The 230,686-nt window shown below is 56.1% G+C and carries 211 protein-coding genes, 7 tRNA genes, 2 pseudogenes and 1 riboswitch (1 of these 221 cut by a window edge); of the genes and pseudogenes, 89 read left to right on the forward strand and 131 right to left on the reverse strand.

Annotation, left to right across the window (positions count from 1 at the left end; translation table 11 throughout):
* Positions 1–1,058, forward strand: a 1,058-nt coding sequence (locus tag CMN55_RS10260) for a Zn-dependent hydrolase (RefSeq protein WP_293949711.1), incomplete at its 5' end; no start/stop codon positions are given.
* 78 nt (positions 1,059–1,136) lie between these two features.
* On the opposite strand, the gene CMN55_RS10265 is transcribed toward CMN55_RS10260, so the two are convergent.
* Both CMN55_RS10265 and CMN55_RS10270 read right to left on the reverse strand, forming a co-directional pair.
* On the reverse strand, positions 1,137–1,595 hold the full coding sequence (locus CMN55_RS10265; RefSeq protein WP_293949712.1) for a hypothetical protein: 459 nt from the start codon (positions 1,593–1,595) through the stop codon (positions 1,137–1,139).
* Positions 1,596–1,702: 107 nt separating this feature from the next.
* The gene (locus CMN55_RS10270) at positions 1,703–2,596 is read right to left on the reverse strand and encodes a DMT family transporter (protein ID WP_293949713.1); all 894 of its coding nucleotides are present in this window, start codon (positions 2,594–2,596) and stop codon (positions 1,703–1,705) included.
* A gap of 153 nt (positions 2,597–2,749) precedes the next feature.
* Here CMN55_RS10270 and CMN55_RS10275 point away from each other — a divergent pair, with 153 nt between their 5' ends.
* From CMN55_RS10275 to CMN55_RS10295, 5 genes are all read left to right on the forward strand, one after another.
* The gene (locus tag CMN55_RS10275) at positions 2,750–3,550 is read left to right on the forward strand and encodes a crotonase/enoyl-CoA hydratase family protein (RefSeq protein WP_293949714.1); all 801 of its coding nucleotides are present in this window, start codon (positions 2,750–2,752) and stop codon (positions 3,548–3,550) included.
* Entirely contained in the window at positions 3,543–3,827 is a 285-nt protein-coding gene (locus CMN55_RS10280) for a hypothetical protein (protein WP_293949715.1), read from the forward strand. Before CMN55_RS10275 ends, CMN55_RS10280 begins: the two co-directional genes overlap by 8 nt.
* A gap of 34 nt (positions 3,828–3,861) precedes the next feature.
* Entirely contained in the window at positions 3,862–4,467 is a 606-nt protein-coding gene (locus CMN55_RS10285) for a uracil-DNA glycosylase family protein (protein ID WP_293949716.1), read from the forward strand.
* On the forward strand, positions 4,467–5,450 hold the full coding sequence (locus tag CMN55_RS10290; RefSeq protein ID WP_293949717.1) for an alpha/beta hydrolase: 984 nt from the start codon (positions 4,467–4,469) through the stop codon (positions 5,448–5,450). Before CMN55_RS10285 ends, CMN55_RS10290 begins: the two co-directional genes overlap by 1 nt.
* Before the next feature lie 84 nt (positions 5,451–5,534).
* Positions 5,535–5,957, forward strand: a complete 423-nt coding sequence (locus CMN55_RS10295; RefSeq protein ID WP_293949718.1) for a DUF2846 domain-containing protein — start codon at positions 5,535–5,537, stop codon at positions 5,955–5,957.
* Here the strand turns inward: CMN55_RS10295 and gph are convergent.
* Complete coding sequence (gene gph, locus CMN55_RS10300; protein WP_293949719.1) at positions 5,954–6,631, reverse strand: phosphoglycolate phosphatase; 678 nt, start codon at positions 6,629–6,631, stop codon at positions 5,954–5,956. The genes CMN55_RS10295 and gph overlap by 4 nt on opposite strands.
* A 110-nt stretch (positions 6,632–6,741) precedes the next feature.
* On the opposite strand from gph, the pseudogene glmU reads away from it, so the two are divergent.
* Together glmU and glmS are read left to right on the forward strand one after the other, a co-directional pair.
* Positions 6,742–8,079: pseudogene (gene glmU / locus CMN55_RS10305) on the forward strand (bifunctional UDP-N-acetylglucosamine diphosphorylase/glucosamine-1-phosphate N-acetyltransferase GlmU).
* A gap of 33 nt (positions 8,080–8,112) precedes the next feature.
* Positions 8,113–9,936, forward strand: a complete 1,824-nt coding sequence (glmS, locus tag CMN55_RS10310; RefSeq protein ID WP_293949720.1) for a glutamine--fructose-6-phosphate transaminase (isomerizing) — start codon at positions 8,113–8,115, stop codon at positions 9,934–9,936.
* Between the two features lie 21 nt (positions 9,937–9,957).
* Here glmS and CMN55_RS10315 read toward each other — a convergent pair whose 3' ends face one another.
* The 6 genes from CMN55_RS10315 to CMN55_RS10340 form a co-directional block, all read right to left on the reverse strand.
* On the reverse strand, positions 9,958–10,233 hold the full coding sequence (locus CMN55_RS10315; protein ID WP_293949721.1) for a hypothetical protein: 276 nt from the start codon (positions 10,231–10,233) through the stop codon (positions 9,958–9,960).
* 101 nt (positions 10,234–10,334) lie between these two features.
* Positions 10,335–10,907 (reverse strand): hypothetical protein, encoded by a 573-nt coding sequence (locus CMN55_RS10320; RefSeq protein WP_293949722.1) that lies wholly within the window; start codon positions 10,905–10,907, stop codon positions 10,335–10,337.
* A 47-nt stretch (positions 10,908–10,954) separates the two neighbouring features.
* A complete protein-coding gene (locus CMN55_RS10325; protein ID WP_293949723.1) occupies positions 10,955–11,146 on the reverse strand; it encodes a hypothetical protein in 192 nt (63 codons plus the stop codon).
* Positions 11,147–11,319: 173 nt separating this feature from the next.
* Entirely contained in the window at positions 11,320–12,555 is a 1,236-nt protein-coding gene (locus CMN55_RS10330; protein ID WP_293949724.1) for an SAM-dependent methyltransferase, read from the reverse strand.
* Positions 12,556–12,871: 316 nt separating this feature from the next.
* A complete protein-coding gene (locus CMN55_RS10335; protein ID WP_293949725.1) occupies positions 12,872–13,369 on the reverse strand; it encodes a PAS domain-containing protein in 498 nt (165 codons plus the stop codon).
* Between the two features lie 35 nt (positions 13,370–13,404).
* Positions 13,405–14,352 (reverse strand): cation diffusion facilitator family transporter, encoded by a 948-nt coding sequence (locus CMN55_RS10340; protein WP_293949726.1) that lies wholly within the window; start codon positions 14,350–14,352, stop codon positions 13,405–13,407.
* A gap of 214 nt (positions 14,353–14,566) precedes the next feature.
* On the opposite strand from CMN55_RS10340, the gene gabD reads away from it, so the two are divergent.
* The 12 genes from gabD to rpsD all read left to right on the forward strand — a co-directional run bounded on the left by gabD (position 14,567) and on the right by rpsD (position 30,107).
* Positions 14,567–16,048 (forward strand): NADP-dependent succinate-semialdehyde dehydrogenase, encoded by a 1,482-nt coding sequence (gabD, locus tag CMN55_RS10345; protein ID WP_293949727.1) that lies wholly within the window; start codon positions 14,567–14,569, stop codon positions 16,046–16,048.
* 66 nt (positions 16,049–16,114) lie between these two features.
* The gene (gene gor, locus CMN55_RS10350; RefSeq protein ID WP_293949728.1) at positions 16,115–17,470 is read left to right on the forward strand and encodes a glutathione-disulfide reductase; all 1,356 of its coding nucleotides are present in this window, start codon (positions 16,115–16,117) and stop codon (positions 17,468–17,470) included.
* A gap of 137 nt (positions 17,471–17,607) precedes the next feature.
* Positions 17,608–18,987, forward strand: coding sequence for a class II 3-deoxy-7-phosphoheptulonate synthase (locus CMN55_RS10355; RefSeq protein WP_293949729.1), 1,380 nt, complete (start codon positions 17,608–17,610; stop codon positions 18,985–18,987).
* Positions 18,988–19,041: 54 nt separating this feature from the next.
* A complete protein-coding gene (locus CMN55_RS10360) occupies positions 19,042–20,160 on the forward strand; it encodes a beta/alpha barrel domain-containing protein (protein ID WP_293949730.1) in 1,119 nt (372 codons plus the stop codon).
* A gap of 91 nt (positions 20,161–20,251) precedes the next feature.
* A complete protein-coding gene (locus CMN55_RS10365; protein WP_293949731.1) occupies positions 20,252–21,586 on the forward strand; it encodes an MFS transporter in 1,335 nt (444 codons plus the stop codon).
* A gap of 83 nt (positions 21,587–21,669) precedes the next feature.
* Complete coding sequence (locus CMN55_RS10370; RefSeq protein ID WP_293949732.1) at positions 21,670–23,334, forward strand: NAD+ synthase; 1,665 nt, start codon at positions 21,670–21,672, stop codon at positions 23,332–23,334.
* A complete protein-coding gene (gene gltX / locus CMN55_RS10375; RefSeq protein WP_293949733.1) occupies positions 23,331–24,662 on the forward strand; it encodes a glutamate--tRNA ligase in 1,332 nt (443 codons plus the stop codon). Before CMN55_RS10370 ends, gltX (CMN55_RS10375) begins: the two co-directional genes overlap by 4 nt.
* A gap of 15 nt (positions 24,663–24,677) precedes the next feature.
* Positions 24,678–26,108, forward strand: coding sequence for a cysteine--tRNA ligase (gene cysS / locus CMN55_RS10380; RefSeq protein ID WP_293949734.1), 1,431 nt, complete (start codon positions 24,678–24,680; stop codon positions 26,106–26,108).
* Complete coding sequence (gene cimA, locus CMN55_RS10385) at positions 26,108–27,715, forward strand: citramalate synthase (protein WP_293949735.1); 1,608 nt, start codon at positions 26,108–26,110, stop codon at positions 27,713–27,715. The genes cysS and cimA overlap by 1 nt, the downstream gene beginning before the upstream one ends.
* An 8-nt stretch (positions 27,716–27,723) precedes the next feature.
* Positions 27,724–28,506 (forward strand): RNA methyltransferase, encoded by a 783-nt coding sequence (locus tag CMN55_RS10390; RefSeq protein ID WP_293949736.1) that lies wholly within the window; start codon positions 27,724–27,726, stop codon positions 28,504–28,506.
* Positions 28,475–29,404: an alpha/beta fold hydrolase gene (locus CMN55_RS10395; RefSeq protein ID WP_293949737.1), complete on the forward strand. Its 930-nt coding sequence runs from the start codon at positions 28,475–28,477 to the stop codon at positions 29,402–29,404. The genes CMN55_RS10390 and CMN55_RS10395 overlap by 32 nt, the downstream gene beginning before the upstream one ends.
* 85 nt (positions 29,405–29,489) lie before the next feature.
* Positions 29,490–30,107: a 30S ribosomal protein S4 gene (gene rpsD, locus CMN55_RS10400; protein WP_293949738.1), complete on the forward strand. Its 618-nt coding sequence runs from the start codon at positions 29,490–29,492 to the stop codon at positions 30,105–30,107.
* 72 nt (positions 30,108–30,179) lie between these two features.
* On the opposite strand, the gene CMN55_RS10405 is transcribed toward rpsD, so the two are convergent.
* From CMN55_RS10405 to purM, 3 genes are read right to left on the reverse strand one after another with little or no spacing between them, the layout of a single operon-like run.
* On the reverse strand, positions 30,180–30,473 hold the full coding sequence (locus tag CMN55_RS10405) for a DUF202 domain-containing protein (protein WP_293949739.1): 294 nt from the start codon (positions 30,471–30,473) through the stop codon (positions 30,180–30,182).
* Between the two features lie 51 nt (positions 30,474–30,524).
* On the reverse strand, positions 30,525–31,184 hold the full coding sequence (gene purN / locus CMN55_RS10410) for a phosphoribosylglycinamide formyltransferase (protein WP_293949740.1): 660 nt from the start codon (positions 31,182–31,184) through the stop codon (positions 30,525–30,527).
* Positions 31,172–32,254 carry a phosphoribosylformylglycinamidine cyclo-ligase gene (gene purM / locus CMN55_RS10415; RefSeq protein ID WP_293949741.1) on the reverse strand — a complete coding sequence of 361 codons (1,083 nt, stop codon included), beginning with the start codon at positions 32,252–32,254 and terminating at the stop codon, positions 31,172–31,174. Before purM ends, purN begins: the two co-directional genes overlap by 13 nt.
* Before the next feature lie 67 nt (positions 32,255–32,321).
* On the opposite strand from purM, the gene CMN55_RS10420 reads away from it, so the two are divergent.
* The 8 genes from CMN55_RS10420 (at position 32,322) to CMN55_RS10455 (ending at position 40,927) form a co-directional block, all read left to right on the forward strand.
* A complete protein-coding gene (locus tag CMN55_RS10420) occupies positions 32,322–33,476 on the forward strand; it encodes a DUF2066 domain-containing protein (protein WP_293949742.1) in 1,155 nt (384 codons plus the stop codon).
* Positions 33,477–33,526: 50 nt separating this feature from the next.
* Positions 33,527–34,072 carry a CDP-alcohol phosphatidyltransferase family protein gene (locus tag CMN55_RS10425; RefSeq protein ID WP_293949743.1) on the forward strand — a complete coding sequence of 182 codons (546 nt, stop codon included), beginning with the start codon at positions 33,527–33,529 and terminating at the stop codon, positions 34,070–34,072.
* Entirely contained in the window at positions 34,069–35,163 is a 1,095-nt protein-coding gene (locus CMN55_RS10430; RefSeq protein WP_293949744.1) for an AI-2E family transporter, read from the forward strand. The genes CMN55_RS10425 and CMN55_RS10430 overlap by 4 nt, the downstream gene beginning before the upstream one ends.
* 1 nt (position 35,164) lies before the next feature.
* Positions 35,165–35,851 (forward strand): HdaA/DnaA family protein, encoded by a 687-nt coding sequence (locus CMN55_RS10435; RefSeq protein ID WP_293949745.1) that lies wholly within the window; start codon positions 35,165–35,167, stop codon positions 35,849–35,851.
* Positions 35,852–35,855: 4 nt separating this feature from the next.
* A complete protein-coding gene (locus CMN55_RS10440; RefSeq protein ID WP_293949746.1) occupies positions 35,856–36,635 on the forward strand; it encodes an SDR family oxidoreductase in 780 nt (259 codons plus the stop codon).
* Between the two features lie 29 nt (positions 36,636–36,664).
* A complete protein-coding gene (locus tag CMN55_RS10445; protein ID WP_293949747.1) occupies positions 36,665–37,096 on the forward strand; it encodes a DUF2147 domain-containing protein in 432 nt (143 codons plus the stop codon).
* A gap of 125 nt (positions 37,097–37,221) precedes the next feature.
* Complete coding sequence (locus tag CMN55_RS10450) at positions 37,222–39,369, forward strand: RNA degradosome polyphosphate kinase (protein WP_293949748.1); 2,148 nt, start codon at positions 37,222–37,224, stop codon at positions 39,367–39,369.
* Positions 39,370–39,406: 37 nt separating this feature from the next.
* Positions 39,407–40,927, forward strand: coding sequence for a Ppx/GppA family phosphatase (locus CMN55_RS10455; protein WP_293949749.1), 1,521 nt, complete (start codon positions 39,407–39,409; stop codon positions 40,925–40,927).
* Here CMN55_RS10455 and rnd read toward each other — a convergent pair.
* Positions 40,905–42,056: a ribonuclease D gene (rnd, locus tag CMN55_RS10460; RefSeq protein ID WP_293949750.1), complete on the reverse strand. Its 1,152-nt coding sequence runs from the start codon at positions 42,054–42,056 to the stop codon at positions 40,905–40,907. The genes CMN55_RS10455 and rnd overlap by 23 nt on opposite strands.
* Positions 42,057–42,248: 192 nt before the next feature.
* Between rnd and aspS the strand changes: the two genes are divergently transcribed.
* Both aspS and CMN55_RS10470 read left to right on the forward strand, forming a co-directional pair.
* Positions 42,249–44,033: an aspartate--tRNA ligase gene (gene aspS, locus CMN55_RS10465; protein WP_293949751.1), complete on the forward strand. Its 1,785-nt coding sequence runs from the start codon at positions 42,249–42,251 to the stop codon at positions 44,031–44,033.
* 129 nt (positions 44,034–44,162) lie between these two features.
* Entirely contained in the window at positions 44,163–45,842 is a 1,680-nt protein-coding gene (locus tag CMN55_RS10470; RefSeq protein WP_293949752.1) for an EAL domain-containing protein, read from the forward strand.
* Positions 45,843–46,051: 209 nt separating this feature from the next.
* Here CMN55_RS10470 and CMN55_RS10475 read toward each other — a convergent pair whose 3' ends face one another.
* Positions 46,052–49,723, reverse strand: a complete 3,672-nt coding sequence (locus CMN55_RS10475; protein WP_293949753.1) for a vitamin B12-dependent ribonucleotide reductase — start codon at positions 49,721–49,723, stop codon at positions 46,052–46,054.
* 446 nt (positions 49,724–50,169) lie between these two features.
* On the opposite strand from CMN55_RS10475, the gene CMN55_RS10480 reads away from it, so the two are divergent.
* From CMN55_RS10480 to CMN55_RS10490, 3 genes are read left to right on the forward strand one after another with little or no spacing between them, the layout of a single operon-like run.
* Positions 50,170–50,532, forward strand: a complete 363-nt coding sequence (locus CMN55_RS10480; RefSeq protein WP_293949754.1) for an NADH:ubiquinone oxidoreductase subunit NDUFA12 — start codon at positions 50,170–50,172, stop codon at positions 50,530–50,532.
* 45 nt (positions 50,533–50,577) lie between these two features.
* Entirely contained in the window at positions 50,578–51,072 is a 495-nt protein-coding gene (gene mlaD, locus CMN55_RS10485; RefSeq protein ID WP_293949755.1) for an outer membrane lipid asymmetry maintenance protein MlaD, read from the forward strand.
* A 15-nt stretch (positions 51,073–51,087) separates the two neighbouring features.
* The gene (locus CMN55_RS10490) at positions 51,088–51,693 is read left to right on the forward strand and encodes a DUF2155 domain-containing protein (protein ID WP_293949756.1); all 606 of its coding nucleotides are present in this window, start codon (positions 51,088–51,090) and stop codon (positions 51,691–51,693) included.
* Here CMN55_RS10490 and aat read toward each other — a convergent pair.
* The 5 genes from aat to CMN55_RS10515 form a co-directional block, all read right to left on the reverse strand.
* On the reverse strand, positions 51,630–52,280 hold the full coding sequence (gene aat / locus CMN55_RS10495) for a leucyl/phenylalanyl-tRNA--protein transferase (protein WP_293949757.1): 651 nt from the start codon (positions 52,278–52,280) through the stop codon (positions 51,630–51,632). The genes CMN55_RS10490 and aat overlap by 64 nt on opposite strands.
* 15 nt (positions 52,281–52,295) lie before the next feature.
* Entirely contained in the window at positions 52,296–53,636 is a 1,341-nt protein-coding gene (gene accC, locus CMN55_RS10500; RefSeq protein ID WP_293949758.1) for an acetyl-CoA carboxylase biotin carboxylase subunit, read from the reverse strand.
* Positions 53,637–53,650: 14 nt separating this feature from the next.
* On the reverse strand, positions 53,651–54,094 hold the full coding sequence (gene accB / locus CMN55_RS10505) for an acetyl-CoA carboxylase biotin carboxyl carrier protein (protein ID WP_293949759.1): 444 nt from the start codon (positions 54,092–54,094) through the stop codon (positions 53,651–53,653).
* A 21-nt stretch (positions 54,095–54,115) separates the two neighbouring features.
* The gene (aroQ, locus tag CMN55_RS10510) at positions 54,116–54,553 is read right to left on the reverse strand and encodes a type II 3-dehydroquinate dehydratase (RefSeq protein WP_293949760.1); all 438 of its coding nucleotides are present in this window, start codon (positions 54,551–54,553) and stop codon (positions 54,116–54,118) included.
* Between the two features lie 205 nt (positions 54,554–54,758).
* Entirely contained in the window at positions 54,759–55,598 is an 840-nt protein-coding gene (locus CMN55_RS10515) for a tetratricopeptide repeat protein (RefSeq protein ID WP_293949761.1), read from the reverse strand.
* Between the two features lie 169 nt (positions 55,599–55,767).
* On the opposite strand from CMN55_RS10515, the gene CMN55_RS10520 reads away from it, so the two are divergent.
* A complete protein-coding gene (locus CMN55_RS10520; protein WP_293949762.1) occupies positions 55,768–57,468 on the forward strand; it encodes a Hint domain-containing homing endonuclease in 1,701 nt (566 codons plus the stop codon).
* A 137-nt stretch (positions 57,469–57,605) separates the two neighbouring features.
* Positions 57,606–58,361, forward strand: coding sequence for a DUF3750 domain-containing protein (locus tag CMN55_RS10525; RefSeq protein ID WP_293949763.1), 756 nt, complete (start codon positions 57,606–57,608; stop codon positions 58,359–58,361).
* 61 nt (positions 58,362–58,422) lie between these two features.
* On the opposite strand, the gene CMN55_RS10530 is transcribed toward CMN55_RS10525, so the two are convergent.
* Positions 58,423–59,220, reverse strand: coding sequence for a DsbA family protein (locus tag CMN55_RS10530; RefSeq protein WP_293949764.1), 798 nt, complete (start codon positions 59,218–59,220; stop codon positions 58,423–58,425).
* Positions 59,221–59,450: 230 nt separating this feature from the next.
* Here CMN55_RS10530 and mscL point away from each other — a divergent pair, with 230 nt between their 5' ends.
* Positions 59,451–59,870, forward strand: coding sequence for a large-conductance mechanosensitive channel protein MscL (mscL, locus tag CMN55_RS10535; protein ID WP_293949765.1), 420 nt, complete (start codon positions 59,451–59,453; stop codon positions 59,868–59,870).
* 29 nt (positions 59,871–59,899) lie between these two features.
* Here the strand turns inward: mscL and CMN55_RS10540 are convergent, their stop codons facing one another.
* A complete protein-coding gene (locus CMN55_RS10540) occupies positions 59,900–61,252 on the reverse strand; it encodes a M48 family metalloprotease (protein WP_293949766.1) in 1,353 nt (450 codons plus the stop codon).
* A 46-nt stretch (positions 61,253–61,298) separates the two neighbouring features.
* On the opposite strand from CMN55_RS10540, the gene CMN55_RS10545 reads away from it, so the two are divergent.
* Together CMN55_RS10545 and CMN55_RS10550 are read left to right on the forward strand one after the other, a co-directional pair.
* Positions 61,299–62,756, forward strand: a complete 1,458-nt coding sequence (locus tag CMN55_RS10545) for a gamma-glutamyltransferase (RefSeq protein WP_293949767.1) — start codon at positions 61,299–61,301, stop codon at positions 62,754–62,756.
* A gap of 12 nt (positions 62,757–62,768) precedes the next feature.
* On the forward strand, positions 62,769–63,923 hold the full coding sequence (locus CMN55_RS10550; protein ID WP_293949768.1) for a pyridoxal phosphate-dependent aminotransferase: 1,155 nt from the start codon (positions 62,769–62,771) through the stop codon (positions 63,921–63,923).
* A gap of 123 nt (positions 63,924–64,046) precedes the next feature.
* On the opposite strand, the gene CMN55_RS10555 is transcribed toward CMN55_RS10550, so the two are convergent.
* Entirely contained in the window at positions 64,047–66,827 is a 2,781-nt protein-coding gene (locus tag CMN55_RS10555) for an Rne/Rng family ribonuclease (protein ID WP_293949769.1), read from the reverse strand.
* A gap of 506 nt (positions 66,828–67,333) precedes the next feature.
* Here CMN55_RS10555 and CMN55_RS10560 point away from each other — a divergent pair.
* From CMN55_RS10560 to prfB, 3 genes are all read left to right on the forward strand, one after another.
* Positions 67,334–68,527 carry an N-acetylmuramoyl-L-alanine amidase gene (locus tag CMN55_RS10560; protein WP_293949770.1) on the forward strand — a complete coding sequence of 398 codons (1,194 nt, stop codon included), beginning with the start codon at positions 67,334–67,336 and terminating at the stop codon, positions 68,525–68,527.
* A 107-nt stretch (positions 68,528–68,634) separates the two neighbouring features.
* On the forward strand, positions 68,635–71,091 hold the full coding sequence (locus tag CMN55_RS10565) for a penicillin-binding protein 1A (protein ID WP_293949771.1): 2,457 nt from the start codon (positions 68,635–68,637) through the stop codon (positions 71,089–71,091).
* A gap of 54 nt (positions 71,092–71,145) precedes the next feature.
* A protein-coding gene (prfB, locus tag CMN55_RS10570; protein WP_293949772.1) for a peptide chain release factor 2 occupies positions 71,146–72,262 on the forward strand; the annotation gives its coding sequence in 2 pieces (ribosomal slippage) (positions 71,146–71,214 and positions 71,216–72,262; 1,116 coding nt in all).
* Position 72,263: 1 nt separating this feature from the next.
* Here prfB and CMN55_RS10575 read toward each other — a convergent pair.
* The 7 genes from CMN55_RS10575 to purC all read right to left on the reverse strand — a co-directional run bounded on the left by CMN55_RS10575 (position 72,264) and on the right by purC (position 77,951).
* Complete coding sequence (locus CMN55_RS10575; RefSeq protein WP_293949773.1) at positions 72,264–73,316, reverse strand: alpha/beta hydrolase; 1,053 nt, start codon at positions 73,314–73,316, stop codon at positions 72,264–72,266.
* Positions 73,317–73,348: 32 nt separating this feature from the next.
* Entirely contained in the window at positions 73,349–73,687 is a 339-nt protein-coding gene (gene grxD / locus CMN55_RS10580; protein WP_293949774.1) for a Grx4 family monothiol glutaredoxin, read from the reverse strand.
* Between the two features lie 29 nt (positions 73,688–73,716).
* Positions 73,717–73,956, reverse strand: a complete 240-nt coding sequence (locus tag CMN55_RS10585; RefSeq protein WP_293949775.1) for a BolA family transcriptional regulator — start codon at positions 73,954–73,956, stop codon at positions 73,717–73,719.
* A gap of 6 nt (positions 73,957–73,962) precedes the next feature.
* Positions 73,963–76,170 carry a phosphoribosylformylglycinamidine synthase subunit PurL gene (gene purL / locus CMN55_RS10590; RefSeq protein ID WP_293949776.1) on the reverse strand — a complete coding sequence of 736 codons (2,208 nt, stop codon included), beginning with the start codon at positions 76,168–76,170 and terminating at the stop codon, positions 73,963–73,965.
* A gap of 4 nt (positions 76,171–76,174) precedes the next feature.
* The gene (gene purQ / locus CMN55_RS10595) at positions 76,175–76,864 is read right to left on the reverse strand and encodes a phosphoribosylformylglycinamidine synthase subunit PurQ (protein WP_293949777.1); all 690 of its coding nucleotides are present in this window, start codon (positions 76,862–76,864) and stop codon (positions 76,175–76,177) included.
* Positions 76,865–76,880: 16 nt separating this feature from the next.
* Positions 76,881–77,123, reverse strand: coding sequence for a phosphoribosylformylglycinamidine synthase subunit PurS (gene purS, locus CMN55_RS10600; RefSeq protein WP_293949778.1), 243 nt, complete (start codon positions 77,121–77,123; stop codon positions 76,881–76,883).
* 63 nt (positions 77,124–77,186) lie between these two features.
* Positions 77,187–77,951, reverse strand: a complete 765-nt coding sequence (purC, locus tag CMN55_RS10605; RefSeq protein ID WP_293949779.1) for a phosphoribosylaminoimidazolesuccinocarboxamide synthase — start codon at positions 77,949–77,951, stop codon at positions 77,187–77,189.
* A gap of 289 nt (positions 77,952–78,240) precedes the next feature.
* Here purC and CMN55_RS10610 point away from each other — a divergent pair, with 289 nt between their 5' ends.
* Entirely contained in the window at positions 78,241–78,564 is a 324-nt protein-coding gene (locus CMN55_RS10610; RefSeq protein WP_293949780.1) for a DUF1476 domain-containing protein, read from the forward strand.
* A 101-nt stretch (positions 78,565–78,665) separates the two neighbouring features.
* Here the strand turns inward: CMN55_RS10610 and purB are convergent, their stop codons facing one another.
* The 4 genes from purB to sfsA form a co-directional block, all read right to left on the reverse strand.
* Positions 78,666–79,961, reverse strand: a complete 1,296-nt coding sequence (gene purB / locus CMN55_RS10615) for an adenylosuccinate lyase (RefSeq protein ID WP_293949781.1) — start codon at positions 79,959–79,961, stop codon at positions 78,666–78,668.
* A gap of 123 nt (positions 79,962–80,084) precedes the next feature.
* Positions 80,085–80,861 carry a RadC family protein gene (gene radC, locus CMN55_RS10620; RefSeq protein ID WP_293949782.1) on the reverse strand — a complete coding sequence of 259 codons (777 nt, stop codon included), beginning with the start codon at positions 80,859–80,861 and terminating at the stop codon, positions 80,085–80,087.
* Entirely contained in the window at positions 80,851–81,675 is an 825-nt protein-coding gene (gene map / locus CMN55_RS10625; protein ID WP_293949783.1) for a type I methionyl aminopeptidase, read from the reverse strand. Before map ends, radC begins: the two co-directional genes overlap by 11 nt.
* A gap of 26 nt (positions 81,676–81,701) precedes the next feature.
* Positions 81,702–82,430, reverse strand: a complete 729-nt coding sequence (gene sfsA, locus CMN55_RS10630) for a DNA/RNA nuclease SfsA (RefSeq protein ID WP_293949784.1) — start codon at positions 82,428–82,430, stop codon at positions 81,702–81,704.
* Between the two features lie 104 nt (positions 82,431–82,534).
* Here sfsA and CMN55_RS10635 point away from each other — a divergent pair, with 104 nt between their 5' ends.
* The gene (locus tag CMN55_RS10635; RefSeq protein WP_293949785.1) at positions 82,535–83,308 is read left to right on the forward strand and encodes a competence/damage-inducible protein A; all 774 of its coding nucleotides are present in this window, start codon (positions 82,535–82,537) and stop codon (positions 83,306–83,308) included.
* 121 nt (positions 83,309–83,429) lie between these two features.
* Positions 83,430–83,516 (forward strand) — tRNA-Leu (locus CMN55_RS10640).
* Between the two features lie 125 nt (positions 83,517–83,641).
* On the opposite strand, the gene CMN55_RS10645 is transcribed toward CMN55_RS10640, so the two are convergent.
* Positions 83,642–83,717: transfer RNA gene (locus CMN55_RS10645), tRNA-Lys, on the reverse strand.
* 252 nt (positions 83,718–83,969) lie between these two features.
* Between CMN55_RS10645 and CMN55_RS10650 the strand changes: the two genes are divergently transcribed.
* Positions 83,970–84,503 (forward strand): peptidylprolyl isomerase, encoded by a 534-nt coding sequence (locus tag CMN55_RS10650; protein ID WP_459253659.1) that lies wholly within the window; start codon positions 83,970–83,972, stop codon positions 84,501–84,503.
* Between the two features lie 62 nt (positions 84,504–84,565).
* Here the strand turns inward: CMN55_RS10650 and CMN55_RS10655 are convergent, their stop codons facing one another.
* From CMN55_RS10655 to CMN55_RS10665, 3 genes are all read right to left on the reverse strand, one after another.
* Entirely contained in the window at positions 84,566–84,988 is a 423-nt protein-coding gene (locus CMN55_RS10655) for a cupin domain-containing protein (protein WP_293949787.1), read from the reverse strand.
* 27 nt (positions 84,989–85,015) lie between these two features.
* A complete protein-coding gene (locus tag CMN55_RS10660) occupies positions 85,016–85,771 on the reverse strand; it encodes a glucose 1-dehydrogenase (RefSeq protein WP_293949788.1) in 756 nt (251 codons plus the stop codon).
* Positions 85,772–85,860: 89 nt separating this feature from the next.
* The gene (locus tag CMN55_RS10665; protein ID WP_293949789.1) at positions 85,861–87,579 is read right to left on the reverse strand and encodes a PAS domain-containing sensor histidine kinase; all 1,719 of its coding nucleotides are present in this window, start codon (positions 87,577–87,579) and stop codon (positions 85,861–85,863) included.
* 231 nt (positions 87,580–87,810) lie between these two features.
* On the opposite strand from CMN55_RS10665, the gene CMN55_RS10670 reads away from it, so the two are divergent.
* On the forward strand, positions 87,811–88,581 hold the full coding sequence (locus CMN55_RS10670) for a DUF502 domain-containing protein (RefSeq protein WP_293949790.1): 771 nt from the start codon (positions 87,811–87,813) through the stop codon (positions 88,579–88,581).
* Here the strand turns inward: CMN55_RS10670 and recG are convergent.
* Positions 88,566–90,656 (reverse strand): ATP-dependent DNA helicase RecG, encoded by a 2,091-nt coding sequence (gene recG / locus CMN55_RS10675; RefSeq protein ID WP_293949791.1) that lies wholly within the window; start codon positions 90,654–90,656, stop codon positions 88,566–88,568. The two genes, CMN55_RS10670 and recG, sit on opposite strands and share 16 nt — an antisense overlap.
* A gap of 157 nt (positions 90,657–90,813) precedes the next feature.
* On the opposite strand from recG, the gene CMN55_RS10680 reads away from it, so the two are divergent.
* Positions 90,814–91,092 (forward strand): succinate dehydrogenase assembly factor 2, encoded by a 279-nt coding sequence (locus CMN55_RS10680; RefSeq protein ID WP_293949792.1) that lies wholly within the window; start codon positions 90,814–90,816, stop codon positions 91,090–91,092.
* A gap of 396 nt (positions 91,093–91,488) precedes the next feature.
* Positions 91,489–94,593 (forward strand): transcription-repair coupling factor, encoded by a 3,105-nt coding sequence (gene mfd, locus CMN55_RS10685; RefSeq protein ID WP_459253660.1) that lies wholly within the window; start codon positions 91,489–91,491, stop codon positions 94,591–94,593.
* A gap of 54 nt (positions 94,594–94,647) precedes the next feature.
* Here mfd and CMN55_RS10690 read toward each other — a convergent pair whose 3' ends face one another.
* Positions 94,648–95,301, reverse strand: a complete 654-nt coding sequence (locus CMN55_RS10690) for a DsbA family oxidoreductase (protein ID WP_293949794.1) — start codon at positions 95,299–95,301, stop codon at positions 94,648–94,650.
* 89 nt (positions 95,302–95,390) lie between these two features.
* Positions 95,391–96,710: a diguanylate cyclase domain-containing protein gene (locus CMN55_RS10695; protein ID WP_293949795.1), complete on the reverse strand. Its 1,320-nt coding sequence runs from the start codon at positions 96,708–96,710 to the stop codon at positions 95,391–95,393.
* A 179-nt stretch (positions 96,711–96,889) separates the two neighbouring features.
* Here CMN55_RS10695 and CMN55_RS10700 point away from each other — a divergent pair, with 179 nt between their 5' ends.
* The gene (locus CMN55_RS10700; RefSeq protein ID WP_293949796.1) at positions 96,890–97,657 is read left to right on the forward strand and encodes an SDR family NAD(P)-dependent oxidoreductase; all 768 of its coding nucleotides are present in this window, start codon (positions 96,890–96,892) and stop codon (positions 97,655–97,657) included.
* Positions 97,658–97,721: 64 nt separating this feature from the next.
* On the opposite strand, the gene CMN55_RS10705 is transcribed toward CMN55_RS10700, so the two are convergent.
* Positions 97,722–98,333: an NADPH-dependent FMN reductase gene (locus CMN55_RS10705; RefSeq protein ID WP_293949797.1), complete on the reverse strand. Its 612-nt coding sequence runs from the start codon at positions 98,331–98,333 to the stop codon at positions 97,722–97,724.
* Between the two features lie 292 nt (positions 98,334–98,625).
* Between CMN55_RS10705 and CMN55_RS10710 the strand changes: the two genes are divergently transcribed.
* A complete protein-coding gene (locus CMN55_RS10710; RefSeq protein WP_293949798.1) occupies positions 98,626–99,309 on the forward strand; it encodes a 5-formyltetrahydrofolate cyclo-ligase in 684 nt (227 codons plus the stop codon).
* Positions 99,310–99,341: 32 nt separating this feature from the next.
* Here CMN55_RS10710 and CMN55_RS10715 read toward each other — a convergent pair whose 3' ends face one another.
* From CMN55_RS10715 to CMN55_RS10740, 6 genes are all read right to left on the reverse strand, one after another.
* On the reverse strand, positions 99,342–100,379 hold the full coding sequence (locus CMN55_RS10715) for an alpha/beta hydrolase (protein WP_293949799.1): 1,038 nt from the start codon (positions 100,377–100,379) through the stop codon (positions 99,342–99,344).
* A 110-nt stretch (positions 100,380–100,489) separates the two neighbouring features.
* Positions 100,490–101,332: an energy transducer TonB gene (locus CMN55_RS10720; RefSeq protein ID WP_293949800.1), complete on the reverse strand. Its 843-nt coding sequence runs from the start codon at positions 101,330–101,332 to the stop codon at positions 100,490–100,492.
* Positions 101,329–101,730, reverse strand: coding sequence for an ExbD/TolR family protein (locus CMN55_RS10725; RefSeq protein ID WP_293949801.1), 402 nt, complete (start codon positions 101,728–101,730; stop codon positions 101,329–101,331). Before CMN55_RS10725 ends, CMN55_RS10720 begins: the two co-directional genes overlap by 4 nt.
* Positions 101,731–101,733: 3 nt before the next feature.
* A complete protein-coding gene (locus CMN55_RS10730; RefSeq protein WP_293949802.1) occupies positions 101,734–102,120 on the reverse strand; it encodes an ExbD/TolR family protein in 387 nt (128 codons plus the stop codon).
* A gap of 10 nt (positions 102,121–102,130) precedes the next feature.
* Positions 102,131–102,805, reverse strand: coding sequence for a MotA/TolQ/ExbB proton channel family protein (locus tag CMN55_RS10735; RefSeq protein WP_293949803.1), 675 nt, complete (start codon positions 102,803–102,805; stop codon positions 102,131–102,133).
* A 24-nt stretch (positions 102,806–102,829) separates the two neighbouring features.
* On the reverse strand, positions 102,830–103,279 hold the full coding sequence (locus tag CMN55_RS10740; protein WP_293949804.1) for a hypothetical protein: 450 nt from the start codon (positions 103,277–103,279) through the stop codon (positions 102,830–102,832).
* Between the two features lie 338 nt (positions 103,280–103,617).
* Positions 103,618–103,818, forward strand: a riboswitch (cobalamin riboswitch).
* A 234-nt stretch (positions 103,819–104,052) separates the two neighbouring features.
* Between CMN55_RS10740 and CMN55_RS10745 the strand changes: the two genes are divergently transcribed.
* The 4 genes from CMN55_RS10745 (at position 104,053) to CMN55_RS10760 (ending at position 108,704) form a co-directional block, all read left to right on the forward strand.
* Positions 104,053–106,032: a TonB-dependent receptor plug domain-containing protein gene (locus tag CMN55_RS10745; protein ID WP_293949805.1), complete on the forward strand. Its 1,980-nt coding sequence runs from the start codon at positions 104,053–104,055 to the stop codon at positions 106,030–106,032.
* A 109-nt stretch (positions 106,033–106,141) separates the two neighbouring features.
* Complete coding sequence (locus CMN55_RS10750) at positions 106,142–106,915, forward strand: ABC transporter substrate-binding protein (RefSeq protein WP_293949806.1); 774 nt, start codon at positions 106,142–106,144, stop codon at positions 106,913–106,915.
* 38 nt (positions 106,916–106,953) lie between these two features.
* Positions 106,954–107,934, forward strand: a complete 981-nt coding sequence (locus CMN55_RS10755) for a FecCD family ABC transporter permease (protein WP_293949807.1) — start codon at positions 106,954–106,956, stop codon at positions 107,932–107,934.
* Positions 107,931–108,704, forward strand: a complete 774-nt coding sequence (locus CMN55_RS10760) for an ABC transporter ATP-binding protein (protein WP_293949808.1) — start codon at positions 107,931–107,933, stop codon at positions 108,702–108,704. The genes CMN55_RS10755 and CMN55_RS10760 overlap by 4 nt, the downstream gene beginning before the upstream one ends.
* Before the next feature lie 21 nt (positions 108,705–108,725).
* Here the strand turns inward: CMN55_RS10760 and CMN55_RS10765 are convergent, their stop codons facing one another.
* The gene (locus tag CMN55_RS10765; protein ID WP_293949809.1) at positions 108,726–109,652 is read right to left on the reverse strand and encodes a zinc ABC transporter substrate-binding protein; all 927 of its coding nucleotides are present in this window, start codon (positions 109,650–109,652) and stop codon (positions 108,726–108,728) included.
* Between the two features lie 182 nt (positions 109,653–109,834).
* Here CMN55_RS10765 and CMN55_RS10770 point away from each other — a divergent pair, with 182 nt between their 5' ends.
* From CMN55_RS10770 to CMN55_RS10790, 5 genes are all read left to right on the forward strand, one after another.
* Positions 109,835–110,995: a hypothetical protein gene (locus CMN55_RS10770; protein WP_293949810.1), complete on the forward strand. Its 1,161-nt coding sequence runs from the start codon at positions 109,835–109,837 to the stop codon at positions 110,993–110,995.
* A 194-nt stretch (positions 110,996–111,189) separates the two neighbouring features.
* Positions 111,190–111,789 (forward strand): DUF1007 family protein, encoded by a 600-nt coding sequence (locus tag CMN55_RS10775; RefSeq protein ID WP_293949811.1) that lies wholly within the window; start codon positions 111,190–111,192, stop codon positions 111,787–111,789.
* On the forward strand, positions 111,774–112,763 hold the full coding sequence (locus CMN55_RS10780) for a nickel/cobalt transporter (protein WP_293949812.1): 990 nt from the start codon (positions 111,774–111,776) through the stop codon (positions 112,761–112,763). The genes CMN55_RS10775 and CMN55_RS10780 overlap by 16 nt, the downstream gene beginning before the upstream one ends.
* Positions 112,764–112,844: 81 nt before the next feature.
* Entirely contained in the window at positions 112,845–113,291 is a 447-nt protein-coding gene (locus tag CMN55_RS10785) for an Rrf2 family transcriptional regulator (protein ID WP_293949813.1), read from the forward strand.
* A gap of 1 nt (position 113,292) precedes the next feature.
* Positions 113,293–114,000: a class I SAM-dependent methyltransferase gene (locus CMN55_RS10790; protein ID WP_293949814.1), complete on the forward strand. Its 708-nt coding sequence runs from the start codon at positions 113,293–113,295 to the stop codon at positions 113,998–114,000.
* 41 nt (positions 114,001–114,041) lie between these two features.
* Here the strand turns inward: CMN55_RS10790 and CMN55_RS10795 are convergent, their stop codons facing one another.
* A complete protein-coding gene (locus CMN55_RS10795; RefSeq protein WP_293949815.1) occupies positions 114,042–114,368 on the reverse strand; it encodes a DUF1330 domain-containing protein in 327 nt (108 codons plus the stop codon).
* Between the two features lie 606 nt (positions 114,369–114,974).
* Between CMN55_RS10795 and CMN55_RS10800 the strand changes: the two genes are divergently transcribed.
* The gene (locus CMN55_RS10800; RefSeq protein ID WP_293949816.1) at positions 114,975–115,511 is read left to right on the forward strand and encodes a demethoxyubiquinone hydroxylase family protein; all 537 of its coding nucleotides are present in this window, start codon (positions 114,975–114,977) and stop codon (positions 115,509–115,511) included.
* 53 nt (positions 115,512–115,564) lie between these two features.
* On the opposite strand, the gene CMN55_RS10805 is transcribed toward CMN55_RS10800, so the two are convergent.
* Positions 115,565–115,654, reverse strand: a tRNA-Ser gene (locus tag CMN55_RS10805).
* A gap of 249 nt (positions 115,655–115,903) precedes the next feature.
* Here CMN55_RS10805 and CMN55_RS10810 point away from each other — a divergent pair.
* The 7 genes from CMN55_RS10810 to CMN55_RS10840 all read left to right on the forward strand — a co-directional run bounded on the left by CMN55_RS10810 (position 115,904) and on the right by CMN55_RS10840 (position 122,557).
* Positions 115,904–116,890 (forward strand): lytic murein transglycosylase, encoded by a 987-nt coding sequence (locus CMN55_RS10810; protein ID WP_293949817.1) that lies wholly within the window; start codon positions 115,904–115,906, stop codon positions 116,888–116,890.
* 42 nt (positions 116,891–116,932) lie between these two features.
* The gene (locus tag CMN55_RS10815; RefSeq protein WP_293949818.1) at positions 116,933–117,961 is read left to right on the forward strand and encodes a septal ring lytic transglycosylase RlpA family protein; all 1,029 of its coding nucleotides are present in this window, start codon (positions 116,933–116,935) and stop codon (positions 117,959–117,961) included.
* 92 nt (positions 117,962–118,053) lie between these two features.
* Positions 118,054–119,232 carry a D-alanyl-D-alanine carboxypeptidase family protein gene (locus CMN55_RS10820; RefSeq protein ID WP_293949819.1) on the forward strand — a complete coding sequence of 393 codons (1,179 nt, stop codon included), beginning with the start codon at positions 118,054–118,056 and terminating at the stop codon, positions 119,230–119,232.
* An 18-nt stretch (positions 119,233–119,250) separates the two neighbouring features.
* Positions 119,251–119,892 (forward strand): dTMP kinase, encoded by a 642-nt coding sequence (gene tmk, locus CMN55_RS10825; protein WP_293949820.1) that lies wholly within the window; start codon positions 119,251–119,253, stop codon positions 119,890–119,892.
* A complete protein-coding gene (locus tag CMN55_RS10830) occupies positions 119,889–120,992 on the forward strand; it encodes a DNA polymerase III subunit delta' (protein ID WP_293949821.1) in 1,104 nt (367 codons plus the stop codon). The genes tmk and CMN55_RS10830 overlap by 4 nt, the downstream gene beginning before the upstream one ends.
* Positions 120,993–121,013: 21 nt before the next feature.
* Complete coding sequence (locus tag CMN55_RS10835; RefSeq protein ID WP_293949935.1) at positions 121,014–121,799, forward strand: TatD family hydrolase; 786 nt, start codon at positions 121,014–121,016, stop codon at positions 121,797–121,799.
* Positions 121,799–122,557, forward strand: coding sequence for an MBL fold metallo-hydrolase (locus CMN55_RS10840; protein ID WP_293949822.1), 759 nt, complete (start codon positions 121,799–121,801; stop codon positions 122,555–122,557). Before CMN55_RS10835 ends, CMN55_RS10840 begins: the two co-directional genes overlap by 1 nt.
* Positions 122,558–122,860: 303 nt before the next feature.
* Here the strand turns inward: CMN55_RS10840 and CMN55_RS10845 are convergent, their stop codons facing one another.
* Positions 122,861–123,463 (reverse strand): regulatory protein RecX, encoded by a 603-nt coding sequence (locus CMN55_RS10845; RefSeq protein WP_293949823.1) that lies wholly within the window; start codon positions 123,461–123,463, stop codon positions 122,861–122,863.
* A 104-nt stretch (positions 123,464–123,567) separates the two neighbouring features.
* Between CMN55_RS10845 and mazG the strand changes: the two genes are divergently transcribed.
* Positions 123,568–124,404 (forward strand): nucleoside triphosphate pyrophosphohydrolase, encoded by an 837-nt coding sequence (mazG, locus tag CMN55_RS10850; RefSeq protein ID WP_293949824.1) that lies wholly within the window; start codon positions 123,568–123,570, stop codon positions 124,402–124,404.
* 9 nt (positions 124,405–124,413) lie between these two features.
* On the opposite strand, the gene hflX is transcribed toward mazG, so the two are convergent.
* The 10 genes from hflX to dusB form a co-directional block, all read right to left on the reverse strand.
* Complete coding sequence (gene hflX / locus CMN55_RS10855; protein ID WP_293949825.1) at positions 124,414–125,727, reverse strand: GTPase HflX; 1,314 nt, start codon at positions 125,725–125,727, stop codon at positions 124,414–124,416.
* A 36-nt stretch (positions 125,728–125,763) separates the two neighbouring features.
* On the reverse strand, positions 125,764–126,006 hold the full coding sequence (gene hfq, locus CMN55_RS10860; RefSeq protein ID WP_293949826.1) for an RNA chaperone Hfq: 243 nt from the start codon (positions 126,004–126,006) through the stop codon (positions 125,764–125,766).
* Positions 126,007–126,215: 209 nt separating this feature from the next.
* A complete protein-coding gene (locus CMN55_RS10865; RefSeq protein ID WP_293949827.1) occupies positions 126,216–127,076 on the reverse strand; it encodes a D-amino-acid transaminase in 861 nt (286 codons plus the stop codon).
* A 10-nt stretch (positions 127,077–127,086) separates the two neighbouring features.
* Positions 127,087–128,631 carry a TrkH family potassium uptake protein gene (locus tag CMN55_RS17225; protein WP_366932037.1) on the reverse strand — a complete coding sequence of 515 codons (1,545 nt, stop codon included), beginning with the start codon at positions 128,629–128,631 and terminating at the stop codon, positions 127,087–127,089.
* Positions 128,579–129,955, reverse strand: coding sequence for a Trk system potassium transporter TrkA (gene trkA, locus CMN55_RS10875; protein ID WP_293949829.1), 1,377 nt, complete (start codon positions 129,953–129,955; stop codon positions 128,579–128,581). Before trkA ends, CMN55_RS17225 begins: the two co-directional genes overlap by 53 nt.
* Before the next feature lie 21 nt (positions 129,956–129,976).
* A complete protein-coding gene (ntrX, locus tag CMN55_RS17230; protein WP_366932029.1) occupies positions 129,977–131,383 on the reverse strand; it encodes a nitrogen assimilation response regulator NtrX in 1,407 nt (468 codons plus the stop codon).
* A gap of 2 nt (positions 131,384–131,385) precedes the next feature.
* Positions 131,386–133,599: a sensor histidine kinase NtrY-like gene (locus CMN55_RS10880; RefSeq protein WP_293949830.1), complete on the reverse strand. Its 2,214-nt coding sequence runs from the start codon at positions 133,597–133,599 to the stop codon at positions 131,386–131,388.
* Between the two features lie 102 nt (positions 133,600–133,701).
* Entirely contained in the window at positions 133,702–135,144 is a 1,443-nt protein-coding gene (gene ntrC / locus CMN55_RS10885) for a nitrogen regulation protein NR(I) (RefSeq protein WP_293949831.1), read from the reverse strand.
* 1 nt (position 135,145) lies between these two features.
* Positions 135,146–136,267 carry a two-component system sensor histidine kinase NtrB gene (locus tag CMN55_RS10890; protein ID WP_293949832.1) on the reverse strand — a complete coding sequence of 374 codons (1,122 nt, stop codon included), beginning with the start codon at positions 136,265–136,267 and terminating at the stop codon, positions 135,146–135,148.
* 1 nt (position 136,268) lies between these two features.
* On the reverse strand, positions 136,269–137,255 hold the full coding sequence (gene dusB, locus CMN55_RS10895; RefSeq protein WP_293949833.1) for a tRNA dihydrouridine synthase DusB: 987 nt from the start codon (positions 137,253–137,255) through the stop codon (positions 136,269–136,271).
* Positions 137,256–137,382: 127 nt separating this feature from the next.
* Between dusB and CMN55_RS10900 the strand changes: the two genes are divergently transcribed.
* The 3 genes from CMN55_RS10900 to CMN55_RS10910 are packed head-to-tail and all read left to right on the forward strand — an operon-like array spanning position 137,383 to position 139,515.
* Positions 137,383–138,537: a bifunctional 2-C-methyl-D-erythritol 4-phosphate cytidylyltransferase/2-C-methyl-D-erythritol 2,4-cyclodiphosphate synthase gene (locus CMN55_RS10900; RefSeq protein WP_293949834.1), complete on the forward strand. Its 1,155-nt coding sequence runs from the start codon at positions 137,383–137,385 to the stop codon at positions 138,535–138,537.
* On the forward strand, positions 138,534–139,025 hold the full coding sequence (locus CMN55_RS10905) for a phosphatidylglycerophosphatase A family protein (RefSeq protein WP_293949835.1): 492 nt from the start codon (positions 138,534–138,536) through the stop codon (positions 139,023–139,025). The genes CMN55_RS10900 and CMN55_RS10905 overlap by 4 nt, the downstream gene beginning before the upstream one ends.
* On the forward strand, positions 139,012–139,515 hold the full coding sequence (locus CMN55_RS10910) for a CinA family protein (protein WP_293949836.1): 504 nt from the start codon (positions 139,012–139,014) through the stop codon (positions 139,513–139,515). The genes CMN55_RS10905 and CMN55_RS10910 overlap by 14 nt, the downstream gene beginning before the upstream one ends.
* A 6-nt stretch (positions 139,516–139,521) precedes the next feature.
* Here CMN55_RS10910 and CMN55_RS10915 read toward each other — a convergent pair whose 3' ends face one another.
* From CMN55_RS10915 to tpiA, 13 genes are all read right to left on the reverse strand, one after another.
* On the reverse strand, positions 139,522–139,971 hold the full coding sequence (locus CMN55_RS10915) for a type II toxin-antitoxin system RatA family toxin (protein ID WP_293949837.1): 450 nt from the start codon (positions 139,969–139,971) through the stop codon (positions 139,522–139,524).
* 22 nt (positions 139,972–139,993) lie between these two features.
* Positions 139,994–140,956, reverse strand: coding sequence for a lipoyl synthase (gene lipA, locus CMN55_RS10920; protein WP_293949838.1), 963 nt, complete (start codon positions 140,954–140,956; stop codon positions 139,994–139,996).
* A 44-nt stretch (positions 140,957–141,000) separates the two neighbouring features.
* Positions 141,001–142,404: a dihydrolipoyl dehydrogenase gene (gene lpdA / locus CMN55_RS10925; protein ID WP_293949839.1), complete on the reverse strand. Its 1,404-nt coding sequence runs from the start codon at positions 142,402–142,404 to the stop codon at positions 141,001–141,003.
* A 15-nt stretch (positions 142,405–142,419) separates the two neighbouring features.
* Positions 142,420–143,754, reverse strand: coding sequence for a pyruvate dehydrogenase complex dihydrolipoamide acetyltransferase (locus CMN55_RS10930; RefSeq protein ID WP_293949840.1), 1,335 nt, complete (start codon positions 143,752–143,754; stop codon positions 142,420–142,422).
* Positions 143,755–143,765: 11 nt separating this feature from the next.
* A complete protein-coding gene (locus CMN55_RS10935; protein ID WP_293949841.1) occupies positions 143,766–145,178 on the reverse strand; it encodes a pyruvate dehydrogenase complex E1 component subunit beta in 1,413 nt (470 codons plus the stop codon).
* A gap of 29 nt (positions 145,179–145,207) precedes the next feature.
* Positions 145,208–146,251, reverse strand: a complete 1,044-nt coding sequence (gene pdhA / locus CMN55_RS10940) for a pyruvate dehydrogenase (acetyl-transferring) E1 component subunit alpha (RefSeq protein WP_293949842.1) — start codon at positions 146,249–146,251, stop codon at positions 145,208–145,210.
* 727 nt (positions 146,252–146,978) lie between these two features.
* Entirely contained in the window at positions 146,979–147,563 is a 585-nt protein-coding gene (locus CMN55_RS10945; RefSeq protein ID WP_293949843.1) for a lysozyme, read from the reverse strand.
* Positions 147,564–147,614: 51 nt separating this feature from the next.
* On the reverse strand, positions 147,615–148,241 hold the full coding sequence (locus CMN55_RS10950) for a class I SAM-dependent methyltransferase (protein WP_293949844.1): 627 nt from the start codon (positions 148,239–148,241) through the stop codon (positions 147,615–147,617).
* A gap of 5 nt (positions 148,242–148,246) precedes the next feature.
* Positions 148,247–149,524 carry a phosphopyruvate hydratase gene (gene eno, locus CMN55_RS10955; protein WP_293949845.1) on the reverse strand — a complete coding sequence of 426 codons (1,278 nt, stop codon included), beginning with the start codon at positions 149,522–149,524 and terminating at the stop codon, positions 148,247–148,249.
* A 21-nt stretch (positions 149,525–149,545) separates the two neighbouring features.
* Positions 149,546–150,379, reverse strand: coding sequence for a 3-deoxy-8-phosphooctulonate synthase (gene kdsA, locus CMN55_RS10960; RefSeq protein ID WP_293949846.1), 834 nt, complete (start codon positions 150,377–150,379; stop codon positions 149,546–149,548).
* Between the two features lie 2 nt (positions 150,380–150,381).
* Positions 150,382–152,013, reverse strand: coding sequence for a CTP synthase (locus CMN55_RS10965; RefSeq protein ID WP_293949847.1), 1,632 nt, complete (start codon positions 152,011–152,013; stop codon positions 150,382–150,384).
* A 90-nt stretch (positions 152,014–152,103) separates the two neighbouring features.
* Positions 152,104–152,436 (reverse strand): preprotein translocase subunit SecG, encoded by a 333-nt coding sequence (gene secG, locus CMN55_RS10970; protein ID WP_293949848.1) that lies wholly within the window; start codon positions 152,434–152,436, stop codon positions 152,104–152,106.
* Between the two features lie 105 nt (positions 152,437–152,541).
* Positions 152,542–153,297: a triose-phosphate isomerase gene (gene tpiA / locus CMN55_RS10975; RefSeq protein ID WP_293949849.1), complete on the reverse strand. Its 756-nt coding sequence runs from the start codon at positions 153,295–153,297 to the stop codon at positions 152,542–152,544.
* Between the two features lie 213 nt (positions 153,298–153,510).
* On the opposite strand from tpiA, the gene CMN55_RS10980 reads away from it, so the two are divergent.
* Together CMN55_RS10980 and trpE are read left to right on the forward strand one after the other, a co-directional pair.
* Positions 153,511–155,385 carry a SurA N-terminal domain-containing protein gene (locus tag CMN55_RS10980; protein ID WP_293949850.1) on the forward strand — a complete coding sequence of 625 codons (1,875 nt, stop codon included), beginning with the start codon at positions 153,511–153,513 and terminating at the stop codon, positions 155,383–155,385.
* A gap of 4 nt (positions 155,386–155,389) precedes the next feature.
* Positions 155,390–156,910 carry an anthranilate synthase component I gene (trpE, locus tag CMN55_RS10985; protein ID WP_293949851.1) on the forward strand — a complete coding sequence of 507 codons (1,521 nt, stop codon included), beginning with the start codon at positions 155,390–155,392 and terminating at the stop codon, positions 156,908–156,910.
* A 23-nt stretch (positions 156,911–156,933) separates the two neighbouring features.
* Here trpE and CMN55_RS10990 read toward each other — a convergent pair whose 3' ends face one another.
* Positions 156,934–158,160, reverse strand: a complete 1,227-nt coding sequence (locus tag CMN55_RS10990; RefSeq protein ID WP_293949852.1) for a divergent polysaccharide deacetylase family protein — start codon at positions 158,158–158,160, stop codon at positions 156,934–156,936.
* Between the two features lie 233 nt (positions 158,161–158,393).
* Here CMN55_RS10990 and CMN55_RS10995 point away from each other — a divergent pair, with 233 nt between their 5' ends.
* The 6 genes from CMN55_RS10995 to lexA all read left to right on the forward strand — a co-directional run bounded on the left by CMN55_RS10995 (position 158,394) and on the right by lexA (position 163,360).
* Positions 158,394–158,987 carry an anthranilate synthase component II gene (locus CMN55_RS10995; RefSeq protein WP_293949853.1) on the forward strand — a complete coding sequence of 198 codons (594 nt, stop codon included), beginning with the start codon at positions 158,394–158,396 and terminating at the stop codon, positions 158,985–158,987.
* A complete protein-coding gene (gene trpD, locus CMN55_RS11000; RefSeq protein WP_293949854.1) occupies positions 158,984–160,024 on the forward strand; it encodes an anthranilate phosphoribosyltransferase in 1,041 nt (346 codons plus the stop codon). The genes CMN55_RS10995 and trpD overlap by 4 nt, the downstream gene beginning before the upstream one ends.
* The gene (gene trpC, locus CMN55_RS11005; RefSeq protein ID WP_293949855.1) at positions 160,021–160,812 is read left to right on the forward strand and encodes an indole-3-glycerol phosphate synthase TrpC; all 792 of its coding nucleotides are present in this window, start codon (positions 160,021–160,023) and stop codon (positions 160,810–160,812) included. The genes trpD and trpC overlap by 4 nt, the downstream gene beginning before the upstream one ends.
* Positions 160,813–160,825: 13 nt before the next feature.
* Complete coding sequence (gene moaC, locus CMN55_RS11010; protein WP_293949856.1) at positions 160,826–161,302, forward strand: cyclic pyranopterin monophosphate synthase MoaC; 477 nt, start codon at positions 160,826–160,828, stop codon at positions 161,300–161,302.
* Positions 161,299–162,513: a molybdopterin molybdotransferase MoeA gene (locus CMN55_RS11015; protein WP_293949857.1), complete on the forward strand. Its 1,215-nt coding sequence runs from the start codon at positions 161,299–161,301 to the stop codon at positions 162,511–162,513. Before moaC ends, CMN55_RS11015 begins: the two co-directional genes overlap by 4 nt.
* A 91-nt stretch (positions 162,514–162,604) precedes the next feature.
* Positions 162,605–163,360, forward strand: coding sequence for a transcriptional repressor LexA (gene lexA / locus CMN55_RS11020; RefSeq protein WP_293949858.1), 756 nt, complete (start codon positions 162,605–162,607; stop codon positions 163,358–163,360).
* Positions 163,361–163,705: 345 nt separating this feature from the next.
* Here the strand turns inward: lexA and CMN55_RS11025 are convergent, their stop codons facing one another.
* The gene (locus CMN55_RS11025) at positions 163,706–165,811 is read right to left on the reverse strand and encodes a ComEC/Rec2 family competence protein (protein WP_293949859.1); all 2,106 of its coding nucleotides are present in this window, start codon (positions 165,809–165,811) and stop codon (positions 163,706–163,708) included.
* A 114-nt stretch (positions 165,812–165,925) separates the two neighbouring features.
* On the opposite strand from CMN55_RS11025, the gene gltX (CMN55_RS11030) reads away from it, so the two are divergent.
* Complete coding sequence (gltX, locus tag CMN55_RS11030; protein ID WP_293949860.1) at positions 165,926–167,329, forward strand: glutamate--tRNA ligase; 1,404 nt, start codon at positions 165,926–165,928, stop codon at positions 167,327–167,329.
* 132 nt (positions 167,330–167,461) lie between these two features.
* The gene (gene gltA, locus CMN55_RS11035) at positions 167,462–168,769 is read left to right on the forward strand and encodes a citrate synthase (RefSeq protein ID WP_293949861.1); all 1,308 of its coding nucleotides are present in this window, start codon (positions 167,462–167,464) and stop codon (positions 168,767–168,769) included.
* Between the two features lie 212 nt (positions 168,770–168,981).
* Here the strand turns inward: gltA and gloA are convergent, their stop codons facing one another.
* The 52 genes and pseudogenes from gloA to CMN55_RS11285 all read right to left on the reverse strand — a co-directional run bounded on the left by gloA (position 168,982) and on the right by CMN55_RS11285 (position 223,096).
* Positions 168,982–169,389, reverse strand: coding sequence for a lactoylglutathione lyase (gene gloA / locus CMN55_RS11040; RefSeq protein ID WP_293949862.1), 408 nt, complete (start codon positions 169,387–169,389; stop codon positions 168,982–168,984).
* Positions 169,386–170,555 (reverse strand): lipid-A-disaccharide synthase, encoded by a 1,170-nt coding sequence (gene lpxB / locus CMN55_RS17235; protein WP_366932030.1) that lies wholly within the window; start codon positions 170,553–170,555, stop codon positions 169,386–169,388. Before lpxB ends, gloA begins: the two co-directional genes overlap by 4 nt.
* Positions 170,552–171,430, reverse strand: coding sequence for an LpxI family protein (locus tag CMN55_RS17240; RefSeq protein ID WP_366932031.1), 879 nt, complete (start codon positions 171,428–171,430; stop codon positions 170,552–170,554). The genes lpxB and CMN55_RS17240 overlap by 4 nt, the downstream gene beginning before the upstream one ends.
* Complete coding sequence (gene lpxA, locus CMN55_RS17245; RefSeq protein WP_366932032.1) at positions 171,393–172,178, reverse strand: acyl-ACP--UDP-N-acetylglucosamine O-acyltransferase; 786 nt, start codon at positions 172,176–172,178, stop codon at positions 171,393–171,395. The genes CMN55_RS17240 and lpxA overlap by 38 nt, the downstream gene beginning before the upstream one ends.
* A gap of 104 nt (positions 172,179–172,282) precedes the next feature.
* Entirely contained in the window at positions 172,283–172,747 is a 465-nt protein-coding gene (fabZ, locus tag CMN55_RS11050; RefSeq protein ID WP_293949864.1) for a 3-hydroxyacyl-ACP dehydratase FabZ, read from the reverse strand.
* On the reverse strand, positions 172,740–173,771 hold the full coding sequence (lpxD, locus tag CMN55_RS11055) for a UDP-3-O-(3-hydroxymyristoyl)glucosamine N-acyltransferase (RefSeq protein ID WP_293949865.1): 1,032 nt from the start codon (positions 173,769–173,771) through the stop codon (positions 172,740–172,742). Before lpxD ends, fabZ begins: the two co-directional genes overlap by 8 nt.
* Entirely contained in the window at positions 173,771–174,385 is a 615-nt protein-coding gene (locus tag CMN55_RS11060; RefSeq protein ID WP_293949866.1) for an OmpH/Skp family outer membrane protein, read from the reverse strand. Before CMN55_RS11060 ends, lpxD begins: the two co-directional genes overlap by 1 nt.
* A complete protein-coding gene (gene bamA / locus CMN55_RS11065; RefSeq protein ID WP_293949867.1) occupies positions 174,348–176,630 on the reverse strand; it encodes an outer membrane protein assembly factor BamA in 2,283 nt (760 codons plus the stop codon). The genes CMN55_RS11060 and bamA overlap by 38 nt, the downstream gene beginning before the upstream one ends.
* Positions 176,631–176,693: 63 nt before the next feature.
* Positions 176,694–177,845 carry an RIP metalloprotease RseP gene (rseP, locus tag CMN55_RS11070; RefSeq protein WP_293949868.1) on the reverse strand — a complete coding sequence of 384 codons (1,152 nt, stop codon included), beginning with the start codon at positions 177,843–177,845 and terminating at the stop codon, positions 176,694–176,696.
* 14 nt (positions 177,846–177,859) lie between these two features.
* On the reverse strand, positions 177,860–179,074 hold the full coding sequence (gene dxr, locus CMN55_RS11075; RefSeq protein WP_293949869.1) for a 1-deoxy-D-xylulose-5-phosphate reductoisomerase: 1,215 nt from the start codon (positions 179,072–179,074) through the stop codon (positions 177,860–177,862).
* Positions 179,071–179,883, reverse strand: a complete 813-nt coding sequence (locus tag CMN55_RS11080; RefSeq protein WP_293949936.1) for a phosphatidate cytidylyltransferase — start codon at positions 179,881–179,883, stop codon at positions 179,071–179,073. Before CMN55_RS11080 ends, dxr begins: the two co-directional genes overlap by 4 nt.
* Positions 179,884–179,891: 8 nt before the next feature.
* The gene (locus CMN55_RS11085) at positions 179,892–180,623 is read right to left on the reverse strand and encodes an isoprenyl transferase (protein ID WP_293949870.1); all 732 of its coding nucleotides are present in this window, start codon (positions 180,621–180,623) and stop codon (positions 179,892–179,894) included.
* Between the two features lie 3 nt (positions 180,624–180,626).
* Positions 180,627–181,184, reverse strand: coding sequence for a ribosome recycling factor (gene frr, locus CMN55_RS11090; protein ID WP_293949871.1), 558 nt, complete (start codon positions 181,182–181,184; stop codon positions 180,627–180,629).
* 71 nt (positions 181,185–181,255) lie between these two features.
* Positions 181,256–181,972, reverse strand: coding sequence for a UMP kinase (gene pyrH / locus CMN55_RS11095; protein ID WP_293949872.1), 717 nt, complete (start codon positions 181,970–181,972; stop codon positions 181,256–181,258).
* Positions 181,973–182,117: 145 nt separating this feature from the next.
* Positions 182,118–183,041: a translation elongation factor Ts gene (gene tsf / locus CMN55_RS11100; protein WP_293949873.1), complete on the reverse strand. Its 924-nt coding sequence runs from the start codon at positions 183,039–183,041 to the stop codon at positions 182,118–182,120.
* Between the two features lie 78 nt (positions 183,042–183,119).
* Positions 183,120–183,947, reverse strand: coding sequence for a 30S ribosomal protein S2 (gene rpsB, locus CMN55_RS11105; protein WP_366932033.1), 828 nt, complete (start codon positions 183,945–183,947; stop codon positions 183,120–183,122).
* Between the two features lie 227 nt (positions 183,948–184,174).
* On the reverse strand, positions 184,175–187,669 hold the full coding sequence (gene dnaE, locus CMN55_RS11110) for a DNA polymerase III subunit alpha (protein ID WP_459253661.1): 3,495 nt from the start codon (positions 187,667–187,669) through the stop codon (positions 184,175–184,177).
* A gap of 543 nt (positions 187,670–188,212) precedes the next feature.
* Positions 188,213–190,051 (reverse strand): hypothetical protein, encoded by a 1,839-nt coding sequence (locus tag CMN55_RS11115; protein WP_293949875.1) that lies wholly within the window; start codon positions 190,049–190,051, stop codon positions 188,213–188,215.
* Positions 190,052–190,371: 320 nt separating this feature from the next.
* A pseudogene (locus CMN55_RS11120) lies at positions 190,372–190,917 on the reverse strand (ABC transporter ATP-binding protein); the annotation flags it as partial.
* Positions 190,910–192,133, reverse strand: a complete 1,224-nt coding sequence (locus CMN55_RS11125) for a lipoprotein-releasing ABC transporter permease subunit (RefSeq protein WP_366932038.1) — start codon at positions 192,131–192,133, stop codon at positions 190,910–190,912. The pseudogene CMN55_RS11120 and the gene CMN55_RS11125, both read right to left, overlap by 8 nt.
* A gap of 20 nt (positions 192,134–192,153) precedes the next feature.
* Positions 192,154–193,473 carry a proline--tRNA ligase gene (proS, locus tag CMN55_RS11130; RefSeq protein ID WP_293949878.1) on the reverse strand — a complete coding sequence of 440 codons (1,320 nt, stop codon included), beginning with the start codon at positions 193,471–193,473 and terminating at the stop codon, positions 192,154–192,156.
* Positions 193,474–193,548: 75 nt separating this feature from the next.
* The gene (locus CMN55_RS11135) at positions 193,549–193,959 is read right to left on the reverse strand and encodes a hypothetical protein (RefSeq protein WP_293949879.1); all 411 of its coding nucleotides are present in this window, start codon (positions 193,957–193,959) and stop codon (positions 193,549–193,551) included.
* A 3-nt stretch (positions 193,960–193,962) separates the two neighbouring features.
* Complete coding sequence (locus tag CMN55_RS11140; protein WP_293949880.1) at positions 193,963–194,223, reverse strand: DUF1467 family protein; 261 nt, start codon at positions 194,221–194,223, stop codon at positions 193,963–193,965.
* 9 nt (positions 194,224–194,232) lie between these two features.
* Positions 194,233–194,637 (reverse strand): methylmalonyl-CoA epimerase, encoded by a 405-nt coding sequence (gene mce / locus CMN55_RS11145; RefSeq protein WP_293949881.1) that lies wholly within the window; start codon positions 194,635–194,637, stop codon positions 194,233–194,235.
* 12 nt (positions 194,638–194,649) lie between these two features.
* A complete protein-coding gene (locus CMN55_RS11150) occupies positions 194,650–196,329 on the reverse strand; it encodes a ribonuclease J (RefSeq protein ID WP_293949882.1) in 1,680 nt (559 codons plus the stop codon).
* Complete coding sequence (locus CMN55_RS11155) at positions 196,326–197,105, reverse strand: type III pantothenate kinase (RefSeq protein WP_293949883.1); 780 nt, start codon at positions 197,103–197,105, stop codon at positions 196,326–196,328. Before CMN55_RS11155 ends, CMN55_RS11150 begins: the two co-directional genes overlap by 4 nt.
* Before the next feature lie 9 nt (positions 197,106–197,114).
* Positions 197,115–197,891 (reverse strand): biotin--[acetyl-CoA-carboxylase] ligase, encoded by a 777-nt coding sequence (locus CMN55_RS11160; RefSeq protein ID WP_293949938.1) that lies wholly within the window; start codon positions 197,889–197,891, stop codon positions 197,115–197,117.
* 5 nt (positions 197,892–197,896) lie between these two features.
* Complete coding sequence (gene nuoN / locus CMN55_RS11165) at positions 197,897–199,336, reverse strand: NADH-quinone oxidoreductase subunit NuoN (protein ID WP_293949884.1); 1,440 nt, start codon at positions 199,334–199,336, stop codon at positions 197,897–197,899.
* Between the two features lie 13 nt (positions 199,337–199,349).
* The gene (locus tag CMN55_RS11170) at positions 199,350–200,861 is read right to left on the reverse strand and encodes an NADH-quinone oxidoreductase subunit M (protein ID WP_293949885.1); all 1,512 of its coding nucleotides are present in this window, start codon (positions 200,859–200,861) and stop codon (positions 199,350–199,352) included.
* Positions 200,862–200,864: 3 nt separating this feature from the next.
* Entirely contained in the window at positions 200,865–202,802 is a 1,938-nt protein-coding gene (gene nuoL, locus CMN55_RS11175; RefSeq protein WP_366932039.1) for an NADH-quinone oxidoreductase subunit L, read from the reverse strand.
* A gap of 11 nt (positions 202,803–202,813) precedes the next feature.
* Positions 202,814–203,122 carry an NADH-quinone oxidoreductase subunit NuoK gene (nuoK, locus tag CMN55_RS11180; RefSeq protein ID WP_293949887.1) on the reverse strand — a complete coding sequence of 103 codons (309 nt, stop codon included), beginning with the start codon at positions 203,120–203,122 and terminating at the stop codon, positions 202,814–202,816.
* Positions 203,123–203,130: 8 nt separating this feature from the next.
* Positions 203,131–203,745: an NADH-quinone oxidoreductase subunit J gene (locus CMN55_RS11185; protein WP_293949888.1), complete on the reverse strand. Its 615-nt coding sequence runs from the start codon at positions 203,743–203,745 to the stop codon at positions 203,131–203,133.
* 63 nt (positions 203,746–203,808) lie between these two features.
* Positions 203,809–204,297: an NADH-quinone oxidoreductase subunit NuoI gene (gene nuoI / locus CMN55_RS11190; protein WP_293949889.1), complete on the reverse strand. Its 489-nt coding sequence runs from the start codon at positions 204,295–204,297 to the stop codon at positions 203,809–203,811.
* A 70-nt stretch (positions 204,298–204,367) separates the two neighbouring features.
* Positions 204,368–205,393 (reverse strand): NADH-quinone oxidoreductase subunit NuoH, encoded by a 1,026-nt coding sequence (nuoH, locus tag CMN55_RS11195; RefSeq protein WP_293949890.1) that lies wholly within the window; start codon positions 205,391–205,393, stop codon positions 204,368–204,370.
* Complete coding sequence (nuoG, locus tag CMN55_RS11200) at positions 205,386–207,437, reverse strand: NADH-quinone oxidoreductase subunit NuoG (protein ID WP_293949891.1); 2,052 nt, start codon at positions 207,435–207,437, stop codon at positions 205,386–205,388. The genes nuoH and nuoG overlap by 8 nt, the downstream gene beginning before the upstream one ends.
* 24 nt (positions 207,438–207,461) lie before the next feature.
* A complete protein-coding gene (nuoF, locus tag CMN55_RS11205) occupies positions 207,462–208,742 on the reverse strand; it encodes an NADH-quinone oxidoreductase subunit NuoF (protein WP_293949892.1) in 1,281 nt (426 codons plus the stop codon).
* Positions 208,742–209,344 (reverse strand): NADH-quinone oxidoreductase subunit NuoE, encoded by a 603-nt coding sequence (nuoE, locus tag CMN55_RS11210; RefSeq protein WP_293949893.1) that lies wholly within the window; start codon positions 209,342–209,344, stop codon positions 208,742–208,744. The genes nuoF and nuoE overlap by 1 nt, the downstream gene beginning before the upstream one ends.
* Positions 209,341–210,519, reverse strand: a complete 1,179-nt coding sequence (locus tag CMN55_RS11215) for an NADH-quinone oxidoreductase subunit D (RefSeq protein WP_293949894.1) — start codon at positions 210,517–210,519, stop codon at positions 209,341–209,343. Before CMN55_RS11215 ends, nuoE begins: the two co-directional genes overlap by 4 nt.
* On the reverse strand, positions 210,519–211,127 hold the full coding sequence (locus CMN55_RS11220; protein WP_293949895.1) for an NADH-quinone oxidoreductase subunit C: 609 nt from the start codon (positions 211,125–211,127) through the stop codon (positions 210,519–210,521). Before CMN55_RS11220 ends, CMN55_RS11215 begins: the two co-directional genes overlap by 1 nt.
* 19 nt (positions 211,128–211,146) lie before the next feature.
* On the reverse strand, positions 211,147–211,695 hold the full coding sequence (locus CMN55_RS11225) for a NuoB/complex I 20 kDa subunit family protein (protein ID WP_366932034.1): 549 nt from the start codon (positions 211,693–211,695) through the stop codon (positions 211,147–211,149).
* Positions 211,686–212,051 (reverse strand): NADH-quinone oxidoreductase subunit A, encoded by a 366-nt coding sequence (locus CMN55_RS11230; RefSeq protein WP_293949897.1) that lies wholly within the window; start codon positions 212,049–212,051, stop codon positions 211,686–211,688. The genes CMN55_RS11225 and CMN55_RS11230 overlap by 10 nt, the downstream gene beginning before the upstream one ends.
* Positions 212,052–212,261: 210 nt before the next feature.
* A tRNA-Asp gene (locus tag CMN55_RS11235) sits at positions 212,262–212,338 on the reverse strand.
* A 256-nt stretch (positions 212,339–212,594) separates the two neighbouring features.
* Positions 212,595–212,671 (reverse strand) — tRNA-Val (locus CMN55_RS11240).
* Positions 212,672–212,783: 112 nt separating this feature from the next.
* Positions 212,784–213,059, reverse strand: coding sequence for an HU family DNA-binding protein (locus CMN55_RS11245; RefSeq protein WP_293949898.1), 276 nt, complete (start codon positions 213,057–213,059; stop codon positions 212,784–212,786).
* A gap of 151 nt (positions 213,060–213,210) precedes the next feature.
* Positions 213,211–215,622 (reverse strand): endopeptidase La, encoded by a 2,412-nt coding sequence (gene lon / locus CMN55_RS11250; RefSeq protein ID WP_293949939.1) that lies wholly within the window; start codon positions 215,620–215,622, stop codon positions 213,211–213,213.
* 109 nt (positions 215,623–215,731) lie between these two features.
* Entirely contained in the window at positions 215,732–216,994 is a 1,263-nt protein-coding gene (clpX, locus tag CMN55_RS11255) for an ATP-dependent Clp protease ATP-binding subunit ClpX (protein ID WP_293949899.1), read from the reverse strand.
* Positions 216,995–217,203: 209 nt separating this feature from the next.
* Positions 217,204–217,848, reverse strand: coding sequence for an ATP-dependent Clp endopeptidase proteolytic subunit ClpP (gene clpP, locus CMN55_RS11260; RefSeq protein WP_293949900.1), 645 nt, complete (start codon positions 217,846–217,848; stop codon positions 217,204–217,206).
* A gap of 81 nt (positions 217,849–217,929) precedes the next feature.
* Positions 217,930–219,408 carry a trigger factor gene (gene tig / locus CMN55_RS11265; RefSeq protein WP_293949901.1) on the reverse strand — a complete coding sequence of 493 codons (1,479 nt, stop codon included), beginning with the start codon at positions 219,406–219,408 and terminating at the stop codon, positions 217,930–217,932.
* Between the two features lie 90 nt (positions 219,409–219,498).
* Positions 219,499–219,583 (reverse strand) — tRNA-Leu (locus CMN55_RS11270).
* Between the two features lie 275 nt (positions 219,584–219,858).
* Positions 219,859–220,095: a hypothetical protein gene (locus CMN55_RS11275; RefSeq protein ID WP_293949902.1), complete on the reverse strand. Its 237-nt coding sequence runs from the start codon at positions 220,093–220,095 to the stop codon at positions 219,859–219,861.
* A 92-nt stretch (positions 220,096–220,187) separates the two neighbouring features.
* Positions 220,188–221,678: an NAD(P)H-hydrate dehydratase gene (locus tag CMN55_RS11280; protein WP_293949903.1), complete on the reverse strand. Its 1,491-nt coding sequence runs from the start codon at positions 221,676–221,678 to the stop codon at positions 220,188–220,190.
* The gene (locus tag CMN55_RS11285) at positions 221,675–223,096 is read right to left on the reverse strand and encodes an amidase (RefSeq protein WP_293949904.1); all 1,422 of its coding nucleotides are present in this window, start codon (positions 223,094–223,096) and stop codon (positions 221,675–221,677) included. The genes CMN55_RS11280 and CMN55_RS11285 overlap by 4 nt, the downstream gene beginning before the upstream one ends.
* Positions 223,097–223,240: 144 nt before the next feature.
* Here CMN55_RS11285 and CMN55_RS11290 point away from each other — a divergent pair, with 144 nt between their 5' ends.
* The 3 genes from CMN55_RS11290 to CMN55_RS11300 all read left to right on the forward strand — a co-directional run bounded on the left by CMN55_RS11290 (position 223,241) and on the right by CMN55_RS11300 (position 224,908).
* Positions 223,241–223,525 carry a PGPGW domain-containing protein gene (locus CMN55_RS11290; RefSeq protein ID WP_293949905.1) on the forward strand — a complete coding sequence of 95 codons (285 nt, stop codon included), beginning with the start codon at positions 223,241–223,243 and terminating at the stop codon, positions 223,523–223,525.
* 86 nt (positions 223,526–223,611) lie between these two features.
* Positions 223,612–224,781, forward strand: a complete 1,170-nt coding sequence (locus CMN55_RS11295) for an aminotransferase (RefSeq protein WP_293949906.1) — start codon at positions 223,612–223,614, stop codon at positions 224,779–224,781.
* Positions 224,782–224,831: 50 nt separating this feature from the next.
* Positions 224,832–224,908 (forward strand) — tRNA-His (locus tag CMN55_RS11300).
* Between the two features lie 88 nt (positions 224,909–224,996).
* Here CMN55_RS11300 and CMN55_RS11305 read toward each other — a convergent pair.
* Positions 224,997–225,269, reverse strand: coding sequence for a PepSY domain-containing protein (locus CMN55_RS11305; RefSeq protein ID WP_293949907.1), 273 nt, complete (start codon positions 225,267–225,269; stop codon positions 224,997–224,999).
* Between the two features lie 156 nt (positions 225,270–225,425).
* Here CMN55_RS11305 and CMN55_RS11310 point away from each other — a divergent pair, with 156 nt between their 5' ends.
* From CMN55_RS11310 to glnA, 4 genes are all read left to right on the forward strand, one after another.
* Entirely contained in the window at positions 225,426–225,629 is a 204-nt protein-coding gene (locus CMN55_RS11310; RefSeq protein WP_293949908.1) for a SlyX family protein, read from the forward strand.
* 93 nt (positions 225,630–225,722) lie between these two features.
* Positions 225,723–226,028: a DUF3253 domain-containing protein gene (locus CMN55_RS11315; protein ID WP_293949909.1), complete on the forward strand. Its 306-nt coding sequence runs from the start codon at positions 225,723–225,725 to the stop codon at positions 226,026–226,028.
* Positions 226,029–226,223: 195 nt separating this feature from the next.
* Positions 226,224–226,562, forward strand: coding sequence for a P-II family nitrogen regulator (locus CMN55_RS11320; RefSeq protein WP_293949910.1), 339 nt, complete (start codon positions 226,224–226,226; stop codon positions 226,560–226,562).
* A 63-nt stretch (positions 226,563–226,625) separates the two neighbouring features.
* Positions 226,626–228,029: a type I glutamate--ammonia ligase gene (glnA, locus tag CMN55_RS11325; RefSeq protein ID WP_293949911.1), complete on the forward strand. Its 1,404-nt coding sequence runs from the start codon at positions 226,626–226,628 to the stop codon at positions 228,027–228,029.
* A gap of 96 nt (positions 228,030–228,125) precedes the next feature.
* On the opposite strand, the gene CMN55_RS11330 is transcribed toward glnA, so the two are convergent.
* The gene (locus tag CMN55_RS11330; RefSeq protein WP_293949912.1) at positions 228,126–228,500 is read right to left on the reverse strand and encodes an acyl-CoA thioesterase; all 375 of its coding nucleotides are present in this window, start codon (positions 228,498–228,500) and stop codon (positions 228,126–228,128) included.
* Between the two features lie 119 nt (positions 228,501–228,619).
* Here CMN55_RS11330 and parE point away from each other — a divergent pair, with 119 nt between their 5' ends.
* The gene (parE, locus tag CMN55_RS11335; protein WP_293949913.1) at positions 228,620–230,581 is read left to right on the forward strand and encodes a DNA topoisomerase IV subunit B; all 1,962 of its coding nucleotides are present in this window, start codon (positions 228,620–228,622) and stop codon (positions 230,579–230,581) included.
* A gap of 41 nt (positions 230,582–230,622) precedes the next feature.
* Here the strand turns inward: parE and CMN55_RS11340 are convergent, their stop codons facing one another.
* On the reverse strand, positions 230,623–230,686 hold the 3' portion of the coding sequence (locus CMN55_RS11340; RefSeq protein ID WP_293949914.1) for an alpha/beta fold hydrolase. The gene runs 650 nt beyond the window's last position; only the last 64 of its 714 coding nucleotides appear in the window; its start codon lies off the right edge, out of view — the gene reads right to left on this strand; the stop codon is at positions 230,623–230,625.

A 230,686-nucleotide genomic window follows, 5' to 3' on the forward strand; every position in this document is an offset into this window, starting at 1 on the left:
CGATCTATGACGGCTCGTGGGCGGAATGGGGGGCGGATCCCGACCTGCCGCCGGTGATGATGGGCTCCCACCTCGATACCCAGCCGACGGGCGGCAAGTTTGACGGGGTTTATGGCGTTCTCGCCGGGCTGGAGGTGCTGCGCAGCCTTGATGATGCGGGGATTGCGACCCGGCACCCGCTCGAAGTGGTTGTCTGGACCAATGAGGAAGGCTCGCGCTTTGCGCCCGCCATGGTGGCGTCGGGCGTGTTTGCGGGCGCGTTTGACCTTGACTATGGCCTCAGCCGTACCGATCCCGAGGGCCGGACCCTCGGCGCGGAGCTGAAGCGCATCGGCTATGCCGGAACGGAGGAGGTCGGCGGCCGCGAGATCAAAGCCTTTTTTGAGGCGCATATCGAACAGGGGCCCATTCTGGAGCAGGAGGAGAAAACCATCGGCGTTGTCATTGGCGCGCAGGGGCAGCGCTGGTATGAGATCACGATCACGGGGCAGGAGGCCCATGCCGGGCCGACGCCGATGACGCGGCGCAAAGACGCGCTTCTCGCCGCCGCCCGCCTTGTGAGTGAGGTAAACCGCATCGGCCTCGCCCATCCGCCCCATGGCTGCGCCACCGTCGGCATGATGGAGGTGCGCCCCAATTCCCGCAACACCATCCCGGGGGAGGTGTTCCTGACCGTCGATTTCCGCCATCCCGATGATGCGGTCTTGAGCGAGATGGACGCCGCGCTCCGGGCCTTCGCGGAAAACGTCGCGGCGGAAAAGGGGCTTCAACTGGCGCTCGCGGAAATCTGGTATTCACCGCCCGTCCGTTTTGATGCGGACTGCATCCGTGCGGTGCGGGAGGGGGCGCAGGCCGCGGGCCTGCCGCATATGGACATTGTCTCCGGCGCCGGGCATGACGCCTGCTATATCGCCCGCGTCGCGCCGACGGCGATGATCTTTATCCCCTGCGAAGACGGCATCAGCCATAACGAGATCGAGGCGGCCACTCCCGAAGACCTCGCCGCCGGTTGCAATGTCCTGCTGCATGCCGTGCTGGAGCGGGCCGGAACGGCCTGAAAATTATAAGATTGAATTATCTAGAATTTAAAACATAAAATAAATTAAAAATTAGAAATATTTTTTGAGAACATAGTTTTATTTTATTAGGGCGCAATTTTTATTAGTATATGCATTTTCATACCAGATTTTGTTCAATTTTTCGTTGTTCCAGCACAATGGACAATCATTAGCGTTGTTGTCATAAATATGTGTGCCGATAGATTTCCAAATTACTCCGAGGATGAAATCATCACTAGGACCATCTAAATTAGCGAGCACGCCTACAGGAACATTTTGATCAATATCTGATTTTTTTATTTTATTGTTTTTTATCGCATAGAGAAAAGATTTTCCGGAATTCATGCCAATATTAAACAATCTTTTTCGTTCGTCAGATTTCCCAGAGTTTAGCGATAATATTGAGCATTCAAATGCTGACCATGTCGTTCTGCCTAGCTTGGCATATTCCAGTGAATTTTTTTCCTCTGCTGCTGCTACTGTGGAAAGAAGGCTTAAGGCCAGCATGAAAATTGCTAATAATGCGTTATGACTCATTATTTCACCTCTCTAGATCGCCTTAAATGTCAAAACACAACAATCCCTTTAATTGTATATTACATTGATAATTCAATTACGGAATCTAAATCGGTCTGTTTTCCGTTTCAGCCCTGTTTCTGCTTCTGTCGGCGCTCCTGATAGAGCACATAGAGGCCGCTGCCGACGATGATGGCGGCGCCCAGAATGGTGAACCCATCGGGGAAATTGCCGAAGAAGATCAGCCCGATGATCGTCATCCAGATAAGCTGCGTATAGTTGAACGGCGCGGTGGTGGAGGCGGTGGTATATTCAAACGCCTTGATCATGATGAAATGGCTGACTCCGCCGATCAGCCCGACAAGCGCCAGCAGGCCCCAGCCGAACAGATCGGGCGTCGTCCAGAAAAACGGTACGATGCAGCTCACCACCACGGTGCCGACCGAGACGGAATAGAAGGCGGTGGTCAGCGAATCATCCACGCCCGCCAGAAACCGCGTCGTCAGCTGATAGAGCGCATAGCAAAGCGCCATCAGCAGCACGAGGAACATCGCCGGATGCACCTCCGCCAGGCCGGGGCGCAGCACGATCATCGCGCCGGTGAAACCAACCGCGACGGCGATCCATTTCTGTTTGTTGACCTTTTCCTTCAGCAGGATTGCCGAGAGCAGAATCACGAAGAAGGGGGACGTCGCCCCGATCGCCCCGGCATCGGCGAGCGGGATATATTTGACGGCGGTGAAGATGGAGACAGTCGCGCCGAGCAGCAGGATGGAACGCACCACCTGCATTTTAAGATTATTGGTGCGGATCAGCTTGCGGCCATGGGTTGGCCCCAGAATGATGACCATCAGCAGGATATGAAAGAAACAGCGCGCCCAGACCACCTGGATGGGATTGAAAAACCCCGAGGCATATTTGGCGACGGCATCCATTGTCGCAAACAGGAAAATCGCGCAGCAGAACAGCAGAATGCCCTTATGGGCGGATTGCACCTTGAGCGGAATGGCGGAGGCGGACATGAGAAACCTTTTTATTGTTATTGGAGGAGCGGCCTCCCTCCGGACAGAATTCTTCCCCTTCACATGAATGTCAAGTATCGGCAGAAGCCCGCCGGACAGAAGCATATATTTACCGCTTCCTATTTGCCGCGCGATTGGGTAGTTTCTGCCATCATGACAAACGAACTTATCTATGAACAAGATGGGGGGATCGTAACCCTCACGATCAACCGGCCAGAGGAGCGCAATGCCCTCGCGGGAGATGAATTTTTCGCGGCATTTATGAATGCCGCCGAACGGATCAATACGGACAACAGCGTGCGCTGCGTCATCCTGACAGGGGCGGGCAAGGCCTTCTCCGCCGGGGGCAATGTCAAGCATATGCGCGACAAGGAAGGGCTGTTCGCGGGCAGCCCGGCGGAAATCCGCAATTCCTATCGCTACGGCATCCAGAAAATTCCGCTCGCCTTCTATAATCTGGAAGTGCCGACGATTGCCGCCGTCAACGGCCCGGCCATCGGCGCGGGCTGCGATCTGAGCTGCATGTGCGACATTCGAATCGCAGGCAAATCCGCGCTGTTCGCCGAAAGTTTCGCCAAGCTCGGGATCATACCGGGGGACGGCGGGGCGTGGTTCCTGCCGCGCATCATCGGCAGCAGCCGCGCCGCCGAACTGACCTTCACCGGCGAAATGATCAATGCCGACACCGCCCTTGAATGGGGCCTGGTCTCCGAGGTGGTGGAGGATGCGGATCTGATGACCGCCGCCAAGAAACTCGCCGGGCGAATCGCCGCCAACGCGCCGCATGCGCTGCGCATGGCGAAAAAGCTGCTGCGCGAAGGGGAACATAGCCGCCTTGAAAGCCTGCTGGAAATGTCCGCGGCCTTGCAGGCGATTGCCCATCATACCAAGGATCACAGTGAAGCCATCGACGCCTTTTTCGAAAAACGGCCGGGTAACTACAAGGGTGAGTGAGCCGGTCCTCATTTTTGAAGGACGGGAGGCGGCCGCCTGGCTGGCCGGGGCCGGATATCGCATCGGCCTCGCCAGCCCGGCCCTCTATCCGCAGCAGGCGGCGGGGGATATCTTTAAGTATAACAATCAAGTCTGCCTCGTAAGGGGCGAAAAAATAACGAAAATAACCGAACAAAACTGGCTCTCCGGCGTGCCGGACGGCCTTATTCTGCATCGCCCCAATAAGGCGCAGCGGCGCCTACTGGACGGGTTGTGGAAACGGCCGGGCGGCGCCTGACCGGCGGGCGGAACGACATAACAAAGGAGGGGCCATGACGGAAAATCCGGCCGCGCTTACCCGCCTTCTTAACGACATCCGCGCCTGCCGCCTCTGTGCGGCGCATCTGCCCCTCGGCCCTCGGCCCGTGCTGATTGCCGATATCCGCGCCCCCATCCTGATCGCCGGGCAGGCGCCCGGCACAAAAGTTCATGAAAGCGGTATCCCGTGGGATGATCCGTCGGGGGAGCGTTTGCGCGACTGGCTCGATGTGCCGCCGGAGGTTTTCTATGACCCGCGCTATTTCGCCATTGTGCCGCAGGGGTTCTGCTATCCGGGCAAGCTCGATAAAGGCGGCGATGCGCCGCCCCGCCCCGAATGCGCGGCAACCTGGCATCCGCGCCTGATCCCGGAACTCAGAAATGTCGCCCTGACGCTTGCGGTCGGGCAGTATGCGCATAAATACTATCTGTCTTCCCGGCGCAAAAAGACCCTGACGGAGACGGTGGCCGCCTATCGCGACTATGGCCCCGCTCTCCTGCCGCTGCCGCATCCAAGCTGGCGGGTGCAGGGCTGGATGAAGAAGAATGATTGGTTCGAGGCGGAGGTTATCCCGCATCTTCGGGCCCGCGTCCATACGCTGCTTGATGAGGTGATGTAATGCTGCCGCTTTTCCGTCTGCTGTCCGGCCTCTGGCTCGGTACTCTGCTCGTCGCCTGCACGCCCGTAGTGCAGGAAGCCGGGGAAAACCGGGGCGAGCCGGAGCTTGGCGAGAGTTATCTGCAGGCGGGGGACGGCGCGCGGCTGCCCGTCCGGCTGTGGCCCGCAGAGGGGGAGGCCAAGGCCATCCTGATCGCCGTGCATGGCTTCAATGATTACAGCCATGCCTACAGCCTGCCCGCCGACTGGTGGCAGGGGCAGGGCATCACCACCATCGCCTATGATCAGCGCGGCTTTGGCGAGGCCCCGAATTTTGGCATCTGGCCGGGCAAGGAATTGCTGATCCGTGATCTCAAAACCATGGTGCAGGAGGCGCGGGCGAAATATCCCGAAACGCCGCTCTATCTGATCGGCGAGAGCATGGGCGGCGCGGTGCTGATCACGGCGCTCACCAGCGATGATTTCCCGGAGGTGGACGGGGTGATCCTGTCCGCGCCCGCGGTCTGGGGCTGGCAGGCCATGAACCCCTTCTATCAGGCGATCCTGTGGGCGGCTGCGCACAGCGTCCCCTACGTCACCCTCACGGGGGAGGGAACCGGCATTCAGGCGAGCGATAATATCGAGATTCTGAAAGCCCTCGGCGCGGATCCGCTGTTTATCAAGGAAACCCGCATCGACGCCATCTATGGCCTTGTCGATATCATGGATGAGGCCTATGACGCCGCCGGGAAGCTGGGCGATGTCCCCATCCTGATGCTTTATGGCGCGCATGACCAGCTTGTCCCGGAGGAGCCGACCGGGAAAATCGCCGCCGAACTGCCTGCGAGCGCCGAGCTTGTCTATTACGAGGATGGCTGGCATATGCTGATGCGCGATCTGCAGGGGCCGGTCGTGTGGAAGGATATCGCCGGATGGATCCTGAACCGGGATATCCCGTCCGGCAAAAAAGTCGCCGAACTGCCGTGGATCAAGAGCGAAGACTAAGGAAATTCAACAAATTACCGATTGCACACACAACCGTATTGCGATAGTAAAATATACTCTATCTCAATCTGATCAGGTGTTTTCATGCGGTTTGTTTTCAGCGTTCTTGCCGTCCTTATTCTTGTCGGCTGTACGGCGACCGGGCCAAAATTTTCAGATCATAATGCGGGCCTGAAGCCCGAACCCGGCAAGGCTCTCGTTTATGTCTATCGGTTGGATCAATTCCGGGGGGTTGGTGTAACCTCACCATTCCTGGATAACGGAAAGCAGGTCGGGATATTAAATGCAGGCGGATATATCACTTTTCAAACCGATCCGGGTGAGCATGAATTTCGGACAGACGTCCATGTTGTTGATGAAGCGATGCTGCTGGATGTCGTGGAAGGACAAACATACTATTTGAAAATTTTCACTCAGGGAGTGTGGCGCATGGTCTTTAACACAGTCCTTGTGCCCGAAGAAAAAGCGGTCATCGAGCTCAAGGAAATGCGCTATCAGGGAGACTAGGCCGGGCTCACCGTCAGTTGTCGGATCAGCGGCAGCAGTTCGTTGAAATGATCGATGATATGATCGGGGCCGAGCTGTTGCACTGGCGTTTCCGTGTAGCCAAAGCTGACGGCGATCACCGGCATTTCCGCACCCTTCGCGGCATCAATATCGCTGATGCTGTCGCCGACCATAAAAGCGCGGCGGGACGCGACGCCCATCGCCTCCAGCGTGCCGGTCAGATGGCGCGGATCGGGCTTGCGAAAGGGAAAGCTGTCGGCGCCGATGATGGCATCCAAATAGGAGGCGAGATTCAGATCCTCCAGCAGCGGAATGGCGAATTGCAGTGGCTTGTTGGTGCAGACGCCCATGACCGCGCCTTCATGGCGCAGCGCGTCAAGGGCCTCCCGCACCCCGTCGAAAACACGGCTCTCATCGCTCACATGCGCGCCGTAATAGGTGAAGAAATATTCCACAAGCTCTTCAAATTTCTCAGGTTCCGGCATGCCGCCGGTGGCCACAAGTCCGCGTTCCAGCAGCACCCGCGCGCCGCGTCCGACCATATGCCGCACGGCCTCAAGGCTAACCGTCTCCCGGCCACCGCGTTGCAGCGCGTGATTAAGGGCGGCGTGAAGGTCCGGCGCACTGTCCACCAGCGTCCCGTCCAGATCGAAAATAACGGCGATATCGAGCATTTATGTAAAATCCGGTAACATTTTTTTATTTGTTTCTCTGTAGGGTTAGGGCTTATTTAGGCCCAAGTCCAGTGGCAAGAACTGTTAATTTGCGAAAAACGAGTAAAGATATGTCAAGCATTGCCGCCGTTGTCCTCGCAGCCGGGGCCGGCACACGCATGAAATCGAACAAGCCCAAGGTGATGCATGAGCTGGGCGGTCGTCCCATGATCAATCACCTGCTGGGCAGCGTCGCCATGCTCACGCCCGAGAAGGTCGTGGTCGTCACCGCGCCGGCCATGGACAGCGTCAAAAAAGCCGTCGCGCCCGCCGAAATCGCCATTCAGCAGGAAGCCCTTGGCACCGGCCATGCGGTGGCCGCGGCGCTCGATAGTCTTGAGGGATTTACCGGCGATGTGCTTATTCTGTATGGCGATACGCCGCTGATCGAAACGGCGACCCTTGAAAAAATGATTGCCAAGCGCCGGGANAAGGCGNCCTGCGCCGTNGTCGTGCTGGGGTTCGAACCCGACGATCCGCTGGAATATGGCCGCCTNGTNACCGATAAAGACGGCAATCTCACCGCCATTGTCGAATTTGCCGATGCAAGCGCGGAGGAGCGGGCCATCGGNCTNTGCAATTCCGGNGTCATGGCGATTTCCGGCGCNCATCTTAAAGANCTGATCACCGCCATNGNNAANANNAACGCCAAGGGGGAATATTACCTCACCGATATCGTTGAAATCGCCAATAAANGCGGCCTCACCTGCGCCTATGTNAAGGGTGANGAGGAGGAGCTNCTCGGCGTCAACAATCGNNCNCAGCTTGCGGAGGCCGAGGCCATTGCGCAGGCCCGCTGGCGCGCCNCCGCCATGCANAATGGCGCGACGCTGATTGATCCCGNTCAGGTGTGGTTCAGCCATGATACAAAACTCGGGCGGGATGTGGTGATCGAGCCCGGCGTCTTTTTCGGCCCCAAGGTGACGGTCGGNGATNANGTNCGNATCAAGGCCTTCAGCCATCTGGAGGGCACATCCATTGGCGNGGCGGCGCAGATCGGCCCCTTCGCNCGGCTGCGCCCCGGCGCGGAGATTGCCGAAGATGTGAAAATCGGNAATTTTGTCGAGGTGAAGAAATCAACNNTGGANAAAGGNGCNAAAGTCAGCCATCTCTCCTACATCGGNGATGCNCGNGTGGGGGCGGAGGCNAATATCGGCGCNGGCACCATCACCTGCAACTATGACGGCTACGACAAATTCAANACCGATATCGGNGCGGGGGCCTTCATCGGNTCCAACAGCGCNTTGGTCGCGCCGGTCAAGATCGGNGACGGGGCCATCATCGGCGCGGGCAGCACCATCTCCCGCGATGTGGCGGCGGANGCNCTNGGNNTNGANCGGGCGNCGGANCAGCAGAAACCNGGCTGGGCNAAACGCTTCCGNGAGCTCAANAANAAGATTGTAAAATAGTTATATCTATCTGATTTAAAAGGTATTTGANATATGTGTGGGATTATCGGNGTTCTCGGCAAGAAANACGTTGTGCCGTCATTGATCGGCGGTCTGAAGCGGCTTGAGTATCGCGGCTATGACAGCGCCGGGATCGCNACCCTGACGGACAGCGGNCTGGACCGCCGCCGCGCCGAAGGCAAGCTCGAAAATCTCGAAAAAGTGCTGCAATCTAACGGCCTTCAGGGCCTCGCCGGAATCGGCCATACCCGCTGGGCGACCCATGGCGTGCCGAATGAAGTGAACGCCCATCCGCATATGACGGGGCAGATTGCCCTCGTCCATAACGGCATTATCGAGAATTACCGCGAACTGGCGGAGGAATTGACGGGCAAGGGCTACAGCTTTGAAAGCGAGACCGATACGGAAATTGCCGCGCAGTTGATCAGCAGCTATATCGACGCGGGCAAAACGCCGGAGGAGGCGATGGCCGCCGCGTTGAAACGGCTGCACGGGGCCTTCTCTCTCGCCGTTATCTTCAAAGGCCATGACAATCTGATGATCGGCGCGCGCCGCGGCGCGCCGCTCGCGGTCGGCTGGGGAGAGGGGGAAATGTATCTCGGCTCTGACGCCCTCGCGCTCGCGCCGCTCACGGTGCGCATTTCCTATCTGGAGGAGGACGACTGGGCCGTTCTCACCCGTGATGGAGCCACCTTCTATGACAAGGATCACAACAAGGTCGAACGCGCCATCAAGCAGACGCAGCTTTCCGGCGCGATGATCGGCAAGGGCAACCACCGCCATTTCATGATGAAGGAAATCGCCGAGCAACCCGCCGTGATGGGGGAGACGCTGAATGCCTTCTTCAACCCGAAAAGCCGCACCATTACGCTGCCCGACCTGCCGTTCGACTGGAATGAGCTGCCGAAAGTCACCATTGTCGCCTGCGGCACGTCCTTTTACGCCGGGATGATCGCCAAATACTGGTTCGAGGGGATTGCCGATCTCAATGTAGAGGTGGATATCGCCTCCGAATTCCGTTACCGCCACATGCCGCTCAAAAAAGGCGGCCTCGCGCTCTTTATCTCCCAGTCCGGCGAGACGGCGGACACCCTCGCCGCGCTGAAATACGCCAAGGCGAACGGACAGCATATCGCCTCCATCGTCAATGTGGAGGAAAGCTCCATGGGCCGGGAATCGGATTTCGTCTTCCATNCCCAGGCCGGGCCGGAAATCGGCGTCGCCTCCACCAAGGCCTTCACCTGCCAGCTTGTGACGCTGGCCTGTATTGCCATTGACGCGGGGGTGAAGCGCGGCGTCATCAACCATGCGGAGGAGGCGCGGCTTTGCAAGGCGCTGGCCGAAGTCCCGGCGCGGGCGGCTGAAATCCTCGATAGTGACGAAAATATCCGCGGCCTTGCCGAGGAAATATTCGAGGCCCGCGACGTGCTCTATATCGGTCGCGGCACGGGCTATCCCATTGCCCTTGAAGGCGCGCTTAAATTAAAGGAAATCTCCTACATCCATGCGGAAGGCTATGCCGCGGGAGAGCTCAAGCACGGACCCATCGCGCTGATTGACGAGCTGGTGCCGGTGATCGTGGTCGCGCCAAGCGATCCCTATTTCGAGAAAACCGCGTCCAACATGCAGGAGGTGATGGCGCGGAATGCGCGGGTGATCTTCCTCTCCGACGCCGCCGGGATCAAGCAGCTTGGCGATCGCGCGCTCGGCTCTATCGAACTGCCCGCCGTCGATCCGTTCGTCGCGCCGATCCTCTATGCGATCCCGGTGCAGATCCTCGCCTATCACGTCGCGGTTCTGAAAGGCACCGACGTCGATCAGCCCCGCAACCTCGCCAAATCCGTGACGGTGGAGTAGGGGTTACTAGTAAGGAAAATATCAATTAATTCTTTTAAAGTGCGGATTATTTCCGCCATCTTTGTTATTTAACAGTTCAACGATTTTTCCGAGCCGTTCATTGATTGTTATCAAGGTAGCCAAAACCCCTATAGAAAGTATATAGATTATGGCAACGCCACCTACTATTGAGAGTAGTGTTACAAGGTCTGTATTCGTAACGGATAGATTATTCCAAAGCAAAAGAACACCAAACAGGGCCAAGACGTGAAGGATATTTAACATAGTTCCAAAAATATTCGATATCCAACTATTCATACTTGTTAGCTCCTCAAAAAATAGTTTAAGAGAGCTGAATTTACTATTTTTAATTGCCTAATTCTATATAATTCGCCAAATCCGTCACGGTGGAGTAGGGGTTACTCCTTGCATTCAGGTGGGGCGACGGACTTCTGACAGTCGATAAAATGGGACAGGCCGTCCATCGCCTTGTCCCAGAAACTTTTCGCCGCCTCCTCTGTTCCTTGAGGTGCGACAAGCCAGGCAAGGAGGAGCAGAATACACCCAATGAACACTCCCCAGATCGCCGTTGACAGCCATGACCGCATGCCAATCAAAAGCCAGCTTGTGAAGCGTTGGCCCAAGCCGCGCTTTTGCCCGACCAGCTTATCAAGATCACGAACAGCCTGGCCGATTTCCTGATGTTCCTGAAGGAATTTGCGGCGTGCCTCTTCCAGTGTTGCGTCCTGCATCGCCTGAAGAAAGTCTTGCAGTCGTTTCGCGCCGCCCTCTTTGAAAACCTTGATATTTTCCGGATCGGTCGCGACGGTATCCTGATATTTGCGCAGCTTGATGGCAATTTCGTCGTCAGAATCGCCGGTTTGTTTCAGATATTCGGCGCGCTTCCGCTTTTCATGTTTATAGAACAGATAGGCAAACTGGCCGGAAATATCTTCTTCATCCTGAACAAGGGTATCATAAATCCATGCCATGGGTTAAAAGCGCCCCCCAACGCTTTGCAGAACAGAGCCGGGCGGTTCTATTCCTTGTTCTTGGCGGCTGTTTTGGATGCCGGAGTGACTTCCTCATCGGCCTGTTCAGCCGGCGGCCAGCCGTCGATTCCTTTGACATGAACATGCGGTAGATTTCCGAAAAGATTGTACCGTTTGAACCTGTCGATAATCTTCTGACGTTCCTTTTTCGTCAGGATCAGGGCTTCTGTCTTTGACATGTCTTCCTCGCAATCAGACATAACCGGGGCTATTCTACACCAGATTGCCGATCCGGAATATAAAAAACACGCGGTTTCGAACGCCGGGCGGGTGGGCTCTCTGCCCATATGATGGGATAGCCATCCATCCTATAATATGGGAAGAATTCCAGGCCGATCAACGTCCGGCGCGGCTATTCCGCCGCAATGCGGGCGCCGCCGATGCCCTTTTCCTCCACCTCATGGATATAATCGCGGGTCAGCGGCAGATCGGTCAGGCGTTTCGCCAGCTGGATCTGGAACACCATCAGGCCGCTGTTGCGGAACGACACTTCGCTCGCCGAGAGATAATAGTCCCACATGCGGCAGAAACGGTCGTCATACATCTCCCGCACCTTGTCGATATTGGCGTGGAAGCGCTGCCGCCAGGCGCGCAGGGTCTCGGCATAATGTACGCGCAAAATCTCCACATCGGTGACATAGAGCCCGGCCTTTTCGATGGCGGGCATCACCTGCGACAGCGACGGGATATAGCCGCCGGGGAAAATATATTTTTCGATCCACGCATTGGTGGGCGCGGGTACATCTGCGGCGCCGATGCTATGCAGCAGCGCCACCCCGTCATCGGTGAGGATATCCTTCACCTTGCGGAAAAATTTCCCGTAATGGGGCGCGCCCACATGTTCGAACATGCCGACGGAGACAATGCGGTCGAATTTCTCGCCGACATCGCGGTAATCGGTCAGGCGGTAATCGACCCGCTCGCCAAGGCCCATTTCCGCCGCTTTCTGCCGGGCGTAGGCATGCTGGTTCGTGGACAGGGTGACACCGGTGACATTGACATCGGCATGTTCGGCCAGAAACCGCGCCATACCGCCCCAGCCGCAGCCGATATCGAGCACTTTCTGCCCCGGTTTCAGCGCCAGCTTGGCCGCGATATGCGCCATTTTCTGTTGCTGTGCCTGATCGATGCTGTCATCGGGCGTCTTGAAATAGGCGCAGGAATATTGCCGGTTCTTATCCAGAAACAACTCGTAAAACTCATCGCCAAGATCGTAATGATGGGCGACATTGCGGCGTGAGCGGCTCTTCGGGTTGAACTGTTTGAAGAACCAGTAGAAACGATAGAGAAAATCCCCAAAACTGGCGAGAGGATGACGCGACCCCCAGCCGAGATTACGGGTGAACAGATCCAGCAGATCATAGATATCGCCGCCTTCAACACTGATGTCCCCCTCCATATAGGCTTCGCCGAGATAGAGTTTGGGATAAAGCGCGAGCTTGTTTTCCACCGCTTTTGAATGCAGGCGCAGGGTGAGGGCGGGTCCCTCCGTCCGGCCTTTGAAATAATGCTCCTTGCCGTCCGCATCGAAAACCGTCAGCGTACCCTGGGTGATGAGGCGTTTGAGCAGTTGCGACAACAGGAACATCCGAACTCCTTTCAGCTTGCGAGCCGAAGCAGTTTCGTCTCCGGTTATCCGAAATGACCGGAGGCGTCGAACGGGAGGGCAGTCAAACGTCCCGGGAGGGGCGCCGTTGCGTTTGAATTTACCCGGGCCACAGCAGAATTGCGTGAACCGGGATCAGCCTGCCGACGTTCGTCTTCAACTCATGCAAATTCAAACATTAGATAATTCTGGATCGTGATTCGCGCAAAATCAAGCCCCTTTTTCCAATGCCGGAGCGAAAAGGGGCCTGAAAACAGCGGTTTCCCGGTCAAGGCTGCCGGATCCGGGACAGGGAAGATCAGTCGATCAGGGAAATGGCGCCAAGGATAAAGCGCACGTCCCCCGCCTCATCCAGAAGCGGGCAATCGACGCTTTCAAATTCCTGACCGGTGGTGCCCTGCACCTCGGCAAAGCCGCAGCAGCGGCGGCAGTGACGACTTTCGACGACACTGTCGAGATACGCGGCGAGACGGCGCAATTCCGGCAACGGGCTGGTGCGGGTGATGTCATGCCCGCGCAAGGAGACGCCAATAAGCGTCACCACGCCTTCGCCGTTCAGGCGACGCTGATAATGGCCCGGCGCGGCTACTTCATTCAGATAGAGGGACGGGGCAATGCTCCAGTGCTCAGTGATATCAAAATCGCTGCGGCGCGGCAGCGCGGGCTGATACCCGGCCCACCAGTCATACAGCCGCCGCACCGGCTGAGTGCGGAAATCATCTGCGGATGTCACCTCAAGACGGATAATTTTTCTGAAATTGTCCGACCGAGCCTCCTCCTCCACCTGTTCCGTCATCCGCGTTCCCTCTGTTTTATGGCGCTGTTACAGCCCTATTTTTTGTAAATATCTTCCGACGATGTTGCCTGTTTGTGGGCGCTGAGGCTCTGCGCCTCGATAAAGACGCGGCGGATGTCCGGAAATTCCGTCTTGATGCGCCGCTCCAGATCGCTGATGGTCTGCTCCACCTCGGCGGCGGTAAGGGGATCGGCGAAATCAAGGCTGAGGTTAACCAGTATATCCTTCGGCCCCAGATGCATGGTCAGCAGCTCATTGAGATTTTCGATCCGCGGATCGCGGGCGACCAGCGCGCGCACGCCCTCCCGCACCACGGGTCCCGCACTCTCCCCGATCAGCAGCCCCTTGCATTCGATGGCGAGCAGTACGGCAACACTGGCGAGAATGGCCGCGATAACCACGGAGGCCACGCCGTCCAGTTCCGGAATGCCGAGACGCTGGGCAAGGAAAATCCCGATCAGCGCCGCAATCAGGCCCAGCATGGCGGCCGTATCCTCGAACAGGATGGTAAAGACGGTGGGGTCCTTGCTCTGGCGCACCGACTGCCAGATGCCGCGTTTGCCAATGCCGCGCTTGAATTCCAGCCAGGCGACGGTCCAGGCCCAGCCTTCAAAAATAATGGCAAGGCCCAGCACCACATAATTCCAGGTGGGATCGGTGATCGGCTCCGGATGGGCGATATGCTTGATCCCTTCATACAGGGAGATCCCGGCGCCGAGCGCGAAGATCAGGATGGCGACGACAAAAGCCCAGAAATACAGCTCCATCCCGTAGCCGAACGGATGAATCGCATCGGCCCGCTTTTCCGCGCGTTTGAGCCCGTGCAGCATGAGAATCTGGTTGCCGGTATCGACTAGCGAATGCACGCCTTCAGACAACATCGCCGAAGAGCCGGTGAAAAAAGCGGCGGTGAATTTGGAGACGGCAATCAGGGAATTGCCGATCAGCGCCGCGTAGATAACCTTCTTGGAACCGCTCGCCATCTTTTTCCCCTCATCAACTTTTTTATCGGCGTCAATTTGATCTTCACCAACTTCAATTGTAAAATCAAGCGGCCATTCGCGGGCAATGATTGACTATTGACCTTTCTGTCCTAAACTCCAAATCCCCCACAAGGGGAAAAGCCGAGGGCGGCAATCCGCTTCTCGCGTGCCTTTAATTCAGACATTTCAGACCATAGAACCCAAGGAGGGCGTCATGCTCGACAAGACCACAAACCCGCTTAACCTGAAAGATCCCGATCTCCTCCGGATGCAGGGGCTTGTGGGCGGCAAATGGTGCGATGCGGATAGCGGCGCAACCCTTGAGGTGACCAACCCCGCCACGGGGGAGGTGATCGGCACCGCTCCGAAAATGGGACAGGCGGAAACCCGCCGCGCCATTGAAGCGGCAAAGAAGGCCATGCCCGGCTGGGCCGGCAAAACGGCCAAGGAGCGGGCTGTCATTCTTCGTAAATGGCATGATCTGATGCTGGAAAATACGGATGATCTCGCCCGCATCATGACCATTGAAATGGGCAAGCCGCTGGCCGAGGCAAAGGGGGAGGTGGCCTATGGCGCGTCTTTCATCGAATGGTTCGCCGAAGAGGGCAAGCGCCTCTATGGCGACACCATCCCGGAGCATCAGAGCGACAAGCGGATCGTTGTCATCAAGCAGCCGATCGGCGTCACCGTCGCCATTACGCCGTGGAATTTCCCCATCGCCATGATTACCCGAAAGGCCGCGCCTGCGCTTGCCGCCGGTTGCCCGATGGTGATCAAGCCTGCGGAGCTGACGCCTTATTCCGCCTTCGCCATCGCGGTGCTGGCGGAACGGGCAGGGATACCTGCCGGAATTTTGAGTGTCGTAACGGGGGAATCCTCGGAAATCGGCGGTGAGATGACCTCCAACCCCATCGTCGCCAAGCTGACCTTCACCGGCTCCACCCGGGTTGGCAAGCTGCTGATGGAAAAATGCGCCGCGACAGTCAAGAAAACCTCCATGGAGCTTGGCGGCAATGCGCCCTTCATCGTCTTCGATGACGCCAACCTTGATGAAGCGGTGGAGGCGGCCATCGCCTCCAAATACCGCAACTCGGGCCAGACCTGCGTCTGCGCCAATCGCCTGTATGTGCAGGATGGCATCCATGACGCCTTTGTTGAAAAGCTTGCCGCACGGGTGAAGTCGCTCAAAGTCGGCAATGGCCTCGATGACGGGGTGATGCAGGGCCCGCTGATCACCGAGGCGGCGGTTGAGAAGGTTGAGGCGCATATTAAAGATGCCGTGCAGAAAGGCGCGAAAGTGATCGTCGGCGGCGAGCGCCACAAGCTCGGCCACAGCTTTTTTGAACCCACCCTGCTGACCGGCGCAACACAGGACATGATTGTCGCGCGGGAGGAAACCTTCGGACCCATGGCCCCCGTCTTCAAATTCAAGGACGAGGCGGAGGTGATCCAAATGGCCAATGATACGGAATTCGGCCTTGCCGCCTATCTCTGCGCGCGGGATATCGGCCGCATCTGGCGGGTCGGCGAAGCGCTTGAATATGGCATTGTCGGCATCAATACGGGCATCATCTCGACGGAAGTCGCGCCCTTCGGCGGGGTCAAGCAATCGGGCATCGGGCGCGAGGGATCAAAATATGGCATTGATGATTACCTCGAGATTAAATACATGTGTATCGGCGGCATCAACAGCTAACGACGTCCGCCAGGGGCTGCGCCAACCCGATGCCTGCCCGGCATCCGACCCAAGGGAAGTATAGAAGTGACATTTGATTACGATCTGTTTGTTATCGGCGCCGGATCCGGCGGCGTTCGCGCCTCGCGCATTTCCTCCAGCCTCGGCGCCCGCGTGGCCATCGCCGAGGAATATCGCGTCGGCGGCACCTGCGTCATCCGCGGTTGCGTGCCCAAAAAGCTGCTGGTCTATGCGAGCCATTTTTCCGAAGATTTCCATGACGCGGAAGGCTATGGCTGGACGGTGGGGGAGACCAGCCACTCCTGGCCGAAGCTGATCGCCAACAAGGACAAAGAGATCGACAGGCTGAACGGGATTTATCACAACATCCTGAAAAACAACAATGTCACGCTGTATAATGGCCGGGCGACGCTTCTTGACAAGAACACCGTCAAGGTCGGCGATCAGACCATCACGGCGAAATATATCCTGATCGCGACGGGCGGCACGCCGGTCATGCCCGATGTGCCCGGCATTGAACATGCCATCTCCTCGAATGAGGCGTTTCATCTGGAAAGCTTCCCCAAACGGGTGATCGTGGTTGGCGGCGGCTATATCGCCGTGGAATTCGCCGGGATTTTCAATGGCCTCGGCGCAGAGGTGACGCAGCTTTACCGCAGCACGCAAATTTTGCGCGGCTTCGATGATGATGTGCGGAATTTCCTTGCCGCTGAAATCCAGAAGAAAGGGATCCAGCTGCGCACCAACGCCAATCCGGCGAAAATCGAGAAAACCGACAACGGATTGAAAGTCACACTGGAAGACGGTGATGTGCTGGAAGCCGATGCCATCATGTATGCCACGGGCCGGGCGCCGAATACGAAGGACATCGGCCTTGAGGAAGTGGGCGTTACGCTTAAAGAAAACGGCGCGGTCAAGGTGACGCCGGATTCGCAGACATCGGTGGACAATATCTATGCGGTCGGCGATGTCACGGACCGCATTGCGCTGACCCCCGTCGCCATTCACGAAGGCATGGCCTTCGCCGAGACGGTATTCGGCGGACGGCCGCGCGCAGCCGATCACGAAAATGTCCCCTCCGCCGTCTTTTCCCAGCCGCAGGTCGGCACCGTCGGGCTGACGGAGGCCGAGGCGCGGGAGAAATTCGGCGCGGTGGATATCTATAAATCCCAGTTCCGGCCGATGAAAATGACACTGACCGGCGGGACGGAGCAGGCGTTTGTCAAGCTGATTGTCGAGCCGAAATCGGACATCGTCGTCGGCGCGCATATCGTCGGTGGGGATGCGGCGGAAATCATTCAGGCCGTCGGCATTGCCCTTAAATGCAAGGCGACCAAGGCGCAGTTCGATGCGACCGTCGGCGTGCATCCGTCGCTGGCCGAGGAGATTGTTACCATGCGCGAGAAATATACCGGCGGCTGATCCGTCGCCCGCCGCCACATCAAAACAGCCGATTTTTTTGCGAAATCGGCTTAAAAATCATTTGTTAATGTTTGCGAAACCCGCAAAAGACTGTAGATATAGTCATAAGAGACAGTCGTAATTTAAGGAATAAAGAGATGCCGAAATCCTGGACCCCCGATAGCTGGAGACAAAAACCCGTCCGCCAGCTGCCGACATATCCGGACATTCAGGCCCTTGAGGCGGTTGAGACGGAACTGAAGTCCTTTCCGCCGCTGGTATTTGCAGGTGAGGCGAGAAGCCTTAAGAAAAAGCTGGCGGATGTGGCCGCAGGCCGCGCGTTTCTGCTGCAGGGCGGCGACTGCGCCGAGAGCTTCGCCGAATTTCACCCCAATACCATCCGCGACACCTTCAAGGTGCTGCTGCAGATGGCGGTGGTGCTGACCTATGGCGCCAACTGCCCGATTGTGAAGGTTGGCCGACTTGCCGGGCAATTCGCCAAGCCGCGCTCCAGCGATACCGAAACGGTGAATGGCGTCGAACTGCCGAGCTACCGCGGCGATATCATCAACGGCTTCGAGTTTGACGAAGCCTCCCGCGTGCCCGATCCGCAGCGCATGCTGAAAGGTTATCTGCAGGCGGCGTCCACGCTCAACCTGCTGCGCGCCTTTGCGCAGGGCGGCTATGCGGATCTGCATCAGGTGCATAGCTGGAACATGGGCTTCGTCGCCAGCGGCCCGCAGGGCGAACGCTATCAGGAAATGGCCGACCGCATCCATGACGCGCTCGCCTTCATGGAGGCCTGCGGCGTGACATCAGTCAATACGCCGGAAATGGGACGGACGGATTTCTATACTTCCCACGAAGCCTTGCTGCTGCCTTATGAGCAGAGCCTGACCCGCGTTGACAGCACATCAGGCGATTACTACGACACCTCCGCCCATATGCTGTGGATCGGCGATCGCACCCGCGACCCCGATGAAGCGCATGTGGAGTTCCTGCGCGGTGTCGCCAATCCGATCGGCGTGAAGGCCGGACCAAGCCAGACGGCGGACGGGCTTCTGAAACTCATGGATACGCTGAACCCGAAGAATGAGGCGGGCCGCATGACTGTCATTTGCCGCTTCGGCGCGGATAATGTTGAAAAGCACCTGCCGCAGCTCATCCGCCGGATCGAACGGGAAGGGCGCACTGTTGTCTGGTCCTGCGATCCGATGCATGGCAACACCATCAAATCCTCGACCGGTTACAAGACCCGGCCGGTGGACCGCATCCTGACCGAAGTCCGTCAGTTCTTCGATGTGCATCAGGCCGAAGGCACCTATGCCGGTGGCGTGCATTTCGAAATGACCGGGCAGAATGTCACCGAATGTATCGGCGGCGCCTTCGAGGTGACGGAAGAGGGCCTCAGCGATCGCTATCATACGGCCTGCGATCCGCGCCTCAATGCCGATCAGGCGCTGGAACTGGCGTTCCTGATTTCTGAAATGATCAAGCAGGAAAGGAGCAACGGGGCCGCCATCGCCGCTGCCTCGTAACGCCCGACGGATATGAACAGCCAGAAGCCAGTTGACACGCGGGAGGCGGTGGATATGTCCATCGCCGACCATACGGACCAGTATTTCAACAAGACCAAGCGCGTCATCGGGCAGTTCGGCAATAAGACCGTGACCTATGCCGTGTTCATGCGCCGGCCGGTGATTTTCTGCCCGCGCATCATGTTCGACTGGCTGAATGAAATCGCCGCGCTGCGCGGGGTGACATTCAATATCGAACCCTGCTTTGCCGAAGGCGACTGGGTTGGCGCCGGGGAACCGCTTGTCTATATCACCGGCAGCTTCTTCGATCTGGTTGATCTGGAAACGCTGTATTTGCAAAAGCTGGGGGCGGCCTGCGTCGCTGCCTATAACGCCTATACCATGTGCAGCCATTTGCCGGGCACCAGCTTCCTCGCCATGGATGCGCGGCACTGTGCGGGCAGTGAGATGGCCGACATGATGGCCTATGCCGCCTCCGTCGGCAGCCGCGCGGCGCGGCGCGATCTTGGCGCAGTCGGCTTCATCGGCAACGCCAATAACGCCACGGCGCATTATTTCGACATCGACAAGGGGCTCGGCACCATGCCGCACGCCCTCATTGGCTATGCGGGCAGCACGGTGCGCGCCGCCGAAATGTTCCATGAAAGCTTCCCCGATGATCCGCTGACCGTCCTTGTCGATTATTACGGCAAGGAAATCACCGATGCGCTGGCGGCCTGCGATCGTTTCCCTGACATGGCGGATGCGGGGATGCTGTCCGTGCGCCTTGATACCCACGGCGGACGCTTTATCGAGGGGCTGGACCCGGCCACCTCCTACGCGGTGCTGGAACGGCATATGCCGCGCGGCATCCGTCAATACCGGTCCGAGCAGGAGCTGAAATGGCTGGTCGGCACCGGTGTTTCCGCCGCCGCCATCTATTCCATGCGCGAAAAGCTGGACGAGGCCGGATACCGCAAGGTGAAGATCGTCGCCTCCTCAGGTTTCTCGCCGGAGAAATGCCGCATCATGGGCAATATGAAGGCCCCCATCGACGTGGTCGGCACCGGCAGCTTCCTGCCGGAAATCTGGCAGGAAACCTATGCGACGGCAGATATCATCTCCTATGATGGCGCTCCGACAGTCAAGGTCGGCCGCGAATTCCTGCTGCGCAAGAGCAGCGGCGTCGCCTGAAGAAAACCGCAAAGACGGTTTAAAATCGCGGCAATCCCCGTTAATAATGAAGGACGACTGACGGGGATCGCCTGTTGCGGAAAGGACGACCATGTACACGGCCATAAAAAACTCCTGGGCGTTGCTGCTCGGGCTCGGCTTCCTGATGCTGGGCAATGGCCTGCAGGGCAGCCTTGTGGGGATCCGCGCCTCCCTGGAAGGTTTTCCGACCGCTGTCACCGGCCTTGTCATGTCCGGATATTACGCGGGCTTTCTGGTCGGCTCCCTGATTACGCCGAAAATTCTCGCCAATGTCGGCCATGTGCGGGTGTTCGCCGCGCTTGCCTCGCTCGCCTCTTCGGCGGCGCTGCTTTATGCGGTGTTTGTTGATCCTTTCGTCTGGGGCGTCATGCGGTTGCTGACCGGCTTCTCCTTCGCCGGTCTCTATATTGTCTGCGAAAGCTGGCTCAATGACGCGGCAACGAATGAGACGCGCGGCCAGCTTCTTTCCGTCTATATGATCATCATGATGGGCGGCATGGCCGTCGGACAGCTCTTCCTCAATATGGCCGACCCGGCGGGATATACGCTGTTTATCTTTATCTCGGTGCTGGTCTCCATTGCTCTTATTCCCATGGCGCTGACGGCCAGTTCCGCGCCTAATTTTCAATCCAGCACCCGCCTCAAGCTGAAGGAGCTCTATAACATCTCGCCGCTTGGCGTGATCGGCATGTTTGCGCAGGGCATCACGGGCGGCGCCTTTTACGGCATGGCGGCGGTCTATGGCGGTAATATCGGCCTTTCCGTGGCGCAGATTTCCATCTTTATCAGCGTCATGATCCTGGGTGGGGTGCTGCTGCAATGGCCCATCGGGCGGCTGTCGGACCGTTTTGACCGGCGTATGGTGCTGATGATCACGACAATGCTGAGCGGCTTCGCCGCGCTGCTCGCCCTCTATGGTGGGGAGACGCAGAATTTTGTCCTGTTTCTCGCAGCGGCGGCGCTGTTCGGCGGCTTTTCCGTGCCGCTTTATTCCCTCTGCATCGCCCATACGAATGACCATCTCGACAGCTCGAAAATGGTGGCGGCGTCGAGCGGCCTGATCATGATGAACGGGGTCGGCGCCATCTTCGGCCCGATCATTGTCGGTCCGATGATGGGCATTCTCGGCAGCGCCTTCTTCTTCGGCTGGATCGCCTTTGGCCATATCGCCATCGGGCTGTTCGCCATCTACCGTATGAGCCGCGCGCCAAGTTCCCCCGCCGATACCCAGAGCGCCTTCGTCGCCATGCCGGTGCGCAACGCCAGCATGGTCGCCGTCCTGCATCCGGAGATCGAGGAATGGGCGGAAGAGGCGGAAGAAGAAGCCCAAAACCAAGGGGAAACAGAGGATGAAATCCCAGAAATTCTCGATGATGGGCCGGCGCTTGGCGACAGCAATCCCTAATGGCCCGGTAAATCGTGCATTTTTCCCGTGAAATGATGCGGCAGATGCTTGCTGCCGGGCGCAAGGCGGGGTAGATATCCTTCATGACTGATCATTTGAAAATCGCGCTGGCGCAGGCCAACCCGACCCTTGGCAATATCGCCGGGAATGTGGCGCTCGCCCGCAGCTTTCGCGAGGAGGCGGAAGCCCTCGGCGCGGATATCATCGTCTATCCGGAACTGTTTCTGACCGGCTACCCGCCGGAGGATCTGGTCATGAAAGGCGCCTTTCAGCGGTCCGTTGCGCGCGCCATTGACGAACTTGCCGAGCTGACGCTGGACGGAGGCCCGGCCATGCTGATGACGGCCCCGGTGGTGGAGGCGGGCAAGCTTTATAACGCCGCATTGCTGCTAGAGGCGGGCAAGATCACCGCGACCCGCTACAAGGCAAAGCTGCCCAATTACGGCGTGTTCGATGAAATCCGGGTTTTTGAGCCGGGTCCGCTGCCGGGGCCGATGGCCTTTCGCGGTGTGCGCCTTGGCGTCATGATCTGCGAGGATATGTGGTTTCCGGACGTTGCCGAATGCCTGATGGAGACGGGGGCGGAAATGCTGATCGTGCCGAACGGCAGCCCCTATGATCATATGAAATCCGATATCCGTCTCAACCATGCGGTGCAGCGGGTGACGGAAACGGGACTGCCGCTCATCTATCTCAACCAGATCGGCGGTCAGGACGAGCTGGTGTTTGATGGCGCGTCTTTCGTAATGAATGCCGACCGGTCGCTGAAAGTACAGATGGCAAGCTGGAAGGAAAGCCTCATCGTCACCGACTGGCGGCGTCAGGCAGACGGCGGCTGGGCCTGCGAGACAGAGGAAATTGTTGATCCCGGCAACGCAATGGCGCGCATCTATCACGCCATGGTGCTGGGGCTGAAGGATTATGTGGAGAAGAACCGCTTTCCGGGCGTTGTCCTCGGCCTGTCGGGGGGTATCGACAGCGCACTGAGCGCCGCCGTCGCGGTCGATGCGCTCGGCGCGGATCGGGTGCATTGCGTCATGATGCCGTCGAAATATACCTCAACCGAGAGCCTGGATGACGCGGCGGAATGCGCCAGACTGCTCGGCACACGGCTCGACACAATTTCCATTGTCCCCGGCGTTGATGCGTTCGAGACGATGCTGAAAGACGCCTTCGCGGGGCAGGAGCCGGATATCACGGAAGAAAATATCCAGTCGCGCCTGCGCGGCGTGACGCTGATGGCGCTGTCCAACAAATTCGGCAAGATGGTGCTGACCACCGGTAACAAATCGGAAATGTCGGTTGGCTATGCAACGCTTTACGGCGATATGTGCGGCGGATATTCGGTGCTGAAAGATGTTTACAAGACAACTTGTTTTAAACTGTCTGAGTGGCGCAACAAGAATCACAGCCCGTTGTTCAAGGGACCGGACGGACCCGTGATGCCGGAGAATGTCATCGTCAAGCCGCCGACGGCGGAACTGCGCGATAACCAGAAGGATGAGGACAGCCTGCCGCCCTATGACATTCTGGACGGCATCCTCCGCGGTCTGGTGGAGGAGGAGAAATCCGTCAGCGAACTGATTGCGGAAGGGTATGATCCGGCAACGGTCAGCCGCGTGCAGAACCTTCTTTATATCGCCGAGTACAAGCGTCGTCAGGCGCCGCCCGGCGTCAAGATATCGACCCGCAGCTTCGGCCGCGACCGGCGCTATCCCATCACCAACGGCTTCCGGGACAAAAGATGACGACAAAATTCCGCTTTGCCCCGAGCCCGACCGGATATCTGCATGTCGGCAATGCCCGCCTCGCGCTGATCAACTGGCTGATGGCGAAAAAATCGGGCGGGGAGATGATCCTGCGCCTTGATGATACGGATACGGAACGCTCCACCGCTGAATATGCCTCGGCGATCGAGGAGGATTTGCGCTGGCTCGGCCTTATCTGGTCGGAGCTGAAACGCCAGTCGGACAGGAGTGCGGCCTATGAAGCGGCTTTTCAGACGCTAAAAGAGGCGGGGCGACTCTATCCCTGCTACGAGACGGCGGAGGAGCTGGAATACTGCCGCAAGCGTCAGCTCGCCCGCAAGCAGCCGCCCATCTATGACCGCGCCGCGCTCAAACTGACCGAGGCGGAGAAAGCGGCGTTTGAAGTCGAGGGACGCAAGCCTCACTGGCGCTTCCTGCTCGATCAAAGTCCCATCCGCTGGGAGGATCTCGTGCGCGGTCCCGTCGAGGTGGATGGCGCCAGCATGTCGGACCCGGTTCTCATTCGTTCCGACGGGCGGCCGCTCTACCATCTGCCGTCCGTTATTGATGATATCGACTTTGGCATCACCCATGTCATCCGCGGGGAGGATCATGTCAGCAATACCGCGCTGCATATCCAGATTTTCGCGGCGATGGGGGCAAGCGTGCCCGCCTTTGGTCATATCCCGCTTCTGACCGGGCCGGACGGCGGACCACTTTCCAAGCGGGAGGGCAGCGCAAGCCTGCGCGAAATGCGGGAAAATGGTATCGAGGCGATGGCGCTGGTGAGCCTGCTGGCCCGGCTTGGCACGTCCGATAATGTGGAGATTTGCCATACTCTGGAGGAGATCACCGCCGGGTTCGATATCAGCCACTTCAGCCGTGCGGCGGCGAAGTTCGATCCCAATGAGCTGGCCAATCTCAACGCCAAGCTGCTGCATGGCCTTGACTGGGCAGAGGTGAAGGATCGCCTCGACCTGCCGGGCGCGGGGGAGGATTTCTGGCTCGCCGTGCGCGGCAACCTCACAACGCTGGCCGATGCCAAAAGCTGGTGGCAGGTGGTGACGGGGCCCATCGAGCCGGTGATCGAGGATGCCGATTTCCTTAAAACTGCGGCGACGCTACTGCCCGAGGGGGACATCACAGCGGAAAGCTGGAAAATCTGGACGGCCGCGGTGAAGGAGAAAACCGGCGCGAAAGGCAAATTGCTGTTCCTGCCGCTTCGCCTCGCGCTCACCGGACAGCCGCACGGACCGGAGATGAACAATCTGTTGCCCCTGATCGGACGGGACCATATACTCGCGCGCCTGAATGGAAAGACCGCGTAAGTCCCGGAGAGCATCGTGACGCTTTATCTTTACAATACCGCCCATCGGAAAAAGGAAGAATTCGTGCCCATGGTTCCGGGCAAGGTCGGGATGTATGTCTGCGGGCCGACCGTTTATGACTTTGCCCATATTGGCAATGCGCGGCCGGTAGTGGTGTTCGATGTGCTGGCCCGGCTGCTGCGCCATCTTGGCTATGATCTCACCTATGTGCGCAACATCACCGATGTGGAAGACAAGATTATCGAGGCGGCGGCAAGGAACGGGGAGAGCATCGAGGCGCTGACCACCCGCACGACCGAGGCCTATCATGAGGATATGGCGGCGCTGAACGCCCTGCCGCCGGATCTGGAGCCGCGCGCGACACAGCATATCGACGGCATGATCAGGATGATCGCCAAGCTGATCGAGAAGGGCCACGCCTATGAGGCAGAGGGCCATGTGCTGTTCGATGTCACCAGCATGGCCGACTATGGCAAACTGTCGGGCCGCAATCGTGAAGAGATGATTGAAGGCGCGCGGGTGGAAGTCGCGCCGTATAAAAAAGACCCGGCGGATTTCGTTCTCTGGAAGCCTTCTACCTCCGACATGCCGGGATGGGACAGCCCGTTCGGGCGCGGACGACCGGGCTGGCATATTGAATGCTCGGTCATGAGCGAGGCGACGCTCGGTGTTACGTTTGATATCCATGGCGGCGGGCGCGATTTGATCTTCCCGCATCATGAGAATGAAGTCGCGCAAAGCTGCTGCGCCCATGACGGTGCGCCCTTCGCCCGCTACTGGGTGCATAACGGATTTCTGATGGTGAATGGCAAGAAAATGTCCAAATCTCTCGGTAATTTCCGCACCGTGCAGGATGTGCTTATGGATGCTACAGGAGAAGCGGTCCGCCTATGTATGCTGAAGACTCATTATCGAAAGCCTTTGAATTGGACCGACTATGGGCTAGATCAAGCTAGTACTGAAATAAGTAAGCTCTATGTCATTCTCAAAGACTTTGATCAAGTTGATAAGGGACCACTTAAACCAAACCCCGATGTTGTCAGGGCACTATGTAATGATCTCGATACACATGCCGCTTTTCTCAAGATACAGGATTTAGGAAAACAGTTACGGCATGAAACGAATAAAGCTGAGCAATCTCGAATAAAAGGACAACTAATTGCTAGTGGTCAGCTTATGGGACTATTGGAACAAACATGGCAAGATTACTTTCAAAAACGCGATACATTGAGACTTTATGAGAATGCTTGGGAGGTACGTATTAGCGATGAAGAGTTCACGATCAAACCAATTCCTGAACCATCAATCCAAAATTTGATTGAACAACGTAATAAAGCGAAAGCCGAAAAGAATTATCCTAAGGCGGATGAAATCCGCGATCAACTGAAGTCGCACGGTATTTTGCTAGAAGACGGACCGGGCGGCACCACATGGAAGAGAGCATAATGGCACGCGAGAGACTTTATCTGTTTGACACGACGCTGCGCGACGGAGCGCAGACGCAAGGGGTGGACTTCAGTGTCGAGGATAAGGCGAATATTGCGCGCGCGCTGGATACGCTCGGCATTGATTATATCGAGGGTGGCTGGCCCGGCGCCAATCCCGGCGACACCGCATTTTTCGCGGACCCGCCGAAGCTGAAACGCGCCACACTGACGGCCTTCGGCATGACCCGGCGGCCGGGGCGCAGCGTCTCCAACGATCCGGGCCTCAGCGAAATTCTGGACGCAAAAACCCCCGCCGTCTGTATCGTCGGCAAAAGCTCGGCCTTTCAGGTCGATGTCGCGCTCGGTATCCCGCTTGAAGAAAATATCGAGCTGATCAGCGACAGCATTGCGGAGATTGTCCGGCAGGGGCGGGAGGCGATGTATGACGCGGAGCATTTCTTCGACGGCTACAAATCCAACCCGGAATTCACGCTCAAATGTCTTATGGCGGCCTATGAGGCGGGCGCGCGCTGGGTGGTGCTGTGCGACACCAACGGCGGCACGCTGCCCGATGAGGTGGAACGCATCGTCAGTGAGATAGTGCAGCATATCCCGGGGGATCATCTCGGCATCCATACCCATAACGATACGGAAAATGCCGTCGCCAATACGCTGATGGCGGTCAAGGCGGGCGTGCGGCAGGTGCAGGGAACGCTCAACGGTCTTGGGGAGCGCTGCGGCAATGCCAACATCATTTCGCTGATCCCGTCGCTGGTGCTGAAGGAGCCCTTCAAATCCATCGTGGAGACAGGCATCACGGAGGAGAATCTGAAGCATCTGACGCCAGTCTCCCGTCTGCTCGATGAAATCCTTAACCGCGCGCCGAACCGGCATCAGCCCTATGTCGGCTCCTCCGCCTTCGCGCACAAGGGCGGACTGCATGTCTCGGCAGTCGAAAAAGACCCGCGCACCTATGAGCATGTGCCGCCGGAAGTGGTCGGCAATCAGCGGCATCTGCCGGTCTCCAACCAGGCCGGACGCTCCAACATCATCGCGCAGCTCCGCGATTTCGGCCTGGATATCGACCCGAAGGATCCGAAGGTCGACCGCCTGCTGGAAGAGGTAAAAGAGCGCGAGTTCGACGGCTTTTCCTACGACAGCGCTCTTGCGAGTTTCGAGCTGATGGCGCGCCGCCGTCTCGGTCAGCTGCCGAAATATTTCAATGTGGAAAGCTTCCGTGTGCAGGTGGAGCGGCGCTATAACGCCAAGGGTGAGCTGCTGACCATTTCCGACGCCGTCGTCAAGATGCAGATCGGCGGGGAGCGGATCATGTCCGTGGGCGAGGGGAACGGCCCCGTCAACGCCCTTGACAGTGCCCTGCGCAAGGATCTTGGCAAATATTCAAGCTATATCGACGGGCTGAAGCTCGCCGATTTCAAGGTGCGGATCCTCTCTTCGGGCACCGAAGCCGTGACCCGCGTCCTGATCGAGAGTATTGACGAGACCAATCACCGCTGGTTCACAGTCGGCGTTTCGCCGAATATCGTAGATGCCTCTTTCGCCGCGCTGATCGACAGCATCACCTATAAGCTGTATCGCGCCGGCGCACCGGCCAGCGGCAAATAATCCCGTCTATGGCAGGAGGGGAAGAAACGCCGCAACCGGCGATTATCCTTATCGAGCCGCAGCTCGGCGAGAATATCGGCGCGGCGGCACGCGCCATGCTGAATTTCGGCCTGACCGATATGCGGCTGGTGGCACCGCGCGACGGCTGGCCCAACGAACGGGCCATCGCCATGGCGTCCCGCGCTGATCGGGTGCTCGATAATGTCCGGCTGTATGAGACGACAGAGGCGGCCATCGCCGATCTCAACTATCTCTACGCCACCACGGCGCGCACCCGCGATGTCATCAAGGAAGTGGCGACGCCGCACGCAGCGGCGGCGGCCCTCCGCCGGGCCGATGGGGAAGGGGTACGCTGCGGCATCCTGTTCGGCAAGGAAAGCGTCGGTCTTTCCAAGGCCGATGTGGCGCTGGCCGACAGTATTATCTCGGTGCCGCTTAATCCGGATTTCTCCTCCATCAATCTGGCGCAGGCTGTGCTGCTCGTCGCCTATGAGTATTTTCAGGCAGGCGATGCGACGCCGCCCGTCCGCATTCATCAGGAACAACGACGCGCCAACAAGGAAGAACTGACCCATCTGTTCGAGCGCATCGAGACGGAGCTGGAGGCGCGCGGCTATTTCGAGCCCATCCGCCACCGTCGCAAGACACTCTTGCGCAATATGCGGAATATGTTCCAGCGGCTCGGCCTTATGGAGTCGGATGTGCGCGCCTTTCAGGGTATCATCAAGGGGCTTGCCCTGCCACGACGGGAGATCCGCGATGACGACCGCAAAAGGAACGATCCGACATAATGTCGCCAACATTGGCGAAGTAACCCTGCATTATGCCGAAACGGGACCGGAGCAGGGGACGCTTGTCCTGCTGCTGCACGGGTTTCCGGAATTCTGGTATTGCTGGAAAGATATCCTGCCCGGTCTCGGCGAGACATATCACGCCGTCGCGCCCGATATGCGGGGCTATAACCTCTCCGACAAGCCGGACGGGGTGGAGGCCTATCATATCCGCCATCTGATGCAGGATGTGCTCGACCTCGCAGATCATTTCAATGCCAAAAAATTCTATCTTGTCGCCCATGACTGGGGCGCGGCCATCGCCTATGCGGTGGCCATCGCGCACCCCGAGCGGCTGCAGGGCCTTGTGATCCTGAACGGCGCGCATCCCTGGATCTTCGCCGAGTTGCTGAACCGCCACGCAGGGCAGATTGCCAGCAGCCAGTATATTGCCGCCTTTCGTGATCCCGAGGCCGAGGCGAAACTGCTGGCGAATGACAGCGACTGGTTGTTGGACTGGACATTCCGCCCGCATCTGGAACAGGGGCGGATGACGGACGCCGATATTGCCGCCTACCGCGCCGCCTGGGCCGAGCCGGGGGCGATGACGGCGATGCTGAATTATTACCGGGCGACGCCGCTTAACCCGGCGACGGAGGAGACTTTCGGAAAAGGCTCCGGCCTTGATCCGGCGCGCTTTATGGTTCATGTCCCGACCCTTGTCCTCTGGGGAGAGGCGGATGAAGCCCTGCAGGTTGCAAATCTGGAGGGGCTGGAAGATTTCATCCCCGATCTTCGCATTATCCGGCTGCCCGGCATCAGCCACTGGGTCACCCATGAGGCGCCTGAACGCACCCTCACGGAGATAAGCGCCTTCATCAACGCACAGGAAAGCGCAAAAAAGCGCGGGAAGGCTTGACAAGGGAGCGGGAGTTTCTATGATGCGCGCCTTGTGCAGGACTCGTCGGACTGCCTTTTTCCTGATAATTGAACTGGATAAAGTTATGAGCAAACGCATTCAAGCGAAATATAAAATTGACCGCCGCATGGGTGAAAACCTGTGGGGCCGCCCGAAAAGCCCGGTTAACCGCCGCGATTACGGACCCGGCCAGCATGGCCAGGGCCGCCGCGGCAAACTCTCCGACTTCGGTATTCACCTGCGCGCCAAGCAGAAGCTGAAAGGCTATTACGGCAACATCACCGAGAAAGCCTTCCGCCGTCTCTATGAAGAAGCCGTCCGTCTGAAGGGCGATACGTCCGAAAACCTCATCGGCCTGCTGGAACGTCGTCTCGACGCCGTTGTCTACCGCATGAAATTCGTGCCGACCGTTTTCGCGTCCCGCCAGTTCGTCAACCATGGCCATGTTCTGGTCAACGGCCAGAAGGTCAATATCGCTTCCTATATGGTCAAGCCGGGCGATGTGGTTGAAGTCCGTCAGAAATCCAAGCAGCTCGCCCTCGTGCTCGAAGCTGCGGACAGCCCGGAACGGGACGTGCCGGAATATATCGAAGTCGATCACAAGGGCATGAAAGGCACCTTCAAAGCTGTGCCGAAGCTGGCCGATGTACCCTATCCGGTGATGATGGAACCGAACCTGATCGTCGAATATTACTCCCGCTAATCCTCGGGAAACCAATCAAAAAAGCCGGTGGCGAAAGTCCCCGGCTTTTTTATTGCTCTTGCGCAAAAAACCTTAGAGCCCGCCGTCGCGCTTTTCCGCCTCGATGGATTTCTTCACCCTTTGATAATCAAAAATGCCGACAATGAGGGCGAGGGCGGCAAGCGGCAGCAGTGCCCAGCCGAGCAGTTGCAGCCAGTTGTCATCGACAAGCTGCAACAGCGCGACCGACCCCGCCGCCAGCCCCATCGCCGTCTTGATATAGGCCATCAGGGTACGGCGATTGGCTAGCTCTGTCCGATGCACGGCAAGCTTGAAGGTATCTATATTACGCCGCTCCCCGAGCTGCGTCCCGTCCTTGTTATTCATACGACAAAGCTAGCAGCAAAAACCGGCGGGGAGCAAGAACGCTCTACGGTCTCAGGAAATGTCCAGCGGCGGATTGATCAGAACGGCGCTTTCCTCCGCCCCGTTTTCAATCAGCACGCGGGAGCCGTGGATCTTGACCCGCTTTGAGGCCACCAGCCGAAGGGCGAGGGGATAGAGGCGATGCTCCTGCTCCAGTATCCGGGCGGCGAGGGCATCCGGCGTATCGTCCTGCAGGATCGGCACGACGGCCTGCGCGATGATCGGCCCGTCATCCATTTCCGGGCGCACATAATGCACCGTGCAGCCGGTGAAACGGGCGCCGCTTTCAATCGCCCGCTCATGCACATGCAGCCCCTTGAAGGCCGGCAGCAGCGACGGATGGATATTGAGAATACGATCACGCCAGCGGTTGACGAAATCCGCCGTCAGCAGCCGCATGAAACCGGCCAGGCAGATCAGATCGACCTTCACCGTCTCCAGATAACGGTTGATCTCCGCTTCGAATTCCGCCCGGCTTGCAAAATCACGATGGTCGATGACCCGCGTCGCGATGCTGTGTTCGGCCGCGAATTTAAGGCCCGCCGCCTCCGGATTATTGGACAGGACGCTGACAATCTCCGCCGGGAACTCCGGGTCGCTGCAGGCCCGGACCAGCGACTGCATGTTGGAACCGCGGGACGAGATAAAAACCGCTACTTTCAGCTTTGCCACGTTTCTTCCAGCCCTGAAATGATGACCTGCGCCCCCGCATCTTCCCGCGGGACAAGCTCCCCGATGCGATAGACGGTTTCTCCGGCGGCGGAGAGCATGTTCTCCGCTTCCCCCGCGCGCTCGGCCGGGACAACGACGACCATGCCAAGGCCGCAGTTGAAGGTAGTCGCGAGTTCCTTCGGCGTGATATTGCCAATCTCCGCCAGCCATCCGAACAGCGGCGGCAAGGGCCAGCTTGTAGCATCCAGCCGGGCGGCAAGATGCTTTGGCAGGACGCGCGGAATATTCTCATACAGCCCGCCGCCGGTGATATGGGAAAGGGCGATGATATGGCCCGCGCGGATCGCTTCAAGACAGCTTTTCACATAAATGCGGGTCGGTTTGATCAGCGCCTCGCCTAGGGAGATATCAGCATCAAACGGGGCCGGGGCAGCATAATCGAGATTAAAATCGGCAACCAGACGACGGACCAGCGAAAACCCGTTAGAATGCAAGCCGGAGGAGGCGAGGCCGAGCAGGACTTGTCCCGCCGCCAGATTGTCGGCCTTCAGCAGTTGGTCCCGCTCCACCGCGCCAACCGTAAATCCGGCGAGATCGTAATCGCCCTTGGCATACATGCCGGGCATTTCCGCTGTCTCCCCGCCGATCAGGGCACAGCCCGCCTGGCGGCAGCCTTCGGCAATCCCGGCAATGATATCGCGCGCCGCGGCGACATCGAGGCCGCCGGTTGCGAAATAGTCGAGAAACAGCAGCGGTTCCGCCCCCTGGACAACCAGATCATTGACGCACATGGCGACCAGATCAATGCCGACCGTCTCATGGCGATTCATGTCAATGGCGACTTTCAGCTTGGTGCCGACGCCATCGGTAGCGGAAACGAGGAGCGGGTCCGTGAAGCCTGCGGCGCGGGGATCGAAAAGCGCGCCAAAACCGCCAAGATCGGCGTCCGCCCCGGGTCTGCGGGTGGATGCGGCGAGGGGTTTGATAGCTTCGACAAGCGAGTTTCCTGCCACGATGTCGACGCCCGAGTCCTTGTAGCTGTAACTTTTTTTGGAGCTATCGGTATTCATAAGTTATGCTGCATCCGAGATTTGGGGTTATGATCGGGTCAACATACTTTTTTTCCGGTGGTTTGCAATGACGGAAACACAGACAAAAACATTCTTTTCGCGCTTTTCATGGCTGTTTTGCCTCATCCTGGCATTTGCTTGCCTGGCGGGGGCACCACGGGCCGTGCTGGCCGATGAGGATTTCTATGTCGTGCAGGATATTGCCGTCGACGAAACCGCCGCCTCCGCGGCCGAGGCGCGCACAATCGCCGTCGCCAAAGGGCAGGAGCGGGCCTTTGCCGCGCTGCTTCGCCGTCTGGTGCCCGCCAGCCATCATGATCGGCTGCCCGCCCTGTCGGAATCCGACATCACGCCGCTTGTCGCCTCTTTTCAGGTCGCCGATGAGCGCAGCTCAGCCCGGCGCTATCTCGCCGATCTGACGTTTGAATTCAAGCGCGATGATGTCCGCAGCCTGCTGCGGGCCGACCGGCTGCCCTTTTCGGAAGCTGTGGCGCGACCGATTCTCATTCTTCCCGTCTATCAGGAGGACGGCCAGGCCAACCTGTGGGCCTACCCAAACCCGTGGCGTGACGTGTGGGTGGATGTGATCGACTATGGCGTCCGTCCGCAGGCGCCGGATACTCTCCGCGATGACTGGGCGCAACCTTTTGTGCAGCCGGTGCTGGTGCCCGCCGGGGATATCGCCGATATGCGAACCATCGATGGTCAAAAGGCGCTGGCGATGAACCCGTCGGCAATCGATACGCTGAAGCGCAATTATGATGTCTCCGCCGTGCATGTCATCAGTGTCACCCCCCGCAGCGCGCCGGATGGCACGCCGCTTCTTGATGTCAGCCATCAGCGCAGCGACCGGGAAGGTCCGGCAACAATGCGGGTTTTCCGCGGCACGGAAGATCACGAAATGCTGATGCAAAGCGTGGTTTTCAACCTGCTGGGCGAGCTGCAGGAAGAATGGAAAAGCCGCAATGTCCTTGATTTCGGCACCGAGACGACGCTTGCCGTAACAACGAAGATCCGTGATCTGCCGGGCTGGCTGACGCTGCAACGGCAGGTGGAGAGTCTCTCCAACGTCAGCGGCGTGAAAGTCCGCGACCTGTCAGTGGAGGAGGCCTTCTGGAACATCACCTATATCGGCAGCATGGACCAGCTTGTCGCCGCGCTGGATCGGCGAAACCTTGCCCTGGTCGAGCATATGGGCTACTGGACGCTGGACCCGAAGTAAGCCATACAGAACATTGAAAAGACAGTATATATTGTTACCCGGACATTACATTGAATATTCCCAACAGCCTTACGCTTCTCCGTATGTTACTGGTGCCCGTCATTGTCTGGCTGATTCTGGCGGAACAGATGTATGCGGCGTTCCTCACCTTTTTGCTGGCGGGGTTGTCGGATGCGCTTGACGGGCTGATCGCGAAGCAGTTCAACCTTGTCACTCCGCTTGGCACCTATCTCGACCCGCTGGCCGACAAGATCCTGCTGGTGTCCATCTATGTCACCCTCGGTATTCAGGAAGACCTGCCGAGCTGGCTGGTCATTCTGGTGGTCAGCCGGGATTTTCTCATCATCGGCGGCATTATTTTTACATTCTTGCTGGAGCTGAACATCACGATCGTCCCCTCGAAGCTGAGCAAATTGAACACCTTCTGCCAGATTTTGCTCGCCGCCTTCGTCCTTGCTGACAAGGGGCTGGAGGCCGGGTTCAATGGCGCCATTGACCTGTTCGTCTATGTGGTGGCGGCAACCACGGTGCTGTCGGGCATCGCCTATACCTTGCAATGGTTCCGGCAGAACAGCCATGAGACGGGGGCGTCATGACCTTAAAGCAACAAATGAAATTCTGGGGGATTGCGCTTGTCGCCTTCGTCCTGTTCCTGATCCTGCTGAGCGATATCCTGCTGCCCTTTGTTCTGGGCATGGGGGTTGCCTATTTTCTGGATCCGGTGGCCGACCGCCTGGAAGAGGCGGGGTTCAGCCGCACCGCCGCGACGGCAATTATCATCGGCCTGTTCCTGGTGCTGGTTAATCTGGCGCTGTTCCTGATTGTTCCGATTATCATTGATCAGGTGCTCGGCCTCATCGACAATATGCCAGGCTATTATGAGAATATCCGCAGTTTCCTGATGCCCATCATTGACCGCTTCGTTGACCTTCCGGCCTGGCGCCAGAATGAGGAGTTCAACAATACGGTTGGTCAATATATCGGTGAAATGGCGAAGAAGCTGGCGACGCTGTCGGAAAATATTGTCGGCGGCGGGCTGGCCTTCGTTAATCTCATCACGCTGCTGGTTATTTCCCCGGTCGTCGCCTTCTACCTGCTCAGGGACTGGGATCATATCGTCGAGCGGATTGATAGCTGGCTGCCGAAGAAACATGCGGAACAGATCCGCACGCTGGCGCGGCGGATTGATGACGTTCTTGCCGGTTTCGTGCGCGGCCAGTCACTTGTCTGCCTGATTCTCGCCGCTTATTATGGTCTGGCGCTGATGCTGACCGGGCTCGAATTCGGCTTTCTCATCGGCATCATCACCGGCCTTATTTCCTTCATTCCCTTTGTCGGCGCGATCATCGGTTTTATCGCTTCCGTCGGCGTGGCGCTGATCCAGTTCTGGCCCGATTACATCATGATCGGCGCGGTGGTGATTATTTTCATTATCGGACAGGTTCTGGAAGGATATGTACTTGTCCCCAATCTGGTCGGCGGCAAGGTCGGGCTGCATCCGGTCTGGGTGATGTTTGGCCTGCTGGCAGGCGGCAGCCTGTTCGGATTTGTCGGCGTGCTGATTGCCGTGCCCATGGCGGCGGTGATCGGCGTGCTCAGCCGCTTCGCCATCGAGCAGTATCTGCAAAGCCCCATCTATGGCGCGCCGCCGCCAGAAGGGCCGGGCAACGACAGTACGAAAGAATAGCATGGTCGCCGCGCAAATTCCGATGGTTTTTCCCGTCCGGGCGGCGCAGGGGCGGGATGATTTCCTCGTCACCAGCAGCAATTGCGACGCGGTGGCATGGATTGACCGCTGGCCGGACTGGCCCGCCAACATCCTCATCCTCACCGGTCCGCCCGGATGCGGCAAAAGCCATCTCGCCCATGTCTGGCAGACCGTCAGCGGGGCGGAAATCCTGTCTTTGGAAACACTCAATTCACTCGGAATAGAGGCGCTGACGAAGCGCGCCGCGCAGCCCCTTATCCTTGAGGATATGGATGAAATGATCGGCCGGGAAATTGAGGAAGAAACGATTTTCCACCTCTACAATCTCCTCCAGGAGAAAGGCGGCAGCCTGTTGATCACCGCGAAATCCGCCCCCGCCACTTGGCCCCTGGCATTGGCGGACCTCAAATCACGTCTCGGCACCATTGCGCTCGCACGTATTGCCGAGCCTGATGACGCGCTGTTCGCGGCGCTTCTGGTCAAACATTTTTCCGATCGCCAGCTTGCCGTTCCCCCCGATGTCGTCCAATATATCGTTGAACGGCTGGAGCGTTCCTTCGCGGCGGCGGAACGCTTCGTCACCCGCCTCGATGACAACGCACTCGCCCGCAAAAGAAAAATCACCCTCGCTCTCGTGCGGGAGGTAATGAAGGAAGAGCAGGAGTAGGGAAATGGATCTCGGGATTTCAGGAAAATGGGCGATTGTCTGCGCCTCCAGCAAAGGTCTGGGGCGGGGCTCGGCGGAAGCGCTGGCCGCAGAGGGCGTCAATCTGGTGATTACGGCCCGCACGGCGGAAACATTGGAAGCCACTGCCGATCATATCCGCAAAAGCTGGCCGGTTGAGGTGATCGCCATCCCGGGGGATATTACGACGGAGGCGGGCCGCGCCGAAGTGCTGAAAGCCTGTCCGGCGCCCGATATCCTCGTGAATAATGCCGGTGGGCCGCCGCCCGGCGACTTCCGGGACTGGAGTCTGGAAGACTGGCAGAAGGCGCTCAACGCCAATATGCTGACGCCGATCGAGATGATCAAGGCGACCGTGGACGGCATGCAGGCGCGCGGCTTCGGCCGCATCGTCAATATCACCTCCGCCGCCGTGAAATCGCCCATTGATATTCTTGGCCTGTCCAACGGGGCGCGGGCCGGGCTGACCGGTTTTGTCGCCGGGATATCACGCAAGACCGTTGCCCATAATGTGACCATCAACAACCTGCTGCCGGGGCCGTTCGATACCGACCGGCTGGCCGGCAATTTCAAGGCCGTTTCCAAAGCAACTGGTAAATCCATCGCCGAAGTGAAGGCGGAGCGGGCGGCGCAAAATCCCGCCGGACGGTTCGGCACCGCAGAGGAATTCGGCGCCGCCTGCGCCTTTCTCTGCAGCGACAAGGCAGGGTTCATCACCGGCCAGAACATCCTGATGGACGGCGGCGCCTTTCCGGGTACAATGTAGCGATCATCTCATCTGTGGGAGGGGTAACGATGCGTTTTTCTATCCTGCTGGCCGCCGTTGGCGCCGCCTTTCTGTTCTCCGCCGATCCCGCCGCAGCGGCGGACGCCACAGGCATCTGGGCAACGAAAGACGGCAACAGCCATGTCAAAATTGCGCCCTGCAACGACAAGCTGTGCGGGGAAATCATCTGGCTGAAAGAACCCTTGACGCCGGAAGGCAAACCGAAAACAGATCAGCACAACAGCGATGAGACCTTGCGCAGTCGCCCCATTATCGGCCTGCAGATGCTGAGCGGATTCGTCAAGGATGGCGAAAGCGAATGGGACGATGGTGAAATCTATAACCCCGAGGATGGCAAGACCTATAGCGCCAAGATGGAGCTGGTCAAGCCGGATGCGCTGGAAGTCAAGGGCTGCGTGCTGATGTTCTGCCAAACGCAGGACTGGACGCGGGTGGAGTGATTTTTTTACCAATCTCCGCTATAAAGGCCGGAGTGGGAATTTTTTCCGTATTGTCATAAATCCGAGATTAAATCCCTATATCAGTGTCAAGGCATTGAATTTCCGGAACTGGAGCAGGGGTTGGTATGTCGGCAAAATCAGACATGGTGGATGAGGAAAAGATCAATCTCCTGAAGAGCCCGAAACGGTTCATCAATCGGGAGCTGTCGTGGCTGTCCTTCAACTGGCGGGTTCTCGAGGAATCGGCCAACCCGGCGCATCCGCTGCTGGAACGCCTCCGTTTTCTCTCCATCTCCGCCGCCAATCTTGATGAGTTCTTCATGGTCCGCGTCGCCGGGCTGTGGGGCCAGATCCGGGCCAATGTGAAAACCATCAGCGATGACGGGTTGACGCCCGCGCAGCAGCTGGCCGAGGTGGAAAGCAAGGCAACACGCCTGATGCATGAGCAGAATCAGCAATGGCGCACGCTGATCAAGGAATTACGGGATAATGGCATCTCCGTCCTCTCGCCGACGGAACTCACGCGCCAGGAGAAAAACTGGCTCGAAGATCACTTCATGCAGGAAATCTATCCGGTGCTGACGCCCATGGCGCTCGATCCGGCGCATCCCTTTCCCTTCATCCAGAATCTCGGCTTCGGCATGTTTCTGGAACTCGCCCGCAAGGAACCGGACCGCAATCTGAAAGCGCTGCTGCTGCTGCCGCAGACGCTGGATCGCTTCATCCGCCTGCCGGGCGGGAAAATCCGCTTTATCAGCCTTGAAAACACGGTGATGCTGTTCCTCAACCATCTGTTCCCCGGCTATGATGTCGCCAGCAAGGGCATGTTCCGCATCGTCCGCGATAGCGATATCGAGGTGGAGGAAGAGGCCGAGGATCTGGTGCGGCTGTTTGAATCCGCCCTCAAGCGCCGCCGCCGCGGCAGCGTTATCCGCCTCAAGGTGGATAAGGACATGCCGGAGGAGTTTGTCGATTACCTGAGCCGGGAGCTGGAGCTTGACAACCGCGCCGCCATCGTGGTGGACGGTATTCTCGGCCTGTCCGATACTGCCGCGCTGATCACGCCGGAGCGTCCCGATCTCTGTTTCAAACCCTACACGCCGCGCTATCCGGAGCGGGTACGCGATGCGGCCGGGGATATCTTCGCCGCCATCGCCACGAAAGACTTCATCGTCCATCACCCCTATGAGAGTTTCGATGTCGTCGTGCAGTTCCTGCAGCAGGCGGCGGCGGATCCAAACGTTATCGCCATCAAGCATACGCTGTACCGGACGTCCACCAACTCCCCGGTTGTCCGCGCCCTGATTGAGGCGGCGGAGGCGGGCAAGTCCGTCACCGCGCTGATCGAACTGAAGGCCCGCTTTGATGAAGCGGCGAACATTAAATGGGCGCGCGATCTGGAGCGGGCCGGGGCGCAGGTCATCTATGGCTTTATCGACCTTAAAACCCACGCCAAGGTGTCCGTCGTTGTCCGGCGCGAGGGGCGGGGCCTTAAAACCTACATGCACTTTGGCACGGGCAACTACCATCCGATCAACGCGCGTATTTATTCCGACCTGTCGATGTTCACCACCGATGCGGAGCTCGCCAGCGATGTCTCGCTGATGTTCAATTACATCACCGGATATGCCAAGCCGAAGGGGCTGAAAAAGCTCGTGCTTTCCCCCTACAGTCTGCGCAAATCTCTGATCGAGATGATTGAGAAGGAAATCGCCTTCGCCAGGAACGGCAAGCCCGCCGCTATCTGGGCAAAGATGAATTCCCTCGTTGATCCGCAGCTTATTGACGCGCTCTACCGGGCCAGCAATGCGGGCGTCGATATCCGGCTTGTCATCCGCGGCATCTGCTGCCTGCGGCCCGGCATCAAGGGGATGTCGGAGAATATCCAGGTGACGAGCATCGTCGGGCGTTTTCTGGAACATTCGCGTATTGTCTGTTTCGGCAATGGCCACAAGATTCCCTCCGATCATGCGAAGGTATTTATCTCTTCCGCTGACTGGATGCCGCGCAGCTTTGATCGGCGTGTCGAAACACTGGTGCCCGTCACCAACGAAACCATCCACCGGCAGGTGCTGGACCAGATCATGGTGGTATGCCTGAAAGACAACCAGCAAAGCTGGAAACTGCGCGAAAACGGCGAATATGAGCGTGTCACCAATGGCGCGGAGTCATTTTGCGCTCACAATTATTTTATGACCAATCCGTCTTTATCTGGACGCGGCAAGGCTTTGCTTGTAAAGGAACCAGTACCGAAGCTTGTTCCGCCAAGCTGACATACAGCGTTAAAATACTGTAGGTGCCAGAAAAAGTATGGAAGATCGGGATAGAGAACTGGACCCCGCCGTCAAGGTGTCGGACCGGTCAACCGCAGTGATTGATATCGGTTCGAACTCGGTCCGTCTGGTGGTTTTTGACGGGCCACAGCGGGTTCCCCTCCCCAAATTCAATGAAAAGGTGATGTGCGGTCTCGGGCAGGAGCTCGGGACGACTGGACGGCTGGGCGAGAAGGCCATGACGGAGGCGCTGGCTGCGCTGCGCCGTTATGCCGCGCTGGTCCATCACATGGGAATCGAGCGCGTTATGGTCGCCGCCACCGCCGCCGTGCGTGAGGCGGAGAACGGCTCCGAATTTGTTTCCGAGATTGAGCAGCAGTGCGATCTCAATGTGCAGGTGCTGAGCGGCCGTCAGGAGGCACGCTATTCCGGCCTTGGTGTTCTGTCCGGTATTCCCCATGCGGATGGCGTTGCCGGGGACCTCGGCGGCGGTAGCCTGGAGCTGGTGGAAATTTCCGACTTTCGCATCCATGAGACGGCGACATTGCCGCTGGGCGCACTGCGCCTGTCACATATGGGGATGACGGAAGCGAAGCTGCGCAAGACGATCAACAAGAAATTTGAGAAGGCAAGCTGGCTGGAGAAGCTGACCGCCCGGAATTTCTATGCGGTCGGGGGCGCCTGGCGCGTCCTTGCCCGCTATCATATTATCAAGACCAACCACCCGCTGACCATCATCCATAATTACCGCCTGACCGCTGATCAGATCAGCGTTCTGATCGACGAAATTCTCGCCATGTCGATCGAGGATATGTATAACGCCAACGGCATCCCGAAATCCCGCGCCAACACCATGCATACCGCCGCCATCATCCTGCAGGAGTTGATGGCCAAGGTGACGCCGAAGAATGTTGTCTTTTCCGGCAATGGCCTGCGTGAGGGGATGCTGTTTTCCGAACTCAAGAAATCCGTCCGCAAGCGTGATCCGCTGCTCGATGCCTGCCGCGACATGGCCGCGAGTGAAGGCCGTTTCCCCGAACATGGCGAAGAAATCTATGAGTGGCTGAAAGATGTGCTGCAAATGTCGGACCGCAAGAGCAAGCGGTTGATAATGGCCGCCGCGACCCTGTCTGACATCGCCTGGTGGGCCAATTCTGACTATCGCGCGGCGCAGGCTTTCCGGCGGATTTTCCGCGCCCCTTTCAGCGGCATCGGCCATCGCGGTCGGGCAGTTGTCGCGCTTTCCGTCTATGCCCGTTACAAGGGGGATTTGAGCGGCCCGGCGACAATGGACTGTCTCAGGCTGCTGACCGAGGAGGAGGCGAAAAACGCGCTGATCACCGGTCTCGCCATGCGGCTCTCCCACACGCTGAGCGGCGGAACCATCGGTATTCTGGCGCAAACGCGGCTTGAAATTTCCACATCCACCGTCACCCTCAAAATTCCGTCATCGCTCGCGGCGCTGGTCGGGCATCATGTCCGCAAACAGCTCGACAGCCTTGCCGGTAGCCTTGGCTCCGATGCGAAAATCGAGGTTATTCCAGGGAAATTATCCTGATCTTTCCGTCCTTGCAGGACAGCGCAATCTCGCCATGTTTCAGGCGCAGCGCGTCCTCGCCAAAGACGCGGCGGCGCCAGCCCTTGAGAGCGGGGACGTCCGCCTCGTCATCGGCGGCAATCTTTTCAAGATCGGCAAGGCTGCACACCAGCTTCTGCGCCACATCATTTTCTTCCGAGCGGAGCTTGAGCAATACCCGCAGCAACTCCATCAGCGGACCGATGCCCTTCGGCGGCGGAGTTTTCTTCGGCAGACGCGGAGCCTGATCGGGCGGCGTATTAACGCCTTTCTGCACCGCCTCCAGCAATCCGTCACCCATCTTGCCATCGGCGAATTTCTTGCCGATACCGCGCACATGCGACAGGGTTTCCGCATTCTTCGGCGGATTTGACGCGATTTCTATAAGTGCCTCGTCGCGCAGGATGCGATTGCGCGGAATATCCTGGCGATGGGCCTGCCGCTCCCGCCAGGCAGCGATACTTTGCAGGATGGCCAGGAATTTTGCATGCGTATTGCGCGACTTGATGCGCATCCAGGCATTTTCCGGCGGAATGAAATAGGTATCGGGGGAACGCAGAATCTCCATCTCGGAGGCCACCCATTCCTCGCGCCCGCTGTCCTTCAGCTTGGCCGAGAGATATTTGTATATGTCCCGCAGATGCGTCACATCGGCTTCCGCATAGGTAAGCTGCCGTTCCGACAGGGGACGGCGCGCCCAGTCCGTGAAGCGGGAGGATTTGTCGATCGCCTTGCCCGTCAGCTTGGACGCCAACGTGTCATAGCCGACGGATTCGCCAAAGCCGCAGACCATAGCCGCGACCTGCGTATCGAAGATGGGGGCGGGCACCTCACCGGTCATATGATGAAAAATTTCAAGGTCCTGCCGTCCCGCATGGAAGACTTTCAGCACCTTCTGATTTTGCAGCAGACGAAAGAGCGGGGCAAGATCAATGCCCTTCGCCATCGGATCAAGAATAGCCGACTCGTCCTCCGTCGCCATCTGGACAAGGCACAGAATGGGCCAGAAGGTGCTTTCGCGCATGAACTCCGTATCGATGGTCATATAGGAATGCTGTTCAAAGCGGGTGACCAATTCTTCAAGACCGGCCGTTGTTGTTATTATCTGCATTGAATACTTGCGCCCTTTCAGGCAACGCTGCGTTTTGGGGCATCCGGACGCGACTTGTTACGCCATGACGTTCATTCCCCGACAATAGCCCATATTTCTCCATAAAGGAAGGTTGGCGGCGGGCAAAAAACCATGTAAGACAGGCGCGTCATCAATAGCGATCCGGCTGGATCCGAAACTTAAGAGAGTATCATGCATAGCTACCGCACCCATACTTGCGCCGATCTGCGCGAGAGTGATGTTGGCAAAACCGTCCGCCTGTCGGGCTGGGTTCATCGCAAGCGCGATCATGGCAATCTGCTGTTTGTCGATCTGCGCGACCATTACGGGATTACCCAATGCGTGATCGAACATGATGTGCCGAATTTCAAGGCCGTTGAGAGCGTGCGGTCGGAAAGTGTCGTCACCGTCACGGGCAAGGTCGTCGCCCGCAGCCAGGAGACCGTGAATCCGAACCTGCCGACCGGCAGTATCGAGATTTATATCAGCGAGTTCGCCATCCAGTCGGCGGCCGATGAACTGCCCATGCCCGTCTTTGGCGATCAGGAATATCCGGAAGATATCCGCCTGCGCCACCGGTATCTTGATCTGCGCCGTGACCGGCTGCATCAGAATATCGTGCTGCGCTCCAACGTTATTGCGAGCCTGCGGGACGCCATGCGCGCGCAGGGCTTCATGGAATTTCAGACGCCGATCCTGACGGCCTCCTCACCGGAGGGCGCGCGCGACTTTCTGGTACCGAGCCGGATGCATCCCGGTAAGTTCTACGCCCTGCCGCAGGCACCGCAGCAGTTCAAGCAGCTTATCATGATGTCGGGCTTTGATCGCTACTTCCAGATCGCGCCCTGCTTCCGCGACGAAGACGCCCGCGCCGACCGCAGCCCGGGCGAGTTTTACCAGCTTGATATCGAGATGGCGTTTGTGACACAGGAAGATGTGTTCAATGCCGTTGAACCGGTGTTGACCGATGTCTTCAAGAAATTTGCAGGCGATCGCAAGGTCGTCACCCCGTTCGAACGCATTCCCTTCGATGAGGCGATGCTGAAATACGGCTCCGACAAGCCGGATTTGCGCAACCCGATCATCCTCAGCGATGCGACGGAACCTTTCCGCGGCTCGGGCTTCGGCCTGTTCGCGAAAAATATTGAGGCGGGGGCTGTTGTACGGGCTATCCCGGCTCCGGGCGCCGCCGACCGGCCACGCAGCTTCTTCGACAAGACGAACGACTGGGCCCGCAAGGAAGGCGCGGGCGGTCTCGGCTACATCATCTTCAAGGACGGCGAAGCGAAAGGCCCGATTGCGAAAAATCTCGATGAGGAACGCATTGCCAAAATTCGCGAAGTTACCGGCGTGGGTGAGGGGGATGCCGTCTTCTTTGCCTGTGACAAGGCATCCGGCGCGGCGGAACTCGCCGGCAAGGCCCGCATCCGCATCGGCGAAGAGCTGGATATCTGCGAAAAAGATGTCTTCCGCTTCTGCTGGGTGGTCGATTTCCCGATGTTCGAATATGACGACAAGGAAAAGAAGCTCGACTTCAGCCATAACCCCTTCTCCATGCCGCAGGGCGGGCTTGAGGCGTTGGAGACTATGGACCCGCTCGACATCAAGGGCTATCAATATGATATTGTCTGCAACGGGATCGAGCTGTCATCCGGCGCCATCCGGAACCATCGTCCCGATATCATGATCAAGGCCTTCGAGATTGCGGGATATGACGCGACCGTGGTGGAAGACCGCTTCGGCGGGATGCTGAGCGCGTTCCGCTATGGCGCACCGCCCCATGGCGGCATTGCCCCCGGCGTTGACAGGATTGTCATGCTGCTGGCGGATGAGCCGAATATCCGCGAGGTGATCCTGTTCCCGATGAACCAGCAGGCGCAGGATCTGATGATGCATGCCCCGGCGGAAGTGCCGCTGAAGAACCTGCGGGAGCTGCATATCCGCACGGTTCTGCCGCAACCGAAATCAGACGGCTGATAAAAAATAGTACGCGAAATACAAAACCCGCCACATTCGGCGGGTTTTTTATTTTTCCTTCAATCCATTACCGAATTTTTAACATATCGCTGGCTAATGTTATCCTGACATTAACCAAAAGGTTGTACGGTGACTGAAGAAAGCAAACTGGATATCCTGCGCACTGAAAAGGAACGCTTCGTCGCCTTTTCATTCGCCGCTGCGGATTTGCTCATCGAGCTGGACAAAGACGGCTCCGTCATATTCGCTTCCGGCGCCGCGAAAGGGCTGACCGGGTTAGACATGAATGATCTGGAAGGCACCATTTTCCTGGATCTGGTGACCGAACAGGATCGTCCGATCATTACCAATATTCTTGACAGTATGCAGGTCGGTGATCGAATTACACCGGTCGTTGTCCGCATGGAAAACACCCACATCTCCACTATTGTGGGCGCCTGCAAATTGCCGCGAAATCATGAACATGTCTTCCTCGCCCTCAATATCTCCAGCATGGCGGCGGTGCGCACCAGTTCGGAATATCGCGACACCGATACGGGCCTGCTCGGGCGGACGGATTTTCTCAAACTTGCCGACCAGCAGATGACGCTGGCCGCCAACGCCGGGCAGAAAACAGAGTTGACGCTGTTACAGTTGAATGGTCTTTCCGCGCTTCAGGAACGCCTCGGCGAAGAGGAGATGGGACAGTTTTTTGACCGCATCGGCGTCATTCTGCGACGCTATTCCCTGGGCGGGGACAGCGCCGGACGTCTTGATGCGGAAAAATACGGCGTCGTGCACAGCCCCGCCATCGACACGCGCATTCTGGAAGAAAAAATTTCCTCCCTCGCCGCAGAGGGAGGCAAGGGAAGCATTATTGTGCAGCAAAGCACTGTTGAGCTGATGAAGGGACAGCTTTCCGCCAATCATGCGACGCAGGCGTTGATGTATGTTATCAACAACTTCGTCGAGAATGATATTGAGGATTTCAATATCAAATCTCTGGCGGAAGGCATGGATAACCGGCTGGAAAAAACCATGAACCGGATGCTGGCGCTCAAATCCATGTTCCAGAATTACAAGTTCAAATTGGCTTACCAGCCCATTGTCCAGCTATCGGACCGGGAAATCCATCATTATGAGGTGCTCTCCCGTTTCAAGGACGGGGAGAGCCCCTATGAAACCGTGACCTTCGCGGAGGAAACGGGCATTGTGCAGGATCTTGACCTCGGCGTTGCCCACAAGGTCAAGGAGAAGCTGCTGGAATTCCAGAAGCGCGGTGATACGCTGCCGCGTCTTGCCATCAACCTGTCCGGCTATTCTCTGGAATCCGACAGCTTTGTGGACAATCTGCTGGCGCTTTATGCGGATAATGACGAAATCCGTGAACATGTCAGTCTGGAGGTTACCGAAACCAGCCGTATCAAGGATTTGCAGCGGGCCGAAAATGTCATTCAGTCAATCCGCCGCAATGGCATCGAAGTGGCGCTTGATGATATGGGCTCCGGCTCCGCTTCCTTCCAATATATCCGTGCCATGACCGTTGACTATATCAAGATTGATGGCACCTATATCAAGGAAGTGCTGACCAACAAGCGCGACGCCGCTATTCTGAAAGCGCTTTCGCGCCTCTGCCAGGAGCTGGATATCGGCACCATCGCGGAAATGGTGGAAACGAAAGAACAGCTTCATGTGCTCAATGTGCTCGGCGTCAATTACGGGCAGGGCTGGTATTTCGGCAAGCCGCAGCCGGACATCCAGACGAAGCGCAAGAACCGCTCGATTACCCAGAATCTGAAGCGCAAGGGCTTCGCTACCACCTGGTCATAAGGTCGCATACAGACTGAAAAAGGGCCTGTTTCCGGAAACAGGCCCTTCTTTCGGGAGCAATGATAAGGCAAGCAATCAGCCTTTTTATACTCAAAAGAAAGATAATCTTATAAGCTACTGATTACGCTACTCTTTTACTCTACAGGTTACGCAACGAAACTGTTCATCCGCGGGATGGGAACAACCGTAATCGACAAAATGGGTAAGCGTTACGAACATCCGCTGGTGGAACCGCAGGTATCGCATTTCATGCAGGTTCCATTGCGCACAAGGGTGAAATTGCCGCATTCGCCACAGCTATCGCCCTCATATCCTTTCATGCGCGCTTCCATGACGCGGCTGAGCCGGTCAGATCCGGCGGCGGCACTCGATGATCCGCCGCCCGCGCTGACACTGGCGGCCGCCACGGCCCCGGCGGCGCCGAAACTGGCTGCCGCCGCACTCACCTGGCCTTCACCAAGGCTCATGCTCATGGCGGAAAGGCCGCCCTGCAGCACCTCGAAATTATTGGCGCGGACATAGCCCGTGGAGGCAAGGTTGATGACATTATTGATGGCCGCCGGGTTGCGCGCGACTTCATCATCGGTAATCTTCGCCTGCGCCTCGCCACCGCCGATGGCGTCGGTGCGCAGATCATCCACCGCCACATGAGCCAGATCATTGCGACCGAGATAGGAAATCGCCAGCTCGCGGAACAGGTAATCAAGGATTGAGGTGGACATCTTGATGGCATCATTGCCCTCGACAATGCCCGAGGGTTCAAAGCGCGTGAAGGTATAGGCCTCAACGAATTCCTCAAGCGGCACGCCATATTGCAGGCCGATGGAAATAGCGATGGCGAAGTTATTCATCAGGCTGCGGAAGGCCGCGCCTTCCTTATGCATATCGATAAACACTTCACCGAGATTGCCGTCATCATATTCACCGGTCCGCAAATAAACCTTGTGCCCGCCGACCACGGCTTTCTGGGTATAGCCTTTGCGCCGGGTCGGCAGCTTCTTGCGCTCCGACACCAGCCGTTCGACAATCCGTTCGGCCACCACATTGCTGGCCGCTGCGGGAGAAACCTTCACCTCTTCCTGCACGTCCTCATAATCTTCCTCATCAAAGGTAAGGGCGGAGAGGGGCTGGCTCAGCTTGGAGCCATCGCGATAAAGCGCGTTGGCTTTGAGCGCCAGCTTCCAGGAGAGGAGATACGCCTCCTTGCAATCCTCAACCGTGGCGCTGTTGGCCATATTGATGGTCTTCGAGATGGCGCCGGAAATAAAGGGCTGCGCCGCCGCCATCATGCGGATATGGCTTTCCACGGATAACAGGCGGGTGCCTTTGCGGCCGCAGGGGTTGGCACAATCGAAGACAGGCAGATGCTCGTCTTTCAGATGCGGCGCACCTTCCAGTGTCATCGCGCCGCAGCAATAGCTGTTGGCGGCTTCAACTTCCAGACGGGTGAAGCCGATGGCAGCCAGCAGATCGAAGCCGTAATCATTGAGATCATCGGCATCGAGCCCCAGCACATCTGCGCAGAAATCTTCGCCAAGCGTGAATTTGTTAAAGGCGAATTTGATATCAAAGCTGCTGGCAAGGGAGGCTTCCAGCTTCTCCAGCACCTCATCGGTGAAGCCTTTCGTCCTGAGGGCTTCATGATTGACGCCGGGCGCATTTTCAAGCGTGCCATGGCCGACCGCATAGTCGATGATATCTTTTGTCTCTGCCCGGCTGTAGCCAAGATGGGCGAGGGCCTCGGGCACCGTGCGGTTGATGATCTTGAAATAGCCGCCACCGGCCAGCTTCTTGAATTTGACGATAGCGAAATCCGGCTCAATCCCCGTGGTGTCGCAATCCATGACGAGGCCAATGGTCCCCGTCGGCGCAATCACGGAAACCTGCGCATTGCGATACCCATGGGTTTTCCCAAGTTCAAGCGCGTCGTCCCAGGCCTTTTTTGCCGCATCCGCCAGCCCATCTTCCGGGCAGTTGATGGCATCAAGCGGGACAGGAAGGACATGCAGCGCCTCATAGCCGTCATTCAGGCCATAGGCGGCGTTGCGGTGATTGCGGATCACGCGCAGCATGTGGTTCGCATTTTTTTTGTATCCGGGGAATGCCCCAAGCTCGGACGCCATTTCGGCGCTGGTCCGATAGGCAACGCCGGTCATCACCGCGGTGATCGCCGCGCAAAGCGCTCGGCCTTCTGCGGAATCATAGGATAGGCCGCGCGCCATCAGCAGGCCGCCGATATTGGCATAGCCAAGGCCGAGAGTACGGAATTTATAGCTGAGCTTCGCAATCTCCTCCGACGGGAACTGCGCCATCAGGACGGAGATTTCAAGCGTCACCGTCCAGACCCGGACGGCATGCTCAAACGCCTCGATATCGAAGCTTTTGTCGGCGCGGCGGAAAGTCATCAGGTTGAGAGACGCGAGATTGCACGCCGTGTTATCGAGGAACATATATTCCGAACAGGGGTTGGAGGCGTTGATCCGGCCGTCCTCCGGGCAGGTGTGCCAATCATTGATGGTGGTGTCATACTGCAACCCCGGATCGGCCGACTGCCACGCGGCTTCGCCGATCTGATCCCACAAATCGCGGGCCTTGACGGTTTTCGCGACTTTTCCGTCGGTGCGGCGAGTCAGGTTCCAGTCGCCATCCCGCAGCACCGCTTCGATGAAATCATCGGTAACGCGGACGGAATTATTGGAATTCTGCCCTGATACCGTGAGATAAGCGGCCGAATCCCAATCTGTATCATAGGTTGGAAATTCGATTTCGGTGTAACCCTGCTTTGCAAACTGGATAACCCGCTGGATATAATTTTCCGGCACCATCGCCTTGCGCGCGCCGATAATTGCCTTTTTGAGAGCGGGGTTTTCAGCCGGAATGAAGGCTTCATCGCCTTCAATCTCCTGACAGGCCTTGATGACATTGTTCAGGTGAATGTTGCACAGCTTCGATCCGGCAACGAGGGAGGCAACCTTCTGCTCCTCCACCGCCTTCCAGCCAATATATTCCTCAATGTCCGGATGGTCGATATCCAGCGTCACCATCTTGGCCGCGCGCCGCGTGGTCCCACCGGATTTAATCGCGCCTGCCGCCCGATCGCCGATTTTGAGGAAGCTCATCAGGCCGGAGGATTTTCCGCCGCCCGATAGCCGCTCGCCTTCGCTGCGCAGGCTTGAAAAATTGGTGCCGGTACCGGAGCCATATTTGAACAGCCGCGCCTCCCGCACCCACAGGTCCATGATTCCGCCCTCATTGACCAGATCATCGTCGACCGACTGGATGAAGCAGGCGTGGGGCTGCGGATGCTCATAGGAGCTTTCGGATTTTTTCAGTTTTCCGGTCTTGAAATCCACATAGGAATGCCCCTGTGCCGGTCCATCAATGCCATAGGCCCAGTGCAGGCCCGTGTTGAACCACTGCGGCGAATTAGGGGCGCCCATCTGGCTCGCCAGCATAAAGCGCATTTCATCGAAATAGGCGCGGGCGTCTTCCTCACCGTCGAAATAGCCGCCTTTCCAGCCCCAGTAGGCCCAAGTTCCAGCCAACCGATCAAACACCTCTGTCGAGGATGTCTCGCCAATATAACGATCCTCTTCAGACAGTTCGGCAAGCGCCTCCTCATCGGCGGCCTGCTTCCACAGCCATTCCGGCACATCCTTTTCCGCAACCGGTTTCAGCCGCGCCGGAACACCTGCCTTGCGGAAATATTTCTGGGCGATGATATCGCAGGCCACCTGCGACCAGCTTGCGGGCACGTCAATGCCTTCCAGCCGGAAGACGACCGATCCATCCGGATTGCGGATTTCACTCGTTGTCTGTCTGAATTTGATGCTTGCGTAAGGGGATGAATCTTGTTTGGTGAACCGTCGCTCTATACGCATCTTCAGGCCTTCCATTATACTGAATTAAAGTCGTTCCTGTCGGAGCGGAATATTTGCCTGAAACGCCGGAAAACACAGGCGGGAGCAGCTCCCTCTCATTTCCAACGCCTACCATATATAGTAGGCAAAATCCCCCCAACTGCATAGGATCATGTCATCAGATTTTGGGGTGTCAACCGCAAAAAATCTAGATTTAGTGGCTAAAATTTTATCAATCGCGAAATATGGCGGTTTCGTGACAGTTAAGGGATTTTATGGTTAACAAGAAAATCGGCGTCCGTTGTAGAAAAGCAACGCTGTAACAGACAAAGAGATGGACCGGGCAGAATCAACCGGGCAGGGGCGGCGGATTGCGTCCGCAACACGAAAAGTTAGACTGGACGAACGGTCCTGTGAATGCCATATTCCGGGCAAATATTCATGCTTTCCTATGAGAGACGAGCGATATGGCGACGATTGGCACAAGGTTATATACATGGTGGCGGGGGGAACAGGTCGGTGAAGACCAGTTCGGCAATCACTATTACCGTGAAAAAGGCAAGCCGACCGGCCCTGTCGGGCGGGAGCGACGCTGGGTTCTCTATAAGGGGGATCCGGAGGCTTCCAAGGTGCCGCCTGCGTGGCATATCTGGTTGCATTACACGACGGACAAGCTGCCCGATGATCAGGCGCTCGAAAAAGCGCCCTGGATCGAGGAACACCGCCCGAACCTGACCGGCACCGAATTTGCCTATCGCCCGGACGGCTCTATCCTGAAAGGGGGCAAGCGGCAGAAAGGCACCGGCGATTATGAGGCGTGGCGTCCCTGACCGGAACAGCGGTATGGCCGCTGCGGCCAAGCGAAGGAGAAGTGCATGAACAGTAATATCGTGGAAACCGTCATCGGCGCCGTGGTTCTGGCCTTTGCGGCGATCTTTCTGGTCTTCGCCTATCGCACGGCCGATGTCGGCACCGGCGGCGGCGGGATCAATCTGTCCGCGTCCTTCGACAGCGTGGACGGCCTTAATGTCGGCAGCGATGTACGGATGAGCGGCATCAAAATAGGCACGGTCACCTCACAGACACTTGATCCGCAAAGCTACCGCGCCGTCTTGCGGATCAGCCTCAATGAAGATATCGAACTGCCGGAGGACAGCTCCGCCAAGATCACGTCAAGCGGCCTGCTCGGAAGCAATTACCTGTTGCTGACGCCCGGAGGCTCCGATGATATGCTGCAGGATGGCGGTTCCATCAGCTATACGCAAGGGGCGGTCAATATCCAGGATCTGATTGCCCAGGCCATCTTCTCCAGCGGCAACAGTAGCGGCGGGGGCAGCAAAAACAGTGGCGATGCCGGTGCGGACAAGTAACCGGGCGATAGCATCTTGACCCTTTCCCGACAGAAATTCCTCCTATCATACCGCGCCATATCAGGCATGGCGGCCCTGATTGTCGGCGGTGTGATGCTGAACGGTATCCTTCTGTCTCCCGCGCAGGCCGATCCGATGGAGGGCGATGCCGTTATCCTGCGCGCCCTTGATAAGGTGACGGCGCGGACAAGTGATCTTGAGATTCCCATCGGCGAATATGCGACCTTTGGCTCCCTCACCATTCTGCCGCAGAAATGCCTGAAGCGCCCGCCGGAAGAAACGCCGGAGACCACGGCTTTCCTTGAAATTACTGAACATCTTAACAGCGCCGACATGGACGCGGCCAGCCACACGGCAACCGCCCGCATCATAACGCCAGCGGAAACGCCCGCCGCGGCACCGTCGGGCGAGCCTCTGCCACCTCCATCAGACAGCAACGCCGCGCCGCCCGTTAACACGGAAAATACGGCAAACGATCAGAATAGGGGGATTGTGCGTTTGTTCACCGGCTGGATGTTCGCCTCCAGCCCCGCGATCAATGCGCTGGAACATCCCGTTTATGATGTCTGGGTGATCGACTGCAAGATTTCAGACCCAGACAAACCTTCCGGCAAGGAATAGAAATCGGCGTCAATCTCCTGCGCGTCCCGCAGCAGGCGCAGATATTCCCGTCGATCAATTTCGATGGCGCCGAAGCGGGCCAGATGCGGCGTTATAAACTGGGCGTCCAGCACGGCATAACCACCCCGGATCAGCCGCGCGACCAGATGGACAAGCGCTACTTTGCTGGCATCCGTTTCCCTTGAAAACATGCTTTCACCGCAAAAGACGCCCTTGAAAGCGACGCCATAGAGCCCGCCGACCAGCTCGCCCGCGCGCCAGCATTCAACGCTGTGGGCATAGCCCGCATAATGCAGCTCAGCATAGAGATCAAGGATTGTCCGGTTGATCCAGGTGGCATGGCGGCCCGGTCGGGAGGCCGCGCATTCGCGCATAACGCGGCGAAAATCACGGTCCACCGTCACGTCGAACGGCATCCGACGCACGGTCTTCGCAAGACTGCGTGGCACATGAAAAGAATGAAGCGGGAATATTCCCCGCGTCTCCGGCTCCACCCAGTATATATCCGGATCACTGGCGCTGTCCGCCATCGGAAAAATGCCGACGCTATAGGCAGCAAGCAAGGTTTCGATCGTGATCACGGTCATCGACAAAAACGCGCTTCAGCGCGCGGCAATGAATTTCTCCAGCCAGTGAATGTCATAGCGTCCGGCTCGGAAATCCTCGTTATGAACAATTTCCTGATGCAGGGGCAGAGTGGTCTTGATGCCGCTCACGACAAACTCCTGAAGCGCCCGGTCGAGCCGCATCAGGCATTCCTCGCGGCTGCCCGCATGGATGATCAGCTTGGCGATCAGGCTGTCATAATAGGGCGGGATGTTATAGCCGGTGTAAAGACCGCTGTCGATCCGCACACCAAGGCCGCCCGGCACATGAAATTCAGTAATCGGGCCGGGGCTTGCCGCAAAAGTATGCGGATCTTCCGCCGTGACACGGCATTCGATGGCATGGCCATTGAACTTGATATCCTCCTGCCGGAGATCGAGCGGCAGGCCCGCCGCCACATTGATCTGCGCCTGGACAAGGTCAATGCCGGTGATCATCTCGGTGACCGGATGCTCCACCTGCAGGCGGGTGTTCATTTCAATAAAATAGAACTCGCCATTCTCAAACAGGAACTCGATAGTGCCGACACCTTCATAACGCATATCGCGGATGGCGTCGGAGACCGTCTTGCCGATCCGCGCGCGCAGTTCCTCGGTGATAACAGGTGAGGGGCTTTCCTCCACCGCCTTCTGATGGCGCCGTTGAAGCGAACAGTCGCGCTCGCCCAGATGCACCACATTGCCCTTGCCGTCGGCGAGCACCTGAATTTCGATATGGCGCGGACCGCTCAGGTATTTTTCCATATAGACGGCATCATCGCCAAAAGCGAGATTGGCTTCTGATCGGGCGGAGGAAAAGGCCTCCGACAGTGCCTCACGGTTGAGGGCCACCTTCATGCCACGTCCGCCGCCACCGGCCGACGCCTTGATGATGACCGGATAACCGATGCGCGCCGCTTCCTGCTCCGCCTGCTGCAGGGTACGCACTTCCCCCTCCGATCCCGGCACGCAGGGCACGCCGAGCTTGCGCATGGTTTCCTTCGCCGTGATCTTGTCGCCCATCATGCGGATATGATCGGCGGACGGGCCGATAAACTTGATGCCATGGGCGGTGACGATATCGACGAATTTGGCATTTTCCGACAGGAAGCCATAGCCCGGATGGATGGCGTCCGCATTGGTCACTTCCGCCGCCGCGATGATCGAGGGGATATTGAGATAGCTCTGCGCCGAGCTCGCCGGGCCGATACAGACGCTTTCATCGGCGAGACGCACATGCATGGCATCCGCATCGGCGGAGGAATGGACGGCCACCGTCTTGATGCCCATCTCGCGGCAGGCGCGATGAATACGGAGCGCGATTTCGCCGCGATTGGCGATCAGGATTTTTTCAAACATCGAACCTGCCAACGTTACTCAAGAATGACAAGCGGCTGACCGAATTCCACCGGCTCTTCATTATCCACCAGCACACGGGCTACCTTACCCGCCTTCGGCGCCGCGATCGGGTTCATGGTTTTCATGGCTTCGACAATCAGCAGCGTCTGACCCTGGCTGACCACATCACCCGGCCGCACGAATGGGGCCGCGCCCGGCTCCGGCGCCAGATAGATGGTGCCGACCATCGGGGATTTGACCGCGCCCGGATGGTCATCAGCCGCCGCCGCAGGGGCTGCTGCCGCTGTCGCCGGATGGGCTACAGGCGCGCCGCCCATAACCACCGGCGCCGCCGACGTGCCGCGCGACAGCCGGAGGCGATGATCTTCGCTCTCGATCTCGATCTCGCCCAGGCCCGTTTCATTCATGATCTCGGCCAGTTCCCGGATCACCTCTTTGTCGATGTTCAGTTTTTTCATAATGTCCAAGTCTCGGTTACTCTAGTCAATCAGTTCGGCAAGCGCCTCAAGGGCCAGAACATAGCCTTTTGCCCCAAATCCGCAGATAACGCCAGCGGCAACAGCGGATATATAACTATGATGGCGGAATTCTTCACGCGAAAAAATATTTGAAAGATGCACCTCCACCACCGGCAGGCCCGTTGCCTTGATGGCATCGGCCAGCGCGACGGAGGTATGAGTATAGGCGGCGGCATTGAGAATAATGCCGCCATGCCGCTCGGCCGCGTCCTGAATGGCATCCACCAGATCGCCCTCGTTGTTACTCTGGAAGAAGGCAACGTCAAGCCCCAGCGTCTCGCCATGGGCGCGGGTCAGGGTCTCGATATCGGCAAGGGTTGTATGCCCGTAAATCTCCGGCTCGCGGCGGCCGAGCAGATTGAGGTTTGGCCCGTTGATAATAATGACTGACTTACCCATACCTTAATCCCCCGGAGCATTCCCCGAAAAGCCCGCAACCGGCCCGCAGCGCACCGCCACCAGCCAAACTGCCCCCTTATACAGAAGTCTTCCCCAAGTTTAAAGCAGTTGTGAAAATTAGTCGATGCGGGAGATCGAAGCAGTTTTTTTTATAAGTCAATTAATATTTGTTGGCCCAAACTGCAAAATGTCTTTTCAAAAATAGTTACTTATTTTCTCGCAACCATTTCTCGGCGTTTTCAATTGCTAACACCCAGTCTCTATTATTCATTTTTTCCCGAAGATCGAGCATACCTGTTTGCTTTGTCTGCATTCCATAGCGTCTAGCAACTTCGTACCATTTTACAGCTTCAACCAAATTTTTCTTAACACCTTTACCGCTTTCATACATTTTCCCAAGTCGGTAGGGTGCAAGCATGGAGTCGGTTTCTTTAGTACAGAGCAAGTATAGATCAAAAGCCTTTTCCAAATTAGATTCTACGCCAATCCCTTTCTCATAGATGTAGCCAAGCCAGTAATTACCTTCTTTAGCGCCAGCTGCAATAGCTCTTTCTATTGTCGATTTTGCGAGAATTACATCTTTTTGCGCGTAGTCTCCATTAAGATAAGCAAGACCTAGAACCATAATGGAAATCGGAGATCCTTGTTTAGCAGCTAACTTATACCAATGATAACCTTTGGCTCTGTCTTGATGTACTCCCAATCCCATTGAGTAAAGGCTCGCAATTTTTTCCTGAGCGGCAACATACCCACCTTCCGCAGACTTTTCATACCAATAAGCCGCATCCTGCATACAAGAGTCATTGCCGAAAGAGTTAGTTGAGTATTTATTCTTACCACAAGTCCATCCATGTTTATCGTAAAAATCCGGATCGTTTAGAACTTGGTAAGTAGCCGATTCAAACAAACGCCCAAGGTAATATTGACCCTCAGGATCACCGCTTTTCGCCAGCTCGCTCAATATGGCATAGGCTTCCCTAAATTGAGATGAATTTAACGTTGTGATACCAGCCTTTAGATCAGATTTTGATACACTTTCTGACATTGCATGCGATTGCAAAGATAAGGAAACTGCCAATGCCAAGCAAAATATAACCGGGAGAAGAAGAAAGTATCTCATGTTTATACCACAAACTATGAATGCAAATTATGTTGATTTATACAACCATTCATGATTGTATTTAAATATATATTGTAGTCTGAAGGGGCAAATTATGAGTAACTTTGATGATTTCGTGGCTGAAGTAAATAGCACTACCACCGCGAATCCAAGTCTGGCAGCAAATCCATCTGGATTGCAGCAGGTTTTAGGAAATATCGCAGATAAGTACGGCATCGTAATGATCTCCTCTGTTTATGGGGGTATCTCTTCAGGAATTGGTCAAAATCTCAGCGGAAATTTGGTTTATGATTCGGAAAACGGACTAAAATTAAATGCTTCTGGCATAATACCAGGAACAAAAGCAGGCATAGGAGGTTCGTTGAGTGGAGACGGAATTGAATTAGGTTCACAATATAACTTAGTAAATGTCGGCATTGCGGGTGTCAGCATAAATGAGTCATTTCTCAAACATCAATTAACGATTGAAATTAATGCGGACGCAATTCCAGCCTTAATAAGTCCGACGGGCGGCACCTCATTAACCTTTGTCGAAGTAAATGACTATTTAGAGGGTGATTTTAGAGAAAAAGTCTTCGATGGGCTAGACAGTAGGAATATTGTTGAGAACGGCGTAATTACTTCTTCTGACCGCAATTTAATTTATGACGATGCGGTAACAAACTTTAAATCTGCGCTTTCAAGCGGCAAAACCTTTGATTTGCAAAACTATCTAGCCATCAAAGAGTTTGAATATGGAAACTACTCCAACGGTGCCGCCGTTGTTTACGAGGGCTGGGAAGCGGCCAATGTAACACGTTACATTGAAAAAATTCCTAATTCCGGCGGCGATTACCTAATCCGCAGTGAATTAGTAATCGAGGCCACAGGAAAGAGGACTTTCGCATATTCCAGAGTTTCTGCAGACGGCATTGTGGAAGCCGAAGGTTATTATTCTGGAACTATTGATCCTTATACTGGGCGACTGGTAATTTCTACAGCAAGTGAAAATTGGAATGGTAAAACATTAAATGAACTAATCGAAGAAGTTAAAGAGAGTGTAATAAAAGATAATCAGTATAATGATCCCCGCTGTTTCGCGGCTGGTACTCAAATCGATATGGCGGACGGATCCACCAAGTCTATTGAGACCATAGAAATCGGCGATGAGGTGATGGCCTATGATCCGGAGGCGGAGGCGGAGGCCGGGCGCGGCGGGCTGTGGCCGGCGCGGGTCACGCGCACCATGGTCAATCAGGTGCCACATCTGCTCGATTTCCATGGCGTCAGGGTTACGCCCGGCCATGCGACGCTCTCGGGTGATGGACCGCATGCGGGAAAACATATTCCGCTGATGGATATCCTCACTCAAGATGGCGCGGTTGTGAACCGCGAGGGCGATCTGTTGCGCGCCGCCACCAACCTGCCGGTGGGCAGTGAAGGCGATCAATTTGTTGAAGTCGCCTATATCACCTCCAAATCCCAGAAAACATATTTCCGGGGCCGCATGCGCGCCGGCACGCTGACCCTCGATGCCGAGGGGAAGACCCACCGGGTGCTGGACGCGCTCAAACGCGAAGGATACCGTCTTCTGCCGGATGGCCTGATCGCGAAAGACGGGGAGACGCCGCATCCGCTGTACTGGTTCGGGGAATTGCCGAAGCCCGCCGATTATGTGCTGGCAAAAAGCGGCCTGACCCTTGCCGAGCTTTACAGCGCCGGGGAGGAGCAGGAGAGGAACCGGCCGGTCCCCGTCAGCTCGTCCAAAATCGGGGCCGAGCTCGGGGCCATCCATGCGGGCATGTGGGTAAACTGACCATCGCTGCACGCCTCCTGCACCAACGGCAATCCCCTTTATTGGGCGCGGCGCCATGCCCTCGCGCAATATTGATTTCGCGGATCCGGGGGCTGTTTGTATAGTCCTGCTTTTGGCGGTCCTCCGGGAAGGCGGGAATGAAAGCGGTTCGTAAAATTAGTCTGATTTTCCTGTGCGCAGTCGTGCTATTCGCCCTGCCACAGATGCTGTCGGTGGCGGCGGGCATGTCGGAGGAGGGGCAGAGCTGGTCCACCGCACGGCGTGATGCCACGGGTCTGTCGCCTGGGCCCGACAGCCACCGGGACGCCATCATCCAGGTTTATGGCGCGCGCACCTGGGGCTGGCGCGGGAATTTTGCCGTGCATTGCTGGATCACCCTGAAGGGCGAGGGGGCGGATCATTATGATCGCTATGAGATTATCGGCTGGCGGGCGCGGAATGGCGGCAATGCGCTGGTCCATAAACGCGGCAGCCCCGATAATTACTGGTTCGGCAATGAACCGGAGCTTTATGCCGAAGTGAGGGGCGAGGAGGCAGCGGCGCTGATCCCCCGCATCGAACAGGTGATTGAGGCATATCCGCACAAGACGGAATATCGCGTCTGGCCCGGCCCCAATTCCAACAGCTTCATCGCCCATATCGGCCGCGCCGTGCCGGAGTTGGAGCTGGATCTGCCGCCGACAGCCATCGGCAAGGATTTCATCACCGGCGGTATGCCCGTGGGAAGCGCGGTCAGCGGCCGCGGGATGCAGTTTTCCGTGCTGGGTCTGGGTGGCTTTTCCTTAAGCCCCGTCGAGGGGGTGGAGCTGCATCTGCTCGGCCTCACCCTCGGGCTTGATATCGACGATCTGGCGCTGAAACTGCCGGGGTTTGGCCGTATCGATCCGTTCTAAGCGTCTTACTGCCCCGGAAATGAGCGATTGCCATGGCAAGCCGCCAATGTCTTCGGCGATCTCAGCTATCCGATTTATCCGCCGCGTTGCCCGCGGCTTTCGCCTGCGCCCGCACCGCATTGATCACGGTTTTCATGTCTTCAAGCGAAATCACGCCGGGAATGAACTGATCGCCAATGATGAAGGCGGGCGTACCGCTGATGCCGAGTTTTCCGGCAAGCTCATGATTTTTCTCGATAACATTGCGGGTTTTATCGCTCTGCATATCGGTCTGCAACTTTGCCGTATCCAGGCCGGATTCTTCAGCGATCGACAGGATCCGTTCTTTCGTGAGGCTGCCGCGGCTCTCCATCAATGCAGTGTGAAACCCTTCGTACTTACCCTGCTCAAGCGATGCAATAGCGGCCTGCGATGCCAGAAATGACTCCGCCCCCAGTATGGGAAATTCCTTTAAAACCAAACGGGTATTGCCATCTTCCTGAACCGCCTTCATAAGATCGGGAAAGCTTTTCTTGCAATAGCCACAGCGATAGTCGAAAAATTCGACGATGGTGACATCTCCCTCCGGATTTCCGGCGATAAAGCTGTAGCCATCATTTTGCAGATCATCGGAATATGTGGCGAGAAGGGCCTGCTGCTGCTCCGCGGCGGCCTGCTTCTCGCGCTGGCTGAGGGTGATCAGAGCCTCGCGGAGAACACCCGGATTTTCCATCAGATAGGCCTTGACCCGGTCGCCAAACGCCGCATCCTCCGTCGCGCCACGCGGCGTAAGAAATCCATAGAGACTGATCCCGATGGCGACAATCGCCACGAATAGGGCGAGGAGAGGGAGGGTTTTCGGCTTTCCGGATACAGGCATCGGCGGCTTTCATCATATAGGGACAGGGCACGATTATGCGCTTCACGCCCGTAAAATCAAATAAACAATGACGTGATCCCAGGGCATATCAGGGCTGTACTTGTCAGTACAAGTAAATAATCCCGATTGTCGCGCCGCCGTTCCCTATTTATAGTATCCGGACGGGCAGCTGGCGCAACAGCCCGCACGTCATACCATATGCGCCTGTTTATCGAAGTGAGGGGTAAGTGATGCTTAAGGAATTTAAAGAATTCGCCATGCGCGGAAACGTACTGGACATGGCCGTTGGTATCATCATCGGTGCCGCATTCGGCACCATTGTCAAATCTCTGGTCGATGACGTCATCATGCCTCCGATCGGGCTGCTGCTCGGCGGTGTCGATTTCACCGATTTCTTTATCACCCTGTCCGGCGGGGATTATGCCACCCTTGCCGCCGCCAAGGAAGCGGGGGCCGTCACCTTGAATTATGGCGCCTTCATCAACACGATTATCAGCTTCCTGATTGTCGCCTTCGCGGTGTTTCTGCTGATCAAGCAGATGAACCGGGTCATCAAGAAGGAAGAGGCCGCCCCCGCAGCACCACCCGCGCCGCCGCGTGAGGAAGTCCTGCTGGAAGAAATTCGCGATATTCTGAAAAACCAGAAATAACGCGCCCGCCACTATGCTGCCGGTCCGGACTAGTTCCGGGCCGTCTGCTGCTGTTTTGCAATTGTGATAATGTCCTGCGCCCGAAGATAGAGGGGGCTGCCCACTTTAAATAAATCCTGCGCCCGTTCCGCATGAAAAATAGCCTTGGCGGCATTCCCTTCCAGCAGATACCGCTCCGCACTGGCATAGGCCAGCATCGCCGTATCACCAAGTCGGCTGTAGGCGATGGCAAGCTGATCCCATGTATTGACATTATCCGGATCAAGCGCCTGGCTCGCACTGAGGATATCGAGCGCCTTTTCCGAATCCTGCGGATTACCGGTCGCATTCAGTACCGTCGCATAAAGGGTCAGGATCAGCGGCTCATCCGGCGCCAGATTTACCGCCGTTTCCAGCGGAGACAACGCCGCATTGATATTACCCGTCTCGTATAGGGCCTGCCCCTTCAACTCATGAAAATAGGGATCGGTCGGATATTCCGCAATCAGGCTGTCGATTTCGGCCAGGGCTTTCTGCATGTCCGGATAGCGGTAATAGGCAATAGCGCGGGCATAGCGCGCCTCGACACTCTTGTCCGTTTCCGGATATTCGCGCAGCGTCCGGGCGAGGGGGCGGGTAAAGCCGATCAGCTTCGCCTGCATGCGCTTCATGGCGATCACATCTTCAGGGCTGTCCGGCACATCCTGATAAGGGGAGTTCTTCACCCGCTGGCTGAGCGCCGCGACACGTTCACTGCTGACCGGATGACTGCGATAGTAGGAGGAGATGGAATTCTGCGGCTGATACTGGCCCTGACCGATGATCTCCAGAAACTCCATCATGCCGCGTCCGGACTGACCGGTCCGGTCGAGATAGGTGATAGCCGCCTGATCGGCGGAGGATTCCTGCGTCCGGCTATATTGCAGAAAGGAACGGGTCGCCATATCAGTGGAGCCCATGGCGATGGCCATGCCCGCTTCTCCGCCGCCCGCCGCCATAGCGGCCAGGCCAAGGATCATGCCAACGATGTTCTTGATGCTGGCGTTTTTCAGCGCATCCTGGGTGCGCGCCAGATGACCGCCCGCAATGTGTCCCGTTTCATGGGCAATCACGCCTTTCAATTGCGACGGGGTCTCGACCCGCTCCAGCAGGCCGCGAAACATGAACATCCGCTGGCCACCTGCCACAAAGGCGTTCAAATCATCGCTATTGATGATATATAAACGGACATCATCGCCATTCAGCCCGGCCGCGGCGAACAGAGGCCTTGCGTAAGAGCGCAGGGTGTGTTCAATTTCCGCGTCACGGATAAAGGAGGGGCCCGTCTGTTTGGCAAATGCCCCCTGCAAGGGCACTAACAGGACCAGAAATATGGATAGCGTTGTTACTATGCGTTTGATCAAAAAAAACATCCCCTTATATCTTCCTAAAACTAGGAAGTTGGATGGCTTGCGTCAATGGATTGCGCGCCTGTTATTTCTTGGCCTGCTGCCGTCTCTGCTGCTTTCCGCCTGTGGCGGGCCCAGCGTTCCACTCGGCCAGATCGGTAATGTGGAGGGCGACCTCGGCGGCGCTGCTTCGGATGAGCCGCGTGCCACCCTCGTTGCGGAAGACATCCTTGCCTCCGGCGGCACAGCGGCGGATGCCGCCACCGCCCTTTATTTTACGCTGGCCGTTACCTATCCGGTTGCGGCTTCGCTTGGCGGCGGCGGGGAATGCATTGTCTATGACACCAAGACCAACAAGCTCGAAAATCTGCAATTCTTCAATCAGTCACCTGCCGCGGGCGGCGCCATCGCCATTCCCGGCAATATTCGTGGCATGGCGGCGTTGCAGGCCCGCTACGGCCGCCTTGAATGGTCTCAACTCCTCGCCCCGGCCGAACAGATCGCCGCCTTTGGCGAGCCGCTCTCCCGCGCCCAGCATATGGCCATGGTCGTCAACCGGAACCAATTCATCCTCGACTATAACATCCGCAATATCTTCACCGACAAAGACGGTAATTTTGTGGCTGAGGGTACCCGTCTGCGGCAGGTGCGGCTGGCAGCCCTGTTATCGGCCCTGCGCTCTGAAGGCGGCGCCTCCTTCTACACCGGCAACTGGGCGCGCACCTTTGTTGAAGATGCCCGCATCGCCGGCGGCGACATCACCGTCTCGGACATGGTGAATTACAAGCCCGTCTGGCAGGACGCGCGCAGCTTCCGCGTTGACAGCAACATGGTCGGATTGTCCACCGGACGATCCGGCGAGCTGTTCGAAACCCTTTGGAAATCACTCTATGACGGCAAGGGTATTCTCGGTGTCAATGTGTCCATTCCGGAAATCGATATCGCCCGGCAAACGGCGGAGCTTTTCTCGAAAGTACCGGATATATCACCGTTCATCAGCTACGGCACCACATCCTTCGTCACGTCCGATAACCAGGGCGGGGCAGTGGCCTGCGTCGTCGGCCTCGGCTTCCCTTTCGGGAGTGGCCAGATGGGTGAAATCAGCGGTATTGTCATGGCCGGAAACCAGGGGGCGGACATGCGCGAATTTGCCGCCTCTCCCATGATCATGGCCAATATCACGAACAAGGATATTTATTATGCAGGGGCGGCCTCCGGCGGGGCCGTCGCAACGGTGGCGACCGTCTCGACGGCGCTCAATGTGCTGGCGCAGGGACAGGCACTCGATCCGGCAATTGAGGCGCCGCGCCTCTTCACCATGGGACCGCGGCTTCCGCTGCTGTATGAATCCGCTATGGCCGCTGAGGATGTGGCGGCATTGCAAAGCGAATTTCCCGCCGCCGTGGAAGTGGACCGGCTGGCGTCTGTCAACGCCATCTACTGCCGGGATGGCAAGCTGTTCAACTGTATTTCCCGTCATGATCCACGCGGCTACGGCCTGTCGCTGGTCGGCAATTAGGATTGCAGGCGGATGACACAGTCCAAGGGCCCCGAAATCAGCCCCTTCATCGTCATGGAAGTCATGAAAGCCGCCGCAATGCGGGAAGAACAGGGCGGTGAGGTGATCCATATGGAGGTCGGACAACCCGGCACAAAAGCCCCCGCGAAGGTGTTGGCGGCGGCGCGTGCGGCGCTCGATCAGCAGCTTATCGGTTATACGGGCGCCCTCGGGATCCCCGAGTTGCGGGAGGCTATTTCACGCCATTACCGGGATTTTTATGGCGCCACAGTGCCCGCAAATCGCATCATCGTCACCACCGGCTCATCCGGCGCCTTTCTGCTCAGTTTTCTATCCGCTTTTAAGACGGGGGACCGTGTTGTCCTGGCGGAGCCCGGCTATCCCGCCTATCGCAATATCCTGACGGCGCTGGGGCGCTCACCCCTCGGGCTGCCCTGCGGGGCGGAAACCAATTTTCAGCCAACGCCAGAGTTGCTGGACAGGCTGGACGAACCGCTGCAAGGACTGCTGGTCGCAAGCCCGTCAAACCCGACCGGCACCATGATCCATGAAAGGGAAATGCGGGCGCTTGTCGATTATTGTAAAGACAGGGGTCTGCAATTCATCTCCGACGAGATTTATCACGGCATCTGCTATGACGAAGCGGCGGTGACCGCGTTGCAATTCACCGATGAGGCAATTGTCATTAACAGCTTTTCGAAATTCTTTTCGATGACTGGCTGGCGGCTCGGCTGGATGGTGGTGCCGGAGCGGCTGCTCGACCTCTGCGAGAAGCTGGCGCAAAATCTATTTATCTCGCCGCCCGCGCTCAGCCAGTATGCCGCTGTCGCTGCCTTTGACTGCCATGATGAGATTGCGGCCAATGTGGCGGTCTATGCCCGTAATCGTGACTTGCTGTTGCGGGAATTTCCAAAGCTGGGGCTGAGCCGACTGGCGGCCGCCGACGGCGCTTTTTACCTCTATGCGGATGTGCGGGATTATACCAATGATTCCGTCGAATTCTGCAAGCGGATGCTGCATGAGACGGGAGTGGCGGCAACACCGGGCGTCGATTTCGATCCGCATCGCGGCCATGTCTATGTGCGGTTTTCCTTCGCCGGGACGACCGAGGCCATGGAACGGGCGGTTGCGGCCCTCAAAAACTGGCCGGCGCTCAGAAAATCATAGGCCTTTCTGACACGCCACTTTGCAATGATCCACAGGCAAGCTTGCATCTGGCGAAAAAAAGGGGGCTTGTGCCCCCTTTTCCGTTTTCATTTAATGTGATTGCCAGGAGCTAATCTCTCGGCATCAGCCGCGCCGCCACCAACCGCGTCGCTTCGGCTTTGCCTCGCTCGACGTTGTTTCCTCAACCGCTCCCTCATTGACCAGCGTCACAGAGACAGGTTTTTCCGAAATTTCGGTAGTATCGGCCACCGCCGTATCAGCCGGCGCTTTCGCAGTTTCGGGTGCAGAGGTAGGCATATCATCCGCTTTTGCCGCGGCTTTGGAGGCCGGTTTGGACGCGTCTTCTTTCGCCTCCGCCGCGCTTTCCCCGTTCACATCGGCTTCCGTTGTTTCCGCCTCGGCTTTCTTGGTGGTCCGCCGACGACGGGCGGGGGCTTTCTTTTTCGGCTTTTCTTCCTCTTCCATTTCCGCATTCGCGGAAGAGGCGGGTTCGGAGACTGTCTCTGCGGCAGGTTCTGCTTCGGCCGCTGTCGCCTTGCGGCGGGTGCGGCGTGGCTTTTTAACCTCAACCGGCTCTTCCGCCGCTTGTGCATCCGTCCCCTGCAGCGGCGTATCCGGCGATGCGTCCGCCGTTTCCCCGGCAGTCTGTGGCGCAGCCGTCTGCTCCTCTGCGGCAGGGGCACTATCCCCCTCCGTCACCGTAATTGGAATATGAACAGACGCCTGATCATCGGCAGTATCGCCCTGTGTGGCTGTCTCCTCAAGGACGGTGCGTCCGCCTTCGCCGTCCTCTGCATGGCGCGCCTCATCACTCGTCGCTGTGCGGGAGCGACGGCGACCGCCGCGTTTGCCGCGACGGCGGCGTTTCGGCTCCTGGGCGTCCTCGTCGCTATCAGAGGGATGACCCTCACGCGGTTCCGCCTTCTGACTTTCCGACGCGCCCGCCTCAGTCGCGGCAGATTCGTCCCGGGGCTTACGGCGGCGACGGCGGCGGCGGCGTTTGGAAGAACTGCCATCTTCGTCTTCATTGCCTTGGCTGCGGGCGGGCTTTTCCTCTTCGTCCTCTTCCTCGTCCTCATCCTCCGCAATGGGGGAGGCGGTATAGGCCGCTGCAACCTCACGTGAGACAGGGGTCAGCTCGCCCGGTTTGCCCTTTTCCCGGTCCATCTTGTAATCATTCATATTGATGGTAGGATCGGCAAGGATCAGAATGGTGATACCATAGAGGTTTTCCAGTTCCTGAATGACCGCGCGCTTCTGATTCAGCAGGTATATCGCCACCTCCGTATGAACGGAAACAGTGATCTTGCTGCTGCGTTCGCGCACGCCTTCCTCTTCCAGCGTGCGGATAATCAGCAGTGCCGTGGATTCGATAGAGCGCACAAAACCGGATCCGCCGCAGGTATGGCAGATTGTCGTGCTGGTTTCCAGGAAACTCGGCCGCAGGCGCTGACGCGACATTTCCATCAGGCCAAAGGGGCTAATCCGTCCCACCTGAATACGCGCCCGGTCGGATTTGAGACAATCCTTCATCCGACGTTCCACCGCCCGGTTATTACGGTTGTCGTCCATATCGATAAAATCGATGACGATCAGACCGGCCAAATCGCGCAGGCGAAGCTGACGGGCAATTTCTTCGGCCGCCTCCAGATTGGTCTTCGTCGCCGTATCCTCGACATTGCGCTCCCGCGTGGCCTTGCCGGAGTTCACATCGATGGAGACAAGCGCCTCGGTCGGGTTGATAACAATATAACCGCCGGATTTGAGCTGCACCTCGGGATGATACATGGAGGCGAACTGCTGCTCCACCTGAAAGCGATGGAAGAGGGGGATCTTGTCCTTGTAGGGCTGCACCTTCTTCGCATGGCTCGGCATCAGCTTGCGCATGAAATCCTTGGCGACCTTGTAGCCCTCGTCGCCTTCAACCAGAACCTCACTGATATCCTTATCATAGAGGTCGCGGATGCAACGCTTGATGAGGTTCGCCTCCTCATAGACGCAGAAGGGCGCAATGGATTTCAGCGTCAGTTCGCGAATATCGTCCCACAAGCGCATGAGAAATTCATAATCACGCTTGATCTCGACCTTGGTGCGGCTGAGACCTGCCGTGCGGATGATCACGCCGATACCTTTGGGAACATCCAGCTCATTGGCAATTTTCTTCAGGCGCTTGCGATCCGCCGGGGCGCTGATTTTACGGCTGATTCCGCCGCCCCGTCCGGTGTTGGGCATCAGCACGCTGTAACGGCCAGGCAGGGAGATATAGGTGGTCAGGGCCGCGCCCTTATTGCCGCGCTCTTCCTTGACGACCTGCACCAGCAGAATCTGCCGCCGCTTGATGACTTCCTGGATTTTGTAATGCCGCCGTGACGGGACCGGACGCCGACCCTCAATCTCATCCTCCCCGCCGAGACTTTCCACATAGTCCGTCTCGCCGCTATCAACCTCTTCGGGACCGCCATGCTCGTCCGGATCGTCGGCCGCGGAGGTATTTTCGTTCTTCTCGGCAACGACTTCCTCGCCAGCGGCGCCAGCCTCAGCCTTTCCATCTGCGGATTTGCCCCCGGCGTCCGTCTGTTCCAGTTCGGCCTCTTCAAGGTCGCTGGCTTCGAGCTCTTCGGCGGCTTCCTGTTCGATCAGCGCTTCGCGATCGGCAATAGGAAGCTGATAATAATCAGGATGAATTTCATTGAAGGGAAGAAAACCGTGGCGATTACCGCCATATTCTACAAAAGCCGCCTGTAGCGAGGGTTCGACCCGGGTGACTTTTGCGAGATAAATATTGCCTTTAAGCTGTTTTTTTGAGGCCGTCTCGTAATCAAATTCTTCGAGACGGGTGCCTTTAACTATTACGACGCGTGTCTCTTCCTCGTGAGACGCGTCGATCAGCATACGCGTAGCCATACTTTAGCTCCAAGACTGCATATCCTCCCTATGAGCACAGAGGATATGAGCCGATTTCTGAGGAAATCGTCGGCGCCGCCCGCTTGTTCTCGACATGATCTGAAGTACGCCTTGCCGAGGCGGCTTTAATTTCCGGCTGCCGGAACCCGTTTTCGCCATTGAAAACGGGAACGATTTCTGTTTCACCTAATTTTCACTGCATTGTCTTAAGCGCTGCTGCCTGACGCTCCGGGGATTGACGACCTGTCAATGCCTACAAAAGCTGTCGGTAACGGCGCCGTCCTGCCTCATATATATGAGATCAGGAACTGACCACAGGAACTCACGCGTATATGATAGCGCCATTGCCACTTTCATACCAAGTGAATAATGACACGGGGTGAAAAATATTCGTGATATGTCGCCCGAGTGCATTGATTAGCGCCGCCGAAGCCGTTAATTTGGGATATTCGGCGGCGATTGGCCGCAAAATGCGTAGCGTAAATTTATTTGATCCGGATATGGATATGGTTCGTCGCTTTTTCCGCGCCTCCCTGATGTTGCTGCTCATGTGCTGGGGCGTGTTGCAACCCGGCACTGCTCCGGCGGCTCCCCCCCTTGAGGTGTCCGCCGTTCGCCTCGGATTGCATGAGGACAAGACACGCTTCGTCATGGAGATGAGCGCTGCGCCCGCCTATGACATCTTCCTGCTCGCCGATCCCTATCGCATCGTTATCGATCTGCCGCAGGTGAACTGGAATGCCGGAGAGGGAACTGCCGAGAGAAAAGGCGTGATCGAGAATTACCGCTGGGGGCTATTCAAGAAGGACACGTCACGCGTCGTGCTGGATGTTGCCGGGCCGGTCAAGATATTGCAGGCCGTGACGCTGCCGCCCGCCTCGGGCAAGCCGTGGCGTTTTTTCATAGATATCCAGAAAACGGACGAGGCGGCCTTTCGCGCCGCACTGGCGGAGCACCGGCAAAATCAGGAGCCCGAGCAGGTCGCCCTTGTCGCCCCGCCGCCGACCGAAGCCCGCAAATACACGATTGTAGTGGATGCCGGACATGGGGGTATTGACCCCGGCGCCATCGGCAAAAGCGGAGTGTATGAGAAAAAAATCACCCTCGCCGTATCCCGCAAGATCCGCGATCTTCTGAAGAAAAACCCAAAATATACCGTGCTGATGACACGCGATGACGACATTTTCCTCAGCCTGCGCGAACGGGTCGCCGTCGGACGCCATGCGGGGGCCGATCTGTTTGTCTCAATCCATGCCGATTCGATCAGCCGTCCGGATTTTCGCGGCGCGGCGGTCTATACCCTGTCTGAAAACGCCTCCGACGATGAGGCGGCGGAGCTTGCCAAGGAAGAAAACAAATCCGATCTGATCGCCGGTGTCGATCTCAGCGCTCAGGATGATACGGTGCAGGGTATTCTGATTGACCTGGCGCAGCGCGAGACCAAGAATTTCTCCGTCAAATTTGCGGAAATGCTGACGCCGGAGATTGCCCGCTCGGGCATGAAGGTGCGGGGACGGTCGCATCGTTTCGCCGGGTTCCGGGTGTTGAAAGCCCCGGATGTGCCCTCGGTACTGGTGGAGCTCGGCTATCTTTCCAATCGCGAAGATGAACGTATTCTGAAATCCGGTGCCGGACAGCAAAATCTGGCGGAAGCCATTGCCGCCGCTGTTGACAAATATTTCGAAACAGTCGATCCGTAAGCCGCCGCCGTCATATGACGACGGAATGAAAAATTATATTTTGCCTGAAAATAGCCAAATCTGTTCTATATTCACTGAACGGACAAGTGATTGAGAACCCTGTGCCCATGAAGCGTTTTGCCAAATTCCTGTTCTTGAGTGTCACCCTGCTGCTGATTTTCGGCGTGCTGGCGGCGGGCGTGATCGGCTATGGATTTTATCACTTCGGCAGGGGCCTGCCGGAATATGATCAACTGACTAAATACGAACCACCGGTGATGACCCGTGTTCACGCGGCCGACGGCGGGCTGATTGCCGAATATGCGCATCAGCGGCGCCTGTTCGTGCCCATTGATACCATCCCGGATATTGTCAAACAGGCCTTTATCGCCGCGGAAGACCAGAATTATTACAGCCATCCCGGCGTCGATTTTCAGGGCATCGCCCGCGCGCTTTTCACAAACATCAAGAATATCGGGCAGGGGCGGCGACCGGTCGGCGCGTCCACCATCACCCAGCAGGTCGCGAAAAACATGCTGCTGACCAACGAGGTTTCCTATGAGCGCAAGGCGAAGGAAGCAATCCTGGCGCTGCGTATCAACCGGGCCCTCTCGAAAGATCAGGTGCTGGAACTCTATCTCAATGAAATCTATCTCGGCCACCGTGCCTATGGCGTGGCGGCGGCGGCCCTTTACTATTTCGACAAATCCCTCGACCAGCTCACCATTGCCGAGGCCGCCTATCTCGGCGCGTTGCCGAAAGCACCCAATAATTATAACCCTTTCCGCTTTCCCAAACGGGCGATGGAACGGCGTGACTATGTGATTGGCCGCCTGCTGGAAGATGGCTATATCACCACGGATCAGGCGGAAGAGGCCTATGCCACGCCGCTGATCGCCCGCGAAGGTGGCGACGCGCAGGTGATCCGGGCGGAATGGTTCGTCGAACAGGTGCGGCGCGAACTCTATAACATATATGGCGAGAAGGCGCTTTACGATGGCGGTCTTTCCGTGCGCGCCACCATGCAGACCACCCTGCAGAAGACGGGCGAAGCCGTACTCCGCAAGGGATTACGTGATTATGATCGCCGTCACGGCTGGCGCGGCCCTCTTTCCTCAATCGAAGTGGGGGAAGATTGGGCCGTGCAGATGATCAAATTTCCGCGACCCAAGGGACTTGGCGACTGGCCGATGGCGGTGGTCCTGAAGCTGACCGGAGAAGCAGCAGAGATCGGCTTTGCCGATACAACCAAGGGACAAATTCTGCTGGAAGATATGGACTGGGCGCGCGAGTTTCAGGGCGTGGATCAAAGAGGCCCCGCCGTGAAAGCACCCGCCGATGTACTGAAAGTTGGCGACATCATCGCCGTTTCACCGAAGGAGGGAGCGAAAGCAACCGAGCGTCTCTTTGCCCTTGAACAGATCCCGAAAGTCTCCGGCGCGCTGGTCGCCATGGACCCGCATACCGGCCGCGTTCACGCCCTGGTTGGAGGCTGGAGCGCCGACACCTCCCAGTTCAATCGCGCAGTGCAAGCCTATCGCCAGCCCGGTTCGGCCTTCAAGCCCTTCGTCTACGCGGCGGCGCTCGATAACGGTTTCACGCCTGCTGACAAGGTGATGGATGGACCTTTCGTGCTGACCCAGCCGAATGGCGAACGCTGGAAGCCATCCAACTACTCGAACCGCTTCTATGGGCCGAGTACATTGCGCCTTGGGATCGAGAAATCGCGCAACCTGATGACCGTGCGGCTCGCCCGCGCCATCGGGATGGAGCCGGTAGTCGATTATGCCCGCCGTTTCGGCATTACCGATAATCTGATGCCGACGCTGTCCATGGCCCTCGGTGCCGGGGAAACAACGCTGCTGCGCCTCACCACCGCCTATGCGGAGCTGGTCAATGGCGGCAAGCAGATCACGCCGACCCTCATCGACCGCGTGCAGGATCGCCGCGGCAAGACCATCTACCGTCATGATGATCGTGCGTGCGAGAGCTGCAATGTCGCCGAATGGAACAATCAGGAAGCGCCGCAGCTCCCCGATAACCGCGAACAGATTCTGCCCGCCACCACGGCCTATCAGGTCGTTTCCATGCTCGAAGGCGTGATTGAGCGGGGCACCGGACGTTCCATCAGCGTGATCGGCAAACCGCTCGGCGGCAAGACCGGCACCACCAATGACAGCAATGATGCCTGGTTCGTCGGCTTTTCGCCCGATCTCGCCGTCGGCGTCTATGTCGGCTTCGATACCCCGCAAAGCCTTGGCCAGCGGGAGACCGGCTCTTCCGTCGCAGCCCCGATCTTCCGGGATTTCATGGCCGCCGCATTGCAAGACCAACCTGCCACCCCCTTCCGCGTGCCCGAAGGCATTCGCCTTGTCCGCATTAACGAGCAAACCGGCGAGCCCGCAAGACGCGGTGACAAGAATGTCATCTGGGAAGCCTTCAAGGCCACGACCGGCAGCCTCAGTAGCAGGGGCGTGCTGGATGGCTCGGAAGGGGGCGGCTTTGCCCCCGCCGCCGCGAATACGGATGAAACGCCCCGTTCTTCCGGCGGTACTATCCGGTCCGGCACGGGCGGGCTTTACTGATCCGGATTTTCGGATTACCTTCCGGCGAAAATTACCGATAGTGTGGAGTTAAGAATGCGTGCAGAACATCAGTCACTGGTCGATGAAATCAAGCGGGGCATGTCCCTGCTGAGGAGGTATCTTTGACTGGGATAATGCTACCCGCCGTCTGGAGGAGCTGAACGCCCTCGTCGAAGACCCTGATCTGTGGAACAACGCCGCCAAGGCGCAAAGCCTGATGCGCGAACGGACAACGCTCGACAATGCCCTCTCCGCCTATAACCGCATCGCGCAGGATTTGCAGGATAACTGCGACCTGATCGCGCTGGCGGAGGAGGAGGAGGACGAAGACACCGTTCTTGAGGCCGAAGCCGCGCTCAAAGACATGCTGATCGAGGTTAACCGCCGCCGCCTGGAAAGCATGCTGTCGGGCGAAGTGGATGCCAATGACTGCTATCTCGAAATCCATGCCGGGGCGGGCGGGACGGAATCACAGGACTGGGCGCAGATGCTGCTGCGTATGTATTTACGCTGGGCGGATCAGCATGGCTACAAGACCAAAATGCTGGAAGAAAGCGCCGGGGAAGAAGCGGGCATCAAATCCGTCACCATCGAGATCAACGGCGAAAATGCCTATGGCTGGCTGAAAACCGAAAGCGGCGTGCACCGGCTGGTGCGCATTTCCCCCTTCGATTCCAACGCCCGGCGGCATACCAGCTTTTGCTCCGTCGGGGTGTATCCGGTAATCGACGATGAAATTGACATCGAGATTGAGGAAAAAGACCTGCGCATCGATGTCTATCGTGCCTCCGGCGCCGGTGGGCAGCATGTCAACCGGACGGAATCCGCCGTGCGTATTACCCATATCCCAACCAATGTCGTCGTGCAGTGCCAGAATGACCGCTCGCAGCACAAGAACAAAGCGGCGGCCATGAAGATGCTGAAATCCCGCCTTTATGAGCTGGAGCTGCAAAAACGCGAGGCCGAGGCACAGGAAACCCGTGACAGCCAAACCGATATCGGCTGGGGGCATCAGATTCGCTCCTACGTGCTGCATCCCTACCAGATGGTTAAGGATCTCCGGACAGGCGTTGAAAAGGGCAACGCGCAAGGCGTGCTGGACGGGGATCTTGACGATTACCTCGCCGCGGCGCTGGCCCAGAAAATCGGCGGAGAGGAAGATGCGGCGTAAATCAGTCCGCTGTATTGTTGTCCTGCGCCGCTACGGCAAAAACATGGGCAAGCGCGTCTGCCGCCTGATGGAGGGCCTTTTCCGCCTCCGGAAACACGCCCGTCATGGACATGAAGCCATGCACCATGGCGGGAAAGCGCACCACACCCACATTGACGCCTGCCGCCTGTAATGCCTTGCCATACTCCTCCGCCTCATCGCGTAAGGGATCGAACCCGGCCGTGACAATCAGCGCCGGGGGAAGTCCGGCAAGATCGGTGTTGAGAATGGGGGAGGCCCGGATATCGTCCCGTTCCGACGCATTGTTCAGATACATATCGCGATAGCCTTCCATCCGCGCGCGGGTCAGGAAAAACCCATCCGCAAACATGGCATGACTGGGCGCGGAGAGATGCGCATCCAGCGTCGGATAGAACAGCATCTGGAACAGAGGCAGGGGGCCGCCCTGCGATGCCGCCTGCTGTGCGACGACGGCGGCAAGGCACCCGCCGGAACTGTCGCCGCCCACAGCCAAACGGGACGAATCCAGGCCGTAATCCGTGCCTTTTTCAGAAACCCACCGCAAGGCGGCACAGCTATCCTCAACCGCCGCCGGAAACCTCGCCTCCGGCGCCAGCCTGTAGCCAACGGACAGAACGGCAAAACCGCCATATTTCGCAAGCCGTGCGCAAAGACCGTCATGACTGTCGAGGGAGCCGCGGATATAGCCGCCACCATGATAATAAACGAGAACGGGAAGGGAGGGCTCATCAAGCGGGCGATACAACCGGGCAGGAAAGTCGTCGCTGCCGCTTCGGATGGTGATATCCTGAATGGAGGGGAGCCTGGGCGGCTTCCCCGCCAGCAGACTGGAGACTTTCTCCAGCTTCTCGCGGTTTTCCGCAAGACCTTCAATAGTCACAGGGGATGCCGATTTCCTGTCCAGGTCGCACAACAGCCGCGCCTTGGCATCCAGCTTCTGGCCATCAATTACCAGCGGCCGGAAGCCATAAAACAGGCTGAAAAAGGAAGAGGGGAGTGCAGCAAGCAGCGCAGCGATCAGGCGTTCCAGCATCCCGGCCTTTCTTCAAAGATCAGGAAAAGCCGTCAGGCAGAGGCGCGGGCAACCTGCTTCTCGACGAGCATATCCTGCAATTCGCCGGTTTCGAACATTTCGCGCATGATGTCGCAGCCGCCGACGAATTCACCCTTCACATAGAGCTGCGGGATGGTCGGCCATTCGCTGAATTCCTTGATGCCCTGGCGGATGCCGGGATCGGCGAGCACGTCGATGCTCTTGAACTTGACGTCGAGATGGGAGAGAATTTGCACCGCCGTCGCCGAAAAACCGCACTGCGGGAAAATAGCTGTCCCCTTCATAAAGAGCACGACATCATTATCGGTAATTTCCTGGGAAATTCGATCTCTTGTCACTTGATCAAGCATTTAGAAATCCTTTTTGAAGTTGTTTCTGATTAGCGGCCTTCCGGCACCGAGGTTTGCAGGGCAAGGGCATGCAGCGCATGGCCCATGTTTCCTTTCAGCGCCTCATAGACCATCTGGTGCTGGCGAACGCGGGGAAGGCCGATAAAGCTGGCGGAGGTCACCATGGCGGCATAATGATCGCCATCGCCGCGCAGATCGGTGATCTCCACCGTTGCATCGGGGATGCCTTCCTTGATCAACCGTTCAATTTCACTCGCATCCATCGCCATGGATCATCACTCCTGTTCACTTCCGGGACCGGCCATCAGCTCTGGCAGCCAGCCCGCATGGACGTCGCGCAGCCTTCCCAAAGATATGGTCAGCCAGCCGCCGATTTTCAAATCAGTATGACCGATCGTTCCAAGAATGTGTAGGGGAATATCATCGGCGAGGGCAAATCCGCGCAACATCTCCACATCATCGGGCTTTGCCGTGATAACATAGGCGGCCTGAGTTTCCGCGAAAAGCGCCGCATGAGGCGGCAGGTCTGTCTCAATCTCCAATTCGGCGCCGATATTGCCCGCAAGGGCCATTTCGGCAAGCGCAACGCCAAGGCCGCCATCGGAAATATCATGGGCGGCAGTGACCAGCCCCTTTTCGATCATGGCGCGGAGATAATCGCCATATTTGCGTTCTTTCGCGAGATCCACAGTGGGCGGAGCCCCTTCCTCACGCCCTTCAATTTCCCGCAGGTAAAGCGACTGCCCCATTTCACCGGTCAAATCGCCAAGCAGCAGCACGATATCTCCGTCCTCCTTGAAGGCGAGGGTGGTCATATGGGCAAGGTCTTTCAGAATGCCGACGCCCCCCACAGCCGGCGTCGGATGTATGCCCGTGCCATTGGTCTCGTTATAGAGCGAGACGTTGCCGGAAATAACAGGAAAATCAAGGGCAAGGCAGGCATTCTTCATGCCTTCTATGCAGCCGACGAACTGGCCCATGATCTCGGGTCGTTGCGGGTTGCCGAAATTCATGCAGTCGGTGATGGCGAGCGGCAGCGCCCCCGTAGCCGTGATATTGCGCCAGGCCTCCGCCACTGCCTGCGCGCCGCCTGTCACCGGATCGGCAAAGCAGTAGCGCGGTGTACAATCGGTGGTGATGGCGAGCGCCTTGCCGGTGCCATGCACACGGACAACCGCCGCATCGCCGCCTGGCCGCTGGATGGTGTCGCCCATGACCATATGGTCATACTGTTCCCAGATCCATTTGCGGCTGGCGATCTCCGATGATCCCATGAGCTTGATCAATGCCTCGCCAAGATCGTTGGGCGCAGCCACATCTTCCCCCCGGATCGGCGCCTGTATCGGTGTTTTGACCCACGGCCGGTCATATTCCGGCGCTGCATCGGCAAGCGGCGCCACGGGCAGATCGGCGACCGTCTCCCCCTGCATGGTCAAGACCATGCGGCCAGTATCCGTCACCTTGCCGATCACGGAGAAGTCCAGCTCCCATTTCTCGAAAATCCGCCGCGCCTCTTCTTCTCGGCCCGGCTTCAGAACCATGAGCATGCGCTCCTGACTTTCCGAAAGCATGATTTCATAAGGCGTCATGCCTTCCTCGCGCATCGGTACCTGATCAAGGTTCAACTCAATCCCGACACCGCCCTTGTCCGCCATTTCGAAGGAGGAGGAGGTGAGCCCCGCCGCGCCCATGTCCTGAATAGCGACAATGGCATCCGTCGCCATCAGCTCGAGACAGGCCTCCAGCAGGAGCTTTTCCGTGAAAGGATCGCCCACCTGCACGGTCGGGCGTTTTTCTTCGCTGTCGTCATCGAATTCAGCGGAGGCCATGGTCGCGCCATGAATGCCGTCCCGCCCGGTTTTGGAGCCCACATAGACCACCGGATTGCCGACACCGGCCGCCGCGGAATAGAAAATCTTGTCCGTATCGGCAATGCCGACTGTCATCGCATTGACGAGAATATTACCGTCATAGGAGCTGTGGAAGTTTGTTTCTCCGCCGACGGTCGGCACCCCCATGCAGTTGCCATATCCTGAGATACCCGCCACAACACCGGAGACCAGATGACGGGTTTTCGGATGATCCGGCCGACCGAAGCGGAGCGCATTCATATTGGCAACGGGACGCGCGCCCATGGTGAACACATCGCGCATGATGCCGCCAACACCCGTCGCCGCCCCCTGATAGGGTTCGATATAGGACGGATGGTTGTGGCTCTCCATCTTGAAGATCGCCGCCTGACCATCGCCAATGTCGATGACACCCGCATTCTCGCCAGGGCCGCAGATCACCCAAGGAGCGGACGTCGGCAGAGTTTTCAGCCATTTTTTGGAAGATTTATAAGAGCAATGCTCACTCCACATCACCGAGAAGATGCCAAGCTCCGTGAGGTTCGGGACACGCCCCAGAACCCTCAGAAGCTCCTGATATTCATCTTCGGAGAGGCCGTGTTCGGCGACAATTTCCTTGGTAATTTCTGTCATGATCTCAAACAATGGAATTTACGAGATGATCGAAAAAGCGCCTGCCGTCGGTGCCGCCCAGCTCCTCGGAGATGAGCCGCTCCGGATGCGGCATGAGTCCGAGCACATTGCCCGCCTTATTATAGATACCGGCGATGTTGTTGAGCGAACCGTTCGGATTCGCCTCTGCGGTCAGTTCGCCATCCGCGCCCGCATATTTGAAAGCAACTTGGCCTTCTGCCTCCAACTCCTCCAGCGTGTCCGTATCCGCAAAATAGTTGCCGTCATGGTGAGCAACCGGGAAGCGCACAACCTCACCCAGTTCAAAACCGCCGACAAACCGTTCATTCTGCGACGTGATCAGCAGATTTACATCCCTGCACACGAATTTCTGTCCCGCGTTGCGAAGAAGCGCACCCGGCAGCATGCCGGTTTCCGTCGCTACCTGAAATCCGTTACAGATGGCGAGAACGGGCGTCCCTGCGGCGGCCTTCTTCACCACCTCGCGCATAATCGGTGAATTCGCCGCCATGGCGCCCGCACGAAGATAATCGCCATAGGAGAACCCGCCCGGAATGGCGATCAGATCGGTCGGCGGCAACTGGCTGTCACCATGCCAGACCATATCGGGATCGCGGCCCATGGACTGGGCGAGGGCGACCTTCAGATCGCGGTCACAATTGGAGCCCGGAAATACGATAACGGCGGCCTTCATCGTCCTAGCCTTTCGCTCAATCCAAAATCTCGATGCTGTAATTCTCGATCACCGTGTTGGCGAGAAGCTGCTGGCACATTTTCTCGACTTCCGCCTCGGCCTCGGCCGGATCCGCCCCGGTAAGCTCCAGATCAATCGTCTTGCCCTGGCGGGCATCCAGAACATTGCCGAAGCCCAGCCCCTGTAAGGCATGGGAAATCGCTTTTCCCTGGGGGTCAAGCACCCCGTTTTTCAAGGAAATATAGACACGTGCTTTCATCTGATCCTCATTCGGGTTTTGAACACCCCTGGACTTAAATAAAAAGGCGCGGGGGAGGCGCCTTTACTGAATGGCCGTGCTGCCCTGAAGGTCTCCAGGGCCGCCTTCGGGAATGATGCCGAGACGACGGGCGACTTCCTGATAGGCATCCTCGACCCCGCCAAGGTCGCGGCGGAAGCGGTCCTTGTCCAGCTTCTTGTTGGTCGCGGCATCCCACAGACGGCAATTGTCAGGACTGATTTCATCGGCGAGAATGATATGCATCTCGTCCCCTTCGTAGGAGCGGCCGAATTCCAGCTTGAAGTCGATCAGCCGGATGCCGATGCCTGCGAACAGCCCGAGCAGGAAATCATTGACCCGGAGCGACTGGTTGACGATATCGTCAAGTTCCAGCGGGTTCGCCCAGCCAAAGGCGGTGATATGCTCTTCCGTCACCATGGGATCGTTAAGCTCGTCCGACTTGAAGCAAAATTCGATGATCGGCCGGGGCAGGGGCGTTCCTTCGGTAATACCGAGACGCTTGCAGATGGAGCCGGCGGCAACGTTGCGAATGATCACCTCAATCGGAATGATCTCCACCTCCTTGATGAGCTGTTCGCGCATGTTGAGGCGGCGGATGAAATGGTTGTGAATGCCGATTTCCGCCAGCTTGATCATCAGATGTTCGGAAATGCGGTTATTCAGCACACCCTTGCCGGTGACAGTCGCTTTCTTTTCGCCATTGAAGGCGGTCGCGTCATCCTTGAAATACTGCACCAGCGTGCCCGGTTCCGGCCCTTCAAAAAGAACCTTCGCCTTGCCTTCGTAGACACGTCTACGTCGGGTCATGGAAACACTCCAACTCATCGAAAAGGCGGTCATCCGCCAGAGAAAAAATATCCGACGGCGTCCCTGCAAAAAATCATTCGCGCCATCATCTTCAATCGCCCGTGCGTCATCGCAAAGGCAAGCGGAACATAATGCAGAAATCGGGCAAAGACAACATTTCCTGTCATCGAATTATCGCATATTCCGCAGTTTTTTACTTGCAGGGCTAGGCGGAACATCCCATCTTCGCTATAAGGCATTGCCGGGCTACGGATTGTTGGTTTGAAACAAGATTAGGAACAGGAAACTCATGTCAGGATTCGACGATCGGAAAAAGGGGCGGGAAAACAAGTTCGCCCATGATCAGGAACAGGAATTCAGGATTATGGCGCGCCGCAACAAGCTGCTTGGCCTGTGGGCTGCCGATCTTCTTGGCAAAAGCGGCGCGGACGCCGAGGCTTATGCCAAGGAAGTGGTGATCGCCGATATGGAAGAGAAGGGCGATGAAGACGTCTTTCGCAAGGTGCGCGGCGATCTTGATGCGCAACATGTGGAAATGTCGGACCACCGCATCCGCCGCACCATGGAAGAGCTGCTGGCGACCGCCCGCGAGCAGATCCGTTCAGGCAACTGAGCCGGTCGGGTGATCGGGCAATCGCCCTGTTAAATCCTTATCCGCTGTATAAAGAAAGAGGCGCAAGTCATTGCGCCTCTTTCTTTGTTTTGTGATCGGGATTATTCGCCAAAGACACGCCGGAAAATCGTATCCACATGCTTCGTATGATATTCAAGGTCAAAAACGCTTTCAATCTGTTCCGCTGAGAGTGCTTTCATGACTTCATCATCGGCTTTCAGCAGTTCCATGAAGTCTGCGCCTTCGCGCCACACGCGCATGGCGTTGCGCTGCACGAGACGATAGCTGTCTTCCCGGCTGACGCCCGCCTGGGTGAGGGCCAGCAGCACCCGCTGCGAATGGATCAGGCCGCCGAGCTTATTCATATTGCGCAGCATATTTTCGGGATATACCACCAGCTTTTCAATGACCCCGGTCAGGCGGGCGAGGGCGAAATCAAGCGTGATGGTCGCATCCGGGCCGATGCCCCGCTCTACGGAGGAATGGGAGATATCCCGCTCATGCCAGAGGGCGACATTTTCCATGGCCGGGATCGTCGCCATACGAACAAGACGGGCGAGACCGGTCAGATTCTCCGTCAACACCGGGTTGCGCTTGTGCGGCATGGCGGAGGAGCCTTTCTGTCCCGGCGCAAAATATTCTTCAGCTTCCAGCACTTCGGTGCGTTGCAGATGACGGATTTCAACGGCCAGCCGTTCAATAGAGCTGGCAATCACGCCAAGTGTGGCGAAGAACATGGCGTGACGGTCACGGGGAATCACCTGCGTCGAGGCGGGCTCGGGCGTCAGGCCAAGGGACGCCGCCACATGTTCTTCCACATAGGGGTCGATATTCGCGAAGGTACCGACAGCGCCGGAAATGGCACAGGTGGCGATATCTTTCCGCGCATTAACAAGACGCTCCCGATTGCGATCAAATTCCGCATAGGCCTGCGCCATCTTGAGGCCAAAAGTCACCGGTTCCGCATGGATACCGTGGGAGCGGCCGACGCAAACGTCATCCTTATGGGCATAGGCCTTCGCCTTCAGCGCGGCCAGCAGCGCATCCATATCGGCGAGCAGGATATCGCAAGCCTTCGTCAACTGCACCGACAGGCAAGTATCCAGCACATCCGACGATGTCATGCCCTGATGTACAAAGCGCGCCTCATCGCCAACATATTCGGCCAGGTTGGTGAGAAAGGCGATCACGTCATGCTTTGTTTCGCGTTCAATCTCGTCAATGCGGTCAATATCGAAATTACCACGCTCCCACACCGCCTTGGCGGCAGCCTCGGGAATAACGCCCAGCTTCGCCTGCGCATCACAGGCATGGGCTTCAATCTCGAACCAGATACGGAATTTGCTTTGCGGGTCCCAGATGGCGGTCATCTCGGGGCGGGCATAACGGGGGATCATGGCGGCTATCTTTCTGACTACAATAAAGGAAGAAGGCTGACCTAGCAGAGGTTGCGGAAAATCTCAACCATTTAAGGGCAGGGATGGACGTGTTAAGGCAGAGAGTGGGCGGGAAACGTCCTACTATATCAATCCGCGGGACTTGAAGCTGAGACAGTCCGTATTGCCGACGATGACATGATCATGCACGCGGATGTTAAGCGCCGCCGCCGCCTTCACAATTTCCAGCGTCATGTCGATATCCGCCTTTGATGGCGTCGTATCACCGGACGGGTGGTTATGAACCAGAATGATGGAGGTGGCGCCCAGCTCCAACGCTCGTTTCACCACTTCGCGCGGATAGACGGCAGTGTGATTGACGGTGCCGGTCTGCTGCACCTCATCAGCTATCAGGTGATTCTTGTTATTGAGAAACAGAATACGGAAATGCTCGACCTGACGTTCGCCCATCGTGCCCTGGCAATATTCGAGCAATGCCTGCCAGGAACCGATGACATTTCTTTTCTCAATTTCGGCCCGCAGCAGCTTCTCCCCCAGCGTCTCCGCAATCTTCAGCGTGGCAATAACCGCATCGCCCGCGCCGTCAATCTTGCGCAGCTCCTCCGCCTCCGCCTTCAGAACACGCGACAGGCTGCCGAAGCGCGCCAGCAGCGCTTTCGCAAGCGGCTTGGTATCGCCGCGCGGGGAGGCAGCAAACAACAGCATTTCCAGAATCTGGTAATCCGCCAGCGACCGTGCGCCCGCCGAGAGTACCTGCGCGCGCATTCTTTCACGGTGACCGGCGCGGTGATCCATCTTTCCACTCATGCCTTTTGCACTCTCCGCAAGCCCCAGCGTATAGGGGCTATCCAGATCATGCAGGCCGGATGCGTCCGGCGAAGGCTTGGGGTCAGACGTCATAGGGCGGCTTGTCCAGTCCCTTCGGTGACAGGGTGAAAATTTCATACCCTGTTTCGGTCACGCCGATAGAATGTTCGAACTGTGCGGAAAGGGAACGGTCCTTGGTGACCGCTGTCCAGCCATCATCGAGCACCTTGACCTGCCAGGTGCCGAGATTGATCATCGGTTCGATCGTGAAAATCATGCCAGCTTTCAACTCGATCCCTTCGCCCGGCGTGCCGTAATGCACGATATTCGGCACATCATGAAACACCCGGCCAACGCCATGTCCGCAGAAGTCGCGCACGACAGAGCAGCGCTTGCCTTCCGCGAAATTCTGGATGGCATAACCAATATCGCCGGTGGTGGCGCCGGGTTTCACCACCTCAATTCCGCGCATCAGGGATTCATAGGTGATGTCGATCAGGCGGGAGGCCTTCACGCTCGGCTTGCCGGCCACATACATGCGGCTGCTGTCGCCATACCAGCCGTCAACAATGGGCGTGACGTCAATATTGAGAATATCGCCATTCTGAAGCTTTTTCGGCCCCGGAATACCATGGCAGACCACATGGTTGATGGAGATGCAGACATGCTTGGGATAGCCGCGGTAATTCAGCGGTCCGCTGGTCGCACCGCGCTCGGCAATAAAGTCGGCGCAGATCCGGTCCAGCTCCTCCGTCGTGACGCCGGGCACCACATGCTCCGCTATCATGTCAAGGGTTTCGGCAGCCAATTGCCCGGCCTTGCGCATTCCCTCAAAACCTTCGGGTCCATGCAGCTTGATCACGCCGGTGTTGCGTTCCGGCGCGGTTATACTCGTTTCATATCTCATAAGCGCTCTTCAGTAAATTTAACGAATTATACGTCATGCCGGACCGAAAGGGAACCAGGAATGACCGGGACAGGAGAACCGAGACGTATTCCGTTAGTTGTTATGTGGCAGTCATAGCAGAGAATTTCAACTCCCGCCGCTCTGGCCGTCGCGAAAGCCGCCGCATAATCGGGATCGATATCCGCCGCCAGACGGAAGGAGCGGCAATCGGTTCGCTGGATCAGGTAGAACATGGCCGCGCGCTGCCCGTTTTCGACCATACTGGCAAGTTCCCGCAGATGCTTCGTACCGCGCACCGTCACCGCATCAGGAAATTCAGCCTCCGCCGCCATGCGGGCCAGCGTGACATTCTTCACCTCCACATAGCAATCCGGCCTGTTGTCACCCGAAAGCAGAATATCGATGCGGGAATTTTCACCATATTTCACTTCACGGCGGAGGCTATCATATCCTGCAAGTTCCGGCACATCCCCGGCCGCAATCGCCTCGGCCACGATGCCGTTCGGATGCGAGGTGTTGATGCCAACGAAAGCATCTTCAATTTCCACCAGTTCCCAGCTATAGGGTAGCTTGCGCTTTGCATTGTCTGAACGCGATAGCCAGACCGTCATACCCGGTTCCTTCAAACCCATCATGGAGCCGGAATTGGCCACATGGGCGGTGAGGGTGCGACCATCCGCCATTTCCACATCGGCAAGGAAGCGTTTGTATCGTTTGATCAGGGTGCCTTTTTCAAGCGGCGTGGGAAATTCCATCTTTATCGACCCGGATTGGACTGCGTGATAATTTTGCTGATGCTCTTTGTATTCCCTTTGCTATGATGCGGGCAACCCCGGGTCCGGAAATTGCAGGTTATTTTATGTCGAGCCATACAGATCATTCCCAGAAGACGGTCACCGCCGCCATTCTCGTCATCGGCGATGAAATCCTCTCCGGCCGGACACAGGATAAGAATATGGCCTGGCTGGCGGTGCAGCTTAACGAGATCGGCGTGCAATTGCGCGAGGCGCGTGTCGTCCCGGATATCGAGGCGGAGATTGTTGACGCCGTCAACAAACTCCGTGCCAAATACAATTATGTTTTCACCACCGGCGGGATTGGCCCGACCCATGATGACATCACGGCGGACTCCATTGCCGCCGCATTCGGGGTCGCCATCGACTATCATCCGGAAGCCATGAATATCCTGACCCGCCATTACGAAACGAGCGGTATTGAATTCAACGCGGCCCGCAAGCGTATGGCCCGCATCCCGGACGGCGCCACGCTCATCTACAATCCGGTCAGCAAGGCGCCCGGTTTCAGAATCGAGAATGTCTTTGTCATGGCCGGTGTGCCCATGATCATGCAGGCGATGTTCGCGGAAATTGCCCCAATCCTGCAGGGCGGGGCGAAAATGTTGAGCCGGACCATCGGCGCTGGCCTGCCCGAGGGACGCGTCGCCCAGAAACTCGGCGAACTGCAGGGGGTTTACCCCAATGTCTCCATGGGTTCATATCCCTATTTCAAGCAGGGGGAGGTGGGCACCAATCTGGTGCTGCGCTCAACCGATCCCGAGGCTCTCAACGCCGCGTTCGATGCGCTTTTCGACTGGCTGAAAACCCAGGGTGTGAGCGCCAGCGAAACAAGCTGACGCCGCCACGGGTATTTCCGCCGCAGCGCGCAGGAACGGTACTGTCAGAACGGGCAAAAAAGACAGGTCACGGCATTAAATCCTTGTTTCCGTAAACCGCTTTCGCTAGGGTTCACCCGCCGCCCGCATGGTGAAATCGGTAAACACAGTAGACTTAAAATCTGCCGCCCGTAAGGGCTTCCCGGTTCAACTCCGGGTGCGGGCACCAATCTGACCCCGACCACCATTCCAGATAAATTCTGCAAAAATCGTGATAATTGAAGGGGTGGGGCGCTCCTCAGAACAGTTGCAGATGTTCCAACGGCAGATTCCGGTTATTTCAGGATAGCGAAATGGTGAGCCCGACAGGATTCGAACCTGTGACCCACTGATTAAAAGTCAGTTGCTCTACCGACTGAGCTACGGGCCCCCATTTTGCGATGCTGCGATGAATGGCCTTTCATTTCAGTCGAAAAGCGTCGCAACGCGGCTGCAACATAGGGAGGTTGCGCCCAATGGTCAACACAGATTTTATTTTTTTAAAAGCTGTCAAAAATGTCGTTATCTGCAACTATAGCATATTCATCATGGACGCCCCGGCGCCGAAATGGCAGAAAATAACGCTGATACAGTCAAACGAAAGAGGATACGGATGATTTCAAAGTTCTTGTCACGGGTTTTCATGCTTCTGATGCTGACGGGAATAAGCGCTTTGCCGCTCTCCACGGCAAATGCAGCCGACCCGGAAAACACCCTCTATCTTGATCTTGTCTATGGCCGCGTCGTGATTGAATTACGCCCTGACCTTGCGCCGAACCATGTCGCCCGCATCAAGGAGCTGACGCGCGAAGGCTTTTATGACGGGGTCAAGTTCCATCGCGTAATCGTCGATTTTATGGCCCAGACGGGCGATCCCACCGGCACCGGCACGGGCGGATCGGGCCGCAAGCTGCGGGCGGAGTTCAGCAATGCCCCGCATGTGCGCGGCGCGGTTTCCATGGCGCGGGCAACCTCCCCGCACAGCGCCGACAGCCAGTTTTTTATTGTCACCGCCGATTCCCATTTTCTTGACGGGAAATACACCGTCTGGGGCCGGGTTGTGGAAGGCATGGAATATGTCGACCTGATCAAGAAAGGCGTCGGCAAAAGCGGTATGGTCCCCGGAGAGCCGGATATCATCGTGAAAATGCAGGTCGCCGCCGATGTGAAGGAGTAGGGGGCCGTCTCAGACCCCTAATATTCAAATAAGACGGCGTGCCACTCGGTCGCCGTCTTTTTCTAACCTTTATCAGCGGAATTCTTCGCAAACCAATCGACAATGGCGGGCATGTCCCGTTCGAATCCGCCGGGAATAAAAATATTCAGAAAGCGGGTTGGTTCATCTGACAGATTTTCAAAATCATGGGTCACGCCGGCGGGCACGCGAATAAAACTGCCCGCCGCCGCATCCTGCCGCGCGCCATCCAGGTAAAAGGTCGTCACCCCTTCCAAAACATAGAAGATATCATCCTCATGATCATGAGAATGGGGGCTCGATCCCGGCGTTTTCGGCGCAAGGTGCCATTCGGAAATGGAATATTCCGCCGCCGTCTCCGCTTCATCTGCATAAAAGACGCTTCGCATGCCGCCCATGTCATATGCACGCCCACCGCCCGGGGCGATATGGAGCAGTTTTTTCCTCACAGCCTCTTTATCCGCCATTGTTCCCCCGTTTTAGAGTAGAATTCATCAAACGCAGCGCCCGCCATCCACCTCCAGCGCGACACCCGTAATGAAGGACGCGTCATCGGAGGCCAGCCAGAGTGCGGCATGGGCGAGATCGCGCGGCGTATTCTCGCGCCCGAGCGGGATGGTCGAAACAAATTTGTTGCGGATTTCCTGTGTATCCACCCCGCCCATGAATTCCACCGACATGCCGGTGCTGGCGAATACCGGACAGAGGGCGTTAACGCGCACCTGCTTTGGCGCCAGCTCCAGTGCCATGGATTTGGACATGGTGACAACCGCGCCCTTGCTCGCATTATACCAGGTGAGGCCGGGCCGCGGACTCAGCGCCGCCGTGGAGGCGATATTCACCACATTGCCCTGGCTTTCAATGAGGTGCGGGACAATCTCTTTCGTGGTGAGATACAGGCTCTTCACATTGACATTGAAGATTTTATCGAACGTCGCCTCATCCACATCGAACATGGAACCGTTACGCTGCGGAAAACCCGCATTGTTGACGAGGATGTCGATTTTCCCGAATGCCTTTAATGTTGCGTCCGTCATGGCCGCGAGATCGGCGGCACTGGTGACATCGCAGGCGCTGCTGATGGCTGTTCCGCCTGCATCGGTTATGCCCTTCGCAACCGCCACTGCCGCCGCGCCATTCAGGTCGCTGACCATGACTTTTGCGCCTTCCGCCGCAAACAGTTCCGCCATAGCTTTGCCAAAGCCTGAGCCCGCGCCCGTGATGATGGCCACTTTATCTTTCAATCGCATGTTTTCTTCTCCCGCTTTCTGGCGAGAATAGTTCAACTTTCAGAGGCAATTGGCAAGAGTGGCGGTAAAAATTTTCGACTGCGCGCGCTTCAGGCCGCTTTCGGTACGATACGCGAGGGCGGCAGATAGAGCGAAACGACCGTGCCTTCGCCATAACGGCTCATCAGTTCCAGCCGCCCTTCATGCATTTCGGCAAGGTTTTTCGACAGCGGCAAGCCAAGTCCCGTTCCCTGATACTTCCGGTCCTTGTCACTGTCCACCTGCACAAAGGGGGTGAGGGCCTTTTCAATATCATCTTCGCGAATGCCAATGCCGTTATCGCTGACGCTGATACGCAGGCCCGCATCTTCCAGAAGCTGGACGGAGGTAATGATCCGCCCTCCCATGGGGGTAAATTTCACTGCATTGGAAAGGAGATTGATGAGAATCTGCTTGATCATCCGTCGATCCGCGAAAATCTGCGGCAGGAGCGGATCGAACTCCAGCTTGATATTGATATCATTCTCGATGGCCCGCTGCTGCGTCAGGCGGACGCATTCATTCACCAGCACGTCGATCTCAACGGCTTCCTCATTGATTTTCTGTTCTCCGGATTCGATCTTGGAGAAATCGAGAATGTCATTGATCAGATCGAGGAGATGATGACCGCTCGCGTTGATATCCTCTGCATATTCGAGATATTTACTTGAGCCGACGGGCCCGAAAATCTGGCTGGTGATGACCTCGGAAAAACCGATGACCGCATTTAGCGGCGTGCGCAGTTCATGACTCATATTGGCAAGAAACTTGCCCTTGATCTTGGCGGCATATTCCGCTTCGTCCTTCGCCTGCTTGAGAAATTCTTCAATCTGCATCTGTGCGGAAATATCGCGGATGACAAGCTGCATGACCATGCGTTCTCCATAGAGCAGGGCGGAGCCCTCCATTTCCACATTGGTCTGAATGCCATCATCGCGGATCACACGAGACTTAAGGGACGGTAGTTTTTTTCCGCTCTCCATCTCTTCGACAGGCCCCATATAGGGAGAGAGCATTTCCATGTCCGAATAGGGGAAATAGGCCGATATTCGATGGCCGATCAGATCATGACGGCCGCGCTTGTTAAAGAGCCGGAGCGCCGCTTCATTCACATAGATGATATAGCCCCCCTTGTGGGCGACAATGGCATCGGGCGACAGCTCGATCATCGTGCGGTAGCGATCCTCATTTTCGCGCAGCGACCTTTCCGCCATGCGCTTCGACGTCACATCCGTAACGGTCAGAATAAGTCCGCCATCGGTCCGTATATTATAATAAATTTCGATAATCCGGCCCGTAACCAGCTTGCGGTCCAGCACACTCGAAACCCGCTTTTCAATTTTCCCCAGCGTATCCACGATAAAGTCATCGCGCGACAACTCAATATCCACATAATGATCGTAATTCCAGCCGAGAACATCCTGTAATGTTGTCTGATGCGCCTGGTAACGTTTCGCATCCGCTTCCGTCAGCTCCAGATAACGCCTGTTCCAGGCCTGCAATTTCAGATCCTCATCAAAAACGGCAATGCCAAGATCGACATTATCGAGAATGACGTTTAGCAGAGAATCCTTGCTGCGCAGGGCTTTCTGACCTGTGCGGATCTGTCGTATCTGGAAAAAGGCAAGCAGGGCACAGAAAAGCAGCCCGCCAGCCGCAATATTGCTGGCGTAATGGAAATAGGGATCGTCCAGAAACAAGGTCGAAAACAGAAGAAGGCCGAAAGAAACCGTCAGCAGGACAAGGCTGCCAAATTCCAGCAGCCGTCTGAAATTCCAGTAAATTTTCATGGATCGAGCTGGTTCCGGCGCGACGGTTACGTCTTTTTTAAAGGCTGATAACATTCAGATGGAAGTATAGCCAACAAGTGTTAAGAGGAAGTTTACACGGCCAATACAGCCGGCCCGTGACTGACAGAAAATTCATAAGACACTGGCATGGCTTCATGATAGGCTTCCCCATAGATCAGGAAATCCCTGAAAAATACTCCTTTTCCACCTGTTTTCAGCAACTTACGGAAAATGTTCAAAAAATCCGATCATCGCGAAACGTCCCAAGAAGACGACAGGAAACCGGTTCTGGTAGAACCGGCCCCGAAAACAAGCGGCCTCGCCCGGCTGCGGACCTATTTCCTGACGGGGATTGTTGTCGCCGCGCCGATTGCGATCACCATCTATCTCACCTATGCTTTTGTCACCTTCGTCGATGCCAACATCACGCCGCTGATCCCGGCTCGCTACAACCCCGAAACCTATCTGCCGTTCAGCGTGCCGGGGCTCGGCGTTCTGATTACCGCCTTTGCGCTGGTTCTCATCGGTTTTCTCACTGCCAATTTCCTCGGCCGAACGCTTCTCACCTTTGGCGAACGCATCGTCAGCCGAATGCCGGTTATCCGCACCATATATCATGCCCTGAAACAGATCATGGAAACGGTGATGGCGCAGTCCAGCACCTCCTTCCGCGAGGTGGTGCTGGTAGAATATCCGCGCAGGGGCCTCTGGGCAGTTGCTTTCGTGACCAGCCAGGCAAAAGGCGAGGTGGACAGTCTCAGCGAGGACGATGTTATCAGTGTTTTCCTGCCAACAACGCCGAACCCCACTTCAGGTTTTTTGCTGTTTGTGCCGAAAAGCGATCTTAAATATCTCGACATGCCGGTGGAGGCGGGGATCAAGCTGGTGATATCCGCGGGCATGATCTGGCCCGGCGACAGCGACGGAAAAGCGGCCGCGAAGGACAAGCAGACAAAAAAGATCAGCGCGCCCGGAAAGACGCCCTCTCAACCGGATAAATAACGGATCGCTGCATCCCGCTCAAACAGATAGAGGAGGATTCGCAGCGCCGCGCCGCGCCGCGATTTTAGCTCCGGATCCTTTTCCAGAATAAGTCGCGCATCATCGCGCGCCATGGCCAGCAGGCGGGAGTGGGCCTGTAAATCGGCCAGGCGGAATTCCGGCAGACCGCTCTGGCGTGTCCCCAACAGCTCGCCCGCCCCGCGCAGGCGCAAATCCTCCTCGGCAATGCGAAAACCATCCTCACTCTCGCGCAGGATGGCGAGCCGCGCCTTCTGCGTCTGGCCAAGCGGCGAGGCATACAACAGCAGGCAAGTGCCGGGAAGACCGCCGCGCCCGACACGGCCACGCAGCTGGTGTAGCTGGGCAAGGCCGAAACGCTCTGCATGTTCGATGATCATGACGGTTGCCTCCGGCACATCAACGCCGACCTCGATCACAGTCGTGGCGACAAGAATGCTGATCTCCCCGGTCATGAAACGGCGCATGGTCTCGTCCTTTTCCTCCGGTTTCAGACGGCCATGAATGAGCCCGACGCGATCACCATAAAGATGCTGCAACATCTCAAAACGCTCTTCCGCCGCCGCAACGTCCAGAAGCTGCGATTCCTCCACCAGCGGGCAGACCCAGTAAATCCGCTCCCCCGCGGCGAGCTTGCGGGCAAGGCCTTCCGCCACCCCTTCAAGGCGGGACAGGTCAATGGCGCGTGTATCCACCGGCTTTCGCCCCGGCGGTTTTTCCGTAATGAGGGAGATATCCATATCGCCATAGGCTGTCAGGGCGAGGGTGCGCGGGATTGGCGTTGCCGTCATCACCAGCACATCAACCCCATCCTTACCGTTTTTACCTTTGGCACTGAGGGCCAGACGCTGATGCACGCCGAAGCGATGCTGCTCGTCTATAATGGCGAGACCGAGATCATGAAACACCACATCCTCCTGAAACAGCGCATGGGTGCCAACAATGATATCCACGGCGCCACTCTCAAGCTGTTCCAGTATTTCCGTCCGTTTCCTGCCTTTCAATCGCCCGGTGATGATCTGGCAGGAGAGACCCGCCTGTTCGGCCAAGGGCGCAATTGCCTTATAGTGCTGCTGGGCGAGGATTTCCGTCGGCGCCATAATACAGGCCTGTGTTCCAGCCTCCACAGCCACCGCCATGGCGAGCAGCGCGACAACAGTCTTGCCACTGCCGACATCGCCCTGCAACAGTCGCAGCATGCGATGCGATGCCGCCATATCGGCCGTAATCTCGGCGAGCGCCTGTTGCTGCGCCCCGGTCAATTTATAGGGCAGGGCCGCTCGGATTTTCGATTCAACCCGTCCGTCGCCTTTCAGGACACGTCCGGCTTTTCGTTTCATTTGACGGCGCACCAGCTCCAATGCGAGCTGATTGGCAAGCAGTTCATCATAGGCGAGGCGGGCGCGCGGCGAAGCATCACGATCCAGATCCGCCTCGCTTTCCGGATGATGCGCCCGGATCAGGCTTTCTTTCCATCCGGGCCAGTCTTCCCGTTTCAAAAGCGCCGTATCCTGCCATTCCGGCAAATCGGGCAGCAGGGGAAGGAACTGTCGCGACGCCTTTAAAAAGGTCGCATTGGTCAGCCCCGCCGTCAGCGGGTAAACCGCTTCAAACAAGGGGATTTCGCCTGCATCTTCAGGGGTAGCGACATGATCGGGGTGGGTGATCTGAAAGGCGCCGTTAAATTCCTCCAACCGGCCGCTCACGACCCGCTCGCTGTTTTCCGGCAACTGCTGACGCAGATATTGCTCCCGCCCGTTAAAATAGGTGAGAGTCAGGGGATCAACGCCAACCCGGCACTGAATGCGATAGGGCGCGCGACGGTTGCGGGACGGGAGATGATGCTCCACATGAAGGGCAACAACAATCATCCGGTCGATATAATCAGTGGAGAGTTGCGTTACCTTTTCCCGCATGACCAGCCCGTTCGGCAGGTGCCAGACAAGATCAATGACATTCGGTCCGGCCAGCTTTTCGATCAGGGCGGCGAGGCGCGGGCCGATGCCGGTGAGCCGGTTTACCGGCGAGAAAAGCTGATACAATATCTCCGGGCGCACGCATCCTCCGTTTCATTTTACGGCATTGTGGTATCGCCGCCGGTCAAGGTCAATGCTGATAGGCGCGGCGGCAGCAATTGGCGCCCGATTGAGAGAACTGCTGACATTGCGGCTGAGACAGGTTATATGCTTCTGATCCCAACAAGAAAAGAAGATCATGACTGAAGATATCGCCATCCGCCGCAAACGCCTCATTCACCGTTCGCTTTATACCGGGATGAAGGAGACCGATCTGCTGCTTGGCGGATTCGCCCATAAGTATGTCCATGACTTCACATCCACAGAACTTGATATCTATGAAGCCCTGCTGGAAGCCGGCGATCCCAACATCTATGTCTGGGCCGTTGGCCGCGAAGAAGTTCCTGCCGAGCATTGCTCCAGCGTCATGGATAAATTGCAGGAATATGGCCGGAACGAACTGGCCCGCAAAGACTGATCTTTTATGAGCAAAACCGATCTGACAGTGCTGGAAACACGCCTGCGCGCCCTGGCGGACCGAAACATCGCCTTCCGGTTGGAATCCGTTCCCGAAGGGTATGACGCCTGTCTGCTCGGCGGCTATGCGCAAAAGGCGGAAACCGACCTGCTGTTCATACTGCGCGATGATCTGCGCATGGCAGCGACCGAGGCATCGCTCGCCTTCTTTGCGCCGGAGGTGGAGGTCGTCAGCTTCCCCGCCTGGGACTGCCTGCCTTATGACCGTGTCTCTCCCAATCCGGAGATTGTTGCAAGACGCATGACGGCGCTTGGCCGCATAACGGAGGAGGGCGGACCGCCCCGCATCATTCTCACCACGCTGAACGCTATCACGCAGCGCGTGCCGCCCGTCGATATGGTAAAGGGCAGCCGCCTCAACATTCGTGTGGGTGATAAAATCGAGGCGTCCAGTCTGACATCTTATCTTGTGGCCAATGGTTTCACCCGCATCGGTACGGTGATGGAGCCCGGCGAATTTGCCGTGCGCGGCGGTCTGATCGATATTTTTCCGCCGGGGGCGGAAAACCCGGTGCGGCTTGATCTGTTTGGCAGTGCCGTTGATGGAATCCGTGCTTTCGATGCGCTGAGCCAGCGGTCCAGCGGCACGCTTGAAAGTCTTGAATTTACCGCCGCGTCGGAGTTCCTGCTCAGCGATGCCTCGGTGCCGCTTTTCCGCTCCCGCTATCGCCAGCTTTTCGGGGCGGTCACGGCGGATGATCCGCTCTATGAGGCGGTCAGCGAGAAACGTCGCCACGCTGGGATGGAACATTGGTTGCCGCTGTTTCATGAAAACATGGCGACGCTGTTTGATTTCCTGCCCAATGCAACGCTGTTTCTCGATCATATGCTGGAAGAGGCGCGGGAAGCACGCATTGATACCGTCACAGATCATTTCGAGGCCCGCAAGGAAGCCCAGTCGGCGCGCGGCAGTGACTATAACCCCCTGCCGCCGGACTATCTCTATTTGACGAATGAGGAATGGCAAGCGGCGTTGGCTTCGCGCGCGGTCGGGCAATTTTCCCCCTTTGCAAGCGGAGCAGGGAATGAGACCATACTGGACGCTGGCGGACATGCCGGCCGCGATTTCGCACCGGAGCGTGCCCAGCATCAAGGGAATATCTATGATGCTCTGAAAACCCATGTTATCGAGAAGTTAGGGCAGAAAAAGCGGGTCATCCTCAGCTTTTTCAGTAACGGATCGCTCGCGCGCAATAAAATTGTTCTCGCAGATCATGGCATCAGCCCGGTGCGCGAGATTGATGATTTTCACGAATCTGGCGGTTCCAACCTGCCGGAACTGGCCGTCCTGCCGCTGGAAAAAGGCTTCGAAACGCCGGGCTTCGTCGTCATCGGCGAGCAGGATGTGTTTGGCGACCGTCTGGTCCGGTCGCGTAAATCCTCCAAGCGTCATGAGAATTTCATTGCCGAAGCCTCCCAGCTTTCCCCCGGAGATTTCGTGGTGCATGTGGATCATGGCATTGCGCAGTATGAAGGGCTGACCACCATCGAGATTTCGGGTGCTCCCCACGACTGTGTGACACTGCTCTATGCGGGCGGGGACAAGATTTACCTGCCGGTTGAAAATATCGAGATGCTGTCGCGTTATGGCGGCAGTGACAGCGCGGCCGTGCTGGATAAGCTTGGCGGGTCCGGCTGGCAGCTACGCAAGGCGAAGCTGAAAAAGCGCGTCATGGAAATGGCCGACCAGTTGATCCGCATCGCTGCCGCCCGCCAACTGCGCAAGGCAGAGGTGATGAGCCCACCCGATGGTCTTTACGCGGAATTCTGCGCCGGTTTCCCCTTTGAAGAAACTGACGATCAGCAAAAGGCCATTGACGACACGCTGGACGACCTGGCGAAAGGGCGGCCGATGGACCGGCTGATCTGTGGCGATGTCGGCTTCGGCAAAACGGAAGTGGCGCTGCGCGCCGCCTTCACCGTCGCCATGTCCGGCAGGCAGGTGGCCATTGTAACCCCGACGACATTACTCGCCCGCCAGCATTACAAGGGCTTTCGCGCGCGCTTTGCCGATCTACCGGTGCGCATTGCGCAACTCTCGCGCATGGTAACAACGAAAGAGGCAAACCAGACAAAGGCCGATCTTGCTTCAGGCAAAGTGGATATCGTCATCGGCACCCATGCGCTGCTGGCGAAATCCATCAAATTCAAGGATCTTGGGCTTGTCATCGTCGATGAGGAGCAGCATTTCGGCGTCGCCCACAAGGAACGGCTCAAGGAGCTCCGCGCCGATGTGCATGTGCTGACCCTGACGGCGACGCCTATTCCCCGCACATTGCAGCTTGCCATGACCGGTATCCGCGATCTTTCCATCATCGCAACGCCACCCGTGGACCGGCTCGCCATTCGCACCTTTGTCCTGCCGTTTGATCCGGTGGTGCTGCGCGAGGCGCTGCTGCGGGAACATTATCGCGGCGGGCAAAGTTTCATCGTTTGTCCGCGTTTGTCCGACCTGCCGGAAGTTGGCAACTTCCTGCGCGAACAGGTGCCGGAGGTGAAATACGTCACGGCCCACGGCCAACTCCCGGCGAAGGAGCTGGACAGCGTCATGAATGCCTTTTATGACGGTGCCTATGATGTGCTGGTGGCGACAAATATTGTCGAATCCGGCCTTGATATTCCCTCCGCCAACACGCTGATCACCTATCGCGCCGACATGTTCGGTCTCGCCCAGCTCTATCAGATCCGAGGGCGCATCGGACGTTCCAAGACACGCGCCTATGCCTACCTCACCCTGCCGCCGCGCAAACGTCTGACGGATGCCGCGGAAAAACGCCTGCGGGTTCTGCAATCCCTTGATACGCTCGGGGCCGGGTTCACGCTGGCGAGCCATGATCTGGATATCCGCGGGGCGGGCAACCTGCTCGGCGATGAGCAATCCGGCCATATCCGCGAAGTTGGCTTTGAACTCTATCAGGAAATGCTGGAAGAGGCGGTGGCCAATGCCCGCGAGAGCGAACTCGGCCATACCGTGGAGACTGCCGATAAATGGTCACCCAGCATCAATATCGGCACCTCAGTGCTGATCCCCGAACATTATGTCGCCGANCTNACNTTGCGGATGGAGCTGTACCGGCGCATCGCCGCGCAGGAAACGGCGGAGGAAATCAACGCCTTCGCCATGGAACTNGTNGATCGCTTCGGGCCGCTGCCGGATGAGGTGACNCATCTGATCGAGGTGATGACCATCAAGCATTTCTGNCGCGNAGCNAATATCGAAAANATNGAAGCCGGGCCGAAAGGCGCGGTGCTGAGCTTCCGCGAGAACNGGTTCGACAATCCGGGNGGGCTGGTGCAATTTATCTCCCGCGCGCCNGGTTCNACCAAACTGCGNGGGGATCACAAGCTGGTGCATACTCGCGACTGGCAACATCCGGAAGACCGGCTCAANGGCGTTCTCTGGCTCGCGCAGAATCTCGCAAAAGTCGCCAAGTCATTATAATTNATANNTAATANNCTTATCGAGNGNGAACATCAGAACGAAATCCAGAGGAAATCAGCTCTCNGCACCGTTTTCTTTTNCGTCNAGTTCCGCAAGCCGATCAAAGGCCCGATGAAANACAGACGGATCCTGCGCGCCGGACAGGGCNAAGCGTTCCCCCAGAATNAAAAGCGGCACGCCATTGATGCCCATTTCGCGGACCTTCATGTCCTCGCTGCGGACAAGNTCCTTGTCTGAATCCTTCGCCAGCANTTCTCCGACCAGTTCGAAATCCATGCCTGCTTCCTTTGCCGCCTCGATCAGGATGGCGGGATCGCCNATATCCTCTCCCTCCATGAAATAACGGCGGAACAGGATCTCGACCACCGCATCCTGACAGCCGGCGGTATAGGCCCAGCGGATCAGGCGNTGGGAATCAAGGGTNTTNGGGGTTCGTTCGATCTTATGAAAATTNAANTCCAAATCAACATCTTGACCAGCGTTCTTGATGTTATCGTAGATCTCTCTTGCCCGTTCGATGCTGCCGAATTTNCTGGCGGTGAAGCTTTTCCGGTCGGCGCCNCCTTCAGGCATGTCGGGGTTNAGCTGAAATGGATGCCAGGTCACTTCCACCGCAAGATCAGGGCGGCTTGNNAGCGCNGCTTCGAGCTTNCGCTTGCCNATATAGCACCAGGGACAGATGGTGTCGGAGACAATATCTATTTTCATACCNTGACTATAGGACAGCGCCAGCNAACGGGCAAGNTCTGTCTGGAACGACTGGTCAAATTAACCCGCCNGNAAGCCGGNAAAGCGAGTTATGCCGCCTGTTCCTTATCCATGCCGAAGGTGAGGCCCCGTTCNACGANNGCATCGATACTCTCTTCCGCGGCNACCTCNGCAAGGCCGGTGATGATCTCGATACGCAGGGGNGCNGGNACATTNGNAAGTGCAAATTCCGTATTGCGCAATACACCGCCNAGACGTTTGAGCGCAATATGCGCCTCCTTCAATCGCGTACCAGGGAGGGCGACAAGAAAATGGCCGCGGGCATAATGACAGCAGAAATCCTCCCCNCGCACCAAAGCGCCAAGAGCGGAACCGACCTGCCTCAGAAGCTGATCGCCGGAGGGATAGCCGAATTCCGNCGTTATGNNATCAAGATTGGCAATTTTGANNGACGCGATACTCAGCGCTTTCTTTTGCGCNGCATGATCNCGGAACAGCAACGGCAGATGNGCCCGCATGAANCCNCTGGAATAAAGGTCGGTCGGNCCATCAATGACGGGGTAGGGTTTGGCAATGCGGAACAGCTTTTGTATGGCGAAGCGATAGCGGTGCTGGCGAATNTGNANTCCGACACGATTGGCCAGAGCATCCATTTCACTGTCATGCAGAATAATATCGGAAACCCCGTGCAGATAAGCGCCATGACGGTTTTCCGNNGTNTCNAGNACCATNACCANCGGCAGATTATATAACCGGGAATCNGCACGGATATTTGANAGCAGCCGNAGATGGCTGTCCCCATGCCCNACGCCGGAGAGGATCACCGCATCAAACGAACCGCGCCGAAGCTCATCAAGCGCGAGATCGGCATTTTTGCAGATATGGATATTNGTGCGGGTATCGAGACGCAGCAGCACATTGCCAAGCACGACCGTCTTGTTACCAACGATCAGGATATGGGCATCGCCAATATCCGGTTCCGGCGCGTGGATTTCGGAAAGATCAACACCGTAACTTTCCGTCGTATGGATGCGGCGGGCCAGCTCCTGCTCCATATTACCAAGCCGGACAAGGGCGCCGACACGGGTCAGCAGTTCCAAATCACAAAAGCCGGGGCTGATTGTCTGAATACGGCAACGGATATCCGCCGGCCCGACCAGCAGCAGCGGAAAATTCCGCTCCGCCGCCAGATGGGCCAACTCCTTCACATCCACATTGGCCGGATTATTCTCTCCGTCGAATATGATTAAATCAAACGACTGATCGCCAAATTCCTGTTCGAACATCTGTAGAAATGTAAGACGGACCGAATGGTATCCTGCGGCTGTCAGCACCGGTTCAAGACTGTTCGACGGGCTGTCCGAGACAACCAGAAGGGTGGCGATATAGCGCATAACAAAATCTCCCATATAGCTTTGCCAGTTTTCCGGGAAAAAGATTAAGATTATGTGAGTCTTGCGAAAAAAGCGCCCGGCTCGTGGCCATAACCAACTTGTTCCTGCGCCAAATGCGGCCTTGATTTTATAAGACGATCAGGAAATCATGGGCAAAAATCAGGATAATAAATTAGCACATCAGGAGCCATACCATGACATCACCCCATAATCTTGACGGCAAGCACGCACTTGTCACCGGCGCGTCCTCCGGCCTGGGCTGGCGGTTTGCCCTGACACTTGCGCGGGCCGGGGTAAAGGTATCGCTGGCCGCGCGGCGCACGGAGAAACTGGAAGCGCTGGCGCGGGAAATCACGGCGTTCGACGGGCGGGCTCTGCCGGTCCGTATGGATGTTACCGATATCAACTCCATCCATGAGGCGATCAAGGTCGCGGAAACCGAACTCGGGCCCATAAATATCCTGGTTAACAATTCTGGGATCAGCAAACCGGCCCCCGCGGAAAATGTCACGCCGGATGATTTCAACCAGGTGATGATGACCAATGCCCATGGCGCCTTTTTTGTCGCGCAGGCTGTCGGGAAAAGCATGATCCGTCATGGGGCAGGGGGAAAAATCATCAATATCGCCTCCATCGCGGCGAAGCGGGTCCTCAAACAGAATGTTGCCTACAACATGTCGAAGGCCGCAGTGGAGCATATGACCCGCAGTCTCGCCAGCGAATGGGGGCGCCATCGCATTCAGGTCAACTGCCTCAACCCGGGTTATATCGTGACCGAACTGAACGAGGATTATTGGGAAACCGAAGGCGGCAAACGCCTGATTTCAAAACTGCCGGGCAGGCGGGTGGGCGATCCATCCGTATTGGATGGAACACTTTTACTGCTGGCCGGACCAGGCTCCGACTTCATGACCGGCTCCGCGATCGAGGTGGATGACGGGATGAGCGCAGCCGGTTTCTAATGCTATCCGACAGCAGCCTTCAGGATATATTAGAAACAATATCCTGAAGGCTGTTTTTAGGGAATTACATTCCGGTCTTGTAAAGATGCAGCTTCTGTACCTTTTCCCGCACAGGCCCCATCGCCTTCGCCGTTTCGAGGAGAAATTCAAGGCCGTATTCCATACGCGCCGTTAACTCCTCGTCAAGCGCGGTCGGCGGCTCGCTCGCAAACAGTTTGACCACATGACGCAGGATCATATGATCCGGCAACCACATGAGAAAATTATTCTTGTAACCGCTCATGCGCAGCTCGGCGATGGGATAGGCCCCACCCATACCGGAACTGACGCCAATCAGCTGCGCAGGCTTGTGCGCCAGTTCCCCGCCATCGCACATCAGCAGGAAATTCTTGAGATGCGCCGGCGCCATGCCGGCCCATTCGGGACTGATCACCACAAAGCCATCGCACGCCTTGAGGCGCTCCGATATGGGCTTCCAGAATGCCTGCATTTCGCTGCCCGCAACCCATTTATCTTCATGCCAAAGCGGGACATCGAGATCACGGAGCCGAAACATTTCGATCCCCACATCCGGAGCCAGCTTTTGCAGCAGCTTGCCGACATATTCGGCAATCCGTCCGGACTCCGACTTTTCGCGAACACTGCCGACGATAATTCCAATTCTTTGTTGCGTCATGCGTTTTGTCCTTTGAGATATTTTCTCCCGCCGTTATCCGGAATTTGCTGATGATGACTTTTGCGCATCCGGCGTATGCGGGGCGGGGCGATTATGCATCCTTCAGAGATAACCCGAAAACTCCTGATAAATCAAATATATTGACGAATTTTCTGGTCCGGGGACACAGCATGCAAACAGAGGTTATATGTAACCGCAATCGATGCAATCCAATCTTCCTCTCATGGGGTCGGACGAGCAGAACCCCCGGAAACACATGGAAATTATGCGCACTTGCTGCTATAGTTTTACTATGGGAAACAACAGTGAATTTACAGGCGGCTTTTCATCTCCTCCGTGTTTTGCGCATGAGCTGGAACTGGATGAGAATGGATATATGGGGGTGGACAGACAGGCCGCCCTTGATGTTGCCCGATTTCGCAAGGCAAAGCGCGACGAGTTTGGGAAAGCACGCCGTTCCGTAAGCGAAGAGGAGGCAGCCTCTGCCGCAACCCGCATTGCGGCATGGCTGGAGCGGGTCATTGACATCCGTCCAGAGCTGGTGATTGCCCTTTATTCGCCGATGCCGGGCGAAATTGATCTTCGTGACTGGATGCATCGTGCGACGGCGCGGCAGGCCCGCATTGCCCTGCCCGTGGTGAGGGGACGGGATGAACCGCTCCTCTTCCGGGAATGGACGCCGGAATGCGAAATGGAAGAGGGGATGTGGCGCATTCCTGTTCCGGCCGCAGGCGCGGAGCTTACCCCCGACATTGTCATCATGCCCCTGATCGGCTTTGATGCAGAGAATTACCGACTTGGCAGTGGCGGCGGTTTCTATGACCGCACCCTTGCCAGATTGACACCGCGACCGATCACTGTCGGCGTCGGATATTCCTTCACAAAGTTATCGAGTATTTTCCCGCAACCTCATGATATTCCAATGGATATTATCATAACGGAAACAGGCGACCCGATCCACAGAACTACCGATTAATCTTTTTGACAGTACCCTCTCGTCGTCTCTGCTCATGCGTCACCGGGCCAGCAGGGTGGCAGGGTTGTCGCCAGCCAGCGGAGAAGCGCCGCATTTACCTCACCGGGCTTTTCCTGCGCCATCCAGTGACCGGATTGAATGTGTCGAATTGTGAGATCCCGGCAATAATTGCGCATCGGTCCCGCGAGATTTGAACGGAGACATTCGCATACCTCGTCATATTCGGCGAGCAGGAAAAGCGTCGGCATCTCCAGAATGCCTTCATTCAACGCCGTTGCGGCATAGGCCGCATTCCCGGGATTGTTCATATAGTATGAATCCGGGCCAAAAAAACCGTTTCGCTCAAGAGCAGAGGCATAGGCGCAAAGCTCCGCTTCACTGATCACGGCATCGTCTCGCGGAATATCCGGCGCCTGATCCGCCCCGCCATACCATCCGCCAGTTGCGCGGATAAAGGCGGTGGGTGACGGGCGGGGTTCTACACGCGCCTTGCCCCGCCGGAATAGCGCCTTGATGGCATGATAAGGGCTGGCATCAAAAACCGCCGTCGCACGGGCGAAATTTTCTTCATAAAAGCGGATATAATCCCATTGCCCGACGGGAAAGTCCGCCTCCGGATACATCTCCCGATCGATCAGCGGCAGACAGGCATCAAGTCCATGTTCCAGCGTGGCATAAGGTACGCAGAGGCTGGCTACCGCATGGCAGCGATCCGGATGATGGCTGGCAAGAGCCCAGACCGTGGCGCTGCCCCAGTCATGGCCAACCCAGATGGCTTTCTCTCGACCGAGGGAATCCAGCAGCTCAATCATATCTGCCGCCACCTCGGCTTGCGCATAATCGCTGTGATGGGCATGAATGCGAGAGCGGCCATAACCACGCATGTCCGGTGCAATCGCGCGAAAACCGAGACCGCCAAAAACGGGAAGCTGATGCCGCCAGCTTATGGCCAGCTCCGGCCAGCCATGCAGGAAAATGACAAGCGGCCCATCCTCCGGCCCGGAAGCCAGATAGAAGCTGGAATGCCGTTCCGTCGTTAATTGATGTTCCGTTATCTCCGCGTTTGCCATGATGCTCCTCCCGTTTCATCTCTTCCCGATTGGAATATCATGGCAGGCAGATGAACCGGCGGCAAGGGCGCGGCAAACGGGACCATGCCATGTGTCGATGAAACCGGCGATCAGTCGAGTGTAAAGGAAATGGGAAATTGAAAATCCATCGTCTGCGCCGTAATGAGAGGCGGAAACTTCTCGAACGGAACAGACAGCTCCACTGTCCGGAGAGCCGCCTTGTCCAGCAGGGCATGACCGGAGGATTTTAATACCCGCAGGCCGGAAGCCTGCCCGTCGCGCGAAAGAGTGAAGGCGAAGGTTACGACCCCCTCAAAACGGAACCGCTTGGCCATGTTGGGGTAAAATTTGTTGCTGACCAGCTTCTCCCGCACCCGGCCGCGATAATCGCTGATATCGTCCTCACCACCCGCCGTTACACGAACCCCGCCATTGCCGGAGATCATATCCCGCTGCCCCTTTGTGCTGGTGACAACACCGCCCCGCGCCTGATCCAGATTACTCGGAACGGCGGCCGTCTGCGGTGCTTTCTGCGGCTCCTGTTCGGTTTTCTGTTCTGGAACAGAGGTCGGCTGCCGCTGCGGAACCGGTTCAGATGCTGTCTGTTTGGTCTCCACCGGCATCTGTCTGGCTTTTACGGCCTCCGCCTTACGGGGTTCGGTCGGAACAGGCGTTTGCTCGGGCAGTTTCGCCACAATCGCATTGCGGGCCGTCACATCGGGCGTGATGGCGGGAAGGGATTCAGCAGGAGTCGTCATGACGGGCGCTACCGCAACCGGCGGCGGCACCGTAACGCGGGAGTTGACCAGCGCCCCGATCTGCAGGGCGGCGCCGCCGATTGATCTTTCCCTTTGCATCTGCGGCGCATCCAACCCCTGCCACACAGCCGCCACAGCCCAATGCACGCCAAGTGACAGGGCAATGAACAGGGTGATTTTTGCAAGGCCCCTCACTCTTCTGCCCCCTTGATGGCAATCAGCCGGATATCCTCATGCCCGGCGGTGCGAAAACGTTCCAGTATCTCGATCAGCCGATCCGCCGCCAGCACTCTGTCGGCAATGATTTTGACGGGCTCCGACTTGAGGTTCGGCGGATAGATTTCCAGCACATCCTCAATCGTAACTTCCCGGCCGAGATAATGAATATCGCCGTTCTTATCAATCTGTACCACATCGGATTTCGCCGGCACCGGGGGCAGGCTGCGGGTTTCCGCAGGGATCAACCCGTCCGAGACAGGGGAAGCGATCGTGCCCGCGATCAGAAAGAAAATCAGCATCAGGAAAACCACATTGATTAGCGGAATGGTGTTTTCCGACAAGACAGATGGTTTTTTCCGGATCTTCAGCTTCATCTCTCAGCGCGCCAGTGAAACAGAGACAAGCTGCGTCTCCTGAAGGGCTTCAAGGGCCTCAACGAGTGTCTGAACAGCCACTTTGCCGCGCGGCTGAAGCACCGCATGCCGCACACCGCGATCTATAAATCCGGCAAGCACGCCGTCAATATCATCAAGACGGGCGGGTTGCCCGTTCAGTGACAAACTTCCGTCCGCCATCACCCTTACGAGAAGTACCGTATCCGGCGCCGGGGCTTCATTGCCCGCCGCCGCCACCTTGAGATCAAAGGACGTGAAACGCATGAAGGTGGACGTCAGCATGAAAAACAACAGCAGCAGGAAAATGACATCAATCAAAGATGTCAGGCCGATCAGACTTCTTTTCCGCCCTGTTCTGTAAAGCCTCATGATGCGCCTTTCAGCCTGCCACCCTTGATGCGGTATGCAGTCCGTGCGGCGCTTCGGCGCCGGACGTAATGCTGCCAGTCAGCACTGCCGTAACCATATCCTCGATTGCTTCCACCTCCTGCTCGATGAGGGAGTCAAACCAGGTCGCGACAAGAGACGCGGGGATGGCGATCGCGAGTCCCACTGCCGTCGTTAGCAGCGCCACCCAGATCCCCCCGGCCAGAACGGATGGATCGACCGAAGCACCTGCATCCTGCAAGGCCTGAAAGGCGTCGATCATGCCAAGCACAGTGCCGAACAGCCCAAGCAGCGGCGCAATCTGCCCAACCGTTTCAACCAGCCGGATCCCGCTGCGGGCGCGGGCAATCTCGCGACTGGCGGTCCGGTCGATATCCTCGCGGATCAGCGCGCCCTGATCGGGATGATAAAGCATCCCGCGCATGGCATGAGAGAGGGAGAGAGCGAGCGGACCGCGCTTGTTCGCAAGCAAGGACAATGGCTCAGGCGAGGGGCTTTGCTGCCAGAGTTGCAATGCCTTCTCTGCCGCGGCATGACGGCCGATACCAAGGCGATAAAAACTCCACAGCTTGTAAAGCGCCATGGCGAGCGCCATCACAGACATAAGCAGCAGGATCGTGACGACAGGGCCGCCTTTTGCAATCAGGGAAAGGATATAATCCGGCATCCGCTAACCCACTTTCAAAAGCAGTCAAAGACCAAGCTTGATGGAAATCCGGCTCGACGGATTAAGGCTATCGAGACAGTCCGCAGGCGTCATCTCGCCAACATTACATGTCGATACATCATTGATCAGGATTGTTCCGATCTCTTCACAGGACTGCTCCGGCAGATCATATTGCAGTACCCGCCGCTTGCCGTCCGTCAGGCGGCCCGTGCTGATCAACAGGAAATTCTGCGACATGTTCATTTGATCCAGGATCGCCACTTCCATCGCTATATCGTCGATGGTCTGTCCAAGCTCGTTATGAAACAGAAAGCTGACACGGCAGCCGGTTTCGACCTGTTTCGCATTGTTGAGTTCCAGCGAGAGCTGCTTCGTCTGATCTGCGGCGCGCGCCGAAGTGACAACAGGGCCGAGGCTGATCACCACCGCCATAGCAGCAAATGACAGGCATTTGCAAAATTTCCAAGCAGACATATTCCTCACTCTTCTTTGATAACGATACCTTGCAGTTAAAATCACCCGGACTTGCGCCGTCAACGGACCGCCCGATGCCCCCACCAGAGACCCGCGCAGCTGAAGTTAAGGCGCCCGAAACAATCTACAGCCTTCAATATAGCGGCCCGTCATAGCATAATCATGATAATAGCGACAAGCCGCAGATACGGACGTATCTGCGCGGTATATGGTCGCAGCCTCACAAATCCGCCATCCGGCATAGACTTCCTGTCCGGTTTTATCCTTCGCTCATGTAGTGGCATATGAAGGAATGCAGTCCGGTATAAGCCTTGCTTGACTTCACTTTCAAGCTGATGCAATTTGGCGCCAGCGATGGTTCCCGCAAGGGATGAGAAAGGGAACAGGGAAGGGAGACGGCGAAGCGCCGATACTTCAAAGCCCTGGCTGCCCCCGCAACTGTAAGCAGAGAGTGCTCCCGACAGGCCACTGGGAAACTGGGAAGGCCGGAAGCATTATGACCTGTGAGCCAGGAGACCTGCCATTGCAAGCGTCGCTCGGCCGCTGTACGGGGTGTGCATGCGGAACGGATTCCCGTTTGTGGTGACGCGCAGAAATGCGTTGCTGTCGGGGTTCGGGCGTTGGATGACTTTTCCTGAACCATTGTGGATTTTTATTGCCCCCGCCGGGGTCAATGCGCCCGTTCGTCGGCATCGTGTCTCTTCGTCGTCAGGCGCAAGCGGCAGTGTTGCTGTTTGCCTTGCTCATCGTTCGTTATGCAAGAGGAATCAGCAATGATTGACATCTCTGGAAAAGAAAAAACACACCAAAAACTGAGAGGCTCTGTCTCTTATGGCTGCCTCGCTGCGGGAGCCTTTCTCCTCACGGCCGCGCCCGTTGAAACACGTGCGCAGGAAACTGTTGCGGAACTGGATGACACCATTGTCGTCTCCGCCAGCCGGACGCCAACCGCCGCCAAGGAAGTCGGCAGCGCCGTTACGGTGATTACGGCAGAAGAGCTGGAACAACGGCAGGTCCGGGTCATTTCCGACGTGCTGCGCGATGTACCGGGCGTGGCTGTCAATCGGAGCGGTCCGATCGGCCAACCGACACAGGTGCGTATTCGCGGCGCCGAAGGAAACCAGACGCTGGTGATCATTGACGGGATCGAAATGAATAACCCGGCCTCCACCTCCGAATATTATTTCAACAATCTCCTTAGTACCGGGATTGAACGGATCGAGGTTCTGCGCGGACCGCAAAGCTCGCTCTATGGCAGCGACGCCATTGGCGGCGTAATCAATATCATCACCAAGGAACAGGAGAAGGGGTTTACCGCTTCGGCGCGGACAGAAATAGGCTCTTTCAACACCAAAAGCGCGCTGGCCAGCATTGGTTACGGGGCTGATAAATTCGCCTTGAGCGGTACGATTGAACGTTTCCTGACCGATGGCGTTTCCGTGGCCGACGAGCGCAACGGCAACTGGGAAAAGGATAAATACGACAACACCACCGCCCGCATCAAAGCTAAATTCCGTCCCATCGACAATCTGGAGTTCAATGCTGTCGGGATGCTTGTTGACAGTGATGCTTACGCCGATTCCTCTGTCGTTGTCGTCGGCGCGGCCGATGGTGGCGACCGATCCAGCACAGAACAGAAATACGGCATGGTAAACGGCAAGCTGACGCTGCTGGACGGCGCCTGGGATCACATGCTGCGCGCCGCCTACACGAGCGATGATACGGATTTCAAGGATGGCGCGAGCACAACCACCTATATATCTGACGGCACCCGCATCAAATATGACTATCTGACCAACTTCAACTTCGAGACGCCCGGCTTTGCAGATGCCGGTCACACGCTCAGCTTCGGCGCGGAGCGCGAAGAAGAAGAAATGTATACCTACAGCGGCTTCTCCGGTCCCAATACGGTGAGCGTCGTCAACTATGGCTACTCCGGTGAATATCGCGTCAGCCTGTGGGACAGCCTGTTCCTTTCCGGATCGCTGCGCTATGATGACAACGACGAGCTGTTCGATGATCAGGTTACCTGGCGCGGCACCGCCGCCTATCTCTTCCATGAAAGCGGCACCCGTCTGCATGGCAGTTACGGCCGCGCCGTCAAAAACCCGACCCTGTTCGATCTTTATGGGTCCACGCCGGGTTTTACCGGTAATCCCAACCTCGAGCCGGAGGAAGGTTACGGCTGGGATGCCGGCGTCGAACAGGCCCTGTTTGATGACAAGCTGATCCTCGATGTGACCTATTTCAACAACCGCATCAAAAACCTGATTACGGGAAGCGGGAATAGCGCCGTCAATGTCGCAGGGACCAGCAAGATCGACGGCATTGAATTTACCGCTTCGACCGAACCGGTGAAGAACCTGCGTTTCGATGCCACCTATACCTATACGGATGGCAAGGATTCAGGCGGCGTGGAGCTCACCCGCCGCGCAAAACACATCGCCAGCCTTGTCGGCAATTACAGCTTTGATGTGTTTGAACGGCCCGCCAACATCAATCTCAGCGTCCAGTATAATGGCGAACAGAAAGACGTTGTCTATGACAGCTTCTTCCCGCTTGCAACCCGTACTGTTACCCTCGATGATTACACCTTGGTCAATCTCGGCGCCTCTTACGATTTTGCCGAAGGGGCGCAATTCTTCCTGCGCGGAGAAAATCTGCTGAACGAGAAATATCAGGAGGTTTACGGTTATGGCGCACCGGGCGCCGCGGTTTATGCGGGCTTTAAATTCAAGTTCGGCCCTTATTAAGATGTTGCTGCGCGGGATAATTTCCCGCGTCGGCGGGGCTTTGCTTCTCCTCATCGCGGTTTTCGCATACCCGGGGGAAGGGGAGGCAAAGCCCCAGCGTATCGTCTCATTGAATGTTTGCACAGATCAGCTTCTGATGCAGCTTGCCGAGCCGGAAAATATCCGCTCCCTAAGCTTTCTTGCGCGCGATCCGGACAATTCCGCCATGGCGGAGGACGCCAAGCGGTACCCTGTCAATTATGGCTCTGCCGAGGAAATCATCCGCCTTGATCCGGACCTTGTCCTTGCAGGGGAATTTACGACCCAGCCGACACTCTTTTTGCTGAGAAAGCTCGGCTATACTGTCATTGAACTGCCACTCGCCCATAATCTCGATGATATCCGCCGGAATATAAAACGGCTCGCCCGTGCCATCGGGGAGACAGAACAGGGCGCCCGACTGATCGAACGGTTTGATGCCGCGCTACCGCCCCGAGCCGAACAGCAGCCCCTTGCACAAGATGCGCCCGTTGCGGCGCTCTATTGGGCAAACGGCCTGACATCCGGCGATGACACCCTTGCCGGCGCCATCGTCCATGCCGCCGGGTTTCGCAATCTTGCCGGAGAACTGGAAATCCCGGGGAATGGGCAAATTCCTATCGAGCTGCTGATCCGCGCCGCGCCGGATCTTGTTATCACCGGAGCGGGGGGCGATAGTCCCTCTCTTGCCACCGAGAAAATACATCACCCGGCCCTGCAAAAAGCTTTCAGGGGCAAACTCCATAACGATATAAGCAGTACGGCGTGGGTCTGCGGTACACCGCTAGTGGCCAATGCCATCGCCAGTTTATATGAGTTTCGGCGCGTCAATTTTCAGCCGCGTGGCGCACAGGTGGAGAAGTAGTAGTGAATGACGCAAACAATAGCAGGTCCCGGAAACAGATGTTTCTCCTCTCGCTCCTCGGCGTTATTGTTCTGCTGGCTTTTATGGCATCGCTGCTGGTTGGCCGGTCGGTCACCGCGCTTCCCGACCTTCTCAGCCTACTTTTAGAAAGTGAACAGGGAACTGAACTTCTTATTTTTCAGGAAGTCCGATTGCCCCGCGCTATCCTTGGCCTGCTGATCGGGGCGACGCTCGGTCTTAGCGGCGCCGCAATGCAGGGGTTCTTACGCAACCCGCTGGCCGAACCTGGTATTATCGGGGTCTCGGCCTCCGCGTCCTTTGGCGCGGTGGTTGCTTTCTATTTTGGCTTTGCCAGCCTGTTCGCTTTCGCCCTGCCGCTTGGTGGGATGATCGGCGCCGCGCTCGGCGTACTGATTGTGCAACTGCTGGCCGGGCGGGGCGGCAGCCCGCTCAGCTTCATCCTGGCCGGTGTTGCGGTCACCAGCTTCGCCGCGGCGCTCACCTCGCTCGCTCTCAATATGGCGGAAAATCCCTTCGCCGCCATGGAGATCATGTTCTGGCTGATGGGCTCGCTCGCGGACCGCAGCTTCGATCATGTCTGGATTTCCGCTCCTTTCATGCTCGCCGGATGGGCAATTCTGCTCACCACCGGCCGGGCGTTGGATGCCCTGACGCTGGGGGAGGAGGCGGCGACGACCCTCGGATTTAATCTGCAATCCGTACAAACCAGACTCATCATCGGCACGGCCCTCGCCGTGGGCGCAGCAACATCGGTGGCGGGAGCTATCGGCTTTATCGGCCTGGTGGTGCCGCATATCCTTCGCCGCTTTGTCGGCAACCGGCCCGGCGCACTGCTGCCTGCAAGCGCCCTTGGCGGGGCCGCGCTGATGCTGATTGCCGATGTCGCCGTGCGCCTGCTGTCCCCGGACCGGGAGCTCAAGCTCGGTGTTCTGACGGCGCTTGTGGGCGCGCCTTTCTTTCTTTATCTCATTTTACGGGAACGGAAGCGGATATCATGAGCGAGCTATCGATCCACTCCCTTTCTGTCGCTTATGGACGGCGATCCGTGCTGGAAAATATCACGCTTGAGGTCGGCGGGGGGGAGATTGTCGGCCTCATCGGCGCCAATGGCTCTGGCAAAACGACCCTGCTGAAGGCCATCGCCGGGCTGCTCCCCGTCACAAGCGGGGACATCCTGATTCAGGGCCGCGCCGCCGCTATGATGGAGGTAAGGGAACGGGCAAAATATCTATCCTACCTGCCGCAGAGCGGAAGCGTCTTTTGGGATATCACGGTGGAAATGCTTGTTTCTCTCGGCCGACTGCCGCATCAGAAATGGCGGCAAGCACTCACCTCTGCAGACCAGGACGCCATTCACGCTGCCATGCGGGCCGCCGATGTGCTGGCATTTGCGACAAGGCCGATCAGTCAGCTTTCCGGCGGGGAGCGTTCCCGCGTGCTGCTGGCGCGGGCGCTGGCGTCGAACCCCGCGATCCTGCTCGCCGATGAGCCCACCAGCAGCCTTGACCCCGGTCACGCCATCGATGTGATGAAAAAGCTGCAGGGGCTCGCACACTCCGGGATGAGTCTGATCGTTGTCATGCATGATCTGACGCTGGCCGCCCGACACTGCGACCGGCTTGTCCTGCTGCATGAGAAGAAAATTGCGGCCGATGGCCCTCCCGCGGATGTCCTGACGGCGGAAAACCTCGCCGCCGGGTTCGGCGTCCGCGCCTTCCGGCAAATGACGGAGGAGGGGCCGGTCATCGTTCCGATAGACCGGGTTTGAACCACCTCCGCCTATAGCCATTCAATCTTGCAGGCAATTGGCCAGGTCCACTGCAAGCCTGTCCAGCAATGCAGGATAAAGACCCGCCCCCGGCGTAAGATCAGCTCCCAGCGGATCAAGAGTGCCAAGTTTCATATTTGTATTTTCCGCCACGGTACTGGACAGGCGGCTTGAAAATTGCGGCTCTCGGAAAATGCAGCGGGCGGCCGTTTCTGACGCTTTTTCACGCAGTTCTGAAAGGCGTTTCGCCGACCCCGCCTGCGCAGGATCCAGCGTGATCGATCCCACTGCCGTCAGGCCGTAATGAGCTTCGAAATACTGATAGGCGTCGTGAAAAACGATATAGGGCACGGCCTTCACCGATTTGAGGCGTGCCGCCGCCTTCGCATCGCTTGCCTCGATTTTTCCGATTAGCGCAACCGCGTTGGCCTTGTAGAGTGAGCGGTTTTCCGGATGCACATCAGAGAGAGCCTTGGTGATCGCCTTCACCATGGTAATAGCATTATCCGGGTCCAGCCAGATATGCGGATCATTGTGACCGTGGTCATGCGCATTATCATGGCTGTGGCCTTCATGGGAGTGACTGTCATGAGAATGCACTTCCCACGCCCCGCCCTCTCGTATCGGCAGCAGGACCATGCCGTCCTGTTCAGCCATGGCGACAGCCTGCGTGGAGGCGGGCAGGGCATCCAGCGCCCGAAGAAGAAAAACCTCAAGATTATCACTTATGTAAAAGATAATTTTCGCCTTTTGCAGTAATGTCATCTGGGACGGTTTCAACTGGAAATCATGCGGGGAGGCCGTGCCCTCCAGCAGTAATGCCGCGCTGCCGCTATCGCCCATAACCCCCTGAACCAGAGAATGCAGGGGCGCGATCGTCGTCACCACCTCAGACTGTTCCGCCGCATTGGCACGCGCGATGGATAGCGTTACGCAAATAATTATCATAATAAATAAAACTCTTTTCATTCAGATACCTGCCATCTTTAGTTAATTTATAATCAGAGAAGGAAGCCCCATTTGCATCAGCGAGTGCAACTGCTTTCACCTGATGCTGGATCGGGTCTTGACAGCTTCGTTTTTTTGATATTGTTATGTTATAACATTTCTTAACATAAAGGCAATGACAAATGAAATTCCTCTCCCTGATCCCCTCTCTTGCGCTGGTCGCCCTGCCTGCAGTCGCGCTAGCTGACGATCATCAGCAACACGGCCACTCCCATGATCATAATCATAGCCATGGCGACAGCGGCTTTTACGGCCATCTGCATGCGACCATCCTGATGGATCATGTCTATAAAGCCGCTGAGTCCGACGAAGAAATCAATGAGGCCTATACCCACTCACATCTTGAGATGGGCTATGTCTTCGGCAATGGTTTTTCCGTCAATTCAAACGTCATGCTGGAAGGAGAACCGGCCGGTCATGACCATGGTGGCGGCGGCGGTGGCCCCGATGGCAGCGATCGTTTCTTTGAAGATACGCCCCTTTATGTACGCAGCCTGACCGTCAATTATGATAGCGATCATTTCGGGGCCTATGCGGGTAAATTCGATCCCGTTATCAGCTTCGATGAACATACCATGCCAGGCATCTACGGGTATCAGGTTACTCATGAATATCTCGTCAGCGAGAAAATCGGCCTTGGCGGTTATGCGCGGCTCAACGCCGGAGATTTCGGCACCCATCGGCTGGATGTCAGCAGCTTTTTCGCCGACACAACCTTTCTCTCCAATTCTGTGCTGTATCAGCGCGGTGTCACCCATAAAAGCGATGGCGGTGTCTCCAACACGGAGGATTTCTCCTCCTTTGCTGTCTCCCTTGGCGGATCCGGATTTTATTCCCTGAAAAGTGATATCCCTGAAGGACTTTCCTATCGTCTCGGCTTTGCCCGTCTGGCAAAAGGGGAAGGGGATGAGGAAGCGGAAAGCCGCTATACAGTTTCAGGCCAGTACAGACATGTCTTTACATCCGACTGGAGCGGGCGTGTGCTAGGCGAGATGGTCCATATTGACCATTTGCATGGCGAAGCACCCCATGATCGCACTTACAGCACTCTTGGCATGGAGCTCAGTTACCGCGCCTGGGACTTCGGCACCACTTACACCCATATCCGTAATGACAATCCCACGGATCCGGATGAGGATATGAACGGCGAAATCTATCAGGCGTCGCTCAGCTATAATTTCGCAAACGGCTTCACCGTTGGCGCCGGATATAAGTATCAGGAAGAAGAGGGTGAAAAGAACCATCGCATCGGCGCGCTGATTGGCTATTCCATCAGTTTCTGATCACGCCAAATGGTTGACTGCAGGCAGGCCGCTTCGCGCGTTTTACAAGGGGCCTGCCGCTTGCTGTTGCCGAAGGCTTCCCGCTGATCTATCTAGGGGATATAAATGTCGGACATTCGGCACCGCCCCGTGATTAACAGGAAGCTTTTATGCGTTTATTGCTCGTAACTTGTTGTCTAATTCTGCTGTCGCCAATGAGCTTTGCCCGCGCTCATCCCCATGTCTGGGCCGATATCACTGTTGATATTCTGTTCGATGGGGCGGGCAATGTAACCGGCCTGCGCCAGACATGGCTTTTTGATGATTACTATACGGCTTTCGCGCTGGAAGGAATGGAAAGAGGGGCGGACGGCGCGCCCATCCAAGCTGCCCTTGATGAGATTATGACGGTCAATCTGGAGCATCTGAAGGAATATGGCTATTTTACCGAAGGACGTGACGGAGATGAAACACTCACCGTTACGGCAATTGAAGACAGGTCGAGCCGAATGGAAGGGAACCGACTGGAAATGACCTTCACCACCCGTTTCGACCGGCCGGTTCCCGCGCAAGGGGATCGTTTCTCCTATGGCATTTTTGATCCTACCTATTATGTGGACATGTTGCATGCGGAGGTGGAGGATCCTGTCCGCCTCACCGGCGCACCGGACGGCTGTAGCTATCGCCTGATCGCCCCGACACCGACCCCCGCCGCCATTGCCGAGGCCGCCATGCTGGATGCGACACAAACCGGGCCCACGGGCCTCGGTCGTGTATTCGCTGAGAATGTGAGGCTACTGTGTCCCGGCGAATAGGCTCATTTCTTTTTATCATCAGCCTTCTTCTCATCGCCGCACCGCAGGCAATGGCCGCTGGAACGGGACCAGAGCCCGGTCTCTGGTCCAGCATCACCGCCTGGATATTCACCCAGCAGCGCACCCTGCATGAACAGCTTGCCGGATCCCTCGGTCAGTTGCAGGAAAGCGGCAGTACGGGCGTCGCCGCGGTCTTGATCCTCACCAGTTTTCTTTATGGCGTCTTTCACGCCGCCGGACCGGGGCACGGCAAGGCCGTGCTGACCACCTATCTGCTGACCCATCGCGATCAGATCCGGCGCGGCGTCCTGATTGCCACCGCATCGGCACTTTGTCAGGGTCTGGTCGCCATTCTGCTGGTCTATGGGCTGATCTATCTTGGCGGATGGCTGCCGCGGGAGACCAGCGCCGCCGTCGGCTGGAGTGAGCGGATCAGCTTTCTGCTGGTGGCCCTGATCGGCGCGCTGCTGGTGCTGCGCACCCTCCGCAGTCTCTGGCGGCAAAACCGTATGAGACATATGCAGCGGCCGGAGAAAATACAGCCTCATAATCATGGTCATGTCCATACAGACGGGGAAGATTGCACCCATTGCGGACACCAGCATATGCCGAGCGGCGAACAAATCGCGCAGGTGAAAAGCCTCCGCGCGGCGGTGGGCGTCATCCTTGCCATTGGCCTGCGCCCCTGCACAGGCGCCATACTGGTATTGATTCTGGCGAAAGCCTTGTCTCTCCCGTTCGCCGGAGTCGCTGCCGTTATTGCCATGTCCGTCGGAACTGGCGCGGCCGTCGCTATCATCGCCTATCTTGCCATTGCGGCACGTCAGAAGGCCATCGCCTTTACCGAAGGGCGCAGTATTCTCTGGGGTCTTGCCGGTAATCTGGTCGCCATTGCGGGCGGCACCTTGCTTGTTGCCATCGGTATCTCGCTTCTCAATGCCTCCTTCGCCACCCGCCATCCCCTGGGGTTTTAGGTACCGTCAATTCTCGGCTTATTCTCATGCGACCATACATAACGCTTGCTTTTTCTATTTTAATGTAATTTTATATGTTACATGAAAACAGACACTCGTCTTTCCGACATTCTCCATATCCTCCTCCATATGGCGGAACGGGACAGCCCCGTCACATCGGAAACTCTTTCACAGATTATGCGGAGCAATCCCGTGGTGGTTCGCCGCATCATGGCGGGGCTGCGCAAGGCGGGGTATGTCCGCTCGAAAAAAGGGCATGGCGGCGGCTGGTCGCTGGCTACCGATCTTGCGCATATCACCCTTGCGGATATCTATATCGCCATCGGCAGCCCATCGCTTATCAAACTCGGCTTTCGTAATGTGGCGCCCGGCTGCCTTGTCGAACAGGCGGTCAATGGGGCGCTTGAAAGCAGCTTCCGTGAGGCGGAGGCTCTGCTTCTCCGCCGTTTTCACGAGATTACGCTGAAACAGCTCAGTGAAGATTTCCATCTCCGTTTTGAAGACGCCCGGAACATAGAAAAGGCGTAAAATGACAGAAAAAACCACTCCTGGTCCGCAGCAATTTCTGGATCATTTCGAAAATCCAGAAGCTGTTGCCAGCTATGCCGATGGGCCGCGGCGTTTTGTGCCCGGACTGGTGGCGCTGCATCGTATGACCTCAATCCTGCTTGCCGAAACGGTTGGGGAGGAGGCGCAGGTCCTCATTCTCGGGGCGGGCGGTGGTCTGGAGTTGAAGGCCCTTGCCGATGACCATCCCAACTGGCGTTTCACCGGCGTCGATCCGGCAGCGGCCATGCTCGATCAGGCCACGAAAACCGCCGCGCTGCATATGGACCGCATCACCCTTGTGAAGGGATATATCGATGATGCGCCCAATGGCCCGTTCGACGGCGCGACCTGCCTTCTGACCCTGCATTTTCTGGAACGTGAGGAGAGGGTTAGCACGCTCCGCGCCATTCGCAACAGGCTGCGCCCCGGCGCACCGTTCGTCGCTGCCCACAGCAGCTTTCCGCAAGGCAGAGGGGAGAGGGATAACTGGCTCAATCGTTATGCTGCCTATGCGATTGCCTCCGGCGTTGATGCACGTATGGCAATGAATGGCCGCAATGCTGTCGCCGCCAGCCTGAGCCTCTATGAGCCCGCGGAAGAAATAGAGATGCTGCATGAGGCTGGCTTCAAGAACACCTCTTCCTTTTTCTCCGCCTTCACCTGGCATGGCTGGATCGCTTATGCGTGAGATAACGGGGGGCCGCAGACCCTTTGTTGATTGTCGAGCAATCAGATGTGCTTCAAGAGATTTGTGGCGCGATATGCATCGTCAACGCCGTCAATCAGAAAAACAACGCTATTACTGTTTCGGGTACGCAGCGGAATGAGGGCGCTGTAGGCCTCGGACGCGTACCAATTGCGTGCCGCCTCCATGGATGGAAACTCGATCAAGACAAAATCGCCACGCCATTCTCCCTCAATCACATGCGGACGGGCGCCGTGAACACGAAACCTTCCACCATGTGGCTCCAATGTTGCGTCAATCTCCTCGATGTAACGAACGATTTCAGGCCCATGGATGAGATCCCTCAACCAGCCGATTGCATAAGCAGTCATATCAATTCTCCTGAATCACTGAAGTTGGCGAGGCTCAGTTAACCGGAGCTCATGAAGGGAAACAATTACCGCTAAGGTAATCCGCAGCGAATGCATGCGTCCAATGACGTTCATATCTAAGAAGGAAGGTACGGCATGCAGTTAAATGGCGGAGGGTCGGTCCGCCACAATTCTATATTTTTAAATGAATTTCCAATCGATTTTATTTCTACCCATATTTATACCCATCTTTTAAAGATGGAGAAGCGTCAATTTATGCCGCTTAGTATAGCATAAGTATACTTTACACTTGACCAAAATAGCGGAGCAAAAACCAAAATAGCAACAAATGCCAAAATTACGCCCAATGCGTTTTTTAATCGCCCTGGCGACCTGCGGATTGCATAAACAAATACTGCACAATATAAAAATATCGGAATAACCAATAAGGGAATGGCTATGTAAATTAAGGCAGCTACTCCTCCACCCGTTATCATATTCTCACCCACAAATAGCTACTTCTCGGCCCCTCAATTAGCGAGTATAACACAGCATAATTCTCTAGCATTACGCAATGTTATGTTATCATTGCAATCAAGTTCGTTTCTTAAGTACAGGTGTTACCAATTGACATTATCGACTTTGCGACCAGCAGAGAAAACTGCCGAAAAAATGATAAAGGTCGATCATGCTGGTGAAAATGGCGCAGTTAATATCTATCGCGCACAACGGTTTGTTGCTCGTTTCCGGTCCAAGTCAATCGTTAAGCAGCTTGAACAGAATATGGAGCATGAACTCAACCATCGGAAAATATTTGAAAACTACCTGGCGGAAAATGGCATAAGACGATGCAAAAGTTATTTCGTATGTGGAGCAGGGGGCTATGTTTTGGGTTTTGTTACCGGTCTATTCGGACCGACAGCCGTTGCAGCCACCACCTATGCTGTTGAAAATGTCGTTCTTGAGCATCTGGAAGAGCAGAGAGCATATTTATATAAAGATGATCTAGCTGCTCATGAGTGCGTAATACAGATAATTGAAGATGAAAAAGCGCATCACGATTCAGCGAAGAACCAACTTCAAGAAGATCAACTAATAGTAAACATCCTGATCAAGATAGTCAGGCTTTGCACAGAATGCGTTATTCGGTTCGGAATGAGGTAGTTTTAATTTAGAGGGTTTAAGCAATGAGTGATCAATATTAAATAACACCAAAGTGGCGGAGGGTCGGGGATTCGAACCCCGGAAGGGCTTGCACCCTTGCTGGTTTTCAAGACCAGTGCATTCAACCGCTCTGCCAACCCTCCGCAAAATGGGGACGCGATGCGCCGGGGTAATTATCTCCTGGCGGCTGTTCCCGAACGGTCCTGATCGTTTAAAGTTCCCGTGAAATACTGTCAATATCTTTCGAGACATCCGGGATATTCTCAATAGCCGCATCGGTGCGTCATTTACGCCCCTTCAAATTGCCGCGAGGGAAGGGGTTTTCCCGCCGAAAACATTGCCAATCCGCGCTGATTATGGCAAAAAGGGTTAATGAGTAAAGTGGAGTACCTATGGCAAAGAAATCTGCACGCGATCTGATCGTTCCTATACTGGCCTTGTTTTTTCTTGCCATGCCCGCGCCTCTTCAGGCCGCGAAGGAACCGTTCGACGCCTGGCTCGCCACCCTGAAGTCGGAAGCGCGTGAAAAAGGCATCAGCACTGAAACCATCGAGGCGGCCTTCGCCAATGTGGCGCTGGTTGAAAAGGTCGTTTCTCTTGATCGCAAACAGCCCGAAACTGTCCAGACATTCCAGGAATATATGGCGCAACGCCTGCCGCAATCCCTGATTGACACGGGCAAGTCGCTGCTCAATGAAAACCGCGCGCTGCTAAGCGAAATCGGCGAAAAATACGGCGTGCAGCCGCGCTTTATTGTCGCCCTCTGGGGCGTCGAGACGCGGTATGGCCGCTATACCGGCGGTTTCAGTGTCATCAATGCGTTGACAACACTTGCCTATGACAATCGGCGGGCCGATTATTTCCGGGGGGAACTGCTGCTGGCGCTGCAAATTCTCGATGAGGATCATATCGCCGTAGACGACATGAAGGGATCCTGGGCCGGCGCCATGGGGCAATCACAATTCATGCCCTCCAGCTTCATCAATTTCGCCGTCGATTATGACGGAGACGGCAAGCGGGACATCTGGTCAACGAAAGCGGATGTTTTTGCCTCCGCCGCCAACTATCTCTCCCGTTCAGGATGGCAGTATGACCAGACATGGGGCAGGGAGGTCGCGCTGCCGAAAAGCTTTGATGCGTCTCTGATCGATCTCAAGGTCGCGAAACCCATGGCCGAATGGGACGCTCTCGGCGTTCGTAAGGCGGGCGGCGCCTCACTCCCCGGACGTCAGCTTGTCGGTTCGCTGGTGCAGCCAAAAGGCGGCGATGGCCAGACATTTCTTGTGTATGACAATTACCGGACCATTCTGAAGTGGAACCGGTCCACCTATTTCGCCATGTCCGTCGGCTTTCTCGCCGACAGAATCGGAGACGACTGACATGGTGTCTGTTGTTGCGTAGCGTAAAGGGTTCGTTGAAGAATGTTTAAAAAACTCCCCAAATCCGGTGTCCTTGCCGTTGTGGCGACAGCGCTTCTGCTCGGCGGCTGCGCCGAGGTCAGCCTGCTCAGCCATGGCGCAAAGAGGCTGAACTCCTCCTACAATTCCCCGGCAACGACAACGGCGAGCACTGGAGATATAGATCGGGGCGAGGTGAAGCTCGGCAATCCTTATCAGGTCTACGGCATCTGGTATTATCCGAAAGCCGATCCGGGATATGATGAGACAGGCATTGCCTCCTGGTACGGCGAGCCGTTCCACGGCCGGAAAACGGCAAATGGCGCCACCTATAACATGCACCACATGACCGCGGCACACAAAACGCTACCTCTGCCAACCGATGTGCGGGTGACCAACCTGGAGAATGGCCGCTCCGTTATCGTGACGGTGAATGACCGTGGTCCCTTCGCCCATTCGCGCATCATCGACCTTTCCTACCGCGCGGCGCAGCTCCTCGATATGGTCAATCAGGGCACGGCGAAAGTCCGGGTGCAGGTGATCAATGGCGGCGGAAATGATTTTGGCGAAACGACCATCGCCGCAAAGCCGGTGACGCCGGAAAGCGAGAAGAATAATGTGGCGGCCGCTCCTCGCGCCGTTGTGCAGGCCGGAACTCTGGCGCCGCCGCCGAATGCAAAAGCGGCCGCCGCCCCGACAGTGGCCGCGCTGCCATCCCCTAGTGCCGCACCGGCGTCTACATCTGCCGACATGCAGGTTGCATCGGCGACAACTGGAACGACGTCGGATGCCGGTGAAAGGGTCACCATGCAGCCGGTTGGCGACAGCGAGATTTTTATCCAGGCCGGTGCCTTTATTGATTACAATAATGCCAATATACTAAGTGCGCGACTAGCCTCCCTTGGTCCGGCCAAGGTAAGCCAGGTGCTGATCAACGGACAGGATTTTTACAGGGTCCGGGTTGGCCCTGTCGCCAATATCAATGAGGCGGATGAAATGCTCGTCAATCTGCTCAACACCGGTCATAGGGACGCGCGGATAATTATTGAATAACCGGCCTTGATCGGGCCATAAATCGGCGATATGGAGCAGGGATCAAAAAACAGCGCTCCATGCTGACAAGACACCAGGATACGGAACTGAAGATGACAGAAAGCGTAAGCGCAATGACATGCAGGACCTCTCAACTTGCCCGGATTTTCACCCCGCTATTCCTCACCCTCCTGCTGCTTGCAACAGTCGCGAAGGCGGAGACGATCGAGACAGCCGCGCGGGAAGCTTTTATATTCGATATGAATACGGGGGCCGTTCTTCTGGAAAAAAACGCCGATGATTTGATGGCCCCCGCCTCCATGAGTAAGCTGATGACTATCTACATGGTCTTCGAGCGGCTGAAAGAAGGCTCCCTCAAATTGGAGGATACCCTGCCCGTGAGCGAAAAAGCCTGGAAGAAGGGCGGCTCTAAAATGTTTGTCGAGGTGGACACGCGTGTCAGCGTCAGCGATTTGTTGCGCGGAATTATCGTGCAGTCCGGCAATGATGCCTGCATCGTCGTGGCGGAAGGGCTCGGCGGCTCAGAGGAAGCATTTGCCGAAGCGATGACGTCCCGTGCGCGTGAACTCGGCATGGCGAAAAGTACCTTTCACAATGCCACCGGCTGGCCTGATCCGGACCATCGCATGACAGCCCGCGAACTGGGAATACTGGCGAAACATCTGATACAGGATTTTTCCAAGTATTACACCATCTTTGCCGAAAAGGAATTCACCTTCAGCGATATCAAGCAGGGCAACCGCAACCCGCTCCTCTATAAGGATAACGGGACGGACGGCCTTAAAACCGGTCATACGGAGGAATCAGGCTATGGTCTTGTCGCCTCTGCCGAGCGGGACGGTCGCCGCATCATTCTGGTCCTCCACGGGCTTGACAACGCCAGCGAACGCAGCCGGGAATCCGAACGGCTGATGGAATGGGCATTTCGCGAGTATAATAACTACGCCCTCTTCAAGGCGGGCGATGTCGTGGATAACGCGCGCGTCTGGCTCGGCGACAAGGACACAGTTCCTCTCACAGTGGAGGAGGAGCTGACGGTCACAATGAACCGTCAGGCACGTAAATCCATGACCGCGAAGGTCGTTTATAACGAACCGGTTCCGGCCCCCATCATCAAGGGTACGCCGGTGGCCCAGCTGGTTATTTCCGCGCCGGAGATGGAAACGGTCACCGTTCCTCTGGTTGCGACTGAGGATATTGCCCAGCCGGGACTTTTCAAGCGGCTGACATCGGCAATCGACTACCTCGTATTCGGCCCCTCCGTAAATTAGGAAAGGCGGCAAGACCCTATGAAACGGCGGTCAGGGACGGGATGTTTCATCACCTTTGAAGGCGGCGACGGCAGTGGGAAATCGACCCAGAGCCGCTTACTCGCCGAATATCTGGATACCGTCAGGATTGAGTGCCTGCTGACCCGCGAACCGGGCGGAGCCCCTGGTGCGGAGGATATTCGCACCCTGCTGGTAACCGGGGAGGTCGATCGCTGGGACGCCATTGGCGAAACACTTCTCTTCAACGCCGCGCGGCGCAATCATCTGCGCCTGACCATCTGGCCGGCGCTGGACGCTGGAAAATGGGTTATCTCTGATCGTTTTGCCGATTCCACCATGGCCTATCAGGGCTATGGTAACGGCCTTGGCGTGGAGGCCGTGCAGCGTATCCATGATTTCACTTTCGGGCATTTTGCCCCCGACCTCACCTTTATTTTCGATCTCCCGGCGGAGGAGGGGCTCAACCGCACCCGCGGACGGCACGACGGTGAAGACCGGTTCGAGAAAATGGACCTGTCTTTCCATGACCGGCTGCGCGACGGGTTTCTTGAAATCGCTGCGAAAAACCCGGCGCGCTGTGTCGTCATCGACGCCCTGAAACCGGTGGAGGATATCCAGAAGGAAATCCGTGAAATCGTAAATGGCCGGCTGCTGTCGTGAGTGAGTTGCCGCAATCGGATCGGCTCGCCGGTTATCCACATCCGCAGGATACGGACCGGCTGATCGGTCATGAAAGAGCCGAAAAACTCTTTCTTGATAATTTTGCCAGCGGCCGCTTCCACCATGCCTGGCTGATTACCGGCGCCAAGGGCGTCGGCAAGGCGAGCTTCGCCTACCGCGCCGCCAAATTCCTCCTGAGCAGCGCCGCTGAAGGGGGAGGGGGACTATTCGGCGGCCCGCCGGAAAGTCTGGAGATCCCTGCAGATGATCCGGCATTGTCCCTCATCCGGGCCGGAGCGCATCCCGGTCTTGCCGTTTTACGCCGCCAGTATGACGCCAAGGGAAAGAAATTCTTCTCCGTCATCCGCGTGGACGAGGTACGGGCGCTCAGCCCGTTATTCCAGCTTACAGCGACCGAGGGGAGCTGGCGCATCGTCATTGTCGATCCGGTCGATGAGATGAATGCCAATGCCGCGAACGCGATCCTGAAAATCCTGGAAGAGCCGCCAAAGAAAACCCTGTTCCTGCTGCTCTCTCACACCCCGGCACGATTACTGCCAACCATCCGCTCGCGCTGTCGCCAGCTTGCGTTGCGGCCGCTGGCGGATACGGAGATGCGCCAGGTTCTGGAAAACCATACAGAAAACCTGTCCCCGGAACAGATCGACATGCTGCTCACCCTCGCGGAAGGGAGTCCCGGCAAGGCGTTCAGCCTGCTGGAAGCCAAGGGGCTTGATATCTTCGCCGCCCTCCTCGATATCTTCAGGGACTATCCGAAGCTGGATGCGGAGCGGCTGCATACCCTTGCCGACAGCGGCGGGGGGAGGGATGCAGAGACTGTCTATCGCAGTATCTGCGAGCTATATCCCTGGTGGTTAACCCGCCTTGTTCGTGCCGCAAGCGCAAATTTCGAAGGGTTATCATTTGTCGCGGGGGAAGAGGAAATCATGCGGCGGATGATGACCCGGCATGCTGCTTCCGACTGGTCGGCGCTCTGGGAAAAGGGCAATGACTTGATAAAAAAAGCGGATTCCATCAATCTGGACCGTAAACAGGTTGTCCTCAACCTGTTTTTGAATGTAGAACGCATGGGTACATAACCCGAAAACAAACGATTTGTGATGTTAGTTGATAGCCATTGCCACCTGAATTTCGAGCAGCTTTCGAGTGAACTCGACGATGTCGTCGCGCGGGCACGGGCCGCCGGGGTCGGCCATATGCTGACCATCGGCACGAAACTCCGTGAATTTGCCGCCGTGCGTGCCATCGCTGAGGGTTATGATAATATTCACTGTTCTGTCGGCGTCCACCCCCATGAGGCGGAAAGCGAAAATGATGAGGTTTCTACGGCGAAGCTGATTGAGCTTGCCGCCCATCCCAAGGTCGTCGGCATCGGCGAGACGGGGCTTGATTACTTCTATGAACATGCGCCGCGGGAATTGCAGACAAAATCCTTTCGCCAGCACATCGCCGCAGCGCGAGAAACCGGTCTGCCGCTCATCGTTCATACGCGCGATGCGGATCAGGATACCATCGATATTCTGCAGGACGAATACGGGAAGGGGCCTTTCACCGGGGTTATTCATTGCTTTAGCTCTGGATGGAAAGTTGCTGAAAAATCAATGGAAATTGGTTTTTATATCTCCATATCCGGAATTGTAACCTTCAAGGCTGCGGAAGAATTGCGCGAACATGTGCGAAAAATTCCGCTGGACAGATTACTGGTGGAAACGGATTCTCCCTATCTCGCGCCGGTACCGAAGCGCGGCAAGACAAACGAACCGGCCTTCGTTGCCCATACGGCCGCGCAGGTGGCCGCACTTAAAGGCGTTGATACTGACCGGCTCGCAAGCATCACAACAGACAATTTTTTCAAACTTTTCAATAAGATAGAACGGAAACTTTAATGGAGGTAACAATCCTCGGATGCGGCACCTCTGGCGGGGTTCCGCGCATTGGTAATGAATGGGGCGCCTGTGACCCGCAAGAGCAAAAAAACCGCCGTCGCCGCTGTTCCATCCTTGTGAAAAACAAACAAACACAGGTGCTGATTGACACCTCGCCAGATATCCGCGAACAGCTGTTGGATGCTGATATCGATCGGCTCGACGGCGTTGTCTGGACCCATGAACATGCCGACCAGTGCCACGGGATAGACGAGTTGCGCGTCCTGGCCATCCGCAACCGGGAGCGGGTTAATGTGTGGGGCGATCAGAAAACACTGGATATCCTGACGCGGCGATTTGACTATTGTTTTCGGCAACTTGATGGCAATCCGTATCCCGCCATCCTGAAAGAGCATTATATCAATGGACCGTTCAGCATCGGCGACATTGATTTCATTCCGTTTGAACAGGATCACGGCTCTATCACCAGCCTTGGCTTTCGCATGGGACCAATCGGCTATTCCAATGATCTCGTCAATCTCGATGATCGGGGCTTCGAGATACTGGCAGGAATTGACACCTGGATTGTCGATGCCATGCGCTACACGCCACATCCAACGCATGTCAATCTGGAGACCGCGCTTAAATGGATTGAACGGTTGAAACCACGCCGGGCGGTTCTGACCAATATGCATGTGGATCTGGATTACCGTACTTTGCAACGTGAGTTGCCAGTGGGTGTCGAGCCGGCCTATGACGGCATGGTCATAACAGCGTGACACTTTTCAGCCTTCAGCCGCCATCCTGATCAACATACCACAAGGGCGAGACAGACCCTGCATTGCGACATTAGCCATACCTCTCTATAGCCCTCGAAAATTGACCTCAGGGGGCTTTTATATGTGAGGGGGACAAAAGCCCGTATCAAGCTTTCCATATTCATTCAATATTTTCCATAATATATATTATGCGTAAACAAGATTGGGCATTATTAATGGACGAAAGTCCTCCCTACACACCCATTGAATGGCAGACACAGTCTCATGCCTCCGCTTATCTACAGGCATTTAGCGCGCAGATGGTCAATTGTTGGAGCCGCCTTCCGGACCAAAAATTAGCTGCTCTATCTCCACAATACTGTCTGCGTCAACAACACGCGCGGCCACATCATAGGAAAATCCCTGCCGTGCAAGAGACGCCATTTCCTTGTCCCGTTGATTGCGTTGCGTCGCGCCTTTACGATAAGGCCCGAAACGCCGACGCTTCACATAGCGCGCCGCGGATTTGAGATCGAGGGCGCGTTGATCCTCCCCCAGTTCCGCAACGGCCCTCTCCCGGTCCGTCTCCGTGAATTCCATCTCCCGCAGCCTGTTACCGATCTGTGCTACTGATCGGCCATCCCGCAGCAGCAACCGAGCCTTGCTGGCCGCAAATTCGCTATCATTGATAAAACCTGCCTTTACAAGGTCCGTGACCACTTTCTCGATATCCGCTGAAAGCATCGCCTTATCCATGCTGAAGTGCGCCGCATGAGGTCCCGCCTTGGTCATCAGATGTCGGGTCATTTTACGCTGCGTCGCCGGAAAACGGTTAAGGTAACGCAAGGCCTGATCGCGCAGCCATCTCTCCGTTGGTTCGACAAATTTCGGAGGTCTTTTCGGTCGGCTTTTTTTCTCGTCGCTCATACAAAATCCGTGAAGTTACCGGCCGATCCATGTTACTTATGCCCACAAGGAAAGCAAATCCCTAATCCGGCCGTCTTCCGCGCTGTACATAACGGACCTCTCTCATGACTTCATCCAGAAATTCAGAATATATTGACCAACTTATTGAAATAATGGAAAATTTGCGTGATCCAGAAAGCGGCTGCCCATGGGATTTGGAACAGAATTTTGAGACCATCGCACCACATACCATCGAGGAAGCCTATGAGGTGGCGGAAGCCATCGCCCGCAACGATATGCAGGAACTCAAAGACGAGCTGGGCGATCTGATGTTTCAGGTCGTTTTCTATGCCCAAATGGCGAAGGAGGCCGGCCATTTCGATTTTAACGATGTGGTTCAGGCCATATCCGAGAAAATGATCCGCCGTCACCCCCATGTGTTCGGCACGGCGGATATTGCTACGGCTGAGGCGCAAACCATTGCCTGGGAAGAGGTAAAGGCACGTGAACGGGCCATGAAAAGCGCCTCCTACAGGGATGCCGCCCCTCATCCCCCCTCTGCCCTTGATGGAGTGGCAGAGACACTACCCGCCCTTACCCGCGCGGTGAAGTTGCAGAAACGCGCCGCACGCGTCGGCTTCGACTGGCCATCCATCACGCCAGTGCTTGACAAGATCCGTGAAGAGCTCGGTGAATTGCAGGCGGAAATCGATACTCAAGGGAGCGAAACCCGCATTGCTGAAGAATATGGCGACCTGCTGTTTGTGATGGCCAATCTTGGCCGCCACCTCCACCTTGAACCCGAAACCGTGCTGCGGGCAGCCAACCGAAAGTTCATCCGTCGTTTTCAGGTTATTGAACAAGCCCTTTCAGAAAAAGGAAAAACACCCGCGGATAGCAATCTTGAGGAAATGGATGAAATCTGGAATAAAATCAGGATTCAGGATAAAAAACACATATAAGTCATATATTTACTGAATATTTTTCAGAATTTTATCAAGACGGCCCAGATTCTCCGGTGAAAATTTCACCTGCAAATGCACCTTATCGTCACGATCTTCCCGTTCCAGCACCGTGCCGTGGCGATAAATCCATGATAACGTCGCCCCGTCGCTGGCCGGTATATCCAGCTCCATCATCTTTTGCCGCGCCGTCAACCGCTCTTCGATAAGCGCAAGAAAGCGTTCCGTCCCCTCGCCCGTTACCGCCGAGATTGCCACCTTTCCCTCTGCCCGCCGGACAGCGTTTTCAATCTGCTCCTTCTCTTCCGGTGGCAACAGGTCGATCTTGTTGAAAACCTCCAGATACATTTCCGTATCATCCGTATCAACGCCGAGCTTTTTCAGAACATCCAGCACATCCTGACGCTGCGCCTCTGTATCCATATGGGTGATATCCCGCACATGAACGATGAGGTCCGCCTCCAGCACCTCTTCCAGCGTCGCGCGAAAGGCCGCGACCAGTTCCGTCGGCAGGCTGGAAATAAAGCCCACCGTATCGGAAAGAATAACCGGCTGCCCACCCGGCAACGTCACCCGCCGCATGGTCGGATCCAGCGTCGCGAACAGCAGATCTTTTGCAAACACATCCGCCGATGTCATGCGGTTAAACAGGGTCGATTTACCCGCGTTGGTATAGCCGACAAGCGCAACAATGGGATATGGCACCTTTTTCCGCTTGGCGCGATGCAACTCACGGGTCTGGACAACGGATGAAAGCTGACGCTTGATTTTGGTGATCCTCTCGTCAATCAGACGACGATCAATTTCAAGCTGGGATTCGCCGGGGCCGCCAATAAAGCTGAGCGAACCGCGCTGTCGCTCCAGATGGGTCCAGGAACGCACCAGCCGCGTACGCTGATAGCTGAGATGGGCCAATTCAACCTGAAGGGAACCTTCACGTGTTTGCGCCCGTTCGCCAAATATTTCAAGAATAAGTCCCGTGCGATCAACAATCTTCACCTGCCAGCGGCGCTCCAGATTGCGTTGCTGAACCGGCGTCACGGGCCCATCAATGATCACCACATCAATATCGGAATGTTTGATAAAATCGCCAAGCTCGGTGATTTTTCCCTCTCCGAACAAGGTGCCGGGCCGGGCCTTGGCGAGCGGGACAACTTCTGCATGTACAACCTTGAGAGAGATAGCCGCCGTCAGGGAAACCGCTTCTTCAAGACAACCTGCCGGATCGCGCAATCGGCTCTCTGTCCCTGTCTTGATATGAGGATGGAGGACAAGCGCCCTCTCCCCCGAACGCAATCCCTCGCGTTCCGACTCTTCATTCATATCAGGCGTTCAAACATGCGCGTCTGACCAGCTCCCTCACCCGTCAGCCGAAGGATCAAAAAGCTGGATCGGTCCGGCCGGCATTACGGTTGAAATGGCATGCTTGTAGACGAGCTGCTCATGACCGTCACGGCGCAACAGCACACTAAAATTGTCGAACCAGCTGATAGACCCCTGAAGCTTTACACCATTAACCAGAAATACCGTTACCGGCATCTTTTCCTTGCGTACTTTGTTTAAGAAAACGTCCTGTACATTCTGCGACTTTTCAGCACCCATCTCGAATTATCTTTCGTCTATCCTGTTACGTTGTTCTCGCCTTTTTACGTTATTATCCCGGTCTGTTTTATTATCTACGCATTCGTTCGGCAAAAAGTTTCCCTGACATAAGGATTTCTAGCCGCAAACTCAAGCATTATAACGCGAAAATTGCAACAATTTACATTATCGGTAAAAAAAGCAAAATTACCATTATTGTCTGGCATAATTCAGCCGGCCTCTTTCGACATGAATTTCTCATATAATGCCCGGAGCTTTTGGGTAACCAGGCCTGGATGGCCATTTCCAATCACCTTTTCATCGACTTTGACAACAGGCAGGACATAGGAAGTACTGCTGGTCAGAAAAACCTCCCGCGCATTGAGGAGCTCATCTACTGAAAAATTCCTTTCCTCAAAGCCGATTCCTTCCGCTTTCAGTTCCCGCATGAGCGACGCGCGTGTGATACCCGCAAGGATCGAATTTCCGGTTGGCCTGGTGACAATATTGCCTTCCGCCGTGACAATCCAGGCATTGGTGGAACTCCCTTCCGTCACCATGCCCTCCTCATCGACCTGAAAGGCTTCATAGGCCCCCTGCTCTTTCGCCGCCTGTTTGGCGAGCACATTGGGCAACAGGGAAACCGATTTGATATCCCGCCGCGACCAGCGGATATCAGGCACAGTGACAACCGCGACCCCCTGCTCAGCCGTTTTCGCTGCCTTTTCCATGGACAGCCTTTTTGCCGTCATGACAAGCGAAGGGGCTGTGTTTTTCGGGAACGGATGATCACGGGGCGCCACCCCGCGGGTGACCTGCAAATATATGATGCCATTCGTAATACCATTTTGCCGGATCACCTCCCGCATCACCATCTTGAGAGGCTCGCGCTTCATCGGCGCGGCCATATGAAGNTCGCCAAGGCTCCGCCACAGCCGNTCNAGATGNCCCTCCATATCAATCATCCGCCCGCCGACGATGGTNACAACCTCATATACNCCNTCAGCGAACTGATAGCCCCGNTCCTCAATATGNACGGCCGCGTCCTGATGCGGCACATATCGACCGTTCACATAGGCAATTCTCGACATNTTNCCCCCTTTACCGCCGCCANATGGCCGGATTGAGAAGCGACAGGACCGCCAGAAACTCCAGCCGTCCGATCAGCATGGTGANACAGATTATCCATTTCGAAAATCGCGGCAAGGCGTCATAGCCGATAAATTTACNCTCNCCCATCACNACNTCCGGAATAAGCGCCTGTGCGGCCGANCCNGCCGTCGCNAGATTNGTNACGGCAAGGGTCATCGCCGATTGCATNTCNAGGCCNTCAAAAGAGAGCAGCAGCGTCACCAGAACAATGCTGATGAAGTAAAGAAGAAAGAAAACCCAGGCGGCNAGAAGCTGTTCNCGCTCCACCNNCTGNTTGCCGTATTTGATGACCGAAACACTGCTGGGATANCTGAGGCGACTGATTTCCGATCCCGCNAGCTTGGCAAGNATACTGATCCGCATCAGCTTGATNCCGCCCGCCGTCGAAACGGTGCAGCCGCCGATGGTCATCAGCANTAAAATNACCAGCAATGCGCCNGGCGGCCAGTAGGGCGCGCCCGCANNTGTCACNGGCGGCATATTGTAACCNGTTGTTGTNACNGCCGAAACCGTATTGAAGACCGCATAACGCAGATTTNCCAGTATCGGCNNATCNGACTGTATCGACATCAGNAAAAAAACGCANAGNCTGCCGAANACTATGNCCGCCANNAGATANCGATATTCCGGNTCATTGAAATAGGATCGCCGGTCACCATTGAAAAAAGACCAGTGAAATGAAAAATTAATGGCGGCGATCACCATGAAGATCATCAGCACNACCTCNATGGCCCGGTTTGAGAAAAGTATCCCATCCGCGTTGCCCGTCATGAAGCCGCCGGTAGACANCGTTCCGAATCCATANCANANGGCATCAAANGCGGTCATCCCNGAAAACCACAACGCAAGAATGCAGATCGCCGTCAGCAGCGTATAGATCTTGAACAGNGATAGGATTGCATAGCCCAGCCGCTGGGTGACCGGTCGGCGCGTACTTTTNGCNAGCGCNCGCGTCAANGGATTTGTGCCNGGCANATTAAGGGCNCCNGCAAGGATCGANAGAAAGACNAGNACGGAAAACCCGCCGGTCCATTGCAGCAGACTGCGCCAGANNAGAATGGCCCGTGGCTGTGCCGCNACGTCNGCAATGATCGTTGCGCCATTNGTGGTAAAACCNGACAATGCCTCGAAATAGGCGTTGGTNGCGGAGGGGATTGCATCGCTGAGATAAAANGGGAGCCCGGCAAAGGCCGGNACGGTGATCCAGATCAGCGTCGCCGCCAAAAANGTCTCNCGNCGGCCAAGACTGGTAAANTCCCGACGCATNGCGAGAATCATTCCNCCNCCGACNAACAATGTNACAAGGGCAGAAATGNAGAAGCTCAGNGCCANNTCCGTGTCCCCNTTNAGNAGNCAATANGCAATNGGCGCCAGCATCAGCAACGCCAGNGCGGAAATCGCCCAGCCAACAATGGTAAAAACAGGNACGATTTGCATCGGNCTAGAAGAACTCAAGCCCGACCGAGAACATGCTCTCCACTTTCTGGATGGCATCNCTTAGCCCNANTATGACCACCCGGTCATCGGCTTCAATCACNGAATCGCCACGNGGNATCAGAACNTTNTCCTCNTGGATCACNGCGCCGATGATGGTTCCGGGCGGTAGCTTGATCTCCCGCAGGGGTTTNCCAACCAGNAGCGAGGTTTCAAGGGCAACNCCCTCCACCACCTCGGCCGCTCCATCGCGAAAGGAGTGCAGCCCNCGGATACGNCCNCGGCGNATATGACGNAGAATCTCNGANACNGTTGTTGCCCGCGGATCGACCACCACCTCGATNCCGAGCGTGGTCACCAGATTGCCAAATACCGGATTATTNATCAGCGTCACTGCGGTTTTCGTCCCCTGCCCTTTGGCCAGCAANGAGGAAAGGATATTGACCTGNTCATCGTTGGTCAGCGCGACAATGGTTTCCGCATGGGCGGCATTNGCNTCCTGCAACAGATCCGGATCCAGCGCGCTGCCGTGCAGAACCACCGTTCGTTCCAGATCATCGGTAATCCGTTCGGCGCGGGCGCGNTTATATTCGATCAGCTTGAGTGAAACATTNCGCATCTGTTTTTCGACNAACTGAGCCAGATGCAGACCAATATTGCCGCCCCCGATAATGACGATACTGCGCGCCTCGACCTCCTCATGACCGAACAGCGGCATNGCCCGCGCCACATGATTGGCATCAGCCGCNAAATATACCTCATCCCCNGGAAACATCTGGTCATTGCTGGCGGGTACGAGCATCTTGCCATCGCGATAGATCGCGACCACGATCACGTTGAGATCGGGGAACANTTCGGTCAGCTGCTTCAGCGGCGTGTTGACGATGGGACAGCTCTCATCGAGCCGCACGCCGATCACCTGCACCTTTCCCTCGGCGAAGGAAACCGTATCGAAGGCGCCGGGAACCTTAAGACGTCGTTCGATGGCCCGGGCCACCTCGATTTCCGGTGAAATGATCACGTCGATGGGCATGTTCTCACGGCTGAAAAGATGCGCCCAGAGCGGGTTGATATAATCCTGAGAACGGATGCGGGCGATCTTTTTCGGAATATCAAAGATGGAATGGGCGACCTGGCAGGCGACCATATTCACCTCGTCACTATAGGTCACGGCGATCAGCATATCAGCGTCATAGGCCCCTGCCCGTTCCAGCACATCAGGATGCGAGGCATGGCCCAGCATGGCCCGCACATCCAACGCATCCCCGATCTTGCGCACCAGTTCAGGCGACTGGTCAATGATCGTGACATCATTATTTTCCTGTGCAAGCTGCCGGGCAATGTTCGATCCGACCTGACCGGCGCCGCAGATAATGACTTTCATGGACTTCCTTTCAGCTCCCGGTTATTCAAAAGGCCGCTTGCGGTCTCCGTTACCAACCCCAAGGGTCTTCAATTTACGATGCAGCGCTGATCGTTCCATACCCACGAATGAAGCAGTACGGGAAATATTGCCACCGAACCGGTTGATCTGGGCCTCCAGATATTCNTTTTCGAANCGCTCCCGCGCTTCCCGCAAGGGAAGCGACATGATTTCCGTATGATCATTCTGNCCGNTCATNATGGAGTGNACCGCCCCCGCATCGCTGGGCACCATAGCCGCATTGATNGGNGACGTGCGATCNCCTGTCGCCAGGATCATAATCTGCTCGATCACATTNTTGAGCTGACGGACATTACCGGGCCAGCTGGCCGCCTGCAAGATNGCAATGGCATCNTCNCCGATTTTGCGNGGCGGCAATCCGGCGCTTTTNGAAAANCGNTCGACAAAATAGCGNGCNAGCGGNCCGATATCCTCNGGNCNTTCTTTCAGCGANGGNACNGANACNGGGACNACTCCCAGCCGNTGATATAGATCNTCCCGCAGNCGNCCGGCACTCATTTCTTCCTGNAAATCACGGCTGGAAGAGGAGACAATCCGNGCATCAACNCGAATTTTCTCTGNTCCNCCAACCCNCTGNAANGATTGATCAACCAGAACACGNAGGATTTTTGCCTGTGTTTCTAGTGGCATATCGGCAATTTCGTCAAGNAACAACGTNCCGCCATGCGCCTGCTCCAGAAGACCNCGCCGCGCTCCCTTGACGGAATTCATCCGCCCATCCTCAACGCCAAAAAGCTGAATCTCAAGACGTTCCGGCGCCAGCATGGCCGCATTNAGAACGACAAACGGACCATCTTTGCGATGNGANCGNTTATGAATCATCCGGGCGACNACTTCCTTGCCNGNACCNGACGGNCCGGTAATCANNACCCGGCTATTGGTTGGCGCCACNTTTTCAATGGCNTGNTGAAGTTGCANCATNAGGTGNGAGCGNCAGATAAGNTCNGTCATNACCTCNGCNCCCCNGGTTTTCAGCTCCGCCACCTCGCGGCGTAACCGTATCGCTTCCAGGGCCCGCTCGACAAGCTGGATCAGGCGTTCCGCCTTGAACGGNTTTTCNATAAAATCATAGGCGCCNAGCTTGATTGTCTGGACCGCCGTTTCAATATTGCCNTGNCCGGAAATCATGAGNACCGGNANATCGGCATGTTCCTTCTTGATGCNCTGAAGGATTTCNATACCGTCCATCTTNCTGCCGCGCAGCCAGATATCGAGAATAACNAGGCCNGGGCGCCGATGGGCNATTTCCGCCATCGCCCTGTCGCTATCCGCCGCCATCCTNGCCTCATANCCNTCATCTTCCAGGATTCCGGCNACAAGTTCGCGAATATCGGCTTCATCATCGACTATCAGAATATCAGCAGGCATTGTCAGTCATTTCCTGTTTTCAATCGGATTTCGGAAACGGGAAANGCNATACGGATGAACGCTCCNGTCCCNTTTTCNGNATCCGNCATCGTAAGGCTTCCGCCATGTTCTTCCATGATCTTGTTGACGATTGCAAGGCCAAGACCGGTTCCCTTNTCNCGGTGCGTCACATAGGGTTCGGTCAGGCGATTGCGNTTCTCCTTNGGCAGACCCCGTCCNTTATCGGTAATNTCGACAACGAATTCNTCCGCCGTNCTGCGCAAAACAACATCAATCCGGCCACGCGGCAAANTCTCCGGCGCNCCGTCNCGNCCATCAATGGCATCGGCGGCATTNTGCAACAGATTGGTCANNACCCGGTTGACCTGCGGCGCNTCGCAGGAACAGATCATNGGCGCACGCGGTACATCGAAAAGATAGTCGATTTCCGGATGCGCAATNTTTTGCAGGAAAACCGCCTGNTTCACCAATTCNCCGAGGTCTTCGGGTTTGAATTCCGGCGTCGGCATCCGGGCAAAAGCAGAAAATTCATCGACCATCTGACCGATATCNCCAACCTGNCGGATNATGGTATCGGTACATTGNTTGAATATCTCNACATCATTCTGTATNTGTCGGCCATATTTNCGNTTNATGCGTTCCGCCGAAAGCTGGATCGGGGTCAGCGGATTCTTGATCTCATGNGCAATACGCCGCGCGATATCNCCCCAGGCCGCCATGCGTTGCGCCGAAACCAGNTCNGTAATGTCATCAAGGGTGACGACAAACCCCTGAATGCCGCCCTCTGATATCTCCGCCGCCGCCCGTACCAGCAGATGACGATATCCNTCCCCCGACGCAACCTGTAGCTGCCGTTCGGCGACGCGGTAGGGGCGATCATGAATTTCTTCAAGCAGGCCTGCCATTTGTGGCTGGATTTCAATGAAAGGCCGGCCGGTTATTTCCACCTCTGACACCCCCAGAAGCTCCATCGCCTTGCGGTTTGGCAGATGGACCACTCCCTGTTTGTCAAGACCGATCACGCCCGAAGAAACACCAGACAATACAGCCTCTGTAAAGCGACGGCGTTCATCCAGCTTGATATTGGTTTCCTCCAGTTCCTGGCGCTGCGCGGCAAGCTGCTCCGTCATCCGGTTAAAAGCACGACCGAGCATGGCCATTTCATCATAGGCGCGACTTTCATCAACCTTGGCTGTCAGATCACCCGAACGCACCCGCTCCGCCGCTTTAACGAGACTTTCAATGGGGCCGACAAGACGCGACGCGATGACGAGGCCGAACCATACCGCCGACAGCACCACCATCAGTGAAATAATAAAAAAGATGAGGGCGAACTGAATCTGAATACCGAAACCTTCTTCTTTCAGCGCCTCATACTCCGCCGCCGCCGCCCGGGTGCGCTCCAGATGAGCCAGGACCCGCGGCTCGATATACCGCCCCACATACAGGAACCCATCCAGCAACCGGTCCAGTCGGATAAGCGCCCGCACCTGGTCGTCTTCCTCATTGGTGGTGATGACAACTTCCCGTTCACGCGCGTCATTGAAGGATTCCGGTTTGATCTTGTCAAACTCCAGCGCAAAACTGAATTCCGACTGGGCAATAATCTTCTGATTACTGTCCATGACCACCGCTTCGCTGAGATTGCGGGCAACCACCTGATCGCTCAGATAATTTTCAAAAAGGATGCGGCTTTCCAAAACCTGCGTCGGGGCGCGGTTGATCTGCGCGGCCATGGCGAGTGCGTCCGACTGAATATTCTGGATATGCTCCTTGATATAGGCATTGGCGACGCCGATGGATTCGGACACCGCCATATTCACCGGATCAGAAAAATGCTTCTGGAAATAGATATTGAAGAAAAGCGCCGAAAAGAGAGCGACCATCAGCGCTGGCGCCACGGCAATCAGGGAGAACAGCCGCAGAATACGCCGGTGCATCATACTGCCAGAGCCGCCCATCTGACCTTTGCGCCACGTTCTGATCAGCCTATGGGTAATGATGACCGCCAGAATGACAACAATCACAACATCCGCAATCAACAGAATGCGGGTATAGGTCGGATTGTCGATGGTGAGTGATTTATAAGTGGCGATCCCGCTCAGAATGGCCAACATGGCCACAAAGAAAGAGGTTTTCGGACCGAGGCCGATTTTTCGCGTCCAGCGGATTAAGGAAAACGGCGGCTTCGCGCTCCCCTGCTGCTGCCCTGCCATGTTACGCCCCGGCTTTATTGATCATGCCGACCTATGGACGCCATGTACGTCACTGGCAGGATCAATATTTTGCTTAAAATACCACATTGTGGCATTTAAGCATCACTTGAGGCCGCGTACAACCTGAATATCAAGTTCCCGGATTTTTTTACGCAGCGTATTACGATTCACACCAAGCAAATCGGCCGCCTTGATCTGATTTCCGTTTGTCGCCTCCAAAGAGATCGACAGCAAGGGCCGTTCCACCTCGCGGATCACCCGTTCATAGAGGCCGCGGGGCGGCAATCCGCCTGCATGGGCCGCAAAATATTTCGCGATATGCCGCTCCACCGCCATGCCGAGACTTTCTTCCTCGCTGCGGTTTTCTTCAGGACCCGCAATCTCCTGCGGTTGCAACTCCTGGTCAATGACGGAAAGATTGATCACATCATCGGAATAAAGCGCGGCAAGACGGCGGACCAGATTCTCCAGCTCCCGCACATTGCCCGGCCATTTATGTTTTTTGAGAGCATCCAGCGCTTCCTTGTCGATGCTTTTGACGGGCAGCCCCTCATCCCGCGCCTGCGCCAGAAAATGCCGTACCAGATCGGGAATATCCTCTGTTCGCTCCCGTAACGGCGGAAGGCGGAGCGGCACCACGTTCAAGCGATAGTAAAGATCTTCCCGGAACAACCCTTGCCGGACAAACTGGCGTAAGTCGCGATTGGTCGCGGCAACAATCCGGACATCCGTCTTGATCGCCGTCCGTCCACCGACTGTCGTATATTCGCCCTGTTGCAGCACCCTCAGCAGCCGTGTTTGCGCCTCTATCGGCATATCGCCGATTTCATCGAGAAACAGCGTGCCTCCCTGCGCCTGTTCAAACCGGCCAATGGCTCGGGAATCGGCGCCGGTAAAGGCGCCTTTTTCATGGCCGAACAGCTCCGATTCAATCAGCTCACGCGGAATAGCCGCCATATTGATGGGGACAAACGGTCCGTTCTTGCGCTTGCCATATTCATGCAGAGCGCGCGCCACCAGCTCCTTACCGGTACCGCTTTCTCCTGAAACTAGAACCGTAAGATCCGTTCCCATCAGCCGGGCGAGAACGCGATAGATTTCCTGCATCGCCGGAGAACGGCCGATCAGTGGCGTTTTGGTGTCCTCATCCTCCCCATTGCCGAAGCGGCTTGCTGTTTTCTTCGGTCGGGACAACGCCCGCTCCACCACCTGTAACAGGACTTTCAGGTCAAACGGCTTCGGCAGATAATCATAGGCACCCCGCTCTGTCGCCTTAATGGCAGTGAGCAGGGTGTTTTGCGCGCTCATGACAATAACCGGGATATCGGGGCGGACTTTCTTGATGCGCGGCAACAGGTCAAGACCGTTTTCATCCGGCATCACCACATCGGTGAGGATGATATCACCAATCCCTTCCAGCACCCAGTTATAGAGGGTCGCGGCATTTCCTGTGGAGCGGACCACATAGTTCGCCCGCGACAGCGCCTGCTCAAGGACCGTCCGGATGCCCTGATCGTCATCTGCAACCAATATTGTTCCGGCCATGTTATTCCGTTTCCTGTTTCAAAAAATTATAGACAGGCAGTCGGATCAGCACCTTGCTGCCTGTTGCCGCCGCATCGAATTCGACGGTGCCACCGTGATCGCCGACGATCTTGGCCACCAGCGCAAGGCCGAGACCACTACCGCCCGCTTTGGTCGTGACGAAGGGATCAAAAATATGCGGCATGATTTCTTCCGGAATGCCTGGACCATTGTCCTGTACTCCGACTTCAAGGGGGAGCTGCACTTTTTCCTGCGCGCCCGGCACGGCGAGACGAACACCATGGCGATAGGCCGTGCTAAGGGTGATTTCACCGCCGGTATCCGGTGCGGCCTCCACCGCATTTTTCACCAGATTGAGCAACACCTGCACAAGCTGGTCGCGATTGCCATAAACGAAAGGAAGCGATGGGTCATACTGCTCCCGGAACGTCACATTACGACCGAACCCCGCTTCAGCCACCCGGCGCACATGCTCCAGCACTTCATGAATATTCACGGCATCACGATCAATGGGCCGGTCGTCGGAGAAGGCCTCCATCCGGTCCACCAGGGCACAGATGCGATCCGTTTCATCACAGATAAGCCGTGTCAGGGCCCGGTCCGCATCGGAGGCATTCATTTCCAGAAGCTGCGCCGAACCACGAATGCCAGAGAGCGGGTTTTTCACCTCATGGGCCAGCATGATGGCCATCGCCGTCACCGACCGCGCGGCCCCGCGGTGGGTGAGCTGCCGGTCCATCTTGGCGGCCATGGTTCGCTCCTCTATCTGCACCACGACATTCGGCGTCCCGTAAAGGCGGGAGACTTGCAAATTGACATTCTTGATACCGATCTTCGGAGTGCCAAGATCAACCCCGTATTCAGATACATAATCCCCCATTTCACGCACCTGAGCGACCAGCCCCATCAACGGGCTGTCAAAGGGAACAAGTTCCGACACCTGCATGCGCAGGAGTTTTTTCGCGGAAAGACCAAAAAACTCCTCTCCGGCGGGATTGGTCATGCAGATATATCCCTCGTCATCAATGACGATCAGCGGATCGGGCAGCGCATTCAATATGGCGAGAGGATCAACTTCGGTTTTCTTGCGCTTCGAACTGCTGAAGGGATTTGGCAGGGCCATATTACGCGCTTTCCTTTAATTGCAGACCACCATAAAACCGGTCAATTTCATCACGCACCAGATCCGGATCTGTCAGGCGGACCACCCGTTGACGGAACGTCTCTCCGCCCGGAATCCGGGCGCTGTACCAGCCAAGATGCTTGCGTGCATTGCGCATCCCCACATCGCCTCCATAGTGCGAGAGCAGCGCCTCATAATGTTCATGTAGCAGGCAACGCTGTTCTTCAAGATCGGGATCGGGGAGATGATGGCCAGAACGGAGATATTCCGCGACCTGCGCCACAAACCATGGGCGGCCGTAGCTGCCGCGGGCAATCATCACCCCATCGGCGCCGGACAGTTCCATCGCGGTTTTGGCATCCTCGACAGTTTGAATATCACCGTTCGCAATCACCGGCAGGGAAACGCTGTTCTTCACGTCACCAATATAACGCCAGTCGGCTGTTCCCTTGAAAAACTGGCAGCGTGTCCGGCCATGCACTGTCAGCATCCTGATGCCGACATCTTCGGCAATACGGGCCAGTTCGGGCGCGTTGCGGCTTTCTTCATCCCAGCCCGTCCGCATTTTGAGCGTCACCGGAATGCGAACAGCCTCCACGGTCGCCTTCAGGATTTTCGCGGCATGTGTCAAACTCCGCATCAGTGAGGAACCGGCCATGCCGGATGTCACCTTCTTCACCGGGCAGCCCATATTGATGTCAAGGATCCGCGCGCCCATATCTTCATTCAGCTTCGCCGCCTCAGCCATGATGTCGGGATCACAGCCCGCAAGTTGGACAGCCATCGGCTGGTCATCATCCCCTGCGCGGATAATACGTAAAGATCGCCGTGTCTCCGCCACCATTGCCTTGCTGGCAACCATTTCGGAAAAGACAAGCCCGGCCCCATAGCGCGCGACCAGGCGGCGGAAAGGAAGATCGGTTATTCCCGCCATTGGCGCAAGCAACACCGGTGGATCGATCTTTATGGAACCTAAAGTGATGACCATTTTTTAAGCAATAAATATTATGACTAATAAATAGGCAATATAACCAGCTCTTTACTGCACCGCAACAGTTTCATGCAACATCGTCAATTTTATTGAACCATCGGCCGCTGCGACCTATTGTCGGCGCATGACGAACATTGCCCTTATTGTCGCCGCCGGAAAAGGCGCCCGGACCGGCCTTGATACTCCCAAGCAATATATTGAAGTTGCAGGAAAAACCATATTGCGCCGGACGATTGAGGCGTTTCTGTCGCATCCCGGCATTGACCAGCTTCAGATCGTCATCGCAGAAGGCGACCGTACTCTTTATGACAAGGCGACGGAGGGCCTATCCCTTCTGCCTCCAATTACGGGCGGAGTGGAACGGCAGGATTCGGTTCGCGCCGGTCTGGAAAGCCTGTTGGAATCGCGGCCCCGCTTTGTCCTGATCCATGATGCCGCCCGCCCCTTTGTGAGTCATGATCTTATCAGCCGGACACTGGCAGCGCTGGAGAATGGAGCCGAGGCCGTCCTCCCTGCCCTCACGATTTCCGACAGCCTGAAAACCATTTCTGAACAACGAATTACCGGCGCCCTTGACCGCAACAGCATTGTTGCCGCGCAAACGCCACAGGGGTTTGCCTTTGCTCCCATCCTCGCCGCCCATCGCACCTTTGCAGGGGAGGCCCTGACAGATGACACGGCCGTTGCCGAACGCGCAGGCATAGAGATTTTGCGCATCGAAGGAGATACCGCCAATATCAAGGTGACGACGGCGGAGGATGTGGAACGGGCACGCCGCGCCTTTATCCACCCCCTCACCGACATACGCAACGGATTCGGCTTTGATGTGCACGCCTTCTGCGAAGGGGATGGCGTCTGGTTGGGCGGCATTCATATTCCCCATAATAAAGGCCTGAAAGGGCATTCGGATGCGGATGTCGCGCTTCATGCGCTGACCGATGCCCTGCTCGGCAGCATTGGCGATGGCGATATCGGCACTCACTTCCCGCCCTCCGACATGGAATGGAAAGGCGCCTCCTCCGATCGTTTCCTGAAACATGCTGCCGGATTGATTGCAAAACGGGGCGGCATGATTTCCCATGTGGATATCACCATTATCTGTGAAGCCCCGCGTATCGGCCCGTATCGCGCCGCCATGAGGACGCGGATTGGCGACATTCTGCGATTGGACGAGGAACGTATTTCCATCAAGGGCACGACAACGGAGAGGCTCGGCTTTACCGGCCGGGGCGAAGGGATTGCAGCCCAGGCCATCGCAACCGTGAGGCTGCCCGAATGAACGGCAAGCGAGCCCCCCTTCCCCTCTGGCATCCGGCCGTCATCCTTTCCACATGGTTCTGGAGCGGTCTCAGCCCGAAAGCGCCTGGCACCGTCGGCTCGCTTGCTGCGTTGCCCTTTGGTATTCTGATCTTTCACTTTTACGGCGCGCCGACACTCGGTGCGGCCTCACTCCTGCTCTTCTTCATCGGCTGGTGGAGCACGAAAATCTATCTCGACAAGACGGGCAAGAGTGATCCGGGCGAGGTGGTAATTGACGAGGTGGCGGGTATCTGGCTCGCCCTGCATGCGGCAGACCTGAGCCCGGTGATGATTATCATTACTTTTCTATTATTCCGTCTTCTTGACATTTGGAAGCCTTGGCCCATCGGCTGGCTGGACCGCAAGGTCAAGGGAGCATTCGGCGTTATGCTGGATGATTATGTGGCAGGGCTGATCGCCTCGGTCCTGCTGGTACTTATCAAAGGGGTTTATTATGGGAATTTTTGAGAGTGACATAGAAGCACTGGCAACCGATGTTCTGGCGAAATGCCGGGCAAAAAAATGGAAGCTGGCGACCGCTGAATCCTGCACCGGAGGTTTGATCGGTGGGGCGCTGACCGATATTGCCGGCTCATCCGATGTTTTTGACCGCGGGTTTGTCACCTACAGCAACAAGGCGAAGGCGCTTGTTCTCGGTGTAAATACGGAAACACTAAGGAGTGTGGGCGCCGTAGCGGAAGAAACGGCCCGCGAAATGGCGCTCGGGGCCGTCAATGTCTCGGGGACCGATATCGCAGTTGCCGTTACCGGGATCGCCGGACCCGGCAGCGCCGCCCCCGGAAAACCCGCTGGGCTTGTCCATCTTGCTGTCGCGACAAAAGAGGGCGGCGTCAAAGAGCATCGCAAAATGCTCTATGGTGACATCGGCCGTTCCGAGGTGCGTCTCGCCACCGTCAAAACAGCGCTTGAAATGCTAGACAAAGCTCTCAGCAACTAAGCCTGATCAAGCCCCCGTGCTGCCGGGACCATAAATTTCAGCGGCACGGGCCTCAAAGGCGGAAATCATGCGCGTCACCGCTTCGTTGAACAACATTCCGATGGTCTTTTGCAGGATCATGGAACGGAATTCGAAATCGACAAAAAAATCGATTTCGCATCCCTTTGGATGCGGCCGGAATTCCCAGTGGTTATTGAGATACCGGAAGGGTCCGTCCATATATTCCACATCGATGCGCATATTCTCTTCATCAAGCGTGACGCGACTGGTGAATTTTTCGCGAAACAGCTTGAAGCCGATCACCAGATCGGCGAGGACAATATTTTCCTGCCGTTCCTTGATCCGTGAACCGATACACCAGGGCAGAAATTCCTGATATTTATCAATGGCGGCGACCAGTTCGAACATCTCTTCCGGCTTGTAGGGAAGAACTCGCTTTTCGGCATGTGTTGGCATACTCTACTTGCTATCCGGCAGCTTATAGACGGGTTCGAGATACGTTTGCCCGCTCCCGCGCGGCTTTCAGCTTGGCAAAATCTTCTCCGGCATGATGGCTGGAGCGGGTCAGCGGCGAGGCGGACACCATCAGGAAGCCCTTCGCATAGGCCTGCTTTTCCAGAACAGCGAATTCATCCGGTGTCACAAAACGGTCAATGGCGTGATGTTTGACAGTCGGTTGCAGATACTGCCCGATGGTAATGAAGTCAATATTGGCGACACGCATGTCATCCATGACCTGCGACACCTCATCCTTCGTCTCGCCAAGCCCGACCATCAGGCCCGATTTGGTGAACATGTTGGGATCAAGCTCCTTCACCCGTTCCAGCAGGCGCAGCGAATGATAATAGCGCGCACCGGGCCGAACGGAGGTATAGAGTTTCGGCACCGTCTCCAGGTTATGATTGAAGACATCAGGCTTTGCCGCAACAACGACTTCTAGTGCCCCCGGCTTTTTAAGAAAATCCGGCGTCAATATTTCAATCGTCGTCTCTGGCGCTGCTTCGCGGATTGCCTGAATCACCTCTGCGAAATGCTGCGCCCCGCCGTCCTTGAGATCGTCCCGATCCACGGAGGTGATCACCACATGGTTCAGCCCCATGGTCTTGACGGCGGTCGCCACATTGAACGGCTCGAACGGATCAAGAGGGTTGGGTTTTCCCGTCGAGACATTGCAGAAGGCACAGGCCCGCGTGCAAATCTCGCCCATGATCATCATGGTCGCGTGCTTTTTCGCCCAGCATTCCCCGATGTTGGGGCAAGCCGCTTCCTCACACACCGTGGTAAGGTTAAGGCCGCGCATCAACTCCCGCGTCTCGTGATAGGTTTTCGAGACAGGCGCCTTCACCCGTATCCAGCTTGGTTTGCGCTGGATCGGATTATCCGGGCGGTTCATCTTTTCCGGATGGCGTACGCGTTTGACCGGCGTTATCTCGTTCATCATCTCGCCTTCAATCGTCTCGAATGAGAAACTCTCTTCCTTATACCCTAGAAATGGATTGCTTTACCATAGGCGTCAAGGACGGATTCATGCATCATTTCCGAAAGGGTCGGATGCGGAAATACCGTATGCATCAAATCCAGCTCTGTTGTTTCAAGCTGCCGGGCAATGCCGTAGCCCTGAATAAGCTCAGTCACCTCTGCGCCAACCATATGCGCCCCCAGCATTTCACCGGTTTTGGCATCAAATATCGTCTTGATCAAGCCTTCCGGTTCTCCAAGCGCGATAGCTTTGCCATTGCCGATGAAGGGGAAACGGCCCACTTTGATCTCATAGCCTTTTTCCTTCGCCGCCGCTTCCGTCATACCGACAGAGGCCACCTGCGGATGGCAATAGGTGCAGCCCGGAATATTGCCCGTATCAAGAGGATGGACATCCTTTTCCCCGGCAATTTTTTCAACGCAGATCACCCCTTCATGGGAGGCCTTATGCGCCAGCCAGGGCGGGCCGGTCAGATCGCCAATCGCATAAACGCCAGGCTCTGCGGTGCGGGAGTATTCATCCACCACCACATGGGTCTTCTCAACCTTCACCTTGGTGCCCTCAAGGCCGATATTCTCCACATTGCCGACAATGCCGACAGCGAGGATCACCCGGTCAAAAGTATCACTCGAGGTCTTGTCCTTTTTATCCTTGAAGGTAGCCGTTACCTTGCCGCCAGATTTCTTCAGATCGGAAACAGTCGTTCCCTTACGGATCGTCATGCCCTGCTTTTTGAAAGACTTTTCGGCAAATGCGGAAATCTCTTCATCCTCAACGGGCAGAATGCGGTCCATCACCTCAACAACCGTCACATCAGCCCCCAGAGCATTGAAGAAGCTGGCGAACTCAATTCCAATAGCGCCGGAGCCTACAACCAGCAGCTTCTTCGGCATGACATCCGGCACCAGCGCTTCCTTATAGGTCCAGATCAGCTTGCCATCCGGCTCAAGTCCCGGCAGGGTCCGCGCCCGCGCGCCGGTGGCGAGGATGATATGCTGCGCCGTGACGGTGGAAACGGCCTTGCCGTCCTTCGTGACCTCCACCTTGCCTTTCCCGGCAAGCTTGCCATGGCCATCGATGACCGTCACCTTGTTCTTTTTCAGCAGATGCTGCACTCCGCCGGAAAGCTGCCCCGCCACCTGACGGGAGCGAGCGACGGTTTTCTTGAGATCAACCGAAGCCCCTTCCACCTTGATGCCAAAGGTATCGGCGTGTTTGATCAGGGTGTAGATATCCGCGGTCCGAAGCAGCGCCTTGGTCGGGATACAGCCCCAATTAAGACAGATTCCCCCCAGATGCTCGCGTTCGATGATCGCGGTTTTCATGCCGAGCTGGGCCGAGCGGATCGCCGCCACATAGCCTCCGGGACCGGAACCAACGACGACCAGATCAAATTTCGACTCACTCATAACCCGTCTCCTACTCTACAGCATCATTGTCAACGGCTCTTCTATATAGCCTTTGAAATGTTTGAGCAATTCCGCTCCGAGCGCACCATCGATAACCCGATGGTCACAGGAGAGAGTTACACTCATCTGGGTCGCCATGGCAAGGGCCCCCTCCCGGACGACAGGGCGCATTTCCCCTGCTCCCACGGCGAGAATGGCAGCCTGCGGCGGATTGATAACGGCGGAAAATTCCCGGATACCATACATGCCGAGATTGGAGAGGGAGAAACAGCCCCCCTGATATTCTTCCGGTTTCAGCTTTCCGGCCTTTGCCTTATCCGCCAGTTCCTTCATTTCATTTGAAATCGTGGCGAGGCCCTTCTGATCGGCCTTGCGGACAACCGGCGTGATCAGCCCGCCGTCAATGGCCACGGCAACGGAAATATCCACATCCTTATATTGCAGTATTTTATCGCCGCCCCAGCAGGCATTGGCTGTCGGCACCTTGCGCAGCGCAAGGGCGGAGGCACGGATCACAAAATCATTCACCGATATTTTATACTCATCGGAACGGGCATTCAGCTCTTTGCGCATTGCCAGCAGCTTGTCCAGCTCACAATCAATGGTTAGATAGAAATGCGGAATGGTCTGCTTCGCCTCCGAAAGGCGGCGGGCAATTGTCTTGCGCATGCTGGTAAGGGGAATTTCCTCATATTCCCCGGCGGGCGGCGGCGTTACCGACTGCGGTGCTGCGGTTTGTGCGGCCGCAGCATCCTTTGATGCGGTTTCGGCCTTGGCGCCGCCAGAGGCTATGGCCTTTTCAACATCCGCCTTGATGATCCGTCCGTGCGGGCCGCTCCCTTTGATCGCCTTGAGATCAAGGCCTTCATCCGCGGCTATACGACGGGCAAGTGGGCTGGAGAAGATACGCTCGCCCTCCTTCGTAACTGGGGCCGGGCCGCTGCTTCCCTTGACTTCGGCGGCCTCAGTGGTGCCCGCCTTTTCCAGCTCGGCTTCATCCACTTTCTTTTTCGGTGTCTCGTCTTTCTTCGAAGAGTCTCCGGATTTATTTTTCTTAGATTCCGGAGCTGATCCCGCGTCGTAACCCTCAAGGGCGGAGGCATCCTCCCCCTCTTCCAGCAGGATTGCGATGGGCGTATTGACGGCAACATTTTCAGTGCCGCCCTCAACAAGGATCTTGCCAAGGGTGCCCTCATCAACGGCTTCCACCTCCATCGTCGCCTTGTCCGTCTCGATTTCAGCGAGCACATCCCCGGCGGTGACGGTATCGCCCTCCTTTATCTGCCAGTTGGCAAGCTTGCCCTCTGTCATGGTCGGCGAGAGGGCGGGCATTGTAATGGTAATCGGCATTGTCGCCCTCCTTAATCGCGATAACAGACGGCTTTTGCCGCTTCGGCCACTTCCGCCGCGCTCGGCAAGGCCAGTTTTTCAAGATTGGCCGCATAGGGCATGGGCACATCCTTGCCTGTAATCCGCAGCACAGGCGCATCCAGATAATCAAAGGCATGTTGCATGATCTGCGCCGAGATTTCGGCCCCGATACCGCTTTGCGGCCACCCCTCCTCCACCGTGATACAGCGGTTGGTCTTGCGGACGGAGGCCAGAACCGTGTCCATATCCATCGGCCGGATGGTGCGAAGATCAATGACCTCTGCCTCAATTCCTTCTTCCGCAAGCTTTTCCGCCGCCTCCAGTGAATAGCGCATGCCCATGCCAAACGACACAATGGTTACGTCATCACCCGGCCGCGCGATTTTCGCCTTACCGATGGGCAGCACGAAATCATCCAGTACGGGCACCTCGAAACTCTGCCCATAGAGAATTTCATTTTCCAGGAAGATGACCGGATTGGAATTGCGGATAGCGGCCTTCAGCAAGCCCTTCGCATCCGCCGCCGAATGAGGNGCAATGACGATCAACCCCGGCACATGGGAATACCAGGCGGCNTAGCATTGNGAATGTTGCGCCGCAACGCGCGATGCCGCGCCGTTCGGCCCGCGAAAGACAATTGGAGCCGACATCTGNCCGCCGGACATATAGCGTGTCTTGGCGGCGGAGTTGACAATCTGGTCAATGGCCTGCATGGCNAANTTGAAGGTCATNAANTCGACAATCGGCCGCAACCCATGAAAGGCCGCCCCNACGCCGACACCGGCNAAGCCATGCTCGGTAATTGGCGTATCTATGACCCGCCGCGCGCCGAANTCATCGAGCAGCCCCTGCGTCACCTTATAGGCGCCCTGATATTCGGCGACTTCCTCACCCATGACAAAGACGCGATCGTCTTTACGCATTTCCTCNGCCATGGCATCACGAAGCGCTTCACGCACCGTCATNTTGACCATTTCCGTGCCCGCCGGGATTTCACCACTCGCATCATANGCTTCATGCGGCTCTTCGCTGCTGANACGGACGACATCGGCCTTNGCCTGCTGNTCCGCCTCCGCCGCGTCNTCATCTTCATCNGCGTCTCCAGAAGCNCGTGCCGGAGCGGCAGATGGNGTGAAATCCTCCAGATCGTCCGCGCTCTCCCCCTCTTCCAGNAGCAGGGCGATAGGCGTGTTCACGGCAACATTNTCGGTTTCACCCNCGATCANTATCTTNCCGATTGTCCCCTCNTCCACGGCTTCCACTTCCATTGTNGCCTTGTCCGTTTCGATTTCGGCAAGGACATCGCCGGAACTGACCGTATCCCCTTCCTTGACCAGCCAGCGGGCCAGNTTGCCTTCGGTCATGGTCGGCGACAGNGCCGGCATCAAAATTTCAGTTGGCATCTATTCTGTCCTCTCAANCTGATCGGCNCTCAGGCCACAACATCCGTATAAAGCTCTTCCGGCTGCGGCTCCGGACTNTTCTGNGCNAANTCGACCGCATCGGCGATGATCGCCTTGATCTTGCGATCNACTTCTTTGAGCTCATCCTCCGTATTCACCTTTTTATCCAGCATATNCTGGCGCAAATGGTCTATGGGGTCATGCTCGGCCCGCTTTTTGTTGACCTCTTCCTTNGAGCGNTATTTCGCCGGATCGGACATGGAATGGCCACGNTAGCGNTANGTNTTCATCTCAAGGATATAGGGNCCCTTGCCGNTNCTCACCCANTCGACGGCCTTACGNCCNGCCTCGGCNACGGCGAAGANATCCATGCCGTCCACCTGCTCTCCNGGNACATTGAAGCTTTCGCCGCGNCGGTANAGNTCNGTCTGGGCGGAGGAGCGTTTGACCGATGTNCCCATGGCATATTCATTATTCTCGATNACATANACAACCGGCAGNTTCCANANNTCNGCCATGTTGAANGCCTCATAAACCTGCCCCTGATTGACGGTGCCATCGCCCATNTAGCACAGGGTGANNTTTTTCGTATCCTGATACTTCTGGCTGAANGCNAGNCCCGTNCCNAGCGGNACNCANGCGCCNACNATCCCGTGGCCGCCAAAGAAGTTCGCCTCCCGCGAGAACATATGCATGGANCCGCCCTTGCCCTTGGAATAGCCGCCCTCGCGCCCGGTAAGTTCGGCCATGACCCCTTTCGGATCCATGCCGCAGGCNAGCATATGTCCATGATCGCGATAAGATGTAATGACNGCNTCATCNTCCGTAATNGCCGATTTCATNCCGACCACAACNGCNTCCTGACCAATATAAAGATGGCANAANCCNCCGATCAGGCCCATGCCGTANATCTGNCCCGCCTTCTCTTCAAAGCGGCGGATCAGCAACATATCCCAATAAAATTTGCGGATNTCNTCCTGCGAAATTTTAGAGGCGGACTTGCGTCCNTCTGTCGCNTGTTTCTTGGTGCTGGCGGTGGCGGATTTNGTCCGGCTCGCGGCTTGTCGTGCCATGATATCTCCCGTTCAATGTGANGATCAGGGCATCCCTGCGGCCCTGAAACCAATGCAATATTTAACTTGAAATGTGGAGGACTGTACTGCTTTAGACAAGCAGATTTTATTATTTAACNANTAACAAGTTAATTGCTGCAANTGCGAGCAANANANNNAATATTTAACCTNANATNGAGTTAAATATTAANTGAAGAAAGAAACNTNNTGCCCGACCTCTNNTTCACGCAACAAATGCCCGCCGAGGGACANNCATAAGACAGAAAAAATCAACAAACGGAAAAAGCCGTTANTTGCGGTATATGACAATCTCGTCCGGATGCGCCAGACCNAGGACNTCCCGGCTNCGNTCNTCCAGCATATCNANATCCAGATTCTCGGGNCGGAGCANATCTACCCGNTTNTCNAGGGTCTGCTTNTCCTGTTCCGTGATGCGATAGACATCTTCCGCCCGCTCNATATCATGCTGNANTTTGAGATAGGCNAACAGCCCCCGATCNCCNTCGATCAGNTGNTAGCTGAAATAGGCGACCGCAAGAATNCCGAGGATCGGTCCGATCCCTGCTTTTGCGCGCTTTTTTATCTCGTGGCTGACGGTCATGGCGCCAGTGAATCAAATAGACCTGACCAGGTCAACCGTAAACTGATCCGGCTTCAAAAATAGTTACAAATCACCTGAAAGAGTAGCATAAATCGTGGAAAAGCCATTATTTTGGTTACGCTACAGTTATGCATATACGCCCTTTGAAAACAGTTTGCCTTCCCTTTCCCGTCGTTTTTTGAGAACGCTTGAAACTTCTTTACCGCTTCCCAGATGAGCCCAGCGGACAAAATCTGCGATGATCCCTTTCTTCTCTCCCGCATAAACCCAGCGGTTCATCTCATCCGGCACAGCCGATGTGTCGCCTGCATTCAGCTTTTTTAAAAGCGTCGAACTGCGAAACGCCCCATCTCCCACATTAAAGGTAAAAGACACCAGCGCATCGAACTGCGCCTGATTTAAGGGCACCTTAACGGAAGAGCTCACTGCCGTGACCGCCCAGCCAATATCCTTGGAGAAATAGCTGTCGGCCTCCGCCTGCGATATCTGTTGTCCACTGTGGACATCGCCGCCGGTATGCCCATAGCCTATGGTCAGTACTCCGGCACTGTCCAGATAGGCATCGAGGCGCAGCCCTTCCATGCTTTTGATAAAATCCGCCCCTTCTTTCGATAGCTGATGTGTCATGTGAATTCTCCTCATCTTGAATATCCCGCTAAAGATGTGGTGAGAAGATTTTATTTCAATATATAGTTGTTTTAATTTCAGCAAAAAACACGCTTAAATGAAGAGTTTTCTGTCAAACATGATAGCGTCGAAACATCAGGCGGCGCGCTGCGCCAGCAGAACAGAACGGCCGTGACAGCCGGGATCTTCGGCTACAAAATCGAGTAATGCCATCCCTGCTCTGTCAAGAAGCAGCCCATATTCGTCGATAGAAAGGCTGGCGTGGTAGACAGGGTCGTCGCCAACATGCCCGCCCACCTCCCCGTCTCCCGGGCCGACAGTCAGCATCAACAGCCCGCCCGGGCGTAAATGCCCCGCCATACGGGGCAGCAAAGCCCTCTGTTCATCCCCCGTCAGGTGGAAGAAGCTGTCCCAGCCAAGAATGCCATCAAATCGCTCCGTGAGATCAAGGGCCCGCATATCCGCTACACGCCAGTCGCCTTTCGGATAACGCGTGCGGGCAAGATGGATCATGGCGCTTGAGGCATCCAGTCCCGTAACCCGTGCCTTGCACCTTATGAGATAGGCGGCAATGGGCTCCGCCGAACCGCAGCCGAGATCGAGAATAGCAGGGTGTTCAGGAAGGAGCGAGAGAAACCGATCAAGCCAGCCCCTCTCGAACAGGGATTTATCACGCAGCGTATCGAAAATTTCCGCGCTGCGTTCATAGACTTCCTGTGTTTTTAGGGCGAGCGCCGCAAGATCGGTCGTCTCGCCCGTCACGGGACTTATCCCTTCAGGATGCTGCGGCCGGCATATTCGGCGGCATCGCCCAATTCCTGCTCAATACGGATAAGCTGGTTGTATTTCGCGAGCCGGTCGGACCGGCTGAGGCTGCCTGTCTTGATCTGGCCGCAGTTGGTGGCAACAGCAAGATCGGCGATCGTGGAGTCCTCCGTCTCGCCGGAGCGATGCGACATCACAGCCGTGTAGCGGGCCTTATGCGCCATTTCCACTGCTTCCAGCGTTTCCGTGAGGGAGCCGATCTGATTGACCTTCACGAGGATCGAGTTGGCAACACCCTTCGTGATACCGTCCCTGAGCCGTTTCGGGTTAGTCACAAACAGGTCATCGCCGACAAGCTGGACGCGGTTGCCGATTTTGTCCGTCAGCAGCTTCCAGCCTTGCCAGTCATCTTCGCTCATCCCGTCTTCGATGGAGATGATCGGATAATCGCCAACCAGCGCGGCGTAATAATCGACCATTTCTCCGGCTTCCAGCACCTTACCTTCCCCTTTGAGATGATATTTCCCATCCCTGAAGAACTCGGTCGAGGCCGCATCAAGAGCGAGATAGACATCCTCTCCCGGCTTATAGCCTGCGCCTTCAATGGATTTCATGATAAAATCAAGGGCATCACGGGTGCTGGCGATATTCGGGGCAAAGCCGCCCTCATCGCCGACATTGGTGTTGTGACCGGCCTTGGAAAGTTCTTTTTTCAAGGTCTGGAAGACCTCCGATCCCATGCGAATAGCATCCGCGCATGTCGCCGCGGAAACCGGCATGATCATGAATTCCTGAATATCAATAGGGTTATCGGCATGTTCGCCGCCATTGATGATGTTCATCATCGGCACCGGCAGCGTGCGGGCCGACGCACCGCCGACATAGCGGTAAAGCGGCAGACCACTGTCTTCCGCCGCAGCGCGGGCAAGAGCGAGGCTGACTCCAAGGATCGCATTGGCGCCAAGACGGCCCTTGTTCTCGGTCCCGTCGAGCGCGATCATCGCCCGGTCGAGCGCAATCTGGTCATCCGCATCGCGACCAGAGAGAATATCAAAAATCTCGCCGTTCACGGACTCAACTGCCTTCAGAACACCTTTACCGCCATAACGGCTCGCATCGCCATCCCGCAGCTCGACCGCTTCATGTGCGCCGGTTGACGCGCCGGAGGGAACCATGGCCCGGCCAAACGCGCCGCTTTCCAGAATAACGTCGACCTCAACTGTCGGATTACCGCGACTGTCCAGAATTTCACGACCGATAATATCAATAATTGCACTCATCAAAGCTATTCCCGTCTGTTTCTAAAAATTCTTTGCCAGGTGATCAAATTTCTGAAGCGTGGTGAGCAGCCCCTCCATTTGATCAATGGGTACCATGTTCGGTCCGTCGGAAGGGGCATTGTCCGGATCCTGATGAGTTTCCATGAACACCATCGCCACCCCCACGGCGACGGCGGCCCGCGCGAGGATGGGTACAAATTCCCGCTGCCCGCCCGACGATGTTCCCTGCCCGCCCGGCTGCTGGACGGAATGGGTGGCGTCAAAGACGATGGGCTGGCCGGTCTGTTCCGCCATGATGGCGAGGCTGCGCATATCGGAGACCAGCGTATTATAACCGAAGCTCGCGCCGCGTTCAGTGAGCAATATGCGGTTATTGCCGCTATTTATAAGCTTGTCGGCGACATTTTTCATGTCCCAGGGGGCAAGAAACTGCCCCTTCTTGACATTGATCACCTTACCGGTTTTTGCAGCGGCGATGAGCAGGTCTGTCTGACGGCAAAGAAAGGCCGGAATCTGAAGAACATCCACCGCATCACCGAGGGCGGCGCAATGCTCCGGCAGATGCACATCCGTCAGGACGGGAATGCCGAATTCACTCCTGATCCGTTCGAACACCGGGATCGCCCCGTCGAGACCAAGTCCCCGCTCCGCCGACAGGGACGTGCGGTTGGCCTTGTCAAAGGAGGTTTTATAGACAAGCCCCATGCCGAGCTTCTGCGTCATCTCATAAAGACGACCGGCCATGTCCATCGCATGGATCATGCTTTCCATCTGACAGGGTCCGGCAATCAGCGCGAGCGGTAAATCATTGCCGACAGTAAGATTGCCGATTTGAACGTGATGCGTTTCAACCATTTTTAAACCAGCCTTGACTGTTTGACCGCCGCCTCGATAAAGCTTTCAAAAAGCGGGTGCGGCGCGAAGGGCTTCGATTTTAACTCAGGATGGAACTGAACGCCAATAAACCAGGGATGATCGGTGATTTCGACAATTTCAGGCAGGTCGCCATCGGGCGACAGGCCGGAAAATTTATAGCCCACCTTTTCCAGCACATCTTTATAGGCGATATTCACCTCGTAACGGTGACGGTGACGTTCATCAACCCGATCCGCGCCATAAATTTCCGCAACATGGGAACCCGGAACAAGATTACAGGGATAGGAGCCAAGCCGCATGGTGCCACCAAGATCGTCTCCTTCCCGGCGCACTTCCGTCTTGTTGCCGCGTGTCCATTCCGTCATCAGCCCGACCACATTGGGATCGTAATGGCCAAATTCGGATGTGCCGGCTTTCGGCAAACCGGCGAGGTGGCGGCAGCCTTCAATCACCGCCATCTGCATACCAAAACAAATACCGAAATAGGGAATTTTCGCTTCGCGCGCATATTGCACTGCCCTGATCTTGCCTTCGGCCCCTCGCTCGCCAAAGCCGCCGGGAACCAGAATGGCGTGGGCTTCCCCGATCACCGCCGCGGGAGAGGTTTCGGCATTTTCAAACTGTTCCGATTCCACCCATTTGACATTAACCCGCACATTATTGGCGATACCGCCGTGGATCAGGGATTCATTGAGAGATTTATAGGCGTCCTGCAATTCGATATATTTGCCGACAACGGCGACATTCACCTCGCCTTCCGGATGCAGCACCCGGTTCACGATATTATGCCAGACGGACAAATCCGGCTTCGGTGCATCGTTAATGCCGAAAGCTTTCAAGACCTGTTCGTCAAAGCCTTCCTCATGATAGCTGAGAGGTACTTCATAGATGGTCTTGACGTCCAGCGCCTGAATGACCGCCTCTTCTGGAACATTGCAGAACAGGCCAATCTTGCGCCGTTGACCCTGGGGAATCGGCTGCTCGCTCCGGCAGAGGAGAATATCGGGCTGGATACCGATGGAGCGTAATTCTTTCACCGAATGCTGCGTCGGCTTGGTTTTCAGTTCCTTTGCGGCGGCAATATAGGGCAGCAGCGTCAGATGAATGAAAACGGCGTTGTCCCGCAGTTCATAGCCAAGCTGGCGGATGGCTTCGAGAAACGGCAGCCCTTCGATATCGCCAACGGTGCCGCCAATCTCGACAAGGACGAAATCCTCATCTTCCAGATTGGCCGTCGCAAATTCCTTGATGGCATTGGTGATATGCGGAATGACCTGCACCGTGCCGCCAAGATAGTCGCCGCGGCGTTCCTTGCGGATAACTGTCTGGTAGATGCGTCCCGTTGTGACGTTATCCGTCTGGCGGGAGGGAACGCCGGTGAAACGTTCATAATGACCAAGATCGAGATCCGTCTCCGCCCCGTCATCGGTGACATAGCATTCGCCATGTTCATACGGGTTCATGGTGCCGGGATCGACATTGATATAGGGATCCAGCTTGCGCATTCTCACCTTGAAGCCGCGCGCTTGCAGGAGGGATGCGAGCGCCGCCCCTGCGAGACCCTTGCCAAGTGAGGAAACCACACCACCGGTAATGAAAATGAACCGAGCCATGGAGCTACGTTATAACCAATTCTGTAAACGACGTGAAGTAAAAGAGGCGGCCATTTCGCCGCCTCTGAATTTTTTCGGGAATGATACCGCTTATTGCGACAGCGGCGCCGACGGTTCGGCCGGAGCAGTGGGGGCCGTCGGCACCTCACTTCCACTCGTCGGAGCTGCCGTCGACGGCACATCGAGAATTGAGGTCGGTTCGGTATGGGTGCCGCTGACAAAAGCGAGCATAATGCTCGTCAACATGAAAGCTGCCGCCAGCCCGGCCGTCGTCCGGGTCAGGAAGTTGGCCGCCCCACGCGTTGTCATGGTACCGCCGCTGCCGCCAATGCCAAGCGCGCCACCTTCCGAGCGCTGCAACAGCACAACACCGACAATAGCAACCGCAATGACAATATGAATGACCAGAAGGACAGTTTCCATTCTCTTCAATCCTGAATTACCGGGCGGAAATCGCCGCCATAGACAAATATAGACCGGCTTCTACACCAAAGCCGGACTGAATGCTAGTCACTTTCCGGGCGATTTTTAGATCGATGTTTCAACGATCGGCCAGAAATCAGCCGCTTTGAGACTCGCCCCGCCCACCAGCGCACCATCCACATTCTCGACGGCCATAAGCTCTGCCGCATTGCTGCCCTTGACGGATCCGCCATAGAGAACGCGAACAGCGGCCGAATCATGCATAAGGGTGCCCAACTCTTTCCGGATATGGGCATGGACCGCTGCCACATCCAGTGGGGTGGGCGTTTTTCCGGTGCCGATGGCCCAGACCGGTTCATAGGCGATAACCGTATTGGCCGCTGTTGCCCCGGCGGGCAAAGAGTTTTTCACCTGATCACTGATAATATCGAGGGTCCTGTCCGCCTCCCGCTCCGCCAGTGTTTCCCCGACGCAGACAATGGCGACAAGTCCCGCCCGGAGGGCCGCCTCCGCTTTTGCTTTAACAGTGGCATTACTTTCATTGTGATCGGCGCGCCGCTCCGAATGGCCGACGATGCAGTGACTGCCGCCCGCATCCTTGATCATTTCTGCGGCGATATCACCGGTATGGGCGCCACTTTCTGCCGCATGGCAATCCTGTCCGCCAATGGCGACGGAACTGCCCTTGGCCAGATCGGCCATCTTCGAGATCAGAGTTGCCGGCGGGCAGATCAATATATCGCAGGCCGGGTTATCTTTCTCTTTTGACAGGCGAACCAGTTCGATGAATTCGCCGGTGGCGGCTGCCAGACCGTTCATTTTCCAGTTTCCGGCAATCAGCGGGCGTCTTTGCTGTGACATCTTCTTCCTAAATCCTGAAATAATGGGGACATATGCTATATATTCCGCTTCATATGCCATTTTTTACCAAAGAAAGATACCGCTTTGCAAAATTCAATGTTGCCCCCTGTCCCGTGGCTCCTATAATCTGCCGCGCCCGGCCTGCACTTCTGGCCGGAACGGATGCGATTGAACTTAAACAGGGTCTGGTAGACGGAAATCATGCTTCACGCGATGCGAAAAGGGGCCAGCGGATGGCTCGCAAAGGGGTTGCTGCTTCTTCTGGTGGCGAGTTTTGCCGTCTGGGGGATTGGCGGCGACATGCTGACAAGCTCTGTCGGCAGCAACGTGATTGAAGTCGGCAAAACACGGGTATCTCTTGGTGAATTCCAGCGCGATTATCAGCGGAACCTGAATATCCTGTCCCAGCGTTTCGGCACGCAGCTGACACAGGAACAGGCGCGACAGTTCGGCCTTGCCCAGATGACCATCAATCAGATTGCATCGCGCGCCCTTATTGCAGAAAAAACCCGCAGCATGGGGCTCAACGCCGATGATGATGCCATTCGCAACGTTATCCGCAGCCAGCCCGCTTTCCAGAACCAGTTCAACCAGTTTGACCGCATTATGTTTGAACAGTTCCTGGCGCAAAACGGCTATAGCGAAGCTCAGTATGTCGAAATTGTCCGCAACAATATCACCGGTGAGCAGCTTTTCGGCTCCCTCCCCCTTGGTATTGCCGAGGCGCCTGCGCCCCTCACCGATACCATTTACGGATTTATTGGGGAAAAACGCTCGGCGGATTATATCAACATCCTCGACAGCAGTATTGGTTTTGCTCCTGCTCCGACGGATGAAGAATTGCAGACCCTGGTGGATGACAACCCGGAAAACTACACGGCCCCTGAATACCGCAAGATCAGCTATATCCTGCTGACCCCGGCAAGTGTCGCGGCGGAGACGGAAATCTCCGATGACGAATTGCAGGCCGACTATGAGGCCCGGAAGGAAGAATTTGACATTCCTGAGAAACGTACCGTCCAGCAAATGATTTTCGAAACTGAGGATGCGGCCAAGGCCGCACAGGCAAAAATCACCGAAGGGCAGAGCTTTGCCGATGTCGCCATGTCCGATCTGCAACTCACCACCACAGATATAAATCTTGGAGTGGTCTCCCCCAACGACCTGCTACCGGAATTACAAGGGCCTATCTTCGCGCTGCAAAAAGATGCCGTTACGGAGCCTGTCAAAACGGTCCTCGGATGGCATCTCGCAACAGTCACCGACATCGAACCCGGGGAAGCGCGCAGCTTCGCCGATGTCAAGGATGACCTCAAACAGGAACTGCAGCTTCAACGGTCCCATGATCTGCTGTATGATCGGGCGGCAAAACTTGAAGATGAATTTGCCGGCGGCGCAACACTCGCCGATGCCGCGCAGACACTCGGCTTTAAAGTTGTCACCACGGACTGGATTGATGCGAACGGTCTTCAGAAATCCGGTGATGCGGCAGCGGACCTTCCTCAATCACCGGGCTTCCTGAGCGAAGCCTTCGCCCGAACGACGGAGGATGAGCCGGAGGTAAGCGAGCTCGCGGGCGGGGGCTATTATTCCCTTGCCGTCAACGCCGTTGAGGACGCGGCGGTCAAACCACTCGCAGAGGTAAAAGACCAGGCGATCCAGGATTGGCAGAATAGCTGGCGACACCAAGAAACCGTGAAAAAAGCGGAGGCCCTGCAAGACCGGCTGGAGAAGGGCGAAAGCCTTGAGGCAATTGCGGCGGAGTTGTCGCTGCCTGTGCAAACATCCACAGCTGCGCTACGCAACGAAATGGAGGGAGAACTGTCACCTGCAGCGTTGGAGGACCTGTTCACCCTGCAGCCGGGTGCCTACGGCGTGAGCGTCAACAAGGAGGGCAATGGTACTCTCCTATACGGCCTCAATCAGGTTATTCCCGCCGATCCTGAGACGGACAAGGAAATGTTCACACAGATATCCGGCCGGATTATGAACAGCCTGCGCGCCGGTATTGTTGCCGAATATGAAAATCATCTTCAGAAAGAGATCGGTATGTCCGTCAAGGAAGAGCTGATCCAGGAATATTTCTAAACCCATGTCCATTCAGCCAAGCTTTGCCGATTTCAAGAAAACACACGAAAGCGGAAAATCGCAGATCGTCTGGACAACGCTGGTCGCCGATCTGGAAACGCCCGTTTCTGCGGTGATGAAGCTCGCGGAAGGACAGCCCAATTCCTTCCTGCTGGAATCCGTCGAGGGGGGCGCGGTGCGGGGCCGCTATTCCATCATTGGGCTGAAGCCGGACCTGATCTGGCGCTGCGACGGGAACGAGGCGCGCATCAATCGCATGGCCCGCTTTGATCCCGACGCCTATATTGCCTGCGATGAACCGGTGCTGGATAGCCTGCAATCCCTGTTTGACGAAAGCCGGATTGACCTGCCGCCGAACCTGCCGCCCATGGCCGCCGGACTGGTCGGCTACATGTCCTATGAGACCGTGCGGCTGATGGAAAAGATTCCCGACGGCAATCCGGATGATCTCAAAATCCCGGAAGGTATGTTCATTCGCCCGACGGTAATGGCGATTTTCGATTCTATTCTCGATCTGGTGACAATTGTCACGCCCGTCTGGGCCGGGGATGGCCGGTCGGCGCAGGATGCCTATAATCATGCGGCGGAGCGGATTGCCGATGCCGTCCATGATTTTGAACGCAGCCTGCCCCATTCCGCCACGCTTGACGCGGGTCAGCTTGATCTGCCGGAACCCACGTCCAACACGACGCGTGAGGAATATTATGCAATGGTGGAGAAGGCGAAGGAATATATCCGCGCCGGTGATATCTTCCAGGTCGTCCCCTCGCAGCGGTTCGAACTTCCATTCGAGCTTCCCCCTCTCGCGCTTTACCGGGCGCTGCGACGCACCAACCCGTCCCCCTTCATGTTTTATCTGAATTTCGGCAATTTCTCGATTGTCGGGTCCAGCCCGGAAATTCTCGTCCGGCTGCGCGAGGGCAAGGTGACCGTCCGTCCCATCGCCGGAACCCGTCCGCGCGGCGCTACCGCCGCCGAAGATGCGGCGCTGGCCGAAGATCTGCTGTCTGATCCGAAGGAGCTGGCGGAGCATCTCATGCTGCTCGATCTCGGGCGCAACGATGTCGGTCGCGTCGCCAAAATCGGTACTGTGACAGTGACCGAGAAAATGGCCATCGAGAATTATTCCCATGTCATGCATATTGTCTCCAATGTGGAAGGCGAAATTTCCGAAGGCCTGACGGCGGTTGATGCGCTGAAAGCCGGTTTCCCGGCAGGAACCGTTTCAGGCGCGCCCAAGGTCCGCGCGATGGAGATCATTGATGAGCTGGAAAAGAGCCGCCGGGGCATTTATGCCGGGGCGGTCGGCTATTTGTCCGCCAACGGTTCCATGGATACCTGTATTGCGCTGCGCACCGCGCTCGTGAAAGATGGCAAGGTGTATATTCAGGCGGGCGGCGGCGTCGTTGCCGACAGCGATCCGGAAGCCGAGTATCAGGAAACGGTCAACAAGGCAAAAGCCCTTGTCCGCGCCGCGCAGGAAGCCATTCGTTATGCTGCTGATACGGGCCGGGGTAATCGCTGATCACGACTAAAACCGGCTAAGCATTATCCATTGAAGGTGAGCCCGGTTACCACGCTCACCGGGACGAACAGAAACCCTTTTCTTGTTGCGTCCGGCACCCATTTTTGCAGCACCCGGATGGTTTCCGGATGCGGATGGCCGATGGCAATCACAACGCCCCTTTGCATCGCCGACGCCTCAACCTTGGCGAGCTGGGCGAGGATCGCCGTCTCATCGATCACGTGGTCAATAAAATAATCCCGCTTGACGGACGGCATGCCCCGTTCCACCGCCAGACGATAGCCTTTGGAGGCGGCTGTTGTTTTTGAATCAAGGAACAACAGCCCCCGTTTCGACATTTCATCCATAACAATGGCCATTGCCCGCTCGTCCGCAGTAAAGCGACTGCCCATATGATTATTAACGCCGACATAGCCGGTGAAACGGTCGAGATTGAGCTGTGTCCGGCGCAGCAACTCCGTATCGTCAAGGCTGGTCAACAGTGCATCCGGCCCGGGGTTGACATCGCCATTCGTCGGCTCCATCGGCAAATGCAGCATCACTTCATTGCCCCGGGCCCGGGAAATATCGACCTTTTTCTGCAGTCCTGGCGCATAGGGAAGAAAAGAAAGTGTCAGGAGCGCCGGAAGATTGTTCAACTCCTCGACCCGCTGCATATTGAGGCCGACATCATCAATGACAATGGCGATCATCGGTCGGCCATCCAGCTCCGGCGCGAGGGCCGCGTAGCGTTTCCAGGCTGGCGTCCCTTCCGGCAGAGGCGACGTTACAGGTGACGGCCGGTCCGGCGTCAGCTTATCCCCGTCTGTATTATTATCCTGATCCTGCTCCTCAACGGGCAGTTTTTCCTCGAACGCCGGATGCGGCAGGTCGGCGATATACCCGGGCGTATCGGGCAAGGCCGTCTCCGATGGATTGGCCGTCTTGCCCGTCTCGCCGGAACGATTGTCCTCAGGGCCGGACATCGTCCCCCCATCGCGGGAAACTTCCGCATTTCTACTCGCAGACCGCTCCGCCACCGGATGTCCAGTGGACTCCTCCGCCGTCTCCGTCCTTTGCTCTGCAGGTCCTTCTTTGTCCCCCGGCCCAAAAAGCTTGCCAATAAGAATGCCGCCGCTGACACTGATCACCAGCACGGCAACGCAGAGAATGAGAATCCGAATCGGCGAAGACGTGATTTTATCCGCCCGCGACAGCATCGCCGGCTCATCACTTCCCTCTTGCCGGGTTCCCTTGTGTGGGGATGTCATAAAATCTGGGCCCCTTCGCCTTAATCCACGCGCAATCTACTGTTCTTTTTTCATGTTAAGTCTATTTCAATATGGTAAACAAGGCATAAAAGCGGTTCTCACGCCTTTCTATCAAACTAATGCATACTTGATTTTACGGCGAAATCAGCGAAACTGGCGCTCTTGTCCTTGCCAGGAGGCGAGGAATGAAAAATTCTGCTCCGAATCTTAAGAAATCGTGATATAATATTGATATGATTACGTTAATTGATAACTACGATAGCTTCACCTACAACCTTGTGCATTTTCTGGGGGAGCTCGGCGCCGAGGTCAAGGTCTACCGCAACAATGTTGTGACGGTGGATGCGGTCTTTTCCGAAGATCCTGCGGGCATCGTCCTCTCTCCTGGCCCCTGCGATCCGGACCGCGCAGGTATCTGTATCGAGGTGGTGAAGCGCGCGGCAGTTACGGGAACTCCTCTGCTTGGCGTCTGTCTCGGACACCAGACCATCGGTCAGGTTTTTGGCGGCAAGGTCGTCCGCGCCGATCAGTTGATGCATGGCAAAACCTCCGAAATTATCCATAATGGCACTGGTATCTTCAAAGGCTTGCCGAACCGCTTTACCGCAACGCGCTATCATTCGCTGACGATTGATCCCAAGACTGTACCCAACACGCTGGAAGTGACGGCCACGACAGATGATGGCGTAATTATGGGCCTCAGCCACATATCAAAGCCCATCCATGGCGTCCAGTTCCATCCGGAAAGCATTGCTTCCGAACACGGGCATGATCTGCTGCGTAATTTTCTCGATCTGACCCGCCCGGACAACAAGGCCGCCGCATGAGCACTGTCCAACCCGATTTCAAGGCGCTGATCGCGAAGATCGCGACCGGCAAGACCCTCTCCGTGGAGGAGGCGAAGATCGCCTTCAACATCATCCTCTCCGGCGATGCGACCCCCTCGCAGATGGGCGCGTTCCTGATGGGGCTGCATTTGCGCGGCGAAACGGTGGATGAACTGATCGGCGGCGTCTCCGTCCTGCGCGAAAAGGCCACCTATATCACTGCCCCCGAGAATGCCGTTGATGTGGTTGGCACCGGTGGTGACGGGCATGGCACGCTCAATATCTCGACCGCCGCCGCCTTCGTCACGGCGGGCGCAGGCGTTCCCGTCGCCAAGCATGGCAACAAGGCCGCTTCCTCCCGCTCCGGCACGGCGGATGTGCAGGCCGTTCTCGGTATCAATACAGAATGTGATTTTGCCCTGACAGAGCGCGCCGTCCATGAGGCGGGCATCGGGTTTATGGTCGCCTATCGGCATCACGGGGCCATGCGCCATGTGGGTCCGACGCGCGGCGAGCTCGGCATCCGCACGATTTTTAACCTGCTGGGCGTCATGTCGAACCCGGCGGCCGTCAAACGCCAGTTGATTGGCGTTTATGATCCTGCCTGGATGCGCCCTATGGCAGAGACCCTGCGTGAGCTGGGATCGAGCCATATCTGGGTCATGCATGGCGCCGACGGCCTTGATGAGCTAACGACCACGGGCCCATCCCAGGTCGTGGAAATGAAAGACGGCGCGATCAGCAGTTTCGAGATTACTCCAGAACAATACGGATTTACCCGGGTCTCCCTCGATGACATCAAGGGCGGCACACCGCAAGAAAATGCAGCGGCCCTGCTGGCTGTCCTGAAGGGGGAAGCAGGACCCTATCGCGATATCACCCTGCTGAATGCGGGAGCGGCCATCATGATCGGCGGCAAATGCAGCCGCGTCGAGGAAGGAATTGATCTCGCCCGCCAGTCGATTGACAGCGGCGCAGCGCTTAACGCATTCGAAACGCTGAAACGCATCTCCAACGAGCCGGGAGCCGCGGCATGAGCATTCTTGCGAAAATCTGCAATGATAAGCGCCAGCATATTCACGCCACCAAAAGCCGCATTTTGATATCCGATATGGAAGCCGCCGCCAGGACGGCGGGTGCCCCGCGTGGTTTTATCAAGGCATTACAGGCCAAACGGGATGCCGGGGACTACGGTTTGATTGCAGAGATCAAGAAAGCCTCCCCCTCCAAGGGTCTGATCCGCGCCGATTTTGATCCGCCAAGCCTTGCAAAAGCCTATGAGGCAGGCGGGGCCGCCTGCCTTTCCGTCCTAACCGACATTCCTTATTTCCAGGGGGCGGATGAGTATCTGGTGGCGGCGCGCGCGGCCGTCTCATTGCCTGTCCTGCGTAAGGATTTCATGCTCGATCCCTATCAGGTTGTTGAGGCCCGCGCTCTCGGCGCGGACTGTATCCTGCTGATTATGGCCGCGCTTGAGGATGGCCAAGCGGCGGAGCTTGAGAGTATCGCCCATGAATGGGGTATGGATGTACTGATCGAGGTTCATGACGCGGAAGAATTGGAACGCGCCGTAAAACTTAAAAGCCCGCTCATCGGCATTAACAACCGTAACCTCAAGACACTGGAGGTTGATATCTCCACTACGGAGAAACTGGCATCTGGCCTGCCGAAGGGATGCCTTGCCGTCAGTGAAAGCGGCCTTTACACTCCGGCCGATCTTGCGCGCATGGCAAAAGCAGGATGTGGCTGTTTTCTTGTCGGCGAATCCCTGATGCGGCAGGAGGATGTGACAAGCGCCGTGCGGGCCCTGTTGTCGCGAAACTAGGGAAACGGATCCCATGAGCAAGCTGACCCATTTCGATAACAAGGGCGATGCCCATATGGTCGATGTCGGCAGCAAGGACGTAACCGAACGAGAGGCCACTGCCACCGCCACCATCCGCATGACGCCGGAAACATTGAAACTCATCTGCGCGGGCGATGCGAAAAAGGGAGATGTCCTCGGCGTAGCCCGTCTGGCAGGGATTATGGCCGCCAAGAAAACCGCCGATCTGATCCCACTCTGCCACCCGCTTGCACTCAGTAATGTGACGATTGAATTTCTCATCCATGAAGACGATAGCGCTATCGAGGTGCAGGCAAGCTGCAAGCTGAAGGGTCGCACAGGTGTTGAAATGGAAGCATTGACGGCCGCCTCCGTCGCCGCGCTGACCATCTACGACATGTGCAAGGCTGTGGATCGGGCGATGGTGATAACCGACACTCGCCTTCTCCTTAAAAAAGGCGGAAAATCGGGAACTTACGAAGCGATATGATATCTGTAGATGAAGCGCGGGAGAAAATCCTTCAGGACCTCACCCCCGTTGGGACGGAAGTGATCCCGATCAGCGCCGCCCTTGGCCGGGTTATTGCCGATGACATCCGCCCTCGCCGCACCCAGCCGCCCGCTGACATGTCCGCGATGGATGGCTTTGCTGTCCGTGCGGCTGATGTGACCATGGTTCCTGTCACCCTCAATATTATTGGCGAAGTGGCGGCGGGCGGATGTTTTACAGGCGTGATGAAAACAGGCGAAGCGGTTCGCATCTTTACCGGCGCCCCGCTCCCTGCCGGGGCAGACACGATCATCATTCAGGAAGATACCGAGTTTGGTTCCGGGCAGGTAACCGTGAAAGAGGGGGCGGCAAAAGGCACTTACGTCCGGCCTGCCGGGCTCGATTTCAAAGAGGGGGAAGTCGGCCTCATTGCGCCGAGACGGCTCACCGCTCGCGATATTGGCCTGCTGGCCGCGATGAATATTCCCTGGGTGACTGTACGGCGCAAACCCGTCATTGCTCTGCTTTCCACCGGCGACGAACTGGTTCGGCCCGGCGAGCCAGTTGGCGAAAGCCAGATCATTTCCTCCAACAGCCTGCTGATCGGTGCGATGATTGAGGCCGCAGGCGCAACGGCGCTTGATCTCGGGATTGCCCGCGATACGGAGGCAGATATTCGCGAAAAGGCCCGCGGCGCAAGGTCTGCCGATATGCTTGTCACGCTCGGCGGTGCTTCCGTCGGGGATCATGATCTTATCCAGCCAGCACTCGCAAGCGAAGGTCTCAACGTCGATTTCTGGCGGATTGCCATGCGCCCCGGAAAACCGCTGATGTTTGGCCAGCTCAAGGGACAGCCCCTGCTCGGCCTGCCCGGCAATCCGGTGTCCGGCATGGTGTGCAGCCTGCTTTTCCTCCTGCCCGCGCTGGATGCTCTCGTCGGTTTGCCGCCGCAACGACCGCCGCAATTGCCCGCCCGTCTCGCCCATGATCTCAAGGCAAACGACCAGCGGGAGGATTATATGCGCGCCGAAATTATCGGAATGGAAAATGGCATCCCTGTTGTCCGGCTGTTTGATCGACAGGACAGTTCTATGCTTTCCGTGCTTGCCGCGGCAGATTGCCTTGTAATGCGCGAACCATTGGCGTCAGCGCTCCCCAAAGGCTCAGAAATTATGATGATCCCACTCCGGGATACTTTTCGAACCCTATAAGGGAATACATGATTTTCACTTGACGGGCGCATAGAACCTTTGTAGAACATTTATAAATGTTTTTGATTTGTTCTGCGCAGGAAACCTCGTCATGCTGACAAAAAAACAGCACCAGCTTCTTCTCTATATCCATGAATGTCTGGAAACACGGGGCGTTTCCCCCTCTTTTGATGAAATGAAAGAAGCGCTTGATCTTAAATCCAAATCCGGCATTCACCGGCTGATTACCGGGCTGACGGAACGGGGATTTATCCGCCGCCTCCCCCATCGCGCACGCGCGCTTGAGGTCCTGAAACTTCCCGATGACCTGCGTCATCGCACGGCGGCGGACAAGGCCAGCGCTCCGAAAAGCCGGGAAAATCTGGTGGAGGTGAATTTTATGCCGCGAAAGGACCTCCCTGTCGGGCTGTCTTTTCCCCATGATGATGGCGATGACGATGAACTTGACGCGGCGGATGATCATAATCTCATCACTCTGCCCCTTTATGGACGGATAGCCGCCGGTCTCGCGATTGAAGCACTCAGCAACCCTGATAGCTTTATCGATATTCCTGCTGACATGATCGGTAAAGGACGGCATTTCTGTCTGGAAGTCGCTGGCGATTCCATGATCGAGGCGGGTATTCTCGATGGCGATACTGTTATTATCCGGGAAAGTGAAACGGCCGAGAATGGCAAGATCGTTGTCGCTCTCATTGACGATAATGAGGTTACGCTGAAGCGCCTCCGCCGCAAAGGCGGCTCTATTGCTCTGGAAGCCGCCAATCCGGCTTATGAGACCCGTATTTTCGGTCCGGATCAGGTCAAGGTGCAGGGGCATCTGGTCGGTCTGTTCCGTCGCTATTGAAAGCGCAGCCTGCGGCCGGATGGGACAGATATCATCTTCCCTGCGCTCACATCAAAAGTATCTGGCTCTCTACGTCCTAGCAGAATGACAGGGCGATTCTCTGCGGCAAAACGCTGTGATAGCAAATACAGTACCGCCTTTCCGGATGCGACTGTAGGCAGTATATTTACGTGGGAGTGCCCATCATTTCATGATGGTCAATCGGCCCATCGTCTGATGTCCGGGGGCAAGAAGAAGAATACCGCCAATATTGCCAAAAGAGGCGAAGTCTCGTCTGGTGGATAACCGCCAGCAGACGTATAGCCGCTTCTGAAATCCATCCTTATCGTCTTGAAATCTTCTTGCTCAGCCATCAGTGTCCGGTCTGTCGCGACTTTCCGATGCCTGATAGCGAAGCGGCACCCAGGGCCGCTTCCCGCGCAGACCGTTTGCGGTTTTAATGATCATTTCTCCCTTCTTCCCGAATGCGAGGCTGTGCGCTCCCGATCGCCAGAGGTCAAACTTATCGATGACAAGGCGCGCCTCTTTGCAAGGATCCGGCGCCGGCACCCGACTGATGACAATAGTGGCACGGCGGCAGTCTTCCTCAACGCCCTGCACCGTTTCGGAAAAGGCAATGCTGTCATCTGATCGCAGCACTATGCAACCATAGGAATCGCAATGGATCGGCATATGCTCTGGTCCCGCAACGCCTTTGCCCATCACAAGCTGCCATCTCTCTGCTTCAAACGTCTCGACGGTTGAAGAGGAAAGGTAAACTCCGCCCGCTTCACTGCGGATCGCATACAGATTGCCACTCGCCGACACAAGAATATCCGGTGGGCGTACAGTCGGGACGATCAGCAGCAGCAAGAGCAGCGGCAGCGCCAGCCATCGTGGCCAGCGCCGCCAGATGATAAACCATAACCCGAGCAGGGTGATAACCAATAGGCGCAGCGTTGAAAAGCTGCCAAGAAAAATTACGGAATCAGGCCAGGATGTCGTTTCATGCGCAATTGCCAAAATCAGGTCTATCCCGTATCCGACAATATCAAGTGGAAAGGCAATCCCAATCGGATAACCGATAAAGGCAAGAATAACCGAAGGCATGACCCATATCCCCATCAGGGGAACAGCCATCAGATTGGCGAGAATGCTATAAACCGCCACCTGACCGAAATGGTAAATCGCAAAGGGCGCTGTCGCCAGGCCCGCCACCAGCGTGGTCAGCCCGACCCCGACGATATAGACAAGCGCGCGCCGCGCATAGCCGCCGCGGCGGGCATAACGTCCAAGTGGTGGACCCGCAAATTCATACAGCGAGATCAGGGCAAACACCGCCGCAAAGGACATCTGAAAGCTGGCACTGATCAGACTTTCGGGATACAGCAGCAGGATCAGGATAGCGGCAAGCGCGACCATACGAAGTGACAGCGCCCTCCTGTCAAAGCAAATGGCAAGGAGAACGGCAGACGCCATAATAAAGGCGCGCATGGCCGACGCACTCATCCCGCTCACGAAAAGATAGCCGAGCAGGGCAAAAAGCGCAGAAATCGCCGCTATTTTCTTCACCGGGTAATAAAGGGCAAGACGATTTGAGAGGACAAGCGCGAAGCGCACGGCGAAAAACACCAACCCTCCGATCATCCCCATATGCAATCCGGAAATGGCAAGCAGATGTGCAAGCCCCGAGGCACGCATATCTTCAAGCTGTTCCTCCGCCATCGCCGATCTGTCACCGGTCATGATGGCGATGATAAATCCGGCATTGCGCGGCGGCGCATTTGCCAGCACAAAATCCGCAATTCGGGCACGCACCCCGGCTGAAACCTCATTCAAGCGGGGAAAGAAGCCTTCCCCCTCACCGATCACTTGAAAGGGTGAAATGGTGAAACCTACCGCCCCGATAGAGGCAAAATAGGACTGCCGCTGAAAATCATAGGCACCGGGATAAGCTGGTTCCGGCGGAGGGAGAAGTATGGCCCGAACGGCAATGCGCTGCCCCGGCCGGACATCTGCAAAATTGATCCGCGACGTTAGCCGAATATGGGCAAGTTCCGGCATTCTGTCCGATCTTTTGAATGTCAGTTCGCCTATTACAAACCGCGCCGATTTATATCCCGTGGACTTCTCAAAAATAGTGCCTGCCAGCTCCGTCATCTGCTGCTTTTGCAGGATAGGAGCGGCCACCATATGACTGCGGAGCACGCTGGCCGCGAATCCGAGTGAGATAAGAAACAGAGACAAAATACAAACAGAAACAGATGTCTTATTCGTATTTCTTAGAAAGTAGATTAAAAAAGCAAATAGGAGGGGAAGGGCAATCCAATAAAATGATGGCTCATCCTGAAGAGAAAAATAGATCGCAATACCGGCGCCGATTAACGCAGGCGACCACAGGAACCATCGCGTCCGATCCTGCAAGAACGGGTCAAGCAAATTTATTCCCTTATACCGCTCCAAAGAAGTCATGAACGCTTCCCAACGGCGCACTTGCCCTCTGCCGGGACAAAGGGTAAAAAAGGCCTGTCTTCACGTGATCTTTGGAAGAGAATTTATAACTGATGGGAATATAAGTAAATTCTTATGACTATTGTAACCCGCTTCGCCCCCTCCCCCACAGGCTTCCTGCATATCGGCGGTGCCCGCACGGCGCTGTTCAATTGGCTTTATGCCCGCCACAACGGCGGTAAATTCCTCCTCAGAATTGAAGATACCGATCGGGAACGTTCCACCGATGCAGCCATCGAAGCAATTTTTGAGGGCATGAAATGGCTTGGCCTTGATTGGGATGAGGAACCGATCTTCCAGTTTTCCCGCCGTGAGCGTCATGCCGACATCGCCCGGCAGCTTCTGGCCGAAGGCAAAGCTTATTATTGCTACGCCTCCAAAGAAGAGCTCGCGGAAATGCGCGATCAGGCCCGCGCCGAAAGCCGCCCGCCCGCCTATGATGGCCGCTGGCGCGATCGCGACCCGTCAGAGGCGCCGGCTGGCGTTCAACCGGTTGTCCGCTTCAAATCCCCGAATGACGGCGTCACCCTGGTCCGCGATCTCGTCCAGGGGGATGTCACCTTCGCCAATGAACAGCTCGATGACATGATTCTGCTGCGGGCGGACGGAACGCCGACCTATATGTTGTCTGTAGTGGTCGATGATCACGATATGAATGTCACCCATATCATCCGCGGGGATGATCATCTGACCAATGCGGCACGGCAACAACAGCTTATCGAGGCTATCGGCTGGGCCGTACCGGAATATGCGCATATTCCGCTGATTCATGGTCCGGACGGGGCCAAGCTTTCCAAGCGGCATGGCGCGCTCGGCGTCGAAGCCTATCGCGACATGGGTTACCTGCCCGAAGCGCTGCGCAATTACCTGCTGCGCCTTGGCTGGTCGCATGGCGATGACGAGGTGATTTCCACCGAACAGGCGATTGACTGGTTCAATATTGAAAATATTGGCAAATCGGCCGCACGCTTTGATTTCGCCAAGCTTGAAAACCTCAACGGCATCTATATCCGCAACGCGGATGACGCCTATCTGGCAGCTCTGATCAAACCAATTATCGAGCGTATGACGGGAACCGATCTTGATCCTAATCATCTGAAACTAATAGAAAAAGCCATGAACGGCTTGAAAGAACGTGCAAAATCTGTAAACTCGCTTGCGGAAAGTTCCCTGTTCCTGGTCGCCGAGCGGCCGCTTGTCCTTGACGACAAAGCCAAAAGCCTTCTGAACGAAGAAGCCTGCGCTGTCCTGCAGCGACTGGCAGACCGGCTGGAAAGCCTTGCGGAATGGGACAAGGACCTTGTCGAAAACGCCGTACGGGCAGCGGCGGAGGCCGAAGGCCTCAAATTGGGGAAGATTGCGCAGCCGTTACGGGCCGCGCTGACGGGGACGACAGTATCGCCCGGTATCTTTGACGTTCTCGACGTCCTCGGTCGGGATCAGTCAATCGGGCGAATTCGAGATGCGATACCGGGTTAGCCTCCGGTCTTGCGACATGTGAAGACGCCGCGAGCGGGACGTCTGCATATACACAACAAAGAAAGTTCCACCCGGAATTTTTTTCATATGAACGGGCGTCAAATGGCCCGCAAATAATAAGGAAGTGGATGAATGAGTAGCTCTACTGTTACTGGCAACGTTACCCTGTCCGACGGAAAAGAAGGCAAATCCTACGAGCTGCCACTGCTGGGCGGTTCTGTCGGACCTTCTGTTATCGACGTGCGCAAGCTTTATGGCGACACGGGGCATTTCACCTATGACCCGGGATTCACCTCAACAGCCTCTTGCGAATCCGCTATCACGTATATTGATGGAGACGCAGGGGTGCTCATGCACCGCGGCTACAAGATTGAAGAGCTGGCGGAAAAAAGCGACTTTATGGAAGTCTGCTATCTGCTTCTGAAAGGCGAATTGCCAAATCAGGCGGAAAAGGACAAATTCACCCACGATATTACCTATCACACCATGCTGCATGAGCAGCTGACCCAGTTTTATCGCGGTTTTCGGCGCGATGCGCATCCAATGGCCGTGATGGTCGGCGTTGTTGGCGCCCTGTCCGCCTTTTATCACGACAGCACCGACATTACCGATCCGAAGCAACGCATGATTGCAAGCTACCGGCTGATCGCCAAAATGCCGACAATTGCGGCAATGGCGTATAAATATTCGGTCGGCCAGCCGTTTATCTATCCGAACAATGAATTGTCCTATGCGGAAAATTTCCTGCATATGACCTTCAGCGTCCCGGCGGAACGTTACAAGCTTTCGCCGACGATTTCCCGCGCCATGGACCGGATCTTCATTCTTCATGCGGATCATGAGCAGAATGCCTCCACCTCCACGGTACGTCTGGCCGGCTCATCCGGCGCCAATCCGTTTGCCTGCATCGCGGCGGGCATCGCCTGCCTGTGGGGCCCGGCGCATGGCGGCGCCAATGAGGCGGTTCTCACCATGCTGAACCAGATTGGTTCTGTTGACCGGGTGCAGGAATTCATCGCCAAAGCGAAAGACAAGAACGACCCCTTCCGTCTGATGGGCTTCGGTCACCGGGTTTACAAGAACTACGACCCGCGTGCCAAGGTGATGCAGCAGACCTGTTATGAAGTGCTCGACGAACTTGGCATCAAGGATGAGCCGATGCTCAAACTCGCCATGGAACTTGAAAAGATCGCCCTTGAAGATCCCTACTTCATCGAAAAGAAGCTATTCCCGAATGTGGACTTCTATTCCGGCATCATCCTGCAGGCGCTTGGTTTCCCCACCAGCATGTTCACCGTACTCTTCGCTCTTGCCCGCACCGTCGGCTGGGTTGCCCAGTGGAATGAAATGATGGAAGACCCGTCACAGAAAATTGGCCGCCCGCGGCAGCTTTATACGGGTTACACGGAACGCCCGTATGTTGAGCTCGGTAAACGGTAACTGAATGAGCGGGGCGCCGCACTCAGGAAAATTAAAGACGCCTTCGGCACGTCCCGAAGGCGTCAAAATAGCGAAGCGGCTCTATCTCAGGGCCGCCAATGATAACCGGGCGCCCCTTCTCTATCGCCTGAAAAAACTTTCCATGATTATCCTGCCGCTTGCCATGCTGGCATTCTTCGCGGCAGNCTGGTATTTCGGCNGCGCTTGATCTGCTATTTTCGTTCGATCAGCTCAANCTTGTAACCATCCGGATCTTCGATAAAGGCAATCACCGAACCGCCATGCTTCATCGGCCCCGGCGGCCGCGGTATGCTGACCCCCGCCGCNGAGAGTTCCTCGCACACTCCGTAAATGTCCGGCACNCCGAGNGCAATATGCCCGAAACCACTGCCAAGCTCATACGGNGTTTCCTGATCCCAGTTATGCGTCAGCTCAATCACCGTATTTTCTTTTTCATCCCCATANCCGACAAAGGCCAGCGTAAATTTTCCGCCTGGAAAATCCTGCNTNCGCAACAGCGTCATGCCAAGCCGNTCNCAGTAAAAGGTCAGGGATTTGTCCAGATCTTTCACCCGGATCATGGTATGCAGCATTCTGAAACTGCCGCNTTGTGTGNTCATCTTTTCACACCTTCTTTNATGAGTTNCATNACNATNTCCGCCGCNCGCCTGCCCGGCGGCGGGCCNCCTTCNCCCAAGAGTAACATGGCCTCNGTACAGGCGGCAATCTGCGCATCGCGAATTTCCGCCCTCTGAAACAAATCGACAAGTACAGGCAAGATNTTNTCGGCCGTGCANTTNTCAATAACACANTCCGGCACCGCCTCACGCTGCAGCAGGATATTGACAAGATTGGCATATTGCGTGCGGACAAAACGACGGGCGATCATGACGGTCANNGGATTCATGCGATAGGCAATAACCGATGGNAGGCGNGCCAGCGCCAACTCCAGCGCGACGGTGCCGGANGCGGCAAGCGCCACATTCGCCGCCGCCATCGCATCATATTTATCTGCTTCGCCTTCNATGATNTGGTGCGGCANGCCCCATCCCGCCATCTCCTCACGAACAATCTCCCCCGCCCGNCCTATNACCGGCACCAGCAGGCGAAACTCNCCGATTACCGGTTGAAGNCGCCTCACACACTCACGGAAGACCGGCAAATGCCGCATCACCTCTCCCCGCCNNCTGCCGGGCAACAACATCAGGAGNTGCTCTGCCTCTCCGATCTNATNTCGCTTGCGAAAAGCGGCCCCATCNCCCTTTCCCGCNCCACTTTCAATCACCGANTGGCCGACGAAGCTGGCNGNCAGNCCTTCCGCTTCAAAATAAGGCGGNTCAAANGGCAGCAAGGTGAGAAGNTGGTCATATAGGGCCGCAATCTTTTTTGCCCGGCCGGGCCGCCANGCCCAGACGGACGGCGCCACATAATGCAGCTTCGGAAAGGGCGCGCNTTTCAGNTTGGCCGTTACNCGAAAGCTGAAATCCGGGGCATCNACCGTAATGAAGATGTCCGGTNGAAGCTCTTTCGCGGCATGGGCCGTCTCATCGATNCGCCGTAAAAGCCGTGGCAATCGCGGCAAAACCTCCACCAGCCCCATNACGCTGAGNTCCTCCATNGGNAACAGGCTNNCNAGNCCCTCCGCCGCCATNANNGGTCCNCCAACCCCATGAAAGGAAACATTGGGGNNCAGGGNTTTGAGAGAATGCATCAGCCGCGCCGCCAGCGCATCNCCCGAAGGCTCGCCCGCCAGAATAAAGACGCNATATGCNNGNCAATTCGTCATTNNCCNTCATCTTTCGGGCGAACNCCAACNAGAAATATACCTTTTTTATCAGCNNATTGAACCGTTTCNTCAAGGTNGACGATGAGCGTTCTTCCCGCTTCCATGGCGATGCCTCTCAGATTGGCTTCAGCNGCGAGNATNACAGTCTCNGGCCCCAGCGTCGGCATATCAGCCTTCAACTCCTGACCCGGNTTGGAAAGCTTCACGAACACCCCGGCNGGCTTGTCCCAGGCAAATTCGGCCGTGCGTTGCAATAACCGNTCNGTTCCCTCCGCCGCCTCAACGGCCAGTACATAGCCTTCGCGNATGATNGCGCCCTGTCCAATGTCAAGCGCNCCAACCGCNCGGACAATGCGCATCCCCTCNGCGATATCCTTTTCATCCGTCTCTGTCGGGGCAATACGGCCGAGCTGNCCCAAAGGCGCCANAAGTTCCTCCACGAGNTCATGCGCNCCAATCACCTGAAACCCCTTNTCCGCAAGAAACCCGGTAATCGCCCGCATCAGGCCNTCATCNCCTTTGCGCGANGCCGCNGCGATNCGNCNCAGCAGTTTCATCCCTTCCATATCNGGCAGCAAATTCTTGAAATCCGGCCGCCGCACGGGGCCGGCAAGTGTAACAGAGGTGCANCCTTCGCGCCGTAAAGCCTTCAGAAAGGCGCCAACNTTGGNAATCCGGATCACTTCATGGGGAAAATCNGCATAATGCGCNGGNNNGGCNTCNTTCTCGATCANNAGNAGATAAGGCGTATCNCCNCGCCTGCGGAGCGTTTCCGCCAATGCAAGCGGCAGACTGCCGCTNCCGGCAATGATCCCGATGTGAAGGGGCCCTTCGCCCTTATTCGGGCTGACAGAATCCACGCTTNGACTCTTCATTGATNAAATTCATNACTGTCTGGACCGAGGGNAANTTTGCAATNTCTCCCGGCAGGCTNTTGCACCGTTCGGCNAAAGTCCCNNCNCCGGTAAAGAGGTGTTTATAGGCGCTTCTCATGGCGTGAATATCCTCACGGGAGAAATTGCGCCGCTTCATTCCGGTAAGATTNAGACCNCCCANNGTGGCCCGGTTACCGGTAGCGGAACCAAANGGNATNATATCCGTCTCAACCCCGGATGCGCCACCGATCATGGCNTGTTCACCAATACGCACAAACTGATGCACNGCGGACAGNCCGCCAATAATCACAAAATCGCCNANNACCACGTGACCGCCGAGCGTCGCATTATTCACGAGGATCACATGATTGCCAATCAGGCAGTCATGCGCCACATGCGCCCCGATCATAAGCAGGCAATTATCCCCTATCTTCGTCAGCATACCGCCACCTTCGGTGCCGGGATTGATGGTCACATGTTCCCTGATAGAGCAGTTTTCGCCGATCACCAGCTCCGATTTTTCTCCGTGATATTTAAGATCCTGCGGGGCATGACCAATGGAGGCGAAGGGATAAATGACCGTTCCCTTGCCGATGCGGGTCCGGCCCGCAACCGCCACATGAGACTTAAGGGTGACGCCTGCCTGCAGCGTGACCTCGCTGCCGACCACACAAAAGGGACCGACCGTCGCCTCCGGATGGATCGATGCGCCCTCTTCTATAATCGCGGTCTGATGAATATTGCCCATTGGCCACCCGTTTTCCTGCTCACCCGATACAATCTGCGCCATAGCTAGCCCGGAACGGGACGAACCACAAATCAAGCTATGTTACAAGCGGTTACTATCATAGCCTAATCGACAATCATGGCTGAAAATTCCGCTTCGGCCACCTTGACATCCGCTACTTTTACTTCGCCTGTGAAACGCCAGACCGCGCCGCGGTTCTGCTTGACCCGGACATGGATATGAAGCGTATCCCCCGGCGTGACGGGACGACGGAAACGCGCATTATCAATAGACATGAAGAGCACATGCTTGCCTTCACTCTCCGCGCCCAGCGTCCGGATGACCAATACGCCCGCTGTCTGCGCCATGGATTCCACGATCATCACCCCGGGCATGATCGGGCGGTTAGGAAAATGCCCCATAAACTGCGGTTCGTTCATGGTGACATTCTTGATCCCCGTCGCGGAGACGCCCGGCACGATATCCTTTAGCCGATCCACCAGCAACAAAGGATAACGATGCGGGATCATTTCCATTATCTTCATGATATCAAGGCTATCAGCCGTATCGTTGCGGGGGCTGTCAGTCATTTTTGGATCCCTTGCTCCTGGATAATTTACCAAGTGTGGCCATCTGGCGGAAAAATTGTTTACGGGGCCGGGCCGGATATCCGGCATATATTTCGCCGGGCGGAATACTTGATATCACGCCGGATTTTGCCGAAATTTGAGCCGCCCTGCCAATTTTTATATGCCCGGCAAGACCGACCTGGCCCCCGATAACTGCATAATCTTCTATTTCCGTGCTGCCGGAGATACCAGTTTGCGCGGCAATGATAACCCCTTTGCCAATCACAACATTGTGCCCGACCTGCACCAGATTATCGATCCATGTGTTATCGCCAATGCGCGTATCGGGCCCTGCTCCCCGGTCAATAGCTGTATTGGCGCCAATTTCCACATGTGAACCGATGATAACACGGCCAAGCTGCGGAATTTTCACATGTCCGGCCGGATCAGGAGCGAACCCGAAACCTTCCTGACCAATTCTGGCACCGGTATAAATCGCGACATTGTCCCCAACGAAGCAATAATTCAGCACGGCGCCCGCATCAACCCGGCACTGGGAGCCGAGCCGGACCCCCTCCCCGATCACGACATGCGGGCCGATCACCGTACCCGCGCCAATCTCCGCGCGTTCTTCGATCACCGCATAGGGACCAATAGCCACCCCGGCGCCAATCACGGCAGACGAGGCGATGATCGCCGTTGGATGAATTTTGCCGTTCGATTTTGCGGAGGCGTAAAATTTCGCAGCGACCCGCGCATAGGCTTTATAGGGATCCTCGGCAATCAGAATGGAGAGGCCTGCAGGAAGATAGTCGAGAACCTTGCGGCTGGCGATACAGGCAGATGCCTTTGTCAGCTTGAAAGCCCCCGCATATTTCGGGTTACTGAGAAAGGTGATATCACCCTGTCCGGCTTGATCGAGCGGTTTTACATCGGAAATCAGCAGTTCTGGATCGACATTTTCGGCAAGCTCGATATCCGGCAATTCTGCAAGCTCGCCAAGGGTGAAGGGTCCGGCCTTGTCATAAAAATGCGGATCAGGCATCAGCTTTTCTTGAGCGGAACGAGTTCCACCTTGATGTTCTTCAATTTTTTGTTGAGACGTTCGACCAGTTCTTCGGTCAGGTTCAGTGGTTTTTCGGCAAACAGGATTTCATTGACATCAAGAACAAGTGTTGCGCCATATTCATCGATGACATCGCGCATCACGGGGAACATCTGATCCTTGATCTTATTCAGCGCATTGATGCGGCTTCGTTGAATTTGCGTCGTCTTGTCATTCACTTGAGTGCGAAACTCGGCAACCTTGCGGTTAAACGCGGCCTGCTTCTCTGCGAAGGCTTCAGGAGTGACAAGCGCCTTCTGGCGCTCTATCTGGCTTTTCTCCTCCTTCAACTTGTTTTCGGCAGCCTCCAACTCAGCGCCAGTGGTATCTTCTATCTTTCTGACCTGAGCATTCATATCCTGCACGACCGCAAGCTCTCGCATAATCTGCTGCATGTCGATCACGGCAATACTCGCCTTTGACATCTGCTCTGCATGCCCCGGTTGCATAACAGCCGGAAGCAGGAGAAGTGCAACTATGATCGGTTTCACCAGTTTAAATATCATTTTCCCATTCCTAAAAGCGGGTGCCGAAATCAAGCTGGAAGAATTCATCCTTGTCGAAATCCTCTTTCATCAGCGGAACGGCAACATTGATCTGGATCGGACCGAAAGGAGAGACCCAGTTCACCCCGACACCTGCGGCAACGCGCGGGCTCGCACTATCCACGATCCCGGGGTCATTATCATCGATAGTCGTCAACGTTCCCACATCAACAAAAGTCCGGCCAAGAATGCCGTATTCATCCGGCAGGCCAAGCGGGAAGCGCAGCTCGGCCGTCGCAACCGCATAGGCATTACCCCCCAGCGCATCCCCGGATGCACGGTCACGCGGTCCAATACCGCGATTTTCGAAGCCGCGGAAGCTGCGTCCACCGAGATTATAACGCTGGGCAAGGATGACGTCTTCCCCGAGGCCGAAGATATATCCGCCCTTCGCACCAAGGCTCAACACCACATCATTTTCATAAACCGGCCAGAAATGGATATAACTCACATCGGTCGCCAGAGAATGCACATCCCCGCCAACCCCCGAGAAAGTCTGACCGAAGGTGAATTTATCCCCCGTTGTGGGGAACATCGTATCGTCTAGATGACTGATGGTAATATTATACCCGACGGAGGAAATAAGATATTCGCCTTCCGCTTTCTGGATACTGACTGGAGCAAAAGCGGCAAGGTTATCAATTTTTTCGTTCACAAGGCTGTAGAAAATATCACCGCGAACAAATTCCTTGATAGGGAAACCTGCCCGTAGAACGAAACCGGTGCGTTCAAGATCATAACCGCTTTCATCCTGATAATCCCGAACCGTTCGGAAAATATCAAACCCGGCCGCCAGATCTCGCCCAAGGAAGTAGGGTTCCGTGAAACCAATATCAATGGTCTGGGCTTCCGCCCCGACGGAGATTCCAAACCGCAGATCCTGGCCCCGCCCAAGAAGATTACGCTCCCTGATCTGAAGGTCGGCCGAGACACTTTCGGTCGTTGAGAAGCCCGCCCCGACGCTGAGCTCACCTGTCGATTTCTCCTGCACATCCACATTGATGACGGTTTTGTCCGCAGCCGTGCCTTCTTCCTGAGACACTTCGACTTTTTCAAAGAAATCAAGGCCGCGAATACGCGAACGGGAATCCCGCAGCAGCGCGGTATTGAAAGCATCGCCCTCAGCCAGCTTCATTTCCCGCCGGATCACATAATCCAATGTGCGGACGTTGCCGGTGATGTTGATCTGCTCCACATAAACGCGCGGCCCTTTGTTGATCTCATAGGTGACCCCGATAATCAGATTTTCGCTATCCCGGTCCACCCGCGGACGCACATTGACAAAGGCATAACCCAGCTTCCCGGCTTCAAAAGTGATCTTCTGGATAGTATCTTCAATCTTGTCCGCGTTATAGGTTTCCCCTTCAATGGTCGTCACATGCTGAAGAAGGCTTTCGGTCGGCAGTTCCTTGATCTCACTCTCAACGTCGATGGCGCCAAACTTGTATTTTGGTCCTTCTTCGACTGCAAAAGTGATGAAAAATCCATCCCGGTCCGGGGTCAGTTCGGCAATGGCGGAGACAACACGGAAATCCGCATACCCTCTCGCAAGATAGAATTTGCGCAATAGCTCCCGGTCGAAGGTCAGGCGATCCGGATCATAGGTGTCGGAATCAGAGAGAAAATTATACCAGCGGGTTTCCTCCGTCGAGATGGCGCCACGGAGCTGTCGGTCGCTGAAATTCTTGTTGCCGTAAAAACGGATCTTCCGGATGCCCGTCTGCTCCCCCTCATTGATTTCAAAAACGAGATCCACCCGGTTTTCAGGCAGCAGAATCACTTTCGGCTCGACTGTTGCTGCAAACCGTCCGCTGCGCCGGTAAACGGTGACAATCCGCTGCACATCATTCTGCACACGGGCGCGGGTGTAGACAATACGGGGTCGAAGCTGAATTTCCGCAAGCAAGGTATCATCATCAACCCGCCGATTCCCCTCAAAAGCAATCTGGTTGATGATCGGGTTTTCAACCACATTGACGATGAGGGCCGACCCTTCCTGCCGGATGGTCACATCGGAAAAAAGGCCGGTATTGAACAGCGCCTTCAGCGAACGGTCCACCCGCGAGCTGTCATAGGGAGTGCCCGGCGCAACCAGCATATAGGAGCGAACAGTATCGCTCTCGATCCGCTGATTGCCGACAACTCGGATTTCGGAAATGATATTGGAAGACTGCGCGTAAGCGATCCTGCCAAATGGCACCGGTGCCGCAAGCGACGTAATTGCAAACAGGGCAATTATGATAAAAACGCGCAAACCCCTACCCCCCTGAGCGGACAGCCTCAGTTATCGACGATCAGTTCTATCAGACCCGGCATGTCAGGAAAACAAGCCGGTGAAAAAATCTTTCACCCAAGGTTTGTTTATATCATTCCAAGTCGCGAATATCATTAGCATCAGAACAAGCGATAGTCCAACCCGGAAACTATATTCCATCGCCTTTGCCGATGGAGGTTTTCCGCGCACCGCTTCATAGGCATAGAATGCCAGATGACCGCCATCCAGCATCGGCACCGGAAAGAGGTTGATCAGACCAAGGCTGATGGAAACGAAAATCATAAAATTAAAGAGAGACAGGGCATTGTCAGCCACACTGTCGCCCCGCTTCGCCGCATCACCCGACATCTTGAGAATACCGAGCGGGCCGGAAAGCTCTGAGGTATCGCGGCTGCCGGCAATCATCTGCCAAACGCCCTTTAGCGTCGCGGTCGTCACAAACCATGTCTGATCGATCGCGCTGGTCAATGCGCTGAGAGGGCCGTGCTTGATAAATTCTCGCCCCGCCGAAACAATACCGAGGCGACCGATCCGCTGTATATTGCCATCGGCATCAACTTCTTCAACGATATGCGGGCGGACCGGAATATCCAGAACATTCTCGCCTCGCGCCACTTTCATACGAAGCGGCTCGTCCAGCCCGATCAGGACCATACGGCGCATTTCCTCGAAGCTAGTGATTTTGGAGCCGTTAATCTCGATCACCCGGTCTCCGGGCTCTATTCCCGCTTCAGCTGCGGCGCTTTCCGGCTGCACATCACCGGCAATGGCGGGAGTCTGCGCCTGGCCATAGACCATGAAAAGCAGCGCCATCGCCAGAATGGCAAAGATGAAATTGGCGGCGGGACCCGCGAACACGACAGCGGCCCGCTGCCATAGCGGCTTATGATGAAAACTGACTTTCCGCTCCTCCTCCGTCATCTCGTCGATGTCATCGGCGGCTTCACTTGCCACGCCGCCGTCCCCATGAAATTTCACATAGCCGCCGAACGGCACCGCGCAGACTTTCCAGCGACAGCCATTGCGGTCATTCCGGCCCCAGATTTCCGGCCCGAAACCAATGGCAAACGCATCCACCTTTACGCCGCACAGCCGGGCGATCTTGTAATGGCCATATTCATGGACAAAGACCAAAACAGTGATCACAACGATAAAGGCGGGAATATAAATCCAGTTATTGATCAAAAAATCCATTGTACTCTACCGTTTCAAGCCGAAATCACAAATTCGGCCATAATGGAAGATGCCAGCTCGCGGCTCTGCCGGTCGCATTCATAAATATCCTCGATCGACATATGCTCGACAAATTCACTGCGTTGCAGGCATTCCTCCACAACGGCGGCAATATCCAGAAAACCGATACGCCCGCAGAGAAACCCCTCGACAGCGATCTCATTAGATGCATTTAGGACCGTCGGTGCGGATTTTCCAGCCCTGAGCGCCTCCCGGGCGAGCCGGAGGGAGGGAAAGCGCACCGGGTCCGGCGCCTGAAAGCTGAGGGAGCCGATCCGGGCAAGATCCAGCCGCTCCGCCGGGAAGCTGTGCCTTTCAGGCCAGCCAAGCGTATAGGAGATCGGCGTGCGCATGTCCGGCGCGCCCATCTGGGCAAGGACGGAGCCATCCTCATATTCCACCATGCTATGGATAACCGACTGCGGATGGACAAGGATATCAATATTTTCGGCCGGGACAGGGAATAGCCGGACAGCCTCAATAAACTCCAGTCCTTTATTCATCATTGTTGCACTGTCAATCGAGATTTTCGCCCCCATATCCCAATTTGGATGCGCGAGCGCCTGATCTCGGGTGACATGTTTCATCTGATCAAGGGTAAAATCCAGAAACGGCCCCCCTGAAGCCGTCAGGATCAGACGGCGCACCCGCTCTGTCTGGTCAAAATCAAACACCTGGAAGATAGCGTTATGTTCGCTGTCCACCGGCAGCAGCGTGGCGCCAAATTTCTTCACATCGCCCAGCAACAGATCCCCGCCGCAGACCAGAGCCTCCTTGTTGGCAAGGGCGACCACTGCGCCAGTGCGCACAGCCGCCAATGCCGGCGCGAGCCCCGCCGCCCCGACGATACCGAGCATCACCCAGTCAACAGGTCGCGCAGCCGCTTCAATCAGCGCCGGTGTTCCGGCGGCGGCCTCCACGCGGCTGCCTGCCAGCAGGGATTTGAGTTCCGCATATTTTGCGTCATTACCAATAACCGCGAGGCGCGCACCGAACCTGATTGCCTGCTCCGCCAGCTGGGTGACATTTTCATTGGCGCTGAGCACCTCGACAGCGAATTTATCAGGCGCGCCGGCAATAAGATCGAGCGTATTGACCCCGATTGATCCTGTGGAGCCGAAAATACTGACCCGTCGCACGGCGGGATGCACCTGTTGGGTAATTCCGGCTGCGAAGGAGCCTGCACTCATAACATCGTTCCATTCTTTATCAACATTAGGGCCGCGAGGAGTGGCGCTGTCAGAAAAACACCATCCAGCCGGTCCATCACGCCGCCATGGCCGGGAATCAGGTTGCTTGCATCCTTGATTCCGTAATGCCGCTTCCAGGCGGATTCGAAAAAGTCCCCGACCTGCGCCAGAATAGCACAAATTGCTCCCAGTCCCATCATGGCGATTGGCGCGACATCCGCCTTCACCAGAAAATGATTGGCGAGATATGCGACCGCCATCGCCGAGATCATCCCCCCGATCAGCCCGGCCCAGGTTTTATTGGGGCTGATGGACGGCGCGATCTTCGGTCCGCCTATGGTTTTACCACTGAAATAAGCCCCGATATCCGTCGCCCAGATCACAAGAAACAGGCTGAAAGCAATCGCAAAGCCAATATCTGGCAGATCCCTCAGCCACATCAGCGACAGGACAGGTATACCGATCAAAAATGGCCCGAAGAAGGCGGAGACAAGACGGTTCCGCTGTCCCGTTACCCAGACCACCATGAGCATCAGGAGAGCGCCCGCCAGCAAAATCAGGCATGATTCATATGGCCGCAGGGCATATAAACCGGCAAGAGCGGCAATAACCGTAATCGCCATTATAGAGGTCAGCAGGCCCAGCCGGGATTCAAGCCCCGCGCGGCACCATTCATAAGCCATGATCGCCGCGGCCCCTGCCAGAAACAGCATGAAGAAGATGCCTCCGAAATAGAGCGCCGCAATGGCAATCGGAGCAAGAACAAGGGCAGAGATAACCCGCTGCTGCAACGACGACAGGGAAGACATCGCCACAGCTAGAGCGCTCCGTACCGGCGGTTTCTATTCCCGTATTCCGCCACCGCCGCCATCAGATCCTCTTTACGGAAGTCGGGCCAGAGGGTATCCAGAAAGACAAATTCCGTATAGGCGCACTGCCAGAGAAGAAAATTGCTGAGCCGTTTCTCTCCGCTGGTGCGGATCAGCAGATCAGGATCAGGCAAATCCGCCGTATCCAGATGACGGGTAATCATCTCCTCAGAAATATCCTCTGCTGAAAGCTCTCCCTTTTTGATTTTCTCGCCGATTATACGCATCGCCCCGGCAATCTCCGACTGGCTGCCATAGCTGAGGGCGATTGTCAGGATCAGTTTACTGTTATGCTGAGTACGTTCTTTTATTTCTGCAACTAAACTCTGAATATCGTCGGGTAGGCGTTTGATATCACCAATAAATTTTACTTTTACACCCGCATCAGAAAGCGCATTGATTTCTTTTCTGAAGAAAAAACGGAAGAGCCCCATCAGATGATTGATTTCCTCAATCGGGCGGCTCCAGTTCTCAGACGAAAAGGCAAACAGTGTCAGGTAGCGAATACCGAGATCGCCACAGCCGCGCACGGCTTCCCGTACTGCTTCAGCCCCCTGTTCATGACCGCGCAAACGCTGCAAGGACCGTTTCGTTGCCCATCGGCCATTACCATCCATGATAATCGCCACATGCTCAGGGATCGGCCCCTGCCCGGAATCACGCTGTGGAAGAACCTCCATCCGTCAAACCTGCATGATTTCCTGTTGCTTCTCCGCCAGCAGATCATCCACCTTTGCAACATAGCTATCGGTCAGCTTCTGAATAGCCTCTTCCGACTTCTTGCGGTCATCTTCGGAAAAATCGTTATCCTTTTCGGCGGTCTTCGCCTGATCCATGCCGTGACGGCGCACGTTGCGAATGGCAATCTTGGCATTTTCGCCATAACTGGCTGCAACCTTTGCAAGTTCAGCACGGCGTTCTTCGGTCAGTTCCGGGATTGGAACGCGGACGGTCATGCCATCAATCATCGGATTGAGGCCGAGGCCGGAATTACGTATCCCCTTTTCTACCGCCTTCACATTGTTCTTGTCCCAGATTTGCACACTGAGCAGGCGCGGCTCGGGCGTACTCACTGTACCAACCTGATTGATCGGCATCATCGCCCCGTAGCTTTCCACAGTAACCGTATCCAGCAGGCTGGTGTGGGCCCGGCCTGTGCGCAACCCTGAAAATTCATGCTTCAGCGCCTCCAGCGCGCCCTGCATGCGTTTTTCAAGATCTTTCATATCTGGCGCCGCCATCTTCCTCTCCTCCATCGCCGGATATGCGTCCGGCCTCACTTATCAATCTTACGCCGAGCGAAAAAAAATCGCTACACAACTTCCGTAAAACATCCCTCTTTTCTAAGCACGCGGGCAAAGGCGCCTTCTTCCTGAATGGAAAAAACAAGAATTGGAATACCATTTTCCCGAGCGAGAGAAATCGCCGCCGCATCCATAACCTTCAGATCCTTCGACAGCACATCAAGATGGCTGAGCGTCTGATAACGCGTCGCGTCCTGATGCGCGCGCGGATCCTTATCATAGACGCCGTCCACATTGGTGCCTTTAAGAAGCGCATCGCACTTCATTTCCGCTGCCCGCAGGGCCGCCGCCGTATCCGTCGTGAAATAGGGATTGCCGGTTCCGGCAGCAAAGATTACGATCCGCCCCTTCTCCAGATGCCGTTCCGCCCGGCGACGGATGTAGGGCTCGCACACCGCGGACATGGGAATCGCGGACAGGACCCGGCTATGCATCCCGAGGGCTTCAATCGCATTTTGCAATGCCAGCGAGTTCATCACCGTCGCCAGCATGCCCATATAGTCAGCGCTGGAACGATCCATCCCCTTGGCGGAGCCGGAAACACCGCGAAATATATTGCCGCCGCCCACCACAACACAGACTTCCACCCCCATGGCATGGGCATCTCCGATATCCTTGGCTATCCGGGAAACCGTGTCGACATCAATACCATATTGCTGGCTTCCCAAAAGGGCTTCCCCCGAGCATTTGAGAAGAACCCTCTTGTAGCGAGGCTTATTCGACATGTTGTTCCTCAAAACAGATACATATGGTTAAGGGCGTCGGCATGACAGCATACATAAAAAGTATGATTTGAAAAGCGGCGATGCGGCACATAAAAATATGGCGGCCCCGACCGGAGACCGCCATATCCATTCCGTGCTGGCAATGTTATTGGACCGCAGCCGCAACTTCCGCTGCAAAATCGCTTTCTTCTTTTTCGATCCCTTCGCCGACGGCGAAACGGGCCATGCCGCTGACAGTGATCGGCTTGCCGATTTCTTTAGCAACCGCTTCAATCGCCGCCTTGACGGTGTTTTCCCCGTCGATGACGAACGTCTGTTCCAGAAGGACAACATCCTTATAGAATTTGCTGAGACGGCCTTCGACCATCTTGCCGATGATTTCTTCGGGTTTGCCGGATTCGCGCGCCTGCTGCGAGAGAACCGCCCGTTCCCGATCAATGGCGGCCGGGTCGAGATCGGCAACGCTGATCGACTGCGGGCTGGTCGCGGCAATATGCATGGCAATCTGCTTGCCAAGGGTTGCCAGCTTGTCCGCATCGCCTTCGCTTTCCAGCGCGACGAGAATGCCGATCTTGCCGAGACCTTCCGTCACCGAATTATGGACATAGGACGCGACAACACCCTTCGCAACGCTGAGCTTGACAGCCCGGCGCAGCGCCATATTCTCGCCGATCGTCGCGATCGCGTCGGTCAGCTTCTGTTCAACCGTCGTGGAGCCACCGGGGAAAGGGCTTGCCTTGATCGCGTCAAGGTCGTCGCCTTTTTCAGCAGCGACGGCTGCAATGCCGCTCACCAGCTTCTGGAAATCCTCATTCCGGCCAACAAAGTCAGTTTCGGCATTTACCTCAACCACCGCGCCGGTCGTGCCGCTGGCAACAACCGCGACAAGGCCTTCGGCGGCCACGCGGCCGGATTTCTTCGCCGCTGTCGCCAGCCCCTTGGTACGGAGCCAGTCAACGGCCGCTTCCATATCACCGTTGGTCTCTGTCAGGGCCTTCTTACAATCCATCATACCGGCACCGCTGACGGTGCGCAGTTCTTTTACAAGTCCCGCTGTAATCGCAGTCATAGCTTATCCTCACATTTCATTTCTTAAACGGGAAAGCGCCCCGGCTTTCGCCTTTATATGGGGGCGCTTCGCTCAGATTTAAGACGCTGACGCGCCGGCGCCTTCACCCTCGGCGTCAGATGCGGCTTCCGGGGCCGCTTCGGCGCCCTCTTCTGCCGGCAGATCCTCTTCAAGGGACGGAGCCTCAGAGGCGCCAAGATCCGTTCCCTGGCTCGCCATTTCCATGGAGAGGCCGTCAATCACCGCCTGCTTGAACAGGTCGCAATAAAGGCTGATGGCACGGAGCGCATCATCATTGCCCGGCACCGGGAAGGCAATCCCATCAGGATCGGAGTTGCTGTCGAGGATGGCGACAACCGGAATGCCCAGCTTGTTCGCTTCCTGAACCGCCAGCTCTTCCTTATTGGTGTCGATGACGACGATAATGTTCGGCAGACCGCCCATATCCTTGATGCCGCCCAGAGCCCGTTCCAGCTTGTCACGCTGACGGGTCATTTTAAGAACTTCCTTCTTCGTCAGCCCCGTATGTTCTCCGGAAAGCTGCTCTTCAAGTTTGCGGAGCTGTTTGATGGATTCGGAGACGGTCTTCCAGTTGGTCAGCATACCACCGAGCCAGCGATGGTTGACGTAGAACTGCGCGCACTGCTTGGCGCTTTCCGCCACGACATCGGAAGCCTGACGCTTCGTGCCGACGAAGAGAACGCGGCCGCCGCCAGCGACTGTATCACGCACAGCCTTCAGCGCCTGATGAAGCATCGGCACGGTCTGCTGCAGATCGAGAATGTGGATTTTGTTCCGTGCGCCGAAAATATATGGACCCATTTTCGGGTTCCAGCGACGGGACTGATGACCAAAGTGAACGCCTGCTTCAAGCAGTTGACGCATAGTAAAAGTCGGCAGAGTCATTTCTGCAATCTCCTTTTCCGGTTGAACCTCCGCAGGCTGCGGTCCGCCGGACAATCCGCCGAACACCGGAAGGCAGGGACCAACTCAGCCACTGCCCAAAGCCCGCGTGTGAAATTTACAGTGCGGTTCATATGCCGCGCCGCGGCTTGTTGCAAGAGAAAAATGTCGAAATACGCAGATTTCAGCGTATTGGCGGCCGTTGCCCCGTCAATTCTCTGTAATTTCCGCTAAATGTCATGAACATCAATGATACCCGGCGTCGATTTCAATGCCTGCCGCACTTCTGGGGTGATATTGACCTGGTCGGAAAGGTCAAATTCGATCTCCCTGCCCTCTGCCTCCAGATTGAGGACAAGTGCGACACGCCCCCGGCCATGCCCCCCCTGTTTCAGGATTGCCGCAATGTCACCGAGGGAGCGATCATCGCTCGCAAACAGGCGGACCCCGTCGGCAATATTGGCCGCAAGGCTTTCCAGCCGTTGCACGCTCTGTACCGTCAGGCGCGGCTGATCGCCATCCAGATTACCGGTTACACGCAATACAAGCGATTGCCCGACAACCAGCAGATCGCGATATTTATCCAGGGTTTCAGCGAACATGGTGACTTCAAATGCGCCACTGCTGTCCGAAAGCTGGACAAAGGCAAGCGGTTTTCCCTTTTTGGTGCGCAGCTCCCGCTTACCCATGACCGTTCCGGCCAGCAGACCGGCGCTCTCGCTCACGCCAAGATTGGCAAGATAGCCTGCCGATGGCCTTACACCGGCCTTATCCAGCGTCTTATCCCAGGAATCAAGAGGATGGCCTGACAGATAAAATCCGATGGCGTCAAATTCCTGTTTGAGTTGCTCCATCGCCGTCCAGCGGCTGACGGTGGGAAGCGCAGGGCGCGGCGCGGCGCCCTCTGCTCCTCCCCCAAACAGGTTAACCTGGCCGGAGCCGCGCTCCTCTTCCGCCTGCTGAGCATGCCGCAGCAGCGTCTCAATGGCGGCAAAGACTTGTGCACGATGATCGAGAAGATCATCGAACGCACCGGCGCGAACCAGATTTTCGGCCTGTCGCTTATTCATATGCCGTGGGTTGAGGCGACCCGCAAAATCAAACAGATCGCTGTAAGGCCCCTTCTCTTCCCGTTCCCGCACAATGCCGGCCATAGCTTCCCGCCCGACATTCTTGATTGCCGAGAGGGCATAACGCACGGCGCCCTGATCCCCCTCAAACTCCACGGAGAACTCCACCTCCGAATTATTCAGGCAGGGTGGAAGAACAGGGATTTTCATCCGCTCCAGATCCTGACGGAAGATATTCAGCTTGTCCGTATTGTTCATATCGAGACTCATGGACGCCGCCATGAATTCCACCGGATAGTTCGCCTTCAGCCAGGCCGTATGATAGGAGACGAGCGCATAGGCGGCGGCATGGGATTTGTTAAAACCGTAGTTTGCGAATTTCGCCACCAGTTCGAAGATATGCGTTGCATCCTTCTTCGCAATTCCCTTCTGCTTCGCCCCCTCCGCGAAGATGGCGCGTTGCTGATCCATCTCAGATTTGATTTTCTTGCCCATGGCCCGGCGCAGGAGATCAGCGTCTCCCAGGCTGTAACCCGCCAGCGTCCGGGCAATTTCCATCACCTGCTCCTGATAGATGATGACGCCGTAGGTTTCCTCCAGCACGGGTTTCAGCTTGGGATGCAGGTAATCCGGCTCCTCCTCCCCATGCTTGCGGCGGATGTAGGTCGGGATATTTTCCATCGGACCGGGGCGATACAGCGCCACGATAGCGATAATATCCTCGAAAGCGTCGGGGCGCATTTTCCGAAGCATGTCCCGCATGCCCGAACTTTCAAGCTGGAAGATGCCGATGGTATCGCCGCTGGACAGAAGCTCAAACACGGCGGGGTCATCAAGGGGCACCTTGGCGTAGTCAACCTCGATGCCGCGGCGGGCCAGCAGCATTTTTGCCCGGTCCAGCACCGTCAGGGTCTTCAGGCCGAGAAAGTCAAACTTTACCAGTCCCGCTGTCTCCGCATATTTCATGGAAAACTGCGTGACGGGCATATCAGAGCGCGGATCGCGGTAGAGCGGGACCAGTTCATCAAGCGGCCGATCGCCAATCACGACCCCCGCCGCATGGGTGGACGCGTGACGATATAACCCCTCAAGCTGCAGCGCGATCTCCAGCAAGCGGGCGACATCGGTATCATTGGCCCGCTCCTCGCGCAGGCGCGGCTCCATCTCCAGCGCCTGTTGCAAGGTGACGGGGTTGGCCGGGTTGGCGGGGATCATCTTGCTGATCCGATCCACCTGCCCATAGGGCATCTGCAGCACGCGGCCCACATCGCGCACCGCCGCCTTGGCCTGCAATTTACCAAAGGTGATGATCTGCGCCACCTGGTCATGCCCGTATTTATCCTGCACATAGCGGATGACGCGCTCACGCTTGTCCTGACAGAAGTCGATATCAAAGTCCGGCATGGAAACACGCTCGGGGTTCAAAAAGCGCTCAAACAGCAAGCCAAAACGGATGGGATCGAGATCGGTGATGGTCAGCGCCCAGGCCACCAGCGATCCAGCACCAGAACCACGGCCTGGTCCGACCGGAACGTTATGCTCCTTCGACCATTGGATGAAATCGGAAACGATCAGGAAATATCCCGGAAAACCCATCTGATTGATGACGCCGATCTCATACGTCAGCCGTTCGGTATATTCCTGCCGCGCCGTCGCCTTCTCTTCCTCGCTCATGCCCGCATGCAGGACTTCTTCTGACAGCCGGACTTCAAGACCCTTTGTGGCCATGGCGGCCAGCGCGCCGGCCTCGTCCCGCCCCTCGGCCGACGAAAAGGCGGGCAGGATTGGATCACGCTGTTCCGCCGCTACCGCGCAGCGCTCTGCAATCACCAGTGTATTGTCGATGGCTTCCGGCAGATCAGAAAACAGCGCCACCATTTCCGCCTGTGTTTTGAAATAATGTTCCGGCGTACGCTTCGGCCGGTCCTGATCGCCGACATATTTCCCCGCCGCAATACAGAGGAGCGCATCATGCGCCTCATACATATCGCGATTGGCAAAGAACACCTCGTTGGTCGCCACCAGCGGAATATCCAGATCATAGGCCAGCTTCAAGAAGCCAGGCTCGGTCCGTTTTTCGAGAACAAGCCCATGACGCTGAATTTCCATATACAGACGATCCTGGAAAATCTCCCGCAGCATCCGGGTATATTTCTCCGCCGCCTCATATTGATCACCCGCTAAAAGGCGGCCAATCGGTCCTTCCGCCCCGCCGGTGAGGCAGATGACCCCTTCTGCGCAAGCGGCCAGCGAGGAGAGCGACACCTGCGCCGTTTCCCCCGCATCCGTCTTCAGGAATGCCTCTGATGTCAATTTCAGAAGGTTGCCATACCCCACCTCATTCTGCGCCAGCACAACAAGCGGGTCTGGCTCTGGACGGCGGCCACTGCGATCAACATCTTTCTCTCGCGATATGGCGATCTGACAACCGATGAGCGGCTGCACTCCCCCATCCATCAGGGCAAGGGAAAATTCCAGCGCCCCGAACATATTGTTGGTATCTGTGATCCCCGCCGCCGGCATCCGATCTGCCTGGCAGAGCTTCAGAATATCCTTTACCGATACCGCCCCTTCCGACAGAGAATAGGCGGAATGCACCCGCAGGTGAACGAAACGCGGACCTTGTTGCGGGTTCTTCAACGGCGGATCTCCCATCAGTGATTTCAGCCGTCCCACTATTGCATGCCCTCCTCAAAAGGTCAGGTCTTGACAACCCCGCAAAGCTATTTTTCTTGTGGATAACTCCCTTCTTTTACCAACACGTTCTTGCATGGCCCCAAAAGCAAGGTCAGCCTGCAAGGCCCGCGACAATATCCGCCCAGAACACCATCATCCCGAGCGCGCCTGCAAAGGCCGCGCATTCAAAACCGCTTTTAATAATCCGCTCGACATCCATATCTGTTCTCCTTTTGTTTCTTTGGAGAATGTTCCTTTTTTGTTCTTTTGTCAAATAAAATATTTATCCATTGCCCTGCTGGAAAGCCATACCGAAAAAAGATCATAACCAACTGCTTTAAAATGTTTTTATTGGCGTGCGCTTTCAAAATCCCTGCCCCAGAGCCCGGCAGCGGATCAGGAGGATGGCATCAACTGCGATAAGAAAAGTGCAAGGGAAGACGCTCATGCGCATTCCCCCAACACTCGAAAATAAATGATATTATTCAAAATCTTCAGTCAAAAAACGACGACCCCGCCCCGTCAACTTTTTGCCATAAGCTTATTAAATTCTTCATAAGTCGGCGATTTCCAGCTTGTACTTATCGGATTAAGCGGCGATGCGGCGCCCACATGCTCGGGGTAAAAGCTCGGCAACGGATAGTCCATCGGCAATCTGTTCAGCGACTTTTTAGCTTTGAACCTTTCATTCAGTTCAACAGACCAGCTCGGAATCCAGAAATAGTTTTCCAGCGCCTGCTCATCAACAACAGTCTGTTTCTGAACTATCCCCCCTCCATCAGTAGGAATGAAATCATCTACGACATAAGTTTTGACCGGAGTTTCCTTCTCTTGCATCTTCATATTCAAAAGCCCGGACACGGAAATCACCTGTTGCTGTTCTTTCCACCCATTGCCTTTTGCCGAGAAAGACAACCGCTTGCCATTCAAATATTTCAGTTTTGCCGCAGGGTCACTAAACACCGAGAAAAGAGCATTCAAACGATTGATAAACATCTTTGTATCAGATGTTTCTTTCGCATTCTTTGCCCAGAGATCGGTTGTCACCTCAGCCAAGATTTTCTCCAATTCTTCCGGATTTTCAAGAATACAGATATTAGCCGATGGCGTGCCGCCATATTTAAGTGAATTTGCAATGCGCGAATCCAGCTTCTTGGCCGTTATTGAGAGCGGATCCTTTGAATCCGTGAGCAACTCCCGGATTACAAGATTGCCTTCCGCATCATTACCGATCAACAAGGTGATGAAAAGTGGCGCTTCCCCCAACACATAGGGAAATTGCAGATTGACAACCAGGCTTTCCGAAGGTTTGACCAAATTGAGGAGGTAGCTGTCAATCTTTGCACATAAAAGTTCGAAGTTGCTGCTCATAAAATCGGAATTTTGCGCGAAAATATACTCAAACGCAGGAAATATCCGAAAGGCGTCAACGATCCTGGACGTACGAGACGGAACCTCGCTGTTGCCGCTTGTCAGCGTCAGAAACTCTGCCAGCTTTTTCCGATACCCGATGTCATCATCAGCCTGCTTGAGAGCAAGCAGATCTTTCAGATACTGGGAGACTGTCTTCGTCGGGATGAAATGCTCCCCATTCACCAAACAGGCGATGTAGTTCTGTTCCGCCTCCGGGCTATTCAGAAAAAACATGACAAATTCGATATCCGTAAAGGACGGCAACGTTACATCGGCCTTTTCGATCTTTTGAACATAGTCTTCCAACTTCTCCGGCTGTATCCCTTTTCCCGGATCACCATCGACAAAAAAGCCTTTATAATAATCTTCTTTTTCTTTCTCAGGCAGATACATCACATTTTTGACAAACGCCGCCGAATACATATTGGCAATGTCATCAACTGTCGCATTGCGGTTTTTCAGATAGCTATAGAATAATTCATCTGTTCCCAAATTCAGGAAGTTATCCAGACCTATCTTGCAGATGCTTGTTATCAGTTTATCTGGAGTCCATTGCCGATCTTTCTTAGAGAATTGAAAACTGGCAAAGCATATACCGTTTCTCTCCATGATACTTTGCATTATGTTTTTAGGATAATCTTTATAAATTACAGGTACTTGATCCAGTTTGTTAAGGCCGAAAAGACGGGTCAGATCATCATTTTTCTGGATCGCCCTACTATCCGTCTCAAAATAAATATTCTTGTCATACTCCCACGCGCCCATAATGATCGACGGTCCGCATGACAATCCCTTATTTAAAACATACTTGTAATTTATCTCATTTGCCGTCCCGAACAAAACATTCTGGGTATAAACATGGCGCTTGCTGAACCAGATGAGGCTTGATTTCAAAAGAAATAATGAATTGCTCGGCCTTTTGAGCATACCGCCTAAATTACCGGACATAAAATAATCTCCTTAAAAATATTAAATATACTTTTAGATGATTATTTTTAATATAAATACAATTATTAATTGTATTTTAGCCGAAATTTTTATCCTATGCTATTAGTCGGCCCCTCCGAAAAACCAGAAAACAGACCAGATCAGTCGAACCATCAATTAAACTCGGTGAATAGGGATAGTTTACCCTATTCTTCGAGCAAATGATGATCCCGGACTTGGATTATACGGTCCATCCGCCGGGCGAGATCAGTGTTATGAGTTGCCACAAGGGCGGCCACCTGCTGATCACGTGTTACCTTCAGGAAATAGCTGAAAACCATTTCCGCCGTCTGCTCATCAAGATTGCCGGTCGGCTCATCCGCCAGCAGGAGCTGCGGATTATTGGCAAGCGCCCGGGCAATCGCAACGCGTTGCTGTTCTCCTCCCGACAATTTTGCCGGGCGATGAGATAACCGTTCTGACAGACCCATGCTGCCAAGCAGATCACGCGCCCGCGTGCGCGCCGCCGCCTTACCCTTGCCTGCGATCAGCAGCGGCATCATGACATTTTCAAGCGCGGAAAATTCCGGCAGCAGATGATGAAACTGATAAACAAAGCCGATCCGGTCGCGCCGCACTTCTGTGCGCTTGCCATCCCGGGCGCGGCTGCAATCAAGCCCGCCGATACGCACGGTACCGCTGCTTGGCGGCTCCAGCAGCCCGGCAATATGCAGCAATGTCGATTTACCGGACCCAGATGGGCCCAGCAGAGCAACAATTTCACCGGGTCGGAGTTCGAGGTCGACATCTTCAAGAACTGTCAGCTTTCCCTGCCCCTGCGAGAAGATACGGCTTACCTTTTCAAGCTGCAGGACGGCGTCACTCATAACGCAATGCCTCCACCGGGTCGAGGCGCGCGGCCCGCCAGGATGGATAGATCGTCGCCAGCAGCGAAAGGGCCAACGCCATGATCACGACGACCGTCACCTCGGTTGCATCAATTTTCGCTGGCAAATGGGACAAAAAGTAGATTTCTGCCGAAAACAGCTCCGCTCCCGTCAGACCTTCAATCGCCCCTTTGATCCGATCAATATTGGCGCAGAAACCGAGACCAAGAAGGAACCCAAACAATGTGCCGATCACGCCGATACTGGCCCCGGAAATAAAGAAGATGCGCATGATCATACCCCGCGTCGCCCCCATGGTGCGCAGGATGGCAATACTCCGCCCCTTGTCTTTAACCAGCATGATAAGGCTGGAAATAATATTGAAGGCCGCGACCAGAATAATCAGCGTGAGGATCAGGAACATGACATTCCGTTCCACCTGCAAGGCATTGAAAAAGCTCGCTCTTGACTGTTGCCAGTCATAAATGAAGGCGCGGATATCGACAGCCTGGATAATCTCACGGCGAATTTTGAGGGCCTGTTCCGGATCTTCGGCGAAGACTTCAAGAGCCGTTACCCCTTCACCGGTGCGGAAATAGTTCTGCGCCGCCGCCAGCGACATATAGATATAACCGCTGTCATATTCATACATTCCTGTATCGAACTGCGCGGCCACCTCATAGGTTTTGACCCTTGGCATGGTGCCGAACGCCGTTGGCGTCCCATTGGCGGAGATCAGCTTGACCTTGTCACCGGCCTGAACGCCCAGCGTCCGGGCCAGACGGTAGCCAAGGACAATACTGTCGTTATCGCCAAAGCGATCAAGTGATCCGTCAATCAGGTTGGTGGAAATTACGTCAAGCGCGGCAATATCTTCGGGCGTAATTCCCCGCACGAGCGCGCCGCTTGCCTCCTTGCCGGATGCCATGACCTGCCCCTCGACAAGGGGAGTTACCCGCACAACTTCAGGAATCTCCGCAAGGCGTAGGGCAAGGCGATTGTAATCATTGATATTTTCCTCTGCCGGTGCGCGCACTTCATAGTGACCGTTGAGGCCGAGGATACGATCCAGCAGCTCAGCGCGAAACCCGTTCATCACCGACATGACGATGATCAGGGTCGCCACCCCAAGCCCGATACCGAGAAAGGAGAAAATGGCAATAACGGAAATAAACCCCTCCTGCCGCCGGGCGCGAAGGTAGCGGAGCGCCATCATCCATTCGAAACGGGAAAACACTAGGCTTTGCCTGTCAGCAGGTTGAGCGCGGCATCGACGGAAAGTTCCTGCTTGTCGCCGGTTGCCCGGTTCTTCACCTCCACCATCCCAGAGGCAACACCACGCGGACCAATCACCGCCTGCCAGGGCAACCCGATCAGGTCCATCTTGGCAAATTTCTCGCCGCCCCGCCCGGCCGTATCGTCATACAACACCTCTATACCCGCGGCGCTCAGCTTGCCGTAAAAATCATCACATGCCGCATCGCAAGGCCCGTCGCCGGACTTGAGGTTGATCAGTCCGACCTTGAATGGCGCCACATTCTCCGGCCAGACAATCCCGTTTTCATCATGGCTCGCCTCGATAATACCACCGACAAGGCGGGAAACACCAATGCCGTAGGAGCCCATGGAAACGGTCACATCCTTGCCATCCGGACCTGTGACAACCGCATCGAAGGGCTGCGAATATTTATCGCCGAAATGGAAAATATGGCCGACCTCGATGCCGCGGCGGGAAACAAGATCGCCTTCCGGCACATCGCACTTCGCCGGATCATGCATATCATCGGCCGCCGCATAAAAGCTTGTCCACTCATCCACAACCGCCTGTAATTCTTCCGCCGTGTAGCTGTCCTTCTCCGGCGTTTTGAGGCCCAATAGATCCTTGTGATAGAACACTTCGCTCTCCCCCGTATCGGCAAGAACGATGAATTCATGGGAAAGGTCTCCGCCAATGGGTCCCGTATCGGCGCGCAGCGGGATTGCCTGCAGGCCAAGACGCGCAAAAGTCTTGAGATAGGCAACGAACATATTGTTGTAAGCCGTTCGGGCACCTTCATAATCCAAATCAAAGGAATAGGCGTCCTTCATCAGAAATTCGCGGCCGCGCATGATGCCGAAACGTGGTCGCACCTCATCCCGGAATTTCCACTGGATATGGTAGAGGTTAAGCGGCAAGTTCTTGTAGCTTTTCACATGGGAACGGAAAATATCCGTCACCTGCTCTTCATTCGTCGGTCCATAGAGCATATCTCTCTCATGTCGGTCAGTGATACGCAGCATTTCCTTGCCGTAATCATCATAGCGCCCAGACTTTCGCCACAGATCTGCAGGCTGAATGGTCGGCATCAGGATTTCAAGCGCGCCCGCACGGTTCTGTTCTTCACGGACGATCTGTTCAATGTTCTTGAGCACACGATGGCCAAGTGGCAGCCAGCTGTAAATCCCGGCGGAGGATTGCTGGATCATGCCCGCCCGCAGCATCAACCGGTGGGAAACGATCTGCGCCTCCTTCGGATCTTCCTTCAGGGTCGGGAGAAAAAAACGGGATAGACGCATGGGGCCTCGGCTCATAACAGGGAAAAATTCTGTCCCAGACTTTTACCGGGATTCACAGAGATTGCAAGGTTTCACCTAAGGGTAGCGCGTACGACATTCAAGGGCGATGGCATTCAGCGCCGGATCAGCAAGTTCCTGGCCATTAAAAAACATCCTTCCGGAGGCAATATCATATTCAATTGCCCCGACACGCACCTCTGCATTTTTAAGTTTTGGATTATAATTTTTTAGCAAATCCTTGAACGGTAATGATAAATCTATAAAAATCCGCTCCGGAATGCGGATTGTTGTCGCTTCCAGATCAGCCGGAGCGACGGCACGCCCATGAACATCTTTCCCTTCCTGATAGATGACATCCTGTGCCGCAATATATTTTGTTATCCGGTCGCAGTCACTGCGGGAGACGGTCAGGCGGATATCTTCCGCCCGGCCGTCCGGGATTATGATGAGAGCGAGACATATCGCGACAAGAGAACGAATAATCATCTCTCAGCCGTTCTGGAAATAGGCCCGGAAATCAAAGAGATCAAGATCAACAACTGTCCAGATAATAATGAAAACCAGGCAGGTGATCAGGGTTGTGATGGCAAATTTTGTCCAGATCCTGGGATGAACCGGCGCACTTTCCACCGTGCCGGGCTCTATTTCACCTTCCTGCTCCCCTTGCGGCCGAACGCCCCAAGGCAACACCATGAACAGGACGACCATCCAGGTAATACAGAAAATGACAATACTGCCGACTATCGACATAAGAACCGCCTATACCTGTTCAAGTTCAACCAGGGTTCCGTTAAAATCCTTCGGATGCAGGAATAGTACCGGTTTCTTATGAGCGCCGATCTTCGGCTCCCCATCGCCGAGAATCTTGGCCCCCTGCGATTTCAAATGATCGCGCGCCGCAATGATATCATCGACCTCATAGCAGACATGGTGCATGCCCCCGGATTTATTTTTCGCCAGAAATCCGGCAATGGGCGAATCTTCCCCAAGCGGGTGCAGCAGCTCGATCTTTGTATTGTCGAGTTCGACGAAAACCACGGTTACGCCATGGTCCGGCTCGGCCTGCGGCGGGCTGACCTTGGCCCCCAGGGTGTCCCGATAGACAGCTGTCGCCGCTTCCAGATCCGGCACTGCAATCGCGACATGGTTTAAACGTCCAATCATCTTCCACCTTCCTTATTCTTCTTCAAATCTGATGACATATATATCGGTTATGGGACGCCGACCGGCAAGTCTCCTGAAAACACGGCGAACGGCATTATACGCTGTTTCCTCGACCTTCTGATCGTCCATCTTTTCCTTACGTGTCAATTGGTTATGACTGTTTGTTATCTGGTCCGCAAGCTCCTGCTGCAAATCGGGGAACAGACTTTCATCCACAACACCGCGTATCCGGATAATCGGCTTCTCTGTTATCTGGCCCTTTTCATTGACAATGACAACCCCATTTACCGTGCCATTATAGACCAGCCGACGCCGCGTCGAAAGAAATTCGCCGTCAAGCGGCGTCAATCCGCCCGCATCCACCGCCAGCCGTCCCGATGGTACCGTCGCAACGATTTCCGCTGCGCCCGGGGCAAGTCGCAGGATATTGCCATTTGTAATTTCAATGGCCTGTGGAACGCCAAGGGATAGGGCCAGTTCGCAATGGGCGCGAATATGACGCGCCTCTCCATGTACGGGAATGGCAATCTCCGGCTTCACGATACGATACATATCGGTCAGTTCTTCTCGTGCCGGATGACCGGAAACATGAACAAATTCATCAGCTTCTGTGATGACGTTGATGCTGTTCTCTGTTAGCTGGTTATGCAGCGCATAGAGCGGCTTCTCATTACCCGGTATAACCTTTGATGAGAAAATCACCGTATCACCCGGCGACAGCTCGATATGCGCATGCTCGCTGCGGGCGATGCGGGCCATGGCGCCGCGTGGCTCTCCTTGCGATCCGGTACAAAGCAGAAGCAGCTTGTCACGCGGAATGTGTCCCGCATCCCTTTCATCAATAAAGGATGGCAAGTCATTGAGATAACCAGCTCTTTTTGCGGCTTCCGTCATCCGGTATAGCGACCGACCCACAAGGACGACATGCCGGTCATTCCGTTCGGCAACCTTGGCGATGGTCTTGAGCCGTGCAATATTGGAGGCAAAAGTGGTAACTGCGACCCGCCCCGACGGAATACCCTTCAACAGGGCATCAAGGCTGTCCTGCACCGCAAGTTCGGAGCCGGAGACCCCTTCCTTGAAGACATTAGTGGAATCGCAAACCATGGCGAGAACACCGACTTCGGAGATTTTCTCCATCTTGGCAAGATTGCTGGCCGGCCCCACCACCGGATCGGGGTCCAGTTTCCAGTCACCGCTGTGCAATACCCGGCCATAAGGCGTGGTGATCATCAGCGCCTGCATTTCCGGAATACTGTGGGTGAGATCAACGAAATCGATGTCAAACTCCCCCAGGGCCATGGACCCGCCGGGCGCGATGACATTCACCTCGACATCTTCCTCAAGCCCTTCTTCCGCCAGCTTGAGGGCAAGAATTTCCGCCGTGAACGGGCTTGTATAAACCGGGCAACGGAATTGCGGCCAAAGCCGCGCCACCGCGCCCACATGATCCTCATGCGCATGGGTGACGATGATACCGAGAAGATCCTCCCGCCGATCCGCAATCCAGCTCGGATCCGGCACGATCACATCGATGCCCGGCGCCCGGTCATCGGCGAAGGAAATGCCGCAGTCAATCATCAACCATTTACCGTTACAGCAATAAAGATTGAGATTCATGCCGATTTCTCCGCTGCCGCCGAGCGGAAGAAAATAAAGGCCTTGCTTCACTATGCGGTCCGGATCCGTCATGCCGCTGTCTGCTTGTTCTTCCAGAAAATCTCAACCAATCCGGCGAGCGTAAGATCGGGATCCACATGATCGATCACATCGGTCCCCTTGTCAAAGAGGGCCGCAAGTCCTCCCGTAGCGATGACCTTTAATTCCTCGCCATATTCCGCGCGGATGCGGGCGATCAGCCCCTCTATCATCGCAATATATCCCCAGTAAATACCGGACTGCATACATTCCAGCGTGTTCTTGCCAATGACCCGCCCGGGGCGAGCAACGGCAATCCGCGGCAGTTTTGCCGCCGCCCGGTGCAGCGCATCCAGGCTGAGATTGACGCCGGGCGCGATCACACCACCGATATAATTCCCCTCCGCATTCACCACGTCGAGGGTTGTGCCTGTGCCGAAATCGACAATAATCAGTGGGCCGCCATAACGGACATGCGCCGCGACTGCATCGACCAGCCGGTCCGCACCCGCCTCCGCCGGAGTATCAATCAGCGGCTTCATCCCAAGATCAATGCCTTCCTCGCCAATCACCATCGGATGGACATTGAAATAGCGGCGGCAAAACCCTTTGATATTGAACAGGGCTTCGGGCACCACGGTGGCAACGATCACATCTGTAATATCGGCAAGCTTGAGGTTATCCAGCGCCATTGCCTGACTGAGCCAAACGCCATATTCCTCCGCCGTGCGCGAGGCCGAGGTGGCGATCCGCCATTCCTTGACCATATCCCGCCCGTTAAAAGCCGCACAGGTAATATTGGTATTGCCAACGTCGACTGTCAGTAGCATGAAACTCTCCTATGAATGACCTTGCAGGGCCGGGAAAAATACTTCCCCCGCCGTGATAAGCCTGGTTTCGCCCGATATGAGACCAAGAACAAGCGCCCCGCTTGGATCAAGCCCGACAAACTTCCCTTCCAGCGTTTCACTGGCAAGGCGGACTGTGATTTGCGTACCGATCCCGGTCGCATGGCAAATCCATTCCTTACGGATTGGCTCAAAACCCTGCTGTCGCCATGTCATATAAAGTTCCAGCAGTGCATGGGCATAGGCGGAAAGCATCTCCTCCACTTTCACTCTTGCCCCGGCGGCCTCAAGCGAAATGGCGGGGAGCCCATCAGTTTTGTCCGGATAGCTTGTGATATTGATGCCTGTACCGACAATAACATAATCCATCAGCCCATCCGCGCGCATTTTACTTTCCAGCAAAATTCCGGCGCACTTACGACCATCGATCAATACATCATTCGGCCATTTCAGCTGCAGGGGAATATCTGGCGGCAGAAAAGTAGCAACCGCCTGACGTATGGCCAATGCAATCAGGAAGGAAAGCCGGGCGGCCTCTGCCGGACTGCATTCGGGACGCAGGATGACGGAACAATACAGATTTCCCGCCGGGCTGGACCAGGAGCGGCCGCGACGGCCAACTCCCTGTTCCTGTCTATGGGTCCAGACAATCGCACCTTCGCCTTCTCCTGCCTCGGCGAGCCTGCGCGCCTCCACATTGCTGCTGCCAAGGCTTTCAAAGGCGAACAGCCTGAAAAACGGCGGCAGATCAATACCGCCACTGCCCATCGGGCTCACGAGAACAGCACAGCCGCCGCCGCCGAAGCGCCTTCAAGAAGCGGCGCCGGAAAGAGAACGAACAGCCCGACAAACAGGGCAGACGCCGTCATAATGACTGATTGGGTCCGACTGCTCGGCTCAAAACCTTCGGCTGCATCGTCGAAATAGATAATTTTGACGATCCGGAGATAATAGAACGCCCCGACCACCGATGTGACAAGGCCAATCACAGCGAGCGGAATGAGGCCGGCATTGATGGCCGCAACGAAGATATAAAACTTACCAAAGAAACCGGCGAGCGGCGGAATACCCGCCAGGCTGAACATGAATAGCAGGAAGGCAAAGGCCATATAGGGCTGCGTCTTGCTGAGACCGGCGAGCTCAGAAATATCCTCAACCATCCCATCACGGTGGCGCATGGACAGAATACAGGCGAAGGTGCCAACATTCATCACCACGTAAATCGCCATATAGATCAGGACGCCCCGCACGCCTTCCTCCGTTCCCGCAGCGAGACCGACGAGCGCATAACCAATATGACCGATGGAAGAATAGGCCATCAGCCGTTTGATGTTCTTCTGGTTGATCGCGGCAAAGGCGCCCAGGATCATGGAAGCAACGGAGATAAATACGATAATCTGCTGCCACTGCGCCACCATCTCGCCAAAGGGAGAGATGAAGACGCGCAGGAACAGAGCAATGGCCGCCACTTTCGGTGCCGCCGCAAAAAAGGAGGTGACCGGCGTTGGCACGCCTTCATAGACATCTGGCGTCCACATATGGAACGGCACGGCGGAAACCTTGAAGGCCAGACCCGCAATCAGGAAGACAAGGCCAATCAGCAGGCCGAGGTCCATCCCTTCCCGTCCGGCGGCAAGAAGGTCTGCCAGAGTGTCGAAATTGGTGGTCCCCGTGAAACCATAGATGAGCGACATGCCATACAGCAGCATACCCGAGGACAGCGCCCCCAGAACAAAATATTTGAGACCGGCCTCGGTCGAGCGCACGCTGTCCCGCTTGAACGCCGCCGTCACATAAAGCGACAAACTCATCAGCTCAATCCCGAGATACACGCTCATCAGGTCATTGGCGGAAATCATCACCATCATGCCCAGCGTCGCAATGACAATCAGGATCGGGAACTCAAATCGGGCGAGTTTTTCCCGCCGATTATAATCAATGGACATGATGATCGCAAAGGCCGACGCCCCGAGACAGAGCGTCTTCATGAAAATGCCAAAAGCATCATCGCGATAAAGCCCGCCGAATGCAGTCACGCTCGTCTGTGCTTCAATCTGTACAAGCACCCCCGTCACCACGAAGGCCAGGACAGATAGCCAGGAGATCAGACTTGTCGACTTGTTGCCGCGAAACGCACCGATCATCAGCAGCGCCATGGCCGTCACGGCGAGGAAGATTTCCGGAAGTGCGATTGATAAATCAGGCAAAACCATTTTTGTAACCTACCTACTTGGACGCGTTGATGAGTGTTTGACCGGCCTGAAGCGATGCATCGTGATGTTCCATCAGATTGAGAACCGAGGCATGCATGACATCAAGGAATGGGTCAGGATAAATACCGATCCAGAAAGCCACGATAATAAGCGGCGCAAAAATCAGTAACTCCCGGCGGCCGACATCCATGATATTCTTCAGATCTTCCTTGACCAACTCGCCAAAGACCACCCGGCGGTATAGCCACAAGCTGTAGGCCGCGCCGAGAATGACGCCAATCGTCGCAATGAAAGCCACCGTCGTATTGACCTGGTAAGCGCCGACCAAGATCAGGAATTCACCCACAAAACCACTGGTGCCCGGAAGGCCGATGGTCGCCATGGTAAAGATCAGGAAGATCAGCGCATATTTCGGCATCCGGTTGACGAGGCCGCCATAACGGGCAATCTCGCGGGTATGCAACCGGTCATAAATCACCCCGACGCAGAGAAACAGCGCACCGGAAACAATACCGTGGCTGATCATCTGCAGAATGCCGCCTTCCAGCCCCTGCTGGGTGAAAGTGAACACCCCGATGGTGATGAAGCCCATATGCGCGACGGAGGAATAGGCAATCAGCTTTTTCATGTCCTTCTGCACCAGCGCGACCAGCGAGGTATATATGATGGCAATAACGCTGAGCGCAAAAACAAGCGGCGCGAAATAGACGGAGGCATCCGGAAACATCGGTATGGAAAATCGCAGGAAGCCATACCCCCCCATCTTCAGCAGCACACCCGCCAGAATGACGGAACCCGCCGTTGGCGCCTGCACATGGGCATCGGGAAGCCATGTGTGAACCGGCCACATGGGAACCTTCACCGCAAAGGACGCAAAGAAAGCCAGCCACAGCCAGAGCTGCAAATTCGGATCGAAATTATAGCTGATCAGTGTCGGGATATCCGTCGTTCCAGCAATGAAATACATGGTAATCATCGCCACCAGCATCAGGACAGAGCCGATCAGGGTGTAGAGAAAGAACTTGAAGCTGGCATAGACCCGCTGGCCTCCGCCCCAGATGCCGATAATCAGGAACATCGGGATCAGACCGGCTTCGAAGAAGAGGTAGAACAGCACCATGTCGAGCGCGCAGAAAACGCCGATCATCAGCGTTTCCATGATCAGGAAGGCGATCATATATTCACGCACGCGCACCGTGATCGCTTCCCAACTCGCCAGAATACAGAGCGGCATCAGGAAGGTAGTGAGGATAATGAACAGCATCGAGATACCGTCCACGCCCATATGGTAATTGATGTTATTGCCGAGCCAGTTCCCCTTCTCGACAAACTGGAAGGCCGCACTGCCATTATCGAAATTGATCCAGATAAACAGCGAGATCACAAATGTGAAAAGCGTCGTCCAGAGCGCAACCCAGCGGGCATTACGGGCGGATGATTCTTCCTTGCCGCTGGTCAGCAGGATGAGCAGCACCCCGACCAGGGGCAAAAAGGTCACCGTTGATAAGATTGGCCAATCAAGCATGACTTAATGTCCACCCGCGAAGAAAAAGAAGAAATAGGATACGAATGCCGCAACGCCGAGCAGCATCGCGAAAGCATAATGATAGACATAACCGCTCTGCATCTGGGACGCACGGCGCGCTAGCACCAGTACCCGTCCGGCAATGCCGTTCGGCCCAAGCCCGTCGATCACTTTGCCATCGCCAAACGTCCAGAAGAAGCGGCCAATGGCCTTCGCCGGACGGACAAAGACATAATCATACAACTCGTCGAAATACCATTTGTTGAGCAGGAACTGATAAAGCGCCGAATGGGTCTTCGCGAGCTGTCCCGGAATTTCCGTCCGCCGGATATAGAGGTTAAAGGCGACAAGGATACCCAGCGCCGTCGCCACCAGCGGCGCGGCTATCACCCAGAGCGGCACATCGTGGAAATTATGCATGATGTGGTTCTCCGGATTGAGGAAGATCGCCTCACCCCAGAATTCCTCATATCCATGGCCGACCATCGGGCCGTAGAACAGAAAACCGGCAAGCACGGCGCCCGCCGCCAGCACATAAAGCGGGATCAGCATGACATTCGCGCTTTCATGGACATGATGCATGACATCCTTGCTCGCCCGCGGCTCTCCGTGGAATGTCATGAACAAAAGCCGCCAGGAATAGAAGGCCGTCAGAACCGCTGCCGCAATTCCCATCCAGAAGGCATACTGCCCGACACCGCTCCCTGCCGCGAAGGCCGCCTCGATAATCGCATCTTTCGAATAATACCCCGCAAAGAACGGCACTCCGGCAAGGGCCAGCGATCCGATCCACATCATCACATAGGTGATTTTGATATGCTTCCAGAGACCGCCCATATTACGCATGTCCTGTTCATCGGAAACCGCATGGATCACGGAACCCGCGCCAAGGAACAACAGCGCCTTGAAGAAGGCATGGGTGAACAGATGAAAGATCGCCACCGGATACGCGCCGACACCGATGGCGAAGAACATATAACCGAGCTGTGAACAGGTGGAATAGGCAATCACCCGTTTGATGTCGTTTTGCACCAGACCAACTGTGGCCGCGAAGAAAGCGGTGGAGGCACCCACGACCGTCACGACCAGCAGGGCATCCGGCGAATATTCGAAAATGGGAGAGCAACGCGCCACCATGAACACACCCGCCGTCACCATCGTCGCCGCATGGATAAGGGCGGAAACCGGTGTCGGGCCTTCCATGGCATCCGGCAGCCAGGTGTGCAGACCAAGCTGCGCCGACTTGCCCATGGCGCCGATAAACAGCAGGAGGCAGATTGTCGTCAGGACATCGAATTCCATCCCGAGAAATTCAAAACTCTGGCCGACCTGATCAGGCGCAGCCGCGAAAACCTCGCTGAAGCTCACAGATTCGAACACGAAATAGATGGCCATGATGCCGAGTGCAAAGCCGAAGTCCCCCACACGGTTGACAACGAAGGCCTTGATCGCCGCCGCATTGGCCGAGGGACGCTTGTACCAGAAACCGATCAGCAGATAACTCGCAACACCCACGCCTTCCCAGCCGAAATAAAGCTGCACAAAATTATCGGATGTCACCAGCATCAGCATGGCGAAGGTAAAGAAGGACAGATAGGACATGAAACGCGGCTTGTGCGGATCATGGGACATATAGCCGATGGAATAGACATGCACCACGGCGGAAACCGTATTCACCACCACCAGCATCACCGCCGTCAGGCTGTCAATCTTGAGCGCCCAGGAGACATCAAAATCACCGGAATCGATCCACTTCAGCAGTTCAATGGTTTCCGTCGTCTGCTGAAAGGCAATCTGATAAAGGGCAATCCAGGAGAGTACCGCACTCACGATCACGGCGCCCGAGGTGACCAGCTGGCTTGGGCGGTCTCCCAGGGCACGGCCGAACAGCCCGGCAATCAGGGCCGCAAGCAGCGGCAGGAATACGATGAGGACGTACATCATGACTTGTCTTAACCCTTCATGTGATGGATGTCCTCAACCGCGATGGTGCCGCGATTTCGGAAGTAAACAACAAGAATGGCGAGCCCGATCGCCGCCTCGCCCGCCGCCACCGTCAACACGAAGAGCGCAAACACCTGCCCGACCAGATTGCCGAGAAAGGCGGAGAAGGCGACAAGGTTGATGTTCACCGCCAGCAGCATCAGCTCAATCGACATCAGGATAACAATGACATTCTTCCGGTTCAGGAAGATGCCAAAAATACCAAGGGTCAGCAGGATGGCCGACACCGTCAGGTAATGTGCAAGACCGATTTCCATTATTCCCCCTACACGCCCTGCCCGGGCTCGACTTTACGGATCGCAACCGACTCTTCGGGACGGCGGTAAACCTGTTTTGCAATATTCTGCTTGCGCACACCCGGACGCTGCCGGTGGGTCAGGACAATCGCGCCGATCATCGCAACCAGCAACACCATTCCGGCCGCCTGAAACAGATAGGCGTAATCCGTATAGATAATATGGCCAAGCTGTTCGGTATTGGTGAGATCACTCGTCACCGGCGCGACCTGCGCCGCGATGGACAGCGATTCCGGTGACAACACCCAGCCGCTCAGCACCAGAATAAGTTCAATCAGCAGGATAATACCAACAAGTGCCCCGATGGGCAGATATTGCAGAAAACCCTGGCGAAGCTCCGTGAAATTGATGTCGAGCATCATAACGACGAACAGGAACAGCACGGCAACAGCGCCCACATAGACCACGACAAGGATCATCGCAATAAATTCCGCGCCGAGCAGAACAAACAGCGCCGCCGAATTGAAGAAGGCAAGGATCAGGTAAAGTACCGAATGAACCGGGTTTTTCGCCGCGATCACCATAAAGGCAGAGGCAACAGTCATGCCCGCAAAAAGATAGAAAGCAAGTGTCGAGATAATCATCACGCCCCTCTTCCCCAAATATTCAGATCCATCATCTGCATGTCTGTCACTGTTTTCTTTTCATTATCTGTAGGGCGCATCAGCAACCAGATTCTGGACAATTTCCTGCTCCCACCGGTCCCCGTTATCGAGCAATTTCTGCTTGTCATAGAACAGCTCTTCGCGGGTTTCGGTCGCGAATTCGAAATTCGGCCCCTCAACGATGGCGTCTACCGGGCAGGCTTCCTGACAGAAGCCGCAGTAGATGCATTTCGTCATGTCGATATCATAACGGGTGGTGCGGCGGCTGCCGTCTTCGCGCGGCTCCGCCTCGATAGTGATGGCGAGCGCCGGGCAGGCCGCTTCGCAAAGCTTGCAGGCGATACAGCGTTCTTCGCCATTCGGATAACGGCGCAACACATGCTCACCGCGAAAACGCGGGCTGAGCGGCCCTTTTTCATAGGGATAGTTGATGGTCGCTTTCGTCTTGAACATATAACGGAAAGTCGTCGCAAGACCCGTGACAATCTCCGTCAGCAGCAGACTGCGTGCCTGTTTGTCGATAAAGCTCATATCAATCAGCCTTTTCCTATCAAATATTTGCCGTCGCGCGTTACCGGCGCCGGCGGTTCAGGTCCCGCCCCTACGCCGGGACCATGTCAAAATACACCAAGACCCCTGCCGTCAAGACCACCCAGATCAGCGAGAAGGGTAGGAAGACTTTCCAGCCCAGCCGCATCAACTGGTCATAGCGATACCGCGGCAATGTCGCGCGTACCCAGATAAAGACGAACAGCAGGAACGCCACTTTGATGCCAAACCAGATAATGCCCGGGATCCAGGTGAAGATCGCCCAGTCCGCCGGTGGCAGCCAGCCGCCGAGGAACAGCACCGTACAGATCCCACTCATCAGGATCATGTTGGCATATTCGCCGAGGAAGAAGAGCGCGAAGGCCATCGAGGAATATTCCGTTTGATAGCCTGCGACCAGCTCCGCCTCCGCTTCCGGCAGATCAAACGGATGCCGGTTGGTTTCCGCCAAAATCGAGATGAAGAAAATGATGAACATCGGGAACAGCGGCGCAAACCACCAGCTGAACATTCCGAAATCGCCGCGCTGCGATTCCACGATACCCGTAAGATTGAGCGTGCCCGCACACAGCAGCACCGTCACAATCACGAAGCCGATGGACACCTCATAGGAAACCATCTGCGCGGCGGAGCGCAGCGCGCCCAGAAACGGATAGCGGGAGTTCGACGCCCATCCGGATACGATAATGCCGTAAACGCCGAGGGACGAGATGGCAAAGAGATAAAGCACGCCCACATTGATATCGGCCAGCACCCAGCCTTCATCGAAGGGAATGACCGCCCAGGCAATCAGGCTCAGGATAAAGGTCACCATCGGCGCCAACAGGAAAAGCACCTTGTTCGCGCCTGTCGGGACAACCGTTTCCTTGAAGAACAGCTTTGCCCCGTCGGCAAGCGGCTGCAGCAGTCCAAATGGGCCGACCACATTCGGCCCCTTGCGAAGCTGCATCACCGCCATGACCTTGCGCTCATAAAGCGTGAGATAGGCAACGGCCACCAGCAGAGGCACCACGATCAGCAGGATCTGCCCGACAATGGTGAGGCCCGGAAGCAGATAAAGCGTCCAAAATTCAGCCATTTGTACCGGTCCCCTCACTCTTTACTTTGGAAAAGGTCGCGCTGCATTCCGCCATGATCCGGCTGGATCGGGAAATCGGGTTNGTCAGATANTAATCCGTAATCGGATTGGCAAAAGGNGCCTCTTCAAGGGGGCCTTCCTGACCGAAATCTTTCCACTCGGCGACAATCACCTGATCCACATCGGCAAAATGNGGCGCNNCTTCTATCATCTTCTCACGCAACTCGAAAATGGTATTGTAAGGGAGTGTTTTGCCAAGCTTTTCNGAAAGGGCGCGCAGAATNGCCCAATCTTCACGGGCATCACCCGGCGGGAAAATGGCGCGACGTCCAAGCTGGACCCGNCCTTCCGTATTGACCCAGATGGCGTCNTTTTCTGTATAAGCCGCNCCNGGCAGGATNACATCCGCCGCGCTTGCNCCGGCATCNCCATGGCTTCCNTGATAGATGACGAAGCTGTTGTCCAGTTTCGACGTGTCAATCTCGTCCGCGCCAAGCAGGAACAGCACNTCNAGGGAGCCGTCCAGCATTTCNGGNGCCGTNTTNCCNCCCTCNCCCGGCAGCAGGCCNAGATCAAGNCCNNCNACACGCGCCGCCGCCGTATGCAGCATNTTGAAGCCGTTCCACTCTTCGCTGACAAGGCCNAAGCTNTCGGCAATTTTCTTGGCAAGAGCAAGNACNGCNCCGCCATCATTNCGGGAAAGCGCGCCCTGCCCGATGATCAGCATCGGACGNTCCGCCNTTTTNAGNGTTTCGGCAAAAGAATGTTTACCNTCGGCCAGTTCTTTAAGNGTNGCCGGACCGGCGCCCAGATAGTCATAATGATAGGTGAGATCGACCTGNTCCCCGATCAACGCGATCGGGAATGGCCCGGCTTTCCAGCGTTTGCGGATACGGGCATTGATCAGNGCNGCCTCATGGCGCGGNTTGCTGCCGATAATCAGGAGGGCATCAGCCTCNTCAATTCCGGCAATGGTCGTGTTGAAGAGATAACCACCACGGCTGCCCCCATCAATAGCAGCACCATCCTGACGGCAATCGATATTGGGAGACCCCAGNGCCGCCATCAGGTCTTTGAGCGCCATCATGCTTTCCGCACAGGCCAGATCNCCGGCAATGGCGCCNATTTTATTGCCGTCCAGCCCATCCAGCTTCGCGGCGATGGCGTCAAANGCTTCCCCCCAGCTTGCAGGCTGCAATTTNCCATCGCGACGGACATAGGGTGTATCGAGGCGTTGCGCCTTCAGCCCATCATAGGAAAAGCGGGAACGGTCAGACAGCCATTCCTCATTAATTTCTTCATTGAGACGCGGCAGAAAACGCATGACTTCCTGACCGCGGGAATCAACGCGGATATTCGCGCCCACGGCATCAAGTGCATCAATACTTTCGGTCTTGCTGAGCTCCCANGGGCGGGCGGTGAAGGCATAGGGNTTGGATGTCAACGCACCAACGGGGCAAAGATCAATAACATTTCCGGACAATTCGCTATCCAGAGCCTGCTCCAGATAGGTGGTAATTTCCATATTTTCGCCGCGGTTGATCGCGCCCAGATCCTCCACCCCGGCCACTTCCGTTGCAAACCGGACGCAGCGCGTACAATGGATGCAGCGGGTCATGGTCGTCTTGATCAACGGNCCCATGTTCTTTTCCGCGACGGAGCGTTTCANCTCAAGATAACGGCTGGTGCCGGACCCATAGGCCATGGATTGATCCTGCAGATCACATTCACCGCCCTGATCGCAGATCGGGCAATCCAGCGGATGATTGATCAGAAGGAATTCCATCGCCCCTTCCCGGCCTTCCTTCACCTTCTGGCTGTTGGTATGGATGACCATGCCATCCCCCGCCGGCATCGCACAGGAAGCGATGAGCTTTGGCGACTTTTCCATCTCCACCAGACACATACGGCAGTTTCCGGCAATGGACAGGCGCTCGTGATAGCAGAAACGAGGAATTTCCGCTCCCGCCTCTTCACAGGCCTGAAGCACCGTTGTGCCCGGTTCGACCGTGACTTCTATACCATCTACTGTAAGTGTAGGCATTTTACGCTCCCCGCAACGTCGGCTCTAGGCCGCCCGCGCAGCTTTCCGTGATTTGATACGTTCTTCGATGACCGGGCGGAAATGCCGCACCAGCCCCTGAATGGGCCATGCCGCCGCATCCCCGAGGGCGCAGATGGTATGGCCTTCAATTCGCTTGGAAACATTGATCAGCATGTCGATCTCTTCGACTTCCGCATCTCCCGAAACCAGACGCTGCATCACCCGCCACATCCAACCGGTTCCTTCCCGGCACGGCGTGCACTGGCCACAGCTTTCATGCTTGTAGAAATGTGACAGCCGCTCAATGGCGCGGATCACATCCGTTGATTTATCCATGACGATGACGGCGGCGGTGCCAAGTCCGCTCTGCACTTCACGCAGGCTGTCAAAATCCATCAGTATGTCGTCACAGATGCTTTTCGGCAGCAGCGGAACAGAAGAACCACCCGGAATAATCGCCAGCAGATTATCCCATCCACCGCGGACGCCGCCTGCATGTTTCTCAATCAGTTCACGCAGCGGAATACCCATTTCCTCTTCGACATTGCAGGGCTTGTTCACATGGCCTGAAATGCAGAAAAGCTTCGTCCCCGTATTGTTGGGGCGGCCAAGGCCCGAGAACCAGCCCTTGCCGCGCCGCAGGATTTCCGGCGCAACCGCAATGCTTTCAACGTTATTGACCGTGGACGGGCAACCCCAGACACCGACATTGGCCGGAAATGGTGGCTTCAGGCGTGGTTGCCCTTTGTTGCCCTCGAGGCTTTCGATAAGGGCCGTTTCCTCACCGCAGATATAAGCGCCCGCGCCGCGATGGACATAAATATCAAAATCATAGCCAGATCCACAGGCATTCTTGCCGATCAGCCCATCGGCATAGGCCTCCTGAATGGCTTCATTGAGATGTTTTGCCTCCAGCACGAATTCGCCACGGATATAGATATAGGCGGCGACGGCGCGCATGGCATAACCGGCCACAAGACAGCCTTCCAGCAGGCGATGCGGATCAAAGCGCATGATTTCCCGGTCCTTGCAGGTGCCGGGCTCGGATTCGTCGGCATTAACCACCAGATAGCTCGGCCGTCCGTCTGATTCCTTTGGCATGAAGGACCATTTAAGGCCTGTCGGGAAACCGGCCCCGCCCCGGCCGCGCAGGCCGCTTTCCTTGACCCCTTCAATAATGGAGTCCTGCCCCATTTCGATCAGCGCCTTGGTGTTATCCCAGATGCCGCGCTGTTTCGCGCCGGCCAGCTTCCAGTCATGGATGCCGTAAAGATTGGTGAAAATCCGATCTTTATCCTGCAGCATTACGCATCCTCCGTCTTTGCGAGCAACGTCGTCGGGCCGCCTTCCGGCGCGGAATTAATACGATCAACCTGCGGGCCCTTCGGTGGCACCTCGCCTTTCGCCAGCTTGTCGAGCAGAGCTTCGAAATTTTCGGCGTTCAGGTCCTCGTAGAAATCATCATTGATCTGCACGACCGGCGCATTGACGCAGGCACCGAGACATTCCACCTCCAGCAAGGTGAACATCCCATCCTCGCTCGTCTCACCATTTGAAATGCCGAGCTTTTTCTTGCAGACCGCTTCCAGATTGTCACTGCCGCGCAGCCAGCAGGGTGTCGTGCGGCAAAGCTGGAGAAAATATTTCCCGACTGGCTTTAGATTATACATGGTGTAGAAGGTCGCCACTTCCAACACCCGCATATATGGCACATCAAGAAACTTTCCAATATATTCAAGGGCTTCCCGGGACAGCCAGTTATCATTCTGACGCTGCGCCAGATCGAGCAGCGGCATCACCGCGCTTTGCTGGCGCCCGTCCGGATATTTGGCGATAAAAGCCTTCGCCTTTTCGATATTCTCCGGCGTGAATTCGAACGCCGTGCCTGTTGCGATTACCTGACTCACCGGTCCACCTCACCAAATACGATATCCAGACTCCCGAGAATGGCCGACGCATCTGCCAGCATATGCCCCTTCGTCAGAAAATCCATGCCCTGAAGATGCGCGAATCCTGGCGCCCTGATCTTGCAGCGATAGGGTTTATTCGATCCATCGGAGACCAGATAGACGCCAAACTCGCCTTTCGGAGCCTCAACAGCCGTATAGGTCTCGCCCGCCGGCACCTTGACGCCTTCCGTGTAATGCTTGAAGTGATTGATCAGCGCTTCCATGGAGGTTTTCATGTCGCTGCGCCGGGGCGGCGCGACCTTGGGATCGGTCGAGATGACGGGGCCGGGTTTGATCTGGTCCAGACATTGCTCCATGATCTTGAGGGACTGGCGCATTTCCTCCATCCGCATCAGATAACGGTCAAAACAGTCGCCATTGAGGCCAACCGGAATATCGAAATCCATTCTGTCATAGACATCATAAGGCTGGCTTTTGCGGAGATCCCAGGCAAGACCGGTCGAGCGCAGCATCACGCCCGAAAACCCCCAGGCCATCGCCTCTTCCGCACTCACTACCCCGATATCGACGTTACGTTGCTTGAAAATACGGTTTTCAGTCAGCAGCGCCTCGATATCATTCAGAATCGCCGGGAAACTTTTAATAAAGGCGCGAATATCCTCCATCAGCTTTTCCGTGATGTCCTGATGAACGCCGCCGACGCGGAAATAGGCCGCATGCATACGCGCACCACTCGCCCGCTCATAAAATTCCATCAGAGTCTCGCGCTCGACAAACCCCCAGAGCATGGGCGTCGTCGCCCCCACATCCATGGCCTGCGCGCAGACATTCATGAGATGGTTGAGCACTCGGGAAATTTCGCAGAAGAGAACACGGATATACTGTGCCCGCTCCGGCACCTCGCACCCCAGCAGCTTTTCCGCCGCGAGAACAAATGCATGCTCCTGGCTCATCGCCGCCACATAATCCAGGCGATCGAAATAGGGCATCGCCTGCATATAGGTCTTATGCTCGATCAGTTTTTCCGTGCCACGATGCAGCAGGCCGATATGCGGATCAATCCGCTCGACAATTTCGCCATCCAGCTCCATCACCATGCGAAGAACACCGTGAGCCGCCGGATGCTGCGGACCGAAATTAAGCGTGTAGTTCTTGATCTGGACTTCGGCCATCAGCCCTTCTCCTCCGCCTTTTCATCACCGGGCAGGACATATTGCGCGCCTTCCCACGGGCTTTCGAAATCAAACCTGCGGAATTCCTGGGTCAGATTGACCGGTTCATAGACAACCCGCTTCTCATCCTCGCTGTAACGCAGCTCCACATAGCCGGTGAGCGGGAAATCCTTACGCAGCGGATGCCCTTCAAAACCATAGTCGGTCAGCATCCGGCGCAAATCCGGATGACCGGAGAACATGATTCCATACATATCCCATGCCTCCCGCTCGAACCAGTTGGCCGCCGGGAACAGGCCGACAACGGACGGCACCGGTGTGCGGGCGTCGGTCTCGGCCTTGACGATGATACGCTGGTTATGGCGCAGGCTGAGCAGGTTATAGACCACATCGAAGCGTTTGGCGCGCGTCGGGTAATCGACACCGCAAACATCACACAGCACCTCGAATTTGCAATTCGCATCATTGCGCAGGAATTCGAGAACCTTGTCCACTGTCTCGCCACGCACATTGACGATCAGCTCTCCGAACGCCACCCGGCTTCCGATCACATCATCGGGAAGTTCAGCCGCGATCAATTCGCCAAGTTCTTTTAGCGCTTCAGTCATGTGATATCGCCCCTTTCCGTTAGCGCACGAATGTTCCGGTGCGGCGAATCTTTTTCTGCAGCTGGAAGACACCATAGAGCAGAGCCTCCGCCGTGGGCGGACAGCCGGGCACATAGATATCGACCGGAACAATCCGGTCACAGCCGCGCACGACGGAATAGGAATAATGGTAATAGCCGCCGCCATTGGCGCAGGACCCCATGGAGATCACATACCGCGGCTCTGCCATCTGGTCATAGACCTTGCGCAGCGCCGGAGCCATCTTGTTGGTCAGCGTGCCGGCTACAATCATTACGTCCGACTGGCGGGGCGATCCCCGCGGCACCACGCCGAGCCGCTCCATATCATATCGCGGCTGCCAGGCATGCATCATTTCAACAGCGCAACAGGCAAGGCCGAAGGTCATCGGCCAGAGAGACCCGGTCCGCGCCCAGTTGACGAGCTTGTCCACCTGTGTGACGACGAATCCCTTGTCATCCAGCTCCTCGCTGATGTTACGGAAAAAATCGTCCTGTTCCTGAACGGCGGGACGGGTTTCAGTCCCGATTTTTTCTGAGGTCACTCCCATTCCAGGGCTCCCTTCTTCCATTCATAGATAAAGCCGATCGTGAGGATGCCGAGGAACACCATCATCGACCAGAAGCCATACAGCCCGACCCCACCCAGTGAAATAGACCAGGGGAACAGAAATGCCACTTCCAGATCAAAAATGATGAACAGGATGGCCACCAGATAGAACCGGACATCGAACTGGTTACGGGCGTCATCGAACGGTTCGAAACCGCATTCATAGGGAGAGAGTTTCTCAGCGTCCGGATGCTGCGCTGCAACGATCATCGAGGCAATCACAATGACTGCCGACAATCCGATTGCCAGACCCAGAAAGATCAGAATTGGCAAATATTCTACGAGCAAGACTTCCATTATATAAAATTGCCCTTCCGTGCGGACCAATATCAGCCCGACGATCAGCAATCCCTCCTACCACACGAGAAGCATTATAGTCACGGGTTATAAGGAAGAAAACCGAATTGGCAACAAAATTCCGCCGTAATTCGAAATGCAGAAACAGTCAGCGACCTATCCGTAACGGATAAGGCCAGAGCGGTTAATTTCTTGGAATTTTCGGGAAAATGGCGAGAGTGACGGGGCTCGAACCCGCGACCTTCGGCGTGACAGGCCGACGCTCTAACCAACTGAGCTACACCCCCGCAAGACGGCTGTTTTGTATTGGACAGGAACGGTGCTGTCAAGCAACATAAATGCATTTCGGCAATAATTTTTCCTGCCACCTCCCCAGCCCGCACAAATGCGGGAAAATTGATGACGGATGGCATCGCCGCCCCAGTCATTATTCCGCGCGGCTGCAAAAAATCATTGTCATTTGGGAAGTTGACATACAGGCACAAAAAAACGCGGCCGTTTTACGGTCGCGTCATGCCTGTTTTTGCCTGTCATAAACCTGGATGGTGGGTGATGAGAGATTCGAACTCCCGACCCTCTCGGTGTAAACGAGATGCTCTAACCAGCTGAGCTAATCACCCGCTCCAAATCGTGCCCGTGTATATCAACACACATCGGCAATTGAAAGCAAAAAAAACGAAGCCAGGCTCAAAATTTCGAACCTGGCTTTCATTCTGGTCGGTAACCGTGGGATTACTTGTTGACCGAATCCTTCAGAGCCTTACCGGCTTTGAATTTCGGCTGTTTGGAAGCCGGAATCTTGATCGTATCGCCAGTGCGAGGGTTGCGCCCTTCGGAGGCTTTCCGCTCAGCGACGCTGAACGTGCCAAAGCCAACAAGGCGTACTTCATCGCCGCTGCCTAAAGCGCTGGAAATCGCTTCGAGTACTGCATCGACACTTTTTCCCGCTTCTGATTTTCCAAGACCGGAAATATCAGCGACTGCGGCAACGAGATCATTCTTATTCACTATAAGCCCCCTTCGATTTAGACTTGAACATATCTTATCCGGAAATTCGCTTAAGACGGTGGCATACTAGTTTGTCGGCCCCGCCGGGTCAAAGGGAAAAATCAAGATATCCCCAACTTTTCTGCGGTTTTGACCCGGTTTCAGACCGACATCAATGGGTTGTTACACCATCTTCCACCTTGCGCTGCGCGGCAGCTCCAGCGAGCTCCCGCGCCAACTCTTCCTCCGTCCAGTTCAGAGGAACAAGCGGTTTGGTCAGCGCGTGCTGCAATACTTCCGGCACTTCAGAAACAGGGATAATTTCCAGCCCCTCCTTCACATTGTCCGGAATTTCAGCAAGATCCTTCTCATTATCCTTCGGGATCAGCACTTTCTTGATCCCGCCACGGAGCGCGGCCAGCAGTTTTTCCTTCAGGCCGCCGATGGGTAGCACCCTGCCGCGCAGCGTCACTTCGCCGGTCATCGCCACATCCTTGCTGACCGGTATATTGGTGAGCACGGAAATGATCGAGGTGACCATGGCGACACCTGCGGACGGGCCATCTTTTGGCGTGGCCCCTTCCGGAACATGGACATGGATATCATGCTTGTCGAAATCGGTCGGCTTGACGCCCATCTCGAGACAGCGCGACTGCACGTAGCTTTTCGCAGCCTGCACGGACTCCTGCATGACATCGCCGAGCTTGCCGGTGATCTGCATTCGTCCCTTGCCATACAGCTTCACGGCTTCAATGGTGAGTAGTTCGCCGCCGACTTCCGTCCAGGCAAGACCCGTCGTCAGACCAACCTGATCCTTCTCCTCCGCCTCGCCATAGCGATAGCGGCGGACACCGGCATAATCCTTCAGATTGTCAGACGTGATCGCTACTGATTTGACGCCATTGGTGAGGATTTCCTTCACCGACTTGCGGCACAACTTGGCAATCTCGCGTTCAAGGTTACGCACCCCGGCCTCACGGGTGTAGTAGCGAACGAGATCGCGGATGGCGTCATCCGTGATGCTCCATTCATTCTTGCGCAGACCATGCGCTTTCACCTGCTTGGCGACCAGATGGCGTTTGACGATTTCCACCTTCTCATCTTCAGTGTAACCGGAAAGATGGATAATCTCCATACGATCGCGCAGCGGCCCCGGCATGTTGAGCGAGTTAGCCGTGCAGATGAACATGACTTCGGAGAGGTCAAATTCCACTTCCAGATAATGATCTGCAAAGGTCGCATTCTGCTCCGGATCCAGCACCTCCAGCAGCGCAGAAGACGGATCGCCCCGGAAATCATTGCCGAGCTTGTCAATTTCATCAAACAGAAACAGCGGATTGCTGGACTTCGCCTTCTTCATTGACTGCACGACCTTGCCCGGCATCGAGCCGATATAGGTCCGTCGGTGGCCGCGGATTTCCGCCTCATCCCGCACACCGCCGAGGGCGACACGCACGAAATTACGACCCGTCGCCTTGGCGACAGACTTGCCGAGAGAGGTTTTACCAACACCGGGCGGTCCGACAAGGCAAAGGATGGAGCCGCGCATTTTCTTCATGCGCTGCTGCACGGCGAGATATTCAAGGATGCGTTCCTTGACCTTCTCCAGTCCGTAATGATCGTCATTAAGGACTTTTTCGGCCCAGTGCAGATCCTTCTTGATCCGGGTCCGCTTATTCCACGGCAGACTGGTGATCCAGTCGAGATAGTTGCGCACGACTGTTGCTTCCGCAGACATGGGGCTCATGTTGCGGAGCTTCTTCATCTCCTGATTACATTTCTCNCGNGCTTCCTTGGTGAGCTTNGTNTNNGCNATNTTTTCTTCCANCTCGCCCAGCTCNTCNCGACCATCCTCGGTCTCGCCCAGNTCNTTCTGGATCGCCTTCATCTGCTCGTTGAGATAATATTCGCGCTGGGTCTTCTCCATCTGGCGCTTGACCCGGCTGCGNATTTTCTTCTCNACCTGCAACACGCCGATTTCATCTTCCATCAGCGCATAAACGCGTTCCAGCCGTTCNGTCGCGCTTTCAATTTCCAGAAGCTCCTGCTTCTCNGCAATCTTGAGCGCCATGTGCGAGGCCATGGTATCGGCAAGCTTCGACGGCTCGTCAATCTGGTTCAGCGANACCAGCACTTCCGGCGGGATTTTGCGGTTGAGTTTTACATATTGTTCGAACTGCGCAATGACGGAGCGGGCAAGAGCCTCCAACTCCGGNGCATCGANATCCTTCTCTTCCAGAATTTCCGCATGGGCCTGAAAGAAATCNGGGTTCGGNATNAACTGTTCAATGCGCGCCCGCTCTCCCCCNTCAACCAGAACCTTGACGGTCCCGTCGGGNAGCTTGAGAAGTTGCAAGACAGAGGCAATNGTGCCGACGCGATGGATGTCTTCTTCNCCCGGNTCATCCTGGCTCGCATTCTTCTGCGCCACCAGCAGGATCTGCTTGTCATCCTTCATCACNTCTTCGAGNGCCCGCACAGATTTGTCCCGACCGACGAACAGCGGAACGATCATATGNGGAAACACGACNATATCGCGAAGCGGGAGTACCGGGAATATCTGTGTACGAGGTGTATCAATCATCATAGTGCCTTCTGGNACCACGCACTGACATGCCTAGACAGCCGAAAAATNGTGCTGGTCCTGCTTGAACGAAACAGCGGGAAGAGAGGACCTCNTCCCACAGCCGGNATTACGCACTGCTCGTCGCGTCCTGCCGGTCAGCATATATATGGAGAGGCTGNGTACCCCCGTCAACCACCTCCGCATTGATCACGATTTCCTCCACCCCTTCAAGGGACGGCAGGTCATACATGGATTCAAGNAGAATATTCTCCATGATCGAGCGAAGGCCACGGGCNCCGGTCTTGCGGACAATGGCCTTGCGGGCAATCGCCGAAAGCGCATCNTCGGTAAANGTCAGGGTGACATTTTCCATCTCGAAAAGCCGCTGATACTGTTTCACGAGCGCATTNTTNGGCGTCGTCAGAATTTCGATCAGCGCTTCCTCATTGAGATTTTCAAGCGTCGCGACAACNGGCAGACGACCGACNAATTCCGGTATCAGGCCGAATTTNAGCAAATCTTCCGGCTCCACATCCTTCAATGTTTCGCCGACNTTGCGGTCTTCCTCCGCNTCGACTGNCGCGCCGAAACCGATGGAGGTATCCTTGCCGCGGGANCCGATGATCTTGTCNANNCCGGCAAANGCNCCNCCGCAGATAAACAGGATATTCGTCGTGTCNACCTGCAGGAANTCCTGCTGNGGATGCTTGCGCCCGCCCTGCGGCGGAACGGAGGCAACGGTGCCTTCCATNATCTTGAGCAGNGCNTGCTGCACNCCTTCACCAGAAACGTCACGGGTGATGGACGGATTGTCGGATTTNCGGCTGATCTTGTCCACNTCGTCGATATAGACNATGCCGCGCTGCGCCCGCTCGACATTGTAATCGGCGGATTGCAACAGCTTGAGAATAATNTTTTCCACATCCTCGCCNACATAGCCNGCCTCGGTCAGGGTCGTNGCATCGGCCATGGTGAAGGGCACATCNAGGATGCGCGCCAGCGTCTGCGCCAGCAGCGTCTTGCCGCAACCNGTCGGGCCGATCAGCAGGATNTTGGATTTCGCCAGNTCCACATCATCGGACTTACCNGCGTGATGCAGACGCTTGTAATGGTTATGCACGGCAACAGAGAGAACCTTTTTCGCATGGGACTGTCCGATCACATAATCATCCAGAACCTTGCAGATTTCCTGGGGTGTCGGAACGCCATCACTGGTCTTGACGAGCGTGCTCTTATGCTCTTCCCGAATGATATCCATGCACAGCTCGACACACTCATCGCAGATGAACACGGTCGGTCCGGCGATCAGCTTTCTTACCTCATGCTGGCTCTTGCCGCAGAAGGAGCAGTACAGGGTGTTCTTCGAATCTCCACCGCTTAACTTGGTCATAGATACTCCAATTATCCGTTCGACTCTGCATATTAGCCATCGTCATAGCAGGCGACAACCATAATATTTGCCCGGTCGAAATCAATGGTGGTTGCTGTCCCATTCGCGCCGAAAGCACAGAATAGCCATTTTGACTCAACTTTTCGTTAACAGGACGCAAACCGCCCCGTTTTTACGAAAACAAAATGTGACAGCCTTCGAGAGAATGGCTACTTGGACTTTTTGGTGTCTTCCGCACCATCCGACGGCCGTTTCGCAACAACCTCGTCAATGAGGCCAAAATCTCTCGCCTCTTCCGCCGTCATGAATTTGTCACGCTCCATCGATGCCTCGATGACATCGAGAGGCTGCCCGGTATGCTCCACATATAGCTTGTTAAGACGGGCCCGCACCTTCAGGATTTCGCGCGCCTGAATTTCAATATCCGTCGCCTGCCCCTGGGCGCCGCCGGATGGCTGATGGATCATGATCCGGGCATTCGGCAAGGCATAGCGCTTACCCTTCGTGCCCGCCGTCAGCAGGAAAGAGCCCATGGAAGCCGCCTGACCGATGCAGACGGTCGAGATTTCCGGCTTGATATACTGCATGGTGTCATAGATTGCGAGCCCCGACGTCACCACGCCGCCCGGCGAATTGATATACATGCTGATCGGTTTCTTCGGATTTTCCGCCTCCAGAAACAGGAGCTGGGCCGTGATCAGACCCGCCATGGCGTCTTGCACCTGACCGGTCACGAAAATGATCCGCTCCTTCAGCAGGCGTGAGAAAATGTCATAGGACCGTTCGCCGCGCGCCGTCTGCTCCACCACCATCGGGACCAGGGTGTTCATATAGGTGTCAATGACATCAACCATTCTCGATCTTCCTCAATTTTTACAGCTGCGCCACGTCAGCATATAGGCGCGACGAACGCAACTGTAAATCGACCTCGCGGATTATTTCTTGGCGGCATCCTTTTTGGCGGCCGGTTTTTTAGCGGCAGCTTTCTTGGCAGGCGCTTTCTTAGGCGCCTCCTCATCCTTGGCATCCGCAGATTTCTTGGCCGCAGCCTTCTTCGGTGCCGCCTTCTTTTTCTTCGGCTTTGCGTCCGCTTCCTCGTCCGGATCCTTCATCAGATCTTCGACAGACACTTTCTTTTCCGTCACCGTCGCCAGTTCAGAGATAAAGTCGATAACCTTGTCCTCGAAAATCGGTGCGCGAAGTTGCGCCTGCATTTCCGGCCGCTTCTGGAACATTTCGAAGATCATCCGCTCCTGCCCCGGGTAATTGCGGGCCTGGGCGATCATGGCCTGATTGACTTCTTCCTGAGAGACTTCAATGTTGTTGATCCGCCCGACTTCGGCCAGCAGCAGTCCGAGGCGTACGCGGCGCTCCGCAATGCCCATATATTCGGCCTTCAGCTCCTCTTCGGACTGATCCTGATCTTCCAGTTTTTCGCCATTCTGCTCCAGTTCCTGCTGGAACTGCTGCCAGATGTTATCAAACTCGCCCTGCTTCATGCCTGGCGGCACATCAAAGTCATGGGCCTCGGCCATGGCATCCAGCATTCCGCGTTTCAGCGCCTGACGGGAAAGCTGGTTATACTGCTGTTCGATCTGGCCCCGGATGGCGTCTTTCAATGCAGCCAGATTTTCAAGGCCGAGCTTGGTCGCGAATTCATCATTGATCTCGACTTCAGCGGCTTCCTGCACTTCATGCACCTTCACCTCGAACACAGCTTCCTTGCCAGCGAGATGCTCCGCGCCATAATTTTCCGGGAAAGTCACCTTGACTTCCACATCATCACCGCCCTTGGCGCCAACAAGCTGTTCTTCGAAGCCGGGAATGAAGGTGTTGGAGCCAAGCTCAAGCTGATGGCCTTCGGCGGAACCGCCCTCAAAAGCCTCTCCATCGAGCTTGCCAACGAAGTCGATCAGCAGGGCATCGCCCTCCTTGGATTTGCGGTTACGCGCCACCTTCTCGAAATTTTTCTGCTGACCGGCGATTTCCTTCAGCGCCTCGTCAACCTTCTCGTCTTCGACTTCAGCGACCGGCTTTTCGAGTTTCAATTTGGAAAAATCCATCGGCTTGAAGTCAGGCATCACCTCAACTTCCAGCGTAAACTCAAGATCCTTGCCCTCATCAAAGCTGGTGATTTCGATTTTCGGCTGCTGCGCCGGGCGCAGGTCATTGTCATCGAGCGCCTTCTGGCTCATCTCATTGACGGTCTGTTCCAGAACCTCGCCCATTACGGACTTGCCGAAACGCTGACGCAGAATGGCGAGCGGTACCTTGCCCGGGCGGAACCCCGGCAATTTGACCTCCGCGCCGACAGAAGTCAGCCGCTCGGTTACTTTCGTGTCGATTTCTGCGGCCTCGACCACAATGGTGAAATCCCGCTTTAAGCCGTCAGAGTTAGTCTGTGTAATTTGCATGAACGATCGTCCGTCATCTTTTATTTGCAACAAACGCTTCCCGTCCTGTCATGTGACGAAAAGCGCCAGCCCGAAAGCCTGTTTCAATCTTGGTGCGGGTGGAGGGAATCGAACCCCCACTTCGTAAGAAACTGGTACCTAAAACCAGCGCGTCTACCAATTCCGCCACACCCGCGTTCAAAATCTCAACCCCCGGGCGCCCACAATCTGGCGCATCCCACAGGGAGCGGCTGTCTATAGCATATGATTTCTTGGATTGACTAGGGGAATTACCAAGAAAGGGCGAGAAAAGTCAAATGGCGGAAATGAAGGGTGTCGAGGGATAAAAGCAGCCTCAATCGAGCTATAAAGCGAAAAGTCGACTTAAAAGCTGACTAACCTGCATCGAGGGCAAAAGAGGACAACCACGAAGCGTCGGCACATGTTGATCCAGAACTCTCTTCCTGGGCGCTACTGTGCGGCACGGAACGTTCGTTCAAACATATCGAGTGCGAGCACCCTGTTCCCGCCATGTTCACGAAAACCAGTTCTGAGCATGGTTTTTTCGTAGTGGACATGGGGAATGCCCTGGTCATCCTCTGAAATACGCAGCACCTTCGCCTGTTCCTGGAGGCTGAGGCTCATATGCCGGTAAAAAATATCCCCGGACGCGATCCGGTCACGTAGGTTTCGTTTTTTGAAAAACATGCTCTGTCACCCGAAAGAATAACGGTTTTCGTATAGAATATCCGGAAATTACCGGTAAAATGTAAAAAAACGGTTGAAAAATACGTCCAGTTTTATGGAGTTGTAAAGTTTCTTTTCAACTCTCCCAGAAGGGCGGGAATCTTACCTTCCAAATCTTCTGCGATAAGCCCTGGCCCCAGTCTCGCCCCCGCTTCACCATGGACCCAGGCGGCGGCGGCCGCCGCTGAAAAGGCGGGCATGCCACCGGAAAGAAATCCGCAAATCAGCCCCGCCAGCACATCACCAGACCCCGCCGTCGCCAGATCGGACGGGGCGTTGTAATTGATGACTGCCTTGCCATCCGGCGTTGCAATAACCGTATCCGCGCCCTTCAGCAGGACAACCGCCCCAGAGAGAGCCGCCGCCTCCCGGGCACGTTGTAATTTCGATCCGGAGAGCGAGAATATACGTTCAAACTCCGCCTCATGAGGGGTCATGACCACCTCTCCATCCCGCTTGGTCCCAATCAGGGAAAACAAAGTCTCCGGATCGCCCTGAAAAACGGTCAACGCATCGGCATCAAGAACAACGTTGGAAGAGCTTTCGAGGGCGGCTATAACGAATTCACGGGTCCGCTCACTCACCCCATTTCCGGGACCAAGCAGCACGGTTCCAATACGCCGTTCTTTGAGCCAGTTTTCGAACTCGGCCACCTCCGCAAAGCTTGCCACCATGACTGCCTCCAGCGTCACCGCGTAGACCATCAGTGCCGAAGGCGGACAGATCAGTGTCACCGCCCCGGCTCCGGCCCGCAATGCCGCCCGCGCCGCAAGACGCGCCGCGCCCGTTGAGGAAACGCCGCCACCCGTAACCGCCGCATGCCCACGGCTGAATTTCTGCCCCATGGGGGAGAGAACGGGCAGATCATCGCACCATAGATCCGGGCCGTTCAGATGCGTATCCGGATCGATATCCTCAAGGCAATCAGCTTCAATACCGATATCAATAATACGCAACTCCCCACACATCGCCCGACCCGGATAGAGGAAATGGCCCGGCTTGGCGCGAAAGAAGCTGATGGTCATGGTCGCGGGAAGGGCCGCCGCATCGACGGCACCGCTATCGCCATTCACCCCGCTTGGCACATCCACGGCAACAACCGGAGGGGCGGCCCTCCTGACAGCGGCAAAAAAACGCGCCACGTCATCTTCCAAATGGCGAGAGAATCCGGCGCCAAACCCTGCATCGACCACCAGCTCGACACCGGCAATCTCTGCCTCTTCCAGCGAGAGAATGGGCCCGTCCCAGCGATCGCGCATATAGGCCGCATCCCCCTTCAGCAGAACCGGATCAACCAGCGAGACCAGATCAACCTGCCAGCCAGCCGCGTCCAAATGCCGGGCAATGACATAGCCATCGCCACCGTTATTGCCCGGACCGCAGAGGACAAGACAGCGCCCGCGCGGCCAGCGATCCATGATCAGCCCCGCACATCCCCTGCCCGCCGCCTCCATCAGCACGGTTCCGGGCACCCCGCCCTCCATGGCCAGTCGGTCCGCCTGATACATCTCGGAAACGCTGAGCAACTCGGAGGGGTAAGTCATTGGGCAATAAGCCTTGAAAGGTCCGGCCGCATGGTCGCTTCCGGGCAGATCTTTTCAAACGCGGCCGCGGCATTCAGAACAGCAAGATCACCGTGCATCGGTCCGACAATCTGTAATCCGATGGGCAAGCCGTCCGATGTCAATCCACAGGGAATGGAACAGGCGGGCTGCTGCGTCAGGTTGAAGGGATAGGAAAAAGGTGTCCAGTCCACCCAGGCGCCGACCGACGCCAAATCATCGGGTGCGAGTTTTCCAACTTCAAAGGCCGGTATCGCCAGCGACGGAGTGATCAGCAGATCATAGCGTTCATGGAACTGCCGCATCCGCCCGCCCAGTTCACCGCGCATCTGTGATGCCTCCAGATAGTCGGTGAGGGTTATTTTTTCGCCCTCCCTCACCACCTGTTGCAGGCCAGGGTCAAGTTCGCTGCGCTGCCTGTCATTAAGATGACGAAGGGCGAAGGCGGCCCCCGACCACCAGATGGCGTTGAAAATCGGTAAGGGATTTGCAAAACCGGGATCCACCTCCTCGACAATCGCGCCGAGTTCCTCAAACAGCCCCGCTGCATGCTTCACCGCCGAGGCCACTTCCGGATGAACCCGTGCATAACCGAGCGTTGGACTGAATGCGATTTTTTTACCACGCAGATCGCCCGTCAACCGGCTGATATAGTGGGTTTCTGTCTGCGGCAGCGCCGTCCAGTCCCGGGCGTCCGGCCCGCTGATGACCTGTAACATCCGCGCTGCGTCGGCCACGCTGCGGGTCATCGGGCCGATATGGGCAACGGAACCAAACGGAGACAGCGGCCAGGCAGGCACACGGCCGTAGCTCGGCTTCAGCCCGAAAATACCGGTGAAACCGCAAGGGATGCGGATGGACCCACCGCCATCCGTTCCCACATGCAGCGCGCCCATTCCGGCCGCACAGGCCGCCGCCGCCCCGCCGCTGGAGCCGCCAGGCGTCATAGCCGGGTTCCAGGGATTACGGGTGATGCCGGTGCGCGGGCTGTCGGTCACCCCTTTCCAACCAAACTCCGGCGTCGTCGTTTTACCAAGGATGACAGCGCCCTGTTCCTTCAGGCGGGCAGTAACCGGCGCATCCTCATTCCAGGGCCCCGCAGCATCAATGCTGAGCGATCCGCGCAAGGTGGGCCAGCCCTTGGTCAGGATCAGATCCTTGATGGTCGTTGGCACCCCATCGACAAGGCCAACCGGTTCATTGTGCCGCCAGCGCAGTTCCGACTTTCTGGCCTCCGCAAGTGCCCTTTCTTCATCCACGAACACAAATGCATTCAGGGTTTCGTTAAACATCCCGATGCGCCGGAGAGCGGCCTCGGTTGCCTCCACCGGTGAAAATTTTCCACTGCGGTACCCCTCCACCAGCTCTGTTGCCGTTAGATGCGCCAGATCATCGCTCATTGTCATCCCTCCCCGAATTTCAACTTCTGTGCGAATGCGAAAAAAGATTAGGCGTTCATGGAAAACGAGGCAAGGCGGCATTCCTTGACGATGCCATATTTTTATCCCCATATAACGAGGACTGGTCATCAACAACAATATTTCATGCCTAAACCTATAATCCGCAATCCCAATACCCGGCTTGGCCGATTTATCCTCGGCTGGTCGCTCATTATCGGCGGAATTTTCGGCTTTCTGCCCATCCTTGGCTTCTGGATGATCCCGCTCGGCCTACTTGTGCTGTCGGCCGACTATCCTTTCGCCCGACGGTGGCGTCGCAAATTGCAGGTCTGGGTCGGCAAATGGCAGCAGCGTAAAAAGAGAAAAAAGAACCGTGGCCATAATCCGCCCCGTAAGCTCCCTCCGCCGCCATCATCTGGCGCACATTGATCCCGGCTTGCCCTCACGTTTCGCTTGAATTCATAATAATTCCGGGCATAACCTGTCTTAAATAACGACCAAGACAGGGATCATCCGTGAAACATACAAGCAACGTGCTCGGCGCTTATGGCACAACGATATTCGAAGTGATGTCACAACTCGCCGTCCAGCATCAGGCAATCAATCTCGGACAGGGCTTTCCTGATCAGGACGGGCCGGAAGATATCCGCGCAGCCGCGGCAAAGGCCCTTCTCGACGGGCCGAACCAGTATCCCTCCATGATGGGTATTCCGGAATTACGGCAGGCCGTTGCCGATCATGACCGGCGCTTTTACGGGCTGGACGTGGACGGACCGACGAATGTTCTTGTCACTTCCGGCGCGACGGAAGCGTTGGCCGCCTGTATCCTTGGTCTCGTCAATCCGGGGGACGAGGTGGTGCTGTTCGAACCGCTCTATGACTGCTACCTGCCGATCATCCAGCTTGCGGGCGGTATTCCCAGATTTGTCCGCCTTGATCCGCCGAACTGGGAGATTGACCCGGACAAACTTCGCGCCGCCTTCAGCAAGCGGACAAAAATGATCCTGATGAACAGCCCTATGAACCCGACGGGAAAAGTCTTCACCCGTGAAGAGCTGGAACTGATCGCCGAACTCACCCGGCAGCATGACAGCTACGCCATCTGCGACGAGGTTTATGAACATATTGTCTTTGGCGAGCGGGAGCATATTCCCCTGATGACGCTCCCCGGCATGTTCGAGCGGACGGCGCGCGTCGCCTCTGCGGGCAAAACCTTCTCTTTAACCGGTTGGAAAATCGGCTACGTCACGGCTCCAACCGAGATGACGGCGCGCATTGCAAAAGCGCATCAGTTTCTCACCTTCACCACCGCGCCGGATCTGCAAAAAGCTGTCGCCTATGGGCTCAATAAGGAGGATGGCTTTTACCTCGACCTCAAACAATCCATGCAAGCAAAACGGGACCTTCTGCGAGAGGGGTTGCGTGGCATCGGGTTTAAAACCGCCGACTGTGACGGCACCTATTTCATTAATGCCGATATCAGCTCCGTCGGCTTTACGGGAAGTGACGAAGAATTCTGCCGCCTGATCACAACCGAGGCCGGTGTCGCCGCCGTCCCGGTCAGCGCTTTCTACCAGTCGGAGGGGGCAAGACGGAATTTCGCCCGCTTCTGCTTCTGCAAACGCCCCGAAGTATTACGGGCGGCAATCGACAAATTGCAGGATTTTTTTGCCCGAAAGGGGTAAAGTCCTCTTGACCGGCGCGGGCAGTCTCGCTAAACAAAGCCGCTCTTATGGCGAACGTAGCTCAGTTGGTTAGAGCGCCTGACTGTGACTCAGGAGGTCGGGGGTTCAAGACCCCTCGTTCGCCCCAAATTTGAAAGCCCGGAAATTTTCGATTTCCGGGCTTTTTATTTTCTGCGATGGCATATTCCGCCCGGGCTATTCCGCAACGACTAAGGTCAGTCTTCGCGGTCGAGTTCGATCACATCCTTCATATCCGCGCTCAGCTTGAGATCCCAGCGCGATCCATCCGCCTTGCGGGCATCGTCAATTTCCCAATAAGGACCATCATCATCGAGTTCGATTTCTTCCCAGCTTTGATAGCCGAGATCATTCAGACGCTGGGTCAGCTTTGCCATTTCGTCGGCCGTTGGATCCCGGTCGGCAAAAGCGGGAGAACTGAAAGAAAGTCCGGACATCACAATAAAAGCGGACAATACAAGGAACTTCATGACATTTCCAATCTGTTACAATATTGAAGAAACATAGGACAACAACATATGGGTCATTTTAGGGAGAGATGAATCCGAAGGGCACACAATTAATTGTGAAAATGCCGCCCCTGATCAGAGCATTGCGTACGGATTGAACCGGTACGGGAGGAAAAGATGAACGACAAGCGGCTGATGGAACTCGAACTTAAATTTATGGAACAGGAACAGATGGTCAGCGAGCTCAGCGAGATGCTGAACCGGCAGTGGCAGGAAATAGAGCTTCTGAAAAACAAACTGACCCGCGCCCAGGACCGCCTCATCACATTGGAAGAGACCCTGCCCGCCTCTCCCGGCCATGAAAAGCCGCCGCATTACTGATACGAATGTTCGAGCAGTATGGATGCGCACCGCTTGCAATTATCCGTCTTCAGCCTTACAAACGCCAGATATCAACCCATGCCGAGGCAAGCGATGAAAAGCGACGACAATCAACCCCACCCATCCGAAACCGAAGAGGATCCGGTTGTCGGCTACATTCTGCGGGCGGTCAGTTCCGGCCGCGATGTCGCCCCTCAGGAAATTGCGCGGGCCATCGCCGCCGACCGGGCAAAATCGACCGCGCCAAAGGATTTCTGGCGGAAATATATGACAGCCGTACGCCAGCAGGCCATCTTTCTCGCCCGGGCCGGACGACTGCAGATCATCCGCAAAGGCGAGATTGCCGATCCGGATGATTTCAAAGGCCTTTACAAGCTACGCAAAGCGCCATCAGATTAATTTTTAATCAATTGCACAATTTTTAATCGCCTATTTTTTAGCCACATCGCCTTTACTCCCCACATACTCTCAAAGAACCGCAGTTTTCAGTCGGTTTTAAGTGCGACAAAAGGCCATCGGAATTCTGGCACAGCTCGTGCTATAGTATGGGCAATGATTATTGGACGATGTAAAATCTAGATTGAGATCTGCCTTATGAAAAAAATCGAAGCAATTATTAAACCGTTCAAACTCGATGAGGTGAAAGAAGCCCTTCATGAAGTCGGGCTACAGGGAATTACCGTCACCGAAGCGAAGGGTTTTGGCCGCCAGAAAGGCCATACCGAGCTCTATCGTGGCGCGGAATATGTTGTGGATTTCCTGCCCAAGGTCAAGATCGAGGTTGTTTTGGAAGATTCGCTTGTTGAGCGGGCTCTTGAGGCCATTCAGCAAGCCGCAAGAACCGGGCGGATCGGAGATGGAAAGATTTTCGTTTCCACCGTCGAAGAGGTCATTCGTATCCGGACGGGCGAAAAAGGCCCGGACGCGATCTGAATAAGGCCGACTGGCGATCGGCAAAACTTTATCCCCTGAATTGAGAAACAGAGAGACGTACAAATGGCTGCTGATATTTTTAAAATGATCAAGGAAAATGAAGTCGAATATGTGGATCTTCGTTTTACCGACCCAAAAGGCAAATGGCAGCATCTTGCTATGCATGTGGATGTGGTCGATGAGGACATGTTCGAAGATGGCGTTATGTTCGACGGCTCTTCCATCACGGGCTGGAAGGCAATCAACGAGTCCGACATGACTCTGATGCCCGACACGTCAACGGCTGTTATGGACCCGTTCGCCGCCCGTCCGACGCTGGTTGTTTTCTGTGATATTCTTGATCCTCTCTCCGGTGAAAACTATGAACGCGATCCGCGCTCAGTCGCCAAGAAGGCAGAGGCCTATCTTGCCAGCACGGGAATCGGCGATACCGCCTATTTCGGACCGGAAGCTGAATTTTTCATGTTCGACGATGTCCGCTTCAAGGTCAGCGGCCATGACAGCTTCTACAAGCTGTCCGACGGGGAATCCCCCTTCATGTCCGGCGAAGAAATCGAAGGCGGCAACAGCGCCCATCGGCCGCGGGTCAAGGGCGGCTACTTCCCCGTTCAGCCGGTTGACAGCGGCGCCGATATCCGCAGCGAAATGGTTTCCATCTGCAAGGAAATGGGCCTGTCCGTCGAAAAGCATCACCATGAAGTCGCCCCGAGCCAGCATGAACTGGGTATGAAGTTCAGCACCCTCGTCGGCGCCGCCGATGAAATCCAGATTCAGAAATATGTCGTGCACAACGTTGCCCATGCCTATGGCAAGACGGTCACCTTCATGCCGAAACCGGTATCCGGCGATAACGGCTCGGGCATGCATACGCATATGTCCATCTGGAAGGGCGGCAAACCGACCTTCGCCGGCTCTGGTTATGCAGATCTTTCCGAAACCGCGCTTTACTACATTGGCGGCGTCATCAAGCACGCCAAGGCGATCAATGCCTTCACCAATGCCAGCACGAACTCCTACAAGCGTCTGATTCCTGGCTTCGAGGCCCCGGTTCTGCTCGCCTATTCCGCACGCAACCGTTCCGCTTCCTGCCGCATCCCCTACTCGCCGAGCCCGAAGGGCAAGCGCGTTGAAGTCCGCTTTCCGGACTGTACCGCGAACCCCTATCTCGCCTTCGCCGCGATGATGATGGCCGGTCTTGATGGCGTTCAGAACAAAATCCACCCGGGTGACGCCATGGACAAGGATCTTTACGACCTGCCGCCGGAAGAGCTGAAAGACATCCCGACGGTTTGCGGATCACTTCGTGAGGCTCTTGAAGCTCTCGATGCCGATCGCGAATTCCTGAAGAAGGGCGGCGTTTTCACAGACGATATGATCGATGGTTATATCGCCATGAAATGGGAAGATGTCTTCAAATTCGAACATGCGCCGCATCCGATCGAATTCGATATGTATTACAGCGTCTGACCCAAGCCGGACGACAACACGGAAAAGCCGCTGGGAAACCAGCGGCTTTTTTCATGACGGTATTAAACGAATATAGAGAAAACGGCCGGAGCTTCCTTAACCCTCGACAGGTCGCGGGCGCCCTTCATCATCAATGGCGACAAAAACATAGGTGCCTTCCGTCACCTTTATTTCCTCCGAATCCAGTTTGCGCGACACAATAGTCGTCAGCTTGACAGCAACCGATGTCCGGCCCACCCGACCGATTTCGCCGTAAATACTGACAATATCACCTACTTTGATCGGCTGATGGAAAGTCATCGCCTCCACCGCGACGGTCACCACACGCCCCCGCGACCGGCGAGCCGCCAGAATACCGCCCGCAATATCCATCTGGGCCAGTACCCAGCCGCCAAAGATGTCGCCATTGCTGTTACAGTCACTCGGCATTGGGGCCGTGCGGATAACCGCGTCACGGAATTGGGTTTTCATAATCTTTAGGCTTCCTTCTCGGGGTGATATCAGGGTATAACTTATACGCATTCTGCCCTTTGGGCGACCTGAAATTATCGATAAAACCGTAGCTATTTCACCCGTAATGAATTGATTTTATGTCCGATCTTTTCCAGCAGACCAAAACCGACAGCTCCGATTATTCCGCCAAGGATATTGAAGTCCTTGAAGGGCTGGAACCCGTCCGCCTGCGCCCCGGCATGTATATCGGCGGCACCGATGAACGGGCACGCCATCATCTGGCGGCTGAAGTTCTTGACAATTCCATGGACGAAGCGGTGGCGGGCCACGCCAACCGCATCGAAGTGGAGCTGTTCGCCGATGGCTCCCTTGCCATTCGTGATAACGGACGCGGCATCCCCATCGACCGACACCCCAAATTTACCGACAAATCGGCGCTGGAAGTCATCCTGACGACGCTGCATTCGGGCGGCAAATTCTCCAACAAGGTCTATCAGACATCCGGCGGCCTGCATGGGGTCGGCGTTTCCGTCGTCAATGCCCTTTCGGACCGGATGACGGTTGAAGTCGCCCGGGACCGCGAACTGTGGCGCCAGGAATATTCACGCGGCACACCACTGACAGCGCTGGAAAAAGTTGGCGCCGCCCCCAATCGGCGCGGCACTTCCATCCAATTTCATCCCGATCCGGACATTTTCGATGCCGGAACTGCGCTGCGCCCTGGCCGCCTTTACAAAATGGCGCGCTCCAAGGCCTATCTTTACCGCGGCGTGGAAATCCGCTGGAAATGCGCCGAAGAACTTATCAAGGACGAAACCCCGGCGGAGGCAACACTGCATTTTCCGGGGGGCTTGCGCGATTTTCTCGATGCCTCGCTCGATGGCATCAAATGCGTGACGCAGGAACCCTTTTCCGGCCGCGTTGAAGTAGAGGGGCAGCGCGGGCGGGTCGAATGGGCCGTCGCCTGGCCGATGGACAATACGACCTTTCTCAACTCCTACTGCAATACGGTACCGACGCCGGAAGGGGGCACCCATGAAATGGGCTTTCGGGGCGCCCTGATGCGCGGCCTCAAGGCATATGGGGAGCTGATCAACAACAAGAAAGCGGCGCAGATCACGGCGGAGGATATCTTTTCCGGTGCCGCGGCGGTGCTTTCCGTCTTTATTTCCGATCCGCAATTTCAGGGCCAGACGAAGGAAAAGCTGACCACCAGCGAGGCGAGCCGCCTTGTCGATCTCGCCATAAAGGATCATTTCGATAACTGGCTGGCGGGCGCGCCGGATCAGGCCAATAATCTGCTGGCCTGGGTGATCGAAAAAGCGGAAGAGCGGCTGCGCCGTCGTCAGGACAAGGAAACCAGCCGTAAAACGGCGACCAGCCGACTGCGCCTGCCGGGCAAACTTGCCGATTGCAGCAAGAGCGGGCGTGAAGGGACCGAGATTTTCATTGTTGAAGGCGACAGCGCGGGCGGTTCCGCCAAGCAGGGTCGCGACCGGCAGACACAGGCCATCCTTCCCCTGCGCGGCAAGATCCTCAATGTCGCCTCCGCCACCAGTGACAAAATCCGTGCCAATCAGGAGTTGCAGGATCTGGTGCAGGCGCTCGGCTGCGGGCTCAGGGACAAATACCGGAGCGAGGATCTGCGGTATGAAAAAGTCATCATCATGACCGACGCCGATGTGGACGGGGCGCATATCGCCTCCCTCCTCATGACCTTTTTCTATCGTGAAATGCGCCCGCTCATTACTGACGGCCATCTCTATCTTGCACAGCCTCCCCTCTATCGCCTGTCGCAAGGCGGCAAAACTTTTTATGCCATGGATGACAATCATAAGGACAGGCTGCTGGAAAGCGAGTTTTCCGGGCGTGGCAAGGTGGATATCAGCCGTTTCAAAGGCCTTGGTGAAATGCCGCCCGCGCAGCTTAAGGAAACCACCATGAACCCGAAAAAGCGGGTTCTGCTGCGTGTTGACGTGCCCATGGAAGAATTTGGCGAAACCGCGGACCGGGTGGAAAGCCTGATGGGCAAGAAACCCGAGCTTCGTTTCGCCTTTATCCAGGAAAATGCCCGCTATGTCGCGGATTTGGACGTCTAAATCGACCTAGCCTCCAACCATCTCCGGCGGCTTCCCGCCTCTTACTCCGGCGTGCGGGCAAGCCAGCGGCGCATATATTCAGTCGTCTCATCGGGCCGTTCCATG

The sequence above is a fragment of the Sneathiella sp. genome, from assembly GCF_002694385.1.
In the GTDB taxonomy this organism is placed as follows: Bacteria; Pseudomonadota; Alphaproteobacteria; order Sneathiellales; family Sneathiellaceae; genus Sneathiella.

Coding starts and splice junctions, on each gene's coding strand:
- CMN55_RS10325 (WP_293949723.1), bottom strand. CDS start 11,146: ATGTCAAAGACAGAAGCCCTGATCCTGACGAAAAAGGAACGTCAGAAG.
- CMN55_RS10555 (WP_293949769.1), bottom strand. CDS start 66,827: ATGGCTACGCGTATGCTGATCGACGCGTCTCACGAGGAAGAGACACGC.
- CMN55_RS11015 (WP_293949857.1), top strand. CDS start 161,299: ATGATATCTGTAGATGAAGCGCGGGAGAAAATCCTTCAGGACCTCACC.
- CMN55_RS10440 (WP_293949746.1), top strand. CDS start 35,856: ATGGATCTCGGGATTTCAGGAAAATGGGCGATTGTCTGCGCCTCCAGC.
- CMN55_RS11170 (WP_293949885.1), bottom strand. CDS start 200,861: ATGCTTGATTGGCCAATCTTATCAACGGTGACCTTTTTGCCCCTGGTC.
- CMN55_RS10745 (WP_293949805.1), top strand. CDS start 104,053: ATGATTGACATCTCTGGAAAAGAAAAAACACACCAAAAACTGAGAGGC.
- CMN55_RS10965 (WP_293949847.1), bottom strand. CDS start 152,013: ATGGCTCGGTTCATTTTCATTACCGGTGGTGTGGTTTCCTCACTTGGC.
- rseP (WP_293949868.1), bottom strand. CDS start 177,845: ATGGATTTTTTGATCAATAACTGGATTTATATTCCCGCCTTTATCGTT.
- CMN55_RS11290 (WP_293949905.1), top strand. CDS start 223,241: ATGCCTAAACCTATAATCCGCAATCCCAATACCCGGCTTGGCCGATTT.
- lpdA (WP_293949839.1), bottom strand. CDS start 142,404: ATGAGTGAGTCGAAATTTGATCTGGTCGTCGTTGGTTCCGGTCCCGGA.
- accB (WP_293949759.1), bottom strand. CDS start 54,094: ATGAAAAAACTGAACATCGACAAAGAGGTGATCCGGGAACTGGCCGAG.
- CMN55_RS10770 (WP_293949810.1), top strand. CDS start 109,835: ATGAAATTCCTCTCCCTGATCCCCTCTCTTGCGCTGGTCGCCCTGCCT.
- CMN55_RS11185 (WP_293949888.1), bottom strand. CDS start 203,745: ATGATTATCTCGACACTTGCTTTCTATCTTTTTGCGGGCATGACTGTT.
- CMN55_RS10840 (WP_293949822.1), top strand. CDS start 121,799: ATGGAGGTAACAATCCTCGGATGCGGCACCTCTGGCGGGGTTCCGCGC.
- CMN55_RS11150 (WP_293949882.1), bottom strand. CDS start 196,329: ATGACGGATCCGGACCGCATAGTGAAGCAAGGCCTTTATTTTCTTCCG.
- CMN55_RS11155 (WP_293949883.1), bottom strand. CDS start 197,105: ATGCTACTGACAGTCGACGTTGGCAATACCAATATTACCTGTGCGGCT.
- CMN55_RS11160 (WP_293949938.1), bottom strand. CDS start 197,891: ATGGGCAGTGGCGGTATTGATCTGCCGCCGTTTTTCAGGCTGTTCGCC.
- CMN55_RS10450 (WP_293949748.1), top strand. CDS start 37,222: ATGTCGGCAAAATCAGACATGGTGGATGAGGAAAAGATCAATCTCCTG.
- kdsA (WP_293949846.1), bottom strand. CDS start 150,379: ATGGTTGAAACGCATCACGTTCAAATCGGCAATCTTACTGTCGGCAAT.
- mce (WP_293949881.1), bottom strand. CDS start 194,637: ATGATTGGACGTTTAAACCATGTCGCGATTGCAGTGCCGGATCTGGAA.
- frr (WP_293949871.1), bottom strand. CDS start 181,184: ATGGCGGCGCCAGATATGAAAGATCTTGAAAAACGCATGCAGGGCGCG.
- CMN55_RS11315 (WP_293949909.1), top strand. CDS start 225,723: ATGAAAAGCGACGACAATCAACCCCACCCATCCGAAACCGAAGAGGAT.
- eno (WP_293949845.1), bottom strand. CDS start 149,524: ATGAGTGCAATTATTGATATTATCGGTCGTGAAATTCTGGACAGTCGC.
- CMN55_RS11280 (WP_293949903.1), bottom strand. CDS start 221,678: ATGACTTACCCCTCCGAGTTGCTCAGCGTTTCCGAGATGTATCAGGCG.
- CMN55_RS10520 (WP_293949762.1), top strand. CDS start 55,768: ATGAGTAACTTTGATGATTTCGTGGCTGAAGTAAATAGCACTACCACC.
- CMN55_RS10820 (WP_293949819.1), top strand. CDS start 118,054: ATGACAGAAAGCGTAAGCGCAATGACATGCAGGACCTCTCAACTTGCC.
- purM (WP_293949741.1), bottom strand. CDS start 32,254: ATGAATACCGATAGCTCCAAAAAAAGTTACAGCTACAAGGACTCGGGC.
- tsf (WP_293949873.1), bottom strand. CDS start 183,041: ATGACTGCGATTACAGCGGGACTTGTAAAAGAACTGCGCACCGTCAGC.
- CMN55_RS10700 (WP_293949796.1), top strand. CDS start 96,890: ATGACATCACCCCATAATCTTGACGGCAAGCACGCACTTGTCACCGGC.
- CMN55_RS10275 (WP_293949714.1), top strand. CDS start 2,750: ATGACAAACGAACTTATCTATGAACAAGATGGGGGGATCGTAACCCTC.
- CMN55_RS10430 (WP_293949744.1), top strand. CDS start 34,069: ATGACCTTAAAGCAACAAATGAAATTCTGGGGGATTGCGCTTGTCGCC.
- CMN55_RS10665 (WP_293949789.1), bottom strand. CDS start 87,579: ATGAAAATTTACTGGAATTTCAGACGGCTGCTGGAATTTGGCAGCCTT.
- CMN55_RS11225 (WP_366932034.1), bottom strand. CDS start 211,695: ATGGGAGTGACCTCAGAAAAAATCGGGACTGAAACCCGTCCCGCCGTT.
- CMN55_RS10765 (WP_293949809.1), bottom strand. CDS start 109,652: ATGATAATTATTTGCGTAACGCTATCCATCGCGCGTGCCAATGCGGCG.
- CMN55_RS10790 (WP_293949814.1), top strand. CDS start 113,293: ATGACAGAAAAAACCACTCCTGGTCCGCAGCAATTTCTGGATCATTTC.
- purB (WP_293949781.1), bottom strand. CDS start 79,961: ATGATCCCCCGTTATGCCCGCCCCGAGATGACCGCCATCTGGGACCCG.
- CMN55_RS10390 (WP_293949736.1), top strand. CDS start 27,724: ATGGCAGGAGGGGAAGAAACGCCGCAACCGGCGATTATCCTTATCGAG.
- lipA (WP_293949838.1), bottom strand. CDS start 140,956: ATGATGAACGAGATAACGCCGGTCAAACGCGTACGCCATCCGGAAAAG.
- CMN55_RS10730 (WP_293949802.1), bottom strand. CDS start 102,120: ATGAGGCTTTACAGAACAGGGCGGAAAAGAAGTCTGATCGGCCTGACA.
- glnA (WP_293949911.1), top strand. CDS start 226,626: ATGGCTGCTGATATTTTTAAAATGATCAAGGAAAATGAAGTCGAATAT.
- dnaE (WP_459253661.1), bottom strand. CDS start 187,669: ATGGGAGATCCGCCGTTGAAGAACCCGCAACAAGGTCCGCGTTTCGTT.
- CMN55_RS11320 (WP_293949910.1), top strand. CDS start 226,224: ATGAAAAAAATCGAAGCAATTATTAAACCGTTCAAACTCGATGAGGTG.
- CMN55_RS11080 (WP_293949936.1), bottom strand. CDS start 179,883: ATGTCTTCCCTGTCGTCGTTGCAGCAGCGGGTTATCTCTGCCCTTGTT.
- CMN55_RS11330 (WP_293949912.1), bottom strand. CDS start 228,500: ATGAAAACCCAATTCCGTGACGCGGTTATCCGCACGGCCCCAATGCCG.
- ntrC (WP_293949831.1), bottom strand. CDS start 135,144: ATGGCCGGAACAATATTGGTTGCAGATGACGATCAGGGCATCCGGACG.
- CMN55_RS10330 (WP_293949724.1), bottom strand. CDS start 12,555: ATGTTCCTGTTGTCGCAACTGCTCAAACGCCTCATCACCCAGGGTACG.
- gabD (WP_293949727.1), top strand. CDS start 14,567: ATGCTCGACAAGACCACAAACCCGCTTAACCTGAAAGATCCCGATCTC.
- CMN55_RS10660 (WP_293949788.1), bottom strand. CDS start 85,771: ATGCGATTGAAAGATAAAGTGGCCATCATCACGGGCGCGGGCTCAGGC.
- fabZ (WP_293949864.1), bottom strand. CDS start 172,747: ATGACTGACAGCCCCCGCAACGATACGGCTGATAGCCTTGATATCATG.
- CMN55_RS10290 (WP_293949717.1), top strand. CDS start 4,467: ATGCTGCCGCTTTTCCGTCTGCTGTCCGGCCTCTGGCTCGGTACTCTG.
- aspS (WP_293949751.1), top strand. CDS start 42,249: ATGCATAGCTACCGCACCCATACTTGCGCCGATCTGCGCGAGAGTGAT.
- CMN55_RS10405 (WP_293949739.1), bottom strand. CDS start 30,473: ATGAATAACAAGGACGGGACGCAGCTCGGGGAGCGGCGTAATATAGAT.
- trpE (WP_293949851.1), top strand. CDS start 155,390: ATGTCCATTCAGCCAAGCTTTGCCGATTTCAAGAAAACACACGAAAGC.
- trpD (WP_293949854.1), top strand. CDS start 158,984: ATGAGCACTGTCCAACCCGATTTCAAGGCGCTGATCGCGAAGATCGCG.
- CMN55_RS11135 (WP_293949879.1), bottom strand. CDS start 193,959: ATGATTATTCGTTCTCTTGTCGCGATATGTCTCGCTCTCATCATAATC.
- secG (WP_293949848.1), bottom strand. CDS start 152,436: ATGGAAACTGTCCTTCTGGTCATTCATATTGTCATTGCGGTTGCTATT.
- aat (WP_293949757.1), bottom strand. CDS start 52,280: ATGACCGTGATCACGATCGAAACCTTGCTTGCTGCCTATAGCGTCGGC.
- moaC (WP_293949856.1), top strand. CDS start 160,826: ATGAGCAAGCTGACCCATTTCGATAACAAGGGCGATGCCCATATGGTC.
- CMN55_RS10565 (WP_293949771.1), top strand. CDS start 68,635: ATGAAGCGTTTTGCCAAATTCCTGTTCTTGAGTGTCACCCTGCTGCTG.
- aroQ (WP_293949760.1), bottom strand. CDS start 54,553: ATGGGTAAGTCAGTCATTATTATCAACGGGCCAAACCTCAATCTGCTC.
- CMN55_RS10915 (WP_293949837.1), bottom strand. CDS start 139,971: ATGCCAACACATGCCGAAAAGCGAGTTCTTCCCTACAAGCCGGAAGAG.
- CMN55_RS10910 (WP_293949836.1), top strand. CDS start 139,012: ATGGGAATTTTTGAGAGTGACATAGAAGCACTGGCAACCGATGTTCTG.
- CMN55_RS10810 (WP_293949817.1), top strand. CDS start 115,904: ATGGCAAAGAAATCTGCACGCGATCTGATCGTTCCTATACTGGCCTTG.
- gltA (WP_293949861.1), top strand. CDS start 167,462: ATGAGTAGCTCTACTGTTACTGGCAACGTTACCCTGTCCGACGGAAAA.
- accC (WP_293949758.1), bottom strand. CDS start 53,636: ATGTTTGAAAAAATCCTGATCGCCAATCGCGGCGAAATCGCGCTCCGT.
- CMN55_RS10445 (WP_293949747.1), top strand. CDS start 36,665: ATGCGTTTTTCTATCCTGCTGGCCGCCGTTGGCGCCGCCTTTCTGTTC.
- lexA (WP_293949858.1), top strand. CDS start 162,605: ATGCTGACAAAAAAACAGCACCAGCTTCTTCTCTATATCCATGAATGT.
- CMN55_RS10295 (WP_293949718.1), top strand. CDS start 5,535: ATGCGGTTTGTTTTCAGCGTTCTTGCCGTCCTTATTCTTGTCGGCTGT.
- CMN55_RS10655 (WP_293949787.1), bottom strand. CDS start 84,988: ATGGCGGATAAAGAGGCTGTGAGGAAAAAACTGCTCCATATCGCCCCG.
- CMN55_RS10315 (WP_293949721.1), bottom strand. CDS start 10,233: ATGAATAGTTGGATATCGAATATTTTTGGAACTATGTTAAATATCCTT.
- CMN55_RS10835 (WP_293949935.1), top strand. CDS start 121,014: ATGTTAGTTGATAGCCATTGCCACCTGAATTTCGAGCAGCTTTCGAGT.
- tpiA (WP_293949849.1), bottom strand. CDS start 153,297: ATGTCACAGCAAAGACGCCCGCTGATTGCCGGAAACTGGAAAATGAAC.
- CMN55_RS10930 (WP_293949840.1), bottom strand. CDS start 143,754: ATGCCGATTACCATTACAATGCCCGCCCTCTCGCCGACCATGACAGAG.
- nuoI (WP_293949889.1), bottom strand. CDS start 204,297: ATGAGCTTTATCGACAAACAGGCACGCAGTCTGCTGCTGACGGAGATT.
- dxr (WP_293949869.1), bottom strand. CDS start 179,074: ATGAGTGCAGGCTCCTTCGCAGCCGGAATTACCCAACAGGTGCATCCC.
- purL (WP_293949776.1), bottom strand. CDS start 76,170: ATGACAGAAATTACCAAGGAAATTGTCGCCGAACACGGCCTCTCCGAA.
- CMN55_RS10900 (WP_293949834.1), top strand. CDS start 137,383: ATGACGAACATTGCCCTTATTGTCGCCGCCGGAAAAGGCGCCCGGACC.
- CMN55_RS10705 (WP_293949797.1), bottom strand. CDS start 98,333: ATGACGCAACAAAGAATTGGAATTATCGTCGGCAGTGTTCGCGAAAAG.
- CMN55_RS10845 (WP_293949823.1), bottom strand. CDS start 123,463: ATGAGCGACGAGAAAAAAAGCCGACCGAAAAGACCTCCGAAATTTGTC.
- nuoN (WP_293949884.1), bottom strand. CDS start 199,336: ATGGTTTTGCCTGATTTATCAATCGCACTTCCGGAAATCTTCCTCGCC.
- cimA (WP_293949735.1), top strand. CDS start 26,108: ATGGCACGCGAGAGACTTTATCTGTTTGACACGACGCTGCGCGACGGA.
- tmk (WP_293949820.1), top strand. CDS start 119,251: ATGAAACGGCGGTCAGGGACGGGATGTTTCATCACCTTTGAAGGCGGC.
- dusB (WP_293949833.1), bottom strand. CDS start 137,255: ATGGTCATCACTTTAGGTTCCATAAAGATCGATCCACCGGTGTTGCTT.
- CMN55_RS10370 (WP_293949732.1), top strand. CDS start 21,670: ATGACTGATCATTTGAAAATCGCGCTGGCGCAGGCCAACCCGACCCTT.
- lpxD (WP_293949865.1), bottom strand. CDS start 173,771: ATGCCTGATCCGCATTTTTATGACAAGGCCGGACCCTTCACCCTTGGC.
- CMN55_RS10435 (WP_293949745.1), top strand. CDS start 35,165: ATGGTCGCCGCGCAAATTCCGATGGTTTTTCCCGTCCGGGCGGCGCAG.
- nuoK (WP_293949887.1), bottom strand. CDS start 203,122: ATGGAAATCGGTCTTGCACATTACCTGACGGTGTCGGCCATCCTGCTG.
- nuoL (WP_366932039.1), bottom strand. CDS start 202,802: ATGTACGTCCTCATCGTATTCCTGCCGCTGCTTGCGGCCCTGATTGCC.
- parE (WP_293949913.1), top strand. CDS start 228,620: ATGTCCGATCTTTTCCAGCAGACCAAAACCGACAGCTCCGATTATTCC.
- gltX (WP_293949733.1), top strand. CDS start 23,331: ATGACGACAAAATTCCGCTTTGCCCCGAGCCCGACCGGATATCTGCAT.
- CMN55_RS11085 (WP_293949870.1), bottom strand. CDS start 180,623: ATGGAGGTTCTTCCACAGCGTGATTCCGGGCAGGGGCCGATCCCTGAG.
- CMN55_RS10395 (WP_293949737.1), top strand. CDS start 28,475: ATGACGACCGCAAAAGGAACGATCCGACATAATGTCGCCAACATTGGC.
- CMN55_RS10560 (WP_293949770.1), top strand. CDS start 67,334: ATGGTTCGTCGCTTTTTCCGCGCCTCCCTGATGTTGCTGCTCATGTGC.
- mscL (WP_293949765.1), top strand. CDS start 59,451: ATGCTTAAGGAATTTAAAGAATTCGCCATGCGCGGAAACGTACTGGAC.
- CMN55_RS10575 (WP_293949773.1), bottom strand. CDS start 73,316: ATGCTGGAACGCCTGATCGCTGCGCTGCTTGCTGCACTCCCCTCTTCC.
- CMN55_RS11285 (WP_293949904.1), bottom strand. CDS start 223,096: ATGAGCGATGATCTGGCGCATCTAACGGCAACAGAGCTGGTGGAGGGG.
- CMN55_RS10355 (WP_293949729.1), top strand. CDS start 17,608: ATGCCGAAATCCTGGACCCCCGATAGCTGGAGACAAAAACCCGTCCGC.
- map (WP_293949783.1), bottom strand. CDS start 81,675: ATGAGATATGAAACGAGTATAACCGCGCCGGAACGCAACACCGGCGTG.
- CMN55_RS10710 (WP_293949798.1), top strand. CDS start 98,626: ATGGGAAACAACAGTGAATTTACAGGCGGCTTTTCATCTCCTCCGTGT.
- CMN55_RS10420 (WP_293949742.1), top strand. CDS start 32,322: ATGACGGAAACACAGACAAAAACATTCTTTTCGCGCTTTTCATGGCTG.
- CMN55_RS10670 (WP_293949790.1), top strand. CDS start 87,811: ATGTTCAAAAAATCCGATCATCGCGAAACGTCCCAAGAAGACGACAGG.
- CMN55_RS10995 (WP_293949853.1), top strand. CDS start 158,394: ATGATTACGTTAATTGATAACTACGATAGCTTCACCTACAACCTTGTG.
- purS (WP_293949778.1), bottom strand. CDS start 77,123: ATGAAAGCACGTGTCTATATTTCCTTGAAAAACGGGGTGCTTGACCCC.
- CMN55_RS10550 (WP_293949768.1), top strand. CDS start 62,769: ATGACACAGTCCAAGGGCCCCGAAATCAGCCCCTTCATCGTCATGGAA.
- sfsA (WP_293949784.1), bottom strand. CDS start 82,430: ATGGAATTTCCCACGCCGCTTGAAAAAGGCACCCTGATCAAACGATAC.
- CMN55_RS10980 (WP_293949850.1), top strand. CDS start 153,511: ATGCGAAAAGGGGCCAGCGGATGGCTCGCAAAGGGGTTGCTGCTTCTT.
- CMN55_RS10735 (WP_293949803.1), bottom strand. CDS start 102,805: ATGCCGGATTATATCCTTTCCCTGATTGCAAAAGGCGGCCCTGTCGTC.
- CMN55_RS10775 (WP_293949811.1), top strand. CDS start 111,190: ATGAGCTTTGCCCGCGCTCATCCCCATGTCTGGGCCGATATCACTGTT.
- CMN55_RS11060 (WP_293949866.1), bottom strand. CDS start 174,385: ATGAATTCTTCCAGCTTGATTTCGGCACCCGCTTTTAGGAATGGGAAA.
- CMN55_RS10755 (WP_293949807.1), top strand. CDS start 106,954: ATGTTTCTCCTCTCGCTCCTCGGCGTTATTGTTCTGCTGGCTTTTATG.
- clpP (WP_293949900.1), bottom strand. CDS start 217,848: ATGGTTGATGTCATTGACACCTATATGAACACCCTGGTCCCGATGGTG.
- CMN55_RS10650 (WP_459253659.1), top strand. CDS start 83,970: ATGCTTCTGATGCTGACGGGAATAAGCGCTTTGCCGCTCTCCACGGCA.
- CMN55_RS10990 (WP_293949852.1), bottom strand. CDS start 158,160: ATGACATCCCCACACAAGGGAACCCGGCAAGAGGGAAGTGATGAGCCG.
- CMN55_RS10680 (WP_293949792.1), top strand. CDS start 90,814: ATGACTGAAGATATCGCCATCCGCCGCAAACGCCTCATTCACCGTTCG.
- trpC (WP_293949855.1), top strand. CDS start 160,021: ATGAGCATTCTTGCGAAAATCTGCAATGATAAGCGCCAGCATATTCAC.
- tig (WP_293949901.1), bottom strand. CDS start 219,408: ATGCAAATTACACAGACTAACTCTGACGGCTTAAAGCGGGATTTCACC.
- CMN55_RS10515 (WP_293949761.1), bottom strand. CDS start 55,598: ATGTCAGAAAGTGTATCAAAATCTGATCTAAAGGCTGGTATCACAACG.
- CMN55_RS10585 (WP_293949775.1), bottom strand. CDS start 73,956: ATGGCGATGGATGCGAGTGAAATTGAACGGTTGATCAAGGAAGGCATC.
- hflX (WP_293949825.1), bottom strand. CDS start 125,727: ATGAATGAAGAGTCGGAACGCGAGGGATTGCGTTCGGGGGAGAGGGCG.
- CMN55_RS11115 (WP_293949875.1), bottom strand. CDS start 190,051: ATGTCCGGTAATTTAGGCGGTATGCTCAAAAGGCCGAGCAATTCATTA.
- CMN55_RS10785 (WP_293949813.1), top strand. CDS start 112,845: ATGAAAACAGACACTCGTCTTTCCGACATTCTCCATATCCTCCTCCAT.
- pyrH (WP_293949872.1), bottom strand. CDS start 181,972: ATGTCGAATAAGCCTCGCTACAAGAGGGTTCTTCTCAAATGCTCGGGG.
- CMN55_RS10525 (WP_293949763.1), top strand. CDS start 57,606: ATGAAAGCGGTTCGTAAAATTAGTCTGATTTTCCTGTGCGCAGTCGTG.
- purC (WP_293949779.1), bottom strand. CDS start 77,951: ATGACCCGACGTAGACGTGTCTACGAAGGCAAGGCGAAGGTTCTTTTT.
- gph (WP_293949719.1), bottom strand. CDS start 6,631: ATGCTCGATATCGCCGTTATTTTCGATCTGGACGGGACGCTGGTGGAC.
- mazG (WP_293949824.1), top strand. CDS start 123,568: ATGACTTCATCCAGAAATTCAGAATATATTGACCAACTTATTGAAATA.
- grxD (WP_293949774.1), bottom strand. CDS start 73,687: ATGCTTGATCAAGTGACAAGAGATCGAATTTCCCAGGAAATTACCGAT.
- CMN55_RS11220 (WP_293949895.1), bottom strand. CDS start 211,127: ATGACTGAAGCGCTAAAAGAACTTGGCGAATTGATCGCGGCTGAACTT.
- CMN55_RS10760 (WP_293949808.1), top strand. CDS start 107,931: ATGAGCGAGCTATCGATCCACTCCCTTTCTGTCGCTTATGGACGGCGA.
- CMN55_RS10740 (WP_293949804.1), bottom strand. CDS start 103,279: ATGTCTGCTTGGAAATTTTGCAAATGCCTGTCATTTGCTGCTATGGCG.
- CMN55_RS11215 (WP_293949894.1), bottom strand. CDS start 210,519: ATGGCCGAAGTCCAGATCAAGAACTACACGCTTAATTTCGGTCCGCAG.
- CMN55_RS11305 (WP_293949907.1), bottom strand. CDS start 225,269: ATGAAGTTCCTTGTATTGTCCGCTTTTATTGTGATGTCCGGACTTTCT.
- CMN55_RS11230 (WP_293949897.1), bottom strand. CDS start 212,051: ATGGAAGTCTTGCTCGTAGAATATTTGCCAATTCTGATCTTTCTGGGT.
- CMN55_RS10335 (WP_293949725.1), bottom strand. CDS start 13,369: ATGACGGAACAGGTGGAGGAGGAGGCTCGGTCGGACAATTTCAGAAAA.
- nuoH (WP_293949890.1), bottom strand. CDS start 205,393: ATGGCTGAATTTTGGACGCTTTATCTGCTTCCGGGCCTCACCATTGTC.
- CMN55_RS10320 (WP_293949722.1), bottom strand. CDS start 10,907: ATGGCATGGATTTATGATACCCTTGTTCAGGATGAAGAAGATATTTCC.
- CMN55_RS10715 (WP_293949799.1), bottom strand. CDS start 100,379: ATGGCAAACGCGGAGATAACGGAACATCAATTAACGACGGAACGGCAT.
- purQ (WP_293949777.1), bottom strand. CDS start 76,864: ATGAAGGCCGCCGTTATCGTATTTCCGGGCTCCAATTGTGACCGCGAT.
- CMN55_RS10480 (WP_293949754.1), top strand. CDS start 50,170: ATGGCGACGATTGGCACAAGGTTATATACATGGTGGCGGGGGGAACAG.
- CMN55_RS11275 (WP_293949902.1), bottom strand. CDS start 220,095: ATGTTTTTCAAAAAACGAAACCTACGTGACCGGATCGCGTCCGGGGAT.
- CMN55_RS10340 (WP_293949726.1), bottom strand. CDS start 14,352: ATGGCGAGCGGTTCCAAGAAGGTTATCTACGCGGCGCTGATCGGCAAT.
- rpsD (WP_293949738.1), top strand. CDS start 29,490: ATGAGCAAACGCATTCAAGCGAAATATAAAATTGACCGCCGCATGGGT.
- CMN55_RS10610 (WP_293949780.1), top strand. CDS start 78,241: ATGTCAGGATTCGACGATCGGAAAAAGGGGCGGGAAAACAAGTTCGCC.
- CMN55_RS10725 (WP_293949801.1), bottom strand. CDS start 101,730: ATGAAGCTGAAGATCCGGAAAAAACCATCTGTCTTGTCGGAAAACACC.
- CMN55_RS11125 (WP_366932038.1), bottom strand. CDS start 192,133: ATGATGGCGCTCCGCTACCTTCGCGCCCGGCGGCAGGAGGGGTTTATT.
- CMN55_RS10890 (WP_293949832.1), bottom strand. CDS start 136,267: ATGGCCCTGCCAAATCCCTTCAGCAGTTCGAAGCGCAAGAAAACCGAA.
- CMN55_RS10475 (WP_293949753.1), bottom strand. CDS start 49,723: ATGCGTATAGAGCGACGGTTCACCAAACAAGATTCATCCCCTTACGCA.
- rpsB (WP_366932033.1), bottom strand. CDS start 183,947: ATGACTCTGCCGACTTTTACTATGCGTCAACTGCTTGAAGCAGGCGTT.
- CMN55_RS11310 (WP_293949908.1), top strand. CDS start 225,426: ATGAACGACAAGCGGCTGATGGAACTCGAACTTAAATTTATGGAACAG.
- CMN55_RS10365 (WP_293949731.1), top strand. CDS start 20,252: ATGTACACGGCCATAAAAAACTCCTGGGCGTTGCTGCTCGGGCTCGGC.
- hfq (WP_293949826.1), bottom strand. CDS start 126,006: ATGGGTGCTGAAAAGTCGCAGAATGTACAGGACGTTTTCTTAAACAAA.
- rnd (WP_293949750.1), bottom strand. CDS start 42,056: ATGCAGATAATAACAACAACGGCCGGTCTTGAAGAATTGGTCACCCGC.
- mlaD (WP_293949755.1), top strand. CDS start 50,578: ATGAACAGTAATATCGTGGAAACCGTCATCGGCGCCGTGGTTCTGGCC.
- CMN55_RS10270 (WP_293949713.1), bottom strand. CDS start 2,596: ATGTCCGCCTCCGCCATTCCGCTCAAGGTGCAATCCGCCCATAAGGGC.
- CMN55_RS10905 (WP_293949835.1), top strand. CDS start 138,534: ATGAACGGCAAGCGAGCCCCCCTTCCCCTCTGGCATCCGGCCGTCATC.
- CMN55_RS11140 (WP_293949880.1), bottom strand. CDS start 194,223: ATGTCGATAGTCGGCAGTATTGTCATTTTCTGTATTACCTGGATGGTC.
- gltX (WP_293949860.1), top strand. CDS start 165,926: ATGACTATTGTAACCCGCTTCGCCCCCTCCCCCACAGGCTTCCTGCAT.
- CMN55_RS10815 (WP_293949818.1), top strand. CDS start 116,933: ATGTTTAAAAAACTCCCCAAATCCGGTGTCCTTGCCGTTGTGGCGACA.
- CMN55_RS10285 (WP_293949716.1), top strand. CDS start 3,862: ATGACGGAAAATCCGGCCGCGCTTACCCGCCTTCTTAACGACATCCGC.
- CMN55_RS10635 (WP_293949785.1), top strand. CDS start 82,535: ATGTCGAGCCATACAGATCATTCCCAGAAGACGGTCACCGCCGCCATT.
- nuoF (WP_293949892.1), bottom strand. CDS start 208,742: ATGCTGCAGGATAAAGATCGGATTTTCACCAATCTTTACGGCATCCAT.
- CMN55_RS11025 (WP_293949859.1), bottom strand. CDS start 165,811: ATGACTTCTTTGGAGCGGTATAAGGGAATAAATTTGCTTGACCCGTTC.
- proS (WP_293949878.1), bottom strand. CDS start 193,473: ATGCGTCTATCCCGTTTTTTTCTCCCGACCCTGAAGGAAGATCCGAAG.
- CMN55_RS10455 (WP_293949749.1), top strand. CDS start 39,407: ATGGAAGATCGGGATAGAGAACTGGACCCCGCCGTCAAGGTGTCGGAC.
- CMN55_RS10360 (WP_293949730.1), top strand. CDS start 19,042: ATGTCCATCGCCGACCATACGGACCAGTATTTCAACAAGACCAAGCGC.
- CMN55_RS10530 (WP_293949764.1), bottom strand. CDS start 59,220: ATGCCTGTATCCGGAAAGCCGAAAACCCTCCCTCTCCTCGCCCTATTC.
- radC (WP_293949782.1), bottom strand. CDS start 80,861: ATGACGTCTGACCCCAAGCCTTCGCCGGACGCATCCGGCCTGCATGAT.
- CMN55_RS10265 (WP_293949712.1), bottom strand. CDS start 1,595: ATGAGTCATAACGCATTATTAGCAATTTTCATGCTGGCCTTAAGCCTT.
- CMN55_RS10795 (WP_293949815.1), bottom strand. CDS start 114,368: ATGACTGCTTATGCAATCGGCTGGTTGAGGGATCTCATCCATGGGCCT.